The 230,686-nt window shown below is 63.7% G+C and carries 197 protein-coding genes, 2 other RNA genes and 2 pseudogenes (2 of these 201 running past the window's edge); 70 read left to right on the top strand and 131 right to left on the bottom strand.

Annotated elements, in window-relative coordinates:
* The 5 genes from JKP78_RS22315 to sdhC all read right to left on the bottom strand — a co-directional run.
* Nucleotides 1-2,432: the 5' portion of a 2-oxoglutarate dehydrogenase E1 component gene (locus JKP78_RS22315; RefSeq protein WP_200627651.1), read on the bottom strand. Its footprint begins 400 nt before the window's first position; 2,432 of the gene's 2,832 nt are visible here — the first part of the coding sequence; it begins with the start codon at nt 2,430-2,432; its stop codon lies off the left edge, out of view.
* A 246-nt stretch (nt 2,433-2,678) separates the two neighbouring features.
* The gene (locus JKP78_RS22310) at nt 2,679-3,383 is read right to left on the bottom strand and encodes a succinate dehydrogenase iron-sulfur subunit (protein WP_011534752.1); all 705 of its coding nucleotides are present in this window, start codon (nt 3,381-3,383) and stop codon (nt 2,679-2,681) included.
* 11 nt (nt 3,384-3,394) lie between these two features.
* A complete protein-coding gene (gene sdhA / locus JKP78_RS22305) occupies nt 3,395-5,167 on the bottom strand; it encodes a succinate dehydrogenase flavoprotein subunit (protein WP_186674795.1) in 1,773 nt (590 codons plus the stop codon).
* Between the two features lie 3 nt (nt 5,168-5,170).
* Nucleotides 5,171-5,539: a succinate dehydrogenase, hydrophobic membrane anchor protein gene (gene sdhD, locus JKP78_RS22300; RefSeq protein ID WP_003254214.1), complete on the bottom strand. Its 369-nt coding sequence runs from the start codon at nt 5,537-5,539 to the stop codon at nt 5,171-5,173.
* Nucleotides 5,533-5,919, bottom strand: a complete 387-nt coding sequence (gene sdhC / locus JKP78_RS22295; RefSeq protein WP_012315350.1) for a succinate dehydrogenase, cytochrome b556 subunit — start codon at nt 5,917-5,919, stop codon at nt 5,533-5,535. Before sdhC ends, sdhD begins: the two co-directional genes overlap by 7 nt.
* A gap of 352 nt (nt 5,920-6,271) precedes the next feature.
* Between sdhC and gltA the strand changes: the two genes are divergently transcribed.
* A complete protein-coding gene (gltA, locus tag JKP78_RS22290) occupies nt 6,272-7,561 on the top strand; it encodes a citrate synthase (RefSeq protein WP_170030856.1) in 1,290 nt (429 codons plus the stop codon).
* A 155-nt stretch (nt 7,562-7,716) separates the two neighbouring features.
* Here gltA and JKP78_RS22285 read toward each other — a convergent pair whose 3' ends face one another.
* The 9 genes from JKP78_RS22285 to JKP78_RS22245 form a co-directional block, all read right to left on the bottom strand.
* Nucleotides 7,717-8,325, bottom strand: coding sequence for an START domain-containing protein (locus JKP78_RS22285; RefSeq protein WP_186688248.1), 609 nt, complete (start codon nt 8,323-8,325; stop codon nt 7,717-7,719).
* A gap of 29 nt (nt 8,326-8,354) precedes the next feature.
* Nucleotides 8,355-8,609 (bottom strand): YkgJ family cysteine cluster protein, encoded by a 255-nt coding sequence (locus JKP78_RS22280; protein WP_186688250.1) that lies wholly within the window; start codon nt 8,607-8,609, stop codon nt 8,355-8,357.
* 130 nt (nt 8,610-8,739) lie between these two features.
* Nucleotides 8,740-9,216: a hypothetical protein gene (locus JKP78_RS22275; protein ID WP_186688252.1), complete on the bottom strand. Its 477-nt coding sequence runs from the start codon at nt 9,214-9,216 to the stop codon at nt 8,740-8,742.
* Between the two features lie 63 nt (nt 9,217-9,279).
* A complete protein-coding gene (locus tag JKP78_RS22270; protein WP_025339975.1) occupies nt 9,280-10,722 on the bottom strand; it encodes an aminotransferase-like domain-containing protein in 1,443 nt (480 codons plus the stop codon).
* A gap of 294 nt (nt 10,723-11,016) precedes the next feature.
* Nucleotides 11,017-11,829: an OmpA family protein gene (locus JKP78_RS22265; protein WP_200627649.1), complete on the bottom strand. Its 813-nt coding sequence runs from the start codon at nt 11,827-11,829 to the stop codon at nt 11,017-11,019.
* Nucleotides 11,826-12,179, bottom strand: a complete 354-nt coding sequence (locus JKP78_RS22260) for a DUF4398 domain-containing protein (protein WP_170030864.1) — start codon at nt 12,177-12,179, stop codon at nt 11,826-11,828. Before JKP78_RS22260 ends, JKP78_RS22265 begins: the two co-directional genes overlap by 4 nt.
* A 9-nt stretch (nt 12,180-12,188) precedes the next feature.
* Nucleotides 12,189-13,010: a substrate-binding periplasmic protein gene (locus JKP78_RS22255; RefSeq protein WP_170030866.1), complete on the bottom strand. Its 822-nt coding sequence runs from the start codon at nt 13,008-13,010 to the stop codon at nt 12,189-12,191.
* Between the two features lie 75 nt (nt 13,011-13,085).
* Nucleotides 13,086-14,015, bottom strand: coding sequence for an electron transfer flavoprotein subunit alpha/FixB family protein (locus JKP78_RS22250; protein WP_170030868.1), 930 nt, complete (start codon nt 14,013-14,015; stop codon nt 13,086-13,088).
* The gene (locus JKP78_RS22245) at nt 14,016-14,765 is read right to left on the bottom strand and encodes an electron transfer flavoprotein subunit beta/FixA family protein (protein ID WP_015271101.1); all 750 of its coding nucleotides are present in this window, start codon (nt 14,763-14,765) and stop codon (nt 14,016-14,018) included.
* Between the two features lie 539 nt (nt 14,766-15,304).
* On the opposite strand from JKP78_RS22245, the gene JKP78_RS22240 reads away from it, so the two are divergent.
* The gene (locus JKP78_RS22240; RefSeq protein WP_186688258.1) at nt 15,305-16,987 is read left to right on the top strand and encodes an electron transfer flavoprotein-ubiquinone oxidoreductase; all 1,683 of its coding nucleotides are present in this window, start codon (nt 15,305-15,307) and stop codon (nt 16,985-16,987) included.
* 195 nt (nt 16,988-17,182) lie between these two features.
* Here JKP78_RS22240 and JKP78_RS22235 read toward each other — a convergent pair whose 3' ends face one another.
* The 3 genes from JKP78_RS22235 to JKP78_RS22225 all read right to left on the bottom strand — a co-directional run bounded on the left by JKP78_RS22235 (nt 17,183) and on the right by JKP78_RS22225 (nt 19,702).
* A complete protein-coding gene (locus tag JKP78_RS22235; protein ID WP_200627647.1) occupies nt 17,183-18,505 on the bottom strand; it encodes an MFS transporter in 1,323 nt (440 codons plus the stop codon).
* Between the two features lie 72 nt (nt 18,506-18,577).
* Nucleotides 18,578-19,057 (bottom strand): histidine kinase, encoded by a 480-nt coding sequence (locus tag JKP78_RS22230; protein WP_186688264.1) that lies wholly within the window; start codon nt 19,055-19,057, stop codon nt 18,578-18,580.
* Nucleotides 19,058-19,225: 168 nt separating this feature from the next.
* Nucleotides 19,226-19,702 (bottom strand): sigma-70 family RNA polymerase sigma factor, encoded by a 477-nt coding sequence (locus JKP78_RS22225; protein WP_200627645.1) that lies wholly within the window; start codon nt 19,700-19,702, stop codon nt 19,226-19,228.
* Nucleotides 19,703-20,172: 470 nt separating this feature from the next.
* Between JKP78_RS22225 and JKP78_RS22220 the strand changes: the two genes are divergently transcribed.
* The 3 genes from JKP78_RS22220 to JKP78_RS22210 are packed head-to-tail and all read left to right on the top strand — an operon-like array spanning nt 20,173 to nt 24,717.
* Nucleotides 20,173-21,345 (top strand): efflux RND transporter periplasmic adaptor subunit, encoded by a 1,173-nt coding sequence (locus tag JKP78_RS22220; RefSeq protein WP_200627642.1) that lies wholly within the window; start codon nt 20,173-20,175, stop codon nt 21,343-21,345.
* Nucleotides 21,346-23,310: a MacB family efflux pump subunit gene (locus JKP78_RS22215; protein WP_200627640.1), complete on the top strand. Its 1,965-nt coding sequence runs from the start codon at nt 21,346-21,348 to the stop codon at nt 23,308-23,310.
* 3 nt (nt 23,311-23,313) lie between these two features.
* On the top strand, nt 23,314-24,717 hold the full coding sequence (locus JKP78_RS22210; RefSeq protein WP_200627638.1) for an efflux transporter outer membrane subunit: 1,404 nt from the start codon (nt 23,314-23,316) through the stop codon (nt 24,715-24,717).
* Between the two features lie 119 nt (nt 24,718-24,836).
* Here the strand turns inward: JKP78_RS22210 and pvdP are convergent, their stop codons facing one another.
* Complete coding sequence (pvdP, locus tag JKP78_RS22205) at nt 24,837-26,447, bottom strand: pyoverdine maturation tyrosinase PvdP (protein WP_200627636.1); 1,611 nt, start codon at nt 26,445-26,447, stop codon at nt 24,837-24,839.
* Nucleotides 26,448-26,634: 187 nt separating this feature from the next.
* On the opposite strand from pvdP, the gene pvdM reads away from it, so the two are divergent.
* Together pvdM and pvdN are read left to right on the top strand one after the other, a co-directional pair.
* On the top strand, nt 26,635-27,981 hold the full coding sequence (gene pvdM / locus JKP78_RS22200; RefSeq protein ID WP_200627634.1) for a pyoverdine-tailoring dipeptidase-like protein PvdM: 1,347 nt from the start codon (nt 26,635-26,637) through the stop codon (nt 27,979-27,981).
* A 17-nt stretch (nt 27,982-27,998) separates the two neighbouring features.
* Complete coding sequence (gene pvdN, locus JKP78_RS22195; RefSeq protein ID WP_186688288.1) at nt 27,999-29,291, top strand: pyoverdine-tailoring periplasmic protein PvdN; 1,293 nt, start codon at nt 27,999-28,001, stop codon at nt 29,289-29,291.
* Nucleotides 29,292-29,393: 102 nt separating this feature from the next.
* Here pvdN and JKP78_RS22190 read toward each other — a convergent pair whose 3' ends face one another.
* Nucleotides 29,394-30,362, bottom strand: coding sequence for an alpha/beta hydrolase (locus JKP78_RS22190; RefSeq protein WP_200627633.1), 969 nt, complete (start codon nt 30,360-30,362; stop codon nt 29,394-29,396).
* A gap of 139 nt (nt 30,363-30,501) precedes the next feature.
* Here JKP78_RS22190 and JKP78_RS22185 point away from each other — a divergent pair, with 139 nt between their 5' ends.
* Nucleotides 30,502-31,623 (top strand): cupin-like domain-containing protein, encoded by a 1,122-nt coding sequence (locus JKP78_RS22185; RefSeq protein ID WP_200627632.1) that lies wholly within the window; start codon nt 30,502-30,504, stop codon nt 31,621-31,623.
* 38 nt (nt 31,624-31,661) lie between these two features.
* On the opposite strand, the gene JKP78_RS22180 is transcribed toward JKP78_RS22185, so the two are convergent.
* The 4 genes from JKP78_RS22180 to JKP78_RS22165 form a co-directional block, all read right to left on the bottom strand.
* Nucleotides 31,662-33,053, bottom strand: coding sequence for an aspartate aminotransferase family protein (locus JKP78_RS22180; RefSeq protein ID WP_200627631.1), 1,392 nt, complete (start codon nt 33,051-33,053; stop codon nt 31,662-31,664).
* Nucleotides 33,054-33,267: 214 nt separating this feature from the next.
* Nucleotides 33,268-34,590 carry an ATP-binding protein gene (locus JKP78_RS22175; RefSeq protein ID WP_200627630.1) on the bottom strand — a complete coding sequence of 441 codons (1,323 nt, stop codon included), beginning with the start codon at nt 34,588-34,590 and terminating at the stop codon, nt 33,268-33,270.
* Nucleotides 34,587-35,270, bottom strand: coding sequence for a response regulator (locus JKP78_RS22170; protein WP_170030897.1), 684 nt, complete (start codon nt 35,268-35,270; stop codon nt 34,587-34,589). The genes JKP78_RS22175 and JKP78_RS22170 overlap by 4 nt, the downstream gene beginning before the upstream one ends.
* 138 nt (nt 35,271-35,408) lie before the next feature.
* Complete coding sequence (locus tag JKP78_RS22165) at nt 35,409-35,972, bottom strand: nucleotidyltransferase family protein (protein WP_200627629.1); 564 nt, start codon at nt 35,970-35,972, stop codon at nt 35,409-35,411.
* 261 nt (nt 35,973-36,233) lie between these two features.
* Between JKP78_RS22165 and dsbD the strand changes: the two genes are divergently transcribed.
* From dsbD to dsbG, 3 genes are read left to right on the top strand one after another with little or no spacing between them, the layout of a single operon-like run.
* The gene (gene dsbD / locus JKP78_RS22160; RefSeq protein ID WP_200627628.1) at nt 36,234-37,946 is read left to right on the top strand and encodes a protein-disulfide reductase DsbD; all 1,713 of its coding nucleotides are present in this window, start codon (nt 36,234-36,236) and stop codon (nt 37,944-37,946) included.
* Nucleotides 37,946-38,782 carry a TlpA disulfide reductase family protein gene (locus JKP78_RS22155; protein ID WP_186688316.1) on the top strand — a complete coding sequence of 279 codons (837 nt, stop codon included), beginning with the start codon at nt 37,946-37,948 and terminating at the stop codon, nt 38,780-38,782. The genes dsbD and JKP78_RS22155 overlap by 1 nt, the downstream gene beginning before the upstream one ends.
* Before the next feature lies 1 nt (nt 38,783).
* Complete coding sequence (dsbG, locus tag JKP78_RS22150; RefSeq protein ID WP_200627626.1) at nt 38,784-39,542, top strand: thiol:disulfide interchange protein DsbG; 759 nt, start codon at nt 38,784-38,786, stop codon at nt 39,540-39,542.
* Between the two features lie 178 nt (nt 39,543-39,720).
* Here the strand turns inward: dsbG and JKP78_RS22145 are convergent, their stop codons facing one another.
* Nucleotides 39,721-52,671, bottom strand: coding sequence for a non-ribosomal peptide synthetase (locus JKP78_RS22145; RefSeq protein ID WP_200627625.1), 12,951 nt, complete (start codon nt 52,669-52,671; stop codon nt 39,721-39,723).
* A 540-nt stretch (nt 52,672-53,211) separates the two neighbouring features.
* On the opposite strand from JKP78_RS22145, the gene JKP78_RS22140 reads away from it, so the two are divergent.
* The gene (locus JKP78_RS22140) at nt 53,212-53,742 is read left to right on the top strand and encodes an RNA polymerase factor sigma-70 (protein ID WP_170030909.1); all 531 of its coding nucleotides are present in this window, start codon (nt 53,212-53,214) and stop codon (nt 53,740-53,742) included.
* A 152-nt stretch (nt 53,743-53,894) separates the two neighbouring features.
* On the opposite strand, the gene JKP78_RS22135 is transcribed toward JKP78_RS22140, so the two are convergent.
* Both JKP78_RS22135 and JKP78_RS22130 read right to left on the bottom strand, forming a co-directional pair.
* On the bottom strand, nt 53,895-54,908 hold the full coding sequence (locus JKP78_RS22135; protein WP_200627624.1) for a GNAT family N-acetyltransferase: 1,014 nt from the start codon (nt 54,906-54,908) through the stop codon (nt 53,895-53,897).
* Between the two features lie 64 nt (nt 54,909-54,972).
* Complete coding sequence (locus JKP78_RS22130; RefSeq protein ID WP_186688512.1) at nt 54,973-55,773, bottom strand: substrate-binding periplasmic protein; 801 nt, start codon at nt 55,771-55,773, stop codon at nt 54,973-54,975.
* A 171-nt stretch (nt 55,774-55,944) separates the two neighbouring features.
* On the opposite strand from JKP78_RS22130, the gene JKP78_RS22125 reads away from it, so the two are divergent.
* Complete coding sequence (locus tag JKP78_RS22125) at nt 55,945-56,496, top strand: exonuclease domain-containing protein (RefSeq protein ID WP_200627623.1); 552 nt, start codon at nt 55,945-55,947, stop codon at nt 56,494-56,496.
* Nucleotides 56,497-56,568: 72 nt separating this feature from the next.
* Entirely contained in the window at nt 56,569-56,853 is a 285-nt protein-coding gene (gene ppnP, locus JKP78_RS22120; RefSeq protein ID WP_054884096.1) for a pyrimidine/purine nucleoside phosphorylase, read from the top strand.
* Between the two features lie 51 nt (nt 56,854-56,904).
* On the opposite strand, the gene JKP78_RS22115 is transcribed toward ppnP, so the two are convergent.
* Nucleotides 56,905-57,597, bottom strand: coding sequence for an alpha/beta family hydrolase (locus JKP78_RS22115; RefSeq protein WP_200627622.1), 693 nt, complete (start codon nt 57,595-57,597; stop codon nt 56,905-56,907).
* A 50-nt stretch (nt 57,598-57,647) separates the two neighbouring features.
* On the opposite strand from JKP78_RS22115, the gene ccoN (JKP78_RS22110) reads away from it, so the two are divergent.
* The 16 genes from ccoN (JKP78_RS22110) to JKP78_RS22035 all read left to right on the top strand — a co-directional run bounded on the left by ccoN (JKP78_RS22110) (nt 57,648) and on the right by JKP78_RS22035 (nt 73,187).
* Nucleotides 57,648-59,072 (top strand): cytochrome-c oxidase, cbb3-type subunit I, encoded by a 1,425-nt coding sequence (ccoN, locus tag JKP78_RS22110; RefSeq protein WP_170030917.1) that lies wholly within the window; start codon nt 57,648-57,650, stop codon nt 59,070-59,072.
* Nucleotides 59,073-59,085: 13 nt separating this feature from the next.
* A complete protein-coding gene (ccoO, locus tag JKP78_RS22105) occupies nt 59,086-59,694 on the top strand; it encodes a cytochrome-c oxidase, cbb3-type subunit II (protein WP_186674828.1) in 609 nt (202 codons plus the stop codon).
* A 5-nt stretch (nt 59,695-59,699) separates the two neighbouring features.
* The gene (locus JKP78_RS22100; protein WP_170034235.1) at nt 59,700-59,891 is read left to right on the top strand and encodes a cbb3-type cytochrome oxidase subunit 3; all 192 of its coding nucleotides are present in this window, start codon (nt 59,700-59,702) and stop codon (nt 59,889-59,891) included.
* Nucleotides 59,888-60,829 (top strand): cytochrome-c oxidase, cbb3-type subunit III, encoded by a 942-nt coding sequence (gene ccoP, locus JKP78_RS22095; RefSeq protein ID WP_200627621.1) that lies wholly within the window; start codon nt 59,888-59,890, stop codon nt 60,827-60,829. The genes JKP78_RS22100 and ccoP (JKP78_RS22095) overlap by 4 nt, the downstream gene beginning before the upstream one ends.
* A gap of 456 nt (nt 60,830-61,285) precedes the next feature.
* Nucleotides 61,286-62,728, top strand: coding sequence for a cytochrome-c oxidase, cbb3-type subunit I (gene ccoN, locus JKP78_RS22090; protein WP_170030923.1), 1,443 nt, complete (start codon nt 61,286-61,288; stop codon nt 62,726-62,728).
* Nucleotides 62,728-63,336, top strand: a complete 609-nt coding sequence (gene ccoO / locus JKP78_RS22085; protein WP_016393730.1) for a cytochrome-c oxidase, cbb3-type subunit II — start codon at nt 62,728-62,730, stop codon at nt 63,334-63,336. Before ccoN (JKP78_RS22090) ends, ccoO (JKP78_RS22085) begins: the two co-directional genes overlap by 1 nt.
* Before the next feature lie 5 nt (nt 63,337-63,341).
* Nucleotides 63,342-63,533: a cbb3-type cytochrome oxidase subunit 3 gene (locus JKP78_RS22080; RefSeq protein ID WP_170030944.1), complete on the top strand. Its 192-nt coding sequence runs from the start codon at nt 63,342-63,344 to the stop codon at nt 63,531-63,533.
* Entirely contained in the window at nt 63,530-64,510 is a 981-nt protein-coding gene (gene ccoP / locus JKP78_RS22075; RefSeq protein ID WP_170030946.1) for a cytochrome-c oxidase, cbb3-type subunit III, read from the top strand. Before JKP78_RS22080 ends, ccoP (JKP78_RS22075) begins: the two co-directional genes overlap by 4 nt.
* A gap of 289 nt (nt 64,511-64,799) precedes the next feature.
* On the top strand, nt 64,800-66,215 hold the full coding sequence (ccoG, locus tag JKP78_RS22070; protein ID WP_200627620.1) for a cytochrome c oxidase accessory protein CcoG: 1,416 nt from the start codon (nt 64,800-64,802) through the stop codon (nt 66,213-66,215).
* A 15-nt stretch (nt 66,216-66,230) separates the two neighbouring features.
* A complete protein-coding gene (locus JKP78_RS22065) occupies nt 66,231-66,755 on the top strand; it encodes a FixH family protein (RefSeq protein ID WP_200627619.1) in 525 nt (174 codons plus the stop codon).
* A gap of 66 nt (nt 66,756-66,821) precedes the next feature.
* A complete protein-coding gene (locus JKP78_RS22060) occupies nt 66,822-69,296 on the top strand; it encodes a heavy metal translocating P-type ATPase (RefSeq protein WP_200627617.1) in 2,475 nt (824 codons plus the stop codon).
* Complete coding sequence (ccoS, locus tag JKP78_RS22055) at nt 69,275-69,490, top strand: cbb3-type cytochrome oxidase assembly protein CcoS (protein WP_200627615.1); 216 nt, start codon at nt 69,275-69,277, stop codon at nt 69,488-69,490. The genes JKP78_RS22060 and ccoS overlap by 22 nt, the downstream gene beginning before the upstream one ends.
* Nucleotides 69,483-70,166 (top strand): sulfite exporter TauE/SafE family protein, encoded by a 684-nt coding sequence (locus tag JKP78_RS22050; protein ID WP_170030956.1) that lies wholly within the window; start codon nt 69,483-69,485, stop codon nt 70,164-70,166. The genes ccoS and JKP78_RS22050 overlap by 8 nt, the downstream gene beginning before the upstream one ends.
* 118 nt (nt 70,167-70,284) lie before the next feature.
* Nucleotides 70,285-71,667, top strand: coding sequence for an oxygen-independent coproporphyrinogen III oxidase (gene hemN / locus JKP78_RS22045; RefSeq protein ID WP_200627614.1), 1,383 nt, complete (start codon nt 70,285-70,287; stop codon nt 71,665-71,667).
* A gap of 182 nt (nt 71,668-71,849) precedes the next feature.
* A complete protein-coding gene (gene fnrA / locus JKP78_RS22040; protein ID WP_009683909.1) occupies nt 71,850-72,584 on the top strand; it encodes a Crp/Fnr family transcriptional regulator FnrA in 735 nt (244 codons plus the stop codon).
* Nucleotides 72,585-72,638: 54 nt separating this feature from the next.
* Entirely contained in the window at nt 72,639-73,187 is a 549-nt protein-coding gene (locus JKP78_RS22035) for an adenine phosphoribosyltransferase (RefSeq protein ID WP_200627613.1), read from the top strand.
* A gap of 175 nt (nt 73,188-73,362) precedes the next feature.
* Here JKP78_RS22035 and recR read toward each other — a convergent pair whose 3' ends face one another.
* The 3 genes from recR to dnaX all read right to left on the bottom strand — a co-directional run bounded on the left by recR (nt 73,363) and on the right by dnaX (nt 76,740).
* On the bottom strand, nt 73,363-73,965 hold the full coding sequence (gene recR, locus JKP78_RS22030; RefSeq protein ID WP_186688374.1) for a recombination mediator RecR: 603 nt from the start codon (nt 73,963-73,965) through the stop codon (nt 73,363-73,365).
* A 288-nt stretch (nt 73,966-74,253) separates the two neighbouring features.
* Nucleotides 74,254-74,589 (bottom strand): YbaB/EbfC family nucleoid-associated protein, encoded by a 336-nt coding sequence (locus JKP78_RS22025; RefSeq protein ID WP_023381418.1) that lies wholly within the window; start codon nt 74,587-74,589, stop codon nt 74,254-74,256.
* A 63-nt stretch (nt 74,590-74,652) separates the two neighbouring features.
* The gene (gene dnaX, locus JKP78_RS22020) at nt 74,653-76,740 is read right to left on the bottom strand and encodes a DNA polymerase III subunit gamma/tau (protein ID WP_200627612.1); all 2,088 of its coding nucleotides are present in this window, start codon (nt 76,738-76,740) and stop codon (nt 74,653-74,655) included.
* Between the two features lie 118 nt (nt 76,741-76,858).
* Between dnaX and JKP78_RS22015 the strand changes: the two genes are divergently transcribed.
* Nucleotides 76,859-77,632, top strand: coding sequence for a substrate-binding periplasmic protein (locus tag JKP78_RS22015; RefSeq protein ID WP_200627611.1), 774 nt, complete (start codon nt 76,859-76,861; stop codon nt 77,630-77,632).
* Nucleotides 77,633-77,657: 25 nt separating this feature from the next.
* Here JKP78_RS22015 and JKP78_RS22010 read toward each other — a convergent pair whose 3' ends face one another.
* On the bottom strand, nt 77,658-78,146 hold the full coding sequence (locus tag JKP78_RS22010) for a DUF2938 domain-containing protein (protein WP_200627610.1): 489 nt from the start codon (nt 78,144-78,146) through the stop codon (nt 77,658-77,660).
* A gap of 81 nt (nt 78,147-78,227) precedes the next feature.
* Here JKP78_RS22010 and JKP78_RS22005 point away from each other — a divergent pair, with 81 nt between their 5' ends.
* Nucleotides 78,228-78,650, top strand: coding sequence for a helix-turn-helix domain-containing protein (locus JKP78_RS22005; protein WP_200627609.1), 423 nt, complete (start codon nt 78,228-78,230; stop codon nt 78,648-78,650).
* Nucleotides 78,651-78,922: 272 nt separating this feature from the next.
* Nucleotides 78,923-79,165 carry a hypothetical protein gene (locus tag JKP78_RS22000; protein WP_200627607.1) on the top strand — a complete coding sequence of 81 codons (243 nt, stop codon included), beginning with the start codon at nt 78,923-78,925 and terminating at the stop codon, nt 79,163-79,165.
* A gap of 244 nt (nt 79,166-79,409) precedes the next feature.
* On the opposite strand, the gene ffs (JKP78_RS21995) is transcribed toward JKP78_RS22000, so the two are convergent.
* Both ffs (JKP78_RS21995) and JKP78_RS21990 read right to left on the bottom strand, forming a co-directional pair.
* Nucleotides 79,410-79,506: signal recognition particle sRNA small type (ffs, locus tag JKP78_RS21995), an RNA gene on the bottom strand.
* A gap of 325 nt (nt 79,507-79,831) precedes the next feature.
* Nucleotides 79,832-80,575: an abortive infection family protein gene (locus JKP78_RS21990; RefSeq protein ID WP_200627605.1), complete on the bottom strand. Its 744-nt coding sequence runs from the start codon at nt 80,573-80,575 to the stop codon at nt 79,832-79,834.
* A gap of 218 nt (nt 80,576-80,793) precedes the next feature.
* Between JKP78_RS21990 and JKP78_RS21985 the strand changes: the two genes are divergently transcribed.
* A complete protein-coding gene (locus JKP78_RS21985; RefSeq protein ID WP_200627603.1) occupies nt 80,794-81,378 on the top strand; it encodes a recombinase family protein in 585 nt (194 codons plus the stop codon).
* 51 nt (nt 81,379-81,429) lie between these two features.
* Here the strand turns inward: JKP78_RS21985 and JKP78_RS21980 are convergent, their stop codons facing one another.
* Genes JKP78_RS21980 through JKP78_RS21970 form a run of 3 tightly spaced genes read right to left on the bottom strand, consistent with a single transcriptional unit; the run spans nt 81,430 to nt 87,443 of the window.
* Entirely contained in the window at nt 81,430-84,612 is a 3,183-nt protein-coding gene (locus JKP78_RS21980; RefSeq protein WP_200627601.1) for a type I restriction endonuclease subunit R, read from the bottom strand.
* Between the two features lie 15 nt (nt 84,613-84,627).
* Complete coding sequence (locus JKP78_RS21975; protein ID WP_200627597.1) at nt 84,628-85,884, bottom strand: restriction endonuclease subunit S; 1,257 nt, start codon at nt 85,882-85,884, stop codon at nt 84,628-84,630.
* A complete protein-coding gene (locus JKP78_RS21970; RefSeq protein ID WP_200627595.1) occupies nt 85,884-87,443 on the bottom strand; it encodes a type I restriction-modification system subunit M in 1,560 nt (519 codons plus the stop codon). Before JKP78_RS21970 ends, JKP78_RS21975 begins: the two co-directional genes overlap by 1 nt.
* A gap of 1,132 nt (nt 87,444-88,575) precedes the next feature.
* Here JKP78_RS21970 and JKP78_RS21965 point away from each other — a divergent pair.
* Nucleotides 88,576-89,334 (top strand): antA/AntB antirepressor family protein, encoded by a 759-nt coding sequence (locus JKP78_RS21965; protein WP_200627593.1) that lies wholly within the window; start codon nt 88,576-88,578, stop codon nt 89,332-89,334.
* A gap of 404 nt (nt 89,335-89,738) precedes the next feature.
* Here the strand turns inward: JKP78_RS21965 and JKP78_RS21960 are convergent, their stop codons facing one another.
* The 8 genes and pseudogenes from JKP78_RS21960 to JKP78_RS21930 all read right to left on the bottom strand — a co-directional run bounded on the left by JKP78_RS21960 (nt 89,739) and on the right by JKP78_RS21930 (nt 100,645).
* Nucleotides 89,739-90,140, bottom strand: a complete 402-nt coding sequence (locus tag JKP78_RS21960) for a MarR family winged helix-turn-helix transcriptional regulator (RefSeq protein WP_200627591.1) — start codon at nt 90,138-90,140, stop codon at nt 89,739-89,741.
* Nucleotides 90,141-90,878: 738 nt separating this feature from the next.
* Complete coding sequence (locus JKP78_RS21955) at nt 90,879-91,925, bottom strand: site-specific integrase (RefSeq protein ID WP_234454684.1); 1,047 nt, start codon at nt 91,923-91,925, stop codon at nt 90,879-90,881.
* 297 nt (nt 91,926-92,222) lie between these two features.
* A pseudogene (locus JKP78_RS25535) lies at nt 92,223-92,291 on the bottom strand (hypothetical protein); the annotation flags it as partial.
* 143 nt (nt 92,292-92,434) lie between these two features.
* Nucleotides 92,435-92,531, bottom strand: an RNA gene (gene ffs / locus JKP78_RS21950) — signal recognition particle sRNA small type.
* Between the two features lie 302 nt (nt 92,532-92,833).
* Nucleotides 92,834-95,164 (bottom strand): NAD-dependent DNA ligase LigA, encoded by a 2,331-nt coding sequence (gene ligA, locus JKP78_RS21945; RefSeq protein ID WP_186688385.1) that lies wholly within the window; start codon nt 95,162-95,164, stop codon nt 92,834-92,836.
* A 233-nt stretch (nt 95,165-95,397) separates the two neighbouring features.
* Complete coding sequence (gene zipA / locus JKP78_RS21940; protein WP_200627589.1) at nt 95,398-96,288, bottom strand: cell division protein ZipA; 891 nt, start codon at nt 96,286-96,288, stop codon at nt 95,398-95,400.
* A 205-nt stretch (nt 96,289-96,493) separates the two neighbouring features.
* The gene (smc, locus tag JKP78_RS21935) at nt 96,494-99,982 is read right to left on the bottom strand and encodes a chromosome segregation protein SMC (protein ID WP_200627588.1); all 3,489 of its coding nucleotides are present in this window, start codon (nt 99,980-99,982) and stop codon (nt 96,494-96,496) included.
* A 3-nt stretch (nt 99,983-99,985) separates the two neighbouring features.
* Nucleotides 99,986-100,645, bottom strand: coding sequence for a GntR family transcriptional regulator (locus JKP78_RS21930; RefSeq protein ID WP_186688403.1), 660 nt, complete (start codon nt 100,643-100,645; stop codon nt 99,986-99,988).
* A 268-nt stretch (nt 100,646-100,913) separates the two neighbouring features.
* On the opposite strand from JKP78_RS21930, the gene xdhA reads away from it, so the two are divergent.
* The 4 genes from xdhA (at nt 100,914) to guaD (ending at nt 107,093) form a co-directional block, all read left to right on the top strand.
* Entirely contained in the window at nt 100,914-102,368 is a 1,455-nt protein-coding gene (gene xdhA, locus JKP78_RS21925; RefSeq protein WP_186688405.1) for a xanthine dehydrogenase small subunit, read from the top strand.
* Nucleotides 102,361-104,760 carry a xanthine dehydrogenase molybdopterin binding subunit gene (gene xdhB, locus JKP78_RS21920; RefSeq protein WP_200627587.1) on the top strand — a complete coding sequence of 800 codons (2,400 nt, stop codon included), beginning with the start codon at nt 102,361-102,363 and terminating at the stop codon, nt 104,758-104,760. The genes xdhA and xdhB overlap by 8 nt, the downstream gene beginning before the upstream one ends.
* Nucleotides 104,761-104,932: 172 nt before the next feature.
* The gene (gene xdhC, locus JKP78_RS21915) at nt 104,933-105,778 is read left to right on the top strand and encodes a xanthine dehydrogenase accessory protein XdhC (RefSeq protein WP_170030989.1); all 846 of its coding nucleotides are present in this window, start codon (nt 104,933-104,935) and stop codon (nt 105,776-105,778) included.
* A 10-nt stretch (nt 105,779-105,788) separates the two neighbouring features.
* Nucleotides 105,789-107,093, top strand: a complete 1,305-nt coding sequence (gene guaD / locus JKP78_RS21910) for a guanine deaminase (RefSeq protein ID WP_200627586.1) — start codon at nt 105,789-105,791, stop codon at nt 107,091-107,093.
* A gap of 48 nt (nt 107,094-107,141) precedes the next feature.
* Here guaD and JKP78_RS21905 read toward each other — a convergent pair whose 3' ends face one another.
* The gene (locus JKP78_RS21905; protein WP_170030993.1) at nt 107,142-107,897 is read right to left on the bottom strand and encodes a GntR family transcriptional regulator; all 756 of its coding nucleotides are present in this window, start codon (nt 107,895-107,897) and stop codon (nt 107,142-107,144) included.
* A 284-nt stretch (nt 107,898-108,181) separates the two neighbouring features.
* On the opposite strand from JKP78_RS21905, the gene JKP78_RS21900 reads away from it, so the two are divergent.
* On the top strand, nt 108,182-109,531 hold the full coding sequence (locus tag JKP78_RS21900; RefSeq protein ID WP_186688427.1) for an NCS2 family permease: 1,350 nt from the start codon (nt 108,182-108,184) through the stop codon (nt 109,529-109,531).
* A 303-nt stretch (nt 109,532-109,834) separates the two neighbouring features.
* On the opposite strand, the gene uraH is transcribed toward JKP78_RS21900, so the two are convergent.
* The gene (gene uraH / locus JKP78_RS21895; RefSeq protein WP_170030997.1) at nt 109,835-110,188 is read right to left on the bottom strand and encodes a hydroxyisourate hydrolase; all 354 of its coding nucleotides are present in this window, start codon (nt 110,186-110,188) and stop codon (nt 109,835-109,837) included.
* 408 nt (nt 110,189-110,596) lie between these two features.
* Here uraH and puuE point away from each other — a divergent pair, with 408 nt between their 5' ends.
* The 7 genes from puuE (at nt 110,597) to JKP78_RS21860 (ending at nt 117,621) form a co-directional block, all read left to right on the top strand.
* Nucleotides 110,597-111,523 (top strand): allantoinase PuuE, encoded by a 927-nt coding sequence (gene puuE / locus JKP78_RS21890; RefSeq protein WP_200627585.1) that lies wholly within the window; start codon nt 110,597-110,599, stop codon nt 111,521-111,523.
* Complete coding sequence (uraD, locus tag JKP78_RS21885; RefSeq protein WP_170031001.1) at nt 111,523-112,038, top strand: 2-oxo-4-hydroxy-4-carboxy-5-ureidoimidazoline decarboxylase; 516 nt, start codon at nt 111,523-111,525, stop codon at nt 112,036-112,038. Before puuE ends, uraD begins: the two co-directional genes overlap by 1 nt.
* 57 nt (nt 112,039-112,095) lie before the next feature.
* Nucleotides 112,096-112,599, top strand: a complete 504-nt coding sequence (locus JKP78_RS21880; protein WP_056801462.1) for an ureidoglycolate lyase — start codon at nt 112,096-112,098, stop codon at nt 112,597-112,599.
* 59 nt (nt 112,600-112,658) lie between these two features.
* Nucleotides 112,659-113,987 (top strand): urate hydroxylase PuuD, encoded by a 1,329-nt coding sequence (locus JKP78_RS21875; protein WP_186688429.1) that lies wholly within the window; start codon nt 112,659-112,661, stop codon nt 113,985-113,987.
* Nucleotides 113,988-114,196: 209 nt separating this feature from the next.
* Nucleotides 114,197-115,549, top strand: coding sequence for a nucleobase:cation symporter-2 family protein (locus JKP78_RS21870; protein WP_200627584.1), 1,353 nt, complete (start codon nt 114,197-114,199; stop codon nt 115,547-115,549).
* Nucleotides 115,550-115,702: 153 nt separating this feature from the next.
* Nucleotides 115,703-116,488: an outer membrane protein OmpK gene (locus tag JKP78_RS21865; protein ID WP_170031007.1), complete on the top strand. Its 786-nt coding sequence runs from the start codon at nt 115,703-115,705 to the stop codon at nt 116,486-116,488.
* Nucleotides 116,489-116,838: 350 nt separating this feature from the next.
* Nucleotides 116,839-117,621, top strand: coding sequence for an outer membrane protein OmpK (locus tag JKP78_RS21860; protein ID WP_186688433.1), 783 nt, complete (start codon nt 116,839-116,841; stop codon nt 117,619-117,621).
* A gap of 118 nt (nt 117,622-117,739) precedes the next feature.
* Here the strand turns inward: JKP78_RS21860 and JKP78_RS21855 are convergent, their stop codons facing one another.
* Nucleotides 117,740-118,654, bottom strand: coding sequence for a DUF808 domain-containing protein (locus tag JKP78_RS21855; RefSeq protein ID WP_186688435.1), 915 nt, complete (start codon nt 118,652-118,654; stop codon nt 117,740-117,742).
* A gap of 132 nt (nt 118,655-118,786) precedes the next feature.
* Between JKP78_RS21855 and JKP78_RS21850 the strand changes: the two genes are divergently transcribed.
* The gene (locus tag JKP78_RS21850; RefSeq protein WP_013973538.1) at nt 118,787-119,398 is read left to right on the top strand and encodes a TetR/AcrR family transcriptional regulator; all 612 of its coding nucleotides are present in this window, start codon (nt 118,787-118,789) and stop codon (nt 119,396-119,398) included.
* Between the two features lie 123 nt (nt 119,399-119,521).
* On the opposite strand, the gene JKP78_RS21845 is transcribed toward JKP78_RS21850, so the two are convergent.
* Entirely contained in the window at nt 119,522-119,962 is a 441-nt protein-coding gene (locus JKP78_RS21845) for a GlcG/HbpS family heme-binding protein (RefSeq protein WP_170031013.1), read from the bottom strand.
* Nucleotides 119,963-120,218: 256 nt separating this feature from the next.
* Here JKP78_RS21845 and gcl point away from each other — a divergent pair, with 256 nt between their 5' ends.
* From gcl to JKP78_RS21805, 8 genes are all read left to right on the top strand, one after another.
* Nucleotides 120,219-121,994, top strand: coding sequence for a glyoxylate carboligase (gene gcl / locus JKP78_RS21840; RefSeq protein WP_186688437.1), 1,776 nt, complete (start codon nt 120,219-120,221; stop codon nt 121,992-121,994).
* Between the two features lie 69 nt (nt 121,995-122,063).
* Nucleotides 122,064-122,846, top strand: coding sequence for a hydroxypyruvate isomerase (gene hyi, locus JKP78_RS21835; protein ID WP_200627581.1), 783 nt, complete (start codon nt 122,064-122,066; stop codon nt 122,844-122,846).
* A gap of 152 nt (nt 122,847-122,998) precedes the next feature.
* Nucleotides 122,999-123,892 carry a 2-hydroxy-3-oxopropionate reductase gene (locus JKP78_RS21830; protein ID WP_170031019.1) on the top strand — a complete coding sequence of 298 codons (894 nt, stop codon included), beginning with the start codon at nt 122,999-123,001 and terminating at the stop codon, nt 123,890-123,892.
* 258 nt (nt 123,893-124,150) lie between these two features.
* Nucleotides 124,151-125,425 carry a glycerate kinase type-2 family protein gene (locus JKP78_RS21825; protein ID WP_186688443.1) on the top strand — a complete coding sequence of 425 codons (1,275 nt, stop codon included), beginning with the start codon at nt 124,151-124,153 and terminating at the stop codon, nt 125,423-125,425.
* Nucleotides 125,422-126,837, top strand: coding sequence for a pyruvate kinase (gene pyk, locus JKP78_RS21820; protein ID WP_200627578.1), 1,416 nt, complete (start codon nt 125,422-125,424; stop codon nt 126,835-126,837). The genes JKP78_RS21825 and pyk overlap by 4 nt, the downstream gene beginning before the upstream one ends.
* A gap of 209 nt (nt 126,838-127,046) precedes the next feature.
* Entirely contained in the window at nt 127,047-127,919 is an 873-nt protein-coding gene (locus JKP78_RS21815) for an urea transporter (RefSeq protein WP_200627576.1), read from the top strand.
* Nucleotides 127,920-127,964: 45 nt separating this feature from the next.
* Nucleotides 127,965-128,786, top strand: coding sequence for an ion transporter (locus JKP78_RS21810; protein WP_186680063.1), 822 nt, complete (start codon nt 127,965-127,967; stop codon nt 128,784-128,786).
* Between the two features lie 104 nt (nt 128,787-128,890).
* A complete protein-coding gene (locus JKP78_RS21805) occupies nt 128,891-129,889 on the top strand; it encodes a sulfate ABC transporter substrate-binding protein (RefSeq protein WP_170031028.1) in 999 nt (332 codons plus the stop codon).
* Between the two features lie 46 nt (nt 129,890-129,935).
* Here the strand turns inward: JKP78_RS21805 and JKP78_RS21800 are convergent, their stop codons facing one another.
* Entirely contained in the window at nt 129,936-130,862 is a 927-nt protein-coding gene (locus JKP78_RS21800) for a class I SAM-dependent methyltransferase (RefSeq protein WP_200627575.1), read from the bottom strand.
* An 82-nt stretch (nt 130,863-130,944) separates the two neighbouring features.
* Nucleotides 130,945-131,844 (bottom strand): DMT family transporter, encoded by a 900-nt coding sequence (locus JKP78_RS21795; RefSeq protein WP_200627574.1) that lies wholly within the window; start codon nt 131,842-131,844, stop codon nt 130,945-130,947.
* A 133-nt stretch (nt 131,845-131,977) separates the two neighbouring features.
* On the opposite strand from JKP78_RS21795, the gene JKP78_RS21790 reads away from it, so the two are divergent.
* The 3 genes from JKP78_RS21790 to JKP78_RS21780 all read left to right on the top strand — a co-directional run bounded on the left by JKP78_RS21790 (nt 131,978) and on the right by JKP78_RS21780 (nt 135,186).
* A complete protein-coding gene (locus tag JKP78_RS21790; RefSeq protein WP_186680071.1) occupies nt 131,978-132,415 on the top strand; it encodes an Lrp/AsnC family transcriptional regulator in 438 nt (145 codons plus the stop codon).
* A 493-nt stretch (nt 132,416-132,908) separates the two neighbouring features.
* Complete coding sequence (locus JKP78_RS21785) at nt 132,909-134,441, top strand: NCS1 family nucleobase:cation symporter-1 (protein WP_200627573.1); 1,533 nt, start codon at nt 132,909-132,911, stop codon at nt 134,439-134,441.
* A 16-nt stretch (nt 134,442-134,457) separates the two neighbouring features.
* Nucleotides 134,458-135,186, top strand: coding sequence for an aspartate/glutamate racemase family protein (locus JKP78_RS21780; protein ID WP_186688465.1), 729 nt, complete (start codon nt 134,458-134,460; stop codon nt 135,184-135,186).
* Nucleotides 135,187-135,217: 31 nt separating this feature from the next.
* Here the strand turns inward: JKP78_RS21780 and JKP78_RS21775 are convergent, their stop codons facing one another.
* The 3 genes from JKP78_RS21775 to JKP78_RS21765 all read right to left on the bottom strand — a co-directional run bounded on the left by JKP78_RS21775 (nt 135,218) and on the right by JKP78_RS21765 (nt 137,063).
* Nucleotides 135,218-135,880: a histidine phosphatase family protein gene (locus tag JKP78_RS21775; RefSeq protein WP_186688467.1), complete on the bottom strand. Its 663-nt coding sequence runs from the start codon at nt 135,878-135,880 to the stop codon at nt 135,218-135,220.
* Nucleotides 135,881-136,188: 308 nt separating this feature from the next.
* On the bottom strand, nt 136,189-136,596 hold the full coding sequence (locus tag JKP78_RS21770) for a GFA family protein (protein WP_186688469.1): 408 nt from the start codon (nt 136,594-136,596) through the stop codon (nt 136,189-136,191).
* A 128-nt stretch (nt 136,597-136,724) separates the two neighbouring features.
* Complete coding sequence (locus tag JKP78_RS21765) at nt 136,725-137,063, bottom strand: FKBP-type peptidyl-prolyl cis-trans isomerase (protein WP_186688471.1); 339 nt, start codon at nt 137,061-137,063, stop codon at nt 136,725-136,727.
* Between the two features lie 241 nt (nt 137,064-137,304).
* On the opposite strand from JKP78_RS21765, the gene JKP78_RS21760 reads away from it, so the two are divergent.
* Both JKP78_RS21760 and JKP78_RS21755 read left to right on the top strand, forming a co-directional pair.
* Nucleotides 137,305-137,991, top strand: coding sequence for a hypothetical protein (locus JKP78_RS21760; RefSeq protein WP_200627572.1), 687 nt, complete (start codon nt 137,305-137,307; stop codon nt 137,989-137,991).
* A gap of 96 nt (nt 137,992-138,087) precedes the next feature.
* Entirely contained in the window at nt 138,088-139,545 is a 1,458-nt protein-coding gene (locus JKP78_RS21755; RefSeq protein ID WP_200627571.1) for an Ig-like domain-containing protein, read from the top strand.
* Between the two features lie 40 nt (nt 139,546-139,585).
* Here JKP78_RS21755 and JKP78_RS25180 read toward each other — a convergent pair.
* Nucleotides 139,586-139,844, bottom strand: a pseudogene (locus JKP78_RS25180) (GFA family protein).
* A gap of 140 nt (nt 139,845-139,984) precedes the next feature.
* Between JKP78_RS25180 and JKP78_RS21750 the strand changes: the two are divergent.
* The 4 genes from JKP78_RS21750 (at nt 139,985) to JKP78_RS21735 (ending at nt 148,220) form a co-directional block, all read left to right on the top strand.
* Nucleotides 139,985-142,318: a hypothetical protein gene (locus JKP78_RS21750; protein WP_200627570.1), complete on the top strand. Its 2,334-nt coding sequence runs from the start codon at nt 139,985-139,987 to the stop codon at nt 142,316-142,318.
* Between the two features lie 272 nt (nt 142,319-142,590).
* Entirely contained in the window at nt 142,591-144,834 is a 2,244-nt protein-coding gene (locus tag JKP78_RS21745) for an autotransporter outer membrane beta-barrel domain-containing protein (protein WP_186688483.1), read from the top strand.
* Nucleotides 144,835-145,106: 272 nt separating this feature from the next.
* Nucleotides 145,107-147,122: a hypothetical protein gene (locus tag JKP78_RS21740; RefSeq protein ID WP_186688498.1), complete on the top strand. Its 2,016-nt coding sequence runs from the start codon at nt 145,107-145,109 to the stop codon at nt 147,120-147,122.
* Between the two features lie 207 nt (nt 147,123-147,329).
* Nucleotides 147,330-148,220, top strand: a complete 891-nt coding sequence (locus JKP78_RS21735) for a halovibrin HvnA (RefSeq protein WP_186688500.1) — start codon at nt 147,330-147,332, stop codon at nt 148,218-148,220.
* A gap of 60 nt (nt 148,221-148,280) precedes the next feature.
* On the opposite strand, the gene JKP78_RS21730 is transcribed toward JKP78_RS21735, so the two are convergent.
* The 13 genes from JKP78_RS21730 to ccmA all read right to left on the bottom strand — a co-directional run bounded on the left by JKP78_RS21730 (nt 148,281) and on the right by ccmA (nt 158,366).
* Nucleotides 148,281-149,069, bottom strand: coding sequence for a PhzF family phenazine biosynthesis protein (locus tag JKP78_RS21730; RefSeq protein WP_186688502.1), 789 nt, complete (start codon nt 149,067-149,069; stop codon nt 148,281-148,283).
* 46 nt (nt 149,070-149,115) lie between these two features.
* Nucleotides 149,116-150,054 (bottom strand): 2-hydroxyacid dehydrogenase, encoded by a 939-nt coding sequence (locus JKP78_RS21725; protein ID WP_200627569.1) that lies wholly within the window; start codon nt 150,052-150,054, stop codon nt 149,116-149,118.
* A 38-nt stretch (nt 150,055-150,092) separates the two neighbouring features.
* Complete coding sequence (locus tag JKP78_RS21720) at nt 150,093-150,395, bottom strand: hypothetical protein (RefSeq protein WP_200627567.1); 303 nt, start codon at nt 150,393-150,395, stop codon at nt 150,093-150,095.
* Between the two features lie 625 nt (nt 150,396-151,020).
* The gene (locus JKP78_RS21715; protein WP_186688855.1) at nt 151,021-151,437 is read right to left on the bottom strand and encodes a hypothetical protein; all 417 of its coding nucleotides are present in this window, start codon (nt 151,435-151,437) and stop codon (nt 151,021-151,023) included.
* A 12-nt stretch (nt 151,438-151,449) separates the two neighbouring features.
* Entirely contained in the window at nt 151,450-152,646 is a 1,197-nt protein-coding gene (gene ccmI / locus JKP78_RS21710; protein ID WP_200627566.1) for a c-type cytochrome biogenesis protein CcmI, read from the bottom strand.
* Complete coding sequence (locus JKP78_RS21705) at nt 152,639-153,115, bottom strand: cytochrome c-type biogenesis protein (RefSeq protein ID WP_170031054.1); 477 nt, start codon at nt 153,113-153,115, stop codon at nt 152,639-152,641. Before JKP78_RS21705 ends, ccmI begins: the two co-directional genes overlap by 8 nt.
* Nucleotides 153,112-153,648, bottom strand: coding sequence for a DsbE family thiol:disulfide interchange protein (locus JKP78_RS21700; RefSeq protein ID WP_186679782.1), 537 nt, complete (start codon nt 153,646-153,648; stop codon nt 153,112-153,114). The genes JKP78_RS21705 and JKP78_RS21700 overlap by 4 nt, the downstream gene beginning before the upstream one ends.
* Nucleotides 153,645-155,618 carry a heme lyase CcmF/NrfE family subunit gene (locus JKP78_RS21695; RefSeq protein ID WP_170034239.1) on the bottom strand — a complete coding sequence of 658 codons (1,974 nt, stop codon included), beginning with the start codon at nt 155,616-155,618 and terminating at the stop codon, nt 153,645-153,647. Before JKP78_RS21695 ends, JKP78_RS21700 begins: the two co-directional genes overlap by 4 nt.
* Before the next feature lie 11 nt (nt 155,619-155,629).
* Nucleotides 155,630-156,085, bottom strand: a complete 456-nt coding sequence (ccmE, locus tag JKP78_RS21690; protein WP_170031058.1) for a cytochrome c maturation protein CcmE — start codon at nt 156,083-156,085, stop codon at nt 155,630-155,632.
* Entirely contained in the window at nt 156,082-156,258 is a 177-nt protein-coding gene (ccmD, locus tag JKP78_RS21685; protein ID WP_186688840.1) for a heme exporter protein CcmD, read from the bottom strand. Before ccmD ends, ccmE begins: the two co-directional genes overlap by 4 nt.
* Entirely contained in the window at nt 156,255-157,022 is a 768-nt protein-coding gene (locus tag JKP78_RS21680; protein ID WP_186688839.1) for a heme ABC transporter permease, read from the bottom strand. Before JKP78_RS21680 ends, ccmD begins: the two co-directional genes overlap by 4 nt.
* 46 nt (nt 157,023-157,068) lie before the next feature.
* Nucleotides 157,069-157,737, bottom strand: a complete 669-nt coding sequence (gene ccmB, locus JKP78_RS21675) for a heme exporter protein CcmB (RefSeq protein ID WP_186688837.1) — start codon at nt 157,735-157,737, stop codon at nt 157,069-157,071.
* Nucleotides 157,734-158,366 (bottom strand): cytochrome c biogenesis heme-transporting ATPase CcmA, encoded by a 633-nt coding sequence (gene ccmA, locus JKP78_RS21670; RefSeq protein WP_170031064.1) that lies wholly within the window; start codon nt 158,364-158,366, stop codon nt 157,734-157,736. The genes ccmB and ccmA overlap by 4 nt, the downstream gene beginning before the upstream one ends.
* A 132-nt stretch (nt 158,367-158,498) precedes the next feature.
* On the opposite strand from ccmA, the gene fliK reads away from it, so the two are divergent.
* The 3 genes from fliK to JKP78_RS21655 all read left to right on the top strand — a co-directional run bounded on the left by fliK (nt 158,499) and on the right by JKP78_RS21655 (nt 163,174).
* On the top strand, nt 158,499-160,058 hold the full coding sequence (gene fliK / locus JKP78_RS21665) for a flagellar hook-length control protein FliK (protein ID WP_186688835.1): 1,560 nt from the start codon (nt 158,499-158,501) through the stop codon (nt 160,056-160,058).
* Complete coding sequence (locus JKP78_RS21660) at nt 160,055-160,396, top strand: EscU/YscU/HrcU family type III secretion system export apparatus switch protein (protein ID WP_186688833.1); 342 nt, start codon at nt 160,055-160,057, stop codon at nt 160,394-160,396. Before fliK ends, JKP78_RS21660 begins: the two co-directional genes overlap by 4 nt.
* A gap of 69 nt (nt 160,397-160,465) precedes the next feature.
* Nucleotides 160,466-163,174, top strand: a complete 2,709-nt coding sequence (locus tag JKP78_RS21655; protein WP_200627565.1) for a dermonecrotic toxin domain-containing protein — start codon at nt 160,466-160,468, stop codon at nt 163,172-163,174.
* A 34-nt stretch (nt 163,175-163,208) separates the two neighbouring features.
* On the opposite strand, the gene JKP78_RS21650 is transcribed toward JKP78_RS21655, so the two are convergent.
* The 64 genes from JKP78_RS21650 to JKP78_RS21335 form a co-directional block, all read right to left on the bottom strand.
* Nucleotides 163,209-163,604 (bottom strand): DUF2802 domain-containing protein, encoded by a 396-nt coding sequence (locus JKP78_RS21650; protein WP_186688817.1) that lies wholly within the window; start codon nt 163,602-163,604, stop codon nt 163,209-163,211.
* A gap of 1 nt (nt 163,605) precedes the next feature.
* A complete protein-coding gene (locus JKP78_RS21645) occupies nt 163,606-164,085 on the bottom strand; it encodes a chemotaxis protein CheW (RefSeq protein ID WP_003254393.1) in 480 nt (159 codons plus the stop codon).
* A gap of 41 nt (nt 164,086-164,126) precedes the next feature.
* Entirely contained in the window at nt 164,127-165,017 is an 891-nt protein-coding gene (locus tag JKP78_RS21640; protein WP_200627564.1) for a CheW domain-containing protein, read from the bottom strand.
* Nucleotides 165,017-165,805, bottom strand: a complete 789-nt coding sequence (locus JKP78_RS21635; protein WP_186688811.1) for a ParA family protein — start codon at nt 165,803-165,805, stop codon at nt 165,017-165,019. Before JKP78_RS21635 ends, JKP78_RS21640 begins: the two co-directional genes overlap by 1 nt.
* 216 nt (nt 165,806-166,021) lie before the next feature.
* A complete protein-coding gene (gene motD, locus JKP78_RS21630; protein ID WP_170031080.1) occupies nt 166,022-166,879 on the bottom strand; it encodes a flagellar motor protein MotD in 858 nt (285 codons plus the stop codon).
* Between the two features lie 3 nt (nt 166,880-166,882).
* Nucleotides 166,883-167,623 (bottom strand): flagellar motor protein, encoded by a 741-nt coding sequence (locus JKP78_RS21625; RefSeq protein ID WP_186688808.1) that lies wholly within the window; start codon nt 167,621-167,623, stop codon nt 166,883-166,885.
* Entirely contained in the window at nt 167,623-168,735 is a 1,113-nt protein-coding gene (locus JKP78_RS21620) for a protein-glutamate methylesterase/protein-glutamine glutaminase (protein ID WP_186688805.1), read from the bottom strand. Before JKP78_RS21620 ends, JKP78_RS21625 begins: the two co-directional genes overlap by 1 nt.
* Nucleotides 168,736-168,781: 46 nt before the next feature.
* On the bottom strand, nt 168,782-171,022 hold the full coding sequence (locus JKP78_RS21615) for a chemotaxis protein CheA (RefSeq protein ID WP_200627563.1): 2,241 nt from the start codon (nt 171,020-171,022) through the stop codon (nt 168,782-168,784).
* A gap of 12 nt (nt 171,023-171,034) precedes the next feature.
* Entirely contained in the window at nt 171,035-171,823 is a 789-nt protein-coding gene (locus tag JKP78_RS21610; protein ID WP_170031087.1) for a protein phosphatase CheZ, read from the bottom strand.
* Between the two features lie 19 nt (nt 171,824-171,842).
* A complete protein-coding gene (locus tag JKP78_RS21605) occupies nt 171,843-172,217 on the bottom strand; it encodes a chemotaxis response regulator CheY (RefSeq protein ID WP_170031088.1) in 375 nt (124 codons plus the stop codon).
* Nucleotides 172,218-172,322: 105 nt separating this feature from the next.
* Entirely contained in the window at nt 172,323-173,063 is a 741-nt protein-coding gene (fliA, locus tag JKP78_RS21600) for an RNA polymerase sigma factor FliA (protein WP_046614576.1), read from the bottom strand.
* Nucleotides 173,060-173,902: a flagellar synthesis regulator FleN gene (gene fleN / locus JKP78_RS21595; RefSeq protein WP_170034241.1), complete on the bottom strand. Its 843-nt coding sequence runs from the start codon at nt 173,900-173,902 to the stop codon at nt 173,060-173,062. The genes fliA and fleN overlap by 4 nt, the downstream gene beginning before the upstream one ends.
* Before the next feature lie 84 nt (nt 173,903-173,986).
* Nucleotides 173,987-175,297: a flagellar biosynthesis protein FlhF gene (gene flhF / locus JKP78_RS21590; protein WP_186688799.1), complete on the bottom strand. Its 1,311-nt coding sequence runs from the start codon at nt 175,295-175,297 to the stop codon at nt 173,987-173,989.
* 11 nt (nt 175,298-175,308) lie between these two features.
* Complete coding sequence (flhA, locus tag JKP78_RS21585; RefSeq protein WP_170031090.1) at nt 175,309-177,438, bottom strand: flagellar biosynthesis protein FlhA; 2,130 nt, start codon at nt 177,436-177,438, stop codon at nt 175,309-175,311.
* Nucleotides 177,439-177,605: 167 nt separating this feature from the next.
* Nucleotides 177,606-178,748 carry a flagellar biosynthesis protein FlhB gene (flhB, locus tag JKP78_RS21580; protein ID WP_186688797.1) on the bottom strand — a complete coding sequence of 381 codons (1,143 nt, stop codon included), beginning with the start codon at nt 178,746-178,748 and terminating at the stop codon, nt 177,606-177,608.
* Between the two features lie 2 nt (nt 178,749-178,750).
* A complete protein-coding gene (gene fliR / locus JKP78_RS21575; RefSeq protein ID WP_170031092.1) occupies nt 178,751-179,527 on the bottom strand; it encodes a flagellar biosynthetic protein FliR in 777 nt (258 codons plus the stop codon).
* A 7-nt stretch (nt 179,528-179,534) separates the two neighbouring features.
* The gene (fliQ, locus tag JKP78_RS21570) at nt 179,535-179,804 is read right to left on the bottom strand and encodes a flagellar biosynthesis protein FliQ (RefSeq protein ID WP_016488420.1); all 270 of its coding nucleotides are present in this window, start codon (nt 179,802-179,804) and stop codon (nt 179,535-179,537) included.
* Between the two features lie 21 nt (nt 179,805-179,825).
* The gene (fliP, locus tag JKP78_RS21565; protein ID WP_170031094.1) at nt 179,826-180,581 is read right to left on the bottom strand and encodes a flagellar type III secretion system pore protein FliP; all 756 of its coding nucleotides are present in this window, start codon (nt 180,579-180,581) and stop codon (nt 179,826-179,828) included.
* Nucleotides 180,581-181,015, bottom strand: coding sequence for a flagellar biosynthetic protein FliO (gene fliO, locus JKP78_RS21560; protein WP_200627562.1), 435 nt, complete (start codon nt 181,013-181,015; stop codon nt 180,581-180,583). Before fliO ends, fliP begins: the two co-directional genes overlap by 1 nt.
* A gap of 12 nt (nt 181,016-181,027) precedes the next feature.
* Nucleotides 181,028-181,498 carry a flagellar motor switch protein FliN gene (gene fliN, locus JKP78_RS21555; protein WP_186679736.1) on the bottom strand — a complete coding sequence of 157 codons (471 nt, stop codon included), beginning with the start codon at nt 181,496-181,498 and terminating at the stop codon, nt 181,028-181,030.
* A 47-nt stretch (nt 181,499-181,545) separates the two neighbouring features.
* Entirely contained in the window at nt 181,546-182,514 is a 969-nt protein-coding gene (gene fliM, locus JKP78_RS21550) for a flagellar motor switch protein FliM (protein WP_170031096.1), read from the bottom strand.
* Between the two features lie 9 nt (nt 182,515-182,523).
* Nucleotides 182,524-183,021, bottom strand: a complete 498-nt coding sequence (fliL, locus tag JKP78_RS21545; RefSeq protein ID WP_186679730.1) for a flagellar basal body-associated protein FliL — start codon at nt 183,019-183,021, stop codon at nt 182,524-182,526.
* A gap of 221 nt (nt 183,022-183,242) precedes the next feature.
* Nucleotides 183,243-184,532 carry a flagellar hook-length control protein FliK gene (locus tag JKP78_RS21540; RefSeq protein ID WP_200627561.1) on the bottom strand — a complete coding sequence of 430 codons (1,290 nt, stop codon included), beginning with the start codon at nt 184,530-184,532 and terminating at the stop codon, nt 183,243-183,245.
* A gap of 73 nt (nt 184,533-184,605) precedes the next feature.
* A complete protein-coding gene (locus JKP78_RS21535) occupies nt 184,606-184,953 on the bottom strand; it encodes an Hpt domain-containing protein (protein ID WP_186688784.1) in 348 nt (115 codons plus the stop codon).
* A 49-nt stretch (nt 184,954-185,002) separates the two neighbouring features.
* Entirely contained in the window at nt 185,003-186,694 is a 1,692-nt protein-coding gene (locus tag JKP78_RS21530) for a fused response regulator/phosphatase (protein WP_186688781.1), read from the bottom strand.
* Between the two features lie 8 nt (nt 186,695-186,702).
* Complete coding sequence (locus tag JKP78_RS21525; RefSeq protein WP_186688767.1) at nt 186,703-187,008, bottom strand: STAS domain-containing protein; 306 nt, start codon at nt 187,006-187,008, stop codon at nt 186,703-186,705.
* A 105-nt stretch (nt 187,009-187,113) separates the two neighbouring features.
* Nucleotides 187,114-187,566, bottom strand: a complete 453-nt coding sequence (gene fliJ, locus JKP78_RS21520) for a flagellar export protein FliJ (protein ID WP_186688764.1) — start codon at nt 187,564-187,566, stop codon at nt 187,114-187,116.
* Between the two features lie 6 nt (nt 187,567-187,572).
* Nucleotides 187,573-188,928, bottom strand: a complete 1,356-nt coding sequence (gene fliI, locus JKP78_RS21515) for a flagellar protein export ATPase FliI (RefSeq protein ID WP_200627560.1) — start codon at nt 188,926-188,928, stop codon at nt 187,573-187,575.
* A complete protein-coding gene (gene fliH / locus JKP78_RS21510; protein WP_200627559.1) occupies nt 188,918-189,682 on the bottom strand; it encodes a flagellar assembly protein FliH in 765 nt (254 codons plus the stop codon). The genes fliI and fliH overlap by 11 nt, the downstream gene beginning before the upstream one ends.
* Nucleotides 189,683-189,884: 202 nt before the next feature.
* Complete coding sequence (gene fliG / locus JKP78_RS21505) at nt 189,885-190,904, bottom strand: flagellar motor switch protein FliG (protein ID WP_013973604.1); 1,020 nt, start codon at nt 190,902-190,904, stop codon at nt 189,885-189,887.
* A complete protein-coding gene (fliF, locus tag JKP78_RS21500) occupies nt 190,897-192,675 on the bottom strand; it encodes a flagellar basal-body MS-ring/collar protein FliF (protein ID WP_186688753.1) in 1,779 nt (592 codons plus the stop codon). The genes fliG and fliF overlap by 8 nt, the downstream gene beginning before the upstream one ends.
* 15 nt (nt 192,676-192,690) lie before the next feature.
* Nucleotides 192,691-193,023: a flagellar hook-basal body complex protein FliE gene (gene fliE, locus JKP78_RS21495; RefSeq protein ID WP_013973606.1), complete on the bottom strand. Its 333-nt coding sequence runs from the start codon at nt 193,021-193,023 to the stop codon at nt 192,691-192,693.
* A 234-nt stretch (nt 193,024-193,257) separates the two neighbouring features.
* Entirely contained in the window at nt 193,258-194,622 is a 1,365-nt protein-coding gene (locus tag JKP78_RS21490) for a sigma-54-dependent transcriptional regulator (protein ID WP_186688750.1), read from the bottom strand.
* Nucleotides 194,619-195,836 (bottom strand): sensor histidine kinase, encoded by a 1,218-nt coding sequence (locus JKP78_RS21485; RefSeq protein ID WP_186688747.1) that lies wholly within the window; start codon nt 195,834-195,836, stop codon nt 194,619-194,621. Before JKP78_RS21485 ends, JKP78_RS21490 begins: the two co-directional genes overlap by 4 nt.
* Before the next feature lie 186 nt (nt 195,837-196,022).
* Nucleotides 196,023-197,498: a transcriptional regulator FleQ gene (gene fleQ / locus JKP78_RS21480; protein ID WP_170031117.1), complete on the bottom strand. Its 1,476-nt coding sequence runs from the start codon at nt 197,496-197,498 to the stop codon at nt 196,023-196,025.
* 169 nt (nt 197,499-197,667) lie between these two features.
* Nucleotides 197,668-197,964, bottom strand: coding sequence for a flagellar protein FliT (locus tag JKP78_RS21475; RefSeq protein ID WP_170031119.1), 297 nt, complete (start codon nt 197,962-197,964; stop codon nt 197,668-197,670).
* Nucleotides 197,965-197,976: 12 nt separating this feature from the next.
* Complete coding sequence (gene fliS / locus JKP78_RS21470; RefSeq protein WP_170031121.1) at nt 197,977-198,372, bottom strand: flagellar export chaperone FliS; 396 nt, start codon at nt 198,370-198,372, stop codon at nt 197,977-197,979.
* A 143-nt stretch (nt 198,373-198,515) separates the two neighbouring features.
* On the bottom strand, nt 198,516-199,916 hold the full coding sequence (gene fliD / locus JKP78_RS21465) for a flagellar filament capping protein FliD (protein WP_170031123.1): 1,401 nt from the start codon (nt 199,914-199,916) through the stop codon (nt 198,516-198,518).
* Nucleotides 199,917-199,996: 80 nt separating this feature from the next.
* A complete protein-coding gene (locus JKP78_RS21460; RefSeq protein WP_170031125.1) occupies nt 199,997-200,374 on the bottom strand; it encodes a flagellar protein FlaG in 378 nt (125 codons plus the stop codon).
* 73 nt (nt 200,375-200,447) lie between these two features.
* Complete coding sequence (locus JKP78_RS21455) at nt 200,448-201,299, bottom strand: flagellin domain-containing protein (RefSeq protein ID WP_170031127.1); 852 nt, start codon at nt 201,297-201,299, stop codon at nt 200,448-200,450.
* Nucleotides 201,300-201,551: 252 nt separating this feature from the next.
* Nucleotides 201,552-202,487: a ketoacyl-ACP synthase III gene (locus JKP78_RS21450; RefSeq protein WP_170031129.1), complete on the bottom strand. Its 936-nt coding sequence runs from the start codon at nt 202,485-202,487 to the stop codon at nt 201,552-201,554.
* A 308-nt stretch (nt 202,488-202,795) separates the two neighbouring features.
* Nucleotides 202,796-205,693, bottom strand: coding sequence for a TIGR00180 family glycosyltransferase (locus tag JKP78_RS21445; protein WP_200627558.1), 2,898 nt, complete (start codon nt 205,691-205,693; stop codon nt 202,796-202,798).
* 33 nt (nt 205,694-205,726) lie between these two features.
* Complete coding sequence (locus JKP78_RS21440) at nt 205,727-206,467, bottom strand: cephalosporin hydroxylase family protein (protein WP_200627557.1); 741 nt, start codon at nt 206,465-206,467, stop codon at nt 205,727-205,729.
* 20 nt (nt 206,468-206,487) lie between these two features.
* Nucleotides 206,488-207,555 carry a class I SAM-dependent methyltransferase gene (locus JKP78_RS21435; RefSeq protein WP_200627556.1) on the bottom strand — a complete coding sequence of 356 codons (1,068 nt, stop codon included), beginning with the start codon at nt 207,553-207,555 and terminating at the stop codon, nt 206,488-206,490.
* Nucleotides 207,545-208,423 (bottom strand): NAD-dependent epimerase/dehydratase family protein, encoded by an 879-nt coding sequence (locus tag JKP78_RS21430; RefSeq protein ID WP_200627555.1) that lies wholly within the window; start codon nt 208,421-208,423, stop codon nt 207,545-207,547. Before JKP78_RS21430 ends, JKP78_RS21435 begins: the two co-directional genes overlap by 11 nt.
* Nucleotides 208,420-209,646, bottom strand: coding sequence for a class I SAM-dependent methyltransferase (locus JKP78_RS21425; protein ID WP_200627554.1), 1,227 nt, complete (start codon nt 209,644-209,646; stop codon nt 208,420-208,422). Before JKP78_RS21425 ends, JKP78_RS21430 begins: the two co-directional genes overlap by 4 nt.
* The gene (locus tag JKP78_RS21420) at nt 209,643-210,203 is read right to left on the bottom strand and encodes a dTDP-4-dehydrorhamnose 3,5-epimerase family protein (RefSeq protein ID WP_170031141.1); all 561 of its coding nucleotides are present in this window, start codon (nt 210,201-210,203) and stop codon (nt 209,643-209,645) included. The genes JKP78_RS21425 and JKP78_RS21420 overlap by 4 nt, the downstream gene beginning before the upstream one ends.
* Entirely contained in the window at nt 210,200-211,282 is a 1,083-nt protein-coding gene (gene rfbG, locus JKP78_RS21415; protein ID WP_200627553.1) for a CDP-glucose 4,6-dehydratase, read from the bottom strand. Before rfbG ends, JKP78_RS21420 begins: the two co-directional genes overlap by 4 nt.
* A complete protein-coding gene (rfbF, locus tag JKP78_RS21410) occupies nt 211,264-212,037 on the bottom strand; it encodes a glucose-1-phosphate cytidylyltransferase (protein WP_170031145.1) in 774 nt (257 codons plus the stop codon). The genes rfbG and rfbF overlap by 19 nt, the downstream gene beginning before the upstream one ends.
* Before the next feature lie 141 nt (nt 212,038-212,178).
* Nucleotides 212,179-215,751: a glycosyltransferase gene (locus JKP78_RS21405; RefSeq protein WP_200627552.1), complete on the bottom strand. Its 3,573-nt coding sequence runs from the start codon at nt 215,749-215,751 to the stop codon at nt 212,179-212,181.
* A gap of 74 nt (nt 215,752-215,825) precedes the next feature.
* Nucleotides 215,826-217,397 (bottom strand): flagellar hook-associated protein 3, encoded by a 1,572-nt coding sequence (locus JKP78_RS21400; RefSeq protein ID WP_200627551.1) that lies wholly within the window; start codon nt 217,395-217,397, stop codon nt 215,826-215,828.
* A gap of 13 nt (nt 217,398-217,410) precedes the next feature.
* Nucleotides 217,411-219,441: a flagellar hook-associated protein FlgK gene (gene flgK, locus JKP78_RS21395; protein WP_186688716.1), complete on the bottom strand. Its 2,031-nt coding sequence runs from the start codon at nt 219,439-219,441 to the stop codon at nt 217,411-217,413.
* 12 nt (nt 219,442-219,453) lie between these two features.
* Complete coding sequence (gene flgJ, locus JKP78_RS21390) at nt 219,454-220,608, bottom strand: flagellar assembly peptidoglycan hydrolase FlgJ (RefSeq protein ID WP_186688714.1); 1,155 nt, start codon at nt 220,606-220,608, stop codon at nt 219,454-219,456.
* 11 nt (nt 220,609-220,619) lie between these two features.
* Nucleotides 220,620-221,729 carry a flagellar basal body P-ring protein FlgI gene (locus JKP78_RS21385; protein WP_186679656.1) on the bottom strand — a complete coding sequence of 370 codons (1,110 nt, stop codon included), beginning with the start codon at nt 221,727-221,729 and terminating at the stop codon, nt 220,620-220,622.
* Nucleotides 221,730-221,741: 12 nt separating this feature from the next.
* The gene (gene flgH, locus JKP78_RS21380) at nt 221,742-222,437 is read right to left on the bottom strand and encodes a flagellar basal body L-ring protein FlgH (protein ID WP_170031157.1); all 696 of its coding nucleotides are present in this window, start codon (nt 222,435-222,437) and stop codon (nt 221,742-221,744) included.
* Between the two features lie 45 nt (nt 222,438-222,482).
* Nucleotides 222,483-223,268, bottom strand: a complete 786-nt coding sequence (gene flgG / locus JKP78_RS21375; protein ID WP_170031158.1) for a flagellar basal-body rod protein FlgG — start codon at nt 223,266-223,268, stop codon at nt 222,483-222,485.
* A gap of 47 nt (nt 223,269-223,315) precedes the next feature.
* On the bottom strand, nt 223,316-224,056 hold the full coding sequence (locus tag JKP78_RS21370) for a flagellar basal body rod protein FlgF (RefSeq protein WP_170031160.1): 741 nt from the start codon (nt 224,054-224,056) through the stop codon (nt 223,316-223,318).
* Nucleotides 224,057-224,280: 224 nt separating this feature from the next.
* Nucleotides 224,281-224,466 carry a hypothetical protein gene (locus JKP78_RS21365; RefSeq protein ID WP_170031162.1) on the bottom strand — a complete coding sequence of 62 codons (186 nt, stop codon included), beginning with the start codon at nt 224,464-224,466 and terminating at the stop codon, nt 224,281-224,283.
* 72 nt (nt 224,467-224,538) lie between these two features.
* Nucleotides 224,539-225,894, bottom strand: a complete 1,356-nt coding sequence (flgE, locus tag JKP78_RS21360) for a flagellar hook protein FlgE (RefSeq protein ID WP_170031164.1) — start codon at nt 225,892-225,894, stop codon at nt 224,539-224,541.
* A gap of 31 nt (nt 225,895-225,925) precedes the next feature.
* The gene (gene flgD, locus JKP78_RS21355) at nt 225,926-226,630 is read right to left on the bottom strand and encodes a flagellar hook assembly protein FlgD (protein ID WP_170031166.1); all 705 of its coding nucleotides are present in this window, start codon (nt 226,628-226,630) and stop codon (nt 225,926-225,928) included.
* Between the two features lie 15 nt (nt 226,631-226,645).
* Nucleotides 226,646-227,089, bottom strand: coding sequence for a flagellar basal body rod protein FlgC (gene flgC / locus JKP78_RS21350; RefSeq protein ID WP_085623112.1), 444 nt, complete (start codon nt 227,087-227,089; stop codon nt 226,646-226,648).
* A gap of 2 nt (nt 227,090-227,091) precedes the next feature.
* Nucleotides 227,092-227,499 carry a flagellar basal body rod protein FlgB gene (gene flgB, locus JKP78_RS21345; RefSeq protein WP_170031168.1) on the bottom strand — a complete coding sequence of 136 codons (408 nt, stop codon included), beginning with the start codon at nt 227,497-227,499 and terminating at the stop codon, nt 227,092-227,094.
* Between the two features lie 301 nt (nt 227,500-227,800).
* The gene (gene cheR / locus JKP78_RS21340; protein ID WP_170031170.1) at nt 227,801-228,628 is read right to left on the bottom strand and encodes a protein-glutamate O-methyltransferase CheR; all 828 of its coding nucleotides are present in this window, start codon (nt 228,626-228,628) and stop codon (nt 227,801-227,803) included.
* Between the two features lie 51 nt (nt 228,629-228,679).
* Nucleotides 228,680-229,609, bottom strand: coding sequence for a chemotaxis protein CheV (locus JKP78_RS21335; RefSeq protein ID WP_170031172.1), 930 nt, complete (start codon nt 229,607-229,609; stop codon nt 228,680-228,682).
* A gap of 77 nt (nt 229,610-229,686) precedes the next feature.
* Here JKP78_RS21335 and flgA point away from each other — a divergent pair, with 77 nt between their 5' ends.
* Both flgA and flgM read left to right on the top strand, forming a co-directional pair.
* Nucleotides 229,687-230,439 (top strand): flagellar basal body P-ring formation chaperone FlgA, encoded by a 753-nt coding sequence (gene flgA, locus JKP78_RS21330; RefSeq protein WP_186688704.1) that lies wholly within the window; start codon nt 229,687-229,689, stop codon nt 230,437-230,439.
* A gap of 161 nt (nt 230,440-230,600) precedes the next feature.
* A protein-coding gene (gene flgM / locus JKP78_RS21325; protein ID WP_170031176.1) for a flagellar biosynthesis anti-sigma factor FlgM crosses the window boundary here: on the top strand, nt 230,601-230,686 show its beginning. Its footprint extends 223 nt past the window's final position; only the first 86 of its 309 coding nucleotides appear in the window; its start codon is at nt 230,601-230,603; its stop codon lies off the right edge, out of view.

Raw genomic sequence — 230,686 nt, 5'->3', positions numbered from 1 at the left:
ATGACGGTCTGGAACGAACCTTCTGCCAGGTCCTCGAGGGTCGACACGGCCAGCTTGTGGCGCAGCAGCGACTTCGGCGTCAGGACGATCAGCGGCTTGCGCAGCGGACGAATGACCTGGCGACGCAGCAGGTGGTAGATCTGGGCCGGGGTGGTCGGTACGCAGACCTGGATGTTGTGCTCGGCGCACAGCTGCAGGTAACGCTCCAGGCGCGCGGAGGAGTGCTCCGGGCCCTGCCCTTCATAACCGTGTGGCAGCAGCATGGTCAGGCCGCACAGACGGCCCCACTTGTGCTCGCCGCTGGTGATGAACTGGTCGATCACCACTTGCGCACCGTTGGCGAAGTCGCCGAACTGGGCTTCCCAGATCACCAGCGCGTTCGGCGTGGTGGTCGAGTAGCCGTATTCGAAGGCCAGTACCGCTTCTTCCGAGAGGAAGGAGTCGTACAGTTCGAACTTCGGCTGGCCCGGGAACAGGTTCTTCAGCGGTACGTAGGTGCTGGCGTCCTTCTGGTTGTGCAGCACCGCGTGACGGTGCGAGAAGGTACCACGGCCGATGTCCTGGCCGGTCATGCGGATCGGGTGACCTTCGAACTGCAGGGTGGCGTAAGCCATGGTCTCTGCATAACCCCAGTTGATCGGCAAGCCACCGGCCTGCATCTTCTGGCGGTCTTCGTAGATCTTGGCGACCTGGCGCTGCACGACGAAGCCTTCCGGGATCTCCAGCAGCTTGGCCGACAGTTCCTGCAGGGTCTTGAGGTCGAAGCGGGTGTCGTGACGCGCGGTCCAGGCATGGCCCAGGTACGGACGCCAGTCGACGAACAGCTCGCGGTTCGGCTCCTTGACCAGGCTCTTGACCACGTGCAGGCCGTTGTCCAGCGCGCTGCGGTACTCGTCGACCTTGGCCTGGGCACGTTCGGCATCGATGCGGCCAGCCTGGATCAGTGCGTCGGCGTACAGCTCACGGGTGGTGCGCTGCTTGCTGATCTGCTGGTACATCAGCGGCTGGGTGCCGTTCGGCTCGTCGGCCTCGTTGTGGCCGCGACGGCGGTAGCAGACCAGGTCGATGACCACGTCACGCTTGAACTGCATGCGGTAGTCGATGGCCAGCTGGGTCACGAACAGCACGGCTTCCGGGTCGTCGCCGTTGACGTGCAGGATCGGCGCCTGGATCATCTTGGCCACGTCGGTGGCGTACTCGGTGGAGCGCGCGTCCAGCGGGTTGCTGATGGTAAAACCGACCTGGTTGTTGATCACGATGTGCACGGTGCCGCCGGTCTTGAAACCGCGGGTCTGCGACATCTGGAAGGTTTCCATGACCACGCCCTGGCCAGCGAATGCGGCATCGCCGTGGATCGAGATCGGCAGTACCTTGTCGCCAACGGTGTCGTTGCGGCGGTCCTGACGGGCGCGCACCGAACCCTCGACCACCGGCGAGACGATTTCCAGGTGGGACGGGTTGAACGCCATGGCCAGGTGCACTTCGCCACCCGGGGTCATCACGTTCGAGGAGAAGCCCTGGTGATACTTCACGTCACCGGAGCCCAGCTCGTTCATCTTCTTGCCTTCGAACTCGTCGAACAGCTCGCGCGGGTTCTTGCCGAAGGTGTTCACCAGGACGTTCAGGCGGCCACGGTGGGCCATGCCGATCACGACTTCCTTGGTGCCGTAGGAGCCGGAACGCTGGATCATCTCGTCCAGCATCGGGATCAGGCTTTCGCCGCCTTCGAGGCCGAAGCGCTTGGTGCCCGGGTACTTGGTGCCCAGGTATTTCTCAAGGCCTTCACCAGCGGTCACACGCTCCAGCAGGTGGGCCTGCACGTCGGCGGAAAACTCCGGACGGCCGCGCACGCTTTCCAGGCGCTGCTGGAACCAGCTGCGCTGTTCGGAGTCGACGATGTGGGTGAACTCGGCGCCAATGGTGCGACAATATGTCTTCTGGAGCGCCTCGAAGATCTCGCGTAGGCTCGCCTCCTCTTTGCCGATGAACAGGTCGCCGGCACGGAAGGTCGTATCAAGATCGGCATTGGTCAAGCCGTAGTGATTGATCGACAGGTCTACAGGCGCAGGACGCTGCCACAACCCCAACGGGTCGAGCTTGGCAGCCTGATGGCCGCGCATACGATAGGCCTGGATCAGTCGCAGAACTTCAACCTGCTTCTTCTCGTGTTCACTGCTCACGCTCCCGGCAGATACCGGCTGGGCGCGGCGCTGGTTCTTTGCCAGCAGTACGAAATGGTCGCGGATTGTCGAGTGCGATACATCGGTAGCGGTGCTGCCGTCGGCGGGCAACTTCTGGAAGTAGGTGCGCCACTCTTCTGGCACAGCGTTAGGGTCGTGCAGGTAGAGCTCATAAAGCTCTTCCACATATGCAGCGTTACCACCTGAAAGGTGGGCGCTTTCCCACATGCGCTGCATCACGCTTTCTTGCATGCTTGGTCACCCTCGGTTAGGGGACTGATCGGCGAGAGCCACAGCAAACCTGGAAAAGTCCGAATACAGCGACTGAACCACGCCACTAGGATCCTGCTGATTTTCCGGGTACCAGCCCGGAAAGCCCCTGCTGGTCTCATATCTTCATAGGTAATGAACGCAGGCTTTGTGGGCCTTTGTTCGGGTTTTACCTCGGTGCGGGCTCACCACCCGCACCTCGGCTTACTGCAGGTACAACGCTTTGTATCAGGTACCGCTTTGCAGCAGCATGTTACGTACGTGACCGATTGCCTTGGTCGGGTTCAGACCTTTAGGGCAAACGTTGACGCAGTTCATGATCCCGCGGCAGCGGAATACGCTGAACGGGTCATCCAGGGACGCCAGGCGCTCCTGGGTCTTGGTATCGCGGCTGTCGGCCAGGAAGCGATAGGCCTGCAGCAGTGCAGCGGGGCCCAGGAACTTGTCCGGGTTCCACCAGAACGACGGGCAGGAAGTCGAGCAGCAAGCGCACAGGATGCACTCGTACAGGCCGTCCAGCTTGTCGCGGTCTTCCGGCGACTGCAGGCGCTCGATAGCCGGCGCCGGCGTGTCGTTCTGCAGGAACGGCTTCACCTTCTCGTACTGCTTGTAGAAGATGCTCATGTCGACGACCAGGTCACGAATGACCGGCAGGCCCGGCAGCGGGCGCAGGATCAGCTTGTTGCCCTTCACCACCGCCGACAGCGGGGTGATGCAGGCCAGGCCGTTCTTGCCGTTGATGTTCATGCCATCGGAACCGCAAACGCCTTCACGGCACGAGCGACGGTAGGAGAACCCTTCGTCCTGCTCCTTGATCAGTGCCAGCACGTCCAGCACCATCAGGTCCTTGCCGCCGGTGTCGACCTGGAAGGTCTGCATTTTCGGCGCGGAATCGGTGTCCGGGTTGTAACGATAAACTTCGACTTGCAACATAGCGGCCACCCTTAGTAAGTCCGGACTTTTGGTTCGAAGGCTGGAACAGTCTTCGGCGCAAAGTTGACGCCACGCTTGGCGACGCGCTTCTCACCCGGGTAGTACAGGGTGTGGCACAGCCAGTTTTCGTCGTCACGGTCTTCGTAGTCTTCACGGGCGTGAGCGCCGCGGGACTCTTTACGGGCTTCGGCCGCGATGGCGGTAGCTTCGGCGACTTCCAGCAGGTTCTGCAGCTCCAGTGCCTCGATACGCGCGGTGTTGAAGGCCTTGGACTTGTCGTTGATCTTGACGTTGGCGATACGGTCACGCAGACCGGCCAGCTGCTCGATACCCTTCTGCATGTATTCGCCAGTACGGAATACACCGAAGTAGTTCTGCATGCAGCTCTGCAGCTCGCGCTTCAGGCTGGCAACGTCTTCACCGGTGGTGCGCTCGTTCAGCTTGTTCAGGCGGTTCAGGGCAACATCGACGTCGGTGTCGCTGGCGTCGCGGTATTCCACGCCTTCGGTCAGCGCCTTCTCCAGGTGCAGGCCGGCAGCACGGCCGAACACCACCAGGTCGAGCAGCGAGTTGCCGCCCAGGCGGTTGGCACCGTGCACCGATACGCACGCCACTTCACCTACGGCGAACAGGCCTGGGATGATCTGGTCGTTGCCTTCGGCGTCCATGGTAATGGCCTGGCCGTGAATGTTGGTGGCAACGCCGCCCATCATGTAGTGGCAGGTAGGGATGACCGGTACCGGCGCGACCACAGGGTCGACGTGGGCGAAGGTCTTGGACAGTTCGCAGATACCTGGCAGGCGGCTGTGCAACACCTCCTCGCCCAGGTGGTCCAGCTTCAGCAGTACGTGGTCCTTGTTCGGGCCCACGCCGTTGCCGGCGATGATTTCCTTGACCATGGAACGGGCGACCACGTCGCGGCCAGCCAGGTCTTTGGCGTTCGGCGCGTAACGCTCCATGAAGCGCTCGCCGTGGGCGTTGATCAGGTAGCCACCTTCACCGCGGCAACCTTCGGTGACCAGTACGCCGGCGCCAGCGATGCCGGTCGGGTGGAACTGCCACATTTCGATGTCCTGCACCGGTACACCGGCACGCAGGGCCATGCCCACGCCGTCACCGGTGTTGATCAGGGCGTTGGTGGTGGAGGCGTAGATACGGCCGGCACCGCCAGTGGCCAGTACGGTGGCCTTGGACTTGATGTACAGGGTTTCGCCGGTTTCGATGCAGATTGCGATCACACCCACGAACGCGCCGTCCTGGTTCTTCACCAGGTCTACGGCGTAGTACTCGTTGAGGAAGGTGGTGCCGGCTTTCAGGTTGCCCTGGTACAGGGTGTGCAGCAGCGCGTGACCGGTACGGTCGGAAGCGGCACAGGTACGGGCGGCCTGGCCACCTTTACCGAAGTCCTTGGACTGGCCACCGAACGGACGCTGGTAGATACGACCGGTTTCGGTACGCGAGAACGGCAGGCCCATGTGGTCCAGCTCGAAGACCGCAGCCGGGCCTTCCTGACACATGTATTCGATAGCGTCCTGGTCACCGATGTAGTCGGAGCCCTTGACGGTATCGTACATGTGCCAGCGCCAGTCGTCGTTCGGGTCGGCCGAAGCGATGGCGCAGGTGATGCCGCCCTGGGCGGATACAGTGTGCGAACGGGTCGGGAAGACCTTGGTGACCACGGCAGTCTTGTGGCCGCCTTGAGCCAGCTGCAGCGCAGCGCGCATGCCGGCACCGCCGCCACCGATGATGATGGCGTCGAAAGAAATGGTTGGAATGCTAGCCATGGATCAGATACCCCAGAGAATCTGCACACCCCAGACGAAGTAAGCGAACATCGCAACGCCGCATACCGCCTGGAACAGGAAACGAATCGCAGTTGCCGACTTGCCGAACGACATTGGCGTCAGGTAGTCGGTAGCGATGGTCCACATGCCGACCCAGGCGTGAGCGCCCAGGGCAACGAGGGCCAGCAGACTGAAGATCCGCATCGCGTTGTTGGAGAACAGACCATGCCACTGGGTGTAGTCGATGCCTGGGTGGGCGACCACGTAGCCGATCAGGAACAGGAAGTAAGCCGCGAGAACGACCGCAGAGACGCGCTGCGCCATCCAGTCATAGAGACCCGAACGCGACAGGTTCGTGACATTGGTTACCATACCCAAACTCCCACCAGAACGATCAGCACCACGGAGATGACGATCACGATTTTCGAGCCCAGCTTGCCGCCTTCCAGCGTCTCACCGATACCCATGTCCATGATCAGGTGACGCACACCTGCCACGAGGTGATAAAGCAGGGCGGACAGCAGGCCCCAGGTCACGAACTTGGCCAGCGGGCTGGTCAGACACGCCTTCACCTCACCGAAGCCTTCCTCGGAACCCAGCGACTTGCCCAGTGCATAAAGCATGATGGCAAGGCCGAGGAACAGGATGACGCCGGAGATACGGTGCAGGATGGACGTGTACGCAGTGACGGGGAGCTTGATGGTCCTTAGGTCTAGGTTTACAGGTCGTTGGCTTTTCACGGCTTTTTTCACACTGAAGAGCCCCTAGCGAATCAGGGCAAAGTTGTTGGTAAGTGTACTGGTCAGGTACCCACCACCCAGGGAACGGCGACCCCCAGCAGTTCGGGCTTGCAAGCCCCTGGCGGTCGGGTTGCGAGTATAGACAGTTAGGCTGCTTATGACAACGTGACGGGGTAGCCCAAATAGCGCATTGCCTTTAACGGACAAAAGGCGTAAATGGGCGAGAATTTCGTGAAAAACCAGGCCTCAATGCCTGTTTCAACAAGCCTTTAGGCAAATTGACATCTGAATTTATCCCTCTATAGTGGTGCGGGCCCTGCGTGGGGGGTCTGTCTGATGATTTCAAGCATTAATAGGAGGCCACATGGCTGACAAAAAAGCGCAGTTGGTCATCGAGGGCGCTGCCCCCGTCGAGCTGCCCATTTTAACCGGCACCGTTGGTCCTGATGTAATCGACGTCCGCGGGTTGGGGGCCACTGGTCACTTCACCTTCGACCCAGGTTTCATGGCGACTGCCTCGTGCGAGTCGAAGATCACCTACATTGACGGCGACAAAGGCATCCTGCTGCACCGCGGCTACCCGATCGAGCAGCTCGCCGAAAAGTCCGACTACCTCGAAACCTGCTACCTGCTGCTCAACGGTGAACTGCCGAATGCCGAGCAGAAGGCCCAGTTCGTCAGCACCGTGAAGAACCACACCATGGTTCACGAGCAGTTGAAGTCGTTCTTCAACGGCTTCCGCCGCGACGCCCACCCGATGGCGGTAATGTGCGGCGTGGTCGGTGCCCTGTCGGCGTTCTATCACGACTCCCTGGACATCAATAACCCGCAGCACCGCGAGATTTCCGCGGTACGCCTGGTCGCCAAGATGCCGACCCTGGCCGCGATGGTTTACAAGTACTCCATGGGCCAGCCGATGATGTACCCGCGCAACGACCTGTCGTACGCGGAAAACTTCCTGCACATGATGTTCAACACCCCGTGCGAGATCAAACCGATCAGCCCGGTGCTGGCCAAGGCGATGGACCGGATCTTCATCCTCCACGCCGACCACGAGCAGAACGCCTCCACCTCCACCGTGCGCCTGGCCGGTTCGTCGGGTGCCAACCCGTTCGCCTGTATCGCCGCCGGCATCGCCGCACTGTGGGGCCCGGCCCACGGCGGTGCCAACGAAGCGGTACTGACCATGCTCGATGAAATCGGCGATGTCTCGAACATCGACAAGTTCATCGCCAAGGCCAAGGACAAGAACGACCCGTTCAAGCTCATGGGCTTCGGTCACCGCGTGTACAAGAACCGCGACCCGCGCGCCACCGTGATGAAACAGACCTGCGACGAAGTCCTGCGCGAGCTGGGCATCAACAACGACCCGCAGCTGGAACTGGCCATGCGCCTGGAAGAGATCGCCCTGACCGATCCGTACTTCATCGAGCGCTCGCTGTACCCGAACGTCGACTTCTACTCGGGGATCATCCTCAAGGCGATCGGCATTCCGACCAGCATGTTCACCGTGATCTTCGCCCTGGCACGTACCGTGGGCTGGATCTCGCACTGGAAAGAAATGCTCTCCAGCCCGTACAAGATCGGCCGCCCGCGCCAGCTGTACACCGGCGAGCAGAAGCGCGACATCGTTGCGCTGCAGGACCGCAAGTAAGCTTCGCCAGCCGAACGCAAGAAGGCTGCCCTCGGGCAGCCTTTTTTATTTCCGCTCGACGCGATGCGGCTTTGTAGGAGCGGCCTTGTGTCGCGAAAGGGCTGCGAAGCAGCCCCGGCAATATTGCGGTAAGCCTAAGATCCCAGGGCCGCTCCTCAGTTTTTCTCAGCCCGCTCGCGCAACCCTTTCAGGGTATTGAACGGTGCATCGACCACGAACTTGTTGGCCACCATCGCCGGCACGCTACCACCCGGCTCGGTGTGCACCTGATAAGTCACTTCCGTGCTGTCACCCTTGGGCACCAGCCTCCAGAAGCCTTCGACCTTCGCTACCCGCACAAAACCTTTCTCTTCCGGGATGTAGGTCGGCTCTTCCTTCAGGTTGCGCACCAGGCTGCCGTCAGCCTCCTTGACCGTGGTCACATGCAGCACCGAATCGCGCGGCGTCACCGGCCAAGGCGTATTGAACTGGGTATAGGTCCAGACCTGGCCATTCTCCTGCTTGAGCACCTTCTGCGTCTTGCATTCGTGAATCCACGCACAAGCCCCGACTACGTCCTCCTGCAACGCCTGCACCTTCGCCAGCGGCGCCTTGATCACGGTGACGCCTTGATAGGCCTTGTACTTGGAACCGGCCACCTCACTGAGAGAAACCTTGATCCCCTCCTCGTCCTTGGCCACCTGCCAGTTCTCGGCCCAGGCCGCAGGGGACAGCACAACACCCAGGCCACACAGCAGTGCAATACGCTTGAACGATCTCATCATGTTTATCCTTGTTGTCGAAGATCCAGCCTTCACGCCGCCGTCATCTGCTCCCACCAGCCAAGAATCCTGATCGCCTCGTCACGGTCACTGCCGCACACCTCGACATCCGCCTGGAAACCGCCACACACTGCGGGCCGCTCGGGCTTGCCGAACAGGTCACAAAGGTTGTCGACGGTCAGGTGCAGGCAGCGCTCGCCGGCCGCCTTGCCATTCGGCATGCGCGGCATCGCAGAGCTGATGGACGGGGCAATGCAGCAGGCACCACAACCCTCACGGCATTTCATGGCTGTTCACCAAAATCAGGACTCCCTGGAACAAAACGGGACGAACGTCCCTGGATAGTAACCGCTCAAACAGGCGTTTGAAATTGCTGGCAGGATGAAATCTGCCATGACCCAGCAGTCAGTTTGGCCGCTACTGACGGTACTCGAAATCAATGGCAGCCCCTTCCACGTCACGACGGCTGTCATTGCGCAGCTGCAGCTGCATCTCGTTGTTGATCAGCCGGCCATTGAGCTGGAACGGGCTGTCGTCGGTCTCTGGCTTTTCTGTGAACAGTGGCGGCAGCAGGGGCTGGCGCCGCTGGATCGGTGAAGGGCTACCGACTTCCGGCTGCAGCTTGTCGACCATTTCGGCTGGCAGGCTGAGGTCGAGCCTGGCCTTGGGCAGTGGCTTGGCAACGGCCTGGCTCACCGGCTTGCGGGCTGGCCTGGCCTTGCTGTTGGCAGCCTTCTTTGCCGCTGGTTTGTGCACGGGCCTGGCCTGCGCCTTGGGCGCCGGCTTGCCTTGGGCCGCCTGCCCCTGGCTTGCCGGCTGCGCAGCCTGGCCTGTGCCAAGGTAGCAGAGCGGAGCAAGGCACAAGATCAAGGCAAAACGGCGCAAAGCATTCATGGCAAATGGACAGACTGGCAGGAAAAGTGCGTATGCTCCCTGTTCCGCAGGCGCGTGGCAAGCCTACAGAAGCGCAGCCGCCGGCTCACGACACAACTGCTGGGCCAACAGCCCAAGGGTAATCACCGCGCGCTCGGCTTCCTTGTTCCACGGGATGCCGCAATTAAGGCGGATACAGTGGTTGAACTGTTCGGTATTACTGAAGATCAGCCCCGGCGCAATGCTGATACCCTGCTCCAGCGCGCGCACATGCAGTTCCTGGGTATTGACCCGCCCCGGCAAGCTCACCCACAGGATAAACCCGCCCGTCGGCCGAGTCATCTGGGTGCCCTCGGGGAAATGTTGCTGCACCGCCAGCTGGTAGGCACTGAGGTTCTTGCGGTACTCCTGGCGAATGTAACGCAGGTGCCGGTCGTAACCGCCATTCTCCAGGTAGGCCGCCACCCCCATCTGCGTCACGCTGCAGGCCGAGTGGGTGGTAAAGGTTTGCAGGCGCTGGATTTCGTCCTGATAGCGCCCGGCTATCATCCAGCCAACGCGCACCCCCGGGGACAGGGTCTTGGAGAAGCTCGAACAGTAGATTACCCGGTCCAGCCGGTCGAACGCCTTCAGCGCCTTGGTCTTGCCCTGCTCGAACATCAATTCGCCGTAAATGTCGTCCTCGACGATCTGGATATCGAAATCCGATGCCAGGCGCAGCAACTGCTTCTGCCGCTCTTCCGGCACGGTGCCGCCCAGTGGGTTGCTCAACCGCGCCGTCAGCACCAGCGCCTTGATCGACCACTGGTTGGCCGCCAGCTGCAACGCCTCGAGACTGATGCCGGTGGACGGGTCACTGGGAATCTCGATCACCTTCAGGCCCAACAGGTCAGCCAGTTGCAACAGGCCGTAATAGGTGGGCGACTCGGCGGCGATCAGGTCGCCAGGGCGGGTCAGCACGCGCAACGACATCTGCAACGCATCGACGCAACCATGGGTCACGATCACTTCACGTGGGTCGACCAGCACGCCGGCATCGCGCATGCGGATGGCGATCTGCCGGCGCAGCGGTTCGAAACCGGGGCTGAACATGTAGCTGAAGGCACGCGGGCTGTGAAAGCGCGTCACCTTGGCAATTTGCTGGTGCAAGGCACGGACCGGCAGGTAATCGACATGCGGCACGGCGGCACCGAACGGGAACACCCCGTCGCGGCGCGCCTCGGTCAGCACTTGCTGGATGATGCTGGCGCGGGTCACCAGGCCGGGGCGCTCCACGCGGGCGATGTCCGGCGTCTGCGCGGTCAGCGCCGGAGTCTGGTGCACGTAGTAGCCGGACTGCGGCCGCGCACGGATCAACCCCTGGTCTTCGAGGTTGGCATAGGCCTGCAGCACCGTGGCATGGCTGACGTTGAGCTGGGCGCTCATCTTGCGCACGGAAGGTACGCGCTCGCCTGGCTGGTAGACACCGCGACGGATGTCATCGGCCAGTTGCTGGGCGATACGCTGGTACAGCAGCAGGTTGGTCATGGCTGGCTCTCGACGCGCGGACGGACTCGTTGTTCTTGTGTCGCTCACTGAGGGTAGAGAATACCGTAACAGTTGCAAAGTGTACGGGGACAGATCGCAAGATAGTCAACAATACAGTTGCGTGACAGTGATAAACATTGAAATCCGGGGGCATCGACGAAAAGCCGGGGTTGCCTTGCAGCGATCGCCGGCAAGCCGGCGCCCACAGGGATTGCACAGATCTCACCCCCTGTGCAATTCCTGCGGGAACCGGCTTGCCGGCGATGGGCCGCAAAGCGACCGCCTTGACAGGTTTCAGCGCGCCGGTGCGAGCCTGCCCTTGTCATCGGAGAACACGATCTCCACCCGGCGGTTCTGCGCCCTGCCCCGCTCCGAGGCATTGGCCTCGATCGGGTACTGGTCGCCATAGCCCTCGACCTGCAGGCGCTTCTCGTCAATACCCAGGTCGACCAGCATGTCAGCCACGGCCTGCGCCCGGTCACGCGACAGATTCAGGTTGTCCTCGGCCGTGCCGGTGCTGTCGGTATAGCCTTCGATCCGTACCACCCGGCGCGGGTTGAGTTGCAGGAACTGCACCAGCTTGAGCACGGTGCGGCTGGCCGAGTTCTTCAGGTCGGCACGGCCGGTGTCGAACAGCACGTCACTCAAGGTCATCACCAGGCCGCGATCGGTCTGCTCCGAGGCCAGCGCGGCAATCTGCGATTCGATCCACTTGCCCTGCTGCTGCACACTGGCCAGCTTGGCCTCGCGCAAGGCCAGCTGCAGGCGCTGGCGCTCCAGGTCGAGCTTGGCCTGGCGCTCCTGGTTCAGCGCCAGCTTGGCATGCTCGCTGGCAATCTCGCTGTAGCGCTGGCTGAGATAGGCGTAATGGCGCACGTCGGCACCGGTGCCAATGTAGCTGGACAGGCGCTCGGCACGGGCCAGCGACTCGCCTGCGCGGATCACGTCGCGCGGGGCACTGCGCAGCACATCGGAGTTGTCCTTGACCTGCTGGAAGGCGGCGCTGGCTTCATCCAGTGCGGCACTGCTGCGCTGGCTGGCGCAACCTTGCAAACCTGCCGCCAGCGCCAGCACTGCCAGCGCGGCCATTGGTGCACGGCGGCTCATGGCTGCACCTCCAGCTGCTTGCGCAGGCGCTTGACCCGCGACTGCAGCAGCTGCAGCTGCTCTTCACTCTTCTGGTTCAGCACCTGGGCTTCGGCCAGGCGCGCATCCAGCTCGGCCTGCTCGGCGCGCATGCGCGCATCGCGGTAGTCTTCGGTGAGCATGTTGGTCTTGGCCCGGGCCAACTTGTCTTCGGCCAGCTTGAGCGCTTCGACCTGCTCGGTGGCACCGACGGCCTTGGCCTGCTCCAGCGCCTGCTCGGAAATACGCATCTGCTCGACAGGAGCCGGATCGTTGGCGCAGCCAGCCAGGCCGAGCACGGCCAGGGCAAGGATTAGTGGTTGGGTTCTCACGCAATCTTCCTAGTGTTTGGGGGCGTCCGAGGGCACCTGCAGCTGTGCTTTCCAGCGCTCGACATTACGCTGCAGCACGGTCTCGGACGCACCGGAGATCGGCAATTCTGTCAGTTTTTTTGCCAATTGCCCACGCAACCAGCTGTCATTGCAGGCGGAATTATGCGACACGGCCAGGTACAGCCCTGGCCGGTCCACCGGCAGGCCGCGGGCAATCAGCTGGTTGCTCATGCCCAGGCTCTGCACCATCGCCATGCCCGCATAGCGGCCCGCGAGCACATAGTCGACCTGGCCAAGCACCAGCTTCTGGAATGCCTGGGTCAGGTTCTGCGCCGGCACCAGCTTCAGCTGCGCCTTGACGAAAGCACTGAAGGCCGGCGTCAGCCGTGCATGCTCGGACACACTGCCCTGGTACCTGGCCAGATCCGCCGGGCCATCGAACACCAGTTCGGCATCGTGACGGGTCCACACCAGGTATTCGTTGAGCTGCAGGGGTGGGTGGAGGTAATCGAGCGCGGTCAATTGCTCCACCTGCATCGGGGCGTCGAGCAACAGGTCCATGCGCCCGCTGCGCACCTCTTCCAGCGCCTGGTCACGACGGCCGGCGTTGAGTACCTCCAGCTTCAGCCCCAGCTCCTCGGCCACTTGGCGCAGCAGGTCGACATTGGCGCCGATCAGGTGTTTCGGGTCGTTCGGGTCTTGCCATGAATAGGGCGGCGCATCGGGGCTGCCAGTGGCCACCAGGCGTTCACACTTGCCGGCCGCCATGGCCAGCGGCGCCAGCAACGCCGCCATGCATGCCAGCACCCTGCCCGTTCCGCGCAACGTCATCCCTCACTCCTCAGCCCATAAAAAAACCCGACCCTCGAAACGAGGGCCGGGTTCTTTATAAGTGAAGCAGGCGGATCAGACCAGCTTTTCCAGCTCCGGAACCGCTTCGAACAGGTCGGCGACCAGGCCGTAGTCGGCAACCTGGAAGATCGGTGCCTCTTCGTCCTTGTTGATCGCCACGATCACCTTGGAGTCTTTCATGCCGGCCAGGTGCTGGATCGCGCCGGAGATACCGACGGCGATGTACAGCTGCGGCGCAACGATCTTGCCGGTCTGGCCGACCTGCATGTCGTTGGGCACGAAGCCCGCGTCGACCGCGGCGCGCGAAGCACCGACGGCAGCGCCGAGCTTGTCGGCCAGGCTGTACAGGTGCTTGAAGTTGTCACCGTTGCCCATGCCACGGCCGCCGGAGACGACGATCTTGGCAGCGGTCAGTTCCGGGCGGTCGGACTTGGCCAGCTCTTCGCCGACGAAGGCCGAGATGCCGGCGTTGTGCGCGGCGCCAACTGCTTCGACGGCAGCCGAACCCCCTTCGCCCGCCACGGCGTCGAAGCCGGTGGTACGTACGGTGATGACCTTGATGGCGGCGCTCGACTGCACGGTGGCAATGGCGTTACCGGCATAGATCGGGCGCTTGAAGGTGTCGGCGGACTCGACCGAGATGATCTCGGAGATCTGGTCCACGTCCAGCAGCGCGGCAACGCGCGGCAGGATGTTCTTGCCGTTGGTGGTGGCCGGGGCCAGCACGTGGCTGTAGCCTTTGGCCAGCTCGACGATCAGCGGCGCGACGTTTTCCGGCAGGGCGTGTGCATAGGCTGCATTGTCGGCAACCAGCACCTTGGCCACGCCAGCGATCTTCGCAGCAGACTCGGCAACGCCACCGACGTTGTGGCCAGCGACCAGCACATGGACATCACCACCGATCTTCGCGGCAGCAGCAACAGTGTTCAGGGTGGCCGGGGCTACGGCACCGTTCTCGTATTCAGCGACAACCAGGATAGTCATTTAGATTACCTTCGCTTCGTTCTTCAGCTTCTCGACCAGTTCGGCCACCGATTTGACCTTGATGCCAGCGCTGCGGGCAGCCGGTGCTTCAACCTTGAGGGTCTTGTTGGTGGAGGCGAGGGAAACGCCCAGCGCATCTGGAGTAACGGTTTCCAGCGGCTTTTTCTTGGCCTTCATGATGTTCGGCAGCGACGCGTAACGTGGCTCGTTCAGGCGCAGGTCGGTCGTGACGATGGCCGGCAGGTTCAGGGCCACGGTCTGCAGGCCGCCGTCGATTTCACGGGTGACGTTCAGCTTGTCGCCAGCCACTTCCACCTTGGAGGCGAAGGTGCCCTGGGCAAAGCCGGTCAACGCCGCCAGCATCTGGCCGGTCTGGTTGTTGTCACTGTCGATGGCCTGCTTGCCGAGGATGACCAGTTGCGGCTGCTCCTTGTCGACAACGGCTTTCAGTGCCTTGGCCACGGCCAGGGAGTTCAGTTCGTCGGCGGCTTCGACCAGGATGGCGCGGTCGGCCCCCAGGGCCAGGGCGGTACGCAGCTGCTCCTGGGCGGTGGCCGGGCCGACGGAGACCACGACGATCTCGCTGGCAACGCCCTTTTCCTTCAGGCGCACGGCTTCTTCCACGGCGATTTCGCAGAAGGGGTTCATGGACATCTTGACGTTAGCAAGGTCGACGCCGGAGTTGTCCGCCTTGACGCGAACCTTGACGTTGTAGTCGACCACTCGTTTGACAGCTACAAGAACCTTCATGGATTCCTCGTTACTCTCCGGTGAATAGATAGTCGCCTGGGGTCATTGCCCGGCGATGCGCGTGGGTACAAGGGCACCTCTAAAAACGTACCGGGAGGCAGTAACTTGAGAGTGACCGAACAGTCGTGTCCGGACGCTTGCGTCAAATACTCACGGGTCATTTTCTGTCGTGGCGTGTAAACTCCACTACAAACCGGCCGGAGGCCGCAGAACCCTGCTCCACAGCTGGTCTTTAGAGGTGTACCTGCGCCCGGCTGCAAGCCTACGGCGAACGTAAAACCGCTCGTATCTTGACCGTAACACCCAATCCGGTCAATACGGCAAATGGGTCATCCTCCAGCCGCGTTCCTGCGATTTTACTGGCCTGCGGCAAATTCAAACAAACGTTTGTATTGGACCCGCCAAGTGGTGTAGATATAATGCGCGGCCAAGACAAAACGGTGTAGTCCGTCATTTGCCCAGCTACAGTTCCGCCGTTGCGTAGAACCGCTGCGAATGCCCCCGCGCACCCATAAGACCCAGCAACAGCACGAGCCTTGATGAGTAGGAGAGAACCAGTGGAACGCGAGTACATGGAATTCGACGTGGTCATCGTCGGCGCCGGCCCGGCAGGCCTGTCCGCCGCCTGCCGCCTGAAGCAGAAGGCCGCCGAAGCCGGTAGCGAAATCAGCGTCTGCGTGGTGGAAAAAGGCTCTGAAGTCGGCGCCCACATCCTCTCTGGCGCGGTGTTCGAGCCCCGCGCCCTGAACGAGCTGTTCCCCGACTGGAAAGCCCTCGGCGCGCCGCTGAATACCGAAGTGAAGCGCGACGACATCTACGTGCTCAAGGATGCTGGCAGCTCGACCAAGGTGCCTGACCTGTTCGTGCCCAAGACCATGCACAACCAGGGTAACTACATCATCTCCCTGGGCAACCTGTGCCGCTGGCTGGCCCAGCAGGCGGAGAACCTGGGCGTGGAAATCTACCCGGGCTTCGCTGCCCAGGAAGCCCTGTTCGATGACAACGGCGTAGTCCGCGGCATCATCACCGGTGACCTCGGCGTCGACCGCGAAGGCAACCCGAAGGACGGCCTGTACACCCCGGGCATGGAACTGCGCGCCAAGTACACCCTGTTTGCCGAAGGCTGCCGTGGCCACATCGGCAAGCAACTGATCAAGCGCTTCAACCTCGACAGTGAAGCCGACGTCCAGCACTACGGCATCGGCCTGAAGGAAATCTGGGAAATCGACCCGGCCAGGCACGAACAGGGCCTGGTGGTGCACACCGCCGGCTGGCCCCTGGATGTAATGGCCAAGGACAACACCGGTGGTTCGTTCCTTTATCACCTGGAAAACAACCAGGTGGTGGTCGGCCTGATCGTCGACCTGTCCTACGCCAACCCGTACCTGTCGCCGTTCGATGAATTCCAGCGGCTGAAGCACCACCCGGTGATCAGCCAGTACCTCGAAGGCGGCAAGCGGATCAGCTACGGCGCCCGCGCAATTGCCAAAGGTGGCCTGAACTCGCTGCCGAAGATGGTGTTCGATGGCGGCGCGCTGATTGGTTGTGACCTGGGCACCTTGAACTTCTCCAAGATCAAGGGCAGCCACACCGCGATGAAGTCCGGCATGCTGGCGGCCGAAGCGGTCGCCGATGCGCTGGCCGCCGGCAGCGAAGGCGGCGACAAGCTGAACGGCTACGTCAGCGCCTTCAAGGCCAGCTGGTTGTACGAAGAACTGTTCGCCAGCCGCAACTTTGGCGCAGCCATCCACAAGTTTGGTCCGATCCTCGGTGGTGCGTTCAACTATGTCGAGCAGAACTGGTTCGGTGGCAAGCTGCCGTTCACCCTGCACGACACCAAGCCGGACTACGCCTGCCTGAAGCTGGCGGCCGACTCGCAGAAGATCGACTACCCGAAACCGGACGGCAAGCTCAGCTTCGACAAGCTCAGCTCGGTATTCCTCTCCAGCACCAACCACGAAGAGGAACAACCTTGCCACCTGAAGCTGACCGACCCGAACATCCCGATCGCCAGCAACCTGCCGCTGTACGACGAGCCGGCGCAGCGCTATTGCCCGGCAGGTGTGTACGAAGTGGTCAGCCAGGAAGATGGCAGCAAGCGCTTCCAGATCAACGCGCAGAACTGCGTACACTGCAAGACCTGCGACATCAAGGACCCGGCCCAGAACATCACCTGGGTTACCCCTGAAGGCGCTGGCGGGCCGAACTACCCGAACATGTAAGCCCCTGCCCTTGCGTTAACGAAAAGCCCCCGGTTCTCACGAGCCGGGGGCTTTCTGTTTTACCTGTCCCCTGGCGCTGCTGGCCCGTGTATGGGCGGCCTCGTGTCGCGATGGGGCGCGCAGCGGCCCCGGCAGTCCGTGCTGCTGCGCAGACCTTGGGGCCGCTGCGCGCCCCATCGCGACACAAGGCCGCTCCTACAGGCACCGCGTCGGCAGGAAGTCGGGCTCACTCAACGGCAACGGCTCACGACGCCCGAAATAGAGCGCCGTCAGCAACCCCACCGCGCCCATGATCAGGCAAAACCCGGCACACACCCACGGGCTCCACGACATCAAGGCAATCAGCGCCAGCGGCGTGGTGCTGGCCCACAGCGCATAGGCCACGTTGTAGGTGAAGGAAATACCCGACACACGGATCTCGGCCGGGAACAACCCGACCATCACCGACGGCACCACCCCCACCACGCCGCAGCACAGGCCGGCCAGCGCATAGGCCAGCCAGGTCATGCCCCACTGCCCTACCAGGCTGGCATACAACACGCCGATACCCAACGGCAGCAGCAGGCTGTAGAGCATCAGCGCGCGCCAGGCGCCAACGCGATCGACCAGCAGGCCGGCCAGCACGCAACCGATATTGAGGAAGACGATACCCACGCTGCTCAGGGCGAAGGTGTGCCCGGCCGTCATGCCAAAGCGTTGCTGCATCACCGTCGGTGTAATCACCACCAGCACCACCACGGCGGAGGTCAGCACACAGGTCAGCAGCGCCGCCGGGATCAACGCCCGCCGGTGTTCGCCCAACACCCGCCGCAGCGGGAAGCTCACCGGCTGTTGCTGGCGCGCACGCAAGGCAAGGAACACCGGGGTTTCGCTGAGCCAGCGGCGCAGCCACACACCGATCCCACCAAACACCCCACCCAGCAGGAACGGGTAGCGCCAGGCATAATCGAGAATTTCCTGCGCGGTGAACAGCTGCGCCAGCAGGGTCGCAGTCAACGCCCCCAGCAGGTAACCGAAGGTCAGCCCGGCCTGCAGGAAGCCCAGGGCATAGCCACGCCGCCCGGCGGGCGCGTGCTCGGCGACGAAGGTCCAGGCACTCGGCACTTCGCCGCCCACCGCCGCGCCCTGCAGAATACGCAGGGCCAGCAGGATCAACGGCGCCGCATAGCCGATGTCGGCGTAGGTCGGCATCACCCCGATCAGCAGGCAAGGCAGGGCCATCATCAGGATACTCAGGCTGAAAACCCGCTTGCGCCCAAGATGGTCGGCAAAGTGCGCCATCAGGATGCCACCCAGCGGCCGCGCCAGGTAGCCAGTGACGAAAATCCCGAAGCTTTGCAGCAGGCGCAGCCATTCGGGCATTTCAGGCGGGAAGAACAGCTGGCTGAGGGTGAGCGCAAAGAACACGAAAATGATGAAATCGTAGATTTCCAGCGCGCCGCCCAACGCCGCCAGGCCCAGGGTCCGGTGGTCGCCGCGGCTGAACCGGGGCGGGTAAGCGGTATCGTTGGCAGTCATGGCAGGGTCCGCACATCGGCAAAGGGCGAGAGGATAGCAAATCGCTGTCCCCTTGCCCCGCCCACGGCAGCGCTAGCGGCTGAACACCGTGTAGGAGAAGTTGACGCGCCCCAGGGATCGCCCCGGTGTCGCTGACAGGGTGCCCGGCAGCGGCAGCTTACCCACCTGCAGCGGCGTATCGATGATCGCCATGAACGCCTCCAGCGCATCGTTATCGGGCACCTGCGGCAGGCTCAGGCTGACCGCCTGGCGCTCGCTGGATGGCACCGATGGCACTGCCAACTGGGTGGTGTGATACAGCAGGGCATGCTGGATCTGCGGGCTGACGCGGCAGAAGCGCTCCAGGTCGACCCCGGCATGGCTGGCCAGCTCGATATTGCCCAGCAGCAGGTGAAAAGGCTGCAGGGCACACAGCACCAGGCGCTGCAGCTCCTCGAAGCTGTCCACGGGGGCGATCCGGTAATAGCCCAGGCCATTGAGCAGCCGTTCCAGTTGCAGGCGCTGGCACGGGTTTGCGTCGGCGATGAGGATGCGCAGGGTCTTGTTTGCCATGGTCGGGCCTGGGCAGTGGGTAATGGGTAGGCTCCATGACCATACTGCGCCAGTGGCGGCTACTGCCAGGTCCGAGCCTGGCAGGGGTCTTCTTTGATAGAAGCCGGGAACAATGCAGAAATCAAGTGACGGGCCGATGGATTTTTTCATTCGCCGGCCACCCGGCAATCAGCATTCCCATTCGCGCATGCGCACCCGGCAGTGCTTCATGGCGTTGACAATGTGCTTTTCCACCAGGCTGCGGGAAATGCCCAGGCGCTCGGCAATCTGCTTGTGCGACAGGCCATCGAGCTTGCGCAGCAAGAAGCAGTCACGGCAGACCTTGCCCAGTTCATCCAGGGCACGCTGCATCAGCGCCAGGCGCTGGTCGAGCTGCAGGTCATGCGCCGGCGCCGGGGTGTGCCAGCGTTCATCGCTGTCCAGCACCTCCAGCGGCTCGGCCTGGCGTACCAGGTGCCGCCGGTGGCGGTCGACCAGCAGGTTGAGCGCGGTGCGGTAAAGGAAGGCACGCGGGTGCTCGATGCGCTCGCCGTCGGTGCGTTCCAGCACGCGCAGGTAAGCATCGTGCGCCACATCCTCAGCGGCCTGGCGACTGCCCAGGCGCGCTGAAAGGAAGCCCACCAGTTCGCGATAGTAATGTTCCACGACGTTACCTGAGATGGTTCTGCCAGCTTGGTCGAAAAGGCCTTTCAGGCAGCTGCAGGACCCAGTGATATCAACCTGCGATCTTACAAATTATAATGATTCTCAGCAACACGGGTTTTGGCTGTAGGGTTTCAGCGCCTGTTGGATCGAGCGCCGCCCGCGCGGCGCATCGCGAGCTGCGCTCGCTCCTACGTTTGTTTCGGGCCAATTATTCCTGTGGGATTTGCGCGCGAGCGCTTGGCGCATGACGAAATATCGCGTTGTATGAACCAGGCGGTCGCGCGCGCCTGCCACAGGTGTTACTGGCCCGAAACAAACGTAGGAGCGAGCGCAGCTCGCGATGCGCCGCGCGGGCGGCGCTCGATCTCACAGGCGCCACATCTCTGTCGCAGTACCAACCCCGCACGATATCCGCTAAATCCCCTCCCGCCGCTTTCGTCTATCTGGCACCCCCTCGGCTGGACGTCTGCATGAGACCTTTAACCACTACCCGTCGCCGGGTCCTGCTCACGGGCCTGGGCCTGCTCGGCCTGGGCAGCCTGCTGGCCTGGACGGCACTGCCCTCCGCTGCACAGCCACTCAGTACGGTCGCGGTGACCCGCGCCGACATCGAAAGCAGCGTAACCGCACTGGGCACCCTGCAACCACGACGCTACGTGGATGTCGGGGCGCAGGCCTCGGGGCAGATCCACACCCTGCACGTCGAGGTTGGCGATACGGTGCGCAAAGGCCAGCTGCTGGTCGAGATCGACCCTTCGACCCAGCAGGCGCGGCTGGATGCCGGCCGCTACTCGATCGACAACCTCAAGGCCCAGTTGGCCGAACAAAGCGCGCAGTTCCAGCTGGCACGGCAGCAGCTCAAGCGCCAGCGTGACCTGGCCGCTGCGGGCGCCACCCGCGACGAGGACGTGCAGACCGCCGCCGCCCAGCTCAAAGTCACCCAGGCGCGCATCGACATGTTCCAGGCGCAGATCCGCCAGGCCCAGGCCAGCCTGCGCAGCGACGAGGCCGAGCTGGGCTACACCCGCATCTACGCGCCCATGGACGGTACCGTGGTGGCGGTGGACGCGCGCGAGGGGCAAACCCTCAACGCCCAACAGCAAACCCCGTTGATCCTGCGCATCGCCAGGCTCTCGCCAATGACGGTATGGGCCCAGGTATCGGAGGCCGACATCGGCCAGGTCAAGCCGGGCATGACCGCGTACTTCACCACCCTGGCCGGCGGCAAGCGCCGCTGGACCAGCACCGTGCGCCAGGTGCTGCCGGTGCCGCCCAAGCCGCTGGACCAGGCCAGCCAGGGCGGCGGTAGCCCGGCCAGCGTCAGCAATGGCAACGCCGGCAACCAGGTGGTGCAGTACAGCGTGCTGCTGGATGTCGACAACCCGGATGGTGCGCTGATGGCCGAAATGACTGCCCAGGTATTCTTCGTCGCCGGCAAAGCCAGCCAGGTGCTGACCGTGCCACGGGCAGCGCTGGACGACGCCGATGGCCTGCGCCTGGCGCATGTGCTGACCCGTGACGGCAAGGTGGAACAGCGCCAGGTGCGCACCGGCCTCAGTGACCGCCTGCGGGTGCAGGTGCTGGACGGCCTGAATGAAGGCGAACGCCTGGTGATCGGCGCCCCTGGCGTGCGCGGAGGCTGAATGAGCACACCCCTGATCGAACTGGTCGACATCCGTAAATCCTACGGCGGCGTCGACACCCCCAAGGTCGATATCCTGCACGGTATCAGCCTGCGCATTTACCCCGGTGAGTTCGTCGCCATCGTCGGCGCTTCCGGCTCCGGCAAGTCGACACTGATGAACATCCTCGGTTGCCTCGACCGGCCCACGTCCGGCCGCTATCGCTTCGCCGGCAAGGACGTGGCCGAACTGGGTAGCGACGAGCTGGCCTGGCTACGCCGCGAGGCATTCGGCTTCGTATTCCAGGGCTACCACCTGATCCCCTCCGGTTCGGCCCAGGAAAACGTCGAAATGCCGGCTATCTACGCCGGCATCGCCGCGCGCGAACGTCACGCTCGCGCCAGCGCCCTGCTCGGCCGCCTGGGCCTGGCCAGCCGCACCGACAACCGCCCGCATCAGTTGTCCGGCGGCCAGCAGCAGCGGGTATCGATCGCCCGTGCATTGATGAACGGCGGCCATATCATCCTTGCCGACGAACCCACCGGCGCGCTCGACAGCCAGAGTGGCACTGAAGTGATGGCGTTGCTCGACGAGCTGGCGGCCCAGGGCCACGTGATCATCCTGATCACCCATGACCGCGATGTGGCGGCGCGGGCGCAGCGAGTGATCGAGATTCGCGACGGCGTGGTCATCAGCGATTCGCCCAGCGCCCTGCCCCCGCCTGACAACGGCCGAGGGCTGCAGGCCGAGCAGTTGCGTCAGCACCTGGACCGCGGCGCGGCCTTGCGCGGGGCGTGGCAAGGCGAACTGCGCGAAGCCCTGCAGGCCGCCTGGCGGGTGATGTGGGTCAACCGCTTCCGCACCGCCCTGACCCTGCTGGGCATCGTCATCGGTGTTGCCTCGGTGGTGGTGATGCTGGCCGTGGGCGAAGGCAGCAAACGCCAGGTGATGGCGCAGATGGCCGCCTTCGGCTCGAACATCCTCTACCTCAATGGCAAACCGGCAAGCCTGGGCGAACAGGCTGGCACCATTACCCTCGACGATGTCGCCGCCATCGGCCAGTTGCCGCAGGTCCGGCACGTGATGCCGGTGCTCGGAGAAAAGCTGATGGTGCGTTACGGCAACCACAGCCAGCGGTTCTATGTGGGTGGCAACAACACCCGCTTCCCCGAGATTTTCAACTGGCCGGCGGTGCACGGTAGCTTCTACAGCGAAACCGATGAAGCCACCGCCGCGGCAGTGGCGGTGATCGGCCAGAAAGTGCGGGAACAGATGCTCGATCCTGGACGCGATCCGCTGGGGCAGTACCTGCTGATCGGCAATGTGCCGTTCCAGGTGGTCGGCATTCTGGCCGGCAAGGGTGCCAGCTCCGGCGACCAGGACAGCGACGGGCGCATCGTGGTGCCCTACTCCGCGGCGGCCATCCGCCTGTTTGGCCAGCGCGACCCGGACTACATCGCCGTCGCCGCGCTCGATTCCACGCGGGTCGAGGAAACCGAAGCGGTCATCGACCAGTTGCTGCGCCAGCGCCACAACGGGCGCCGGGATTTCGAGCTGACCAACGACGCGGCACTGATCCAGGCCGAAGCGCGCACGCAGAACAGCCTGTCGCTGATGCTGGGGGCGATTGCCGCGATCTCGCTGCTGGTGGGCGGCATCGGGGTGATGAACATCATGCTGATGACGGTGCGCGAGCGCACCCGCGAAATCGGTATCCGCATGGCTACCGGCGCACGCCAGCGCGACATCCTGCGGCAATTTCTCAGCGAGGCGGTGCTGCTGTCGATGGTCGGCGGCCTGGCCGGCATCGTCCTGGCCCTGGCCATCGGCGCTGGCCTGATGTTGGCAGATGTGGTGGTGGCCTTTGCCCTGCCTGCCATGCTCGGCGCCTTTGCCTGCGCCGTGGTCACCGGCATCGTGTTCGGCTTCATGCCCGCGCGCAAGGCCGCCCGCCTCGACCCGGTCAAAGCCCTTACCAGCGAATAATCCATGACTCTGCCTAGCCGCATCAGCCTGTTGCCCCTGTGCGTATGCCTCGCCGCCTGCAGCACGCCAACCCCACCTGCCAGCGACCTGGCCGCCCCGCTCGCCTGGCAAGGCGCAGGCGCATCACCCTCGGCACCACCGCCGACGCTCCAGTGGTGGCACGCGTTCGCCAGCCGCGAGCTGGACCGCCTGGTGCAGCGTGCCCTGTACAATGCCCACGACCTGGCCGCCGCCACCGCGCGGGTGCGCCAGGCCCAGGCCCGCGCGGTGATTGCCGGCGCGCCGTTGTTGCCGGAGCTGAAGCTGGGCCTGGACGGCAGCCGCCAACGCCTGCTGCACGGCGATGGCTACGACCAGCTTGATGTCAGCCGCAGCGAACCGACCAGCACCTCGTTCGATATACAACTCAGCGCCAGCTACGAGATCGACTTCTGGGGCGGCCTGCGGGCGTCCCGCGCGCAGGCCTTGCGCAGCCTGGAGGCCAGCCGTTTCGATCGCCAGACCGTTGAGTTGACCCTGGTCAGTGCCGTGGCCGACAGTTACCTGCAGGGGCTGGCCCTGGCAGAACAGCTGCGCATTGCCCGCCTGAACCTGCGCAATGCCCAGGAACTGCTGGGCGTGGTCGAAGCGCGCCAGCGCAGCGGTTCCGCCACGCGCCTGGAGCTGGCCCAGCAGCGCAGCCTGGTGGCCGCGCAGCAACGCCAGTTGCCGTTGCTGGAACAGAAGTGGCAGGACAGCCGGGTCACCCTGGCGACCCTGCTCGGCGACCCGCTGCAGTCGTTGCCCACCAGCCAGGAAGCGATCACCAGCCTGCAGTGGCCGGCCATCGGCAGCGGCGTGCCCAGCGAACTGCTCACTCGCCGACCGGACATTGCCGCTGCCGAAGCGCGTCTGGCCGCTGCCAGCGCCAATGTGCACGTCGCCCGCGCGGCCATGCTGCCCAAGCTCACCCTCGACGCCAACCTGGGGGCGGGTGCCGACACCTTCGCCCACCTGTTCGATAGCGCCTACTACACCCTCAGCAGCGGCCTGGTCGCGCCGCTGTTCAACCATGGCCGGCTGCGCGCCGCACGTGAGCTGGCCGAAGCCGAACAGGCGGAATTGCTGGAGACCTACCGCAGCAGCATCCTGGCCGCTTTTGCCGATGTCGAGAAGGCGCTCAATGCGATCGATGGCGTCGATCGCCAGCGCCAGTGGCAAGATCAAGAAGTGCAGCAGGCCCGGCTGGCATTCGAGCTGGCGCAACGGCGCTATGGCGCAGGCGCCGAGACCTTGTTGAGCGTGCTGGAAACCCAGCGCACCTGGTATGTGGCGCAGGACCAGCAGGCGCAACTGCGCCTGGCGCGGTTGCAGGGCAGCGTGGCGTTGTACAAGGCCTTGGGTGGGGGGTGGGGAATCAAGCAGTAGGTCGCCTGTACCGGCCCTATCGCCGGCAAGCCGGCCCCTTAGGGCCTGCGCCGGGTTCAAGGTATGCGCTGTACCGGTGGGATCTGGCTTGCCGGTGATAGGACCGGTACAGGCAGCGGCTAGCTCCGCACCTTCAGGTTGCGCGCATACCAAGGTCGCTGCGGCACTCTGGGCTGCAACGTGTCGAACAGGCCGTCATCGCTGTAGATGATGCGCAACGCCAGCTTCATCGTTTCCGGGTCCATCTCCACACTGCGCCCAGGCCGCAACCCCGGCACCGTCGAGCAGCCGTGCGTATCCGGCCCCAACCACGGGTCCGCCACGGCCACCCAGCGCCCTGGGGCGAACCACGGCACACCGTTGACCTGCAGGCGCCTGACCTCACCAGGGTGCAAGCGTTCATGGGCCGCGAACCAATCATCGATGCGGTCATCGATCCAGCCATGAAAGCGCCAGAACACCGGGTTCACATGGGAGGAAAACGGGTCCCCGAGGAAGTCGTTGTGCGCGGCGAACCAACGCTCGGCAAAATCATCCGGGGTGCGCGCCGTCGGCACCGGCATGCCGTTGGCGGGATCGCGCGGCACCGATGCCCAGCGCATGTGCAACCAGTCGTGCAGGCCCAGCTCCAGTTCCGAGCCGAACTGCGCCAGGGTCAGCGTGCTCAGGTACTCGGGGTCGGTATAGCGCGACTCCCAGACCTGGAAGTTGCCGTGGAAGGTATCCGCGGTCTTGATGTCGCGCACCCACCGGGTGTAGTCGGCGTCATCGTCGGTCAGCCACGTGGGCGGCAGGGCATTGCCGTCATGGTTGTCGAAGTAGCGAGCGAACCCTGCGCGGTCGCGCTCCAGTTCCGGCTGCGGCAGCGGGAAGCGCGGCCAGGAAGGCAGGTCCTGCAACGCCCGAGCGCTGCCAAGCATATGCCGGTGCATGAACAGGAAGTCCTCACCCGAGCCATTGCGGTCCTTGTGCCGACCTCGCGCATCACGCTCGCGCTCACGCGGCCCGGGTTGCCAGCCCAGGCCACGCAGCGCGCCCTGCTTGTCCTTGGCCAGCTTGTGCCACTTGTCCCGCGAGGCGTGCCACAGCTGGTGGAACAGGCGATGCTCCGGAGTGATCAGCCAGGCCAGCAGTTGCGGGTTCAGCGGGGTCCGTTCACGGGCTTCCGGAAAGGTGCGCTTCAAGGCCAGGAAGTGGTTGTCCTGCACCGGCAACGACAACGCCCGGTCCAGGCGCACAATGCGCCCATTGAGGGTCGCCGGCCCGGCGTTGCCGAAGCGGCCCCATACCTCGTCGAGCACGACATGGCATTCATAGCGCGCCTGGGACGAAAACAGCCGCCAGCGCAAGGTGCCCGGCGTATCCGCCAGCAGGTCACCGACCACACGGTAGCGCGGTTGCGCCTCCGCACGCAGGCGCTCGGGTGTATCCAGATAGCCGCGCAGGGCACGGCCATTGGCAGCAACGTCAAGGAACAGTTCCAGGTCTCCCGCTGGTAAACCTTGCAGGCCAGCCTCCTCGCCCAGCTGGGTCCAGCGCCAGATGCCGCGCAGGGTATCGCCCAACTGCTGTAGACGGGTATCGGCCAACTCGACAACGGCCTCGCCAGGCGTCTGCGGAAATTCCTCGGCGGCGCCCTGCCGCCGCTGATACAGCGCACCCACCGCAGCGGGCACCACCACGCCCGTCAATGCCACACCGGTGATGAAACCGCGTCGCGAAATCGTCATTGCATACCTGTGCATTCATTGCGGCCATGGAGCACGGCCCGTCCAAGGCTAGAACGTTGCATGGGCGGCGAAATTTAACCGTGCATGGCCAACGGCCGCGGCTAAATTTCTGCGCTGCAAGCTCGTTCACTGCAGGTAGCGGCGGCCTCTGTGCCCATCCCTCGACGGTGAACCTACTGAGACCAAGATGACGACTTCACGCTGGAACAAAGCCCTGTTTATCAGCCTGGCCACTGCGCTTACCGCTGGCGCCGGGTTTGCTGCCTGGCACTATTTCGCCACGCCTGCCGGCTACTCCAGAGCGGTGATGCGCCAGGCCAACGACCTGCAGGAACGCATCCTCTCGTTCGACAGCCATATCACCCTGCCGCTGACCTTCGGCACCGAAGGCAGTGAGGCGGACAAGGACGGCGATGGCCGCTTCGACCTGGCCAAGGCTGCACGCGGGCGTCTGTCCGGCGCCGCCCTGACGATATTCGCCTGGCCCGAATCGTGGACTGGCAACTCAGGCCCGCACCGCCCTACCCCGGGCTTCGTCGAGGCCGCCCGGCATACCCAGGAGGTGCGCTACAACGCCATCAGCGCCATGGTCCGCGACTTCCCGCAACAGGTTGGCATCGCCTACACCCCACAAGACTTTCGGCGCCTGCACGGCGAGGGCAAGTTCGCGGTGCTGCTCAGCATGCTCAATGCCTACGCCCTGGGCGACGACATCGACCAGCTCGACCGCTGGGCCGCACGCGGGGTGCGCATGTTCGGCTTCAGCTATGTGGGCAACAACAGCTGGGCCGATTCCTCGCGCCCGCTGCCGTTCTTCAATGACACTGCCGATGCCCTGGGCGGCCTGTCACCGCTCGGCAAGCGCGCCGTGCAACGGCTGAACGACCTGGGCGTGATCATCGACGTGTCGCAGATGTCCAGCAAGGCATTGGCCCAGGCTGTCGCCCTCAGCCGCGCGCCCGTGGTGGCGTCGCACTCGGCGCCACGGGCCATGGTCGACATCAGGCGCAACCTTTCCGACAAGGAGCTGCAGCTGATCAAGGGCAGTGGCGGCGTGGTCCAGCTGGTGGCCTTTTCCACCTACCTCAAGCCGCTGAGCAGCAAGACCCAGGACAAACTCAACGCACTGCGCGCGCGCTACGCCCTGCCGCCGCTGGCCGACCTCAACTACGCACTGATGCCGGGCGACCCGGTGATCGCCGGCTGGCCGGAGCAGAAGGTCGGCCAGTATGCGAACGAGCTGTACGGCATCCTCGAAGACGAACCCCCAGCCACCCTCAAGGACTACGGCGACGCCATCGACTACACGGTGCGCAAGGTCGGCATCGACCACGTCGGCCTCAGCTCGGACTTCAACGAAGGCGGTGGCATCGACGGCTGGCAGAACACCAGCGAGGCGCGCAACGTCACTGCCGAACTGATCAGCCGCGGCTACTCCGAAGCGGACATTGCCAAGCTCTGGGGCGGCAACTTCCTGCGGGTGTGGGAGCAGGTGCGACGCGCCGCGCAACCTGTCACCCACTCATCCCCCTGACCCTGGCGAGCCACTCGATGAACGACCGTCGCACCTTTCTCAAGCAGGCTGGCCTGCTGGCTGCCGCGCTGCCCCTGGCCGGCCCCGGCGCGCTGCTGCAATCGGCACAGGCGGCGCCTGCGCAAGCAGCCACTGGCAACGACTGGGCGGCATTTCGCAGCCTGTTCGAGCTGGACCCTGCGTATGCCCACTTCGCCAACTTTCTGATCACCTCGCACCCACGCCCGGTGCGCGAAGCCATCGAGGCACTGCGCGCCCGCTTCGACCGTCACCCGGCCCGCCTGGTCGACTGGGACAGCCAGTCGGAGTGGAAGCACGAAGCCGCCGTACGCGAGTGGGCGGCGCGCTACCTCGAAGTGACGCCGCGCCAGATCGCCCTGACCGGCAGCACCACGGAAGGCCTCGGGCTGATCTATGGCGGGCTGAAGATCGCGCCGGGGCAGGAAATACTCACTACCGTGCACGAGCATTCAGCCGCCCGCCACACCATGGGTTTTCGCACCACCCGCGACGGCACCCGAGTGCGCCGGTTGCGCCTGTTCGACGACCCTGCCAAGGTCAGCAGCGACCAGGTTTTGACCACCATCGCTGCCGCCATCGGGCCACAGACCCGGGTGCTGGGCATGACCTGGGTGCACTCGGGCAGTGGCGTGAAACTGCCGGTGGGCGAGATCGGCGCGCTGGTCCGCGAGGCCAACCGCCAGCGTGACGCGCAGGACCGGATCATCTACGTGATCGACGGCGTACACGGCTTTGGCGTCGAAGACATGCGCTTTGCCGACCTCAACTGCGATTACTTCATTGCCGGTACCCACAAGTGGCTGTTCGGGCCACGCGGTACCGGGATCATCTGCGCGGCGTCCACCGGGCTGGAGCAACTGACCCCGACCATTGCCACCTTTTCCGAGAACGAAGACTTTGCCACCGTGATGACGCCGGGTGGCTACCACGCGTTCGAGCACCGCTGGGCGCTGGGCAAGGCGTTCGAATTGCACCTGCAACTGGGCAAGGCGGCCGTGCAGGCGCGTATTCACGAGCTGAACGACTACCTCAGGCAACGGCTTGAGGCACTGCCGGGTATCGAACTGGTGACACCGCGCAGCGCACGCTATTCGGCGGGGTTCACTTTCTTCAGGTTCAAGGGCCAGGATGCCGACGAGGTCGCCCGGCATCTCAATAGCCAGCGCATCGTGGTCGATGCCGTGTCGCGGGATGTGGGGCCGGTGGTACGGACGGCGCCGGGGTTGTTGAATACCGAGGCCGAGATCGAGCGGTTGGTAAATGTGTTGGGGCGACGCGTTCACGGTTGACGCCTTGGGGCCGCGTGGCGGCCCATCGCGACGCAAGGCCGCTCCTGCAACATCGCGTCAATCTGGCCTGACGCTTTCGCAACACGCGCCCCGGCACTCGAGTCAGCCCTGCTCGCCGATCACCTGCAACCACGCCCCGACATCCCGATAGATGTCCCCCACCTGGCCCACGATCCCCGACATGCGCAGAAAGTCATGGGTCAGCCCCTCCACCCGCGCGAAGCGCACTGGCGTGCCACCCGCCAGCAGCCAGTCGCGATAAGCGATACCTTCATCGTGCAACGGGTCGTACTCGGCGACGAACAGATACGCTGGCGCCAACGCTTCCCGCAGGGACGAGCGCAACGGCGACACCCGCCAGTCCAGGCGCTGCTCAGGCTGCGGTACATAGTGCCGGTAGAACCACTCCAGCGTGGCCGTCTCCAGCAGGTAACCCTCGGCATGCTGGCGATGCGAATCACGCTGGCAGGCCATATCGGTTACCGGATAGAACAGCAGCTGCGCCAGCGGCTTGAATGCCAGTGCCTCGGGTTGCTCGACTGCCATGATGGCCATGACCGCAGCCAGGCTGGCCCCTACACTGTCCCCCGCCAGCACTATCCGGCGATTGTCCAGCCCCAGCGACGCTGCCTGTTCGGCCAGCCAGTTGGCGGCGTCCAGCACGTCGTGCAGCGCCACCGGGAACTGCTGCTGCGGTGCCAGGCGGTAATCTGCGGCCAGTACCGCGAACTCGCCCAGCGCCGCCAGACGGCGGCACACCGAATCATGCGAGTCGAGGCTGCCGACGACGTAGCCGCCACCGTGCAGGTACAGGATCACCGGTTGCACGGCGGTGCCGGCCTGGCCCTGGCGGTACAGACGGGCAGCCAGGCGAGTACCGTCGCGCACGCTGAACTGCAGCTCGCTGACCGTCACATGGCCCGGCGGGCTGGGGTCGAGCACCTGCGAGCTGCTTTCGAACTCGGCGCGGGCCTGGGCCACATCCATCGCGTGCATGGGCAGGCTCCTGCCCGTCAGCCGGCCAAATTCGACCAGTTCCAGAAAAGCCGCCAGATCAGGGTGCAATGCCATGTGGGTTCCTTGGTGGACAAAGTGACTCGGGCTCCCCTACGGACGTAGCCGCACACCGAAAAATTACCCGCCCCTACCGCTAAATCAGTGCCCCAGGCACTCGTCATCCTTGCACAACGAAAAACCGCAGAGGCATACCGTGGACCTTCAGAGCATCCTCAGCAAACTGTTCGCCAACGCCCATGCTGTCGGCATCGAGGGCGTGTTCCAGTTCGTCTTCGGCCAGGACCAGGTGTTCTGGTCGGAGGTCCGCGACAGCAGCCGCACCAGCGCCGGCCGGCACAGCGCGCCAGACGTCACCATTGAAGTGGCCGAACGTGACTTCCTCGGCATCATGGGCGGCACGGCCAACGTCGAGGAGCTGTTCGCCAGCGCGCGGCTGAAGATCACCGGCAACATGGGCCTGGCCACGCTGCTGCCGCAAATCATCAGCAACGCGCGCCGCGGGGTGACGACGACCAAGGTGGCGATGAACCAGCGCTACCCGACGCCGGCACGCTTCAGCGAACGGGTATCGGCGGGCCAACCCGTGCAGCGCGAAGTGGCCCGCATCGCCCGCGCCGACCTGCCCGTGGCGCGCTTCCACAACAACTACCTGGTGCATGGCACCCCGCTGGTGATCAGCGATGCCTTGCAGGACTGGCCACTGTTCAGCATGGGCCGTGAAGCCTCGCTGGAACATTTCGCCGAACTGCAGGGCATTACCCGCCATGGCGATTACGTGAAGAAGACGTTCTCCACCGACCGCGACTTCCGCTCCACTTCCATGGCCGAGTTCATCGCCTCGCTGGACACCCCGGCCAAGCCTGGTGAACCCCCGGCCTACATGGGCAACAACATCGTGCCGGAAAAGCTGCTGACACTGATCCGCTACCCGCCGTATTTCGCCCGCGACAAGTTCATTGCGCCGCGCATCTGGATCGGCCCCAAGGGCACCCTGACGCCGCTGCACCGCGACGATACCGACAACCTGTTTGCCCAGGTCTGGGGGCAGAAGTCGTTCATCCTTGCCGCGCCACACCATCGTCCGGCGCTGGGCACCTGGTCGACCAGCCCCAAGGGCGGCCTGGACGGCTGCGATTTCAACCCCGACGCCCCGGACTACCAACGCTTCCCGGCGGCGCGCGAGGTGCCGTTCCTGCGCGTGGTAGTGCAAGCCGGTGACCTGTTGTTCCTGCCCGAAGGCTGGTTCCATCAGGTGGAGTCGGTGTCTACCTCGTTATCGGTGAACTTCTGGGTGGATTCCGGGCGCGGCTGGTAGCCGGGATTGCCGGGGGCGTGCTGTGCCCCCGGCAATACTCAGACAGAAGCCATCAACGCCTCGGCAAAGCGTTGTGCCACTTCATCGATCTGCTCACCGGTGATGATCAACGGCGGCAGAAAACGCACCACCGCGCCATGCCGCCCGCCCAGCTCCAAGATCAACCCGCGCTTGAGGCATTCACGCTGCACCGTGGCCGCCAGCTCACGGTTGGCCTGTGGTTGGCCAAGCGCATCTCGCTGCCCTTGGCCGCCGACCAGCTCCACCCCGATCATCAACCCACGGCCACGGATATCGCCCAGCTGCGGATAATCCCGCTGCAACTGCTGCAGATGCTGGCGCAGGCGCTGGCCCATGGCCTCGGCATGCTCGGCCAGGCGCTGTTCGACCAGGTAAGCGATCACCGCCGAACCCGCCGCCATGGCCATCTGGTTGCCACGGAAGGTACCGGCATGGGCACCCGGCTTCCAGCTGTCCAGCCAGTCGCGGTACACCACCACCGCCAGTGGCAGGCTGCCACCGATGGCTTTGGACAGGGTAACCACATCCGGCACGATGCCGGCGTGCTCGAAGGCGAACATGCGCCCGGTGCGGGCAAAGCCGCTCTGAATTTCGTCGACGATCAGCGCCACGCCGGCCTGCTCGGTGATCCGGCGCACGCCCTTGAGCCACTCGATATCGGCCGGGATGACCCCGCCCTCGCCCTGTACCACCTCGAGGATCACTGCAGCGGGCAAAGGCACGCCGCTTTCCGGGTCGAGCAACAGGTTTTCCAGGTAATGCAGGTTGGCCCTGACCCCGGCTGCACCGCCCAGGCCGAACGGGCAGCGGTAGTCGTAGGGATATGGCATGAACTGCACGCCGTTGCCGAGCAAGGCCCCCAGCGGCTGCTTCGGCCCATGGCTGCCCATCAGGCTCAGCGCACCCTGGCTCATGCCGTGGTAGGCCCCCTGGAAAGCCAGCACGGTGCTGCGCCCGGTGGCACTCCGTACCAGTTTCAGCGCCGCCTCTACCGCATCGGTGCCGGTCGGGCCGCAGAACTGCACCTTGGCCTCCCGGCGCAGTGCCTCGGGCAGGACACCGAACAGGTCCTGGACAAAACGGTCCTTGACTGGCGTGGTCAGGTCCAGGGTATGCAGGGGCAGCTCATCGGCCAGGACCCGCTGGATCGCCTCGACCACCACCGGGTGGTTATGGCCCAGCGCCAGGGTGCCGGCACCGGCCAGGCAATCGATGAACTGGCGGCCTTCGACATCCTCGACATGAATGCCACTGGCGCGCTTGAGCGCCAACGGGATGCGCCGCGGGTAGCTGCGGGCGTTGGACTCCTGTTGCTGCTGGCGCTGCAGCAAAGGCGAATCGGTGAACGCGTACAACGGGCGCGGCGCACTGGCCGGTAGGACCTGGGCAAGGCTGGAAGCGGTGGGCATGGGTGGTTCCTCGCAAGCAAGCGAATGAGCGGGTGTCGCTTGGGAAACGCTTGAATGCGAGGAGGATTTAGCGGTTGGTGCAGGATTTTCGTCGGCCTGTTGTGGCCGGTTCGCGGGTAAAACCGCTCCCATCGGGACCACACCGTAGCTGAAACCTGTGCTGTACCTGTGGCAGCGGGTTTACCCGCGAACCGGCCACAACAAGCGGCAAGGATCAATGCCCCGAGCGTGCCGGCACCTGCAACAAAACCCGCAAGCCATCACTGCGGCTGTCGAACTTCAGGCTACCGGCACAGCGTTGCACGATCGCCTGCACGATCGCCAACCCCAACCCGCAACCACCACTTTGCCCATTACGCCAGAAACGCTCGGTCAAGTGCTCCAGGTCTGCCTCGGCAATTCCCGGCCCATGGTCACGCACCATGAAGCCTACCTGCCCGTCGCTCATCTGCAGTTCCAGCTCCACCGCCTCATCGCCACCATGACGCAAGGCGTTGTCCAGCAGGTTGCGCAACGCCGCCACCGCCAGCGGTGCAGGCATGCGCAGATAGACCTGGGTAGCCTCTTCCGGCAGGCGCAAGACGATACGCCGGTTGTCGCCGCCGCCGGCGTCCTGCACCGCCTGCCGTGCCACCTGCTCGGCGCTGCACTGCACGCCATCCTCGAACGACAGGCTGCCCTCCACCCGCGCCAGCATCAGCAACTGTTCCAGCGTACGGTGCATGCGGTCGGCGCCCTGCTCGGCATGTGCCAGTGCCTGCTCGCGCACTGCCCCGTCGGTCATGCGCGCCACCTGCAGGTGGGTCTTGATCGCCGTCAGCGGGCTGCGTAGTTCATGCGCGGCATCGTCGGTCAGGCGCCGCTCACGCTCGATCGTCTGGGCAATGCGCAGGAATAGCTGGTTCTGGGTTTCCAGCAACGGCTGCAGTTCGCTGGGCAGGCCCGCCACCTGCAGCGGCTCGACACTGTCCGCGCGCCGGCGGCGCAAGGCATCGCGCATGCGGTTGAGCGGTTCCAGGCCCTTGCCCAGGCCGATCCACAACAGCCCCAGGCTGCCGAGCAAGGCCATCAGCACCGGCGCCGAGGCGGCCAGCAGGATCGACTGGTTCAGCGCCTCGCGCTCCATGTGCCGGTCGGCGGTGGTGATACGCACATCGCCGTGGTTGTAGGTGAAGGTACGCCACAGCGCATCGTCGATGGTCTGGTCACGGAAGCCACTGCGCTCGTCGTCCATGGCGCCATCGTGCTTGTGGTTGCTGGCGAGGATCTCGCCACGCAACGAGCTGACCTGGCAGGCCATGCCGTCCGGCACGCTGAACTGGTCGGCAGAAAAATGCGCCTCCTCGCCCTTGGCGGTCAACGGTTGCGGCAGCTGGTCGATGAGCCCGGCGACCATGCGTGCCGAGGCCACCAGGCGCTGGTCGAGGGAGAACATCATCTGCTGGCGCAGGTCGCGCAGCATCCACGCGGCCGCCAGCACCCAGATGACCACGAAGGCGCTGCCCAGGATCAGGCTCAGGCGTACCCGCAGGCTCATGATGCGGCCTCTTCCGGCGCCTGCGCCGGGCCCAGGCGGTAGCCCAGGCCGCGCACGGTCTCGACGATGCCGTTACCCAGCTTGCGGCGCAGGTGGTGGATATGCACGTTCAGGGCATTGCTCTCCACCTCGTCGCTGAAGCCGTACACGCAGTCCTTGAGCTGTTCGCTGGACAGCACTCGCCCAGGGTTCTGCAGCAGCGCCTGGAGCAGGGCCTGCTCACGGCGCGAGAGGTCGACCGGCCGCCCGGCCAGGGTGGCCGCGCAGGTACTCGGGTCGTAGCACAGCGGGCCGTGCTCGATCACATTCACCGCGCGCCCGGCCACCCGCCGCAACAGGGTGTGCAGGCGCGCGGCCAGCTCGCGCAGGTCGAACGGCTTGAGCAGGTAATCGTCGGCCCCGGCCTGCAGGCCATCGACCCGGTCGGTGACCGCATCCCGCGCGGTGAGCACCAGCACCGGCAGCGTTTCGCCCTGCTGGCGCAGGCGGCGCAGCAGCTTGAGGCCGTCTTCGTCGGGCAGGCCGAGGTCGAGAATCATCACGTCGAACTGCGCGGCCTGCAGCATCGCCCGCGCATCGGCGGCATTGCCCACCCGGTCCACGGTCAGGCCCTGGGCGGTGAGGCCGGCGCAGATGCCGGCGGCGATCAGGTCGTCGTCCTCGCAGAGCAGAACGTGCATGGTGGGGCTCCCGGAGTGGTGTGGCTGACATTGCACCTTGGGCGGATTAAGGGGGGATTATGGACCTTTCCGAAGGGGGTTGGGGCTCGTCTTGGGTGTGCCGGGGGTGCTGAACCTGCAGCGGTGAACGCTTCGGGCCTACATCACCCCTTCCGGCGTATCCACATCCAGCAACACCCCGGCATCCTCTACCTCAACCACCACGCAGCAAGCCTGATGCCCGCGCACCAGCGCCCGCGCCCCTTCATCCCCGCCCAGCCGTTCCAACGCCGGCCAGAAATCGCGCCCGAAGATCACCGGGTGCCCGTGCTGCCCGGCATGGCGCGGCAACACGATGGTCGAAGGGCTGGCCGCTTCGGCCAGGCGACACAAGGTTGCCGGTTCGATCCACGGCATATCGCCCAGCAGAATGGCCACCGCCTGCGCCTGGCTGTCGCGCAACGAGCCGGCGCCGGCAGCCAGGCTGTGCCCCATGCCGGCGGCAGCCTCTGGGCTGGCGACGATGCGGCAATCGCCAGGCAGGCCAAAATCCTCGCCCCGTTCGCCTGCGCGTAACACCACGCGAACGTCAGCGAATGCTGCCCGAGCCCGCTCCACGCTATGCGCCAGCAGGCTACGACCATCCGCCAGGGCCACCCGGCGCTTGTCGGCGCCAAAACGCCTGGCGCTGCCTGCCGCCAGCACCAGCGCGACCACGCTCACGAGCGCACCTGGCGTTTGTGCGAGGTAGCCGCGGCAGCCATCGCAGGGCTGTCGAACGCTTCGGTACCTTTCGTTTTAGGCATGGGCAACTCGCAATGGCCGGATCATCAGGCAATGCAACCACTGCCGGGGCGGCATGGCAAGCGCGGCTGATGGTACCGCGCCCGGATAGGCAGCGCCGGTTGCACCAACAAGGGTTAACCTTGGGTTAATCGACCCAGGCCAGCATGACACCTTTCAACGTACTGCCAAGGCGAAGACATGCGCGTCCTCCTGCTCTTCCTGACACTGCTCCTGGCCGGCCCGTTGCAGGCCAACCCGTTCGATGTCAAACCTGACTTCCTGCCGGTCGACCAGGCTTTCGTGCTGACCCACGACCGCCAGCCCGATGGCCAGATGCGCCTGTATTTCCAGATCAAGCCAGGCTACTACCTGTATCAGAAACGCCTGAAGTTCGACGGCCTGCCCGTCGAGCAACACCCGCAGCTGCCACCTGCGCTCAACCACCACGACGAATTCTTCGGCGACAGCGCGGTGTACCGCGACCAGTTGCAACTGCTGCTGCCCGCCAGCGCCCAGGGCCAACTGCGCCTGGGCTGGCAAGGCTGTGCCGACGCTGGCCTGTGCTACCCACCGCAGACCACCTTGATCGACCTCGGCGGCAGCACAGCGCCGCTAGCCGAGCAAGCCAGCGACCAGGCGCTGGCCAGCGGCCTGCAGCAAAGCCACCTGGCCTGGAGCCTGCTGGCGTTCTTCGGCCTGGGCCTGTTGCTGGCCTTCACCCCCTGTTCGCTGCCGATGCTGCCGATCCTCGCCGGGCTGGTACTGGGCAATGGCGCCAGCGCCCGGCGCGGCTGGCTGCTGGCCGGGGTCTATGTACTGAGCATGGCCCTGGTATACGCCGCCCTGGGCGTGGTCGCCGCGCTGCTGGGCGCCAGCCTGCAGGCCTGGCTGCAGCAACCCTGGCTGCTGGGCAGCCTGGCGGGGCTGTTCGTGGTCCTGGCCCTGCCGATGTTCGGTGCCTTCGAACTGCAACTGCCCGCCGCCCTGCGTGACCGCCTGGACCGCGCCGGGCGCGGCACGCGTGGCGGCCACCTGTATGGCGCGGCGCTGCTCGGTGGGTTGTCCGGGCTGCTGATGGGCCCGTGCATGACCGCGCCGCTGGCGGGGGCGTTGTTGTACATCGCCCACAGCGGCGATGTACTGCAGGGCGCGCTGGTGTTGTTCAGCCTTGGCCTGGGCATGGGCGTGCCGCTGATGTTGCTGGTGACCTTGGGCAACCGCTACCTGCCGCGCCCTGGCGCCTGGATGAACCGGGTCAAGGGGGTATTCGGCTTCGTGTTCCTGGGCATGGCGCTGTACACCGTGCGCAGCCTGCTACCCAGCGCATTGCTGCTGGCCCTCAGCGGCGGGCTGCTGATCACCCTGGCCTGGGCAGCCTGGCCGGCCCTGCAGCGGCTACCGGCGTTGCGCGCTGTTCCGCTGCTGGGCGCCCTGTGGGGCGGCCTGCTGCTGGTGGGTGCGGCGGCCGGTGGCGACGACCCCTGGCAACCGCTGCGCCCGTTCACCGGCAGCGCCACGCCGGCCAGCGGGCAGCAGGTCGAAGATGCCTTCGTCACCGTCAGCCGCCCCGAAGACCTGCAACGCGAACTGGCGGCAGCCAAGGGGCGCGGCCAGTGGGTGATGGTCGACTACTATGCCGACTGGTGCGTGTCGTGCAAGGTCATGGAAAAACAGGTATTCGCCCGCAGCGACGTGCAGGCGGCCCTGGCCGGCGTGCACCTGCTGCGCCTGGACGTGACCGCCGACAGCCCGGCCAGCCAGGCTTTGCTGCAGCACTATCAGGTACCCGGCCCGCCCAGCATCATCTGGGTCGGCCCGGAAGGCGACGAACGCCGCGCACGGCGCCTCACCGGTGAAGTGGATGCAGCCGCGTTCCTGCAACACTGGACCCAGACCAGGAGCCAAGGCTGATGCTGACCGTAACCCTCGGGCCACTGACCATGGCCCTCAACCACCTGCTGATGCTTACCGCCCTGGTGATTGCCAGCGTGGTCGGCTGGTGGGTCGCCCGGCGTGGCGGCGAGAGCCCGGAATCGGCGCTGTTCAACCTGTTCCTGATCGGCCTGCTATGCGCGCGCGCCGGCTTCGTGCTGGCCTATTGGCCGATGTACCAGGACGACCTGCTGCAGATCATCGACATCCGCGATGGTGGCTTCCTGTTCTGGTCAGGCCTTGCCGGCATCGTGCTCGGCGCCCTGTGGCAAGGCTGGCGTCATCCCGGGCTGCGCCGCCCGCTGGGCTGGGCGCTGTTCAGCGGCGCATTGTTCTGGGGCCTGGCCAGCCTCGCCGGGCACCTGTACAGCAAGGGCACCGAGCTGCCCGAACTGAGCCTGCGCAACGCCAGCGGGCAATCCGTGGCACTGCACGGCTACCGCGGCAAGCCGCTGGTGATCAACCTCTGGGCCACCTGGTGCCCGCCCTGTCGGCGCGAGATGCCGGTGCTGCAACAGGCGCAAGGCGATTACCCGCATGTGACCTTCCTGTTCGTCAACCAGGGCGAAACCCCGGAAAACGTCAGCACCTTCCTCGCCACCACCGGCCTGAGCCTGACCCATGTGCTGTTCGATGGTACCGGCCTGCTGGCCCAGCGCGTCGGTTCCATGGCCCTGCCCACCACCCTGTTCTACGACGCCGACGGGCGGCTGATCGGCAGCCACCTCGGCGAGCTGTCGCGGGCCAGCCTGCGCCACGCCCTGGAACCTTTCGACCGGGCCACCGCGCCCGCCCCTGCCGCACAAGGAAACTGACATGCGACTGACTGCACTGCTGCCCCTGTCCCTGGCCCTGCTGGCTGCCCCGGCCCTGCAGGCCGAAGAGTTGCCCAAGGCGATTCAGCAACTGCAAGCCAAGGGTGCCGTGATCAAGGGCAGCTTCGCTGCGCCCGACGGCCTGCGCGGGTACGCCGCCCAGTACCAGAACAACGCCCTGGCCCTGTACCTCACCCCGGACGGCAAGCATGTGCTGGTGGGCAGCCTGTTCGACGAACAGGGCAAGGACCTCAGCGCCGAGCCGCTGAAACAGCTGGTGTATGCGCCGATGAGCAAGGCCCTCTGGACGAAGATGGAGAACACCGCGTGGATCGCCGACGGCAAGGATGACGCGCCACGCAAGGTCTACCTGTTCAGCGACCCCAACTGCCCGTACTGCAACATGTTCTGGGAACAGGCGCGGCCGTGGGTGGAGTCGGGCAAGGTGCAGTTGCGCCATATCATGGTCGGCATCATCCGCGAGGACAGCCCAGGCAAGTCGGCCGCGCTGCTGGCGGCGAAAGACCCGGCCAAGGCCCTGCATGAACACGAAAAGGCCGGCAAGGCCAGCACGTTGAAGCCGCTGACGCAGGTGCCGGAGGCGGTGCAGCAGAAACTGGCGGCGAACATGGCCTTGATGGAAGAAATGGGGCTGCAGGCAACCCCGGCGATCTTCTATCAGGATGAGCAGGGCAACCTGCAGAGCCAGCAAGGGGCGCCGCGGCCGGAGCTGCTGGGCAAGATTCTCGGCAAGCGCTGAGATAGCGCTTCGCGCTTTGTTGCAGGAGCGGCCTTGTGTCGCGAAAGGGCCGCAACGCGGCCCCGTGATATCTGCGGCGGAGCTGAACTGTTGGGGGCGCTTGGCGCCCCTTTCGCGACACAAGGCCGCTCCTGCAGGGCCAGCGCCAAGGTCGCATGCGGCGTGATACCGGTGGGAACTACAGTTCTTCGAACGCCGCCATCAGGTCACTCAGCCGGTCGACCTTGGCCTCATCCAGCGCACTGCCCTGCAGGCCCCGCACATGTTCGGCCAACTCCGCCACCGTGCTGCACTCGAACATCGCCCGCAGCGGCACGTTCAACTGCAGCTGTTTCTGCACCTGCGAGGCGATCCGCGTAGCCAGCAACGAATGCCCGCCCAGCTCGAAGAAGTTGTCGTGCACCCCAACCCGCCCGGCCTTGAGCACATCGGCCCAGATATCCGCCAGCAGTGCCTCCAGCTCATTGCGCGGTGCCTGGTACGCCTGGCTGTGCTGGCCAGCGATGTCGATGGCCGGCAAGGCGTTGCGGTCGAGCTTGCCGTTGGCGTTGTGCGGCAGGCTGTCGAACCAGCCCCAGTGCAGCGGTACCATGTACTCCGGCAACTCGCCACGCAGGCGCTGCTTGAGCTGCTCCAGCAACGCAGCATCGGCGCTGATGCCCTGATGCGCCACCAGGTAACCGACCAGGTACTTGCCATTGACGCCCTCCTGCACGCCAACCGCAGCGTCGCGGATCTCGGCCTGCTCGTGCAGGCGCGCTTCGATCTCGCCCAGTTCGATGCGGTAGCCACGGATCTTCACTTGATGGTCGATGCGCCCGATGTAGGCCAGCACGCCATCCGGGCGCTGCCGCGCCAGGTCACCGGTGCGGTACAAGCGTTCGCCTGCTGCGCCATACGGATGCGGGATGAACGCCAGCGCGGTCCGCACCGGGTCGCCGACATAACCGCGGCCAACGCCGGTGCCGGCCACGCACAGTTCACCCACCGCCCCCAACGGCACCAACGCCTGCTCTTCGTCGAACAGGTAAAGGCGGTTGTTGTCGGTCGGCCGGCCAATCGGCAGATAGCTGCCGTGAGTCGAGGCAGCATCGACGCGGAAGAATGCCACGTCGTCGGAACACTCCGCCGGGCCGTAGGCATTGACCAGGCCGATCTGCGGGTAACGCTGCAGCCATTGCGCAGCCAGCTCCGGCGGCATGGCTTCGCCGGTCGGCAGCATCCAGCGCAGGCCGTCGAGGGGCTGGTGGTCGTCGGCCAGCATGCCCTGGATCAGCGACGGCACGCTTTCCAGCACGCTGATGCCGGTGGCCCGTACATGCGCCAGCAGGGCCTGCGGGTCCTGGGCGATCGCGTTCGGCACGATCTCCACCCTGGCGCCGAACAGCGGCGCGGCAAGGAACTGCCATACCGAGATGTCGAAGCTCTGCGAGGCAGTCTGGGCGATCACGTCGTGCTCGGTAAGCGCCAGGTAGGGAACCTTGCTCAGCTGGTTGTTGAGCATGCCGCGCTGCTCGACCATCACCCCTTTCGGCAGGCCGGTGGAGCCCGAGGTGTAGATCACATAGGCAAGGTTGCCCGGCGCGCTATGGATGCCAGGGTTATGGCTGGCCAGCGGGCTCGCCTGGACATCTTCCCACACCAGTAATTGCGGGCGTGCCGCTGCCTCCAGCGCTTCCAGCAACTGCCGAGCTTGCCCGGCACAGGCCGCGCTGCACACCAGCACCGGGGCGCGGCTGAGCTGGAGAATGCTTTGCAGGCGCGCCGACGGCAGGCCCGGGTCCAGCGGCAGGTAGCCAGCGCCAGCCTTGAAGCTGCCGACGATCATGCCCAGCAACGGCAGCCCGCGCTCGGCCAGCAGCGCCACCGGCTGGTCCACCTGCACACCTGCGGCCACCAGGGCATGGCCCAGGCGGTTGGCCGCCAGGTTCAACCCGGCATAGTCATAGGTCGCCTCCAGGCAGCGCGCCACGATACGTTGCGAGTACGCCGCCACCTGCGCCTCGAACTGGGCGATGTAGCTCTGCTGCAGCGGGTAGGCGCAGCTGGTGCGGTTGCAGTCCTCGAGCAGGAAACGCTGTTCCTCGGCGCCCAGCAGCGGCAGCGCACTCACCTCACCGGCAAAGCCTTGCACCAGCGCCAGCAGCAGGCGCTTGAACTCGGCCAGCAGGCGCTCGACGGTCGGGTAGTCGAAATAGCGCTGGTCAAACGACAGGTGCAGGCCCAGCTCATCCCCCGGGTAGCACACCGCTGTAAGCGGGAAATTGGTGTGGGTGCGGCCCGAGTCGGAACTGGCGTTGAGCTGTTGGGCATGGTCGAGCACGGCGGTTTCGACCGGCGCGTTCTCGAACACGAACAGGCTGTCGAACAGCGGCTGGCCCTTGGGCAGTTCGCTGCACTCCTGGATCGCCACCAGCGGCAGGTATTCGTACTCGCGCAGCTCCATGTTGCGCTCCAGCAGGCCTTGCAGCCACTGGCGCACGCTGCAACGCTGGCCGGCCGCCGGCAACTGCACGCGCAGGGCGACGCTGTTGATGAACAGGCCGACCGTACGCTGCATCTGCGGCTGGCTCACCGGCCGCCCGGCCACGGTCACGCCGAACACTACGTCACGGTCGCCGCTGTAGCGCGCCAGCACCAAGGCCCAGGCCGCCTGGGCAAAGGTGTTGACGGTGAGCTGGTGAGCCTGGGCCAGTTCGCGCAGGCGCACGCCGTCGTCTACCGCCAGGCGGGTATGGCAGTCACCGACGACCATGCCGCTGCCGGCGTGGTCGTGGCGTAGCGGGCGGTCGCTGGGAATGGCGGTGGCGCGCTCGAAGCCGGCCAGGCTGGCCTGCCACCAGGCGCGGGCATCGTCCAGGCCCTGGTGTTGCAGCCAGCCGATGTAGTCGCGGTAGCGCGGCGGCACCGGCAGTTGCGCCTGCCGGCCCTCGCCGAGGGCCTGGTAGATTTCGAAGAAGTCGTTCATCAACAACGAGCGGCACCAGGCGTCGATCAGGATGTGGTGATTGCTCATCATGAACCAGTAGCGCTCATCGGCCACACGCACCAGGCGCAGGTGGAAAGGCGCTTCGCTGAGCAAGGCGAAGCCAGCCTCGCGCTCCTGCTTGTGCAGGGCCTGCAGGCGCTGCTCCTGGGCGTCATCATCGAGGTCGCGCCAGTCCTGGTAATCCAGTGGCGTATTGCCTGGCTTATGGATGATCTGCAGCATCGCCTCGCCGGTGTTCCAGCTGAACGATGCGCGCAACGCCTCATGCCGTGCCACCACCGCTTGCCAGGCCTGGGCGAAGCGTTCAGGGTCAAGGGCACTGTTGATGCGGTAGCGGTCCTGCATGTAGTAGAGGCCGGTACCCGGTTCCAGCAGGGTGTGCAACAGCATGCCTTCCTGCATCGGCGTCAGCGGATAGACGTCCTCGATCTGCGCAGCCGGCACCGGCAAGGCGTCGATCTGCGCCTGGGTCAGGTGCGCCAGCGGGAAGTCGGACGGCGTGAAGCTGCCGTTGCCATCGGCCAGGCAATGCTCGACCAGCGCCAGCAACTCCTGGCGATAGGCCTCAGCCAGGCTGGCGATGGTGCGCTCGTCATAGCGCTCGGCGCTGAATGTCCAGCGCAATTGCAGGGCACCGCCATATACCTGGCCATCAACACTCAGCCAGTTGGGCAACGGCGCATCGGCAGCGTGGGCCTGGCCGGCCGGGGCGTCCAGCGGCTGGAACAGCGCCGCGCTGTCGAACTGCTGGTCGAACTGGCCCAGGTAGTTGAAGGTGATGCGCGCCTGCGGCAAGGCCGCCATCTGCTCGCGTACCGTCGCATCGGCCAGGTAGCGCAGCACGCCGTAGCCCAGGCCTTTGTGCGGCACCTGGCGCAGTTGCTCCTTGATGCACTTGATCGAAGCGGCCCGCGTCGCATCGTCCTCGCCCGGCAGTGGGCGCAGGCTGAGTGGGTAGGCATTGGTGAACCAGCCGACGCTGCGGGTCAGGTCCATGTCTTCGAACAGCCCGTCGCGGCCATGGCCCTCGAGTTGCACCAACACTGCCTCATCGCCGCTCCAGCGGCACAAGGTGCGCGCCAGCGCAGTCAACAGCAGGTCGTTGACCTGGGTGTGGTACGCCGCCGGGGCCTGCTGCAACAACTGCCGGGTCTGCTGCGCATCCAGGCCGATGGCCAGTGTGCGGGCATGGCGCTGCAGGTTGCCGCCCTGCGGGTGATCGCACGGCAGTTCGCGACGCACGCCCGCCAGCTGGCCTTGCCACCAGCCCAGCTCGTCGCGCAGCGAGTCGCTGCCGGCATAGCTGGCCAGGCGGGCCGCCCAGTCGCCCATGGTGTGCGTCTTGGCCGGCAGCGGCTGGCCACGGTACAACGCCTGCAGGTCTTCCAGCAGCACCCGCCAGGACACGCCATCCACCACCAGGTGATGGATCGCCAGCAACAGGCGCTGGCTGCCCTGCCCGTCACGCACCAGCAGCGCGCGCAGCAATGGACCTTGCTGCAGGTCGAGACTGCGCTGCAGGTCGGTGTACAGCGCCTGGCAATCGGCGAAGTCGGCAACCGTCGCGCTCCACAGCAATTGCCCGGCGCCAGGCTGAGCGTAGGCGGCCTGCCAGCGGCCGTTGGCCTCGCTGAAACGCAGGCGCAGGCTGTCGTGGTGCCGCACCAGGGCGGCCAGGGCCTGCTCCAGTGCCGCTTCGTCCAGCGCTTGGCGGGCTTGCAGCAACACCGCCTGGTTCCAGTGCTGCGGCTGCGCCAGGTCGGTGGCGAAGAACCAGTGCTGGATCGGGGTCAGGCCGACCGGCCCCTGGCGCAGGCCCTGGTCGAGGGTGCGGGTGGCGTCGCTGTGGCGAACGACGGTCGCCAGGGCCTGGATGGTCTGGTGCTGGAACAGGTCGCGCGGCGTGAACTGCAGGCCTGCCTGGCGAGCCCGGCTGACCACCTGGATCGACAGGATCGAATCGCCGCCCAGTTCGAAGAAGTTGTCCTGCACGCCGACCCGGGCCAGGTTCAGCACATCGCACCAGATCTGCACCAGTTGCGCTTCAACCACACTGCCAGGGGCCTGATAATGCTGGCGGGCCTGCTCCAGCTCTGGCAGCGGCAGCGCGCGGCGGTCGAGTTTGCCGTTGCCCATCAGCGGCAGGCTGTCGAGCAGGACCAGGTGGGCGGGCACCATGTAGTCCGGCAGGTGACGCCGGGCCTCGGCCTTTACCGCTTCACGCAGCCGACCCTGGGCCGCGCTGTCGGCAGCCGCCTGCCGGCATACCAGGTACCCCACCAGTTGCTTGCCACCCGGCAAGTCGAGGGCCAGCACCACGGCTTCGTCGACCTCGGCATGCGCCTGCAGGCGGCTTTCGATTTCCCCGAGCTCGATGCGGAAGCCGCGAATCTTCACCTGCTGGTCGGCACGACCCACGTACTCGACCAGGCCATCGCTGCCCAGGCGCACCAGGTCACCGGTGCGGTACAGGCGCCCGCCTGCGGCACCGAACGGGTCGGCGACGAAGCGTTCGGCGCTGAGGCCCGGGCGGTCGTGGTAACCCTGGGCCAGGCCGGCACCGCCGACATACAGTTCGCCGATCCCGCCTTGGGGCAACAGGGCAAGGTTTTCGTCGAGGATATAGGCCGTGCGGCTGCCGACAACACGGCCGATCGGCACGCTGCCTAGGTCTGCGGGCAGCGTGTCCGGTGCCAGACAGGCCAGTGGCATGACCACGGTTTCGGTCGGGCCGTAGGCGTTGAACAACTGCTGCGGCACAAACGCCTGGCGAATGCGCTGCAGGTGCTCGCCGGTCAGCGCTTCGCCACCGGTGATCACCAGGCGTACCGGCAACTGCTCGCCCTGCCCGGCCAGGTACTGCGCCAACTGGCTGCCGTAGCTGGGCGTGAAGCCGAGGATGCTGACCTGCTGCTCGCGCACCAGCTGGCAGATATCCTCGGCCCCCCACTGCCCCTGGGCGCGCAACACCACGCGGGCACCGCACAGCAGTGGCACCCACAGGCGTTCGCTGGCGGCATCGAAGTTGATCGAATAGAAGTGCAGCTCGCAGTCGTCGCTGCGCATGCCAAATGCCGAGATCACCGCCTGGCAGTGCATGGCGAATTCGCCGTGGCTGACGACGACGCCCTTTGGCTTGCCGGTGGAGCCGGAGGTGTAGATCAGGTAGGCCTGGTGCTGCGCCAGGTTGCGGTTGTCCAGTGGCGCAGCGCTGTAGGCCGACAGGCTGGCGGAGTCGTCTTCCAGGCTCCAGCACACCACCCCTTGGGGCAGCTCGCCAAGGCTTTGCAGCAGCGCGCGCTGGCTCAGCAGTAGGCCGATGCGGCTGTCTTCGATCATGTAGCGCAGGCGGTCCAGCGGGTACTCGGGGTCGAGCGGCACGTAGGCGCCACCGGCCTTGAGTATGGCCAGCAAGCCGACCACCATGTGCAGCGAGCGCTCCAGTGCCAGGCCCACGCGCACCTGCGGGCCCACTCCACGCTCGCGCAGGGCGCGGGCCAGGCGGTTGGCTTGCTGGTCGAGCTCGGCATAGGTGAGGTGCTGGCCGGCGAAGGTCAGCGCAGCGGCGTGCGGGGTGCGCGCTGCCTGGGCGGCGAACAGGCCATGCAAGGTCTGGTCGAGGTTCCCATGCTCGCCGGGCAACTGGCCCGCCAGCACCTGCTGCTCGGCGCTGACCAGCATCGGCAGCTCGCACAGGCGCTGTTGCGGGTCGTCCAGCAGGCCGCCCAGCAGCTGCTGCCAGTGCTCGGCCATGCGGGCGATGCGCGGCTCGTCGAACAGGTCGCGGCTGTAGGTCAGGCAGCAGTTGAGGCGGCCATCGAGGTCGGTCACCTCCAGGTACAGGTCGAACTTGGTGGCGCTGGCATCGTTGACCAGGTAATCCACCTGCATGCCGGCCAGCGTACGGCTTTGCTGGAAAGCCCAGCGCTGGACGTTGCACATCACCTGGAACAGCGGGTTGTAGGCGCTGCTGCGCGGTGGCTGCAGGGCTTCCACCAATTGCTCGAATGGCAGGTCCTGGTGCGACTGGCCCTCGATGGCAGCCTGGCGCACCTGCTCCAGCAAGGCATGGGCAGTCATCTGCCCGTCAACCTCGCAGCGCAGCACCTGGGTATTGAGGAACGCGCCGATCAGGCCTTCGCTTTCCGGGCGGATGCGGTTGGCCACCGGCGCGCCGATGCGCAGGTCGCGCTGGCCGCTGTAGCGATGCAGCAAGGCGGCCAGGGTGGCGGTCACGGTCATGAACAGGGTTAACCCGCGCTGGCGGTTGAAGGCGTGCACGCGGGCGACCAGCGCCGGGGCCAGTTCGAAGCGGTACAGCTCGCCACGGTGGCTCTGCACCGGCGGGCGTGGGCGGTCGGCGGGTAGCGCGAGTACCGGGTGCTCATCGCCCAGGCGCGCCTGCCAGTAGGCCAGCTGGCGCGCACCTTCGCCACTTTCCAGCCATTGCCGTTGCCACAGGCTGTAGTCCAGATACTGCACCGGCAGCGGCGGCAGTGGCGATTCGCGGTCATCGACGAAGGCTTCGTACAGCTCGCCCAGTTCGCGGGCGAAGATGTCCATGGCCCAGCCCTCGGTGACGATGTGATGCAGGGTCAGTACGAAGCAATGCTCACGCTCTGCGGCCTTGACCAGGCAGGCGCGCAGCAGCGGGCCGTGCTCCAGGTCGAAGGGCTGGTGCGCCTGATCGTCGGCCAGTTGCCGCAGGCGTTGCTGGCGGGTGGCCTCAGACAACGCGCTGAAGTCGTGCCAGTCCAGGTGCAGGCTGGCGTCTGGCGCCACGCACTGGTACGGCACGCCGTCGATGCTCGGGAAGGTAGTACGCAAGGTTTCATGACGCACCACCAGCGCCTGCAGTGCACGCTCGAAGGCCTCCACATGCAGGGTGCCGCGCAGGCGCGCCATGCCACCGACGTTGTACGCCGGGCTGTCCGGCTGCATCTGCCAGAGGAACCACATGCGCTGCTGCGAGTACGACAGCGGCACGGCCTGGCGACGGTCGACGCGGGCGATTTCGCCTTGCAGGTTGCGCTCGCCGGCGGCGCGGATACGGGCGATCTCGGCACAGAAGGCGCCCAGTTCGCTGGCATTGAACAGGGCCTTGAGCGGCAGCTCGACATCGCAGGCCTGGCGGGTGCGCGAAACGATCTGGGTGGCCAGCAGCGAGTGACCGCCGAGGGCGAAGAAGTCATCCTGCAGGCCGACCCGCGGCAGGTTCAGCACCTCGCGCCAGATGGCCGCGACCTGCTGCTGCAATGCGCTTTGTGGCGCAACGTGCTCACGCTGCTGCCACACCGGGGCCGGCAGCGCCTTGCGTTCGACCTTGCCGCTGGGGCCCAGCGGCATCTGCGCCAGCGGGACGAGTTGTGCCGGCACCATATAGGCCGGCAACTGTTCGGCCAGCACGGCCAGCAACTCGGCTGGCTGGGCGCTGCCGCAATAGTAGCCGACCAGTTGCGCGCCGACCGCGTCCTGGTGCACCAGCACCAGCGCCTGTTCGACACCCGCTTGCGCCAGCAGGCAGGCCTGGACTTCCTCGGGCTCGACGCGGAAACCACGCACCTTGACCTGCTGGTCGAGGCGGCCGAGGTACTCCAGGGCCTCGCTCTGCACCTGCCAGCGGGCACGGTCGCCACTGCGGTACAGGCGTTCGCCATGGCCATCGGCCCGGGGCACGAAGCGTTCGGCGGTAAGGCCCGGGCGGCCCAGGTAGCCACGGGCCAGGCCGGCGCCGCCGAGGTACAGCTCGCCCGGCACACCGGGGGCAGTGAGTTCAAGTTCGTCGTCCAGCACGCGGCACAGCACATTGGCCAACGGGCGGCCGATCGGCGAACGCTCGCCATCCGCCGCCTGGCAGTGCCAATGGGTGACGTTGATGGCGGTTTCGGTCGGGCCGTACCGGTTATGCAACTGCGCCTGTGGCAGCACCTGCAGCACGCGGTCACGCAACGCGGCGGGCAACGCCTCGCCCCCGGAAAACACCCGGCGCAGGCTGGTACAGGCCGGTGCCTGCGGTTCCTGGACAAACACCTGCAGCAGGGGCGGCACGAAATGCAACGTGGTCACACCATGGGCCTGCACCAACGCGGCGATACGCTGCGGGTCACGGTGCTCGCCGGGGCCGGCAAGCACCAACTTGCAGCCCGTGACCAGCGGCCAGAAGCACTCCCACACCGAAACGTCGAAGCTGACCGGCGCCTTCTGCAGCAGCACGTCGCTGTCGTCCAGGGCATAAGTGGCCTGCATCCATTGCAGGCGCTCGGCCAATGCCGCGTGGGTGTTGCCTACGCCCTTGGGCTGGCCGGTGGAGCCGGAGGTGTAGATGACATACGCCAGGTTGTCGCCGTGCAAGTGCAACCCGGGTGCATGGCTGGGCCAGCTGTCCAGGTGCAGCTGGTCGAGGGCGATGGCGCTGACCCCATCGACCTGCGGCAGCTTGCCCAGCAGGCCGCTGTGGCTCAGCAGCAGGCCGGCGCCGCAGTCGGCGAGCATGTAGGCCAGGCGCTCGGCCGGGTAGTCGACGTCCAGCGGCACATAGGCGCCACCGGCCTTGAGGATCGCCAGCAGGCCGACCAACAGTTGCGGCGAGCGCTCGACGGCAATGGCCACACAGGTATCGGGGCCAACCCCCTTGTCCCTCAGGTAATGGGCCAGGCGGTTGGCTTGCTGGTGCAGCTCGGCATAGTCCAGGCTGCCCCCCTGCCAGACCAGCGCGGTGCGCTGCGGGGTCTGGCGCGCCTGATCATTGAGCTGCTCAACCAGCAGGCGCTGCGGCGCTACGGCCGGTGCCTGGCCCCAACCCAGCAGTTGCCTGCGGGCTGGCTCGTCGAGCAGCTGCACCTCGCCCAAGGCCCGTTGCGGCGCAGCGCAGACTTGCTCCAGCAGGGCCAGCAGGTGCTCGGCCAGGCGCTCGATGGTAGTGGCTTCGAACAGCCCGGCGGCATAGTCGAAGGCCAGGCTCAGGCGGCCCTGATGGTCTTCTTCGCTGTGCAGCTGCAAGTCGAACTTGGCCTCGCGGCTGTGCCACGGCAATTCTTCGACGAGCAGGCCAGGCAGGCGGCGCAGGGCCGACAGGTCGCGTTGCTGGTGGTTGAACATGACCTGGAACAGGCCTTGTTCGCGCGCCTCGGGCATGGCTTCGACCAGTTGCTCGAACGGCAGGTCCTGGTTGGCCTGGGCTGCCAGGGTGGCTTGGCGCACCTGGGCCAGCAACTGGCTGAACGGCAGGCGGCCATCGAGTTGCGAACGCATTACCTGGGTATTGATGAAGAAACCGACCAGGCCCTGGGTTTCCAGGCGCGGGCGGTTGGCGTTGGGCACACCGACGCGGATGTCGGCCTGGCCGCTGTAGCGGTGCAGCAGGGCCTGCCAGCCGGCCAGCAAGACCATGAACAGGCTGGCTTGCTGCTCGCGCGCCAAGCCCCTGAGCGCCTCGGCGAGGCCGGCTGGCACCTGCACCTGCAACCGGGCGGCCCGCTGGTCGCGTTGGCTGGTGCGCGGCTGGTCGGTGCACAAATCGAGCACCGGCGCTTCCTCGCCCAGGCGCGCCTGCCAGTAGTGCAACTGACGCTCGGCCTCGCCGGCGGCCAGCCATTGCCGTTGCCAGCTGGCGTAATCGGCGTAGCCGAGGGGCAGCGGTGCCAGGTTGGCCTGCAGGCCCTGGCAGTGGGCGGCATATAGCCTGGCGAATTCCTCCAGCAGGATATTCAGTGACCAGCCGTCAGCAACGATGTGGTGCAGGGTCACCCACAGCTGATGGTCTTCATCACCCAGGCGCGCCAGGGTCACCCGCAGCAGCGGGCCCTGGGTCAGGTCGAAGGGCTGACAGGCTTCTGCCTCGCGCTGGGCGATGACCTGGTCGGGCGGCTGGCCGGCAAGGTCCAGGCGGCGCAGGTGGAATGGCGCGGATGGGAGGATGCGCTGCAGGGCTTGGCCGTGTTCTTCGCTGAACACGGTGCGCAGTGACTCATGGCGCTGCACCAGTGCCTGGAAGGCCGCTTCCAGGGCACCTTCATCCAGCTCGCCACGCAAGTGCAGGCCAGCCGGAATGTTGTAGGCCGCCGCCTGCGGCTGCAACTGCCACAGCAGCCACAAGCGGTTTTGCGCCAGTGACTGGGGCAATGCCCGGGCGCGCGCCAGCGGGGCGATGGCGGTAGCTCGGGCGCCGTCGGCAGCGAGCAGGGCGGCCACTGCCTGGCTGTAGTCGGCCAGCACGGGCGCCTCGAACAAGGTGGCCAGGTTGAGCGAGATGCCCAGTTCGTCGGCCAGGCGAGCGGTGGCCTGGGTGGCAGCAATGGAGTTGCCGCCCAGCAGCAGGAAGTGGTCGTCTGCCGCCACCGTCTGCACCTTGAGGATGTCGCACCATATGCTGGCGATGCGCGCCTGTAGCGCATCAGCGGTTGCCGGGCTGGCATCGGCTGGATTCTGCCCAGGGAACCGGGCATAGCAATCCAGGCTGCCATCGGCCATGCGCGTGCGGCAGGCCGAGCGCTGCAGCTTGCCGCTGGAGGTCTTCGGCAATGCGCCGGGGTTCAGCAGCAGGACCACCGCCGGGGCTTGGCGGCAGGCATCGGCGACGACCTGGCGCAGGGTCTTGATCAGGTCGTCGGGCTTGAGCGCCTTTTGCACGTTGCGGCTGACTTCGACTGCCACGCCGATGCCCTCCTCACCCTGCTGCTCGACGGCAAATACTGCCACCCGGCCTTTGCGCAGCACCTCGACTTCGCGTTCGAGGGTTTTTTCCAGGTCCTGTGGGTAGAGGTTCTGCCCGCGTACGATCAGCAGGTCTTTCAGGCGCCCGCTGACGAACACTTCGCCTTCGCGCATGAAGCCCAGGTCGCCGGTACGCAGCCAGGTCTGGCCGTCCATTTCGACGAACGTGCGGGCGCTGGCTTGCGGGTTGCGCCAGTAGCCCCGGGCGATGCTCGGGCCGCTGGCCCAGATCTCGCCGACCTGGTTGTCGCCCAGCACCTGCAGGCGTTGCGGCTCGACAATACGCAGCGCATGCCCCGGCTGCGGGTAGCCGCAGCTCATCAGCACGCTGCCCTGGCCCGGCTCGGCGCGGTTGGCGGCGAAGGCCTCGGCGTCCAGTTCCAGCGCGGCGATGCCCTGGCCACGGCGGCTACCGCTGACGAACAGGGTCGCTTCGGCCAGGCCGTAGCTGGCGAAAAAGCTCTGCGGGTCGAAGCCGCAGGCGCGGAACTTGTCGGCGAAGGTGGCCAGGCTGTCCTGGCGGATCGGCTCGGAGCCGGAATAGGCCACGCGCCAGCGGCTCAGGTCGAGCCCGGCCAGGGCGGCCGTGCTGACCCGTTCGCTGCACAGGCGGTAGGCAAAGTCGGGGCCACCGCTGATGGTGCCGCCGTACTCGCTGATTGCCTGCAGCCAACGCAGCGGGCGGGCCAGGAAGTAGCCCGGCGCCATCAGCACGCAGGGCACACCGCTGAAGATCGGCTGCAGCAGGCCGCCGATCAGGCCCATGTCGTGGTACAGCGGCAGCCAGCTGACGATGACGTCGTCGGGGTTGAGGTCGATGCCGAAGCCGCGGCGGATCAACTGCTCGTTGGCCACCAGGTTGCCATGGCTGACCTGCACGCCCTTGGGCAGCGCGGTGGAGCCGGAAGTGTACTGCAGGAAGGCGATGTCATCCCCCTTCAGGGCCGGTTCGCGCCAGTGCGCAGCCAGCGCCGGCTCCAGGCGGTCGACCGCCAGCAGCGCAGGGGCGTTGGCCCTGCTCAGCGCCTCCAGGCCTTGCAGGCTGCCTTCCAGCGCCGCCACGGTCAGCAGCAGGCGCGGTTCGGCGTCGTCGATGATCGACAGCAGGCGTTGCTGATGGTGCTGGCGCGTCGACTCCGGCGGGTAGGCCGGCACCGCGATCACGCCGGCATACAGGCAGCCGAAGAACGCCGCCACGTAGTCCGGCCCACTGGGGAACAACAGCACCGCACGCTCGCCGAAACCGGCCCGCGCCTGCAACGCAGCGGCGATGGTGCGCGCGCGCTGGTCGAGTTCACGGTAGCTGAGCACGGCCTGCTCGCCGGGAGCGTCGGCGAGAAAGCGCAAGGCGATCCGCTCCGGGGTCTGTGCGGCGCGTTGCGCCAGGGCCTGGACCAGCGAGAGCGGGAGTTCGAAGGCGTCCGTCATGGGGGTGTTCCTGCCAGTGTCTGGTGAGGGCGGGCCGGCTGCTGCGCGAACCTGGGCGAGCAGCGTACGGCGGCCGGATGTACACAGGGGAACGTATGGGCAGGGGGAGAAATTAGCGGGGTCTGGCTTGGCAGGTGTGGCGCCTGGGAGATCGCGCGCCGCCCGCGCGGCGCATCGCGAGCTGCGCTCGCTCCTACGTTGGTTTCGGGCCAATTATTCCTGTGGGATTTGCGCGCGTACGCCTTGGCGCCCGACGGGATATCGCGTCGTACACACCAGGCGGTCGCGCGCGCCTGTCACAAGCGTTACTGGCCCGAAACGAACGTAGGAGCGAGCGCAGCTCGCGATGCGCCGCGCGGGCGGCGCGCGATCTCCCAGGCGCCACACCTCCCAAGGCATGCCTCCCCGAAACCAGAACTAGGTAGTAATAATTACATTTCTCATTTGACAATCATTATCACTATGAATAGGTTGTCGCACGTCATAGGAAGCTTCCCACAGCTGGAAGCCTCCTTTCCCCTCTGTGACAAGGTGATTTCCATGGCGGAACAACTATCCACAAGTAAGTGCGATTCACCATTACTGCAGGCCTTCGTCGACAATCGCAGCATCCTGGTCAAGATTGCCGCACGCATCACCGGCTGCCGGTCGCGCGCCGAAGATGTGGTGCAGGATGCCTTTTTCCGGCTCAGCGCGGCCCCGCAGATCACCTCGTCGTTCAAGGCGCAGCTGAGCTACCTGTTCCAGATCGTGCGCAACCTGGCCATCGACCACTACCGCAAGCAGGCGATGGAGTTGAAGTACTCCGGCAGCGAGGAGGAAGGCCTGAATGTGGTGGTGCAGAATGCCTCGCCCGAGGCCACCCACATCAACCTGGCTGCGCTGGATGACATTGCCGAGGCGTTGAACCAGCTGCCGCAGCGCACCCGCTATGCGTTCGAGATGTACCGCCTGCACGGGGTACCGCAAAAGGACATTGCCAAGGAACTGGGGGTGTCGCCGACGCTGGTCAACTTCATGATCCGCGATGCACTGGTACATTGCCGCAAGACCGCCAACCGACAAGCCTGAACAAGTCTAGACAGCCGGGGGCGCTGCGCCCCCCTATCGCAGGCAAGCCAGGTTCCTACAGTAACTGCGCACGGCTCAAGCGCGACGTAGCCAATGTAGGAGCCAGCTTGCCGGCGATGAGGCCATGAGTGCCCACGAACCAACCCGCGACTTCAGACCAGCTGGCAGCGCTGGAAAAACCGCTCCCGCCCCAGAATCATCAGCGCCGCCCGTTTGTGCGGGAAGTCGAACTCCTTGTCGCAGTGGAAGCACTGGTCGTGCAGGTATCCGATCATCTTGCCGTTGTCGGCACGCGGCTCGGCCACCACCCGCTGGGTACGCGGGTCGTCGAGGAACAGGTAGTGCACCAATGCCGATAGCCAGCTGGCCACCTTGTGCGGCCCGCGATGGCGCTCCTCCCCCACCAGCATGTGGATGCCGCGATCGTAGTCATCGACCGGGTAGAACGGCGCAATGCGGTCTTCCTTGGCCCAATAGGCTTCAAAGTAGGCAAACGGCTCGTCGTCGAAACAGCCGATCAAGGTCAGGGTATGCGGGTCGGCCTGGAGTTTGCCGAGGTACTCGCGGTGCTGCGCCAGCGTGCCACCCTCCTGCCAGAACGCCTCCACGCGCGGGTTGTTCTGCCAGCGGTTGAAACGCTCCAGGTCCGCCTCGACCTCCAGGGTGCGCAGCGACACCCAACTGCCCAGGCGCGCATCGAAACGCCGGTACACCTCGCCGCGGGGCTTGGGCGCGCGGCGCGGGTGGCGCTTGCCGTTGCTGAGCTGCATCTGCTGGGGGTACGCCACACGGCCCGACTCGCCCAGCCAGGGCTGTGGCAACTGCCAGAACAGCGCGCGCTCGCACAGGTACTGGCCAGGTTGCTCGGTAGCCAGCAGCAGGCCGCTGAGCAATGCCTGCGTGGGCACCTCTGGCAGGTGCCAGGCCAGGCGCTGGCAAGCGCTGTCGCGGGACAACAACCAATAGCAGGCAGCCCATAACGCCTGCTCGCGGCGCTGCGGGCAGATGCGTTCGGGATAAAGCTGCAAGGTTGCGCCTGCCTCCAGGCGCACGCGGAGCAACGGGCGGCCATCGAGGGACAGGCTCAACCAGTTGCTCCCCTCCTCGGCACAGAGGCTGCGCCAGCGCGGCGCGGATTGGGGCTGCGAAGCGGCATCGAACGGCATGGGCTTGGCTCACGGCAATGAAGAAAAAGGCTCACTGCTGAAAACGTTGCCAGCTGGCGGGAATTTAGTCGCGCGTGGGGACCAACGTGATGCGGTAGGGCTCGAAGATCCGCGCCAGTTCGCCGCTGTCGCGCAGGCCACGCAGCAGCGTCGCGAACGACTGCTCGCCGATCGGTGCGCCAGGGCGCAGCAAGGCATAGTGGTGGTAGACCTGGTCAATCCGCTGCGAAGACACCAGCTGCTCGCGGCTGGCCGGGTTGCGCGCGAGGAAATCGCTGAGGTAGGACCGCGTGACCAGGGCAATGTCGGCACGCCCGGCCTGCACCATCAACAGGTTGCTGTCATGCGAATAGGTCAGGGTCGCGTTGTAGGTCTTGCGCAGGTAGTCCGGGTCCGGGTTGAAGCCGGCGAACGCATAGTGATAGCCGTTGAACAGCGCCAGGCGCTTGCCGCGCAGGTCGTCGAAGTAATGCTGATCACGGCCATTGGCCTGGCGGGCGACGAATACTTCGGCATCTTCCAGGCCCATGTCCACGGTCTGGTGGGCAATCTGCTGCCAACCCCATTGCGGATTCTCGAAAATGGCCATGTCGGTACGGCCTTGCTGGAAATCACCGAAACGCCGCTGGATCGATGTGGGCACCAGGACAAAACGGTATTGCTGCTGCACGCGGTTCAGCGCATCGACCAGCTGTGGCAGCAGCCCCGTGTCGGCGCCCTGCTCGGGGCGCACCGTGTATGGCGGGAAGTGTGCCGCGCCGACCTTGACCTCGATGGCGTCAGCTGCCCGGGCAGGCGCCGCCAGCCAGAACACGGCCAGCAGTATCAGTGTGGAAAAGGCCTTGAGGCCGGGCGTTGGAATCAAGACGGACACTCATACGGTTCATGCCTGGGTACGCCTAAGCTAGGCGTTTTCCCGCTTGGACACAACTGCCAGTTGCGCTGTCCTTGCGCCAAACCCGGGGGCAAATTGCCAGGGGGTGCCGGATGCCCCGAGTTTGGCTACGCTCTAGCGGGATCTGCAAGGGAGCCTGGTATGGGCCAGTGGTTGGTGATCGACCTGGAAGCCACCACCGATGTGGGTGGGTGGCCGGTCACAGAGATGGAAGTCATTGAAATCGGCGCAAGCCTGGTTACCCGCGAAGGCCGCGAAGTCGACCACTTCCAGCGCTTCGTCAAGCCTCGGCGGCGGCCACAGCTCACCCCGTTCTGCCGCGAACTGACCCACATCAGCCAGGCCAGCGTGGACAGTGCCGCCCCCTTCCACGAGGTGTGGGCAAGTTTCGAGCGCTGGCTCGGGCACCACCGTGGGCAGCTTCAGGCCTGGGTCAGCTGGGGCGACTACGACCGCCAGCAGTTGCACCAGGAATGGCAGCAGCACGGGCTGGACAGCCTGCTGCGGACCCTGCCGCACATCAACCTCAAGCAACGCTTCGCCAAGGCCCGCCACCTGCAACGCCCAACCGGCCTGAACGGTGCCCTGCAACTGGCCGGCATGCACTTTTGCGGGCAGCAGCACCGGGCCTTGGAAGATGCGCGCAATACCGCACGGCTGCTGCCCTTGACCCTGCCTGCCAATGGCGCCTGAAAGCAGATGACGGGGCTGGTGGGCTTGGGCATACTGGCCAGCCCTTTTCCATCCCCTTTTCAGGAGTCGCCCATGTTCAAGGTCAACGAGTACTTCAACGGCACCGTCAAGTCGATCGCCTTCGCTGGCGAAGAAGGCCCGGCCACTGTCGGTGTGATGGCCCCGGGCGAATACGAGTTCGGTACCGCCAAGCGCGAGATCATGCACGTGGTGTCGGGTGCGCTGACCGTGAAACTGCCGGGTAGCGACAACTGGGAAACCTTCAACGCCGGCGACAAATTCAACGTGCCGGCCGACAGCAAATTCCAGCTGCAGGTGAAGGTGGATACCGCCTACCTGTGCGAGTACCGCGACTAAGCGCCAGCCTGCTCCGGCATCTTCGCGGGCTTGCCCGCGAAGATGCCGGCGCTATCGCGACAGGAACGCTGCAACCTTTTCGGCCGCCGTCTGCAAATGCTGCTCATGGCTGAAGCCCGAGGCCTTCAACGGCTTCAGGTCATGGTCCCCTGCCACTAGCCAGCTCACCTCGATGGCCGGCGACAGCACATAACCTGCCACCGTCTCGCGGTTGCCCAATGCATCCCGCTCACCCTGCACGATCAACGTCGGCGTCTGCAGTTCGGCCAGGTGCTCGACCCGCGGCTTTTCCGGCTTGCCCACCGCATGGAAAGGGTAACCCAGGCACACCAGCGCATCCACCTCCAACGCGTCGGCCACCAGGCTGGCCATGCGCCCGCCCATGGACTTGCCGCCCACGGCCAACCGGCCCGTGACCAAAGGTCGCACCTGCCGGTACACCTCGCGCCAGCACTCGAGTAACACCTTCTGCGGGTTCGGCGGCCGCTTGCCACCCCCTGCCCTGCGTTCGGCCATGTACGGGAACTCGAAGCGCACCACCGCCACCCCAAGTGCCGCGAGCCTTTGCGCCATTTCCTCCATGAACCCGCTGTCCATCGGTGCACCTGCGCCGTGAGCCAGGATCAGGCAGCCCTTGTAGCCGCCGTTGCCTTGCACCTGCGGAGGATCGCAGCGCAAGCCTGGGACATTTCCGACCTTCGCCCATTGATCCCCGTCAATACCGGCACTTTGCCCATTAATCATGCTTGCCTCGCTGTAAAGCCTGCCAAATAACCGTGGATGGGAACCCATACATGAACACAACCAGCAGTACCGCCTATAACTACAAGGTGGTCCGCCAATTCGCCATCATGACGGTGGTGTGGGGAATCGTCGGGATGGGGCTCGGCGTCTTCATCGCCGCCCAGCTCGCCTGGCCTTTCCTCAACTTCGACCTCCCCTGGACCAGCTTCGGCCGCCTGCGTCCCCTGCATACCAATGCGGTGATCTTCGCCTTCGGCGGCTGTGCGCTGTTCGCCACCTCCTATTATTCGGTGCAACGCACCTGCCAGACCACCCTGTTCGCACCGGGCCTGGCCGCGTTCACCTTCTGGGGCTGGCAACTGGTGATCCTGCTGGCGGCCATCAGCCTGCCGCTGGGCTACACCAGCTCCAAGGAATACGCCGAACTGGAATGGCCGATCGACATCCTGATCACCATCGTCTGGGTGAGCTACGCCATCGTGTTCTTCGGCACGCTGATGAAGCGCAACACCAAGCACATCTACGTCGGTAACTGGTTCTTCGGCGGCTTCATCCTGACCGTGGCGATGCTGCACGTGGTCAACAACCTGGAACTGCCGGTCAGCCTGACCAAGTCGTACTCGCTCTATGCCGGCGCCACCGACGCCATGGTGCAGTGGTGGTATGGCCACAACGCGGTGGGCTTCTTCCTCACTGCAGGCTTCCTGGGGATGATGTACTACTACGTGCCCAAGCAGGCCGAACGCCCGGTGTACTCCTATCGCCTGTCGATCGTGCACTTCTGGGCGCTGATCACCCTGTACATCTGGGCCGGCCCGCACCACCTGCACTACACCGCCCTGCCCGACTGGGCACAGTCGCTGGGCATGGTGATGTCGCTGATCCTGCTGGCACCGAGCTGGGGCGGCATGATCAACGGCATGATGACCCTCTCCGGCGCCTGGCACAAACTGCGCAGCGATCCGATCCTGCGCTTCCTGGTGGTGTCGCTGGCGTTCTACGGCATGTCCACCTTCGAAGGCCCGATGATGGCCATCAAGACGGTCAACGCCCTGTCCCACTACACCGACTGGACCATCGGCCACGTACACGCCGGCGCCCTCGGCTGGGTGGCAATGATCTCGATCGGTGCCCTGTACCACACCATCCCGAAAGTGTTCGGCAAGGAGCGCATGTACAGCATCGGCCTGATCAACGCGCACTTCTGGCTGGCCACCATCGGCACCGTGCTGTACATCGCCTCGATGTGGGTCAACGGTATCGCCCAGGGCCTGATGTGGCGCGCGGTCAACAGCGACGGCACGCTCACCTACTCGTTCGTGGAAACCCTGGTGGCCAGCCATCCAGGTTTCATCGTGCGCTTCGTCGGCGGTGCGATCTTCCTCAGCGGCATGTTCCTGATGGCCTGGAACACCTGGCGCACCGTGCGTTCGCCGGCGCTCGATGTCGCCCCTGCGAACGCCCAGCTGGCTTGAGGAGACCTGCCTGATGAAACATGAAGTCATCGAGAAAAACGTCGGCCTGCTGGCCCTGCTGATGGTGTTCGCCGTCAGCATCGGCGGCCTGACCCAGATCGTCCCGCTGTTCTTCCAGGACGTCACCAACAAGCCGGTGGAAGGCATGAAGCCCTACACCGCGCTGCAGCTGGAAGGCCGCGACATCTACATCCGTGAGGGCTGCGTGGGCTGCCACTCGCAGATGATCCGCCCGTTCCGCGCCGAAACCGAGCGCTACGGCCACTACTCGGTGGCCGGTGAAAGCGTGTGGGACCACCCGTTCCTGTGGGGCTCCAAGCGTACCGGGCCGGACCTGGCGCGGGTCGGTGGCCGCTATTCGGATGACTGGCACCGCGCGCACCTGTACAACCCGCGCAACGTGGTGCCGGAGTCGAAGATGCCGTCGTATCCGTGGCTGGTGGCGCAACCGGTCGACAACAGCCACACCGACACCAAGATGCGCACCCTGCGCACCCTTGGCGTGCCGTACAGCGACGACGACATCGCCGGGGCCCGCGACGCGGTCAAGGGCAAGACCGAGATGGATGCCCTGGTCGCCTACCTGCAGGTGCTCGGCACCGCGATCAAGAACAAGAGGTGAGTGCGATGGTAATGGACATCGGCATGATCCGCGGCCTCGGCACCCTGGTGGTGATGATTGCCTTCATCGGCCTCACCCTGTGGGTATTCAACCGCCGCCGCGACCGTGATTTCGCCGAAGCGCGGCTGCTGCCCTTCGTCGACGACCGCCTGCCCGCCGCCGGGCAGGAACCTGCTGTAAGGAGCAATGGGCAATGACCACCTTCTGGAGTACCTACATCAGCGTGCTGACCATCGGCAGCCTGATCGGCCTGACCTGGCTGCTGCTCGGCACCCGCAAGGGGCAGAGCAACAGCACCACCGACCAGACCATGGGCCACAGCTTCGACGGCATCGAGGAGTACGACAACCCGCTGCCCAAGTGGTGGTTCTGGCTGTTCGTCGGCACCCTGGTGTTCTCGGTCGGCTACCTGATCCTCTACCCGGGCCTGGGCAACTGGAAGGGCATCCTGCCGGGTTATGAAAATGGCTGGACCGGGGCCAATGAATGGCAGAAGGAAATGGCCAAGGCCGACGCCAAGTTCGGCCCGATCTTCGCCAAGTACGCGGCCATGCCGGTGGAAGAAGTCGCCAAGGACCCCCAGGCACTGAAGATGGGCAGCCGCCTGTTCGCCTCCAACTGCTCGGTATGCCACGGCTCCGACGCCAAGGGTGCCTACGGCTTCCCCAACCTCACCGACAACGACTGGCGCTGGGGCGGCGACGCGGAAACCATCAAGGCTACGATCATGAACGGCCGCCACGGCGTGATGCCGGCCTGGGCCGAAGTGATCGGCGAGCAGGGCGTGGCGGATGTGGCGGCGTTCGTGCTGACCGACCTCGGCCACCGCAGCCTGCCGGAAGGGGCCAAGGCCGACACCGCCAAGGGCAAGGCCATCTTCGCCGCCAATTGCGTGGCTTGCCACGGGCCTGAAGGCCAGGGTACCCCGGCCATGGGCGCGCCAAACCTGACCCACCCGCAGGCGTTCATCTATGGTTCGAGCTTTGCCCAGTTGCAGCAGACCATTCGTTATGGTCGCCAGGGTCAGATGCCGGCGCAGGCGGAGATCCAGGGCAACGACAAGGTGCACCTGCTGGCGGCTTATGTGTATAGCCTGTCGCAGGATGGTACTGCTGAAACCGTGACTGCCAAGTAATACCCCTGGGGCCGCTTTGCGGCCCTATCACGACACAAGGCCGCTCCTGCAGGAGACTGCGCTCCCCTGCAGGAGCGGCCTTGTGTCGCGACGGGCTGCAAAGCAGCCCCATTCCCACCTTGTCCCCGCACTACCCCTCCCTTGCACCCCCTCCGAACAGAACTAAGCTTGTTGCCTCAGTGGGCTTCGCTGCGAAAGCACCGAAGCAGACGCGGCGCATGGCCTGTCGCCGTCCCGACAAAAGCCTGACCGATCGATCAGAAAAATATGAAAAACGGTACACATTACAAATATTTATTTGTGTACAATCGATCAGGCCCGATTACTGCGGGACATCAGTTGACGGGCTCGGGCACGGGTCGGCGTACCAAAGTTGCGTTGCGGTAACCCCGGTGGTTATCAATACTGGCGCCGATTTTCGACCAACAAGAACATCAAAACCGTGGAACCTTAGCAATGAGCACAGCAATCAGTCCGACTGCTTATAACTACAAGGTCGTCCGCCAGTTCGCCATCATGACGGTGGTCTGGGGGATCCTTGGCATGGGCCTCGGCGTCTTCATCGCCTCGCAGCTGGTGTGGCCGCAACTGAACCTGGACCTGCCCTGGACCAGTTTCGGCCGCCTGCGCCCGCTGCACACCAACCTGGTGATCTTCGCCTTCGGGGGCTGTGCGCTGTTCGGCACCAGCTACTACGTGGTGCAGCGCACCTGCCAGACCCGGCTGATCTCCGACAGCATGGCCGCCTTCACCTTCTGGGGTTGGCAGGCAGTGATCGTCGGCGCGCTGATCACCCTGCCGATGGGCTACACCACCACCAAGGAATACGCCGAGCTCGAGTGGCCGCTGGCGATCCTCCTGGCCATCGTCTGGGTCACCTACGGGCTGGTGTTCTTCGGCACCATCGTCAAGCGCAAGACCAAGCACATCTATGTCGGCAACTGGTTCTACGGCGCCTTCATCGTGGTCACCGCGATGCTGCACATCGTCAACCACATCTCGCTGCCGGTGAGCCTGTTCAAGTCGTACTCGGCCTACTCCGGGGCCACTGATGCGATGATCCAGTGGTGGTATGGCCACAACGCGGTGGGCTTCTTCCTCACCACCGGCTTCCTCGGCATGATGTACTACTTCGTGCCCAAGCAGGCCGAGCGGCCGATCTACTCGTATCGCCTGTCGATCGTGCACTTCTGGGCGCTGATCACCCTGTACATCTGGGCCGGCCCGCACCACCTGCACTACACCGCCCTGCCCGACTGGGCGCAGTCGCTGGGCATGGTGATGTCGATCATCCTGCTGGCACCGAGCTGGGGAGGCATGATCAACGGCATGATGACCCTCTCCGGCGCCTGGCACAAACTGCGCACCGACCCGATCCTGCGCTTCCTGGTGGTGTCGCTGGCGTTCTACGGCATGTCCACCTTCGAAGGCCCGATGATGGCCATCAAGACCGTGAACTCGCTGTCGCACTACACCGACTGGACCATCGGCCACGTGCACGCCGGCGCCCTCGGCTGGGTGGCGATGATCTCGATCGGTGCCGTGTACCACATGATCCCGCGCCTGTATGGCCGCGAGCAGATGCACAGCGTCGGCCTGATCAATGCGCACTTCTGGCTGGCCACCATCGGTACCGTGCTGTACATCGCCTCGATGTGGGTCAACGGCATCACCCAGGGCCTGATGTGGCGCGCCATCAACGATGACGGCACCCTCACCTACTCCTTCGTCGAAGCCCTGCAGGCCAGCCACCCTGGCTATATCGTCCGCGCCCTGGGCGGTGCGTTCTTCGCCAGCGGCATGCTGCTGATGGCCTACAACGTGCTGCGTACCGTCCGTGCCGCCAACCCGGCACAGGCAGAGGAAGCCGCCAAGATCGTCGTCGTGGGAGCGCACTGATGAAGCATGAAGCCGTCGAGAAGAACATAGGCCTGCTGGCCTTCTTCATGGTCATCGCCGTCAGTATCGGTGGCCTGACCCAGATCGTCCCGCTGTTTTTCCAGGACGTCACCAACAAACCCGTGGAAGGCATGAAGCCGCGCACCGCGCTGGAGCTTGAAGGCCGCGACATCTACATCCGCGAAGGCTGCGTGGGTTGCCACTCGCAGATGATCCGCCCGTTCCGCGCCGAAACCGAGCGCTACGGCCACTACTCGGTGGCCGGCGAGAGCGTCTGGGACCACCCGTTCCTGTGGGGTTCCAAGCGTACCGGGCCGGACCTGGCGCGGGTCGGTGGCCGCTACTCGGATGACTGGCACCGCGCGCACCTGTACAACCCGCGCAACGTGGTACCGGAATCGAAGATGCCGTCCTACCCGTGGCTGGTCGAGCACAAGCTCGATGGCAAGGACACCGCGAAGAAGATGGAAGTGCTGCGCACCCTCGGCGTGCCGTACACCGACGCCGACATCGCCGGGGCCCGCGACGCGGTCAAGGGCAAGACCGAAATGGACGCCATCGTCGCGTACCTGCAAGGTCTTGGCACCATCATCAAGAGCAAACGGTGAGGCTGATGGATATCGGGATGATTCGCGGCCTGGGCACCGTCGTGGTGATGGTGGCGTTCGTGGGCCTGGCACTGTGGGTGTTCAGCCCTCGGCGGAAAAAGGACTTCGACGAAGCGACCCAACTGCCCTTCGCGGATGACCCCGAGGCCAGCCGGCACGTCGAGCAAGCAAAAGCTTCTGGGAGCAAACAACAATGACAACCTTCTGGAGTCTGTACGTTACCGTCCTGACCCTGGGCACCATTTTCTCGCTGACCTGGCTGCTGCTGTCGACCCGCAAGGGCCAGCGCGAAGAGGTCACCGACGAAACCGTCGGGCATGCCTTCGATGGCATCGAGGAATACGACAACCCGCTGCCGAAATGGTGGTTCTGGCTGTTCGTCGGCACCATCGTCTTCGCCCTGGGCTACCTGGTGCTATACCCCGGCCTGGGCAATTGGAAAGGCGTGCTGCCGGGCTACTCGTACCTGGACAACGACAAGCAGACCGAGTTTTCCAACGGCCAGGCGGGCTGGACGGGCGTGCACGAGTGGGAAAAGGAAATGGCCAAGGCCGACGCCCGCTTCGGGCCGATCTTCGCCAAGTTCGCGGCGATGCCCATCGAGGAGGTGGCCAAGGACCCACAGGCGCTGAAAATGGGCGCACGGCTGTTCGCCTCCAACTGCTCGGTGTGCCACGGCTCCGACGCCAAGGGCGCCTTCGGTTTCCCCAACCTGACCGACAACGACTGGCGCTGGGGCGGCGAGCCGGACACCATCAAGACCACCATCATGGGCGGCCGACACGGCGTGATGCCGGCCTGGGCCGAGGTGATCGGCGACCAGGGCGTGGCTGACGTAGCGGCGTTCGTGGTCAGCAAGCTGGATGGCCGCAGCCTGCCGGAAGGCGCGAAGGCCGATGTCGAGAACGGGCAGAAGATCTTCGCCGCCAACTGCGTGGCCTGCCACGGGCCGGAAGGCAAAGGCACCCCTGCCATGGGCGCGCCGAACCTGACCCACCCGCAGGCGTTCATCTACGGCTCGAGCTTCGCTCAGTTGCAGCAGACCATCCGCTATGGCCGCCAGGGGCAGATGCCGGCCCAGCAACAGCTGCAGGGTAACGACAAGGTGCACTTGCTGGCGGCTTATGTGTATAGCCTGTCGCAGCAGCCCGAACCGGCCCAGCAGGCCGAGTAAGGCAGGCCTGGCCTCTCGCGGATAAATCCGCTCCTACACACACATGCGGTCCCTGTAGGAGCGGATTCATCCGCGATGCGGCCAGCAAAAGCAACACCAGATGACCTGGATCAATTGACACCCGCCATAACACGATTCATACCACGAACCCAACGCGACTAAAGGTCGCAGCGCGACCCCAGACTGCCATCAGCGGCGTATCATGGGCCGCAGAGCGCTAGCAGATTGCGCCAGACTGCGGCCGGCACGCACTGGCCGCGGCGTTTCTCCACTGCCGTGGGACTTGATGATGAGCAAGCAGATTCCGGTACATGATGTCACCCCGCCTGCCAGCAAGGGCAAGGACTCCGTCGACCTCTACGCCTCCCGGGAAAAGATCTACACCCGTGCCTTCACCGGCCTGTTCCGGCGCCTGCGCATGGTCGGCGGAGCCGTGCTGTTCCTGCTGTACTTCGGTACCGTCTGGCTGAACTGGGGTGGCCACCAGGCCGTGTGGTGGAACCTGCCCGAGCGCAAGTTCTACATCTTCGGCGCCACCATCTGGCCGCAGGACTTCATCCTGCTTTCGGGCATCCTCATCGTCGCCGCCTTCGGCCTGTTTTTCATCACCGTGTTCGCCGGCCGCGTGTGGTGTGGCTACACCTGCCCGCAAAGCGTGTGGACGTGGATCTTCATGTGGTGCGAAAAGGTCACCGAGGGCGACCGCAACCAGCGCATGAAGCTGGACAAGGCGCCGATGAGCGGCAACAAGTTCCTGCGCAAGCTCGCCAAGCACAGCCTGTGGCTGCTGATCGGTTTCGTCACCGGCATGACCTTCGTCGGTTACTTCTCGCCGATCCGCGAACTGGCCATCGAGTTCTTCACTGGCCAGGCCGACGGCTGGGCCTACTTCTGGGTCGGCTTCTTCACCCTCGCCACCTACGGCAACGCCGGCTGGCTGCGCGAGCAGGTGTGCGTGTACATGTGCCCGTATGCGCGCTTCCAGAGCGTGATGTTCGACAAGGACACGCTGATCGTGTCCTACGACCCGCGCCGTGGCGAAACCCGTGGCCCGCGCAAGAAGGACCTCGACTACAAGGCCCATGGCCTGGGCGACTGCATCGACTGCACCATGTGCGTGCAGGTCTGCCCCACCGGCATCGACATCCGTGACGGCCTGCAGATCGAGTGCATCGGCTGCGCCGCCTGCATCGATGCCTGCGACAACATCATGGACAAGATGAACTACCCGCGCGGGCTGATCAGCTACACCACCGAACACAACCTGTCCGGGCAGAAGACCCACCTGCTGCGCCCACGCCTGATCGGCTACGCGCTGGTACTGGTGGTGATGATCGTCGGCCTGGCCACCGCCTTCGCCACCCGCTCGCTGGTCGGTTTCGACGTCAGCAAGGACCGCGTGCTCTACCGCGAAAACGCCCAGGGCCGGATCGAGAACGTGTACAGCCTGAAGGTGATGAACAAGGACCAGCGCGACCACGTCTACGTGCTGGACGCCGCCGGCCTGCCGGACCTCAGGCTCGAAGGCCAGCGCGAGATCCGCGTGACCGCCGGTGATATCGTCAGCCTGCCGGTGCAACTGTCGATTGCCCCCGAGAAACTGCCCTCGACCACCAACGAAGTCACCTTCATCCTCAAGAGCGCCGATGACAGCGACGCCCAGGTTGAAGCCAAGAGCCGTTTCATCGGCCCACAGATCCGCTGAGAGAGATAACCGACAATGCCTGCCACCGCCGCCAGCCCCTGGTACAAGCACCTCTGGCCCTGGATCATCATCGGCATCCTGGCCACCTCGGTGTGCCTGAGCCTGAGCATGGTCAGCATCGCCGTGCGCAACCCGGACAACCTGGTCAACGACAATTACTACGAGGCCGGCAAGGGCATCAACCGCTCGCTGGACCGTGAACTGCTGGCGCAGAACCTGGGCCTGAAAGCCAGCGTGCACCTGGATGAGCTGACCGGCGAAGTCGATGTACGCCTGGCCGGCAACAGCGACCCGCAGAGCCTGGAACTGAACCTGATTTCGCCCACCCAGCCGGAGAAAGACCGCAAGGTGCTGCTGAGCCGGGTCGAGGCCGGGCGCTATGTGGGGCAGCTGGAGGACAAGGTTGACGGGCGGCGCTTCGTTGAGCTGCTGGGTAGCGAAGGTGGCCAGGTGTGGCGCTTGTTCGAGGAAGAAAAGGTGGAGCATGGTGTGACCTTGCAGCTGGGTGATGAAGCGCTCCAGGGGGCCGAGCACCAATAAACGCACCTCCGCCGCTCCCACAGGCACCGTGCCCAACCAGCCGATTTGTGTAAGGCAAATGATGTCATGACCCAACCCACCCCCTGCTACCACTGCGCCCTGCCCGTCCCCGCCGGCAGCCGCTTCACCGCCGTGGTACTGGGCGAGCCCCGGCAGTTCTGTTGCCCCGGCTGCCAGGCGGTGGCCGAGTCGATCGTCGCCGGTGGCCTGGAGCACTATTACCAGCACCGCAGCGACACCAGCGCCAATCCCGAGGCATTGCCCCGGCAACTGCAGGACGAACTGGCCCTGTACGATCGCAACGACGTGCAGCAGGCTTTCGTCCGCCACCAGGGCGGGCTGGCCGAGGCCACCCTGCTGGTCGAAGGCATCAGCTGCGCTGCCTGCGGCTGGCTGATCGAGAAGCACCTGCGCAACCTGCCCGGCGTCGCCGAGGCACGCCTGAACCTGTCCAACCACCGGCTGCTGCTGAACTGGGACGACCAGCAACTGCCGCTGTCGCGCTTGCTCGCCGAGCTGCGCCAGATCGGCTACGCCGCCCATCCTTACCAGCCCGACCAGGCCGCCGAGCAGCTGGCGCGGGAGAACCGCAGTGCCCTGCGCCGCCTCGGCGTGGCCGGGCTGCTGTGGTTCCAGGCGATGATGGCGACCATGGCCACCTGGCCAGAATTCAACATCGACCTGTCGCCCGAGCTGCACACCATCCTCAGGTGGGTGGCGCTGTTTCTCACCATCCCCATCGTCTTCTACAGCTGCGCGCCGTTCTTCAAGGGCGCCGCGCGCGACCTGCGCACCCGCCACCTGACCATGGACGTTTCGGTGTCGCTGGCCATTGGCCTGGCCTTCGGCGCCGGCATCTGGACCGCCATCACCGGTGGCGGCGAGCTGTACTTCGATACCGTGGGCATGTTCGCCCTGTTTCTGCTCACCGGCCGCTACCTCGAGCGCCGTGCCCGCGAACGCACCGCAGCGGCCACTGCGCAGCTGGTCAACCTGCTGCCGGCTTCCTGCCTGCGCCTGGATGCCCACGGCCACAGCGAGCGCATCCTGCTCAGCGAACTGCAGTGCGGCGACCGGGTCCAGGTGCTGCCAGGCGCGGTGATCCCCGCCGACGGCTGCATCGTCGACGGCCGCTCCAGTGTCGATGAATCGTTGCTCACCGGCGAATACCTGCCGCAACCACGTCGCGCCGGCGATCGTGTCACCGGCGGCACGCTGAATGTCGAAAGCACCCTGAACGTGCAAGTCGAGGCGCTGGGCGCCGACTCGCGCTTATCGGCCATCGTTCGCCTGCTGGAACGTGCGCAGACGGAAAAACCGCGCCTGGCCGAAATCGCCGACCGCGCCTCGCAGTGGTTCCTGCTGTGCTCGTTGCTGGCTGCCCTGGCCATCGGCCTGTGGTGGTGGCACCTGGACCCAGCGCGAGCGTTCTGGATCGTGCTGGCCATGCTGGTAGCGACCTGCCCTTGCGCGCTGTCCCTGGCCACGCCCACGGCCCTGACCGCCGCCACCGGCACCTTGCACAAGCTTGGCCTGCTGGTCACCCGCGGCCATGTGCTGGAAGGCCTGAACCAGGTCGACACGGTGATTTTCGACAAGACCGGCACGCTGACCGAGGGCCGCCTGACCTTGCGCAGCATCCGCCCGCTCGGCAACCTGCCGGCCGACCGCTGCCTGGCCCTGGCCGCGGCCCTGGAAAACCGCTCCGAACACCCCATCGCGCGCGCCTTCGGCCGCAGCGCCAGCCCGGCTGACGAGGTGCAGAGCGTGCCGGGCCTGGGCCTGGAAGGCGAAGTGGCCGGCCAGCGCCTGCGCATTGGCCAGGCCACCTTCGTCTGCGCCCTGAGCGGCGCAGAGCCCCCTGCCGTGCCGGAGCCGCGCGGCCAATGGCTGCTGCTGGGCGACCGCCTGGGGCCGCTGGCCTGGTTCGGCCTGGACGATCGCCTGCGCGACGACGCCCCGGCCCTGCTGGCCGCTTGCAAGGCGCGCGGCTGGCGCACGCTGCTGCTCTCCGGTGACAGCTCGCCGATGGTTGCCGAAGTGGCCGCCCAGCTGGGCATCGACCAGGCCATCGGCGGCCTGCGCCCGGACGACAAACTGGACCGGCTCAAAGCGCTGCAGGCCGCCGGGCGCAAGGTGCTGATGCTGGGCGATGGGGTCAACGATGTGCCGGTGCTGGCCGCCGCCGACATCAGCATTGCCATGGGCAGTGCCACCGACCTGGCCAAGACCAGCGCTGATGCCGTGTTGCTGTCCAACCGCCTGTCGGCGCTGGTGCAAGCCTTCGAGCTGGCCCGCCGCACCCGCCGCAATATCCTGCAGAACCTGTTGTGGGCGACCCTGTATAATGGCCTGGTGTTGCCGTTCGCCGCGCTCGGCTGGATCACCCCGGTGTGGGCGGCCATCGGCATGTCGCTCAGCTCGCTGGTGGTGGTGCTCAATGCCCTGCGCCTGACCCGCCTGCCGCCGGCAGCGGGTGCGCCCGCCCATCAAGCGTCCTTGCCTGGGAGTAAGTCACCATGCCCGCCCTCTATGTCATGATCCCCGCAGCACTGCTGCTGGTTGGCGTGGCCGTGTACATCTTCTTCTGGGCGGTGGACAGCGGCCAGTACGACGACCTCGAAAGCCCTGCCCATAGCATCCTGTTCGACGACCAGGACCCGCGCCACCAGGCGGCCGTGACGCCTGACGACAGCCAGCCCGCCCCCGCCAAGGAACCGCCACCCCGTGCCTGAACTGCTTCCCCTGCTGGGCTCGGCACTGATCCTTGGCCTGCTGGGCGGTGGCCACTGCCTGGGCATGTGTGGCGGCCTGATGGGCGCGCTGACCTTGGCCATTCCCCCAGAACAACGCGGCCGGCGCCTGCGCCTGCTGCTGGCCTACAACCTTGGCCGGGTGCTCAGTTATGGCTGTGCCGGCCTGCTGCTGGGCCTGGCCGGCTGGGCCGTGGCCAGCAGCCCCGCGGCCCTGGCGCTGCGGGTGGTGGCGGCGCTGTTGTTGATCGTCATGGGGCTGTACCTGGCCGGTTGGTGGAGCGGGCTGACCCGCATCGAGGCGCTGGGCCGGGGGCTGTGGCGGCATATCCAGCCCGTGGCATCGCGCTTGCTACCGGTGTCCAGCCTGCCGCGCGCATTGCTGCTCGGGGCACTATGGGGGTGGCTGCCGTGCGGGCTGGTGTACAGCACCTTGCTGTGGGCGGCCAGCCAAGGCAATGCCGGCTACAGCGCAGCATTGATGCTGGCCTTCGGCGTGGGGACCTGGCCGGTGTTGCTGGCCACCGGGTTGGCGGCAGAACGGCTGAACACGTTGTTGAAACGACGCAGTGTGCGCGTGGCTGGCGGGGTGCTGGTGATGTTGTTTGGCCTCTGGACCCTGCCGGGGCCGCACCAGCACTGGTTGATGGGGCACTGAACGGGGCAGCTTTGCAGCCGCCCGATTGCTGCCGATTCCCCTTGATACAAATCAACACAGTTTCCTACAGACAACCCTAGACTCCGGTGCATTGCTGCTCTTTCCGGGGACCGCCCTCATGCTCGACGACCTACGTTGGGATACCGACCTGATCCGCCGCTACGACCTGGCCGGCCCACGCTACACCTCTTACCCGACCGCCGTGCAGCTGCACAGCGAAGTGGGCTCGTTCGACCTGCTCCACGCCCTGCGCGAGAGCCGTCGGGCCGTGCGCCCGCTGTCGCTGTACGTGCACGTGCCGTTCTGTGCAAACATTTGTTACTACTGCGCCTGCAACAAAGTCATCACCAAGGACCGCGCCCGTGCCGCGCCGTACCTGCAGCGCCTGGAACAGGAAATCCAGCTGATCGCCTGCCATCTCGACCCCAAGCAACGGGTTGAACAGCTGCATTTTGGCGGCGGCACCCCGACCTTCCTCAGCCATGTGGAACTGCGCCAGCTGATGGCCACCCTGCGCCAGCATTTCCATCTGCTGGACGACGACTCCGGTGACTACGGCATCGAGATCGACCCCCGCGAGGCCGACTGGTCGACCATGGGCCTGTTGCGCGAACTGGGCTTCAACCGCGTCAGCCTCGGCGTGCAGGACCTCGACCCGGCCGTGCAGCGCGCCGTCAACCGCCTGCAGAGCCTGGAGCAGACCCGAACCCTGATCGAGGCCGCGCGCACCTTGCAGTTCCGCTCGATCAACCTGGACCTGATCTACGGCCTGCCCAAGCAGACCCCGGAAGGCTTCGCCCGTACCGTCGAGGAGGTGATCCGCCTGCAACCCGACCGCCTGTCGGTATTCAACTACGCCCACCTGCCCGAGCGCTTCATGCCGCAGCGGCGCATCGACAGCAATGACCTGCCCAGTGCAGCCGCCAAGCTGGAGATGCTGCATGCCACCATCGACCAGCTGACTGCAGCTGGCTATCGCTACATCGGCATGGACCACTTCGCCCTGCCCGACGACGAGCTGGCCATCGCCCAGGAAGAAGGCACCCTGCAGCGCAACTTCCAGGGCTATACCACCCACGGTCACTGCGACCTGATCGGCCTGGGCGTGTCGGCGATCAGCCAGATCGGCGACCTGTACTGCCAGAACAGCAGCGACCTCAACACTTACCTGGACAGCCTGTCCAACGCCCAGCTGGCCACCCAGCGCGGCCTGATCTGCAACGACGACGACCGCTTGCGCCGGGCGGTGATCCAGCAGCTGATCTGCCATTTCGAGCTGGACTTCGAGCCGATCGAACAGGCCTTCACCATCGATTTTCGTGGCTATTTCAACGACCTCTGGCCAGAACTGCTGACCTTGCAGCGCGATGGCCTGATCCGCCTGGACGACAAGGGCATCCGCATCCTGCCGGCCGGCCGCCTGCTGGCGCGCTCGGTGTGCATGGTGTTCGATGCCTACCTGGGGCTGCACAACCGCCAGCGTTTTTCGCGGGTGATCTGAAACCGAGTCGTTCAACCGCATGGACAAGCTTCCTTGCCAGGCACACTATGGGCGCAGTGACGGCCCCGGCACACCCGCCGGGGCCTGGCCAGTTCGCTGCACGACAGCGCATGCTGGCCTACAAGCTATGCCGTGAGTTACCCTTACGTCTTATGTGTGCTTTCCCACAAGGATCGAAGAAAATGTCCGAGCCAGTCAAACTGCGCCCACACAACCAGGCCCATTGCAAGGACTGCAGCCTGGCCCCCCTGTGCCTGCCCCTGTCGTTGAATCTGGAAGACATGGATGCACTTGACGAAATCGTCAAGCGCGGACGGCCGCTGAAAAAAGGCGAGTTCCTGTTCCGCCAGGGTGACAATTTCGGCTCGGTCTACGCGGTACGTTCCGGCGCCCTGAAAACCTTCAGCCTCAGCGACAGCGGCGAAGAGCAGATCACCGGCTTCCACCTGCCCAGTGAACTGGTCGGCCTGTCGGGCATGGACACCGAGGCCTATCCGGTGTCGGCCCAGGCGCAGGAAACCACCTCGGTGTGCGAAATCCCCTTCGAGCGCCTCGACGAGCTGTCGGTGCAGTTGCCACAGCTACGGCGGCAACTGATGCGGGTCATGAGCCGGGAGATCCGCGATGATCAGCAAATGATGCTGCTACTGTCGAAAAAGACCGCCGACGAGCGCATCGCCACCTTCCTGGTCAACCTGTCGGCACGCTTCCGTGCCCGCGGCTATTCGGCCAACCAGTTCCGCCTGAGCATGTCGCGCAACGAAATCGGCAATTACCTGGGCCTGGCCGTGGAAACCGTGTCGCGCGTGTTCACCCGCTTCCAGCAGAACGGCCTGCTTCGCGCCGAAGGCAAGGAAGTGCACATCCTCGACCCGATCCAGCTGTGCGCGCTGGCCGGCGGTGCGATGGAGGCCTGAGGGCTGGTTAAGCAGGTATACTTGGGCATTCGTTTTCCCAGGATACCCGCACCAATGCACAGCGACACCTTCGACCTCAAAGCCCTGATCCGCCCGGTAGTGGACTTCCCCAAGCCGGGCGTGATCTTCCGCGACATCACCCCGCTGTTCCAATCGCCGCGCGGGCTGCGCTATGTCGCCGACCAGTTCATCGAGCGCTATGTCGAGGCCGAGTTCAGCCACATCGGCGCCATGGACGCGCGGGGCTTCCTGATCGGCTCGATCATCGCCCATCAACTGAACAAGCCGCTGATCCTGTTCCGCAAGCAAGGCAAGCTGCCCGCCGATGTGCTCAGCGAGGCCTACCAGACCGAGTACGGCGAAGCGTTCCTGGAAGTGCATGCCGACAGCCTGTGCGAAGGCGATTCGGTACTGATCTTCGATGACCTGATCGCCACCGGCGGTACGCTGCTGGCAGCGGCCAACCTGGTGCGTCGGACCGGGGCCCAGGTGTTCGAGGCGGCGGCAATCATCGACCTGCCGGAACTGGACGGGTCGCGCCGGCTACAGGCGGCGGGTGTGCCGACGTTCTGCCTGACCGAATTTTCGCTCAGCGAATACTGAGACCACAGGGCTGCTTTGCAGCCCATCGCGACACAAGGCCGCTCCTACAGGGGAATGAGCTGCGCCGCTAATGTTGGACATCTGTCCACCATCTGGGGCGCAGCTCAGAACGCAACCTCCTGTAGGAGCGGCCTTGTGTCGCGATGGGCCGCAAAGCGGCCCCGGCAATTCTGAATCAGAGCGAAATCGGCCGCCGCCCGGCGAAGGCATGGGCCAGGGTCCCGCCGTCGACCAGCTCCAGCTCCCCACCCAGCGGCACGCCATGGGCAATGCGCGAGGCCACCAGGCCCTTCTCGCTCAGCAGCTGGGCAATGTAATGCGCAGTTGCCTCCCCTTCCACGGTCGGGTTGGTCGCCAGGATCACCTCGGTGAAGGTGCCCTGCTCCTCGATCCGCGCCATCAGTTGCGGTATGCCGATCGCCTCCGGGCCCAGGCCGTCCAGCGGCGACAGGTGGCCCTTGAGCACGAAGTAACGGCCACGGTAGCCCGTCTGCTCCACCGCGTACACATCGGTCGGCCCCTCGACCACGCACAACTGGGTATCGTCACGGCGCGGGTCGGCGCACTGCGGGCACAGCTCCTGCTCGGTCAGGGTACGGCACTGGCGGCAATGCCCCACCCCTTCCATGGCCTGGGTCAGGGCCTGAGCCAGGCGCAGGCCGCCGCTGCGGTCACGCTCGAGCAGCTGCAGGGCCATGCGCTGGGCGGTTTTCTGGCCGACACCCGGGAGAATACGCAGGGCATCGATCAGTTGGCGGATGAGAGGGCTGAAGCTCATGGGAAAGGCCTGACAATTCAATAAGAGGCGGTTTATACCCAGCGCAGACAACGCCGTCAAACAACCATGCGTACAGCGTAAGGCTTGCGCGGTCCCTGTAGGAGCGGCCTTGTGTCGCGATGGGGCGCGAAGCGGCCCCAGGTTCTCAGCTTCGCAGTATGGATTGCCGGGGCTGCTGCGCAGCCCTTTCGCGACACAAGGCCGCTCCTACAAAGACCGCGCAGGCTGCAAGAAGGCGCAAAAAAACCGCCGCTGTCGTGAGCGGCGGTTCTTGGTAATGCAATGCACTTAGAACGGCATCTTGAAGCCCGGCGGCAACTGCATGCCGGCAGTCATGCTGCCCATCTTTTCCTGGCTGTTCTGCTCGACCTTGCGCACGGCGTCGTTCAGTGCAGCGGCAATCAGGTCTTCCAGCACTTCCTTGTCGTCGGCGTCGGTCGACATCAGGCTCTGGTCGATGCTGACGCGCTTCACATCGTGACGGCCGGTCATCACCACGCTCACCAGGCCACCACCGGACTGGCCGGTGACTTCGGCGTTGGCCAGCTCTTCCTGCATCTTCTGCATCTTTTCCTGCATCTGCTGGGCCTGCTTCATCAGGCCGGCCATGCCACCTTTCATCATGGGGTATACCTCGATTGGGTCATGTGATGCGGCCCGGCACCCGGCCGGCCGCATGGTTATCCGTTACTGGCCCTGACTGGCCAGGGCCTCTACAGGTTCAATAGTATCCTGCCGCACCTTGGCACCGAACAGCTGGATCATCTGCTGGATCAACGGATCCTGCTCGATCGACACCACGGCCTCGTGCTGACGCTCCCTGCGCTTGCGCGCTGCGGCCTGGGCCGGGGTTTCCTGCTCGGGCTGAATCAGCTCGATACGCAGGTTCAGCGCGCGCCCAAGGTGCTGGTTGAGCGCTTCGTTCAGGCGCCGCTGCTGGGTGGCGTTGAACAGCGCCCCCTGGCCAGGGTCCAGGTGCAGCAGCCAGTCGTCGCCTTCGGCGGCCACCAGCGTACAGTTTGCCGCGATGTTGCCCGTCATCCCGGAGACAGGCAACTGCGGGAACATTTCCAGCCATTGCAGGGCCAGGCCGGTCGCCGGCTTGGCCGCTGGCAGCGGCTCGGCGACCGGCTTGGGGGCCTCTTCCTGGACGTGTTCGGCCAGCTCGTCCAGGTAGCTGAAGCCGACCGGGTCACTTTCGCCACCATAATAGTCTTCGTCCAGTGGCAGCTCATCGTCGCGGTCCATGCCCACGGCAGCATAGGCCGACGGATCGAAGGGCGGCTCGTCGTCGTGGGCCGGCGCCGCCGGCATCGGTACGGGCGCGGGCGTGGGCGCAGGAGCCGGCGCAGGCATGGACTCAGACGCTACGGGTACCGACTCCTCCCACGGCAGGTCAACCACCTCTGCCACGGCAGCTGGCTCGGGCTCGGGCTCGGGCTTGGCTTGCGGCTCGGGTTCGACAACGGCGGCAGGCTCAGCCTGCAGCACAGGCGCATCAACCGGCTGTGGTGCTGGCGCCACCGGCGTGGGGGCCTGCTGCTGCGGCGCGGCAACCGCTGCAGCAGGTTGCACGGCAGCGGCTGGCGGCACCGCGGCAACCGCTGGCGCTGCCACCGGGGTTGCAGGATCAGCTGTGGCCTGGCTGATCCCCACTGGCTTTAGCACCGGTTTCGGCGCGTCGTCGGTGTCGGCCGGGCGGAACGCCAGCATGCGCAGCAGAACCATTTCAAAGCCGCCACGCGGGTCCGGCGCCAGGGGCAGGTCACGGCGACCGATCAGGCCCATCTGGTAATAGAACTGCACGTCCTCGGCCGGCAATGCCGCGGCCAGCGCGAGTACCCGGTCGCGGTCGCCCTGGCCGTTGTCCACGGCTTCCGGCAATGCCTGGGCGATGGCCACGCGGTGCAGCACATTGAGCATCTCGGCCAGTACGCCAGCCCAGTCCGGGCCCTGTTCGGCCAGGTTGCGCACGGCCTCGAGCAAGGCTCGCGCGTCCCCCTCGAGCAGTGCCTGCAACACGCCATAGACCTGGCCATGGTCAAGGCTGCCGAGCATCGCCCGCACGTCGGCGGCCAGCACCTTGCCTTCGCCAAAGGCGATGGCCTGGTCAGTCAGGCTCATCGCATCGCGCATCGAACCATCGGCGGCGCGGCCCAGCAACCACAGGGCATCCGTCTCGAAGGGCACGTTTTCCGCAGTCAGTACGTGGCTGAGGTGTTCGACCACCCGCTCCGGGCTCATGTTCTTCAGCGAAAACTGCAGGCAGCGCGACAGAATGGTGGCCGGCAGCTTCTGCGGGTCGGTGGTGGCGAGGATGAACTTGACGTACGGCGGCGGCTCTTCCAGCGTCTTGAGCAAGGCATTGAACGAGTGGGTCGACAGCATGTGCACTTCGTCGATCAGGTAGACCTTGAAGCGCCCACGGCTCGGGGCGTACTGCACGTTATCGAGCAGTTCGCGGGTATCCTCGACCTTGGTCCGGCTGGCGGCGTCGATCTCGATCAGGTCGACGAAACGGCCTTCGTCGATCTCCCGGCACACCGAACAGGTGCCGCACGGCGTCGAGGTGATGCCGGTTTCGCAGTTCAGGCACTTGGCAATGATCCGGGCGATGGTGGTCTTGCCCACGCCCCGGGTACCGGTGAACAGGTAGGCATGGTGCAGGCGCTGGTTGTCCAGGGCGTTGATCAAAGCCTTGAGCACATGGGCCTGGCCGACCATTTCGCGGAACGAGCGCGGACGCCATTTACGTGCAAGGACCTGATAACTCATCGAAAAACCATCGTAGCCTGATCGAGCGGAAGATCGCTAATGCTAGCGGAGCGGGGGCAAAAATGCACCCCGCGCGGCTCGTCTAAGCTAGAAACTGTATGTGCTGTCCAGGGAGGATATGCCTTTGCCAAGACTGCTGGCCTTGCTGCTGTTGTGGACCTCGCAATGTCTCGCCGAACAGGCGGTGCTGCGTTTTTCCGTGGCCGAGAGCTGGAGCATGCCGCTGGTGCGCATCGAAGCCGACCAGCCAGTGGAGGGCCTGCTGTACGACCTGACGCAGGCGCTGGCCAGCGAGGTGGGCGCGCGCCCTGTGTACCACGTCATGGCCCGCCTGCGCCTGCAGGAGGCTATGGAGCATGGCGATATCGATGTGCGCTGCTATGTCAGCAGCCAGTGGTTCGATGCCCCACCAAGGAATTTCATCTGGAGCGTCCCACTGATCAACCAGCGCGACCTGCTGGTCGGTCACCCGGGCGACAGCACGGCGATATCCCCCGAGCAACTGCCACCCCAGGCGATCGGTACAGTGCTGGGTTTCACCTACCCGGGCTTGCAGCCGTTGCTTGACCAGGGCCGCTTGCAGCGCGAAGACAGCCGCAACCAGTTGCTGGTATTGCACAAGCTGCAAGCCGGCCGCTATCGCCACGCAGTCAGCAACCAGCTGTCGTTGCAGTGGTTCAACCGGGGCCTGCCGGACGGGCAGCGCCTGCAGGCGCTGACGGTGCTGGACGAGCAGCAGCTGGGGTGCATGGTACGCAACGATCCGGCGCTACCGACCCAGGCCTTGCTGCGGGCGCTGGCGCGCATGAAACAGTCGGGGCAGATCGAGCGGATCGTGCAGCGCTATGGCGGGCAGGGCCATCAGGCGGTGATGCCCGTAGCCCGACCTTGAGCACGCCACGCTTACCTGAAGCCTCTCACCCAGGCGCAACCAAGCTTGCGCTGAGGAACAGGCCCAGCCCGAACACACCATGCGTCACCAGGCTCTTCAAGCAGTTACGCACAGGTGTCGGTGTCTTCGCTGCAAAGAACCCCGCCCCCATCGCCGGCTGCATGAGGCACAGCGGCGCCACCACCGTCCCCACCCCAACCGCCAGCGCAGGCCACAAGGTCGGCGCCAGCAACCAGCCTTCGCCGACAATCACTACCAGCAGCAGCGCGAACAGCACCCCGATGGCGTAATGAATCAACCAGCCCCACATCAGTTCGTGCCGCACAGGCTCCGCCTTGGCAATCGCCCCGTGGCGCACACGCCCTTGCCACAGATGCCCCGCCCAGCGCCCGACCATGGCGAAGTTCGGCGCGGCAACACCCAGGCGCCGCAGCAACAACCCCCACACGTCCATGACCAGCGTGGCACCCAAACCAATCGGCAAGGCCGCTGAAAGCATCGCAGTAAACGTCATTGAAAAGCCCTCGATGATTGACGGTCGTCACTACGCCGCGCAGCATAGAAGTTGAAGTCAACTTCAAGTCAAGGGCCCGAAATGGACATTGCCGACGTCGCCAGACGCACAGGCGTACCCGCCTCGACACTGCGTTACTACGAAAAGAAAGGCTTGCTCAAGTCACTTGCCGGTCGTGGCCAGCGCCGGCAGTTTGCCGCCAATGTGACAGACCGCCTGGCGCTGATCGCCCTGGGGCAGGCGGCGGGGTTTTCGCTGGATGAAGTGGGAGCGATGCTGGTGGACTTGCAGGTCGACCGGCAGCTGCTGATTGCCAAGGCCGACGAACTGGATGCACGAATCAGGCGCTTGCAGGCAATGAGCAAGGGCCTGCGGCATGCGGCGCAGTGCCCGGAAGCGGATCACCTGGCATGCCCGACATTCCAGCGGCTGATGAAATTATCGGCAGCGGGGTATGGAAAACAGCGGGGCAGATCGACATCTATCTCGAAACACCCAGGGTAGAACCGTCAGCGCCGCGCACCGAGAACAGTACTTACGTTTCAGCGGCATTGCTGAGCAAAAGCGTCTATGCAATTGAAGTTCGCTGGCGCCAGCTTTAGAAAGACCGTTTGCATCTCAGCGATCGCCTAGGGAAAATCCCCTCTTTTATGCACGAATGGATACGCGCATGCAGTTCGAAAAGACTTGGCAGTACAAGACCGATGAAGGAAATGGAGGGTTTGACCCGCAGCGTTCTAGCGTGAGGACGGTCACCAAGGTCTGAGGTGCTCTACATGCCTTACTTCATGCAAGCTGCCCTCCTTCTGGTAGCGGGCGCAGTCGTCGTAAAATTCCTGAAACCCTATCCGCTACGCAAGTGGCTGGGCGTAACGTTGCTCGCAACGGGCTCGGTCGGCATTTTCAAATTCGGCCAGCAGCAGGTGCTGGGCTTTCACCCGGAGCTGCTGATGCTCCTGGCCATACCGCTGGGTACGGTACTGTTCCTGACCCGGCGGCGGTTCATGGAGGGGGATTGAAGCAGTCCACGTCCTTTCAGGAGCCGCTCCCCAGCAACAAGGCATGCACTGGCAACAAGACCTTGGAGCAGGCTCCGCTTCGGATCGCCAGCCGTCCGTGCGAAACGCGGGGCGATACACATCCGGTTAGAAAGTCGTCAGCATGCCGGGATGGCGCACCAAATAGTGGCATCAGGCACTGGCCAATTTCGAAGTTTTGAGCGAGAAAGCCTTGGGAATTCAAGGACTTACGTAATGGAGGCAGCCCCACCAGCCACACCCCGGCACTCGATGTCACCGCTACGGCTGCTCCCTTCCGGGCCTGACCGGGTTAACGGTTAATCAATGCGGGTAGCCTGTAAGCCTCGCCATTCCTGGGCTCTAACGCTTTCTGCTCGTCGCACAGCTATCAATAAGTGACCCCATTCTACAGTGCTGCCACAAGCCTTTGGGAGGGCTTTGGATCACTGCTTCGGATCACTTCTGGATCCCTTTTGGATCACCTAGCCACACCCTACCGGCTATTTTTGCCAAAAATGCGAGGCGATAGAAACGACGCTGGCGCGCCACATTCCCCCGTCCCCCCCGGGTCTGGCCGACCGAAAAGAGGCACCCCACCAGGCCTCACTTAAAATCCATTCAGTCGCTGCCGATTGATAGCCTTTTCGCGGCAATTAGATTGGGACTTTAGACTGGCTTACCTTGCCTGAACTCCCAAGTTGCAATCAGGAAGGTAGCCATAGCGCCAGCGAGGTTGACCGCTAGCTCAGCATGACGGGGAGCTGGCTTTACCCAGGTGGCTCCCTTTCCATGAGAATCACCGAGCCTGTTTCGGAGACCACCTAACCCCTCAACTACTGAGGTGCAGCCACCAAGAATGCGCTTAAAGTCTCTATCTGCATGTTGACTTGGCGAGAGGTTCAACTGCTCGGACGCCATGCCGTAGAGCTTGTTGATATCAGGTGCGTCACCATAACTGACCCCTGCCCCATCAAGTATCAGCTTGCACACAGCCTCAAGCAGACTCCTCGCCATAGTAATAGCGCCCTCTGGATCGCTATTCCGTCGCTCTATAGCTTTCTCCCAGGCAGCATGGACGTAGGCACCATCCAGTTTCCTCACTGACCCACTGATTAACTCGTCAGCTGGAGAGCGGGATGCGGATTCGAGGTGATCTAGAAGCGGTTGAAACTCCGAATAGAGATAGTCTCTCCGCTCTTGATAGGTGCCGAACTTCTGCTTGATGACTCCCCAGAATTGCCCAAGTGAACGGCACGTCTGCACCATCTTAGGAACCAAGTCTCCAAGCGCAGCCCCGAGTAGCTGCTTCCGCAAGCGAATGTAATCTGCATCTTCTCCTGGTGAGCCTGTCGCATGAGCGATCATTAGGTTCAGCAAGGACTCGGCTGAAGTCAAAAGCTCTCCACGCATGGCATCCGTGTCCGTCTCAACAATGTCTATGGACTATAGCGGAAGCCGCGCCCCCAGACCGGATCAGAAGGTGTGAACCTGTAACCAAGCAAACCGCCTTCAGAGAGCAACGAGAGAATGCGGCTTCCGCATGGATCGGTTCTGTTGAAAATCACTGATCCATCATGCACCATTCCGATCCTAGATTACGACCCACCTGGAGGCTGGAGTATCCATCCATGACTGCAGTACTTGCCTATGTCCGCGTCAGCACTTCTGAACAGAACAACGAAGCCCAGCGCCACGCCATCAGCCAGCGCTACAACATCCATGAGTGGTTCTCCGATGAGGCCACCAGCGGGGCCACCAAGGCACTGCAACGCGAGGGTTTCAAAGCACTCAATGCCTATGCCAGGAAGGGAGACACGGTTGTGGTGGCAGCTATCGACCGCCTGGGCAGGGATACCATCGACGTTCTGGAAACAGTGGATGCCCTGAAAGCCAAGGGCGTGACGGTGGTCTCGATGCGCGAAGGCTTCGACCTATCCAGCCCAGTCGGCAAGGCCATGCTCACCATGCTTGCTGCCGTAGCAGAACTGGAGCGAGCAAACATCAAAGCACGTCAGATGGCCGGGATCGAGCGAGCCAGGGCGCAGGGCAAAAAGCTAGGCGCTCCGAAAATGATTGATGATCAGGCCGTGGCCATCTGGAGGAAGGAGAACGAGGCCAGCATTGCGGATACCGCCAAGCACTGGGGGATCTCAACGGCTGCCGTGAAGCGGGCTTGCAGAGGACTGCGAGTGCCACATGGGGCAGCCGTATAGACGAGGTTGCGTGTTTGGGGGTGCATTATTTTTTGCTCCCCCAACGCACCGTTACCGCATGGCTGAGTACACGCTCTCACCAGCCCCGTAGTAGCTCGTGAAGATGTGGTGGAAGGCCAGCTCGCATTTCTCGTTGTAGATCCCCTCGTCGTAGCTCTCAGGCAAGCCCCGGTCGAAGACGATCTCCAGAGTACGCCGCACATCACTTCTGGCCCTATCCTTCTTGCGCCAGTCGAGCACCAGCTTCTCGGCCTTCAGTGTCTCCAGAAGCTCCTTGCAGACCTTCTTCACCTGCGCTCTTTCCTTCTCCGCAAGCTCAGGCACGGGTCTGGTCAGGATGTCGAACAGAGCCAGCTCTTCCTCCGAGAGGTTCTCGCGGATAGCTCGTTGATCCTCCATCTGCAGTTCAGCAGTGAGATCCACCAGCTCCTTGAAGAACACCTCGATGTTCAGGCTGCCAGAGTTATAGGCATCGATCAGCTTCTGGAACTTCTCCATGAAGTCCTTGCGAGTGGGGTTCTCGGTCAGCATGGTTTCCAGTTTCATGCTCAGCAAGGCCCGGAGCTTCTCGGCCTCGGTGCGCTTGCGCCCCTGATTGAACTTCTCCTTGAGTTTCTCGAAGTCGATCTTGCTGAGGTCATGCAGTGGCTGATCATCATCTTCCTTGATGATGTAAGGCACCGGAGCGATGGAGCGATCCAGCAATTCCTCGACCTGCTGCATCACCTCGGAGATGTCGACGGGTGGAGCCAGTGCCTTGATCTTCTGGGCAATCACGGAGATCAGCACAGCGTCAGGAGCAAGCTCATTGGCATCAGGATCGGGAAGAATCGCTCTGTAGACCCGAGACACAATCCGGGCCTGGCTCATGAAGCTGTTCTTGGTTTCCTCATTGGCAATGAGTTGCTCAACAGCATCGTCCAGCTTGGCCACCTTCTCGAAGCCTTGGGCATCCTTGATGGCCTGGGCATTCACACCATGCTCGGACAGGAACGAGATCCCCCTGGCAAGCAGGTGCTTCAAGTACTCGACCAGCTCGGCCTTGTTCTTGATTGGCTCACCCTCACCACCTTCGCCAGAAGAAGCCCCACCGTAGATCGCCAAGGCTTCCTGCAGCTTACGGAAGACCCCAACATAGTCGACGATCAGCCCCGCCTCCTTGCCCGGATACTTCCGGTTGGCCCGAGCGATGGTCTGCATCAGGGTGTGGTTCTTCATCGGCTTGTCGAGGTAGATGGTCGAGCAAGACGGCACATCAAAGCCGGTGATCCACATGGCGCACACGAAGACCAACCGAAGAGGATCCTTCGAGTCCTTGAACTTCTCGCCCAGGTTCTCCTCGTTCATGCGCTTACGGTGCGGGATGATGTCCAGCCCTTTGTCGGCTAGCTCCTTCACCTCGTTCTGACCTTGGGAGACGACCACCGCCATGTCAGTCGATGTCATCACTTGGATCTTGTGCTGCAACTCCTCATGCTGCTCCTTGGGAGCCTTTGCGAGCTGAGCTTTCAGGTCAGCCAGATACGTCTTCCAGTGATCCTGAACCTTGTTGTACATACGGACGGCGGTGGCCTTGTCGATGCACACCAGCATGGCCTTGCCCTGATAACCACGACCAACGAAGTGGTTCACCAAATCCTTGGCGATGGCCTCAAGACGATCCTCTCGGGTGATCAGGTGATACTCACGAGCGAAGACCTTCTCGACTTTGCGCTCCTGCTCCTCATCTAGCTCGGCCTCTTCGAGTAACGCCGCCATGTCCTCATTGAGGTTGTCGTTGATGAGCTGCATCTCGGGAATGCGGTTCTCATAGTACAGCGGAACCGTGGCACCGTCCGCGATGGACTGCCCAAAGTCATAGACGGAGATGTAGTCACCGAAGACCTCTTTGGTCTTCTCCTCGCCAGCCATCAGTGGCGTCCCGGTGAAGCCCAGGAAGGCGGCATTAGGGAGTGCTGTCCTCATGTTCATGGCCAAGGTGTCGTACTGGGAACGGTGAGCTTCGTCGGTGATGACGATGATGTCCTGGCGATCTGAGAGCTGCGGGTAGACTTCGCCTTTCTTGGTGCCGAACTTCTGGATCAGCGTGAAGACGTAGCGGTGGTCTTCACTGAGCAACTGCTTGAGGTGAACACCGCTGGTGGCATGGGCCTCGACTTCACCTACAGCACCAGTAGCGGCGAAGGTCTTGTAGATCTGCTCATCCAGTTCATTGCGGTCGGTGACGATCACGAACGTCCAGTTACCTGGGATCTTGCGCAGGATCTTCTGAGCGAAAAAGACCATCGATAGAGACTTGCCTGACCCTTGGGTGTGCCAGAAGACGCCAAGCCGCCCGGCCTGATCCTTGGGCCGATCCTTGGTACGCCAGACCTCGGCGATGGCCTTATTGACCCCCAGGTACTGGTGATTCTTGGCGATCTTCTTGATCACACCACCAGCCACGTCCTCGAAGACGGTGAAGTTCTCGACGATGTCCAGCAGCCTGGACCGCTCACCGATCCCCCTTATGGCTGTCTCCAAGGAGACGACCCCCTTTTCCCCCTCATCGTTGATCCGCTTCCACTCGAACAGATGCTCCCACGGAGAGAAGGTGCTTCCCACCACCGTCTTGGATCCGTTCGACAGCATCAGTGCCCCGTTGTAAGTGAAGAGCTGCGGGATGACTGTGCGGTAGTCGGTCAGGTTGTCGTCGTAGGCGGACTTGAGTGCCTTGTGCGCCGCCTTCAGTTCAACGAACAACAGCGGGAGACCGTTCACGAAGCCCAGCAGGTCAGTGCGTCGAGTGTGGTGATCCCCCTTAACCCAGAACTGGGAGGCTAGGAAGAAGTCGTTTTCCTCAACATTGCCCCAGTTGATGACCTTAGCCACCTTGAGCGTGTTATGCCCGTGCTCATCGGTAACCGAGACAGGCACCCCGTCCTTCAGCAGCCGGTAGACCTCCTGATTCGCATTGACCGGCAGCAGCTTGGAGCGATCTCTGGCCAATTCCTCGACCACCAGATCGATGGCCCCGTTGGGCAGATCAGGATTGAGCTTGTAAAGTGCAGCCCGAAGACGTCCCTCCAGCACCACATCCTGCTGGGTCTGTCGACCTTCACTAGAGGAACTACCCGTCCACTCTGCGTAGAGGTTCCCAGTTTTCCAGCCGAGAGACTCGAACAGCGCAATGGCTGGCTGCTCGACCAGAGTGTCCTCGGAATAGTCGTGCGAATGCGGTGCTGCTGGACTCATGCGCCTGAACTCCTTTTAGGTCGGCATGGGGACATCGGATACGTCGATCTCACCGGAGATTAGTCTGGGAAGTAGCAGGTCTCGTTGGGCTCGGAGGTTGCGGTTGGTCTTTTGCAAGCACAGGATCTTATCAAAAAATGGAGCGACTAGTTTGCTGTAGCCGCACAGCAAATCCTCTTTAGGCTCAACAAGTTGCAGAGAAGAGAACTTTCCACGACTAAGGTTAGTCATTGTAGCGCCCGTAGCTCCATAGCTGTTTATTTTACCCTTCAGCGATGTGGCTGCAAAAAACAAAAACTCACGCAATTCTGGGGCGCGAGGAACAATGGAGTTTATCTGCTGATTAGTCTGAGAGGGCTCAGAAGTAATAACGACCACCCCGGCAGTACCAATACAACTAACGCATATGGAGCCAGGCGGTATGGTTTTCGTCTTTTGAGAGCCCACCCCCTCCTGCGAAAGCTTTTCGGTGGTTTCAATTATGAAAGTATTACCATGCATATCAGGGAGCTTAATAAAAGGAAAATCCCCCCCAAAAAACTCCGACTTATTCTTGCTAGGTGTTTTTCCAGTAATTATTTCACCAAACTCATCAAGAGCTGACACCTTCCACCCTTCAGGAATCAGCCCAAGCTCACTCTCTTTAAACCCCACCCCCTCATGCCCCGGAAAGCGGAACTGAACGAACCACTCCTCGTACAACCGCCGCGCCATTTCTTCGAGGATCTCGATGCGGCGCGTGTTGTTTTCGATTAGGTCGTCGTAGTTTCGAAGTATTGATGCAATCGTCTGCTGGATCTGAATCGGAGGAAGACGAATGCGAAGGTTTTTGGCAGCACCAACATTGAAGTGCTGTTGAGCAACCCCAACCAGATTGCCAGCAACCATGCTTTTACCCCACACGGAGTTAAAGAGGCATGATAAAAACCATGAATCAATTTCTTCACCTGGGCGGATTATGACCAAGTCAGAACAATTTGAAACCATCAGGGCCCTAGGAATAACCGCAGCAGTTCCGGGATACCCAGTTCGAACAACCGCAACGTCCCCCGGCTTCAGCGCAGACTTCTTTAGCTTTTCATTGAACTCCGAGGTGATGTACTTAACATCGCGCAAATCGACCTTGAAAGGAGTAATGTTCTGCGAGCGAAGAAAAGGGACACCTTCACTTACATACTCATTCGCCATCGAGCCAACATGCCCGACAGTGATACGCTCACAAACATCTTCAAGCCTAACCTCACGCCAATCGTTGAGCGCCCCCATAAGCATCAGCTCGCACTCTCAAGTAACAATCCCAAACTGGATGATATGACTGACTCTAACTCTCTAGCCTCGCCATTTAGAACTTCAAACTCTTCGGTCAACTCCTCCAGACGTTCTACGAAGTCTACATCCTCGCTTTCCCTTGCTGCTGCTCCAACATAACGTCCAGGGTTCAGCGACCAACCCTGCGCTTCAATTTCACCCCGACTAGTAACCTTGCATAGCCCCGGCACATTCACGTAGCCATCGCCCAGTCCTCTCTCGGCGAGCAACTCAGCACTTCCCTGGTCTAGCTCTGGAGCCTCACCTCGATACAGCCGCACGATATTGGCAATGAACTCGATCTGTTCAGGCAGCCAGTCGCGGTGAGCCCGGTCGATTTGCCGGTAGATGTGGCGAGCATCGATAAAGAGAACCTTGTCTGCTCGCTCCGCATCACGTTCTTTCGCCCTGTCGAAGAACCACAGCGTGCACGGCAAGGTCACGGTATAGAAGAAGTTCGAGCCGACCGAAACGACCACATCGACTGCGCCGCTCTCGATGAGCTTCTGCCGGATGACCTGTTCACTGCCTCGGGCATCACCTGCCGAGTTCGCCATAACGAAACCAGCACGACCATTCTTGTTCAGCGATGCGTAGAAGAGCTGGATCCAGAGGTAGTTGGCGTTGTCGGTCTTCGGTACACCGAACGGGAAGCGCAGGTCGCCCTCAAGACGCTCCTTATCGACACCCGATACGTTGAACGGCGGATTAGCCATGACGAAGTCGAAGCGACCGCCATCACGAGTAACGGCCTCATGCGGGTCTTCGTAGTAGGTGTTGGCGATACGCACATCCCCGGATAGGCCATGCACAGCCAGGTTCATCTTGTTGAGATTGACCGTGACCTGCTCTTTCTCGGCGCCGAAGATGGAGATTTCTTCCATCGCAGACTTGTGGTGGCGTTTCACGAAGTCAGCCGACTGGGCGAACATGCCCCCAGAACCACAAGCCGGGTCGAAGATCCGCCCATGGAACGGCTCGATGATCTCGACGATCAGCTTCACGATGGACTCGGGGGTGTAGAAGACGCCGCCTTTCTGGCCTTCCTTCAGCGCGAAGTTGCCCAGGAAGTACTCGTAGACCTTGCCGAAAGCGTCCCCGCTGAGGTCCACCGGGCCGAGCAGCTTGATCAGCTCTAGCAGCACCTTGTTGCCCAGCTGGACGTAGTTGCGAGGCAGAGCGCCTTTGAGATCGACGTTCTCTTCTTCAACGGCCTTCATGGCTTCGTTGATAGCCAGACCAATGACATCGCCCTCGGTGAGGGTCTGCAGATAGGAGAAGCGGGCCTTCTCTGGAAGGAAGATCACCCCCTCGGCCAGATAGTCATCTTTGCTGACCTTGCGGCGACCACCAGAGCCAATCGGCCCCAGCTTCTCTTCGGCAGCGGCGTACATCTTCTCCGCATATCGCAGGAAGATCAGCCCCAGAACAGGCACCGAGAACTCCCCCGGCCTCAGCCCTGTGTTGGCCCATAGTTGGTCAGCTACAGCCCACAAACGCTTCTCTACATCTCCAGTGACCAAGGCACATCTCCACGCAGTAATACAGAAATGCCGAGAGCTTACTACAGACGAGAGCCGATCAAACGCATGGCTATAACCGGAGCAGACCAGAGTGCCATCACGCGCTCTACTACCAGAGAAAAGCAGCCGACTTGCCACAAACGCTATATCAGCAAAATCGCAGCACGTTCGACGAAGATCGATTAATACACAGTTATGGAGGAAAGAACGCGCAATCTCGCACGTTCGATCCTCAACCATGACGCTCGATCTTCCCCGCCGCAAACCGCCGGAGGGGCTGACCGAGCCAGGGAAAGGCAACAGCCCAGCGAGGCGACCGCCGAGTACCTACTGCTACTTTGAGCTTCAGGCGTACAGCCCCTCTCACTGCCCCGACCAATCGGCCAGCAGTCACGGGTGATGACGATCCTGACATAGCTGGCTGGGAGGTGATGGCACCCAGTCGAGGCTGGCTACCTGCGATGACTTGCGGGGTGTAGTGGTGGATGGCGAAGCCACTCTATGAGAGTCTTTGAGCTGTCCTTCATCCATGGTCATTACCATCAATCCATCAATGAAGAACGAAGCAATGAGACAGCATCAAGCCTATCTTGCGGAGACACTGACAGTTGCTTTTCAAGCTGCACCGCAAGTTGCTCTTGATGCCTCCCCAACTCTGCTGACACAGGATCGATGATCACCGATGACGATGTTGTCAGTGACCATCCCCGTCAGTGGTTGTCGGGAAGCCCAAGCCCCTCTGCCAGCCCACCTCCTGCTCATCTTCATGAACCTCCAGATGACTCCGCCCAGGAGTTTCCCCTTTCGCCTATGTCATCCATCAGCCCTGGCCTCAGCACAGTAGCGACCTAGGCAACCACTGCTGCCCAGGCTTTGGCCCATGGATGCGTCCAGGCACCGGGGAACTCCTGGGAAAGTCACCAGCATCAACTCTGCATCCCTTGCAGATCCACCTCAAACCCAGTCCGTTTTGTCCGGCCGTCCGAGCCGTCCGTGTTTCCCTTGTAGATGGGAGCTGGTGGCATGGATGGAAGGGACTCTGACGGCTGAACAAAAAGGATGATCTACGCCATGAAAAGCAAACGCACTGGCAAGACCTTCAACTACCCCCTCCACCTGCCCGAAGCACGTCATGCAGACTCTTGGCTTCAGCGAGGAACAGACCGAGAGAATGATCCGGGTTCGCCGGATACTTCCCTTTGTCGAGAGCAGAACAGAGCCGTGTATTGATGCCCGGAAGCTCTGGGAAAAAATAGGCAGACCCGAAGCCCGTTTCGACAAATGGGTCTCTCGCGGCGCAGCAAGAATAATGGACGAGTTCGGGCATTATTCGGAGGTGGTAAAGAAGAGCACGCCATCATCGCGAAAGCCCCGCACCGACTACAGTCTCAGCCGTAACTGCGCGGCGCATTTGGCCATGAGCACACAAACCCCAGAAGGGCGCGAGGTGCGGCACTACTTCCTCGACATGGAAGAACTGGCCTTCAAGCTCATCCGCTATACCCCGATCCGGGGCTCCATACTCACAAGCATCGACAATCAGGTCGCTCATCAGGCGTTCGTCATCGCTGGCGAAAAGGCTAAGTCTGGAGAGCTGCCAAAGAGCCTCGTCAGGCAGGAAGCCATGGAGATGAAAGCGTGCCTGATGTCGCTCGTATGCCGCGTTATGACCGGACTGTCCGCCAGCGAATGGCGAGCCAAGATAGGCCGTCACATTCGGGACTCGCTCAACCCCGATGACCTCAATCAGTACAGCCGAGCCTATGACGCCGCCCTGACCATGCTGGCTGGCGGCATGACACTGTCGCAGATCGAGGCAGTACTGAGCCATTCCTACGGAACCAGCGTCGACCCGAGCGACCACATCAAGACCCAAGCGGAGGTGGCCTGATGCGTCTGCCTGAATTGATGTTCTTGGGCGCCCTGCTGCTCTGGCCTTTGATTCCCCTGATGTACCTGCTCTGCTTCGTCTGGCAGACAGACTTCAAGCTGGTGGCTAGATCCAAGCAGAGAACCACAGAAGGCTCTCGCTCATGAAGAGCATCACCAGCGAAGTGAGAAAGGCCAGGAAACGGAGTGCTTCGGGCATGGCTGCGACAGCCGAAGGCACCATCCAGCATCCACTGCTGAGCGAGACCCTGGCCGCAGACAAGCGCAGATGGAAAGCAGCCCAGCAGATGAACCTTCCAGTGCTCCGGCTGACGCCAACAAGCAGCAACAGACAACACCCCCATCACCCTCCGCCTGGACAGCCAGGAGGCCGACACATCGGCTTGGTGTTGGGGGTTATTTTTTTTACCGCACCTCCTTCGAGAACGACGACAGTCGAACCGGATTCATCACCGCCTCGGTCAGCGAGACGGCCAGTTGCTCACCCTTGTCGGTCAATCGCACGATCTTCCTGCGGCGCTCCATCGGATCTGGGGTTGCCACAAGCAGCCCATGCCCTGGCTTTTCGAGACGATGCCACTCAGACAAGGCCGACACATTCCTTGAGCAGGACGATTGGGTCATTCCAAGGTTCTTCTGTAGATCCGTCATCGTGCAACCTGGGTAGATTGCAGAGTAAAGGAACAGTGCGATGCCTTGTGCTTGCATCTCGGGATCAACACCACGAACCTCTTCAATTGCCTTGAAAAGCTGGACAAGTGCATACCGATCATAAGTCAAGGCTTGCTTGCTGAATGTGGTTTCCATGTACTTCACGCTCCATCCTTCCCGAAATAGAAACCAGTGCTATTCCACGCCAACTCAAAGCACTTCGGCACTCGGACATACAAGTCGCCGATGAATAAGCAAAAGCGTGCTTTTCCAATAGAGACGTTGAAGCCAAATTGATTACCTGTCATTGGCTGAATCCTCCGATTCATTTGTCAGACTCGATACAGATAGCAGACCGTGCTGGGGCGCTTCAACGTTCCCACTTCCGCATCATTTACAGTGGAGAATTAAATGCACAACTAAATAGTTGGCAGCGCCAGTCTTTATAGAGGCTGAAGCGGCATCGCGCTCCAGCCGACCACCCCAACTAACCGCACGCGCATAGTTCGCCTCTCGATCTTGCCTACCGACGAGAGGCCCGCATGATCCAGCCCAACAAGATCCTCAAGACCTTCACCAAGACCATCGACCAGCTCGAACAACTGTCCACGAAGTGTTTGATTCTCGCGGGCACACCGCTGCCATTCACCTGCCGCGCCGCGAGGTCGAGATCCGACCGGCTACAGCACTCTGCTCCGCGCCAGGGTCATCGACCGTCTCCATGAACTGGAGGGGCAAGCCAGGGGCGCAGCCTTTCGTGTCCCACAGTCCCGGCCCGAAGCCCTGCGTCTTGCTGCCGAACTGGCAGAGAAGAACGAGCAGCTCGACAACCGCATGGCGCTGCATCAGGAATCCCTGTCCACCTTCGTGCGCACCTTCGAGGGGATGAAATGCTCACTGCAGCCACCCAACAGCATCGAAGTCCACTGACTCCACAACCGGAGCCAGCACCTCAGGCCTGAAGTCTTTACCGTAGCGGCTGAAGGTGATGCCACCGGTCTGATGCCCTAGCAGCCCACCCACCAGCGCCTCACTGAGACCTTTCTGCTTCAGGTGATCGGCGATGGTGTGACGGAAGCTATGGAAGTCCTTCTGCCCTTCCCCATCCTTGAAGCCCAACTGCTCACGAACACGGGTGAACCACTTCGACGGAGCAGCCGCGTAGCCATGCTTCTTGTGGCAGGTCAGCTCAGGGAAGATCCGCTGGTGCCCTGCCGCTCGCTGCTTCTGAATGAACTCGATAAAACCTAACGCCTTCAGCTTGGAGTGAATCGGCACCAGCCGCTCGGAGGATACAGTCTTGAGCTTCTGATCGGGTCGCAATGCTCGGATGTGGAGGCAGTCCACACCGTTGATGGTTACCACATCGTCGAGGTAGAGCTGACACAACTCATTGAGCCTCGCTCCGGTGTACAGCCCGAGCAGGGGCAGCCAATACTGATTCGGCTTCTTGGTGCTGGCCGAGGCGTAGACCTCCTTCGAGAACAACCGGCGCAGATCCACCTCGGTGAAGACGCTGCGCTCTTCGCTGACCTTGCCCCGCTGCTTCACCCGCAGCCCATCGAAGGGATTGCGCTCGCAGTAGCCCTCACGGATGGCGTAGGTGAAGAAGGTAGTCAGGTTTTTCACGTAGTTGTTGAACGTAGTGAGGCTGATCGTGCTGGTTGCCGCCTTAATGACCTCCTCCAAGGACTTGCCATCAGGAAGCTGATTGAGGCGCGGAGGCAGCTTGAGGGCTGTCTCGCGGAACTTCCGGGCATCCTGGCGGGTGATCAGGTCAATGGGCATGTCACCGATGATCCGCACCAGTAGGGCAGCAACGGCTCGCTTGTCGTCGATGGTCTTGGTCGAGACGCCTTCCCGCTCCTGCTGCCCCAAACACTCCTCGACCACCTTGGAGAAGCGAGGAGACGCACTGGGCGAGTCCGGCACCAATCCCATACCTTGACCTGAGGAGGCTCTTGTAGAGGCTCTGCGGAGCTTCTGAGAGCCTTCTACCGCTCTACCCTGCGCAACCTTGTCATTCGCTCCCCAATGCCCCGGTAGGGGCGCTCCAGCAGCCGCCATTTCGAGCAACTGCTGCTGACGGAGCCATGAGGCCCAACTGGCGACTCGCTTGCCTCCAGCCTCCCAGCCACCACGCAAGGCATCAAGGCAAGGCCGAACACCTTGAAAGGCTTGGGTGTAGAGGCGCTGAACCTGCAGGAGCAAGTCACGGCAACGGATCAAGGCTTCGCGCTTGCAGCGTGTCTGCAAAGAGCGACGGATTTCAGCGCAAGGAAACAACGGACGCAAGACTTCGGGCACCACGATCCTGAAATAAAAGATCGAGTGTCGGGACAACCAGAGGTAGGAAGGTACGGAAGACACGGTGGATCACCCCTTGGATCACTTGCGTGCTAGGGAGCGAAAAACCGTTAGAAATCAATTACTTAAATAAATGGAGGCGGCCCCACCAGCCACACCCCGGCACTCGATGTTCCCGCTATGGCTGCTCCCTTCCGGGCCTGACCAGGTTAACGGGTAATCAATGCGGGGGGACCGATGGGGCCACCACTACAGAGCTCGCTGAGCAGCGAGTGGCGCCATTGTACCGGTCTTGGGAGCAGATACAACCTCTGGGGCGAGAAAAAGTCATCATTTCTCAATGACTTGTCCGGATTGAGAAGGCCTGGGCGGACCTCTTCGCGGATTGGCCCGCACCTTCACGGGGCGCGTCACCTTACAGAGCCTGAGCGAGACAGGGCTTGCGTGCAAGCCTGGACGGGGGTCTCGAGCCAACATTGCCGGGGCCGCTTTGCGGCCCTTTCGCGACGCAAGGCCGCTCCTACAGGAAATTGCGCCGGGCGTCAGACGGCTATGCCCTGCTCGGCCAGGAAGGCAACGAAGGCGTCTTCGTCCAGTACCTTCACCCCCAGTTCGCTGGCCTTGGCCAGCTTGGAGCCCGCCCCTGGCCCCGCCACCACGCAGTGGGTCTTGCCGGACACCGAACCGGCCACCTTCGCTCCCAGGCTTTCCAGCTTTTCCTTGGCAATGTCACGGCTCATGCGCTCCAGGGTGCCGGTCAGTACCCAGGTCTGGCCGGCCAGTGGCAAGCCTTCGGCGACCTTCTTCTCATTGCTCCAGTGCATGCCGAACGCCAGCAACTGCGCCTCGATGTCCCGCGCCAGTTTCTGGTTGGCTTCATCCTTGAAGAACTCGCGCACCGCGTCAGCCTGCTTGGCCGCCAAGGCCTGGCGCAGGTCGATGCCGTCGGCGGCGATGATCTTGTCCAGGCTGTCGAGCCTGGCCACCAGCTTTTCAGCACCGGTCGGGCCGACCGAGGCGATGTCGAGCTTGGCGATCATGCCCGCCAGGGTCGTGCTGGCAGCGAATTCGGCAGCCAGCTCGCCTTCGTCCTGCAACTGCATGCCGCTGTCGAGCAGTTGCTGGATCACCTTCTGGTTATGCTCGTCTTCGAAGAAGTTGTGAATTTCGTAAGCCACCTCCAGCCCGATGTCCGGCAGGTAGGTGAGCACTTGCGGCAGCGCCTGCCGGAGGCGCGCCAGGCTGCCCAGCGAACGGGCCAGCACCTTGGCGGTTTCTTCGCCGACGTCCGGAATGCCCAGGGCATAGATAAAGCGCGCCAGGCTCGGGCGCTTGCTGGCTTCGATGGCATCCAGCAGCTTGCGGCTGGACACTTCGGCGAACCCTTCCAGGCCGACGATCTGCTCGAACTCCAGCTTGTACAAGTCCGCCGGCGAGCCGATCAGGCCTTCGTCGACCAGTTGCTCGACGCTCTTCTCGCCCAGGCCGTCGATATCCATGGCGCGGCGCGACACGTAATGGATGATCGCCTGCTTGAGCTGGGCGGCGCAGGCCAGGCGACCGACGCAGCGGTACACCGCGCCTTCGCTGGTGGTTTCCTTGCCCTTGCTGCGCTTGACCAGCCGGGTACGCTCGACCTGCGAGCCGCACACCGGGCACTCGCTCGGCACCTGCACCGGGCGGGCCTCCGCCGGGCGACGCTCCAGCACTACCTGCATCACCTGCGGGATCACGTCGCCGGCGCGGCGGATGATCACCGTATCACCAATGCGCAGGCCCAGGCGCGCGATCTCGTCCATGTTGTGCAGGGTGGCGTTGGACACGGTCACGCCCGCCACCTTGACCGGCTTCAGGCGGGCCACCGGGGTCACCGCGCCAGTGCGGCCGACCTGGAACTCGACGTCCAGCACCTCGGTCAGCTCTTCCATGGCGGGGAACTTGTGGGCGATCGCCCAGCGCGGTTCACGGGCGCGGAAGCCCAGCTCACGCTGGGCCGCCAGGCTGTTGACCTTGAATACCACGCCGTCGATCTCATAGGGCAGGCTGTTGCGTCGCTCGCCAATGTCGCGGTAGTAGGCCAGGCACTCTTCGATGCCGGCAGCGTGCTTGAGCTCGCGGCTGATCGGCAAGCCCCAGGCCTTGAGCTGCTCGAGGATGCCGATGTGGCTGTCGCCGATGCTCGCGGACACCTGACCGACGCCATAGCAGCAGAACTCCAGCGGGCGGCTGGCGGTGATCTTCGAGTCCAGCTGGCGCAGGCTGCCGGCGGCGGCGTTGCGCGGGTTGGCGAAGGTCTTGCCACCGGCTTCGGCCTGGGCGGCGTTGAGCCGCTCGAAACCGGCCTTGCTCATGTACACCTCGCCACGCACTTCCAGCACCGCCGGCCAACCCTCGCCCTGCAGCCTGAGCGGGATGTTGCGCACGGTGCGCACGTTGGCGCTGATGTCTTCGCCGGTAGTGCCGTCGCCACGGGTGGCGCCCTGCACCAACAGGCCGTCACGGTACAGCAGGCTCACGGCCAGGCCGTCGAGCTTGGGCTCGCAGCTGTAGTCGATTGCACCGGGCTGGTCGAGGCCATCGACCACACGGCGGCCGAACTCACGCAGGTCAGCTTCTTCAAAGGCGTTGCCCAGGCTCAGCATCGGCACTTCGTGGCGTACCTGGCTGAACGCAGCCAGGGCCGCGCCGCCGACGCGCTGGGTCGGCGAGTCGGGGGTCACCAGGTGCGGGTGCTCGGCTTCAAGCGCCTTCAGCTCGTTGAACAGGCGGTCGTATTCGGCGTCGGGCACGCTGGGCTCGTCGAGCACATAGTAGCGGTAGTTGTGCTGGTCGAGCTGGTGACGGAGTTCGTGGATACGGGATTCGGCGGTCATGGGGTCGTCTTCTCTTGCAAAGCAAAAGAGCAGCTCGAGGGCAATGCCGGGATTGGGGTGCCTACTGCCGGTGCCGACCCCTTCGCGGGTAAACCCGCTCCCACAGGTACATCACTGCTTGAGGCTTGTGGTGTACTTGTGGGAGCGGGTTTACCCGCGAAGAGGCCGGCACAGGCAACAGCAACACCCGAACCGCCCAGCACGCCCTCAGGCTGCTCTTTCGTCTGGATCTGTCAGCGCTTCTGCGTCAGCGCACGGCGCTCGAATTCGACGATACGCTGGCGATAGTGCTCGATGGTCTGGGCGGTCAGCACGCTGCGCTGGTCGTCCTTGAGCTCGCCGTTCAGTTCGTGGGCCAGCTTGCGCGCCGCAGCCACCATCACATCGAAAGCCTGCTTCGGATGACGCGGCCCCGGCAGGCCGAGGAAGAAGCTCACCGCACGGGTGCTGAAGTGGTCGATATCGTCCAGGTCGAATACGCCAGGCTTGACCGCGTTGGCCATGGAGAACAGCACTTCGCCGTGGCCGGCCATGCTTTCGTGCCGGTGGAAGATGTCCATTTCGCCGAAGCGCAGGCCACTCTCCAGGATGTTCTGCAGCAGGGCCGGGCCCTTGAAGCCACCCTCGTCGCGGGAGATCACGCTGATCACCAGCACTTCCTCGGCCGGTGGCAGTTCCTTGACGCTGCTGCTGGCAGGCGCCGGGTTGCTGCTGCGGGTGTTCTGTGCGGCAAAGTCTTCGTCGCTGTCGGCAAACAGGTCGGCTTCACGCGGTTCGGCGCTCAGGTTCAGGTCGCCCTGCTGGGCCTCGGCAGCAGCCGTGGCACGCTTGCCGCGCTTGCTGGCCTTGGCCGGCCTGGGTTCACGCTCGCGGTCGCGCGCAGAAGCGCTGAGCGACGGCAGGTCGCTTTCGTCCAGCTCAGGCTCCTTGTGGGTTTCCAGCACCCGCGACGGGCCAAGCACTTCGGCATTGCCCTCTTCGTCCGGCAGGTTGGAATAGCTGCGATCCAGACGGAATTTCAACTTGCCTTTGCCGCCGCGCATGCGGCGCCAGCCGTCGAAAAGAATCCCGGCAATGACAATGATGCCGATGACGATCAGCCACTCGCGCAGACCGATTTCCATGTAATCCCGTGCCTCTATAAAAATATGCTTGAAAACAAAGGGTTCAAAGCCCTTTAACACGTGGCGCCAACTCTATGTTCTGACAGGCGTTTTTACCCACGCAAAAAACGAGTGACATTAAGCTAGCACGACCAAAGACAACTTTACACCGTCTGTCGCACATGGCGGGGGCATTTCGCTTCAGAATATGCCCCGTCGCCGCCTATCAGGCATCGACCATGGCCATGGCCTCCTCCACATCCACCGCTACCAGCCGTGAACAGCCCGGTTCATGCATGGTCACGCCCATCAGCTGGTCGGCCATCTCCATCGCGATCTTGTTATGGGTGATGTAGATGAACTGCACGCTTTCACTCATTTCCTTGACCAGGCGGGCATAACGCCCGACGTTGGCATCGTCCAGCGGCGCATCGACCTCGTCGAGCATGCAGAACGGTGCGGGGTTCAACTTGAAGATGGCAAACACCAGCGCCAATGCGGTCAGTGCCTTTTCGCCGCCGGACAGCAGATGGATGGTGCTGTTCTTCTTGCCCGGTGGTCGCGCCATGATCGTTACCCCTGTATCGAGTAAATCTTCGCCCGTCAGTTCCAGATAAGCGCTGCCACCACCGAAAACTTTTGGGAAAAGTGCCTGTAATCCGGCATTTATCTGATCAAAGGTATCCTTGAAGCGGTTGCGGGTTTCCTTGTCGATCTTGCGGATGACGTTTTCCAGGGTCTCCAGCGCCTCGACCAGGTCGGCGTCCTGGGCATCCAGGTAGCGCTTGCGCTCGGACTGCTGCTGGTACTCTTCGATGGCCGCCAGGTTGATCGCCCCCAGGCGCTGGATTCGCGCATCGAGCTGCTCCAGCTCCTGTTCAGTGCCTTGCTCGGTGGCGTCGGCCTCGAGGGTGGCGAGCACGCCTTGCAGGTCGTAACCATCGGCCAGCAACTGTTCCTGCAGGGTCTTGCGCCGCACGTCCAGGCCCTGGCACTCCAGGCGCAACTGCTCCAGCTGGCCACGCAGCAGCTGCGCTTGCTGCTCGGCCTGGGTGCGGCGCTTCTCCGCGTCGCGCAGCTCACGGTCCGCTTCGTCCATGTGCAGGCGGGCCAGGCGCATTTCCTCGTCGACGCCCATGCGCTGCTCCAGCAGCGCTTCGAGCTTCAGGCGCAACTCCTCCAGCGGCGCCGCGCCTTCTTCCAGGTTCAGGCTCAATTGCTCCTGGCGCTCGGTCAGGCGCGCCGCCTGCTGCTCCAGGCGCTCCAGGGCCTGCCGGGTGGAATCGTGCTGGGCGCGCAGCGAGCCCAGGCGCACGGCCAGCTGGTGGGCGTGGTCCTTGTGCTGGCGAGCCTCCTGGCGCACGCGGTCGAGACTTTCGCGCAGGGTGTCGCGGCGGGCCATCAACTGCTCGCGCTGCTCGGTGTCCTGGGCCATCAGCTCCAAGGCTTCCTGCAGCAACAGGCGTGCTTCGCCCAGTTGTTCGTGCTCGAGGGCGCGCTGTTCTTCCAGCTCGGCCAGTTCTTCCTGCAGGCGCCGGCGACGCAGTTCGACCTGCTCGGCGCGCGCGCGGCCGGCCGACAGGCTGGCCTTCAGCTCACCGTGCAGGCGGTTTTCTTCCTGGGTGCGGCGGCGCAGTTGTTCACGCTGCTCCTCCAGGCCCAGCTGTTGCTCGCGCAGGGCCTGCAACTGCTGCTCCAGTTGTTCGAGCGCCGCTTCCTGCTGCGCCTGTTCGTGGCCGAGGCGTTCGATTTCCTGGCCGCGTGCCAGCACCCCGCCTTCGGCCTCACCACCACGGCGTATGCGCAGGAAATGCCGGCCTACCCAATAGCCATCGCGGCTGACCAGGCTCTGGCCCTCACCGAGCGAGGCGCGCTGCGCCAGCGCTTGTGCCAGGTCTTCGACGGGCCGCACCTGGCCCAGCCAGGGCGCCAGGTCGATACCGCCGGAGACCTTTTCCAGCAAGCTGCCGGGCAGCGAAGGACTGTCGCCGCTGGCCAGCAGCAGACGCAACTCGCCCTGCTCCAGGCCGGCAAAATCGAGGCGGTTGAAATCGTCCACCAGCACCGCCTGCAAGTCGGCGCCAAGCACCGTTTCCACGGCCAGCTCCCAGCCCGGCTCCACGCGCAGCCCTTCAGCCAGGCGGGGTTGCTGTTCAAGGCCTTGGCCGTGCAACCAGTCGGCCGCCCCCGCGCCCGGCTCCAGCGCCGCCTGCTGCAAGGCTTCGAGTGATGCCAGGCGGCCGCCCAGGCGCTGCAGGTCGCCCTGCGCCTGCTGCTGGGCCTGGGTGGCCTGGTGCAGTTGCTGGCGCAGGCCTTCCAGGCGCTCGACCACCTGCTCTTCGGACAACTGCAGCTCTTCGAGCAACATTTCGCTGCTGGCCAACTGCTCGGACAATTCCAGCATGGCGGCGTCCTGCGGATCGCTGCCCAACTGCTCGCGCTCCTCGCCCAGCTTGCGCTGGCGTTCGGCCAAGCGCTCCAGGCTGGCCTCCAGCTGCACCAGGCGCGCCTGCTGCACTTCGGCCTGGCGGCGCGGCTCGGCGGAGCGGCTGTTGAAGCTGTCCCACTGCTCCTGCCAGCCGTGCATGCCCAGTTCGGCCTCTTCAAGGGCAGCGGCGGCTTCTTCGGCAGCGGCCAAGGTCATTTCCTGCTCGGGCTCGAGCATGGCCAGCTCTTCGCCCAGGGTCGCCAGCAGGGTGCGGTCGTGGCCCAGGTGCGATTCGGTCTCCAAGCGCGTGCGCTCGGCTTCCTTGAAATCGTCCTGCAACTGGCGCAGGCGCTGCTGGCCGTGCTGGATGCTCTGCTCGACCCGGGCGATATCCCCCGCCACGGAATAGAAGCGGCCCTGCACCTGGTTGAAGCGCTCGGACAATTCGTGATGGCTATCGCGCAGGCGCTCGATAGTGGCATCGGCGTTGCGCTGCTCGGCGACCAACGCTTCATGGGACACGTCCTGGTCACCGATCACTGCCTCGCGCTGGCGCACGCGGGCGTCCAGGTCGCGCCAGCGCAAGGCCGACAGGCGGGCCTTCAGCTGGCGTTCCTGGGCTTTGTACTCGCGGTACTTCTCGGCGGCCTGGGCCTGCCGGTGCAAGCGCTCCAGCTGGCGTTCCAGCTCTTCGCGCAGGTCGGTCAGGCGCGCCAGGTTCTCCTGGGTGCGGCGGATGCGGTTCTCGGTTTCGCGGCGGCGTTCCTTGTATTTGGAAATGCCGGCCGCTTCCTCGATGAAGTTGCGCAGTTCCTCCGGCTTGGCCTCGATCAGCTTGGAGATCATGCCCTGTTCGATGATCGAGTAACTGCGCGGCCCCAGGCCGGTACCGAGGAAGATGTCGGTGATGTCGCGGCGCCGGCACTTGGTGCCATTGAGGTAGTAGCTGTTCTGCCCGTCACGGGTGACCTTGCGGCGAATCGAGATTTCGGCATAGGCGGCATATTCGCCGACCAGCGTGGTTTCGCTGTTGTCGAACACCAGCTCGATGCTGGCCTGGCTGACCGGCTTGCGGCCACTGGAGCCGTTGAAGATGACGTCGGTCATCGACTCGCCGCGCAGGTTCTTTGCCGAACTCTCGCCCATCACCCAGCGCACGGCATCGATGATGTTGGACTTGCCACAGCCGTTGGGGCCGACCACGGCCGCCATGTTGCTGGGGAAATTGACCGTGGTCGGGTCGACGAACGACTTGAACCCGGCCAGGCGAATGCACTTCAGGCGCATCGGTCAGCCTCGGGCCAGCGCCGCCAGCACCAGTTCGCAGCTGCGCTGGCAGTAGGCGGTCAGCACCTCGCGAATGCGCGGCAGGTCACGGGCGACCACGGCGTCGAGCAGGCGGGCGAACAGGTCGAGGTAATCGCTCATGCTGGCCTGGCGCTGATCCAGTGCCAGGTAGTAGGCGCGGCTCATGGCCGGCTGCAGGTTTTCCACGGTTTCCTGCAGGAACGGGTTGTCGGCGAATGGATAGGCCGCGCGCATCACCGCGAAACTGTCGGCGACGAAGGCCTTGATATCAAGCAGCTGATGAGCACGTTGCAGGCGCTGCTGGATGTCCAGGAACGGGCGCAGGTCGGCATCAGTGCGCCATTTTTGCGCGACCGCATTGCCCAGCAGGATGTAGAACTCGCTCATCAGCGCACACAGGCTGCGGACCCCGCGCTCGTCCAGTTCGGTCACGTGGGCACCACGGCGCGGCAGGATCGCCACCAGGTGCCGGCGTTCGAGGATCAGCAGCGCTTCGCGCACCGAGCCACGGCTGACGTTGAGCGCCTGGGTGACCTTCAACTCCTGGATACGCTCGCCTGGCGCCAGTTCGCCGCGGATGATGCGTTCGGCCAGGTAATCGGCAATCTGCTCGGAGAGGCTGTCCGGGGCCTTGAACGTCATGGTTGTCCTTCAAAATCAGTGAACTGGGCACAAGCAGCGGATTGTAGCGCACTTGCCCGGTAATCGCGCAGAGGGGCCAGGTGGTTTATTTGACCCGCCAGGCAACCCCGCGCCCGGCGCGATCTATGCTTGGCATATGGGCAATGTGAACCGTTGGGCAGCGACACGTAAAATTTCCTGACCTTTGAGTCAGAAAATTATTGACCAGCAGGACAGCTCTTGCTTAGAGTCCGCCCAACAACAATAAAACCATTGCGAGGCCATCCCCGTGATCCAGTTTCTCGTCAACCAGGAGCTGCGTAGTGAGCATGCCCTGGACCCGAACATGACGGTGCTGCAGTACCTGCGCGAGCACCTGGGCAAACCTGGCACCAAGGAGGGCTGCGCCAGTGGTGACTGCGGCGCCTGCACCGTGGTGGTCGGTGAACTGACCCAGGACGACCAGGGCAACGACAGCCTGCGCTACCGCAGCCTCAACTCATGCCTGACGTTCGTATCGTCGCTGCACGGCAAGCAACTGATCAGCGTCGAAGGGCTCAAGCACCAAGGGCAACTGCACAGCGTGCAACAGGCCATGGCCGATTGCCATGGTTCGCAGTGCGGCTTCTGCACCCCCGGCTTCGTCATGTCGCTGTTCGCCCTGCAGAAGAACAGCAACGGCCCCGACCTGCACCAGGCCCAGGAAGCCCTGGCCGGCAACCTGTGCCGCTGCACCGGCTACCGGCCGATCCTGGAAGCCGCCGAGCAGAGCTGCCGGCAACCGTGCCGCGACCAGTTCGATGCCCAGCAGGCCCAGACCATCAGCCGCCTCAAGGCGATTGCACCGACCCAGACCGGCGAGCTGAACAGCGGCGACAAACGCTGCCTGGTGCCGCTGACCGTGGCCGACCTGGCCGACCTGTACAGCTCGCACCCCGAGGCGCGGCTGCTGGCCGGCGGTACCGACCTGGCCCTGGAAGTCACCCAGTTCCACAAGACCTTGCCGGTGATGATCTACGTCGGCCACGTGGCCGAACTCAAGCGCATCGAGAAGACCGCCAGCCACCTGGAAATCGGCGCCGCCACCCCACTCACCGACTGTTACGGCGCGCTCAACGAGGAGTACCCCGACTTCGGCGCCCTGCTGCACCGCTTCGCCTCGCTGCAGATCCGCAACCAGGGCACCTTGGGTGGCAATATCGGCAACGCTTCGCCGATCGGCGACTCGCCACCCCTGCTGATTGCCCTGGATGCGCAGATCGTCCTGCGTCAGGGCGAGCGCCAGCGGGTGATGGCCCTGGAAGACTATTTCATCGACTACCGCATCACTGCCCGCCAGGACAGCGAGTTCATCGAGAAGATCATCGTGCCACGCGCCACCCGCGATTGGGCGTTCCGCGCCTACAAGGTATCCAAGCGCCTGGACGACGACATCTCCGCGGTGTGCGGGGCCTTCAACCTGAGCATCGAAGACGGTGTGGTCAGCGGCGTGCGCATCGCGTTCGGCGGCATGGCGGCCATCCCCAAGCGCGCCCGCGCCTGCGAGGCAGCGTTGCGCGGCAAGCCGTGGAACCAGGCCACCGTCGAGCGTGCCTGCCAGGCCCTGGCCGAAGACTTCACCCCGCTCAGCGACTTCCGCGCCAGCAAGGAATACCGCCTGCTGACCGCGCAGAACCTGCTGCGCAAGTACTTCATCGAACAGCAAACGCCGCACATCGAAACCCGGGTGACCGCTTATGTCTAACCATCACGTAGCCAAGAGCCAGGCCGAGATGGCCGCACTGTTCAGCCAGGACCTGACCACCGGGGTTGGCCGCAGCGTCAAGCATGAGAGCGCTGACAAGCATGTGTCCGGCGAGGCGGTGTACATCGATGATCGCCTGGAATTCCCCAACCAGTTGCACGTCTACGCGCGCACCTCCGATCGCGCCCATGCGCGCATCCTGCGCATCGACACCACGCCCTGCTATGCCTTCGACGGGGTGCGCATCGCCATCACCCACGAAGACATCCCCGGCCTCAAGGACATCGGCCCGGTAGTGGCCGGCGACCCGTTGCTGGCCATCGACAAGGTCGAGTACTTCGGCCAGCCGGTGCTCGCCGTCGCCGCGCGCGATCTCGACACCGCACGCCGTGCGGCGATGGCCGCGATCGTCGAGTACGAAGACCTGGAGCCAGTGCTGGATGTGGTCGAAGCACTGCGCAACAAGCACTTCGTGCTCGACAGCCACACCCACCAGCGTGGCGACGCCGCTGCCGCCCTGGCCACCGCCCCGCACCGCCTCCAGGGCACCCTGCACATCGGTGGCCAGGAGCACTTCTACCTGGAAACGCAGATCTCCTCGGTAATGCCCACCGAAGATGGCGGCATGATCGTCTACTGCTCCACGCAGAACCCTACCGAAGTGCAGAAGCTGGTCGCCGAAGTGCTCGACGTGCCGATGAACAAGGTGGTGCTGGACATGCGCCGCATGGGTGGCGGTTTTGGTGGCAAGGAAACCCAGGCCGCCAGCCCGGCGTGCCTGTGCGCCGTCATTGCGCGCCTGACCGGGCAACCGACCAAGATGCGCCTGCCAAGGGTCGAGGACATGACCATGACCGGCAAGCGCCACCCCTTCTATGTCGAGTACGACGTGGGCTTCGATGACGACGGCCGCCTGCATGGCATCAACCTCGACCTGGCCGGCAACTGCGGCTACTCACCCGACCTGTCCGGCTCGATCGTCGACCGCGCCATGTTCCACTCCGACAACGCCTACTACCTGGGCGATGCCACCGTGCACGGCCACCGCTGCAAGACCAACACCGCCTCCAACACCGCGTACCGCGGCTTTGGCGGCCCGCAGGGGATGGTCGCCATCGAGCAGGTGATGGACCATATCGCCCGGCACCTGGGCCGCGATCCGCTGGCGGTGCGCAAGGCCAACTACTACGGCAAGCGCGAGCGCAACGTCACCCACTACTACCAGACCGTCGAGCACAACATGCTCGAGGAAATGACCGCCGAACTGGAAGCCAGCAGCGACTATGCCGAGCGCCGCGAATCGATCCGCCGCTTCAATGCCAACAGCCCGGTGCTGAAAAAGGGCCTGGCGCTGACCCCGGTGAAGTTCGGCATCTCGTTCACCGCCACCTTCCTCAACCAGGCCGGTGCGCTGATCCACATCTATACCGACGGCAGCATCCACCTCAACCATGGCGGCACCGAGATGGGCCAGGGCCTGAACACCAAGGTGGCCCAGGTGGTGGCGCAGGTGTTCCAGGTCGATTTCAGCCGCATCCAGATTACTGCCACAAACACCGACAAGGTGCCCAACACCTCGCCGACCGCCGCCTCCAGTGGCGCCGACCTGAACGGCAAGGCTGCGCAGAATGCCGCCGAAATCCTCAAGCAGCGCCTGACTGAGTTCGCCGCGCGGCACTACCAGGTAACCGAGGAAGACGTCGAGTTCCGTAACGGCCATGTGCGCGTGCGCGACCAGATCGTCAGCTTCGAGCAACTGGTGCAGCAGGCCTACTTCGCCCAGGTGTCGCTGTCCAGCACTGGCTTCTATCGCACACCGAAGATCTACTACGACCGCAACCAGGCGCGTGGCCGGCCGTTCTACTACTTCGCCTTCGGCGCCGCCTGCGTCGAGGTGATCGTCGACACCCTGACCGGCGAGTACAAGATGCTGCGCGCCGACATCCTGCACGACGTGGGCGCTTCGTTGAACCCGGCCATCGACATTGGCCAGGTGGAAGGCGGCTTCATCCAGGGCATGGGCTGGCTGACCAGCGAAGAACTGGTGTGGAACGCCAAGGGCAAGCTGGTGACCAATGGCCCGGCCAGCTACAAGATCCCCGCCGTGGCCGACATGCCGCTGGACCTGCGGGTGAAGCTGGTGGAAAACCGCAAGAACCCGGAGGACACCGTGTTCCACTCCAAGGCCGTGGGCGAACCACCGTTCATGCTCGGCATCGCGGCCTGGTGCGCGATCAAGGACGCCGTGGCCAGCATCGCCGACTACCGCGTGCAGCCCGCCATCGATGCGCCGGCGACGCCGGAGCGGGTGTTGTGGGGTTGCGAGCAGATGCGCAAGGCGGTGGCTGCGGCGCAACCTGCCGAGCCGGAACTGGAAAGCGTCCCGCAGTAACGCCGCCGGCCCGCTTTTTTTGTAGGAGCGGCCTTGTGTCGCGAAAGGGCCGCGCAGCGGCCCCAAAATTCGAACAGCAACATGGCTTTCTGGGGCTGCTGCGCAGCCCTTTCGCGACACAAGGCCGCTCCTACACAAAGCGGACCGCGTTGCCCTGGAGAGGATCTGCATCATGCACCAATGGATCAACGCCCTCGCCGACCACCAATCCCGTGGCGAAGCCTGCGTGCTGGTCACCATCATCGAGGAGCGCGGCTCGACCCCGCGCAACGCTGGCTCGAAAATGGTCGTCAGCGCCACCGGCCTGTTCGACACCATCGGCGGTGGCCACCTGGAATACAAGGCGCTGCACATCGCCCGGCAGATGCTCGAGGAGCAGCGCAGCACCCCGCACCTGGAGCGCTTCAGCCTCGGCGCCAGCCTGGGCCAGTGCTGCGGCGGCGTCACCGTGCTGCTGTTCGAGCCCATGGCCGCCGTGCAGGCGCAAATCGCCGTGTTCGGCGCGGGCCATGTCGGCCGCGCTCTGGTACCCTTGCTCGCCGCGCTGCCCTGCCGGGTGCGCTGGATCGATTCGCGCGAGCAGGAATTCCCGGCCCTGGTGCCCGACGGGGTAACCAAGGTGGTCAGCGAGGAACCGGTCGACGAAGTCGCCAGCCTGCCAGCGGGCTGCTACTGCATCGTCATGACCCACAACCACCAGCTCGACCTGGAGCTGAGCGCCGCCATCCTCAAGCGCAACGACTTCACCTGGTTCGGCCTGATCGGCTCGAAGACCAAGCGGGTCAAGTTCGAACACCGCCTGCGCGAGCGCGGCTACGACGAGGCCGTGCTGGCACGCATGCGTTGCCCGATGGGCCTGGCCGAGGTCAAGGGCAAGCTGCCCATCGAAATCGCCGTGTCCATCGCCGCCGAGATCATCGCCACCTACAACGCCTGCTTCGGCCAGCACGACGCTGCGGCCAATGCCGGCCCCATTGCCCAGTTGCTGCCGCCCTCCCGGCGCAGCCAAGCCCATTGACGAGTGTGTTATGACCGTTACCCGCAAAGCCTACCGTGCCGCCATCCTGCACAGCATCGCCGACCCGGCCGAGGTGGGCCTGGAGGCCTCCCATGAGTACTTCGAGGACGGCCTGCTGGTGGTCGACGATGGCCGCATCCGCGCCGTTGGCCATGCCAGCGAACTGCTGCCGAGCCTGGATGCCGACATCCCGGTCGAGCACTACCAGGACGCGCTGATCACCCCAGGCTTCATCGACACCCATATCCACTTCCCGCAGACCGGCATGATCGGCTCCTACGGCGAACAGCTGCTGGACTGGCTGAATACCTACACCTTCCCTTGCGAAAAGCAGTTTGCCGACAAGGATCACGCCGACCAGGTCGCGAAGATCTTCCTCAAGGAACTGCTGCGCAACGGCACTACCACTGCGCTGGTGTTCGGCAGCGTGCACCCGGAATCGGTCAATGCCCTGTTCGAAGAGGCCGAGCGCCTGGACCTGCGCCTGATCGCCGGCAAGGTGATGATGGACCGCAACGCGCCGGACTACCTGACCGACACCGCCGAGTCCGGCTACGCCGAAAGCAAGGCGCTGATCGAGCGCTGGCATGGCAAGGGCCGCCTGCACTATGCCGTCACCCCGCGCTTCGCCCCGACCAGCACCCCGCAACAGCTGACCCTGGCCGGCCAGTTACTCAAGGAGCACCCGGGCGTGTACATGCACACGCACCTGTCGGAAAACCTCAAGGAAATCGATTGGGTCAAGTCACTGTTCCCCGAGCAGAAGGGCTACCTCGACGTGTACGACCACTTCGAGCTGCTGGGCGAACGCTCGGTGTTCGCCCACGGCGTGCACCTGTGCGACGAGGAATGCCAGCGGCTGGCGAAAACCGGCTCGGCCGTGGCCTTCTGCCCCACCTCCAACCTGTTCCTCGGCAGTGGCTTGTTCAACCTGCCGCAGGCCGAGCGCTTCAAGGTCAACGTGGGCCTGGGCACCGACGTCGGCGCCGGCACCAGCTTCTCGCTGCTCAACACCCTCAATGAAGCGTACAAGGTGATGCAGCTGCAGGGCGCGCGCCTGCACCCGTACAAGTCGCTGTACCTGGCCACCCTCGGCGGCGCCCGGGCGCTGCGCCTGGACGACCGCATCGGCAGCCTGCGCCCGGGTAACGATGCCGACTTCGTGGTGCTGGACTACAAGGCCACGCCGCTGCTGGACTACCGGATCCAGCAGTCCAACAGCATTGAAGAGACACTGTTCGTGCTCACTACCCTGGGCGACGATCGCACCGTGCGCGAAACCTACGCCGCCGGGCGTTGCGTGCACCAGCGCTGATAATACAAAGGGGCCGCAAGCGGCCCCTTCGTTCATTTCGGCAAACGATCAACCCTTGGCGGCTGCCTTGGGCTTTTTCAGCAGGTGCGAAAACACCGCATGCAGGTCGTCCGAGGCGCTTTCCTCGTCCAGGTTCAGCTTGCTGTCGATGTGGTCCATGTGGTGCATCATCAGGCTCACGGCCTGTTCGGCATCACGCGCCTCGATGGCATCGATCAGTTGCATGTGCTCGTCATACGAGCAGTGCGAGCGGTTGCCGCTTTCGTATTGGGCGATGATCAGCGAGGTCTGCGACACCAGGCTGCGCTGGAAGCTGACCAGTGGCGCGTTACCGGCGGCCTCTGCCAGCTTGAGGTGAAACTCGCCGGACAGGCGGATGCCGGCGCCCCGGTCACCGCGGGAAAAGCTGTCGCGCTCGTCGCGCACCATCTGCCGCAGTTCGTTGAGCTGCTCTGGCGTGGCGTGCTGCACCGCCAGCTCGGTGATGGCCCGCTCGACCATGCGCCGCGAGAAGAACACCTGACGGGCTTCTTCCACCGTGGGGCTGGCCACCACCGCGCCACGGTTCGGCCGCAGCAGCACCACGCTTTCGTGGGCCAGGCGCGACAAGGCACGGCGGATGATGGTGCGGCTGACGCCGAAGATCTCGCCCAGCGCTTCCTCGCTCAACTTGGTGCCCGGAGCCAGACGCTGCTCGAGGATCGCCTCGAAGATATGCGCGTAGACGATGTCGTCCTGGGTACCACTGCGCCCGGCCTTGCCGTTGCGCGCAGGTTTCTTCAGAGGTTGCAGCTGTTCGTTCATGGGCTCTCGAGGCACGAAGGAAAGTATGGCGCCATTGTACACAGGCTGAGCCGATTCTGCAGGTGGCCTTTTACCTATATAGCCGTTGTACGCCACATTGCGCACACAAAAGATAAAACATTATTTGCATTCTTTGTACACAAAAGCATAATCCACCGAGCAACTTCTTGACCTGCAAGTCAACAAAAAGCGGTCAGACGTCTGCCTTCCCTCGCGGGGCCGCCAAGTGCATTGCGCAGGAACCGGGCCCAAGAACAACAAGAAAGACTTGAGGAGTACCTGCTGTGGAAAGCCGCAAATCCGAAGCCCCTACGCTGGATCTCGCCCCACCGCTCGAAACGAGCTGGCTGGAGCGGATTTTCAAACTCAAGCAACACGGCAGTACCGTCAGGACCGAACTGATTGCCGGGGTGACCACCTTCATCACCATGGCCTACATCATCTTCGTCAACCCCAACATCATGGCCGACGCCGGCATCGACCACGGCGCCGCCTTCGTCGCCACCTGCATCGCCGCCGCACTGGGCTGCCTGCTGATGGGCCTGTACGCCAACTGGCCGGTGGGCCTGGCGCCTGGCATGGGCCTCAACGCCTTCTTCACCTACACCGTGGTCGGCACCATGGGCTACAACTGGGAAACGGCACTCGGGGCGGTGTTCGTCTCGGGCGTGCTGTTCATGTTCCTCACCTTGTCGAAAGTGCGCGAATGGTTGCTCAACAGCATCCCGGTCAGCCTGCGCCATGCCATGGGGGCCGGTGTCGGACTGTTTCTCGGGCTGATCGGCCTGAAGACCGCAGGCATCATCGTCGACAGCCCCGCCACCCTGATCAAGCTGGGTTCGCTGCACGAGCCGGGGCCGCTGCTGGCGGCACTGTGCTTCCTGCTGATCGCCATCCTAAGCTACAAGCGGGTGTTCGGCGCGATCCTGATCAGCATCATCGGCGTCACCGTGGCGGGCTGGGGCCTGGGCCTGGTCAAGTTTGGCGGGGTGATGTCGATGCCGCCGAGCCTGGCCCCGACCTGGATGGCCATGGATGTGGCCGGGGTGTTCAACGTCAGCATGATCAGCGTGGTGCTGGCGTTCCTCTTCGTGCACATGTTCGACACGGCCGGCACCCTGATGGGCGTGGCGCAGCGGGCCAACCTGGTGGCGCCGGACGGGCGCATCGAAAACCTGTCGCGGGCGTTGAAGGCCGACAGTGCTTCGAGCGTGTTCGGTGCCGTGGTCGGTGTGCCGCCGGTGACCAGTTACGTGGAGAGTGCTGCCGGCGTCGCCGCAGGTGGCCGCACCGGCCTGACGGCGGTGGTGGTCGGCGTGCTGTTCATTGCCGCGATGTTCTTCGCACCACTGGCCGGGATGATTCCCGCCTACGCGACTGCCGGTGCGCTGATCTACGTGGCGATGCTGATGATGGGCAGCATGGCCCACATCCATTGGGACGAAGCTACCGACAGCATTCCGGCGATCGTCACGGTGATCATGATGCCGCTGACCTTCTCCGTTGCCGATGGTATCGCCCTGGGCTTCATCAGCTACGTGGCGCTGAAGGCGGGTACCGGCAAGTACAAGGAAATCTCCGCCAGCCTGTGGGTGCTGTGCGCGATCTTCATTGCCAAGTTCGTGTTCCTCTGACCCTGCTGCAGCAACCAAGGGCGCCTCGGCGCCCTTTCTTTATTTGGCCGGCATCAATCTGCTGGCTTTTGTAGGAGCGGCCTTGTGTCGCGAAAGGGCTGCGCAGCAGCCCCAGGGTTGCAGCGCAGATGCACAAATTGCCGGGGCTGCTGCGCAGCCCTTTCGCGACACAAGGCCGCTCCTACAAGGGCCCACGCTAGCGATCAGATGGCAACTGGCTGGCCGGCGACAAACAGCAGACGAAAAAAAGCCCGCCAGTGTGAGAGCGGGCCAAGGACCTACGAAGATTCTTCTAGCGACCAACTAGCTTCCACGATAGGTCGAATAGCTGTACGGCGAGATCAGCAGTGGCACGTGGTAGTGCTCTTGCTGCTGGTCAATGCCAAAACGCAGCACGACAACATCCAGGAACGCCTGGGCCGGCAGCTGCACGCCGCGGGCGCGGTAGTAATCGCCGGCACTGAACTGCAGTTGGTAGACACCGGTGCGGTAGTCGTCACCCTGCAGCAGCGGCGCGTCGACGCGGCCATCGCTGTTGGTCAGGGCAGTGTTCACCAGCTCCAGCTGCTGGCCTTCGACACGGTACAGCTCGACCTTGATCGAGCTGCCCGGGCAGCCATGCGCGGCATCCAGTACGTGTGTGGTCAAACGTCCCATTGCTTGTCGCCTCTTGTTCAATCTGTGGGCAAAAAATACACGGCCAGCATCACGGCAAAGGCCATCGATGTGCGGGAAGGACACCATTAAGACATTTGGCCGAAAGATTGTACACAATTTTTTGAACCAATCCGCTTCACCGGCCGTTTCCCGCCCAGCCGCTCCCTTCTGTTGGCAAATACACGGGCAACTCAGGCTCCGAGCCGACGACAACGTCACAAGCTGACCAATCAGGCAGGTTTCTTGCAATGAAATTCCGGGCCGCGGCCAAGCGACAAAAGGGAAGAAATGCGGAAAAACAGGCTTACAAATGATTTCAGAAGTTGTATACAATCAGCCCATCCGGTGGTGCGACATCCCGACGCGGTCCGCCCACCCCCGCACAAACGCACAAGAAGGAAGACTGCAGTGAGCGCTGACTATCCTCGCGACCTGATCGGTTACGGCAACAACCCTCCTCACCCGCAATGGCCGGGCAACGCTCGCATCGCGCTGTCTTTCGTCCTCAACTACGAGGAAGGCGGCGAACGCAACATTCTGCACGGGGACAAGGAATCCGAAGCGTTCCTCTCCGAAATGGTCGCTGCCCAGCCGCTGCAGGGCGTGCGCAACATGAGCATGGAATCGCTCTACGAGTACGGCAGCCGCGCCGGCGTGTGGCGCCTGCTGAAGCTGTTCAAGGACAGCGGCGTACCGCTGACCATCTTCGCCGTGGCCATGGCCGCCCAGCGCCACCCCGACGTGATCCGCGCCATGGTCGAAGCCGGCCATGAGATCTGCAGCCACGGCTACCGCTGGATCGACTACCAGTACATGGACGAGGCCCAGGAGCGCGAGCACATGCTCGAAGCCATCCGCATCCTTACCGAAATCACCGGCGAACGCCCGCTGGGCTGGTACACCGGCCGCACCGGCCCGAACACCCGCCGCCTGGTGATGGAGGAAGGTGGCTTCCTCTACGACAGCGACACCTATGACGACGACCTGCCCTACTGGGAGCCGAACACCCCCACCGGCAAGCCGCACCTGGTGATCCCCTACACCCTCGACACCAACGACATGCGCTTTACCCAGGTACAAGGCTTCAACTGCGGCGAGCAGTTCTTCCAGTACCTCAAGGATGCCTTCGATGTGCTGTACGCCGAAGGTGCCGAAGCACCGAAAATGCTGTCGATCGGCCTGCATTGCCGCCTGGTCGGGCGCCCGGCGCGCCTGGCCGCGCTGAAGCGCTTCGTCGACTACGCCAAAAGCCATGACCAGGTCTGGTTCGCCCGTCGCGTGGACATCGCCCGCCACTGGCACACCACCCACCCGTACCAGAAAGAGAACGCCTGATGACCGCCTTCAAGACCCTCAAGCCATCCGCCCTGGACCGTGAAGCCTTCGTCAAGGCCTTCGCCGACATCTACGAGCACTCGCCCTGGGTTGCGGAAAAAGCCTACGACCTGGGCCAGCTGGCAGAACTGGACGAGATCGAGGCGCTGCACCAGCGCATGAGCGACATCCTGCTCAGCGCCAGCCACGCCGAGCAGCTGGCGCTGATCAACGCGCACCCGGACCTGGCCGGCAAAGCAGCCATCCAAGGCGAACTGACCGAGTCGAGCACCAATGAGCAGGCCGGCGCCGGTATCCACCAGTGCACCGCGGAAGAATTCGCCCGTTTCACCGAGCTGAACGACGCCTACAAGGCCAAATTCCAGTTCCCGTTCATCATGGCGGTAAAAGGCAGCAACCGGCACCAGATCCTCGCCGCTTTCGAAAAGCGCATCCACAACGACGCCGATGCCGAATTCAAGGAAGCCCTGGCGCAGATCAACCTGATCGCGCTGTTCCGCCTGCTGCAGCTGTAACCGGCGCGGCAACCCTTGAACCTGAACCAGAACAACGAACATAGAAGAGATATCCGCATGCGCACCCTGATGATCGAGCCCCTGAGCAAAGAAGCCTTCGCCCCCTTCGGAGACGTGATCGAAACCGATGGCAGCGACCACTTCATGATCAACAACGGCTCGACCATGCGCTTCCACAAGCTCGCCACGGTGGAAACCGCCGAGCCTGAAGACAAGGCGATCATCAGCATCTTCCGCGCCGACGCGCTGGACATGCCGCTGACCGTGCGCATGCTGGAACGCCATCCGCTGGGCAGCCAGGCTTTCATCCCGCTGCTCGGCAACCCCTTTCTGATCGTGGTCGCGCCGGTTGGCGATGCACCTGTATCAGGCTTGGTCCGAGCCTTCCGCAGTAATGGCAGGCAGGGCGTTAATTACCATCGCGGCGTCTGGCACCACCCGGTGCTGACGATCGAAAAGCGGGATGACTTCCTGGTGGTTGATCGCAGCGGTTCTGGCAACAACTGCGACGAGCATTACTTCACCGAGGAACAGATGCTGATCCTCAATCCCCACCAATAAGAAAAGGTCGGTCATGCAACGGCCCAGCCTGAGCGGGTGACCGGCAAGAGGTACATACTGTGGAAGCACACCTTCACGAATGGCTGAACCTGAGCATTCGCTGGGTTCACATGATCACCGGCGTAGCCTGGATCGGTGCATCGTTCTACTTCGTCTGGCTGGAGAACCACCTGAACCGAAGCAACCCGCGCGATGGGTTGTCGGGTGATCTCTGGGCAATTCACGGCGGTGGTATCTACCACCTGGAGAAATACAAGCTCGCACCACCGAAAATGCCCGAGAACCTGCACTGGTTCAAATGGGAAGCCTACTTCACCTGGATGTCCGGTATCGCCCTGCTGTGCGTGGTGTTCTACTGGAACCCGACGCTGTACCTGCTGGCCCCTGGCAGCACCCTGAGCGGTGCCGAAGGCGTGGCCATCGGTATCGGCTCGCTGATCGCCGGCTGGTTCATCTACGACTTCCTGTGCGACTCGCCCCTGGGCAAGAAGCCAGCGCTGCTCGGTGCCGTGCTGTTCGTGCTGATCATCGCCGCCTGCTGGGGCTTCAGCCTAGTGTTCAGCGGCCGTGGTGCGTACCTGCACACTGGCGCGATCATCGGCACCATCATGGTCGGCAACGTGTTCCGCATCATCATGCCGGCCCAGCGCCAGCTGGTGGCGGCAATCGAGAACAACCAGACGCCCGACCCGGTACTGCCTGCCAAGGGCCTGCTGCGCTCGCGCCACAACAACTACTTCACCCTGCCGGTGCTGTTCATCATGATCAGCAACCACTTCCCGAGCACCTACGGTAGCCAGTACAACTGGCTGATCCTGGCCGGTATTGCAGTAGCCGCGGTACTCATCCGCCACTACTTCAACACCCGCCATGACAGCAACAAGTACGCCTGGACCCTGCCGGTCGGTGCCCTGGCGATGATCTGCCTGGCCTACGTGACCGGCCCCAAGCCGATGCCCTCCAGCCCTGAGCAGGCCGCAGCGAAGGTCGAGTACCAGCCGCTGCCGGCGACCGCTGTTGGTGGCAAGACCGCTGCCGAGCAACGCGCCGAGGACGCCGCCAAGGCTGCCGCAGCACCTGCCGCGCCCGCCGAAGCCCCAGCCCAGGCCACGGCCCAGGCGGGCGGCGAGAGCTTCGACAAGATCCACAATGTCATCCAGGAACGCTGCACCGTGTGCCACTCGTCCAAGCCGACCAGCCCGCTGTTCAGCAGCGCGCCTGCCGGCGTGATGTTCGACACCCCGCAGCAGATCCAGGCCCAGGCCGCGCGCATCCAGGCGCAAGCGGTCGCCAGCCAGATCATGCCGCTGGGCAACATCACCCAGATGACCACCGAAGAGCGCAAGCTCGTCGGTGACTGGATCGCCAAAGGCGCGCCGGTCAACTGAAACACAATCGTCGGGATCACACCGCTCCCTGTGGGAGCGGGTTTACCCGCGAAGAGGCCGGCAATACCGGCCTCGAACTTGAAGATTCACGCAACAAGCAAGCATCGAGCGTCAGCCCCAGGCGGGAACTCCAGGCTCTCCACAGCGTGAGCCTGCCGCTTGGTGCCGGCGCTTGGATCCGAGAATAAAAACAAAACTCGAGGTGCTGCATGTCCGAGTCACGCAAGGCGTATATCCCTGTTGCGCCGCCGCGAGAGCCCTTGCCCCTGTTCCAGCTGATCCTGGTTGGCCTGCAACATGTCCTGCTGATGTACGGTGGCGCGATCGCCGTGCCGCTGATCATTGGCCAGGCCGCCGGGCTGTCCCGTGAAGAAGTCGCTTTCCTGATCAACGCCGACCTGCTGGTAGCGGGTGTCGCCACCATCATCCAGTCATTCGGTATCGGCCCGGTGGGCATCCGCATGCCGGTGATGATGGGGGCCAGTTTCGCTGCCGTCGGCAGTATGGTGGCCATGGCCGGCATGCCCGGCGTGGGCCTGCAGGGGATCTTCGGCGCGACCATCGCCGCCGGGTTCTTCGGCATGCTGATCGCGCCATTCATGTCCAAGGTCGTACGGTTCTTCCCACCCCTGGTCACCGGCACGGTGATCACCTCGATCGGCCTGTCACTGTTCCCGGTGGCAGTCAACTGGGCCGGCGGCGGCCAGCAGGCTGGCACCTTCGGTGCGCCGATCTTCCTGTTGGTGGCCGGCCTGGTGCTGGCGGTGATCCTGCTGATCAACCGCTTCATGCGCGGGTTCTGGGTCAACGTGTCGGTGCTGGTCGGCATGGGCCTGGGCTATATCCTGGCCGGTGCCATCGGCATGGTCGACCTGTCGGGCCTGAGCCAGGCACCGTGGCTGCAAGTGGTCACCCCACTGCACTTCGGCATGCCGACCTTCAGCCTGGCACCGATCCTGTCCATGTGCCTGGTGGTGGTGATCATCTTCGTCGAGTCCACTGGCATGTTCCTGGCGCTGGGCAAGGTGACCGGCCGTGAAGTGACCCCAGGCATGCTGCGTCGCGGCCTGTTGTGCGATGCCGGGGCGTCCTTCGTCGCCGGCTTCTTCAACACCTTCACCCACTCCTCGTTCGCCCAGAATATCGGCCTGGTGCAGATGACCGGGGTACGCTGCCGCTATGTCACCGTGGTGGCTGGCGCGCTGTTGATCCTGCTCAGCTTGCTGCCCAAGGCCGCCTTGCTGATTGCCTCGATCCCGCCTGCGGTACTGGGCGGCGCCTCCATCGCCATGTTCGGCATGGTTACCGCCACCGGGATCAAGATTCTGCAGGAGGCGGACATCGGCGACCGCCGCAACCAGTTGCTGGTCGCGGTGAGCGTCGGCTTCGGGCTGATCCCCGTGGTGCGCCCGGAGTTCTTCGCCCAGATGCCGCAGTGGATGGAACCCATCACCCACAGTGGCATCGCCATGGCCACGGTCAGTGCGCTGGTGCTCAACGTGCTGTTCAACATCCTCGGCGGTGCCGATCGCGCGGCGCACAACGCCTGCCATCAGCACTGAAGCAACCCGCCTGGAGCAACAGGGGGCGGCGCATAGCCGCCCCCGCCTCGACCTCGTCGTAAACGCTGTACCGTCGGCCCGCCGGAATGGGCCGCCCGGGGCGCCTGCGCGCCAAAAAAACCCAACAAAAACAATAAGTCCGGGAACCACAACATGAAACGCATCACCTCGTCCCTCTTGCTGGGCAGCAGCCTGCTGGCCACCCTCCCCGCCCACGCCGGGGAATGGCTGCAGTGGCACGGCGAAAGCCTGACCTACCTGTATGGCAAGGACTTCAAGGTCAACCCCCGCATCCAGCAGACGATCACCTTCGAGCACGCCAACAAATGGAAGTACGGCGACACCTTCATGTTCGTCGACAAGGTCTTCTACAACGGCAAGGCCGACCCCGGCAAAGGCGTCACCAGCTACTACGGGGAGTTCAGCCCGCGCCTGTCGCTGGGCAAGATCACCGGCCACAAGTTCGAACTGGGCCCGATCAAGGATGTGCTGGTCGCCATGACCTACGAGCGCGGCGAGGGCGACAACGAGGCCTACCTGATCGGCCCTGGCTTCGACCTGGCCATCCCCGGCTTCAACTATTTCACCCTGAATTTCTACCTGCGTAACACCGAAGGCAGCCGCCCCGGTGACAACGTCTGGCAGATCACCCCGGCCTGGTCCTACACCGTGCCCGTGGGCAAGTCCGACATTCTGATCGACGGTTACATGGACTGGGTGGTGGACAACGACCAGACCCGTCGCGGGACCTACCACGCCAACCTGCAGTTCAACCCGCAGGTCAAGTACGACCTGGGCAAAGCCCTCGGCCTGGGCGCCAAGCAGCTGTACGTGGGCATCGAGTACAGCTACTGGAAGGACAAGTACGGCATCGACAGCCAAGGCAACGTCGACAGCAACCAGAGCGTCACCAGTGCGCTGGTCAAGGTGCACTTCTAAGAAGTTGACCAAACGCACAAGTTTGGTCCGTCGCGCTCCAGGACGGAGCACTTGAGGCAAGGCGCGCAAGCCAGTAATCTGCGCGCCCCCTCGATCAGGGCAGAACGGATTCTGCCTGCGTTTACTGACCGCTCAGTCAATGAATACGGGCGGTTGGCCAACGTGTTGCCAGCCTGAAAGACCCTTTTCATCCGTTCAGAACGAAGTCGAGCAGGAAGGTTTTGCCAGCCCGGGAAAGTTGGCTCAACCCTTGCCAAACAGCTGTGGCCTATCGAAAAAAACTGACTCGAAAGACAAAAAAAGCGCGATAACGCGCTGACAACAGATCAATCAAGGGAGCGAAATTCGCAATGCGTACCATCAACAGCCTGATCCTCGCCGGCGGCCTGCTGGCCTGCGGCACCACCTTTGGCGGCGACCTGCTGCAATGGCAGAACAACAGCCTGACCTACCTGTGGGGCAAGAACTTCAAGGTCAACCCGGCGATCCAGCAAACGCTCACCTTCGAGCACGCCGACGCCTGGAAGTATGGCGACAACTTCATCTTCGTCGACAAGATCTTCTACCAGGGCCAGAAAGACGCCGGCAACGGCCCGAACACCTACTATGGCGAGATCAGCCCGCGCCTGTCCTTCGGCAAGATCTTCGATCAGAAGCTCGAGTTCGGCCCGGTCAAGGATGTGTTGCTGGCGATGACCTACGAGTTTGGCGAGGGTGACACCGAGTCGTACCTGATCGGCCCCGGCTTCGACCTGGCCATCCCCGGGTTCGACTACTTCCAGCTGAACTTCTACAACCGCACCACCGATGGCAGCCGCGCTGGCGACAATGTATGGCAGATTACCCCGGTGTGGTCGTACACCATCCCGGTCGGTTCTTCCGACGTGCTGATCGACGGCTTCATGGACTGGGTGGTGGACAACGACGAGAACCGTCGCGGCACCTACCAGGCCAACCTGCACTTCAACCCGCAGATCAAGTACGACCTGGGCAAGGCCTTGCACCTGGGTGAGAAGCAGTTGTACGTGGGTGTGGAATACGACTACTGGAAGAACAAGTACGGCATCAAGGATTCCGATGCCTTTACTACTGACCAGAACACCATGAGCTTCTTGCTCAAGGTTCATTTCTGAGTTGAACCTTCGGGGCCGCGTTGCGGCCCATTCGCTACCAACCTCGCTCCCACAGGCGCAGCGCACCGTGTAGGAGCGGGTTTACCCGCGAACCGGGGCTACGCCCCGGCCACGCACCTCAATTGGCCGGCCGAACCGCCCGCCACAGTTTCCCTGCCAGGCTTACCAGGGCCAGCACCACCGCACCGGCCACAACCCCGACGCCGCCATTCAGCAGCGCTACGGTCAACGCCCCGCCACGCCCTTCACTGATCGCCTCGATGGCGTGATGCAGCGGCGCGATGCCATGCACCAGGATTCCGCCGCCGACCAGGAACATCGCCGCAGTGCCGATCACCGACAGGCTCTTCATCATGTACGGCGCGGCCCACAAGATGCCGTTACCCACCGCCTGGGCCAGGCGTGATGCCTTGCGGGTCATCCACAGCCCGAGGTCATCGAGCTTGACGATGCCGCCCACCAGCCCGTACACACCGATGGTCATGACCACCGCGATGCCCGACAGCACGATGATCTGCTGGCTCAACGGTGAGTCAGCGACGATGCCCAGGGTAATGGCGATGATTTCCGCCGAAAGGATGAAGTCGGTGCGCACCGCGCCCTTGATCTTGGTTTTCTCGTACGCCACCAGGTCGACATTGGCGTCCGCCACAGCTTCCTTGTGGGCCTCGTGCTGCGCCTCATCCTCCTCCTTGCTGTGCAGGAACTTGTGCGCCAGCTTCTCGAAGCCCTCAAAGCACAGGTAGGCACCGCCGAGCATCAGCAGCGGTATCACCGCCCAGGGAATGAACGCACTGATCAACAGCGCCGCCGGTACCAGGATGGCCTTGTTCACCAACGACCCTTTGGCCACCGCCCACACCACCGGCAGCTCGCGATCGGCGCGCACGCCGGTGACCTGCTGGGCGTTCAGCGCCAGGTCATCGCCCAGCACCCCTGCGGTCTTTTTTGCCGCGACCTTGGTCATCAGCGAGACGTCATCGAGCACCGTGGCGATGTCGTCGATCAGTACCAGTAGACTGCTTCCTGCCATGTTTGTCTGCTTCCGGATGAATGAATGCTGCCGATTCTAGCGCAAAGCCGCTGCCTTGAGCCCCCGTCGAGCCCGGTGCTACCATGCCCGATCCCTCTTAGAGGTGGCCAGACACGAGGAAGATCCCTGACCATGAGCACCATTCGCGAGCGCAACAAGGAACTGATCCTGCGCGCGGCCAGCGAGGAATTCGCCGACAAGGGCTTCGCCGCCACCAAGACCAGCGATATCGCGGCCAAGGCCGGCCTGCCCAAGCCGAACGTGTATTATTACTTCAAGTCCAAGGACAACCTCTACCGCGAGGTGCTGGAAAGCATCATCGCGCCGATCATGCAGGCGTCGACCCCGTTCAATGCCGACGGCGACCCGAAAGAAGTGCTGAGTGCCTACATTCGCTCGAAGATCCGCATTTCGCGCGACCTGCCGCATGCGTCCAAGGTGTTCGCCAGCGAGATCATGCACGGTGCCCCGCACCTGTCGCCGAACCAGGTGGCGCAGTTGAACGAGCAGGCCCGGCACAACATCGAATGCATCCAGCGCTGGATCGACCGCGGGCAGATCGCCCACGTCGACGCGCATCACCTGATGTTCAGCATCTGGGCAGCGACCCAGACCTATGCCGATTTCGACTGGCAGATCTCGGCGGTGACCGGCAAGGCCAAGCTGGCCGACAGCGATTATGACGCTGCGGCGGAGACCATCATCCGCATGGTACTCAAGGGGTGTGAGCCCGAGGTGGCCTGACCCTCGGCGCTGGCTGCTGCGCGGATGAACCCGTTCCCACAGAGGCACCATGAGCTTCTAAGCCTGTGATGGTCCTGTGGGAGCGGGTTCACCCGCGAATAGGCCTGAACAGGCAATAGAGAATCAGGCTGCTACACCGGCATCCGCTCTCAACCCCACCTCCTCGATCGCACTGATCGCGCACTGCTCGTCGATATCCGACGTATCCCCGCTGATCCCTACGGCACCCAGCACCTTGCCGTCCTGATCACGCACCAGCACGCCACCCGGCGCCGGCACCACCGGCCGTTCACCCAAGCCGTTCAGCGCGGCAAAGAACGCTGGCCGTTGCTGCGCATCCAGCGCCAGCAAGCGCGAGCCCTTGCCCAGCGCAATCGCGCCCCAGGCCTTGCCAGTAGCCACCTGCGGGCGAATCAGGCTGGCACCGTCTTCGCGTTGCAGCGCCAGCAGGTGGCCGCCGGCGTCCAGTACCGCCACGGTCAGCGGTGCAGCATTGATCTTGCGGCCCGCCGCCAGCGCGGCATTCACCAGGCTGACCGCGACTTTCAGGTTCAAAGCGTTCATGGAAAGGTCCTCTTCTTGTTGTGAGAAGCCCTGAGGGCAGTTGAAAACAATAGGACCAATAGAACACAACGAGTTGCATTTTTGTATACAATATTTTGAAACGATCGTATGCGATGATGCAAACGCCCGTTTTCTTGGGCGCTCGAACGAAAGCATCCACTGCCGACGAAAACCCGTTGACCTGAGCGGCCAGCCATGAATACACTCTGGCGCAAAGCAAGTTGTATACAATTACAAAATCGATGAGGCACAAACCATGAGCAAAATGAGAGCAATCGATGCAGCCGTTCTGGTCATGCGCCGTGAAGGTGTAGATACCGCGTTCGGCATCCCGGGGGCTGCCATCAACCCGTTGTACTCGGCCCTGAAGAAAGTCGGTGGCATCGATCACGTCCTCGCTCGCCACGTCGAAGGCGCCTCGCACATGGCCGAGGGTTATACCCGCGCCAACCCGGGCAACATCGGCGTGTGCATCGGTACCTCCGGCCCAGCCGGCACCGACATGGTCACCGGCCTGTATAGTGCCTCGGCCGACTCCATCCCGATCCTCTGCATCACCGGCCAGGCGCCGCGCGCGCGCCTGCACAAGGAAGACTTCCAGGCGGTCGACATCACCAACATCGTCAAGCCGGTAACCAAGTGGGCCACTACCGTTCTGGAGCCAGGCCAGGTGCCTTATGCGTTCCAGAAAGCCTTCTATGAAATGCGCACCGGCCGCCCAGGCCCGGTACTGATCGACCTGCCGTTCGACGTGCAGATGGCCGAGATCGAGTTCGACATCGACGCCTACGAACCGCTGCCCGTGCACAAGCCGTCCGCCACCCGGGTACAGGCCGAAAAAGCCCTGGCCCTGCTCAATGACGCCGAGCGCCCGTTGCTGGTTGCCGGTGGTGGGGTCATCAACGCCGACGCCAGCGACAAGCTGGTCGAGTTCGCCGAACTGACCGGCGTACCGGTCATCCCGACCCTGATGGGCTGGGGCACCATCCCTGACGACCACGCGCAGATGGTCGGCATGGTCGGCCTGCAGACCTCGCACCGCTATGGCAACGCCACCCTGCTGAAATCCGACCTGGTGTTCGGCATCGGTAACCGTTGGGCCAACCGCCACACCGGCTCGGTCGACGTCTACACCGAAGGCCGCAAGTTCATCCACGTCGACATCGAGCCGACCCAGATCGGCCGGGTGTTCACCCCCGACCTGGGTATCGTTTCCGACGCCGGCAAGGCGCTGGACGTGTTCCTCGAAGTAGCCCGCGAGTGGAAAGCCGCAGGCAAGCTGAAGTGCCGCAAGGCCTGGCTGGAAGACTGCCAGCAGCGCAAGGCCAGCCTGCAGCGCAAGACCCACTTCGACAACGTGCCGGTCAAGCCGCAACGCGTTTACGAAGAGATGAACCAGGTGTTCGGCAAGGACACCTGCTACGTCAGCACCATCGGCTTGTCGCAGATCGCCGGTGCGCAGTTCCTGCACGTGTACAAGCCACGCCACTGGATCAACTGCGGCCAGGCCGGCCCGCTGGGCTGGACCATCCCTGCTGCCCTGGGCGTGGTCAAGGCCGACCCGAAACGCAAGGTGGTCGCGCTGTCGGGTGACTACGACTTCCAGTTCATGATCGAAGAACTGGCGGTGGGCGCGCAGTTCAACCTGCCGTACGTGCACGTGCTGGTGAACAACGCCTACCTCGGCCTGATCCGTCAGGCACAGCGTGGCTTCGACATGGATTACTGTGTACAACTGGCGTTCGAGAACATCAACGCCACCGACGCCGCCACCTACGGTGTCGACCACGTTGCCGTGGTCGAGGGCCTGGGCTGCAAGGCCATCCGCGTGTTCGAGCCGGCAGACATCGCCCCTGCCCTGCTCAAGGCACAGAAGATGGCCGAAGAGTTCCGTGTGCCGGTGGTGGTCGAAGTGATTCTCGAGCGCGTCACCAACATTTCCATGGGCACCGAGATCAACGCGGTCAACGAGTTCGAAGACCTGGCCCTGGTCGGCAACGACGCGCCAACCGCCATCTCGCTGCTGGACTGATCGCCTGACGCCCCCGTGCCGGCCCCTGTTGCAGGGGCGCCGGGGGCCTTCACCGCAAGGAGACACACCATGCCTCGCTTCGCTGCCAACCTGTCCATGCTGTTCACCGAACAGGACTTCCTGGCCCGCTTCAAGGCTGCCGCCGATGCTGGTTTCAGCGGCGTCGAATACCTCTTCCCGTATGACTTCAGCGCCGCCGAGATCAAGCAGCAGCTGGAGGCCAACGGCCTGACCCAGGTGCTGTTCAACCTGCCGGCCGGCGACTGGGCCAAAGGCGAGCGTGGCATCGCCTGCCACCCGGACCGCGTCGCGGAGTTCCGCGCCGGGGTCGACAAGGCCATCGAATACGCCAAGGTGCTGGGCAACACCCAGGTCAACTGCCTGGCCGGCATTCGCCCACAAGGCCCGGACTGCGCCACCGTGCGCAAGACCTTCGTGGAGAACCTGCGCTACGCCGCCGACAAGCTGAAAGCCGCCGGGATCCGCCTGGTCATGGAAATGATCAACACCCGCGACATCCCCGGCTTCTACCTGAACACCACCAAACAGGCCCTGGAAATCCAGGCCGAAGTGGGCAGCGACAACCTGTTCCTGCAGTACGACATCTACCACATGCAGATCATGGAAGGTGACCTGGCACGCACCATGGAAGCCAACCTGAAGCTGATCAACCACATCCAGCTGGCCGACAACCCGGGCCGTAACGAACCCGGCACCGGCGAGATCAACTACCGCTTCCTGTTCGAGCACCTGGACCGCATCGGCTACCAGGGCTGGGTGGGCGCGGAGTACAAGCCGCTGACCACCACCGAAGCGGGCCTGGGCTGGCTGAAGACCCATAACGCAATTTAAGAAACAACGCGGAACACTGTGGGAGCGGGCATGCCCGCGAACACCGGCGAAGCCGGTGCCACCCACCGAGTTGTCTGCGTCGCGGGCAAGCCCGCTCCCACAGGGGGCCAAGGCTCGCTTGAGATATCACAAATACAAAGAGGCACATTCTCATGGCTAAAATCGGTTTCCTCGGCACCGGCATCATGGGCAAGCCCATGGCGCAGAACCTGCAAAAGGCAGGTCACAGCATCTTCGTTTCCACCCACCACGACGCCGCCCCAGCCGACCTGATCGCCGCTGGCGCAGTGGCCCTGGCCAACCCGAAAGAAGTGGCCCAGGAAGCCGAGTTCATCATCATCATGGTGCCGGACACCCCACAGGTCGAAAGCGTCCTGTTCGGTGAAAACGGCGTGGCCGAGGGCGTGGGCCCGAACAAGGTAGTGATCGACATGAGCTCGATCTCGCCGACCGCGACCAAAGCCTTTGCCGAAAAGATCAAGGCCACTGGCGCTGCCTACCTGGACGCCCCGGTATCCGGTGGTGAAGTGGGTGCCAAGGCCGCGACCCTGAGCATCATGGTCGGCGGCTGCCCGAAGGCCTTCGAGCGCACCCTGCCGCTGTTCGAAGCCATGGGCAAGAACATCACCCGCGTGGGTGGCAACGGCGACGGCCAGACCGCCAAGGTGGCCAACCAGATCATCGTTGCCCTGAACATCCAGGCCGTGGCCGAAGCCCTGCTGTTCGCCGCCAGGAATGGTGCCGATCCTGCCAAGGTGCGTGAAGCGCTGATGGGTGGCTTCGCCTCGTCGAAGATCCTCGAAGTGCATGCCGAGCGCATGATCAAGGGCACCTTCGACCCAGGCTTCCGCATCAACCTGCACCAGAAGGACCTCAACCTGGCCCTGCAAGGCGCCAAGGAATTGGGCATCAACCTGCCCAACACTTCCAATGCCCAGCAAGTGTTCAACACCTGCCAGGCCCTGGGCGGCGGTAACTGGGACCACTCGGCGCTGATCAAAGGCCTGGAGCACATGGCCAACTTCTCGATCCGCGACGACAAGTAATGCGAATCCGGGGGCTGCCGCGCAGCCCTTTCGCGACACAAGGCCGCTCCTGCAAGCGGTACGCGATCCCTTGTAGGAGCGGCCTTGCGTCGCGAAAGGGGCGCAAAGCGCCCCCAGGATTCCAGATCCACACCGTTGAACCTGCGACCACAGTCCCAGCGGTGAACCCGAGCAACACCCGCCCCTGGTTCGGCCTGCACGGAGGCAGTTCCAGGGGCGTTCTTGATTGTGCGAACAACAATAAACTGGGAGCCTGCCATGTCGGTCGATCCGCAAAAACTTCTCCGCGAGCTGTTCGACACAGCCATCGCCGCCGCCCACCCGCGCCAAGTCCTCGAACCCTACCTGCCCGCCGACCGTAGCGGCCGGGTCATCGTCATCGGCGCCGGCAAGGCCGCCGCCGCCATGGCCGAAGTGGTCGAAAAAAGCTGGCAGGGCGAAGTCTCCGGCCTGGTCGTCACCCGATACGGCCATGGCGCCAACTGCCAGAAGATCGAAGTGGTCGAAGCCGCTCACCCGGTCCCCGATGCCGCCGGCCTGGCCGTGGCCAAGCGCGTGCTGGACCTGGTCAGCGACCTCAACGAAGACGACCGCGTCATCTTCCTGCTGTCTGGCGGTGGTTCGGCGTTGCTGGCCCTGCCTGCCGAGGGCCTTACCCTGGCCGACAAGCAACAGATCAACAAGGCGCTGCTCAAGTCCGGCGCCACCATCGGCGAGATGAACTGCGTGCGCAAGCACCTCTCGGCGATCAAGGGCGGCCGCCTGGCCAAGGCCTGCTGGCCGGCCACGGTCTACACCTATGCCATTTCCGATGTTCCCGGCGACCTCGCCACGGTGATCGCGTCCGGCCCCACCGTGGCCGACCCGAGCACCTCGGCTGATGCCCTGGCCATCCTCAAGCGCTACAACATCGAGGCCCCCAAAGCGGTCATCGACTGGCTCAACAACCCGGCCTCGGAAACCGTCAAGGCCGATGACCCGGCCCTGGCCCGCAGCCACTTCCAGCTGATCGCCAAGCCCCAGCAGTCGCTCGAGGCCGCTGCAGTCAAGGCACGCCAGGCCGGGTTCAGCCCGCTGATCCTCGGCGACCTGGAAGGCGAGTCGCGCGAAGTGGCCAAGGTGCATGCCGGCATCACCCGGCAGATCGTCCAGCATGGCCAGCCGCTGAAGGCGCCATGCGTGATCCTGTCCGGCGGCGAAACCACCGTCACCGTACGTGGCAATGGCCGTGGCGGGCGCAACGCCGAATTTCTGCTCAGCCTGACCGAGAGCCTCAAGGGCCTGCCAGGGGTGTATGCCCTGGCCGGCGACACCGACGGCATCGATGGCTCGGAAGATAACGCCGGCGCCTTCATGACCCCGAGCAGCTACGCCCGCGCCGAAGCGCTGGGCCTGTCGGCCAGCGACGAGCTGGACAACAACAACGGCTACGGCTATTTCGCCGCGCTGGATGCACTGATCGTCACCGAGCCAACCCGCACCAACGTCAACGACTTCCGCGCCATCCTGATTCTCGAGACTGCCCAATCATGACGCCTGATAAAAAAGTTAAGATCCTCGCCACCCTCGGCCCTGCGATCAAAGGCATCGACGATATCCGCCAACTGGTCGAAGCCGGGGTGAACATCTTCCGCCTCAACTTCAGCCACGGCGAACACGCCGACCACGCCCTGCGCTACCAGTGGATTCGCGAGGTCGAGCAGCAACTGAACTACCCGCTGGGCATTCTCATGGACCTGCAAGGGCCGAAGCTGCGCGTTGGCCGCTTTGCCGAAGGCAAGGTCCAGCTGCAACGCGGCCAGGCCCTGCGCCTGGACCTGGACAAGGCCCCGGGCGACAGCCGCCGGGTGAACCTGCCGCACCCCGAAATCATTGCCGCCCTCGAACCAGGCATGGACCTGCTGCTCGACGACGGCAAGCTGCGCCTGCGCGTCACGGCCAAGCACAGCGACGCCATCGACACCGAAGTGCTGGCCGGTGGCGAGCTGTCCGACCGCAAAGGGGTCAACGTGCCGCAAGCGGTACTCGACCTTTCGCCGCTCACCGAAAAAGACCGCCGTGACCTGGCCTTCGGCCTGGAACTGGGTGTGGACTGGGTGGCCCTGTCGTTCGTCCAGCGTCCGGAAGACATCACTGAAGCACGCCAACTGATCGGTGACCGTGCCTACCTGATGGCGAAGATCGAGAAGCCCTCGGCAGTCGAGCAACTGCAAGCCATCGCCGAGCTGTCGGACGCGATCATGGTGGCCCGTGGCGACCTCGGCGTGGAAGTGCCGGCGGAAAGCGTGCCGCAGATCCAGAAGCGCATCATCGGCACCTGCCGCCAGCTGGGCAAACCGGTGGTGGTGGCCACGCAGATGCTCGAATCCATGCGCTTCTCGCCGGCCCCGACCCGTGCCGAAGTCACCGACGTGGCCAACGCCGTGGCCGAGGGTGCCGACGCGGTGATGCTGTCGGCCGAGACCGCCTCGGGTGACTACCCGCTGGAAGCCGTGCAGATGATGAGCAAGATCATCCGCCAGGTGGAGAATGGCCCGGACTACCAGGCCCAGCTCGACGTGGGTCGGCCGAAGGCCGAAGCCACCGTGTCGGACGCCATCAGCTGCGCGATCCGCCGGATCAGCGGCATCCTGCCGGTGGCAGTGCTGGTCAATTACAGCGAGTCGGGCGCCTCGACCTTGCGAGCTGCGCGCGAGCGCCCGCGGGCACCGATCCTCAACCTGACGCCGAACCTGAACACCGCACGCCGCCTGAGCGTGGCGTGGGGCGTACATTCGGTGGTCAATGACCGCCTGCGCCAGGTGGACGAAGTGGTTTCGACTGCTTTGGAGATTGCCCAGGCGCAAGGCATGGCCAGCCGTGGCGACACGTTGCTGATCACCGCCGGTGTGCCGTTCGGCAAGCCGGGGTCGACTAATACGCTGCGGATCGAGACCTTGATCTGAGATTTTTGCGGGCGCTTTGCGCCCGTTTCGCGACACAAGGCCGCTCCTACACGGACCGCGACACCTTCAGGCTTGCGCGATCCCTGTAGGAGCGGCCTTGCGTCGCGATCGGAGGGCGCAGCCCTCCCCAACACCGAAATACCTGACCGGCGGAAAACCCGAGGCCCAAAGAGGCCCACCGCTTCCCATCAACCTCACTGACTGCCCCGATGTACACCAAGAATTTCGTCAACCCGTGCCCCGACTGGGCCACGGCGCTGCTCAATGGCTTCAGCCAGGTGCTGCTGCTGCGCAATCCCCTGTGCGGCCTGTGCTGCCTGCTGGCCATCCTGCTGACCGCCCCCGACCTGGTCGGTGGCGCCTTGCTCGGCGCCCTCGCCGGCCTGCTCACCGCCCAGGCCCGCGGCTACGACCGCGCCGATCGCCAGGCCGGTTTGTACAGCTACAACGGCGTACTGGTCGGCATCCTGATCAGCGCCGTGCTGCCCTGGTCGGCCATCCTGCCACCGTTGATCATCGCCGTCGGCGGCCTGTCCAGCATCATCACCCACCAGTGGCGCAAGCGTGGCGGCAAACTGCTGGTTGCCTACACAGCCCCCTTCGTGCTGCTCGGCTGGGCCACCCTGCTGATCGCGACGCCCTCGCCCGCCGGTTTCGTCGAAGCCGACCCGCTGTACGCCCTGGCGCGCGGGGTCGGGCAGATCTTCCTGCTCGACCAGCCGCTGGCCGGCCTGCTGATCATCGTCGGCATGTCGATTGCCAACCCCTATGCCGCGTTGTGGGCCGTAATCGGCTCGGCCCTCGGCGGCGGCCTGGCGTTGCTCACCGATCAGGCACAGGCTGCGTGGCTGGGCCTGTACGGCTTCAACGCGGCATTGGCGGCGCTGGCCTTCAGCAGGCAAGGTGAGAAGCCCTGGGTGACGTTGCTGGCCATCGTCCTCGCCCTGCTGATGCACTCCCTGTTCAAATGGCTGCCGGTACCCGGCCTGACCGCGCCCTTCGTCGCCGCCTGCTGGCTGATGCACCTGGGCAGCCACCTGGCCCAGCCCAGGCAACGCAACGCCAGCCGCTTGCACAGCTGAAAGGCAACCCCTAGGCTCAGCCCATCGCCATTGTGGAACGAGCCCATGAACAACCCCGCGAGCCTGCGCGAGCGGCTCTTCGTCATCGTCTTCCAGACCGACACCGTGGCTGGAAGACGCTTCGACAAGATCCTACTGCTGATCATCCTGGCCAGCCTGGTCACCGTCATCCTCGACAGCATCGACGCAATTCACCAGGGCTACGCCGGCCTGCTGGCCGCTATCGAATGGGGCTTCACCGCGATCTTCCTGGCCGAGTACCTCACCCGCCTGTATTGCTCGCCCAAGCCGCTGCGCTATGCCTTCAGCTTCTACGGCCTGGTCGATCTGCTGGCGATCGTGCCGGGGATCATCGCGCTGTACTACAGCGACGCCCAGTACCTGCTGATCATCCGCGTCATCCGAATGCTGCGGATCTTCCGAGTGCTCAAGCTCAGTCCGTACCTCAAGCAGGCCCATTACCTGATAGACGCACTGCGCGGCAGCAAGCAGAAGATCATCGTGTTCCTGGTCACCGTCTCCACCCTGGTGACGGTGTTCGGCACCCTGATGTACGTGATCGAAGGGCCGCAGCACGGCTTCACCAGCATTCCCAAAGGGATCTACTGGGCCATCGTCACCCTGACCACCGTGGGCTTCGGCGATATCGTGCCGAAGACCCCGCTGGGGCAGGTGATTTCCTCGCTGGTGATGATCATCGGTTATTCGATCATCGCCGTGCCGACCGGGATATTCACCGCCGAGCTGGCCAATGCCATGCGCGGCGAGCAGTTGCAACATGACTGTCCCACCTGCAGCAAGAAGAACCATGAACCTGCGGCAGCGTTCTGTTCCCGGTGTGGCAATGCGCTGTTTCCCAGGCCGTGATACTGCGGCATAACCAAAGTGTTTTTTGTTCTTTAACCGCCACGGACCTGCCCGCTATAGTCGCAGGCAAATTGCCAATACCTTTTCGACAACAAGGAAGCAACGTGAAAAAACTCTTCACCGCCTCGCTGCTCGCCGCAGGCCTTGCCCTGGGCAACCTTGCCCAGGCCGCCCCCACCCTGCTCAATGTCTCCTACGACGTGATGCGCGACTTCTACAAGGACTACAACCCGGCCTTCCAGAAGCACTGGGAAGCCGAGCACAACGAGAAGGTCAACGTGCAGATGTCCTTCGGCGGCTCGAGCAAACAGGCGCGTGCAGTGATCGATGGGCTGCCGGCCGACGTCATCACCATGAACATGGCCACCGACATCAACGCCCTGGCCGACAACGGCAAGCTGGTGCCGGACAACTGGGTAAGCCGCCTGCCGAACAACAGCGCACCGTTCACCTCGGCCACCGTGTTCATCGTGCGCAAGGGCAACCCGAAAGCCCTGAAGGACTGGCCCGACCTGCTCAAGGACGGCGTGCAGGTAATCGTGCCCAACCCGAAGACTTCGGGTAACGGTCGCTACACCTACCTGTCGGCCTGGGGCTATGTACTCAAGCAAGGCGGCGACGAGAACAAGGCCAAGGCCTTCGTCGGCAAGCTGTTCAAGCAGGCGCCTGTGCTCGACACCGGTGGCCGCGCCGCAACCACCACGTTCATGACCAACCAGATCGGCGACGTGCTGGTGACCTTCGAGAACGAAGCCGAGATGATCGCCCGCGAATTTGGCCGCGACCAGTTCGAAGTGGTCTACCCAAGCGTATCGGCCGAAGCCGAGCCGCCGGTGAGCGTGGTCGACAAGGTCGTGGCACGCAAAGGCACCCAGGCAGTGGCCGAGGAATACCTGAAGTACCTGTGGTCGCCAGCGGCCCAGGAAATTGCCGCGCAGAACTACCTGCGCCCGCGTGATGCAACGGTACTGGCCAAGTACACCGACCGCTTCCCGAAAGTGGACTTCCTGTCGGTGGAGAAGACCTTCGGCGACTGGCGCACCGTGCAGAAGACCCACTTCAATGATGGTGGGGTGTTCGACCAGATCTACACCAATCAGTAATGGCTGCAGGCCTGGCCGGCCCTGTCGCCGGCCAGTGCAGGCAACCTCAGCCCTGGCGGAACACCAAGGCCTTCAGCCCGCCCGCCGGGTCCGCATCGGGAAACTCGGGCGGGTTCTCCAGCCGCTCGACAAACGCCAGCGACGGCGCCTGCTGCGCCATGCCCTCGATCAGAAACTCCGGCCCGATCCCTGGGTCGTTGACGCACGCCAGCACCGTGCTGCCCGGGTTCAACAGCTCCGGCAAGCGCCGCAGGATCTTCGCGTAGTCCTGGGTCAGCACGAAGCTGCCGCGCTGGAAGGTCGGCGGGTCGATGATGATCAGGTCATAAGGCCCGTACTTGCGCACCTTGCCCCACGACTTGAACAGCTCGTGCCCCAGGTACGCCACGCGCGACGGGTCATGGCCATTCAGCCGATGATTGTCGCGCCCGCGCGCCAATGCCGACTTGGCCATGTCCAGGTTCACCACCTGCTCGGCGCCGCCGGCAATTGCCGCCACCGAAAAACCGCAGGTATAGGCGAACAGGTTCAGCACGCGCTTGCCCGCCGCCTGCTCGCGCACCCAACGTCGGCCATAGCGCATGTCGAGGAACAGGCCGTTGTTCTGCCGCACACCCAGGTCCAGCAGGTAGGCCAGGCCGTCTTCGATCACTTCGCGTTGCTGGCACGGCTCGCCCAGCAGCCACTGGCCCGGGCTGTCGGGCAGGTAACGGTGCTGGAGGAGGATGGCCTGGCCGGTCCACTGTGGGCGCTCGGCGAGGCTGCGCAACATGGCTTCCAGTTCGGCCAGTTGACCTTCGGGAGGCTCGCGGAACAGGGCCACTGACAGTACACCTTGCAACCAGTCGACGGTGACCTGCTCCAGGCCCGCCCAGCAACGGCCACGACCGTGGAACAGGCGGCGGGTTTCCTGCGGAGCAGGGTCGAGGGCGGTGAGCAGGTGTTGCTCAAGAGTCTGGATTGGCGAAGTCATCAGGGGTCGCAAGCTGGCAAAAGCGGCATTCTACCCGCTGAGGGCGCTTTGCGCCCTATCGCCGGCAAGCCGCAAAGCGGCCTCAGTGGTCCTTGACCGCCATCACCCTGGGCCGGAACCACCAGCCCTGCTGCATCCCCGCCGCCGCCAGCAGGATCAGCGCCACCCCCAGCCACTGCAGCGGTGCCAGACGATGCCCAAAGGCCACCCAGTCGACCAATATCGCTGCAATCGGGTAGATGAACGACAGCGCCCCGGTCAATGCCGTGGGCAAGCGCTGGATGGCGCTGTACAGCAGCACATACATCAAGCCCGTGTGCACCATGCCCAAGGTCACCAGGCTGGCCAGCGCCGGCACTTCGCCCGGCAACCCGCCCAGCTTGACCCAAGGCGCCAGCAACAGTACGCCGGTAGTCACCTGGATCAACGCGATCAGGTGCGGTGGGGTGCCGCTCAGGCGCTTGATGATCAGTGCCGCGATGGCATACAGGAAGGCCGCCCCCAGCGCCAGGGCAATGCCCAGCAGATAATCGTCACCACCACCCTGCCCGCTGCCATGGGCACTGACGATCGCCAGCATGCCGAGGAACGCCACGCTCAGCCAGGTGACCTTGGCCAAGGTGATCCTTTCGCCCAAGAACACCGCCGCCAGCCCCACCAGCATGAACGGCTGCACGTTGTACACCGCCGTGCCGATGGCAATCGATGCCCGCGAGTAGGACGCGAACAACAGCACCCAGTTGCCGACGATAGCCACACCGCTGGCAATCGCCAGCAGAAATGCCGTGCGGCTGATAACGCCCGGCCGCAAGAAGCCAAAGCCTGCGCAGATGGCCAGCAAGGTCACGGCACCGAACACGCAGCGCCAGAACACCACCTCGAGCACCGGCTGGCCAGACACCAGCACGAACCAGCCGATGGTCCCGGAAATAAGCATGGCGGCCACCATTTCCAGCGAACCACGGCGCAACGAACTATCCATTTCACACCTCCTGTCGATGACGGCAACAGTATGCAAATGTTTCCGGGAGGCCTTCCAGCGGATATCGAAGGTAGATTTGCCGAGCTACCTTTACTATCAAGGCAAATCATCCAAACGACCTTACGAGGTGACCATGACCGATGCCATCGACCAATTGCTGATCAATGCACTGATGGAAGACTCACGCCGTTCGCTCAAGGCCTTGGCACAGATCAGCGGGTTGTCAGCGCCCAGCGTCAGTGAACGCCTGCGCCGCCTGGAGGAACGCGGCGTGTTGCGTGGTTACACCGTAGACGTCGACCCCCGCGCGTTTGGCTACCAGCTGCAGGCGATCGTGCGCATCCGCCCGCTGCCCGGGCAGTTGCAGGAGGTGGAGCGGCAGATCATTGCCATCCCCGAGTTCACCGAGTGCGACAAGGTCGTCGGCGATGACTGTTTCATTGCCCGGCTGCATGTGCGTTCGATGGAACAATTGGACACTCTGCTCGACCGCCTCTATACGGTGGCCGAAACCAATACCGCAATCATCAAGAAAAGCCCGGTGAAGCGGCGGTTGCCGCCGATGGACTGAACCAAGTCTGAGCCGGTCTCTCTGCGCGCAACCCGCAAAGACGCCGGCACAGAAAAGCTGACTAATTTTTGTACACAATAATGTCACCATAAGTGCCATTTTTGTGTGCACTTTCCAATTTAACGCCCCAATACGTTACACCACACCCACCTCAAAGCTTGACCAATCGATCAACTAAGTAGTACGTAAAAAATTTAAACTTGTTCAATCGGTCAAATTATATTTTCCAAGTTTCATAAAGTTATCGGCTGTAACGACAGATTCAAAATAATGGCATCTACCTGGTTGGTGTTCCTGTGGCACGGAACTCGCTTTTGTGTGTTCGTGTTTTGTATACAAGTTGAACAAAACATAAATACACAAGAACCCGCGACGCCGCCCAACAGCGGCCGCCGCGCCCTGAACCCAGTGATGCCAACGCTGCACCGACGAGATGGCGAGCCCGTGCGCATGCCCGCTCATCGCAGTCCACGTGCATCAGGAGCCCGCCGGAATGAGTACCAGCCTCGACCTTGCCCCTGAACTATCCGTCGCCAGCACCCACCCCGCCTCGCCACTTGCCGACAGCCAGCCGGCACTTGCCCTGAGCCCACGCCTGCATAATCGCGACCTCGCCCCGACGCGCCTGCACGGCCGCCGCTGGGGCCGCTACAGCATCTTTGCGCTGTGGACCAACGATGTGCACAACATTGCCAACTACTCGTTCGCCATGGGTTTGTTCGCCCTCGGCCTGGGTGGCTGGCAGATACTGCTGTCGCTGGCCATCGGCGCAGCGCTGGTGTACTTCTTCATGAACCTGTCCGGCTACATGGGGCAGAAAACCGGCGTGCCGTTCCCGGTCATCAGCCGCATCGCCTTCGGCATCCACGGCGCGCAGATCCCGGCACTGATCCGCGCGGTCATCGCCATCGCCTGGTTCGGCATCCAGACCTACCTGGCATCGGTGGTGCTGCGGGTGCTGCTGACTGCCGTGTGGCCGCACCTGGCCGCCTACGACCACGACAGCACCCTCGGCCTGTCGAGCCTGGGCTGGGTGTGCTTCGTGTCGATCTGGCTGGTGCAGCTGGTAATCCTCGCCTACGGCATGGAGATGGTGCGCCGCTACGAGGCCTTCGCCGGCCCGGTGATCCTGCTGACGGTTGCCGCCCTGGCGGTGTTCATGTACGTCCAGGCCGACGCCCGCATCGCCTGGTCGGTGGCCGCGCCGCTGAGCGGCTACGAGATGTGGCGCAACATCTTTGCCGGCGGCGCCTTGTGGCTGGCCATCTACGGCACCCTGGTGCTGAACTTCTGCGACTTCGCCCGCTCCTCGCCCTGCCGCAAGACCATTCGCGTGGGCAATTTCTGGGGCCTGCCGGTGAACATCCTGGTGTTCGCCATGATTACCGTGGTGCTGTGCGGTGCGCAGTTCCAGATCAACGGCCAGGTCATCGACAGCCCGACGCAGATCGTCGCCAGCATCCCCAGCACGCCGTTCCTGGTGCTCGGTTGCCTGGCCTTCCTGATCGTCACCGTGGCGGTGAACATCATGGCCAACTTCGTCGCGCCGGCCTTCGTGCTCAGCAACCTGGCGCCACGCCACCTGAACTTCCGCCGTGCCGGGCTGATCAGCGCCACCCTGGCGGTGCTGATCCTGCCGTGGAACCTGTACAACAGCCCACTGGTGATCGTGTACTTCCTGTCCGGCCTGGGCGCGCTGCTCGGCCCGCTGTACGGGGTGATCATGGCCGACTACTGGTTGCTGCGCAAAGGCCGCATCAACGTGCCGGAGCTGTACACCGAGCACCCGGCCGGGGCCTACCACTACAGCAAGGGCATCAACCTGCGCGCCGTGGCCGCCTTCGTGCCGGCCGCACTGCTGGCCATCGTCCTGGCCCTGGTGCCCAACTTCCATGGCATCGCGCCGTTCTCCTGGCTGATCGGCGCCGGCATCGCCGCTGCGGTGTACCTGCTGATCGCGCCACGCAACCGCCAATACCACGACGTCAGCGGCGAATGCATCGCCGTCGACCACAGCAGCCACTGACCAGGGAGGGCTACACATGCGTATCCTGATTGCCAACGTCAACACCACCGCAGCCATCACCGAAGCCATCGCCGAACAGGCCCGCAGCGTGGCCGCGCCCGGTACCGAAATCATCGGCCTGACCCCATGGTTCGGCGCCGAATCGGTGGAAGGCAATTTCGAAAGCTACCTAGCCGCCATCGCCGTGATGGACCGGGTGCTGGCCTACGACGGCCCGTACGATGCGGTGATCCAGGCCGGCTATGGCGAGCATGGCCGCGAGGGCCTGCAGGAGTTGCTGGACGCACCGGTGGTGGACATCACCGACGCTGCCGCCAGCACCGCGATGTACCTGGGCCACGCCTATTCGGTGGTCACCACCCTGGACCGCACCGTGCCGCTGATCGAAGACCGCCTGAAGTTGTCCGGGCTGTACGACCGCTGCGCCTCGGTGCGCGCCAGTGGCCTGGCGGTGCTGGAACTGGAAGCCGACCCGCAACGCGCCGTGGCGGCGATCGTCGAGCAGGCCGAGCGCGCCGTGCAAGATGACAAGGCCGAGGTGATCTGCCTGGGTTGCGGCGGCATGGCCGGGCTGGACGAGCAGATCCGCCTGCGCACGGGCGTGCCGGTAGTGGATGGCGTCAGCGCGGCGGTAACCGTTGCCGAAGCACTGGTGCGCATGGGCCTGAGTACCTCCAAGGTGCGTACCTATGCCACGCCGCGGGCGAAGAAGGTGCTGGGTTGGCCGATGCGCTGCGGTCGTTGATCCCTGGTACGGTCAATCCGTCACCCGCGGCTCAGGTCGGGCAGCCACGAGCCCGACCATCCAGCCCCTGGCGCACGTTGCGGCTGAGCAGGCTGGCCTTGCCGTCGCGCCAGGTCAGCTTGAGCACGTAGAGGGTATCGAAATCGTCACCGCTCCAGTCCGCGGTGATCACCCGCTGGTCGCCCAGGGCCTTGCCGGCCACCGTGTTGATCAACTCGGGCAGGTAGCCGTGCGACCAGGCGGTGTAGACAGTCGCGTTGCGGTACTTGTCGCGCAGCAGCTCGTCGGCCAGCGCTTCGGTGTCGTTGGCGCCGTAATCGATGTTCACCGGCAGGCCCAGGCGAATGGCGCTGGGTGTGATGGTCATCAGCGGGCGGATGTAGCTGTAGCTTTCCTCCTTGCTACCTTCCTCGACATGCCTTGAAGGGTTGGCGGCGAACACGTAGTCGGCTTTGCCGAAGCGCTCAGGCAGCACGCTGGCCAGATCCAGCGCCCGGTTGAGGCCCTGGCAGTTCAATTGGCCCAAGCCCTCTTCCGGCTTCTCGGCGTGGCGCAGGAACACCAGGGTTTGCGTGCCATCCGCCGGTTGCGCCCGGCTTTCGACAGCCTCCTGCACCAGCGGCACGGCGGCGGCGCTGAGCACCAGGCCCAGCAGCAGGTGGCGACGACGACGCAAGAGGGTTGGTAACTTCATCAGAGCAGGCTCATATGGCGGAGTGAGTCGGGTTACCCGCCACATCGCCTCGCCAGTGGCGAGACCCCCTTTGCAGTGATGCCATCCCTGGCAACGAGTGAGGGTCAGAGTGCCCTGCACCCGTTTGGTTCCTCCTTGAAGGTGGATGCCGCTCCCTGGCAAAACCATGCTAGCAATGGCTGTTGCCAAATTGTGTAGGCCAAAAGAACCTGGGGTTGCAGGAGCGCGCCGCCAGCAACGGTGCTCGCGTTCATCTCGCCTCGGTGCCTCCAGCAATTCGGCCATCACGGTCAGGTCCGCGGCCTGGATCAGCCGAGCTGTTCGAAGGCCTGCTGCCCGGTCAGCTCCCTGGTCTGGTTGGCAAAGCAATACCAGGCGGGTTTCTGTTCGATAAAAATCTGCAGGTCGAACGCCCACTCCTGGTCGCCGTCAAGCAGGCCGACCGGCACCGCATGGAAGTCATTGGCCTTGAGCCGGTAATACAGGTGTGTGCCGCACTGGCCGCAAAACCCCCGCTGCGCCCAATCGGACGAATCGTAGACGCTGGGCGCACGCCCTTCGATGACCGGTGGCTGGCTGCAATGCACCACCAGCAGCGGGCCGCCGGTCCACTTGCGGCACATGCTGCAGTGGCAAGCGCTGATGTGGGTGGTGTCGACGATAACCGTAAGCCGGGTGGCGCCGCACAGGCAGGTGCCGTGTTTTTCCAGGGGCATGGCTGGTTCCTTCAGCTTGGGATGGGCCTGCAATTATAGACGCCTGCAGCGGCCTCATCGTCGGCGATGCGCCCCCACCCCGAGCGCATCGGCCTCTAACCATGCGTAATCCGGCTGGCAGGCCGTATTCAGTCATCCCGTGTCAGTACTTCCAGCAGCTCGATCTCGAAGGTCAGGTCCGAATTCGGCGGGATCGCCCCCACACTGCGCTCGCCATAACCCAGCTGAGCCGGCACCAGCAGCCTGCGCTTGCCCCCCACGCGCATGCCCATCAGGCCCTGGTCCCAGCCCTTGATCACCCGGCCGGTGCCGATCACGCACTGGAACGGCTTGCCGCGCGCCCAGGACGAGTCGAACTCGCTGCCGTCGGCCAGCCAGCCGGTGTACTGGGTAGTGATCAGGGCGCCTTTGACGGCGGCTTTGCCGTCGCCTTCGACGAGGTCGGTGATCTGCAGTTCGCTGCTCATGGAAAACTCCAAGCGGTGGTTCGGGGGCGTCGTTTTCTCAGGAATACATGGGTTTGGCAAGTTTGCGTGGCGTGATGTGCCAGCGCATCGACCACTGCCCTCGCGCTGATCGCTACGCTGCGACGGCGGCGAAAACGTTGCGCCTGCATAGCTAGCCCGGCGGCCGACCTGACATTTTTGCCAGGTTACACAGCGCGCATGGCTATGCACCATGGCGGTAAACCCACAACAGGAAATCACCATGTCCAACCAACAACGCAAAGCGTGGGAGGCACCCAGCCTGCCGCAAGCTGAACCAGACCATGACAATCCTGGACACCAGTACCTGTCCATCGCCAGGCTATACGACATCTCCGGGGAAACCCTGACCTGCCAAGTGCCGATCTCGGCGGGCATGCTGGCAGGTGATATCGTCCGCGTGCGCGGACGTTTCGGCGAGGTCATCTACGACGCGCCCGAAGTCGCCATCGCCAATCCACCCCGCCCGCTGACAGTGGCGATGCCCAAGTTCATGCTCTATGGCGTTGCCGGTAATGTCATGGACCTGAACTTCGCACTGCGCAAGCCCGGGGGAAGTGATTGGCAGATCTCCCAGAGCCGTAACATCAGGGTGCAATCGCAGCTACTGACACTGCAACGCCCCAGCCTGCCACAACGTAGCCACACACTGCAGATCGACTATATCGGCATGAACAGCGGAGACACAGTGCGCGGCCGGCTGTATAGCTCGGCAACCAGCTACGTTGATACCCAGGAGGTAGAGGTCAGACAGCCTGGAACCGTTCGGATCGAGATCCACCACTCATGGTTCGAAGCCAATCGTGGCAAGCCCGTATGGCTGAACTATGCCGTGCTGCGTAGCGGGCAGCCACGAAGGCTCGTGTCCCAGGTGCTGTACATCGAAACGCTGGAAGTGCCGTCTTTATGACGAAAGCTGGCCGGGCCAGGGACCTGAGCTATGCCAGACGCCCTGGCCTAACCCCGTAATGCCTTTGCGCAACCGCAGCCATACAAGGACCTCACGATGACAACCCCTATCGTTGGCTGGGCAGTAGCCCTGGCCTTGCTGTTGTCTGCCTGCTCTAGCCAGGTTCAGCCACCCGCCCCCATTCCAGCCCCATCCGGGTCGCCGCTTACTGTTGTCGACGGCCCGGCAACCGCCGAAGCATTGACCAAGCGCTACAGCGACATTGCGCAAGACTGTGGCAGTGCGAGCCGGCCAGCGTTCCTCTGCAACGGCGTGATCCTGCGCACCACCACCTACTCGCCCCGCTACGACGCCTGGAACCCAAGCCCGACAGCGGTGAGACTCGGCGCGGTATCATTCTCCTACCTGCGCCAGGACAGCAAATTCGCGCGCATGCCGTGGGGCGGCGAGAACGGCATGGTGCTGTATCCGATTTTCGCCTCGCCACCGGACAAGATCGACATCGCCGTGTTGTGCTCCTACCCCATCGATGGCTGGACCGACGGCCGCGTCGGCAACCGCTGCGGCCAATATGGCAGCAACCCGACCAGCGTTTCCTGTGAACTGCAGGGCATCACCAGCGCAGCCCAATGGACGTCGTTGTACACCCAGCAAGGGGGTGACAACACGAAAATCTGTGCTTTCAACGTACGCGATGGCCAGAACTATCTGGCCGGCCCGGCGTTCTATCAAAGCCTGCTGGCCAAGAGCAGTGGCAACCCGACCGACAAACGCTTCACCGAACATAACGAGCTGGTACACGGCCTCTGGGAGCAGAACATTCCCGCCCAGCTGCCCATCCAGGCGTTCTTCTACACCACCCCGGCGGGCCTGAAGGATGCTTGGCAGGATCGCCTGACCTTCCGCCACAAGGCCAACATCGACCTGCCCCTGATCAAGATCACCCTGCCCACGAGCACGGCCGAACAGGCCCGTTTCGACTACATCGCTGCGGATAACATCGACCCACCGCTTGGCCTCGACGCCACGGCGGTAGCCCTGACCGGCAAGACCTACCTCATTCCTGACCACCCAGGCGTCGCGCCGGTCTACACCCCCGGCAGCAATGCAGTCGAACGCCATGCCAGCGGCGGCAAGATGCCCTACACCTATGCCAGCAGCAACCCCGGCGTCGCAGCCGTGGACCCGTACGGCCTGGTCACCGCCAAAGGCAACGGCACTGCGCAAATCAGCGTGACCGACGCCACGGGCCAGACCCGCGCGTACACGGTCAATGTGAGTAACGTGCTGAAGGTCTACCGCTTTCCAAAATCGAACTGGAACAACGCGTCGCGCGCCGTCGCTGCACAAGGTGCGCGCTTGCCCAGCGAACAGGAAGCGCATGAGTTGAAGGCAACATACGGCGGCCGCTGGCCTTTCGCTCATGCTTATCACTGGACGGCCAAGGGCTGCGGTCTCGGCAAGCACCTGGCGGTGGAGCTGCACAACAGCTCGGTGGTCGGTATGTGCGCCTCGTTCATAACCTCGTATGAGGTAGTCGGCCTTAAACCCTGATGGGCAACCTTACGCCTGCGCCAGGGTTGCTTGCGCAGGCTTAGCCCAATTGCTCGAAGGCCTGCTCCCCGGTCAGGTCCCGGGTCTGGTTGGCAAAGCAGTACCAGGCAGGAGTCGTGGGCACTGGGTGCGAGCCCTTCGAACTGCGGCGATGTGCTGCAGTGCACCACCAGCAACGGCCCGCCGCCCCACCGGCGGCAAAGGCTGCAATGGCAGGCGCTGACGGTGCGGCTGTCGACGTCGGTAACAATGCGCACGGCGCCGCACAAACAGTGGCCACGCAACGTATGAGCAGACATCAGGCAATCCTCGGTGCGGTACGAAACCCAACATTGCACTGTATGCATTTCTTGCCTTGCACCTGATAGTTCTGCCAGTTGCTGGTGAAAGCTCTCGCTCTTACGCTGGCTATTCCCTTGCAACTTCCCGGAGCACCGCGATGAACCAACGACTGACACCACCTGCCCGGCTCATAGACCTGCCAGCACCATCGATCCCTGCCGCCGCCAACGGCGGTCTTGGCTATTACGACATCGAATATGATCCGCTCGGATTTACAATCGTCACGGTCGGCCCGTATTTCGAAATGCTCGAAGGTGATCTCGTCGAGGTGTTCTTCGGCACCAAACGGGTCGCGTTCCATATCGCAGACACTGGCGATACCAGTACCATCAACATCAAGGTGCCCAATCGCGAGATCAAGGACCTTGGCGACGGTGAATACACAGTTACCTACACCATTGTATTTTTTATCGGCGGAGGATCGGTCAAATCTGTCGAAACGCCGGTGTTGGTAAAGCTTTCCGTACCCGGTGGCCTTGACCCCAGACCCGACACCCCTGAATTGAATGAAAACCTGGCATCGCCCTTCGTAATACCCGACCCGGTGCCCGACAGCGCCCAGTCCGCCACCGTTTTTGTTTCACCGTGGCTGAACATGGCGGCAGACGATGTCCTGACCGTCAGTTGGGGCGGGCACATGCGCAGCCTGAGCCCTTTGCTACCAGGGGAAGTCAATCGCCAGCAACAGGTGATGATCGACCGCGCAATGCTCGAAGCCGTAGGAGGCGGTCGGGTACCGGTCACCTACGAGATTCGCGACAAGGTGAACAACCGCTCACTGTGGGCACCTTACAAGAATACCGATGTTGAAATCGAAGACCCCAACGCACCTGAAGCGCCCTCCGTGATCGCTAACGGGGCTCCCGTCACGGAGATTGACCTGGCGGTCCTGGGCTCGGACGACGCCACTGTCTGGGTACCACGTTTCGACGATATTCAGCCCGGCCAGCAGGTGGTGGTGGAGTGGCGTGGCCTGACAGCCGCCAACGCTCCTGTAGACCATGACAGCGGGCCACAGCCGGTCCCCAACCCCTTGCCGTTCTACTTGGAATTCAAGATTCCCAATGCCAAGGTAATCACCTTGGGCCAAGGCTCCGTACGAGTGTCCTATGTCGTCGATGGCCGGCGCGTTTCGAAAAAAGTGCTGCTCCCGGTGAAAGGCCAGCCGCTGGTGCTCAGGGCGCCAGAGGTGCCTGATGCCGTGGCCGGCGAACTCGACCCGGCAGTGGTGCCCACTGGTGCACGGTTCATCGTACCCGCCCAACCAGGCATCCCGCAGGACGCTCGCATCGACATCTACTGGGACGGCGTGACCTCAGGTGGGTTACCCGCGAAGTACTCCGACAACCGCACCGTCAGCGACCCTTCGCAGCCGCTGCTGTTCACCATCCCCGCCAGCGCCATCACCATCATCGCCGGAGGCAGCGTCACTGCGCATTACACCGTCAACAACGGTGGCACGCTGCTACTCTCGCCGCAACTTCCGCTGCGCGTCAAGGCAGCCAGCACTCAGCCGCTGCCTGCGCCAACGGTGGACGGAGTACAGAACGGGGTGATCGATGCCAACCTCCCCTCGACCTTCATCCGCATTCCACAATACCCCGACATGGCCGTGCAGGATGTGATCACAGGTCACTGGCTTGCTCCCATGGCAACCAGTGGCCAGGTTACTGTCGTTACCGTCGGCCCGCAGGAAATTCCAATAGCAGGCACCTACATTGCCGGCAACCTCAACAGCACCGTCACGGTCAACTACTCGATACCGGGCAAGGGAAGGTCCTCCTCCCTGTCGTTCACTGTCGAGGGGGCCACCATCGTGCCTGTCGCACCTCGTGTTCCCAAGGCGTCGGGTGGACGACTGAATGTTCAGAACGACATGTACTACGATGACTTCCTCGAAGTGGAAGTGCCGCCATTCCAGGGCATGGCGAACGGCCAAGCCATCGAGCTGGAGTGGGTCGGCCCCTATTTCACCTGGCGCGACAGGCAAACCGTCGGCACGCCGCAAACGCTCAGGTTCCAGGTGCCCCGTCTCGAGGTGATCGACGCCATTGGTCGCTCGGTGCAGATCCGCTACACCGTCAACGGCACAACCCCTTCGCCGAGCTTCGTGTTGAACATCGACAGCCAAGGGATGGAGATGCCACCGCCTCGCTATTTCCCACAAGAGGGCTCGCCTACCGCCGCAGTGTCCATCCTGTCGCCGGACCAGCAGACCGGCCACACAGGGCGCGTACGCTTGTATGGGGTCAATCCGGCTCCTTGGGATTCGACCGAAGAGTACCTGCAGGCGGAAACGCCAAAGTACTTCCAGGTCCCAAGAAGCATCGTGGAAGAGAACAGGGGAAGAGGGGTCCTGATCAACTACAGCATCTATCGCGGTAACAACGAACGGTTCAGGTTCTCCAGGGTCCTTCGCCAACAACTCTGAGGGTGCGGCTGCTGCGCCCGGTGCAAGGCCGGGCGCAGCAGAGCGGTATCTGCACCGCAGTTTCCCGGCAAAAACCAGCATTTTTACCAGGTTACATTCTGCCAACAGTCGCTCAAGCTTGACCGCAAGCCTTGAGAGCGACGCCCGTGAAACTTGGCAAACTTCATACTTTTCCTGGACTTGATGGGACTTTTCCTACAGGAAAAGTCCCATCGCCCGTTCATCCTCCGCGCATCCCGCCGTTCTGGCCAAAAATCATCCCGGAGTCCACGATGAAACGACCTTACCACCTGACTACTCACAATCCCTCACGCTACGCATGCCTGTTGCTGCTCAGCTGTAGCCCATTGGCTAGCCATGCCGCCATCCTTGACGGTCCAGGGCAAAGCGCCACGGTCGAAGCCGGCACTCCCGCCGAGTTCTGGGAGGTACGCAACGGCGCCAGCCTGGTCCTCAACCCTGGCAGCGAGGCCGATGGTGCGGGGTCAAGGCTGGGCTCGGCCATCGCCTTGGTCAACGGCAGCAGCCTGACTGCCCAAGGTGCCACGATCCGCGCGAACGGGCGCGCCATCCTCAACAACCAGAGCACCCTGAGCCTGGCGGGTAGCCGCGTCACGGCGAAGGAAAACGGCGATACCTCGGCGGGTGCGGAATTTTCCTCCGGGGTGGCGTTGCTGATGCTCGGCGGCAACGCAACCGTCAGCGGTTCGGTGCTCGACGGCGAACGTCATGCTATCGCGATCAATTCCGATATCAGTGGTTCCAGCGCAGACCTTACCGCAGTGCTTGATATCGCCGGCAGCCAACTGGTGTCCAGCAACGGCAGTGCGATCTACATGGGCAACCTGTATCCCGGCGAAGACGCCCCCCCCATCGCCCACATCACCCTGCGCGACGGCACGGTGGTCAGCGCCGGCAACGGCAACCTGCTGGAGGTCCACGATGATGCCCAGGCCTACCTGACCATCAGCGCCAGCGACATCACCGGCAATATCACCTCAGAGGACACTGCCACTACAGAAGTGAGCCTGATCGAAAAGGCGATCCTGCGCGGCTCGATGCGAGGCGTCGACAAGGTCAACGTGGCTGACAGCGCCTCCTGGATCATCACCGACGACTCCAGCATCGGGCAGTTGAGCAATGGCGGTACCGTGGCCTTTTCCGACGGTGCCGCCGGCCGTACCTTGACCGTGGAAGGCGACTATGCCGGTAACGGCGGCACCTTGGTGTTCAACTCGGTACTCGGCGGCGACGATTCGCTCACCGACAAACTGATCGTCAAAGGCGACACCAGTGGCAGCACCTCGGTACGCGTCAACAACCTGGGCGGCAGCGGTGCCAAGACCCTCAACGGCATCGAGTTGATCACCGTGGGGGGGAACTCGGCCGGGGAATTCCAGCAATCGGGCCGTATCGTCGCCGGCGCCTACGACTACCACCTGGTGCGTGGCGAAGGCGACAACAGCGGCAACTGGTACCTGAGCAACGAACTGAGCGACCCGGGCAACCCTGGTCCAGGGCCGGGCCCGGAGCCGGCGCCAACGCTGGTGGTACGCCCCGAAGGTGGCGCCTATGCCGCCAACCTCTATGCCATGAATACACTGTTCGACGCCAGTGTCAGCGAGCGTAGCAGCGAGACCGAGCGCGCCGACACCCTTGCGGCCAATGGCAGGTCGACCAACCTGTGGATGAAAAACAGCGGCGGCCACCAGCGCGCCACCGACAACTCCGGGCAGCTCAACACCCATACCAACCGCTATGCCCTGCTGCTGGGCGCCGACCTGGCCGGCGGCATGACCCGCGACGGCGGCGCCTGGCGCGCCGGGGCTTTCGCCGGCTATGGCTACAGCCACGGTACCACTACCTCGCAGCTCACCAACCACCATGCCGGCAGCCAGGTCAAAGGCTACACCACTGGTGTCTATGGTACCTGGTACGCCGACGGTAACAGCGAGCAGGGGCTGTATACCGATGCGGTATTGCAATACAGCTGGTTCGATGCCCAGGTAACCGGCGAAGATGTCGCCAAGGAAACCTACAGCGCCAGTGGCGTGTCGACCTCGCTCGAAGGCGGCTATGTGTTTCGCAACGCCCTCGACAACGGCAGCGCCTGGTACCTGCAACCCAAGGCCAAGGTGTTCTGGTCTGGCGTGACGCCCGACGATCACCGCGAAGACAACGGCACCATCGTCTCCAGCGGCGGCAGCGACACCTTGAGCGTCAGCGTCGGTGCCCGGGCATTCCTCAAGCTGAACTACAGCGGTGACGACACCCTGGTCGACAGCTTCAAGCCCTTCGTCGAAGCCAACTGGATCCACAACAGCCGCCAGGCCGGGGTCACCCTCGACGGTGCCAGCGTCAGCCAGGTCGGCACGCGCAACATCGCCGAGTTCAAAGCCGGCGCCGAAGGCCGGATCAATCGCGACCTGACCGTCACGGCTGCGCTGGCCCAGCAAACGGGCGGCGACAACTTCTCTGACACAGCCGCCTCGCTGGCCCTGCGCTGGTCGTTCTGAAGCCGTGCCGCGCGGTGCCCCATGCACCGTGCGGCATGCCCCCCGCATACCTTCCCGCACTATTCCCCGCCTTAACAGCCGCCGCTACCTGGTAAATCTGTCAGGTTACAGGCGCGCGTTTTTTGTCGAACATAGACCTGCGATCGCATTGGCTGCAAAGGCTAGCTGAACAGCCGGAAGTACCCGTAACACCGTTGCCGAGCCCAGGCCTGACGAGGTCTGGGCGAGACAGCAGACAACCCCTGACTCCCTTTTAGCCAATGGAACAAGCCATGACCCAATTCATCGACGTGGTCACTAACAGCGGTGTACCCGCCAACTCCATCGCCCGTGCCCCCCTTATCAAGGGCCCGCTGACGTACCAGGCGACCCTGGTGGCGCCACCCGGTACCGTACAATTCCCTGATCCACTGGTATTCCCTCCCGCAGCTCTGGCTCCCCTGCCACCGTCCGGGGTCGCCGACAACCTGCTGCTGGAGAGTGTCCGCAACGACGATCTGAAACTTGAATTCCCGGTACCGAGCAAGGTACGCGACCCTGACCGTGACAAGGTACAGCTGTTCGTCGATGGCAACGCCGTTGGCACAGCTCTCACCTTCACCGGCTTCGTTGCCGGTGAGACTTTCGAGATCGAACTGCCCGCCAGTGCACGAAGCGAAGGCCCCCACACCATCGTGTACCGGGTGACCTACTTCGCGGGTGGCGGTACCGAGGATGGCCCGACCCAGTCGTTCCGGGTCGACCTGACCGCCCCTGGCCGCCCGACCCTGGGCAAGCTCATTGTGGATGAAGACATCGTCGCCAATGGCCTGACCCCGGACAAGCTCAAGGATGACGGCGGTATCGAATACCTGGAAAGCCTCGTGCCCAGCTATGAAGGCGTTGAACCTGGGGACTTAATCCAGGGCTTCATCAACGGTACCGTTGCACCGGGCAGCAAGGCAGAAAACCTCACCGGTGGTACTAATGATGACGTGGAACTTCGCTACCTGCGCGAAGACATCGAAGCCGCAGACGATGGCAACCTTAGATTCACTTATCAGATCACCGACCGTGCCGGCAACAAGTCACTGCCTTCAGAGTGGCTCGATCTGCGGGTACTGCTCAAGGGGGAACTGATTGGCCTGCTAGCCCCGGAGGTACCGTCCTTCGACGATGACGGCATCATCGGAGAAGCCGACGCGCGTGGCCCGGCAGACGTGATCATCCCCGCATTCACCGGCGCCCCGGGTATCCAGCCAGGGGACCAGATCCAGTTGGTTTGGGGTGGGCAGGCGCATACCCTGGTTGCAATTCCAGGAGGTACGGAAGACCAGGAGCACATCGTCCAGGCCTCCTATGCCGCGCTCTACGACACCTGGAAAACCGCGACCAGCGGCGCCAACCAGGTCGCCAACATCGATGTGTTGTACCGCATCGTGCGCAACGGACTGGTGGCCGGCACCTCCCCTGCCACCACCGTAGCTATCAACCTGTTCCAGGCCGGTGGCGACCCGGACCCAGAGAAGCCAGAACACCCCAACCTGAAGGCCGCCCTGCTGCTGTCGGCCAGTGGAAAGCCAAACGAGATCCCGGTGGAGGATTTCGACAAAGCTGCCACCATCACCGTGTACTGGTACGACTCGCAGACACCGCAGCAGGAGCTGTTCATTCTCAATGACCGGTTGAATGTTACCTACGGCGGCACATCGCTCTCCGAGCGCGTTATCAGTGCAGCGGATGTAGCCAACAAGGCCGACCTGGTGCTGCCCCTCACCGCGGATCAGATCCGCAATGAAGGCTCGGGTGAGAAGATCCTGAAGTACAGCGTAACCCGCAACGTGGCTGGCGGCGCGGAGAATACCTCGCATTCACCGAAGCAGCCCGTCCTGGTCTCTGGTTCGGACGAACTGCCAGGCGGAGGCACCCTGCCGGATGCCAACTACCGGCCGCTGAACGGCAACGGCGTGATCGGGCCTAATGAAATCAAGGCGGGGGTGTTCTTCGTGACACCGCATTACCTGAACAAAGAAGTCGGCGACATCATCTCGATCGACCTCGTGCAACACGTGGACGAGAACCACACCCCTGGCGATACACCGATCGAAGAGACCAGGATCACGTTGAGCAAAACCGTCGGGCCTGACGACAAGGACACTGTCACGGAGTTTTCACTCGACGCCGCCACATTGGCGTTCCCGCTGGACCTTTGCCACATCTATGCCGAGTGGACAGCAGAGAACGACGCAGGCTCTGTCACCAACAACACAACACACATCGTCATCGACAGCCGCGGTTACCGCCCCTGATCCAACCTGAACCACCACAACAGAACGAGGGGAGCCTAGCCAGCTCCCCTCGTTTTTTGGCGACAGTACCTGTCATTTCTGCCAGTTGTGCCCGGTCACAGGCCCCCATAATCTGACACCAACCCGGGCCAATCCACTCTTCTTCTTCACACCAATGTCTTCGTCGAGCACGCCGAAGCCGGTGAGCACACGCCCGAGGTTTGCCAGATGAACCGATTACTGCTGCTGTTCGTACCTTTACTGCTGGTTGCCTGCGTCAGCCAGGAAACGTCAGTCCCTCCCTCCAAACCCCATGCCCCGGCCATCACCGTGGTCGATGGCCCGGCCACGGCGGAGGCCTTGACCAGGCGTTACAACGACACCCGGGCAAACTGTGGCAGTGACAGCATGCCGGCATTCCTTTGCTCCGGGGTAATCATACGCGCCACGACCTACAGCGATGCCTACGATACCTGGGACCCTAGCCCTGTGGCCGAGAGGAAGGGCAGCGTTTCGTTTTCCTACCTGCGCAAAGACAACAACTTCCAGAGCTTTGCCTGGGCGCCGACCAATCCCAACGGCTTCATTTTCTACCCGATCTTCGACATGCCACCAGGCAAGCTCGACATCCCCATCCTGTGCCATTTTCCCATGGATGGCTGGACCGACGGCCGAACTGAACGGTATGGGTGCGGCATCTATCCCGGGGTGGCGGGCAGCCAGCCTTGCCATCAGCAGAACATCACCACGGGCGCTCAGTGGGTGGCCAGGTTTCCGCCCGGGACGGTAGGCAACAGCATCTGTGGCTTCGATGTGCGTGACGAACTCAACCATTATGCCGGCCCGAACTTTTATGCAGCCATGCAAGCCAAATGGTTGAACACGGGGTACTTCAGAGAACAGAACGAAATGTTGGTGCAGGTGTGGCCAAAAGGCCAGGGCGCGGCACTGCCGATCCAAGCCTTCTTCTACGCCACGCCAGCGGGGCTGGACCCGGCACGCAAGAGCAAGCAGCGCTTTCTCAGCAAGACCGGCATCGACCTGCCGATCATCAAGGTCACGCTGCCCACCGTAGCTTCAGGCAGCGCAACCTTCCAGTACATCGCCGGGGACCAGTAAGGTCCTGTTCGGCATGATCGGCCGGGGTACCGCAACCTGCGGCGAAGTACCCCGCCCTGATCAACAGTACACCACCCCACGCAGGAACAAGGCAGCCCGCCCACTGATGAACACCCGGCCATCGCCTGGCACTTCACAATGCAACTGCCCTTTGCGCGCTCCGCCTTGTTCGCAGGTCAATGCGCGCTTGCCGAGCATGGCGGACCACAGCGGTGCCAGCGAGGTATGCGCAGAGCCAGTGACCGGGTCTTCGTTGACCCCAACCCGAGGGCCGAACCAGCGGGTGACGAAATCATGATCACGGCCTGCAGCCGTTACCGCGATGCCGCGTACGTCGAATGCCGACAGGGCAACAAAATCAGGTTTCAGCGAGGCAAGCACCGCCAAGTCGTCGATCAGCACAACGTAATCATCCGAGCGATACACCGCTCTGGCATTGCTCAGCCCCAGCGCCTCCAACAGCCCGGCTGGCGGGTCGATGGCCACCGGCTGCTTGGCCGGGAAGTCCATCGCCAGCAGGCCGTCGGCCGCCCGGCTGACCCGCAGTTCACCGCTGCGGGTATTGAAGCGCAGCACTTCAGCCTGTTCGCCTAGCTGTTCGAACAGCACATAGGCGGAGGCCAGAGTGGCATGGCCGCACAAATCTACTTCGACGCTGGAAGTGAACCAGCGCAGGTCGAAGGCCTCGCCGTTACGCACGAAATAGGCGGTTTCCGACAGGTTGTTTTCTTCGGCGATGCGCTGCAGCAGGTCATCCGGCAGCCAGCTGTCCAGCGGGATCACCGCTGCCGGGTTGCCACCGAAGGGTTCGGCGGAAAAAGCATCGACCTGGAAGATCTCGAGTTGCATGCAAACGCTCCTTATGGGCCCGGCAGTGCCGGGGGTATCGAATGGGTCAAGGTAGAACGGCGGTGAGCACCGGCTCACCGGCAAAGAACGCCTGCAAGTTGCGCAGCACCAAGGCTAGCGTGTCGCGTGCCGCCTCTGGCGACTGGCCGGCCACATGGGGCGTGAGCACGGTATTGCCGAGGGCCTTGAGTGCATCGGGCACCTGCGGCTCGTCATCGAACACATCGAGCGCCGCGCCGGCCAGCCGGCCCTGCTGCAGCGCGGCAACCAGCGCCTGGGTGTCGACTACGCTGGCGCGGGCGATGTTGACCAGGAAGCCCTTGGCGCCCAGCGCATCGAGCACCGGGGCATCGACCAGATGGCGGGTATCGGCACCGCCGGGGGTAGCCACCAGCAGGATGTCGACGGCCTCGGCCAGGTGCAGCGAGCTGTCGTAGCAGGTGTAGGGCAGATCTTGGCGTGGTGTGCGGCTGTGGTAGCTGATGGGCATGTCGAAGCCCTGATGGGCGCGCCTGGCGATAGCCTGCCCGACCGCACCGAGGCCGAGAATGCCCAGGCGCTTGCCAGTCACCGAGGGGCTGATCACTCGGTTCCATTCGCCGTGGCGGATACTGGCATCGGCGCGGGGAATGTCGCGCAGCAGCGCCAACATCAATGCCATGGCGTGGTCAGCGACCGCGTTGGCATTGGCCCCGGCACCGTTGGTGACGGTGATGCCGCGGGCGGCTGCGGCGGCCAGATCGACCTGCTCGTAGCCGGCGCCAATCACGCAGATGATCTGTAATCTGCGCAGGGCTTGGATTTCGGCGGCAGTCAGACCCAGCGGGCCGCGGGTGAGTACCACATCGATTGCATCGGCGTGGTGCCGAATGGCCTCGGCGCGCAGTTGCGGTGAGGGGGCACGAATCAATTGGTAGCCAGCCTGCTCCAGCAGGGGCAGGTAATCGTCGACGGTTTCTACCAGGACCAGGACTGTCTTGCGCATGCCACCTCCGGATCAGTTCAAGGTGGGATTATGCGGAATCACCGACCAGTACAGTCAACCGAAATAATGAGGCAGAACTGCACTGTTCCGCTCAGCATGGCTTCCTGCCCCTGTCTTGCTCTTGCTCGTGCTCTTGCTCTTGCTCTTGCTCTTGCTCTTGCTCTTGCTCTTGCTCTTGCTCTTGCTCTTGCTCTGCTTTTGATCTTGATCTTGATCTTGATCTTGATCTTGATCTTGATCTTGATCTTGATCTTGATCTTGATCTTGATCTTGATCTTGATCTTGATTTTCGCGACTTCAGGAGGCCGAACGTAGGCCTTGCGGAGGGAGGTGACGGGCATGGATGCCCGTCAAGCGCTGAGGCCCCATGGATGGGGCCTGCAGCGCGTCCTCCCGGGAGCAAGGCCGGAGTGAGGGAACCCCGAAGCGCAGCGTAGGGGCCGGATGATGGGAGCGCAGCGTTTTTTGGTTACTTTTTGCCGCGTTTGGCAAAAAGTGACTCGCCGTAAGGGCGAAACGGTGAGTCAGCGTCGTCATCGCCAATGGACTTTGCGCGCGATAAAAACCAGCGCTATCCCGCTTCAATCTTTTCGCTTTTCGCTTTCAGGCGTAGGCTTCAACAACAAGGTCAACATTCATTTTCAAAGGTGGCGCTTAGTCACCTTTCCGCCCTTACGGCGGGTCACTTTTTGTCAAACGCGACAAAAAGTAACCAAAAAACGCTGGCTCCCATCATCCGGCCCCTACGCTGCGCTCCGGGGTCCCCTCGCTACGGGCTTGCTCCCGGGAGGACGCGCTGCAGGCCCCATCCATGGGGCCTCAGCGCTTGACGGGCATCCATGCCCGTCACCTCCCTCCGCAAGCCCTTCGCTCGGCCTCCTGAAGTCGCATTCGGCGGCGCCTGAACTATCGCGCGCTTAGAAGCAAGAGCAAAAAGCAAAAGCAAAAGCAACGTTAACGCTGCAACTACTGCGCGAATGCGCGTCCCAAGCCACCCGGTACGCCACTGCTGTCCGTTTCCTGCCAAGGCCCATTCGGGCTCAGCGACCAACTCCAGCCGTTATCGAACCGGTAGTAGGTACGCTGGCGGTAGAAGGTATTGGGTTGCTTCTCAAGTACGTATACACCCAGTTTCGGATCCCAGTGGCTCGCCCCGCCAGGCGGCGGCGCGAAGCTGGCCGAAGTACGCGGCATCGGTTTGGGGATGGCCGCCGGCTTGCTCGGCGCAGTGGACGGTTGCCCACCCGGCACCGGCTTGACCACCGGCCCCTGCTGCGGCAACCGCTCGATCGGCGGCTCCGGCCGCTCGTACGGTTCATGCACCGTACACGCAGACAAACCCAGGGCGAGGGTGATCAGGGTCAGGCGGACGGTGCTGTGCATGGCATTGCTCTCTTACGGGTCGGGGCTGTCGATGGTCAGGTGCTGGGTGGCCTGCGTGGCGCTGGGCAGTGGCGCACCCTGGCCAATCCACTCGCCATGGGTAGGCTGGCCAGCGCGCGAGACACGTGCAACCAGTTGGACTTCGGCAAAGTCGGACAGTTTCATCTGCGGCATCATCGCGTCAGCATCGGACAATTCCACCTCGATCGGCAACTGCGCCACCGTCACCCGCTTGGCCGCCAACGGCATCGGCGGCCCATTGCTGGCGCGAGCGAAGATGAACACCGTGTCGTTCGCCCGAACCTTGTCTTTCAACGCCGCAGCCAGCTCCACCCGCACCTTCAGGCGCGCCACCACCGGCGCGGCTTGCGCGGCCTGGCCCGGCGAGCCGCCCAGGCGCTCGGCAGCGCGGTCAATGCCGCCCTGCAGTGCGTCACGCGATGCGTCGCCTTCCGGCAGTTGGGCCAGCAAGCGCTTCCAGTAATCGATCGCTTCCTGGTAACGCTCGCCCTCGAACGCAGCGATACCACGCAGCCCCAGGCTGGTCACTTCGCTGGGATCGGCTTTCAGTGCTTCGTCAGTCAGCGCCTGCACCTGCGGGCTCCATTGCTTGCCAGCAGCGAAGTACAACGCCTGGGCCCACTGCCCGAGCAATTCGGGCTGGCGCCCGGCCAAGGTCACGGCGCGCTCGAAGGTACGCGCGGCGTCGGCCGGGCGCTGTTCGGCCATATAGGCACGCCCCAGGAAGTACACCGCCTCGGCCGAATCCGGCTGGGCCTGCACCACCCGCTCCAGGCGTGCCGTCATCTCTTCCATCGACTTGGGCGCCGCGGCGAATTCCTGGGTCAGCGCCACTTTGTCCGCCGCGCCAAAATGCAGGTACAGCCCCAGCGCCAACAGCGGCACCAGTAGCGCCACCAGCACTGGCAACGCCTTGCCCAGGTGGCCCTGACGCGCAGGTTCGGCACCTTCTGTGTCCGCCAGCAGCTCGCGGGCGGCTTCGTCACGGCCCTTGGCCATCTGCGCGTCGTCAAGCACGCCAGCGGCCTGCTGCGCCGCCAGTTCGCCAATACGCTCCTGGTACAGCGCCACGTTCAGGGCGGTGCGGTCTTCTTCCTGCTGCTGGCGACGGCCACGCAGGATCGGGATCAGCAGAAAGCCGATGGCAGCGAGCAGCAGCAGGCCCGCACTAAGCCAGAATTCAGTCATGGGTCTGTTCTTTTTCCAGCAGTTTGGCGAGACGCTCGCGTTCTTCGAAGGACAGCTCCTGCGCAGCCTGGGTGGCCGAACCACGGCGACGGCGCACGATCACCGCCAGCACCACGAAGCCACCGACCAGCAGAATCCCCGGGCCGAACCAGAGCAACCAGGTGCGGCCACTGAGTGCCGGCTTGTAGCGCACGAAGTCGCCATAGCGGTCGACCATGAAGTCGACGATCTGCTGGTTGCTCTTGCCTTCACCGAGCATGCGGAAGATTTCCCGGCGCAGGTCGGCGGCGATCGGTGCGTTGGAGTCGGCGATGTCCTGGTTCTGGCACTTGGGGCAACGCAGTTCCTTGGTCAGCTGCTGGTAACGCTCGCGCTCGGCGTCATCGCGGAACTGGTAGGTATCGATGGCCGCCTTGGCCACACCGGCCAGGCTCATGCCCAGCACGGCCGCTGCCAACCAGCGCTTCATGGCCTGGCCTCGTCGACCAGGCCTTGGTACAGCGGTGCCAGCTGTTCGCGCCAGACGCTGGCATCGACGATGCCGACGTGCTTGTAGCGGATGATGCCCTTGGCGTCGATCAGGAAGGTTTCCGGCGCGCCGTACACGCCCAGGTCCAGGCCCAGGCTGCCCTGTTCGTCACGGATGTCCAACTGGTACGGGTTGTGGAATTCGGCCAGCCACTTCTGTGCGGCGGCGTTATCGTCCTTGTAGTTGATGCCGTGGATCACCACGCCCTGCTCGGCCAGCTGGTTGAGGTATGGGTGTTCGACCTTGCACGACGGGCACCAGGTCGCCCACACGTTGACCAGCGCCGGGCGGCCCTGCAAGTCAGCCTGGGTCAGGGTACGGTCGCCTTGGGTCGAGGCCAGGGAAAACGCCGGGAACGGCTTGCCGATCATCGCCGACGGCAGCTCGTCGGGCTTGAGGAACAGCCCCTTGTAGAGGACAACCGCCATCAGCAGGAACACCACCAATGGCACCACCATGATCCAACGCTTCATGCAGCTGCTCCAGATACGCCCAGGGCTTCACGCACCCGGGTCTTGACCTTGACGCGGTAGCGCCGGTCGAGGGCCGCCAGCAACCCGCCCAGGCCGGTCAGCAGACCGCCCAGCCAGATCCAGCGGACATAAGGCTTGATATGCACGCGTACTGCCCAGGCGCCGTTTTCCAGCGGCTCGCCAAGGGCAACATACAGGTCGCGGGTGAAGCCGGCGTCGATGCCGGCTTCGGTCATCATCGACTGCTGCACGCTGTACAGGCGCTTTTCCGGGTGCAGGGTGGTCACTTCGCGGCCATCGCGGCTGACCACGATGGTGCCCTTGTCGGAGATGAAGTTCGGCCCTTCGTAGTGCCTGGCGCCTTCGAACAGGAAGTGATAACCGCCCAGCTCGACGCTTTCGCCCGGCGCCATGCGCAGGTCGCGCTCGGCGCTGTTGTTGCTCGACAGCACCACGCCCAAGGCACACACCGCCAGGCCCAGGTGCGCCAGCTGCATGCCCCAGTAGCTGCGCGAAAGGCCCAGCACGCCTTTGACCAGGCCTTTGTGGCGGGTCTTGTCGAAGATGTCGCGCAACCCGCCGAGCACCACCCAGGCAGCCAGGGCGAAGGCGCTCAGCGCTGGCCAGTCGAAATCATCGACGATGAAGCCGGCGAGCGGCGCCAGCACTGCGCTGCCGATCAATACCGGGGTCATCATGCTCGCCAGCCACTTGCCCGGGGTGTCTTTCCAGCGCACCACCACGCCCACGCCCAGCACCACCATCAGCAGCGCCATCAACGGCAGGAACAAGGCATCGAAGTATGGCGGGCCGACCGACAGCTTGGCCCCGCTGAGGGCGTCGAGCACCAACGGGTACAAGGTGCCGAGCAGGATCATCGAAGCAGCGACCACCAGAATCAGGTTGTTGGCCAGCAGCAACGTTTCCCGCGACCACAGGGCAAAGCCGACCTGGCTCTTGACCACCGGCGCGCGCACGGCGAACAAGGTCAGCGAACCGCCGACCACGAACAGCAGGAAGATCAGGATGAACACACCACGCGCCGGGTCGGCGGCGAACGCATGCACCGAGGTCAACACCCCGGAGCGGACCAGGAAAGTACCCAGCAGGCTCAGCGAGAACGCGGCAATCGCCAGCAGCACGGTCCAGCTCTTGAACACCCCGCGCTTTTCCGTCACCGCCAGCGAGTGGATCAATGCGGTGCCCACCAGCCAGGGCATGAACGAGGCGTTCTCGACCGGGTCCCAGAACCACCAGCCGCCCCAACCGAGTTCGTAATAGGCCCACCACGAACCCAGGGTGATACCCACGCCGAGGAAAGCCCAGGCGACGATGGTCCACGGCCGCGACCAGCGCGCCCAGGCGGCATCCAGGCGCCCACCGAGCAGCGCGGCGATGGCGAAGGCAAAGGCCACCGAGAAACCGACATAGCCCATGTACAGCATCGGCGGGTGGACGATCAGGCCGAAGTCCTGCAGCAACGGGTTGAGATCGCGGCCATCGCTCGGCACCTGCGGCAACAGGCGCTGGAACGGATTGGAGGTGATGATCAGGAAGCTCAGGAAGCCGACGCTGATCATGCCCATCACCGCCAGCACGCGCGCCAGCATCACCTGTGGCAGCTGGCGCGAGAAGATCGACACGGCGAAGGTCCAGCCGCCGAGGATCAGCGCCCAGAGCAACAACGAGCCTTCATGGGCGCCCCACACGGCGCTGAACTTGTAGTACCACGGCAGGGCGCTGTTGGAGTTGCTGGCCACGTAGGCGACCGAGAAGTTGTCGGTCATGAACGCGTGGGTCAGGCAGGCGAAGGCAAAGGCCAGGAACGCGAACTGGCCCCAGGCCGCCGGGCGCGCCAGGCTCATCCACAGGCTGTCGTTACGCCAGGCGCCGAGCAGTGGCAACGTGGCCTGCACGGCGGCAAAGCAGATCGCCAGGATCATGGCCAGCTGGCCGAGCTCGGGTATCACCAGCGCCGCGTTCATGGCCTGGCCTCCATGCCGCCAGCCGCCTGGCCGCTTTCCTTCAGGGCCTTGGTCACTTCGGGCGGCATGTACTTCTCGTCGTGCTTGGCCAGCACTTCATCGGCGACCACCACGCCGTCGCCGTTGAGCTTGCCGAGGGCGACGATGCCCTGCCCTTCACGGAACAGGTCCGGCAAGATGCCGCGGTAGGTGATCGGCACGGACTTGTTGAAGTCGGTGACCACGAAGCGCACGTCGAGCGAATCGGCGGAACGCTGCACCGAGCCCTTCTCGACCATGCCGCCAGCGCGAATGCGCGTGTCCAGCGGTGCCTCGCCGTTGGCGATCTGGGTCGGGGTGTAGAACAGGTTGATGTTCTGCTGCAATGCGCTCAAGGCAAAGCCGACGGCAACCCCGACGCCGACCAGCAGGCCGACGATGAGCAACAGGCGTTTCTTGCGCTGCGGATTCACTGGTTGTTCTCCCGGCGCAAACGGCGCGCCTCATCTTGCAAATAGCGACGACGAGCCAGCACGGGTGCGGCAACATTCAGCGCCAGCACCGCCAGGCAGACGCCATAGGCCGTCCACACATACAGGCCATGGTGGCCCATGGCGAGAAAGTCACCGAAGGTGGCAAAACTCATGGCGCGGCCCTCTGCCCCAGGCTGTTCAATACTTCCTCCCTGACCCAACTGGCGCGCGCCTCACGTTTGAGCACTTCAAGGCGCATGCGCAGCAACAACACCGCACCGAAGAAGCAGTAGAAGCCCAGCGCCGTGCACAGCAGTGGCAGCCACATTTCGGCGGGCATCGCCGGCTTTTCCGTGAGGGTGAAGGTGGCGCCCTGGTGCAGGGTGTTCCACCACTCCACCGAATATTTGATGATCGGGATGTTCACCACACCGACAATCGCCAGCACCGCACAGGCCTTGGCGGCACTGTCACGATTACTGATCGCCTGGCCCAACGCAATAATGCCGAAGTACAGGAACAACAGGATGAGCATGGACGTCAGCCGGGCATCCCAGACCCACCAGCTGCCCCAGGTCGGCTTGCCCCAGATGGCGCCGGTGACCAGCGCCACGGCGGTCATCCAGGCACCGACGGGCGCGGCGCATTGCAGGGCGACGTCGGCCAGTTTCATCTTCCACACCAGCCCCACCACCCCGGCCACGGCCAGCAGCACGTAGCAGGATTGCGCCAGCATCGCCGCCGGCACGTGGATGTAGATGATGCGGAAGCTGTTGCCCTGCTGGTAGTCCTGGGGGGCGAAGGCCAGGCCCCAGGTGATGCCGACCAGCAGCAGCAGCACGGCAGCGCCGGCAAGCCACGGCAGCATGCGGCCGCTGATGGCATAGAACCATTTGGGGGAGCCCAGCTTGTGGAACCACGTCCAGCTTATTTTCATCAGGGTACATCCAGGGTATTGGCCGGGCTTGAAAGCCCGGGACTCGTTATTCGCCGACGCTGATCTTCAGGCCGGCCGCTATCGCAAAGGGTGCCAGGGTCACGGCCAGGGCCGTGAGGCTGGCCAGCCAGAGCAGGTAGCCGGTTGCCGGCATATTTTGCAACGCCGCTTGCAACGCACCACTGCCCAGGATCAATACAGGGATATACAACGGCAGAATCAGCAATGCCAGCAGCAAACCACCGCGCTTCAGCCCGACCGTCAGCGCCGCGCCGACGGCGCCCAGCAGGCTCAGCACTGGCGTACCCAGCAGCAGCGAACCGAGCAGCACCGCCAGGCACTGGCTCGGCAGGCCCAGCATCAGCGCCAGCAGCGGCGCCAACAATACCAGTGCCAGCCCGGAAAAGATCCAGTGCGCCAGCACCTTGGCCAGCACCAGCAACGCCAGTGGATGCGGCGACAGCACCCATTGCTCCAGCGAGCCGTCCTCGAAATCACTGCGGAACAGGCCGTCCAGCGACAGCAATACCGCGAGCAGTGCCGCCACCCAGACCAAGCCTGGCGACAAGGTTTGCAACAATTGGCTTTCCGGGCCGACCGCCAACGGGAACAACGCCACCACGATGGCAAAGAACACCAGCGGGTTGGCCAGTTCGGCCGGGCGGCGGAACAGCAGCCGCGCTTCGCGGCGCAACAACAGGATGAATACGCTCATGCGGCCCATTGCCCCAGGTTCAGTTCACGGTAGCCGGATGGCTTGCGCGCCAGCGTGTGGTGGGTGGTCAGCACCACCGTGCCGCCCTGCTCGCAGTGGGCCGCCAGGTGCGCTTCAAGCTGCGCCACGCCTTGCTTGTCGAGGGCGGTGAAAGGTTCATCGAGGATCCATAGCGGCGGGCTGGCCAGGTACAGCCGGGCCAACGCCACGCGGCGCTGCTGGCCTGCCGACAGGGTGTGGCAGGGCACATCTTCGAAACCGCGCAGGCCGACCGCTGCGAGTGCCGCCCAGATGGCCTCGGGGGTGGCCGGCTGATGCAGGGCGCCGAGCCAGCTGAGGTTCTCCTCCGCGGTGAGCAGGTCCTTGATGCCCGCCGCATGGCCGATCCACAGCAGGATGCTGGCCAGGGCATGGCGCTGCTCGCCGAGCGGCTGCCCGCCCAGCAGGATCTGCCCGGCGGTGGGTTGCATCAGCCCGGCCAGCAGGCGCAGCAGGCTGGTCTTGCCGCTGCCGTTGGGGCCGCTGATCTGCAGCATGTCGCCAGGGCGCAGCTCGAAATCGAGGTGCTCGAACAGCAGGCGCAAGTCGCGCTCGCAGGCCAGGCCCACGGCTTGGAGGTGAAGGGTCACGGATTCGCCTTATCTAGATGCTTCTCAAGTCGCCCCCCTTGCTGCCGTTATACTGGCTAGGGCGGGCGGCCTGCATTATTGCATGTGCGGCCACGCTGCCAAGAGGGCGGGCTCCACAGGTTGTATACAATCATGACTGAAATCAATAGTCTTGGCGCACAAACCGCGGTCAATGCGCAGGCGCTCAAGGCCCAGCTGACCGCTGCACTGCTCGACCTGGCCCAGCCCCAGCCGGGCCTGCTGAAGCCCGGCGAAGCCGCTCAGGCCGAGGTCTTGTCGATGCGCCAGAGCGGAACCACCTTCCAGCTGGTGCTGCAGGTGATCCAGGCCAACGGCAGCCAGACTCAGGTCCAGGCCACTGCCAGCCAGCCGATTCCGCAAGGTAGCCAGGTCACAGTCAGCCAGCCTGAAAGCAATCGCCTGGCCATCCTCGTGCAACAGGCCAACGCCAGCAATATCGCCACCCTGACGCGGCTCGACACCCGCCAGGTGGCCGTCGGTACCCTGCTGCAAGGCAAGGTGCTGACCAACCAGCCACTGCCGGTGCAGGCGGGCGAAACAGCCAGCTTCCGCTCGTTGGTCAGCCTGCTCAACAGCGCCCAGGCCGGTGCCATCCTGACCATCGACAGCCCGCGCCCGCTGCCGGTCGGCAGCCTGCTCAGCGCCGTGGTCCAAGGTGACCAGTCGCTGCGCTTCGTACCGCTGAGCGGTCGCCAGGAACAATTGAACATCGCCCAGCAGCTGCTCACCCAGCAAGGCAGGCAGGCGTCCCTGCCCGGCCTGCTGAACGCCTTGCAGCAGATTGCCAACGGCCAGGGCAGCGATAGCGAGCTACGCAGTACCGCCAATACCCTGCTCGCCAGCCTGGCGGATGCCCGCCAGCTCAGTGACGGCAAAACGCTTGCCCAGGCCATCAGCAACAGCGGTGTCTTCCTCGAGGGCAAACTGCTCGGCGGCCTGAGCGCCAGCGTGGCCACCGACCTCAAGGCGCAACTGGTGCGACTGGTAGCCCAGGCATCGGTCAATGCCCCGGCCAACCCGGTAATCGCCACGGCGACCCTGGCCCAGGCACTGCCGGCCATGGCTCGCAGCGCGCTGGGCATGCTCGACCGGGTCAGCCCACGGACACCGCCGGGTGCCTTCCCGCTGCCATCGCGTTTGCTCCAGGCCATGGAAAACGAAGGCGACCTGCAACAGTTGCTGCGCCTGGCTGCTGCTGCCATCTCGCGCCTGCAGAGCCACGCGCTGAGCAGCCTGCAACAATCCGGCACGCTGGAAAACGGCAACCTGCAGACTACCTGGCAGACCGAAGTCCCGGTCCGCCACGGGCAGGAGTTCATCCCCCTGCAAGTGAAGCTGCAGCGCGAAGAAACCCCGGAACAACAGGCCGAACGCCAGCAGCGTGAACAGCCCGACCCGCTGCAAGCACTGTGGCGGGTCGACCTGGCCTTCGACCTGGCCCCGCTGGGCCCGCTGCAGGTCCAGGCGCAGCTGGCACAGGGACGCCTCTGCGGCCAATTGTGGGCCGAGCGCGAACAGACCGCACGGCTGATCGAGAGCCAGCTCGGCGACTTGCGTGCCCGCCTGCTGGCACGTGGCCTGGAGGTCGGCGACCTGGAATGCCGACCGGGCATCCCGCCACAGGGCCCGCACACGCGCATCGAACAACGCTGGGTAGACGAGACCGCATGATCGACAGACAACCGCGCCAGGCCATCGCCTTGAGCTACGACGGCGAGCAAGCACCGACCCTGACCGCCAAGGGTGACGACGACCTGGCCGAGGCAATCCTGGCTCTGGCCCGCGAACATGAAGTGCCGATCTACGAAAACGCCGAACTGGTGCAACTGCTGGCGCGCCTGGAGCTGGGCGAGCAGATCCCCGAGGCCCTGTACCTGACCATTGCCGAAATCATCGCTTTCGCCTGGCAGTTACGCGGCAAGGTACCCGCCGGCTTCAGCGACGAACCCGGCGCGCCCCGCGATATCACCCCGGTAGCCGCCGTGTTGCCTGCGGATCAGCGCCGGTAGTTATCTACCACCTCTGCTCGCGCCAGGCATTCAGCCTTGCCGCTCTTTCCAACGAGCAAGGCGAATAGCATGTCCACCAGCCGCATCAACACCGCCGGCGTGAATTACGTCCGCGATCATCTCACCCATATCCCCCGCCCGGACCGTGAAGCCAGCCGGGCAATCCGTCAATGGCTCAGGCAGCAAGGCCATGACGTCGCCCCCGAACAGATCGATGTCGTGACCCTGCACTACCGCGCCGATGCCAGCGGCGGCTACCTGGCCGCCATTATCCAATGCCTCAGCTTGCCACAGGCATTGCTGAGCAACTGGCAAGGGGAATCCAACAACGATCTGTTCGGTGCCCTGTTTGCCGCGCCGTGGGCTGGCAGGCTGCCCGATGGCCCACTGCAGCTGGTCGAAACCCTGCCAGCGCCTGGCTTCAATCACTATGGCGCCGCCTACTCGGTGTTCAATGGCCTGTTCCGCCGCACCAGGCCACAACGTTATGACGCCTCGACGCACCTGCCGATCGCTGCCGAGGCCTTCCAGCAATTCATCCACGAACTGGATTTCCATGCGCCGTTCAAGGCGCAGCTCGACCGCTACTGGCGCGACCATTTGCCCGATCACCGTCTGGTCAGCAAGCTCAACTTCATTGCCGCCTGCAACAGCCAGGTCGCCGAAGGCAGCCTCAGCGAAGCGGCCAGGAAGCTGGCATGGCAAGCCGCAGGGCTGATGCCGCGCGGCGGCAAGTTGCGCCTGAGCACCCTGAGCATCTATGGCTACGCCGCCACCGACATCCTCTACCTGAATGACAAGGCCAGCGACCTGACCCTGTTGTATATACCCGGCAACAGTTCGCCGCTGCTGGAATTCGCCAGCGAAAACGCCATGAAGGACTGGATCGGGCACCAATGCAAGGAGCCTGCCAGGCGCTTGGCCCTGAAGCAGCACTTCCGCCTGGCCGACTGCCCGCAAGGCCTTGACTTCAGCGGCCTGGACACTGCCCTGGAAGGCCTGGCGGAATACCCCTCCAGCCATCGGCTGCCACCCGAACACGGCTACTTCAACGACGACGGCACCTGGCCACCACGAACCTACGTCAACTACCGGCCAGGCAAGTACAACCCGAGGATAACCGGCGACCTGTTCCAGGCATTGGCCGAACGCCAACGCCAGCGCAGTTACGATGACGCCGACTTCCTCATCACCCGTGATAGCCAGATCAGCAAGGCCCGATGGCTCGGTTACCTGACCACGACGCTAAATCTGCTGGCGCCGTTGTGCCTGGTAGTGCCAGGCCTGGCACCGTTGTTGGCCGTGGGTGGCATCGCGCAGCTGGGCCTGGGGTTGGACCAGGCAATCAATGGCAAGTCGTCGAAGGACCAGGAAGCCGGTGTCGGCAATATCACCTGGGGCCTGTTCAATGCCGTGCCGCTGGCCATCGCCGGCGCCACCAGGGCCAAGGCACTGTTCGAATTCAAAACCGAAGGTTTCATAGCACCAGTACGGCTGAACGAGCAGATCGGTTACCCATTGAGCCCAGTCTCGCCACCTCGGTTCCCTGAGCCTGAAGGGGCGCGCTACTTCCATACCCATGAGCCCATTACGCCACTGCCGGGAGGCGACCAGGCCATTGCCGATTCGGTTATCCGCACGCCGCTCTACACCGGCGGTGTCGATAATCTCGATGCCAGTATCGATACCTATAACGCACGGGTAGTCTATGACTTGGAGCGCGATGTATTCATTCGCGAGGAAGACCTGAATGAGGTCGAGCCAGTCGGCTATGTCGCAAGGGTTGGAAGCAGGGACCTGCAGCCCGTGCGCAGCCCTCGGACAGTCACCAACGCCATGCGCAGCCGTAGCTTGCGCGCGCTGGGCATTGATCTGGCGCTGCCAGTGCGGATCCCGCCATTGGCCACCGAAAGCCAGGCGATTCCCAAGCAGGTGTCTTGCCTCTGGGTAGGCGACAAGGTCATCGCTCCCGAACTGCTGGCCAACCTGGGCAGGAATGCTGTCAGGCTTGGAAACAGCGAGTACACCCTGCGCCTGTTCCTTTCCAGTGCCGCCCCCGAAGCCTATACCGAAAACCTGCGCCTGCTGGCTGAGCAAGCCCCTGATCTGCAAGTGCTGCCGCTGGAAGAACAAGCCTTCTTCAGGGCATTTCGCCAAAGCAGATATTATGCCCAGTACGACGCCGCGCTGGATGGCAATGGTGGCATTGCCAGCAACTATGCCTCTGCCTCCGACGTTCTACGCTACCCGATGCTGCATCACGAAGGGGGCCTGTACATGGATGTTGACGACACTCTGCTGGACACTGGCGAAACCATTGACCAAGTCGAACTATGCACTACCCGCGACGGCCTGCTGCTGGCCCCCCCCATGTCCAACGAGAAAATGGGCATGAACTGCCTGTACAACACCAGCCTGATCGGCAGCCACGCCGGCAACCCGACCCTGGAAGCCATTTCCGAAGAAATGCTTGCACGCTACCAGCTCAACCAAGACTTCTATGACAGCAGGCCCAGCCTGGCCGATGACCCAGCGAACTTCTACCGGTATGCCAACCGCCTCAGCCGCATGACCGGCCCGGCCATGCTCAGCGATGTGGTCGATCGCCACTTGCCGGCGCTACGCACCTTGCGGCAGATCCTCAACCTGTACTGCGTACCACGGGTCAACGCCTACCGGTTCGTCGACCTGCCGCAAAGCCAGGCGGCAGTGCGCACGCTGCTACCACTCAACCGCTTCGCCAAGGTGGGAGGCAATCATTCGTGGAGCAGGCCGTAAGGGTAAAAACGGGCGAGTTGCGTCGCCCGTTTCATCAACCGTTGCGGTGCAGCTTGCTCATCAGTTCGGCCTCAGCCTGGGTCAGACCGCAGCTTTCGGTCAGTTCGGCGACGCTGGCCCCCATGCCCACCAGCTTGGCGGCCTGGGTGAAAGTGACGTTTCCGGGGTCGCGTTGCTCCAGCTGCTGGATCCGGTCCGGCAGCGACGCAACCGACACGCTCAACGCATGCAGCGCCTCGCCCATGCGCACGCTACCGTTCTGGTAGTCGTCCAGGCGCTTGGCCAGGTCCTTGATGCGCTGGTCACGCAGCGCATCACCCACGGCCTGTTGGGCGGCAAGCTCCCGCTGGCGCTTGCTGTAGTTGAGGAAAAACCACAGGCTCGCAGCCCAGGCCAGCGCCAGGAAGATGACAGCAACCTCGAGGATCAACTCAGATATTCTCCAGCTCGGACCACTCTTCCTCGGTCATCATCTTGTCCAGTTCAACCAGGATCAGCAGCTCACCGTTCTTGTTGCACACGCCCTGGATGAACTTGGCCGATTCCTCGTTGCCCACGTTCGGCGCGGTCTCGATCTCGGACTGGCGCAGGTACACCACCTCGGCCACGCTGTCGACCAGGATGCCGACCACTTGCTTGTCGGCCTCGATGATGACGATGCGGGTATTGTCGGTGACTTCGGTCGGCATCAGGCCAAAGCGCTGACGGGTGTCGATCACCGTCACCACGTTGCCGCGCAGGTTGATGATGCCCAGCACGTAGCTTGGCGCACCCGGCACCGGGGCGATCTCGGTGTAGCGCAACACTTCCTGCACCTGCATCACGTTGATGCCGTAGGACTCGTTGTCCAGACGGAAGGTAACCCATTGCAGGATCGGATCTTCGGAACCTTGTGCAGACGACTTTTTCATTCCCCTACCCTCAATATCCGCCACTGGCGGTGTGTTCGGTGTCATTTCTGTTTCGCATGCAACTGCTTGGCTGCACCGCTGGCGATCAGTTCGGCCAATGCAGCGACGTCGAGCAATGCACACATGTGTTCGATAACCGTGCCGGCCAACCACGGGCGCTGGCCACGCTGGCTACGCCACTTGATCTCGGACGGGTCCAGGCGCAACGAGCGGCTGACCTGGTGCACGGCCAGCCCCCATTCATAGCCCTGCACGGAAATCACGTACTGCAGGCCCTGGCGAAAATCATCGCGGTAGCGGTCAGGCATGACCCAACGCGCCGTGTCCAGCACCTTCAGGTTGCCGGCCTGGCAGGTCAGGATGCCCAGGAACCAGTCAGGCTGGCCGAACAAGGGCGTCAGCTCCTGGCCGGCCAGGGAGTAGATCGAGCCCAGGCATACCAGTGGCACCGCCAGGGTCAGGCCGGCCACGTCGAACAGCAGGCATTCGAATGGCTCGGCCGCCCAGGCCGGTCGGCCATCGACGGTGCTCGGCGGCACGGGTAGGTCAGGCCCCGGCAAATGCACATCCACCAAGGGCATCGCCACCACGGTGGGTTGTTCGACCAGCAGCGGGATACTGGCCTCGGCTACGACTTCCCGCTCGACCACTGACACGACCGGGGCTTCAACCGGAATCACGTTGGGCAACACCGCCGGCGTGGGCTCGGCGAAAGGCCGTAGCGCCGGGCTGGCGATGGTCTCGAGCGGTGCGGGCCGGGCCTGTTGCCGGGCATCGCGTGCCTGTTCTTCGCGCACCGCGTCGGCGAACTCGTCCGCCACGGCGGGCGCAACGAGCAGGTCTGCGGCCTCGGTGGCATCCTGCAACAGACCGTCAAGGTAGGATTGCAGGGCCATCTGCGGCCGGCTGCTGGTTGTCTTGGTCTGGGTCATCAAGCCACCTGCGCCGCAGTCTTGTAAGTCAGCAGGTGCTTGAGCAACGCGCGGTAGGCCACCAGGCCACGGCTCTTGCTGTCGAATTGCGAGGGCGTGACGCCCTTGCGGCTGGCATCACGCAGGCGCGTATCTACCGGGATGTAACCTTGCCACACATGCTGGCCGTAACTGTCACGCAACTGCTTGAGCGTGCCCAGCGAGGCCTGGGTACGACGGTCGAACAGGGTCGGCACGATCTGGTACGGCAGCGCCTGTTTGCGGGAGCGATTGACCATGCCCAGGGTGCCGACCATGCGCTCCAGGCCCTTGACTGCGAGAAACTCGGTTTGCACCGGGATCACCAGCTGCTGGCTGGCGGCCAGGGCATTGACCATCAGCACGCCGAGCAAGGGCGGGCTGTCGATCAGGGCAAAGTCGAAATCCTGCCACAGCTGCGCCAGACTCTTGGCGATTACCAGGCCCAAGCCATTCTGCCCCGGCGACTGACGCTCCAGCACGGCCAGCGCGGTGCTCGACGGCAACAGCGAAATACGCTCGTCACTGGTGGGCAGCAGCAATTGTCCGGGCAAGCCCTCGGGCACGGCGCCCTTGTGCAGGAACAGGTCGTAGCAGCTGTGCTCCAGGGCATCCGGGTTGTGCCCGAAGTAACTGGTCATCGACCCGTGCGGGTCTAGGTCGACGACGACCACGCGCTTGCCGGCCTCGGCCAGCAGGCCGGCCAGGGCGATGGTGGTGGTGGTCTTGCCGACACCACCTTTTTGATTGGCTACTGCCCAGACTCTCATCAAGCAAACTCTATCTATTGATTTGGCAGGAACACTGCTGGGGCAACTGTCTTGCTGAACATCTGAAAGCTCGCGCGATCAGTGTGGGAGCGGGTTTACCCGCGAACACCGGCGCAGCCGGTGCCATGTACCGTGTCGCCTTCTTCGCGGGTGGACCCGCTCCCACAGGGGACCGCGCTACATTCAACTATTTGGCAGCGTCGGGGAATTGACGGATCACTGCCCCGCCACCGTTGCTGGCGTTGCCGGTGCACTTTGTGTGCCAGCCCGGCGCAATGCCGCATCCGGCTTGGCATTGGCGCTACCTGAACCGGTCAGGCTGCGGCGTACTTCGAGGTTACGGGAAATCACCAGCACCACCCGGCGGTTGCGCGCGCGGCCTTCGGCCGTGTCGTTGCTGGCCACCGGCTGGTACTCGCCGTAGCCCACCGAGGCCATGCGTGCCGGGTCGACCCCTTCCATGGCCAGCAGGCGCACGATGCTCGCCGCGCGTGCCGACGACAGCTCCCAGTTGGTCGGGTACTGTGCCGTGCGGATCGGCAGGTTGTCGGTGAAGCCTTCGACGTGCACCGGGTTGGCGAACGGCTTGAGAATCCCGGCCACCTTTTCGATGATGGCGAATGCCTTGTCGCTGGGCATGGCATCGCCGCTGCCGAACAGCAACGAGGAATTGAGTTCGATCTCGATCCACAATTCATTGCCGCGCACGGTCATCTGGTCGCTGCTGATGAGGTCGCCAAAGGCATCGCGCACGTCATCGCTGATGGTTTTCAGCGGGTCGGCAGTGCTCGCCGCCAGAGCGGCATCGGTCTGTTCGCTGTCCTTGACCAGCGGCTCGGCCGGGCGCACGCTCAGCGGCCGCTCGTCGCCGATGGGGATCGGCTTCATGCTGCGTTCGGGGTCGTTGAACACCCCGAGCAAGGCCTGGGAAATGACTTTGTACTTGCCCTCGTTGATCGAGGAAATCGAATACATCACCACGAAGAAGGCGAACAGCAAGGTGATGAAGTCGGCGTACGACACCAGCCAGCGTTCGTGGTTCTCGTGTTCCTCGGCATGACGACGGCGACGCATGGGTTACTCCATGAAGCCTTGCAGCTTCAGCTCGATCGAGCGGGGGTTCTCGCCTTCGGCAATCGACAGCAGGCCTTCGAGCAACATCTCGCGGTAGCGCGACTGGCGCATGACGATGGCCTTCAGCTTGTTGGCGATCGGCAGCAACACCAGGTTGGCGCTGGCCACACCGTAGATGGTGGCGACGAAGGCCACGGCAATGCCGTTGCCCAGTTGCGACGGATCAGCCAGATTGCCCATCACGTGGATCAGGCCCATCACCGCGCCGATGATGCCGATGGTCGGCGCGTAGCCGCCCATGCTCTCGAACACTTTGGCAGCCTGGATATCACGGCTTTCCTGGGTCAGGAAATCCACCTCAAGGATGCTGCGGATGGCCTCCGGCTCGGCGCCGTCCACCAGCAGTTGCAAGCCTTTGCGGGCATACGGGTCGGACTCGGCATCGGCCACCCCTTCCAGGCCCAGCAGGCCTTCCTTGCGCGCCGTCAGGCTCCAGTTCACCACGCGATCGATGCCGCCGGCCAGGTCGACCCGTGGCGGGAACAGGATCCAGCGCAGAATCTGCAAGGCGCGCTTGAACGACGCCAGCGGCGACTGCAGCAAGGCCGCCGCCAGGGTGCCGCCGAGCACGATCAGCGCCGCAGGGCCATTGATCAGCGCGCCAACATGGCCGCCTTCGAGGAAGTTGCCACCGACGATGGCGACAAACGCGAGGATCAGGCCGATCAGGCTGAGCACGTCCATCAGACGCACGCCTCCACCAGGTGCTTGCCGATATCGTCCAGGCTGTACACCGCATCGGCGAGGTTGGCCTTGACGATGGCCATGGGCATGCCATAGATCACGCAGCTGGCTTCATCCTGGGCCCACACCGTGCTGCCGCCCTGCTTGAGCAGGCGGGCGCCTTCACGGCCATCGGCGCCCATGCCGGTGAGCACCACCGACAGCACCTTGTCGCCATACGACTTGGCCGCCGAGGCGAAGGTGATGTCCACGCACGGCTTGTAGTTCAGGCGCTCGTCACCGGGCAGGATCTTCACCGTACCACGGCCGTCGATCATCATCTGCTTGCCACCGGGTGCCAGCAGCGCCAGGCCAGGGCGCAGCATGTCGCCGTCCTCAGCTTCCTTGACACTGATGCGGCACAGCTTGTCCAGGCGTTCGGCGAAGGCCTTGGTGAACGCCGCCGGCATGTGCTGGATCAGCACGATCGGTGCCGGGAAGTTGGCTGGCAGCTGGGTCAGCACACGCTGCAGGGCAACCGGGCCACCAGTGGAGGTGCCAATGGCCACCAGCTTGTACGGCTTGCGCTTGGGCGCCGGCGAATGCGCTGGCGCGGCTACCGGGGCTGCGGCACGGCTGGTTACCGGCGTACGTGCCGGGGCCGGGCTGGCGATGCTGCTGGCAGGCGCCGGCGTAGCCACTGGCGCGGGGCTGGCGTAGCTGCCAAAGCGGCGGTTGCTGCGGGAAATGGTATGCACCTTCTCGCACAGCAGCTGCTTGACCTTTTCCGGGTTGCGCGAGATGTCCTCGAAATTCTTCGGCAGATAATCCACCGCCCCGGCATCCAGTGCGTCGAGGGTGACGCGGGCACCTTCATGGGTCAGCGACGAGAACATCAACACCGGCGTCGGGCAGCGCTGCATGATATGCCGCACTGCGGTGATGCCGTCCATCATGGGCATCTCGTAGTCCATGGTGATGACATCGGGCTTGAGCGCCAGCGCCTGGTCGATTGCTTCCCTGCCATTGGTCGCGGTACCCACCACCTGGATCGTCGGATCCGCCGCGAGGATTTCCGAGACGCGGCGGCGGAAGAAACCGGAATCATCCACCACCAGGACCTTGACTGCCATAAACACTCCGTTAGGTGGCGCAACCCGCCAGGGTGCGCCACCGAAATCAAATACGCCGTGCGGCGTAACGCTTGAGCATGCTCGGGACGTCGAGAATCAACGCGATGCGACCGTCGCCGGTAATGGTGGCCCCGGACATCCCCGGGGTGCCCTGCAGCATCTTGCCCAGCGGCTTGATTACCACTTCTTCCTGGCCAACCAGTTGATCGACGACAAAGCCGATGCGCTGGGTGCCGACCGACAGGATCACCACATGACCCTCGTGCTGCTCTTCGTGCACCTGGCCCTGGACCAGCCAGCGCTTGAGGTAGAACAACGGCAATGCCTTGTCGCGTACGATCACCACTTCCTGGCCGTCGACCACGTTGGTGCGCGACAGGTCGAGGTGGAAGATTTCGTTGACGTTGACCAGCGGGAAGGCGAACGCCTGGTTGCCCAGCATCACCATCAGGGTCGGCATGATCGCCAGGGTCAGCGGCACCTTGATGACGATCTTCGAGCCCTGGCCCTTGGCCGAGAAGATGTTGATCGAGCCGTTGAGCTGGGAAATCTTGGTCTTCACCACGTCCATGCCGACACCACGGCCAGACACGTCGGAAATCTCGGTCTTGGTCGAGAAGCCCGGGGCGAAGATCAGGTTGTAGCAGTCCGATTCGCTCAGGCGATCGGCGGCGTCCTTGTCCATCAGGCCCTTTTCCACGGCCTTGGCGCGCAGGATGTTGGGGTCCATGCCCTTGCCGTCGTCAGAGATCGACAACAGGATGTGGTCGCCTTCCTGCTCCGCCGACAGTACCACCCGGCCAGTACGCGGCTTGCCTGCAGCCTCACGTTCTTCAGGCATTTCCACGCCGTGGTCGACCGCGTTGCGCACCAGGTGCACCAACGGGTCGGCCAGGGCCTCGACCAGGTTCTTGTCGAGGTCGGTTTCTTCACCGACCAGCTCCAGGTTGATCTCTTTCTTCAACTGGCGGGCCAGGTCACGTACCAGGCGCGGGAAGCGGCCGAAGACTTTCTTGATCGGCTGCATGCGGGTTTTCATCACCGCGGTCTGCAGGTCGGCGGTGACCACGTCGAGGTTGGACACGGCCTTGGACATGGCCTCGTCGCCGCTGTTCAGGCCCAGGCGCACCAGGCGGTTACGCACCAGCACCAGTTCGCCGACCATGTTCATGATCTCGTCCAGGCGCGCGGTATCAACCCGCACGGTGGTTTCCGCTTCGCTGGCGCCGTGCTTGTCGGCAGCCGGGGCCGGCGCGCGTGGCGCCGCAGCAGGCTTGCTGGACGCTGCGGGAGCCGCAGCAGGGGCTGGCGCTGCGGCAGGCTTGGCCACTGGCTGGCTGTCGGCCTTGGCGGCAGCCGGCGCTTGCACCTTGGCCGCAGCGGGGGTTTCGGCAGCGACCACTTCGCCGCCGAACTTGCCCTTGCCGTGCAACTGGTCCAGCAGCGCCTCGAACTCGTGCTCGCTGATTTCGTCACCAGCGGCGCCAGGGTCAGCAGCGGCAGGCGCCGAAGCCTTGGCGGCCGGCAAGGCGTCGGCCTGGAAGGTGCCCTTGCCATGCAACTGGTCGAGCAGCGATTCGAACTCGGCGTCGGTGATTTCGTCGCTGGCCGCTTGTGGCGCGCTGGCGACCGCTGGCGCGGCAAGCTCGGCACTGAACTGGCCCTTGCCGTGCAACTGGTCGAGCAGCGATTCGAATTCGGCATCGGTGATCTCGTCACCTTCGCCACTGACGGTCTCGCCCTGCAGCTGCTCGTCGGCCGCAGCTTGCGCCTTGACCGCATCGAGCGAGTCGAGCAACTGCTCGAACTCGCTGTCGGTGATGTCCTGCTCTTCGGCGGCAGCCTCGACAACCGGCTCCGCTGCCGCAGCGGCAGGCGCTTCGGCTTCTTGCGCAGCGCCCGGCTCGGCCAGGCGCGACAACGCCGCCAGCAGCTCGGGGGTGGCCGGGGTCACTTCGCTGCGTTCGCGCACCTGGCCAAACATGCTGTTGACCGTATCCAGTGCCTCGAGCACCACATCCATCAGTTCCGCATCGACCCGGCGCTCACCTTTGCGCAGGATGTCGAACACGTTCTCGGCGATATGGCAGCACTCCACCAGCTCGTTGAGCTGGAGGAAGCCGGCGCCCCCTTTTACAGTGTGGAAACCGCGAAAGATCGCATTGAGCAGGTCGGCATCGTCGGGCCGGCTTTCCAGCTCGACCAGTTGCTCGGACAGTTGCTCAAGAATTTCGCCGGCTTCTACCAGGAAATCCTGGAGGATTTCTTCATCGGCGCCGAAGCTCATCAAAGGTGCTCCTTAAAAACCCAGGCTGGACAGCAGATCATCGACATCGTCCTGACCGGACACGACGTCTTCACGCTTATCGGCATGAATCTGCGGACCTTCACCCCGAGTCGGATGTTTTTCTCGATCTTTTTCTGCGCGCAGTTGATCGTGGTCATGCTGGATACCCGCAAAGCGGTCGACCTGGCTGGCCATCAGCACCAGTTTCAGCAGGTTGCTTTCCACTTCGGTCACCAACGCGGTGACGCGCTTGATCACTTGGCCGGTCAGGTCCTGATAGTCCTGGGCCAGCAGAATGTCGTTGAGGTGGCCGGCAACCTTGCGGTTACCTTCGGCGCTGTGCGTCAGGAAACTGTCAACCCGCTTCACCAGGTCGCGAAACTCCGGCGCAGCCACTTCACGGCGCATGAAACGCTGCCAGTCGCTGCTCAGGGCCGCAGCCTCGCTGGCCAGGTCGTTGAGCACCGGGGTGCTTTCCTCGACCAGGTCCATGGTGCGGTTGGCCGCGCCCTCGGTGAGCCTGACCACGTAGGACAGGCGCTCGGTGGCGTCGGTTATCTGCGACACCTCCTCGGCCTGCGGCATGGTCGGGTCGATCTGGAAACTGACAATGGCACTGTGCAGCTCACGGGTGAGCTTGCCGACTTCCTGGTACAGGCCGCGGTCGCGGGTCTGGTTCAGCTCGTGGATCAGCTGCACCGCCTCGCCGAACCGGCCGTGCTCAAGGCTTGCGACCAGTTCCTGGGCATGCTTCTTCAGGGTCGACTCGAACTCGCCCAAAGACGTTTGTGATGAATCCATGGCGCCCCCCTGACGAGACTCAGCCGTTGACGCGTTCGAAGATCTTCTCGATCTTTTCCTTGAGCACCTGGGCGGTGAACGGCTTGACCACATAGCCATTGACCCCGGCCTGGGCCGCTTCAATGATCTGGTCGCGCTTGGCCTCGGCGGTCACCATCAGTACCGGCATGGCTTTCAGCTTGTCGCTGGCACGCACCTTGCGCAGCAGGTCGATGCCGGACATGCCGGGCATGTTCCAGTCGGTCACCAGGAAATCGTAGTGGCCGTTCTCCAGCATCGGCAGCGCCGTGATGCCGTCATCGGCCTCCTCCGTGTTGGTGAAGCCCAGGTCACGCAACAGGTTCTTGATGATCCGCCGCATCGTCGAAAAGTCGTCAACGATGAGGATTTTCATGTCTTTGTTCAAGTAGACCTCCAAGCAGTCTCTAACGCGCTCGGCCCCGAGCACGCATTCAATCAATTGGGTACAACGTGGAAAACGACTGCAACGACACCGGGTTCAACGCGCCCGCCATTCGCCCAGGCGGCTGCGCAGGCGCGCGGCACACTGGCTGTGCAACTGGCTGACTCGCGACTCGCTGACCCCAAGCACCTCACCGATTTCCTTGAGGTTCAGCTCTTCGTCGTAGTACAGCGCCAGCACCAGGCGCTCACGCTCCGGCAGGTTGGCGATGGCCTCGGTCAGGGCCGCCTGGAAGCGCTCGTCCTCCAGGCCACGTGCAGGTTCGACCTGACCACTGGCACCATCCTCATGCAACCCTTCGTGCTCGCCGTCCTGCAGCAGGTCGTCGAAGCTGAACAGGCGGCTGCCCAGGGTATCGTTCAAGATCCCGTAGTAATCATCGAGACTCAACTGGAGTTCGGCAGCAACTTCATGATCTTTAGCGTCACGCCCGGTTCTGGCCTCCACGGCACGCATCGCGTCACTGACCATGCGCGTGTTGCGGTGCACCGAACGTGGCGCCCAGTCGCCCTTGCGCACTTCGTCGAGCATGGCGCCGCGAATACGAATGCCAGCGTAAGTTTCAAAGCTGGCGCCCTTGCTGGCATCGTACTTGTTGGCCACTTCCAGCAGGCCGATCATGCCGGCCTGGATCAGGTCCTCGACCTGCACGTTGGCCGGCAACCGCGCCAACAGGTGGTAGGCGATGCGCTTGACCAATGGGGCGTAGCGCTCGATCAGCTCGTACTGCGCGTCTTTCGATGCTCGGCTGTACATCTTGAAACCACTCGCATTCATAACACGGGTCCCGCGCTGGTGGGTTGCACCAGGCGCTCGACAAAGAATTCCAGGTGACCGCGCGGGTTGGCCGGCAGCGGCCAGCTGTCGACCTTCTGCGCAATCGCCTTGAATGCCAGGGCGCACTTGGAGCGAGGGAAGGCTTCGTAGACGGCGCGCTGCTTCTGCACGGCCTTGCGCACGCATTCGTCATACGGCACGGCGCCCACGTACTGCAGGGCGACATCGAGGAAGCGGTCGGTGACCTTGGTCAGCTTGGCAAACAGGTTGCGCCCTTCCTGCGGGCTCTGGGCCATGTTGGCCAACACGCGGAAGCGGTTCATGCCGTAGTCGCGGTTGAGCAGCTTGATCAGGGCATAGGCATCGGTGATGGACGTGGGTTCGTCACACACCACCAGCAGCACTTCCTGGGCCGCGCGGACGAAGCTGACCACCGAGTCACCAATACCGGCAGCGGTGTCGATCACCAGCACGTCGAGGTTGTCGCCGATTTCGCTGAACGCCTGGATCAACCCGGCATGCTGGGCCGGGGCCAGGTGCACCATGCTCTGGGTGCCCGAGGCCGCCGGGACGATGCGCACACCGCCAGGGCCCTGCAGCATCACGTCACGCAGCTCGCAGCGCCCCTCGATGACATCGGCCAGGGTGCGCTTGGGCGTAAGGCCGAGCAACACGTCGACGTTGGCCAGGCCCAGGTCGGCGTCGAGCAGCATGACCCTGCGGCCGAGCTCGGCCAGCGCCAGAGACAAGTTCACTGAAACGTTAGTCTTGCCGACGCCACCTTTGCCACCGGTCACGGCGATCACCTGTACGGGATGCATGCTACCCATGTCTGTTATTTACCTTGTCTCGCTGGGACTCAGGCCACACGTGGGGCAATTCTGCGTACCCCTTGGCATAGCTACCTTGCACACGCTTCATCATCAACCCGCTCGCCGTGGGTTGTGATAGAGATCAGCGAACATGTCGGCCATGGCCTCTTCGCTGGGCTCGTCCTGCTGCTGCACATTGACCGCACGCGACACCAACTGGTGCCCTCGCGGCAGGTGCAGGTCGTCAGGAATGCGCGGCCCATCGGTCAGGTAGGCCACTGGCAGTTCATGACTGATGGCAAGGCTCAGGACATCACCCAGGCTTGCCGTTTCATCGAGTTTGGTCAGGATGCAGCCGGCCAGACCGCAGCGTTTGTAGCTGTGGTAGGCGGCGGTCAGCACCTGCTTCTGGCTGGTGGTGGCCAGGACCAGGTAGTTCTTCGCGGCAATGCCGCGCCCGGCCAGGGTTTCCAGTTGCATGCGCAGGGCCGGGTCGCTGGCCTGCAGGCCAGCGGTATCGATCAGCACCACGCGCTTGCGCAGCAGTGGCTCCAGCGCCGCAGCCAGTGACTGGCCAGGGTCGACGTAGGTCACCGGTACGTTGAGGATGCGGCCCAGGGTCTTGAGTTGCTCCTGCGCACCGATGCGGAAGCTGTCCATGCTTACCAGCGCCAGGTTGTGGGCGCCGTACTTGAGTACGTAACGCGCGGCCAGCTTGGCCAAGGTGGTGGTCTTGCCCATGCCGGCAGGGCCGACCATGGCGATCACCCCGCCCTCTTCGATCGGCTCGATCTCGGGGATGTCGATCATCCGCGCCAGGTGCGCCAGCAACATGCGCCAGGCCTGGCGTGGCTCGTCGATTTCGGCGGTCAGGTCGAGCAGCTCACGGGCGATCGGGCCAGACAGGCCGATGCGCTGCAGGCGGCGCCAGAGCGTGGCCTGCTGCGGCTTGCTGCCCTGCAGCTGGTTCCAGGCCAGCGAGCCGAGCTGTACTTCCAGCAGCTCGCGCAGGCCAGACAGCTCGGAGCGCATGGCATCGACCAGGCGCGCATCGACCGGCGCCGCAGCCGGGGCTGCAGCGGCAGGCGCGGGGGCGTCGACGTGTGGTTCGATCAACGGCTCGGCGGCGGTCAGCGACTGCCCGGCGAACAATTGGCGGTTGTTGTCGCTGCTGTCCGGGCGGGGATCCAGCTCGGCACGGGCAGTGGCGATGCGCGTATGGGTCTTGCGCAGCTCTTCTTCCAGCTCGGCATTGGGCACACGCGGGGCCAGGGCGGACAGCTTGTAGTCCAGCGCAGCCGTCAGTTCGACACCTCCGGCGATGCGGCGGTTGCCGATGATGGCGGCATCAGCGCCCAGCTCATCACGGACCAGCTTCATGGCCTGACGCATATCGGCGGCGAAAAATCGCTTAACTTGCATTATCCACTACCTCAGCCGTTAGGGCCCACGGTGGCAACGATGGTGACTTGCTTGTTGTCCGGTATTTCCTGATACGCCAGAACATGCAAATTCGGTACAGCCAGGCGACCGAAACGCGACAGCATGGCGCGGATCGGGCCGGCGACCAGGAGGATGGCCGGCTGGCCCTGCATTTCCTGGCGCTGGGCCGCTTCGATCAGCGAACGCTGCAGCTTCTCGGCCATGCTCGGTTCCAGAAGAACACCGTCTTCCTGACCTTGCCCGGCCCTTTGCAGACTATTGAGCAAAATCTGTTCCAACCTTGGTTCCAGAGTAATCACTGGCAGCTCTGACTCAACGCCGACAATGCTTTGCACGATGGCGCGACACAATCCGACGCGCACCGCCGCCACCAGCGCGGCGGTATCTTGACTCTTGCTGGCGTTGTTGGCGATCGCCTCGGCAATGCTGCGAATATCGCGCACCGGCACCTGCTCCGACAACAGCGCTTGCAGCACCTTGAGCAGGCCCGACAAGGAAATGACACCTGGCACCAGCTCCTCGGCAAGTTTAGGCGATGCCTTGGCCAGCACCTGCAGCAATTGCTGGACTTCTTCGTGGCCGATCAGCTCGTGACAGTGCTTCTGCAGAATCTGGTTGAGGTGGGTGGCCACCACGGTACTGGCATCGACCACGGTATAGCCCAGCGACTGCGCCTGGGCGCGCTGGCCGACGTCGATCCACACCGCTTCCAGGCCAAACGCCGGGTCCCGCGCGGCGATGCCGTTGAGGGTACCGAACACCTGGCCAGGGTTGATGGCCAGCTCACGGTCCGGGTAGATCTCTGCCTCGGCCAGGATCACCCCCATCAGGGTCAGGCGATAGGCGCTGGGCTGCAGGTCGAGGTTGTCACGGATGTGCACGGTAGGCATGAGGAAGCCCAGGTCCTGCGAGAGCTTCTTGCGCACCCCCTTGATCCGCGCCAGCAACTGGCCACCCTGGTTGCGGTCGACCAGCGGAATCAGCCGGTAGCCGACCTCCAGGCCGATCATGTCGATGGGCGTGACGTCATCCCAGCCCAGCTCCTTGGTTTCCTGCGCACGCTGCGGCGAAGGCAGCAAGTCCTGCTGGCGCTGCGCTTCCCTCTGCGCCTCGAGCTTGGCCTTCTGCTGCTTCTTCCACACCAGATAGGCGCCACCGCCAGCCAGCAGGCCGAGGCTGAGAAAGGCAATATGCGGCATGCCTGGCACCAGGCCCATGACGATCATCAGCGCCCCGGACACCGCCAGGGCCTTGGGCGAATCGAACATCTGCCGGTTGATCAGCTTGCCCATGTCCTCGGAGCCCGAGGCGCGGGTGACCATGATGGCGGCCGCAGTAGACAGCAACAGTGATGGCAACTGCGCCACCAAACCGTCACCGATGGTCAGCAAGGCGTATACCTTGCCGGCATCGCCAAAGCTCATGCCGTGCTGCAGCATGCCGATCAGCATGCCACCGATCAGGTTGATGAACAGGATCAGCAAACCGGCGATGGCGTCACCGCGCACGAATTTGCTGGCACCGTCCATCGAACCGTAGAACTCGGCCTCCTGGGCCACCTCGGCACGGCGGTGCTTGGCCTGGGCCTGATCGATCAGGCCAGCGTTGAGGTCGGCATCGATAGCCATCTGTTTGCCAGGCATGGCGTCGAGGGTAAACCGCGCGCTCACTTCCGAGATTCGCCCGGCACCCTTGGTCACCACCACGAAGTTGATGATCATGAGGATGGCGAACACCACGGCGCCGACCACATAGTTACCGCCGATCACCACCTCACCGAAGGCCTGGATCACCTTGCCGGCAGCGCCGTGGCCCTCCTGGCCGTGCAGCATCACCACGCGGGTGGAGGCCACGTTCAGGGCCAGGCGCAACAGCGTGGCCACCAGCAGGATGGTGGGGAACGCGGCGAAGTCGAGGGGGCGCAAGGCGTACACGCACACCAGCAGCACCACGATCGACAGGGCGATGTTGAAGGTGAAGAACACGTCGAGCAGGAACGGCGGTATCGGCAACATCATCATTGCCAACATCACCAGCAGCAACAGCGGCACGCCCAGGTTGCCCCGGCCGAGCCCGGCCAGGTTGTGACGGGCGTTGCTGATTAACTGAGTGCGATCCACCACGAGTCCTCTTGATGCAAAACTTTGACGCCCCGGGGGCGACTGGGCGTGGCTTTGCAAGAAGCTTTCCAACTTTGTCCGGCTTCAGAGATTTGGCGCCTGCGAGATCGAGCGCCGAGCGGGCGGCGCCCGATCTCGCAGGCGCCATGCCTCATGGCGGGCTCCTGTCAGCTATCACGCCGCAGGTCCGGCGGAATCGGCAGATCTTCCTTCAAAGGCTCCGGTCGCTTGCCCTTGCCAGCGCGGTACTGGCGGATCTGGAACACATAGGCCAGCACCTGCGCCACCGCCAGGTACAAGCCGGCAGGGATTTCCTGTTCCACCTCGGTGGAGTAATAGATCGCCCGCGCCAGGGCCGGCGATTCGAGGATCTGGATCTTGTGCTCTGCGCCAATCTCGCGAATCTTCAAGGCAATGAAATCGGTACCCTTGGCCAGCAACAAAGGCGCCGCGCCACCCTTTTCCGGGTCGTACTGCAGGGCCACCGCATAGTGCGTGGGGTTGGTGATGATCACGTCGGCCTGCGGCACCGCCGCCATCATGCGCCGCTGCGACACTTCGCGCTGCAGCTGGCGAATACGCTGCTTGACCTCGGGCTTGCCCTCGCTGTCCTTGTACTCGTCCTTGATTTCCTGCTTGGTCATCTTCAGCTTCTTGTGCGTCTGCCAGAGCTGGAACGGCACGTCCGCCGCGGCGATCAACAGCAACCCGGCCGACATCCACAACGCACTCCAACCCACCACCTGCAGGCTATGGATGATCGCCTGCTCCAGCGGCTCGTTGGCAATCGACAGCAGGGCCTGGCGGTCGTTGACCAATACCACCACCGCCACCACCAGAATCACGAAGAACTTGGCCAGCGCCTTGAGCAGTTCGGTCAGGGCATGCATGGAGAACATCCGCTTGATCCCCGACAGCGGGTTCATGCGGCTGAACTTGGGCTGCAGCAGGCTGCCCGAGAACAGGAATCCACCGAGGGCAATCGGGGCCACGAAGGAAACCACGAACAGCAGGATCATGACCGGCTGCACAGCCCATATCGCCATCTTGCCCGAGGCCAGCAGAAAAGCCCCCATGGCCCGCTCGTCGACAATGATGTCGCGGCTCAGGCTGAAGTTCATGCGCATCATCGCCAGCAGCGTCTCGGCCAGGTAGCCGCCGAATGCCAGCAGGCCACCGGCACCGGCCAGGGTCACCGCCACCGTGTTCAGCTCCTTGGAACGCGCGATCTCGCCTTTCTCGCGAGCATCGCGCTTGCGCTTGTCGGTGGGCTCTTCGGTCTTGTCCTGGCCGCTCTCGCTTTCTGCCATGCTCAGCGCGCCCTCGCCAGTTCACGCAGCCATTGCAGCGCTTCGCTGGCCAATGCCTGGTAGTGGGACAATATATCGGCCAGGCCGACCCAGAAGATGAACATGCCCAGGACCAGGGTCAGCGGGAAGCCGATGGAGAAGATGTTCAGCTGCGGCGCGGCACGGGTCATCACGCCGAAGGCGATGTTGACCACCAGCAGCGCAGCAATCACCGGCAGGATCAGCAGCAGCCCGGCAGCGAATACCCACCCCAGGCGCCCGGCAAGTTCCCAGAAATGGTTGACCACCAGCGCATTGCCCACCGGCAAGGTGGTGAAACTTTCCGTCAGCACCTCGAACACCACCAGGTGGCCGTTCATCAACAGGAACAGGATGCTCACCAGCATGGTCATGAACTGGCTGACCACGGTGACGTTGACGCCGTTGCCCGGGTCGACCATCGAGGCGAACGCCATGCCCATCTGCACCGCGACGATCTGCCCGGCAACCACGAACGCCTGAAACAGCAGTTGCAGGGCCAGGCCGAACAACGCGCCGACGATGATCTGCTCGGCGCACAGCAGCAGGCCGCGCAGGCTCAGCGGGTCGAACTCGGGCAGCGGCGGCAGCGCCGGCACGATCACCACGGTAATCGCCAACGCCACGTACAGGCGCACCCGCGCCGGGAGCATGCGGGTACCGAATATCGGCATGGTCATCAGCACCGCCGTCACCCTGAACAACGGCAGGATGAAGGTGGCGACCCAGGTGCCGATCTGCGTGTCGGTCAGCTCGAGCATTGCCACGTCAACCGATCAGCTGCGGGATATTGGTGTACAGCGTGGTGATATATTCCATGAACTTCTGTACCAGCCAAGGCCCGGCAACGATCAGCGTGACCAGCATCACCAGCAGGCGCGGCAGAAAGCTCAAGGTCTGTTCGTTGATCTGCGTGGCAGCCTGGAACATGGCCACCACCAGGCCCACCAGCAGGCTCGGCACCACCAGCACGGCCACCATCAAGGTGGTCAGCCACAAGGCATCGCGGAACAGGTCGACAGCGACTTCAGGGGTCATCGGCGGCTCTCCTTGACGGCGTCAGACGCCGCCGAAACTGCTGGCCAGGGTGCCCATGATCAGCGCCCAGCCATCGACCAGCACGAACAGCATGATCTTGAACGGCAACGAAATGATCAGCGGCGACAGCATCATCATGCCCATGGCCATCAGCACACTGGCCACCACCATGTCGATGATCAGGAACGGGATGAAGATCATGAAACCGATCTGGAACGCGGTCTTCAGCTCGGAGGTGACGAACGCCGGCACCAGGATCGTCAGCGGGACCTGGTCCGGGCCGGCGATGTCGGTGCGCTTGGACAGGCGCATGAACAGGTCGAGGTCGCTTTGCCGGGTTTGCGCCAGCATGAAGTCCTTGAGCGGCCCCTGGGCCTTGTCGATGGCCTGCTGGGCGGTCATCTGTTCCTTCAGGTACGGCTGCAGCGCGTCCTGGTTCACCCGGTCGAACACCGGCGCCATGATGAACATGGTGAGGAACAGCGCCATGCCGGTGAGCAGCTGGTTCGACGGCGTCTGCTGCAGGCCCAGGGCCTGGCGCAGGATCGAGAACACGATGATGATGCGGGTGAAGCTGGTCATCAGGATGACGAACGCCGGGATGAAGCTGAGCGCCGTCATGATCAGCAGGATCTGCAGGCTGACCGAATATTCCTGCTGCCCGTCCGCGGTATTGGACAGGGTGATGGCCGGGATCGACAGCGGGTCGGCGGCCAGGGCCAGCGGCGCCGCCAGCAGCAGCGCCAGAATCAACAACAAACGCAGCGCGCCGCTCATCACTTCTTGTCCTTAGGGTCCTTGCCCATCAGCTCCATCAGCCGCTGGGCGAACTCCGGCGTCACCTGGCGGGCGCTTTCCGGTACTTCCACGGGTTCGGCCAGCACATGCAGGGCCTCGATGCTGCCCGGGGTATGGCCGATCAGGATCTGCGCCTTGCCCACCTGCACCAGCAACAGCCGGTCACGCGGGCCGATGGCCCGGCTGCCGACGATCTCGATCACCTGCCCGCCCTTCACCGCAGCCCCTTGCATGCGCCGCAGCAGCCAGGCCAGGAAGAAAATCAGGCCGACCACCAGCAGCAGGCCAAAAACCATCTGCGCCAGCTGCCCACCCAGGCTGCCAGGGGCAGCCGCAGGGGTCGCCGCAGGGGTGGCCGCGGCCAGGCAGGCCTGGCTGGCAAGCAGCGCGGCGAACGCCAGGCTGGCGCGCATCGTGCCCTTCACTCAGCGCAGCTTCTTGATACGTTCGCTGGGGCTGATCACGTCGGTCAGGCGAATGCCGAACTTCTCGTTGACCACCACCACTTCGCCATGGGCGATCAGCGTGCCGTTGACCAGCACATCGAGCGGTTCACCGGCCAGGCGGTCCAGCTCGATGACCGAACCCTGGTTGAGCTGCAGCAGGTTGCGGATGTTGATCTCGGTGCTGCCCACTTCCATGGAAATGTTCACCGGAATGTCCAGGATCACGTCCAGGTTCGGGCCTTCGAGGCTGACATTCTCGCTCGGCTTCGGCGAGCTGGCGAACTCTTCCATCGGCAAGCGACCCGGGCCACCGACGCTGCCGGCGGTGTCGCCACCCAGCAGTGCATCGATGTCGGCCTGGCCGGCTGCACCGGTTTCTTCCAGCGCTGCAGCCCATTCATCGGCCAGCGCCTGGTCCTCTGGGGAGGTGATCTCGTTTTCGTTAGCCATGATTTCCTCGACAGGCATTCAATACGTTATGAGCGACCGGCGCGCCATCAGCGGCGTTCGATCGGGTCGATGATCTGCAGCGCCAGGTTGCCCTTGTGCGAACCCAGGCGCGCCTTGAACGAAGGCACGCCGTTGGCGCGCAACACCAGGTGTTCAGGCAGCTCCACCGGAATCACGTCGCCAGGCTGCATGTGCAGGATGTCGCGCAGCTTCAGCTGGCGCCGGGCAACCGTGGCGCTCACCGGCACGGCAACGTCCAGCACGTCCTCGCGCAGGGCCTTGACCCAGCGCTCGTCCTGGTCGTCCAGATCGGACTGGAAGCCAGCATCGAGCATTTCCCGCACCGGCTCGATCATCGAGTACGGCATGGTCACGTGCAGGTCGCCGCCACCGCCGTCCAGCTCGATGTGGAAGGTCGATACCACCACCGCCTCGCTGGGGCCGACAATGTTGGCCATGGCCGGGTTGACCTCCGAGTTCATGTACTCGAAGGTGACCGGCATGATCGCCTGCCAGGCTTCCCGCAAGTCGACGAAACACTGGTCCAGCACCATGCGCACCACGCGCAGCTCGGTGGGGGTGAACTCGCGGCCTTCGATCTTGGCGTGACGGCCGTCGCCGCCGAAGAAGTTGTCGACCAGCTTGAACACCAGCTTGGCATCGAGGATGAACAGCGCGGTACCGCGCAGCGGCTTGATCTTGACCAGGTTGAGGCTGGTCGGCACGTACAGCGAATGCACGTACTCGCCGAACTTCATCACCTGCACGCCACCCACCGCCACGTCGGCGGAACGGCGCAGCAGGTTGAACATGCTGATCCGGGTGTAACGGGCGAAGCGCTCGTTGATCATTTCCAGGGTCGGCATGCGACCCCGCACGATACGGTCCTGGCTGGTCAGGTCGTAGCTCTTGATGCTGCCAGGCTCGGTGGCGCTTTCGGTCTGCACCAGCCCGTCGTCGACACCATGCAACAAGGCATCGATTTCATCCTGGGACAGCAGGTCCTGTACGGCCATTGCGGACTCCTACTGCAATACGAAATTGGTGAACAGCAGCTGGTCGACGACCGGCTTGCCGACTTCCTTCTGCGCCACTTCCTGAACCACCGCGGTGGCCTTCTGGCGCAGCATCTCCTGCCCGACCGGGCTGCCGGCCAGGGTATCGAAGCCCTGCCCGGAGAACATCATCACCAGGTTGTTGCGGATGACCGGCATGTGCACCTTGAGGGCATCCAGGTCGGCCTGGTTGCGCGCCTGCATGGTAATGCTCACCTGCATGTAGCGCTGGCGACCGTTCTGGTTGAAGTTGACCACGAAGGCCGGGGCCAGCGGCTCGTAGATCGCCGCAGGCTTGACGTTACCGGCGGTTGCCTCGGCGGCCGGGGCAGGCTCGCTCTTGTGCATGATGAACCAGGTAGCGCCCACCGAAAGGCCGATCGCCAGCAACAGGCCGACGACCGCCAGCAGGATCAGCTTGAGTTTGCCTTTAGTAGCGGGGTCTTTGACTGCTTCGCTTTTCGCCATGCCAATAATCCGTCGTCCATCGGGGGTTCAAGGGAGGATGGCTTGGCTTGAGCAAGTGTTATGCCAGATTTGGCAGACAGGGCTATTTCAGCAGGCGCGACGATTCTGCCCTATTCGCAAGTGAGCCCCGCTCCTGCAGGTACCGCGCCGGGCTCGAAAGCGGTGAAAGCCCCGTGGGAGCGGGCTTACCCGCGAACCGGCCGGTGCGGCCAGAAGCCGCATCAGGCGTAGTAGTCGACCGCACTGTCACCGATAACCAGTTGCTGCTCCACCGGCCTGCCGCTGTCGGCGCTCTCGATACCGCCCTGCTCCGCCTGCCGCGCCGCCACCCCGGACAACTGGCTGCCCTGGGCCTGCGCCTGCTGTTGCTGCTGTTGCTGCCCACGCGACTGGTCGGCCACGTTGACATCCGGCTGGGCCAGGCCTTGCTGGGTGAACAGTTCGCGCAGGCGATGCACCTGGCTGTCGAGGGCGTCACGCACGCCGGCGTGGCCACTGATGAAGGTGATCTGGGTCGACTGGTCCGTCGCAACATTGACGCGAATGTCCAACCGACCAAGCTCTGCCGGCTCCAACTGGATGTCCGCCGACTTGAGGTTCTGGCTGGACAGGTACATGACCCGGTTGACCAGACCCTCGGCCCAGGCGTTCTGGTTCATTGGCAGCGGCTGGTGCAACGGGCCGGCATTGGCCGGCACGGCGTTGGCGGTCTTGGCCGTGGCGGCCTGGGTCAGGTTGGCCAGGCGGTTGGCGAAATCATCCACGCGGGTATCGCTGCTGGCGCTCCTGGTGTCCTTCAGGCCATCTTCGAGCAAGGCACCGAAGGCCTTGTCGCCAGGCTCGCCGGCATCAGCCGCGCCCGCCGAATCGCCCACGGCATCCTGCACCAGGTTCGCCAAGGTATTGACGGCCACAGGCGCATCGTCAGCTTGGGCCGACGCCGGGTCCTGGGCATGTACCGAGGTTGTCCCTTTGGCCTGGGCACTGTGCTCCAGGGCCAAGCGCAAGGTGGGCAGGTTGGCCAGCGGGTCGGCGTCGGGGTCGAAGGTTTCCTCGGCGGCCGGCGCTGCAGGCGCCGCGACCGTGGGCTGCGCCGTGGCGGCCTGCAGCACCGGTGCCACGGTCTCGGCCTGGGCCTGGATCAGTTGCGCACCGGGCTGGGCGTCGGTGACCTGGCCGGCCACCAGGCTGGCATCGCGCATGTCGGTGTCAGCCTGCAGCGGGGCCTGGCCGTCGGCTGGCAAGGGTTTGCCGTCATCGGCAACAGCGGGCGTGTCGGCGGGCTCGGCCTTGCCGCCTGGTGCCGCTTCGGCTTTGTCCTTGGGCTTGGCCTGGGCGACCTTGTCATCCTGCCCAGCAGCCTTGTCCCGGCCCTGCCTGGCCATTACCTGACCAAAGCCAGCGCCCTTGTCCGCCGGTGCCTGCAGCGCTTTGTCGGCCTGTGCGGCGGGCGAACGCGAGGTATTGGCAATGGCGTTGGCTTGCAACAATGGGTTGGGTGCGACAGGCATCGAGCGGTCTCCGCGCCAGGAACAAAAAAGACATCCAGGCAGAGCAAAGCAAGACTCGGGCCAAGTTGCCCTGTCAACCGGTCAAAATACGTTGCTGCTCACCCCGGTAGAAATGTTGTACTTCAAGGAACTCCCGATCGATACGGGTGATCAGGTCTTCAATGCCATACAGCGGGGGCCGCCGCGCGCGCTCCTCCAGCTGCTGGCACAGGCGGGCCAAGGCAACGGCGCCCATGTTGCTGCTGCTGCCCTTGAAGCTGTGCGCGACCGTACTGAGTTCCTCGGCACTTCTGGCCGCGTGCAACTGGCTCAGGCGCCGCTCGGAATCGTCGAGGAAGGTCTGCACCAGTTGCAGATAGCCATCCTCCATGACTTCACGCAGGTCGCTGAGTACCTTTTGGTCAATATGCATGTCAGTCACTTGTTCACTCCCTTGATCAAGCCAGATTATGCCCGAGCCAGCCCATGGCTCACCAGACGAACTCCACCTGCGCGCAGCGCCCGCCTTCGCTCCAGCGCGCACTGCTGGCCAGCCGCTGGACCAGGTTCAGCCCACGCCCACTCAGGCGCCGCTCCAGCGCTGGCTGCGCCAGCGTCCGCTGCACATCGAACCCGGCACCGCTGTCGCGAACCTCGATCATCAGACGCCCGCCGTCGCCAAGCGGTTCAACCTTGAACTGGATACGCACGTAGCCGTCGGTCAGTTGCATCAGGCGCCGCGCGCGTTCCTCATAGTAGGCGGCAAAACCCTGGACATCGCGCTTGAGCCGCGAGTCCAGGCCCAGCACGCCGTGCTCCAGGGCGTTGGAATACAGCTCGCTGAGCACGCTGTGCAGGTTGCCGGTACGCGCCCGCAGGCCATGGATTTCCTGCAATAACTGCACCAGATAGGGCACCGGGTCGAAGCGCTTGAGGCTCTCGCCGCGCACCTCGAACTGCAACGACCAGTCCAGCGGGCTGGAGCGGCCGCTGTCAGAGTAGAGGGTCGGCGCCGGTACCCGTTCCTCGGCGCTGAACATGCGAATGTCGCACAGGCTGATGTCATCGCGCGGGCGCCCGCCAAAGCGCTCCAGGGCCTGCATCACTTCGTCGAACAGGCGCGCCGGGTCACGGTTGTCGGCCAGCACCTCGTGCAGGCGCTGCACGCCGAACAGCCGCTCCTGGTCGTCGGCGGTATCGATCACGCCATCCGATAGCAGCAGCACGCGCTCGCCCGGCGCCAGCGGCAGCACCTCGGTGGTATCGTCGAAACGCTCGGCGGGCAGAATACCCAGCGGCAGGTGTCGCGAACGCAACGCCGACAACACCTGCCCCTGCACCGACAGGCGATAGCCATCGGGCATGCCGCCGTTCCACACTTCCACCGAACCGCGCTGCATGTTGAGGTCGAGCAGCAGCGCACAACAGAACATGTCCACCGGCAGGATGCGTTTGAGCTTGGCGTTCATCTCGCGCAGGATCTGCGCGATGCCATAGCCCTTGGCGGTCATGCCATAGAACACTTCAGCCAGCGGCATGGCGCCGACCGCCGCCGGCAGACCATGCCCGGTGAAATCACCGAGCAGCACGCGCATGTCACCGGACGGCGTGAAAGCAGCCAGCATCAGGTCGCCATTGAACAGCGCATAAGGCGACTGCAGGTAGCGGATGTTGGGCGCGGCCAGGCAGCCGGAGTGGGCCACCTTGTCGAATACCGCCTTGGCTACCCGCTGCTCGTTGAGCAGATGGTGATGATGCCCGGCAATCTGGTCGCGCTGCTCCAGCACGGTGGCCTGCAACCGGCGCAAGCGGTCCATGGCGCGGATCTTGGCGCCGAGAATCACCGCACTGTAGGGTTTGGCCATGAAGTCATCGCCACCAGCCTCAAGGCAGCGCACCAGGCCCTCTTCTTCGTTGAGCGATGTCAGGAAAATGATCGGCACCAGCGCTTCGCCGGCCAAGGTCTTGATCTGCCGTGCCGCCTCGAAGCCATCCATCACCGGCATCAGCGCATCCAGCAGCACCAGTTGCGGACGCCGCTCGATGAACAGCGCCACCGCCTGCTCGCCGTTTTCCGCCGTGACCACCTGATGCCCCTGCCGGCGGACGATCTGCGCCAGCAGCAGGCGGTCGGCGGCCCCGTCCTCGGCGACCAGCACGGTCAACACCTGTTCGGCCGGCATGTCGGCGCTCAACTGATATCGAAGAGTTTTTCGAAATTGGAGATGGCGAGGATCTTGCGGACATCGGAGCTGGCATGTACCACGCGCACATCCGAATCATCACCTCCGGCATGGTCGCGCAGCAACAGCAGCATGCCGAGCGCGGAACTGTCGAGGTAGGTGGTTTCCTTCAAGTCAACCACCACCGAATCGGGCCGGCTGGGCTGACGCTCGTAGGCGTCACGAAATTCCTGGTGCTTGCCGAAATCGAAGCGTCCCTTGATCTTGATGGTCAGTTTTTTCCCGTCCTGCGAAAAATCAGTCTCGACTGCCATGCTAGCGATTCCTTCGATGATGGCGGATGCAGCTCCTTAAAGGTGTAGCAGGCGCTGGCGGGAGAGGCAAGCTCATGCCTTTATCGGCCCTATCGCCGGCATAGGCTATAGGTGATTCTGCCGCGGCAGACGCTGGGACAATTCATCGAGCAGGCGCTGTTCACGCTTGTCTTCGGCGCGCCGGGCTTCTTCCTGGTAACGCTGCACCAGCTTGCGCAAGCCCTCCACCCGGGCATAGGCCTGCTGCCAGGTACCACGGGCGTTGTTGAGGTTGTTCTGGTGCCAGGCCAGGCTCTGCCGCTGCTGGGTCATGGCCGTTTCCAGCTGGCCGAGGAAACGCTGGTAGTTGACCAGCCAGTTGCCATTGACCCCCTGCCCGCCACGGTTGATCCACTGCAGCTGGTAATCCTCACGGAACCGTTCGAGCTCGGCCAGCTTGGCCTGGGCGGTAGCCACCAGCTGCTGGAAATGCCCAAGGCGCTGAGCCGCCTTGCGCTCGGCCTCCTCGGCCATGGCCACCACCGGCGCCAGGCGCGCGGCGCGTCCGGGCTGCGCCATGGCCTATCAGCCCGCCGGGGGCGTGAAGATCGCCCCCAACTGTTCGCGGCTTTGCGCCATGCTCACGTTCTCCCGCAGGCCCTGGCGCAGGAATTCCACCATCTGCGATTGCAGGGCGATGGCCAGGTCGGTTTCCGGGTCGCCACCAGCGACGTAGGCACCCACGCTGATCAGGTCGCGGCTCTGCGAGAGGCGCGACCACAACTGCTTGAGCTTCTGCGCCTGGCGCAGATGGTCGGCATCGACCACCTGGGGCATGACCCGGCTGATCGAGGCTTCGATGTCGATCGCCGGGTAATGGCCTTCCTCGGCCAGCCGCCGCGACAGCACGAAGTGGCCATCGAGCACGCCGCGCGCCGAGTCGGCAATCGGGTCCTGCTGGTCGTCGCCTTCGGACAGCACGGTGTAGAACGCGGTGATCGAACCACCGCCCGGCTCGCCGTTGCCCGCGCGTTCAACCAGCTTGGGCAGCTTGGCGAACACCGACGGCGGGTAACCCCGGGTGGCCGGCGGCTCGCCAATGGCCAGGGCGATTTCCCGCTGGGCCTGGGCGAAACGGGTCAGCGAGTCCATCAGCAACAGCACGTTCTTGCCCTTGTCGCGGAAGTACTCGGCAATGCGCGTGCAGTACATCGCGGCGCGCAGGCGCATCAATGGCGCATCGTCGGCGGGCGAAGCCACCACCACCGAACGCTTGAGGCCTTCTTCACCGAGGATATGCTCGATGAATTCCTTCACCTCGCGGCCACGCTCGCCGATCAGGCCGACCACGATGATCTCGGCTTCGGTGAAGCGGGTCATCATGCCCAGTAGCACCGATTTACCCACGCCGGTACCGGCGAACAGACCCAGACGCTGGCCACGGCCAACCGTCAGCAGCCCGTTGATACTGCGAATACCTACATCAAGCGGCTTGCTGATGGGGTCGCGGTTGAGCGGGTTGATCACCGGCCCGTCCATCGGCACCCAGTCCTCGGCCTTCATCCCGCCCTTGCCATCCAGCGGGCGGCCGGCGCCGTCGAGCACCCGGCCGAGCATGCTCATGCCCATCGGCAGGCGACCGCTGTCGCCCAGCGGCACCACCCGGGCGCCCGGGGCGATGCCGACGATGCTGCCAACCGGCATGAGGAACACCTTGGGCCCGGCAAAGCCCATGACTTCGGCCTCGACCTGCACCGGGTGGTAGCTGTCGTCGTTGATCACCAGGCAGCGGGTGCCAACCGCTGCGCGCAGCCCTTCGGCTTCCAGCGTGAGGCCGACCATGCGCAGCAGGCGGCCTTCGACCACGGGCTGGGCTGGCAGCTCGATGGCTTCGGCATAACCGCCCAGGCGCTTGCCGAAGCTGGTGCGCTCAAGCTTCATCGGAGCTGGCCAGGTCGACGGCGATATCCGCCGCCGCCGGATGCAGGGAATGGTCATGCAAGCGGTCGAACAGTTGCGCCACGGCTTTTTCGATACGGGTTTCCATGCTGGCGTCGATGCGGCTGTGAGCGGTCTCGATGCGACAGCCGCCAGGGAGCAGTGCGCTGTCTTCGAGCAGCCGCCAGGTTTCCTCATGCCGTTCGCGCAGCGCCTTGACCAGCTCGAAGTCCTGCGGATTGAGGTGAATACGGATGTTGTCGGCGCCCATCGGCAGCAGTTTGAGCGCCTCGCGCAATACCTGGGTGATGTGACTGGAATCGCCGCGCAGATCGCGACCGATCACCTGGCGGGCCATGTGCGCCACCAGGTGAACAACCGATTTCTCGATTTGCGTATCCTGTTCGGCGATAGGCTCCATCAGGTTGATCATCAACCGATCGAGGCTTTCCAGCTTGGCTTTCAGGGCCTCTTCGGCTTCCTGGCGAACCTTCAGCTGGGTGCTGTGGAAGCCCTCGCGCTCGCCGGTGGCGAAGCCCTCGTTGTAGGCCTCCTGGCGGATGGCCTCGAGCTCTTCCAAGGTCAACGGCTGGACTTCTTCCAGCGGCACTTCCTCGACTTCGTCCTCGATGACTTCGGGTTCCGGCTCCGGTTCGGGCTCCGGTTGCGGATCGAAGCTGGGCAGCGCCCACACGTCCACGCCCTCGAGGTCGCGGGCGCGGATCAGGTCGCTGGGGTGATGTTCTTTGGTGGGCATGTTTTAAGGTACTCAAAAGCCATCAGCAACCAACGCGCCCCCGTAGGAGCGGCCTTGTGTCGCGAAAGGGCTGCGGCGCAGCCCCGGCGAGCGTTGCGGTGTAGCTGAAATCCAGGGGCCGCTTGGCGGCCCTTTCGCGACACAAGGCCGCTCCTACAGGGGCGCGGCGCCTGATTGACAGCGGAGCGCGTCGCCTGGTGAATCAGATCATTTCCTCGGCGCCCTTGCCACCGAGCACGATCTCGCCGGCCTCGGCCATGCGGCGGGCGATGGTGAGGATTTCCTTCTGCGCCGTTTCCACGTCGCTGACTCGCACCGGCCCCTTGGCTTCCAGGTCGTCACGTAGCAGCTCGGAGGCACGCTTGGACATGTTCTTGAAAATCTTGTCCTTGACCCGCTCGTCGGCGCCCTTGAGCGACACCACCAGCACGTCGGACGACACTTCGCGCAACAGCGCCTGGATGCCACGGTCGTCGACGTCGGCCAGGTTGTTGAAGACGAACATCAGGTCCTCGATCTGCTCCGACAGGTCGCTGTCGATTTCGCGGATCGCGTCCATCAGTGCACCTTCGACCGAGCTGTCGAGGAAGTTCATGATGTCGGCCGCACGCTTGATACCGCCCAAGGTGGTGCGCGCCGCATTGGAGTTGCCCGAGAACTGCTTCTCGAGGATCTGGTTCAGCTCCTTCAGCGCCGCCGGTTGCACGGTATTGAGCGACGACACGCGCAGGACGATGTCCAGGCGCACCTTGTGGTCGAAGTTGCTCAGCACTTCACCTGCCTGGTCGGGGTCGAGGTAGGCAACCACGATGGCCTGGATCTGCGGGTGCTCGTAGCGGATCACGTCGGCCACGGCACGCGGCTCCATCCACTTGAGGCTGTCCAGGCCGCTAGTGTTGCCACCGAGCAGGATGCGGTCGACCAGGCCGTTGGCCTTGTCTTCGCCCAGGGCCTGGTTGAGCATCTTGCGGATGTAGGCGTCGGAACCGACACCCAGGCTGGTCTGGTCGCCGACGATCTCGACGAACTCGCTCATCACCTGCTCGACCTGGTCACGGTGCACATTGCCCATCTGCGCCATGGCCACACCGACCCGCTGCACTTCCTTGGGCCCCATGTGGCGCAGCACCTGGGCCGCATCGGTCTCGCCCAGCGAGAGCAGGAGGATCGCCGCCTTGTCGACGCGGCTCAGCTTGGCGGTAACGGCTCGGTTATCACTCATCGGCGTTGATCCACTCTTTCACGACCTGGGCCACACGGCCCGGGTCTTCGGCCACCAGGCCTTTGATTGCGTTGAGCTGCGCCTCGTAGCCCTCGGTCGGGCTAGGCAGCAGAATGCTTGTCGGGCCACCCAGAGTGACGCGGTCGTTGGCCAGTTCGCCATCCAACCCCACCATGCCGCCCAGCTCCATGTCGCTATCCTGGGCAGCCTGCTTGCCGCCCCCGGTGATGTTGTTCAGCACCGGCCGCAGTACACCGAACACCAGCACCAGGATGAACACCACGCCCAGCACCTGCTTGACGATGTCCCAGAACCACGGTTGCTGATAGAAGGCGATGTCGCTGATTTCCTCGCCACGGTCAGCGGCGAACGGCACGTTGATCACCGTCACGCTGTCGCCACGGCTGGCATCGAAACCGACCGCATCCTGCACCAGGCGAGTAAACCGCGCCAGGTCCTCGGCGCCCCACGGCGTACGGCTGGTGTCGCCAGTGGCCGGGTCGACCTTGACCTGGTCATCCACCACCACCGCTACCGACAGACGGGTCATGCGCCCTTGCTGCTGACGGGTGTGGCTGATAGAACGATCCAGCTCGAAGTTCTTGGTGCTTTGTTGACGCTTGTCCGACGGATACGGCGCGAGCATCGGCTGGCCGGTGGCCGGGTCCATGATCTGCTGGCCGTTGGCATCTACCAGCGGCTGGCCGGGCTGGATGGCCGCCGCCGGTGCGGCGCTGCCACCGGTAGTCTGCGGTGCCGAGGCCGGGCCTGGTGGCTGGTTGCTCAGCGCACCGGGCACGCCCTGCGGGCCCTGGCTGCTGGCACGTTGTTCGTCAACCGATTGCTCGCTGCGCAGCGCCGGCTGGTCGGGGTTGAACTGCTCGGAGGTGGACTCGACCGCGCTGAAGTCGAGGTCGGCAGACACTTCGGCCTTGTAGCGGTCATTGCCCAGCACCGGTTGCAGGATGTTGTGCACACGCTGGGTGAGCATGCTCTCTACCCGACGGCTGTAATCGAACTGCTTGCCGGCCTGGGTCAGCGCGGTGTCCTGGATCTGCTCGGACAGCAGGTTGCCTTTCTGGTCGACCACGGTGACCTGGGACTTGTCCAGTTCCGGCACGCTGGTCGCGACCAGGTTGACGATGGCCATCACCTGCCCGGCTTCCAGGGCACGGCCCGGGTACAGCTCGACCAGTACCGAGGCGCTGGGCTTGCGCTCGTCACGCACGAACACCGAGCTTTTCGGGATGGCCAGATGCACGCGCGCAGCCTTGACGTTGTTCAGGCTGGACACGGTACGCGCCAGTTCGCCTTCCAGGCTGCGGCGGTAACGGGTGGCTTCCATGAACTGGCTGGTGCCCAGGCCCTGCTCCTTGTCGAGCAGCTCGAAGCCGACATTGCCATCACTCGGCGCCACGCCGGCTGCGGCCAGTTTCAGGCGCGCACGGGAGAGGTCGTCGGCCTTGACCAGCAGAGCGCCGGAATTGGGCTCGACGTTGTAGGGGATGTCGGCTGCGGCCAGGGTATCCATGACCTGCTTGGTGTCCATGCCCGCCAGGCTGCCATACAGCGGGCGGTAATCCGGCTGCTGCGACCACAGCACCACGGCAAAGCCGATCGCCACGCTGGCGGCCAGGCCGACCAGCAGGCCGACCTGACGCAGCATGGGCATCTGCGCGATGTTTTCCAGAAACGCCATGCCGAACAGCGGCGGCTTGGCCGCGGGCGGGCCGCTTTTCACGGGGGCGTTGTCGACGACTGCTTCAGCCATGGATTATGTCCGTCCTCAAACCGGCATCTGCATGATGTCCTGGTACGCCTGGACCAGCTTGTTGCGTACCTGGGTCAGGGCCTGCATCGATACACTGGCCTTTTGCGAAGCGATCATGACGTCAGTCAGGTCGACGCCGCTCTTGCCGATCTCGAAGGCGTTGGCCAGCTGGGTCGAAGCCTGCTGCGTCTCATGCACCTTGCCGATGGCCTGGCCGAGCATGTCGGCAAAGGTACTCTGCCCCGGCGCCAGCTCAGGGGCGGCAGCCACCTTGGGCAGCGACATGGCATCGGCCTGCATGGCCCGCATGTCCAACATCAGACGATTGAATTCAACACCTTGGCTCATGACCCTTCTCTCTCCTGCGGCCGCATTTTTTTGACGGGATGCGGCGGATAGCCTACGTAAAGCAACAAAGGTGCCAGCCTTGGAATGTCAGCCAGTTCAGCGTCTGTGCCGATGGCTTTTTCCTGACGACCAGGCAAGCCAGCGCCCGCAGCAACCGCTCACGGCTTCAGGGCTGCGCTGTACTTGTGGGAGCCGGCTTGCCGGTGATGGGGCACGAAGCGGCGCTGCTGGTCTTCAGCCGAACAGGCTGGCCTCGACGTCAAACCCGGCATCGCGCATTTGCGCCAGCTTGTAGCGCAAGGTGCGGGGGCTGATCCCCAGGCGCTCAGCCGCTTCTTTGCGCCGGCCACGCTCGGCGCGCAGGGTATCGATGATCATCTGGTACTCGTGACGGCGCATGTCATCACCCAAGCCGCCGGCTTCGACCGCCGCCTCGGGCGGCGCCTCGCTGCCGGCCGACAATGGAATGGCGCCCGCCAGACAAAAATCCGCCGCCTCGATCACGCCACCCTGCTGCAGGATCAGCGCCCGCTGCAAGGCGTTGTCCAGTTCACGCACGTTGCCCGGCCAGGCATATGCCTGCAGGCAGGCACGAGCCTCGGGCGACAGGCGCACCGGCGCATGCTTCATCTTGGCCACATGGCGGGCCAGCAGCCGCTCGGCCAGTTGCAGGATGTCGCCCGGGCGTTCGCGCAGCGGGCGCCAGGCCAGGGGGAACACCGACAGGCGGTAGAACAGGTCTTCGCGGAAACGCCCTGCCGCCACTTCGCCGGCCAGGTCGCGGTTGGTGGTCGCCAGCACGCGGATGTCCAGGCTGATCGGCTTGCGCCCGCCTACCCGCTCGACTTCACGCTCCTGCAGCACCCGCAGCAGCTTGGCCTGCAGGGCCAGCGGCATTTCCGAAATTTCGTCGAGCAGCAAGGTGCCGCCTTCGGCCTGCTCGAACTTGCCGGCCTGGGCGGCGATGGCGCCGGTGAAGGCGCCCTTCTCGTGGCCGAACAAGGTAGCCTCGAGCATGTTGTCGGGAATGGCCGCGCAGTTGATCGCCACGAATGGTTGCGTAGCCCGTGGCGATTGCTGGTGAATGTAGCGTGCCAGCACTTCCTTGCCGGTGCCGGACTCCCCCGAAATCAGCACGGTCGAGTCGCTGCGCGCCACGCGCGCGGCCAGCTCCAGCAACTGCCGGCTGGCCGGCTCGCAAGCTACCGGGCCCTCTTCGTCGGCCGCCCCCAGTCGTCCGGCAGCATGGCGCTCGACCAGGCTGAGCAGGGCCTTGGGCTCGAATGGCTTGACCAGATAATCGACGGCGCCCTGGCGCATGGCCTCGACGGCACGCTCCACTGCAGCATGCGCGGTCATCAACAACACCGGCAGTTGCGGCTGCTGGCGGCGCAGCTCGGTCAGCAGCTGGTGCCCGTCCATGCCAGGCATGTTCACATCGCTGACCACCAGGCTGAAGGCCTCAGCGTGCACTGCCTCCAGCGCTTCTTCGGCACTGCCCACCGCCTGGTAGGCGAAACCGCCGATGGTCAGGGTATCGCCCAACGCCTGGCGCAAGACCCGATCGTCTTCCACCAACAGCACCTTGATCACCGTCATGCGCCCTCCGCCAACTGCCCGTCGATCAACGGCAGCTCTACCCGCACGCAGGTACCACGGCCAACTTTCGAACGCAGGCTGAGGGCGCCCTGGTGCGCGCGCACCACGGCCTTGACCACGGCCAGGCCCAGGCCGGTGCCAGTGGCCCGGGTAGTCAGAAACGGCTCGCCCAGGCGCCCGAGCAAGTCTGCGTCGATGCCGCTGCCGGCGTCGCTCACGCACAGGTGCAGGGTGCGCTGGCGACGGAACAGGTGCACCTTCAGCCGCGCCGGGCCGTCGCTGGCCTGCAGGGCATTCTCGATCAGGTTGAGCAAGGCACCGACCAGGGTATCGCGGTTGCACAGCAACTCGCCCAGGTGGCTGTCGCACTGCCAACGCACGGCATGCCCCTGCACATGCACCTGGGCTGCCTGCTGCAGCGCCTGGAACAATGCCTTCGGCGTTATCCGCTCACCCAGCGGCAATTCGCCCCGGGCAAACACCAGCATGTCGCGTACCTGGTGCTCCAGTTCATGCAGGCGCTCTTTCAGGGTGCCGGCAAAACGCAGGCGGGTTTCCGCGTTCAGGTCTTGTTCGGGGTCGGCCAGGTGGCTGGCGTAGAGCATCGCCGCCGACAGCGGCGTGCGGATCTGGTGGGCCAGCGAGGCGACCATGCGCCCGAGCGACGACAGGCGCTCATGGCGGGCCAACTGGTCTTGCAGGCGACGGGTTTCAGTCAGGTCGTTGAGCAGCACCAGCTGACCGGGTTCGGCATCCAGCGAGCGGGTGGCAATCGACAGGCGGCGGCCATCACGCAGCGAGACTTCGTGGCCGTCGTCCTTGCGCGGGGCAAAGCTGCGGGCGATCACCTGGCGCCACAGCTGGCCGATCAGCGGCTCACCGAGCAGTTCACTGGCGGCCGGGTTGGCTTCACGCACCAGACCCTGGCCATCGATCACGATCACCCCGCCTGGCAGCAGGTCGAGCAGGTTCTGCAGGCGGTTGGCCAGGCGCTCCTTTTCGCTCAGCTCGGCAATGCGCTGGGCACTGACGACCGCCAGCTCACCCTTGAGTTCGCTGACCCGCGCTTCGAGCAGGCTGTAGGACTGGCTCAGCTGGCTGGACACCTGATTGAACAGGGCAAAGGCTTGTTCGACGCCCTGGCGGCTGTCCTGCTCGACCAGGGATTGCCCCTGCGCAAAGGGGGCTCGGGATACGTGGGCGGCCTGGGGCATCGTGCTCTCTCGCGTGGCTGACCGTCATAAAAACGGTATGTTGCCAGCGGTGTAGCAATAGCCGTGCCGGAGATGGGGGTTTAGTGCAGGGCGTGGGTATTGTGGTGGGCGGAAATAGAGCGCCGCCCGCGCGGCGCTCGATCCAACAGGCACCGGAAAGACCAAGGCGAACACCCGCCCCAGCCATCAATCCTCCGCCTGCTCCTCGCCGCCCTGGCGGCTCATACCATACTTGCGCATCTTCTCGACCAGGGTGGTGCGACGAATGCGCAGACGCTCGGCCGCACGGGCGACGATACCGTTGGCATCGTCCAGTGCCTGCTGGATCAGGCCCTGCTCCAGGCTACCAAGGTAGTCCTTGAGGTCCAGGCCCTCGGGCGGCAGCATCGCGTGGTTGCTGAAGTTCGGCGTATGGCCGTTGATGGCCACGCGCTCTTCCAAGTCGCTGCGCAGGCTATCGACCATCTGCTCGTCTTCATCATCGACGTAGCGGAATTTCTTCGGCAGCTCGGATACGCCGATCACCCCATATGGATGCATGATCGCCATGCGCTCGACCAGGTTGGCCAGTTCACGCACGTTGCCCGGCCAGCCATGCCGGCACAGCGACATGATCGCGGCAGAGTTGAAGCGGATGGAACCGCGCTTCTCGTGCTCCATGCGCGAAATCAGCTCGTTCATCAGCAGCGGGATGTCTTCCACCCGCTCGCGCAGTGGTGCCATCTCGATCGGGAACACGTTCAGGCGATAGTATAGGTCTTCACGGAACGTGCCGTCCTCGATCATGGTCTCGAGGTTCTTGTGGGTCGCGGCGATGATGCGCACATCGATGCTCTGGGTCTTGTTGCTACCCACCCGTTCGAAGGTGCGCTCCTGCAGCACGCGCAACAGCTTGACCTGCATCGGCAACGGCATGTCGCCGATTTCGTCGAGGAACAGGGTACCGCCGTTGGCCAGCTCGAAACGCCCGGCACGGCTGGTGATGGCGCCGGTGAAGGCGCCCTTCTCGTGGCCGAACAGTTCGCTTTCCAGCAGCTCGGCCGGGATCGCCCCGCAATTGACCGGTACGAACGGCGCTTCACGGCGCTTGGAGTGGTAGTGGAGGTTGCGTGCCACCACTTCCTTACCGGTCCCGGACTCACCAAGAATCAGCACGCTGGCATCGGTATCGGCCACTTGCTGCATCATTTGCCGCACGTGCTGGATGGCACGGCTGGTGCCGACCAGGCTGCGGAACAGGTTGGGTTCGCGCTGGCGGCCACGCTCGCGCGCCTGGTCATACATCTCGCGATAGACCTGGGCGCGGTGCAGCGAATCCAGCAACTGGCTGTAGCTTGGCGGCATTTCCAGGTTGGAAAGGATTCGGCGGCGGAGGTCTTCCGGAAACTCCACAGAAGAAATTTCACCTAAAAGCAGAACCGGAAGGAACTCATCCCACCCTGCCACGGTCTTAACGAGCCCAAGGAGATTGCCCGGAGCATTCACAGCACCGATGAGCACGCACAGCACTTCACGACTCGAAGACAAAGGCTCGACCACTTGCTGCCAGTCCTGGCTGGAGCAAGCGAGGTTTTCTTCGCCCAGGAAGTTAAGCACCACCGCGAGATCGCGGCGGCGGGCGCTGTCGTCATCGATCAGCAGAATCTTGGTTTCACGCCACATGCAATAGCAACTTCCCTAGTCATATCGGCGCCCAGCAGGGGCGTGTTCGACATCATTCCGACTGAATGGTCAGTGTTCGGACGTCTGAAATTCGAAAACAGCCACTAGTAAAGTCAAAAAACACCAGCCAGTCAAATTAATGGCGCATGGCTTTTGGCAACATCTGTGGTCACGAGAACAAATGGTATACCTTCGCGGCATTTTTCGCCTGACGGATTTTCGTCATTTCTTCGACCAGGGATTGACGTTCGCCACTTGCAACTTCAATTAATTGGCGATAAACGCTCAATAATTGCTCAAGGCTGGCACTGACATCGGCCTCGTTGCCCTTTGCCTCGGTCAGCATGTCGCTGATGCGCAAGCGGCACTCCAGGTCCAACTCTCCCACCGCTTCCCAATCACGGTTGGCCAGCGCCGCCAGTAGCAGCTCCCGGGTTTGCTCGATTCGGGCGATTACTTCGCTCATGTCACTCCTTTGTCAGGAAGCCGCCGACTGATCGCCGATTGCGTCCCAACCTTCCTTCACAGTGATCAGCAGGCGTGCCACTTCATCGATGATAGCGGGGTCACCCTTGGCGTTGGCCTCGATCAAGCGACGACTCATGTAGGTATACAAGCTGTCCAGGTCGGCCAGGCTGTCGGCGTGGTTTTCCAGGTCCAGGCCTTCGCGCAGCCCGCCGATGATGTCGATGGCCTTGCCGATGAGGATACCCCGTTGCGCGACGTCATTGCGCGCAATCGCCCCCTTGGCCTGCGCCATGCGGTCCAGGCCGCCCTGCATGAGCATCTGCACCAGACGGTGCGGGCTGGCTTCGGACGTTTGCGCCACACCATTGACTTTCTGGTACTGCCGAAGGGCCAACATCGGGTTCATGGATCTACCTCGTTGCTGCAAAAAAGATTGCTTGTACCTGTGTATCGCCGGGCCGTCAAAAAACTTTAGGCGGACAATAGAAAAGCCCGACACGCCTGCTGAGGCCGTCGGGCTTTTTTTACGTTACCGCACTACCGTTGCGATCAGGAGTTCTTGGCCTGCGCGTTGAGCGCATCGAACACCGACTTGATCTGGTTGGCCTGGGCATTGAGCTTGGCCACCGCGGTATCCATCGCGACGAACTTCTTGGTCAGCGACTCGGTCAGCGACTCGGTGCGACGCTCCAGCGCCAGCTGCTGATCGGCCAGGTTCTTGGCTACCTTGTCCAGGCTGGCCTTGCGCGTGGCCAGGCTGCCATCGGTGGAGTTGTAGGGGTCAATGGCCTTGTTCATGCGCTCGAAGATGCCATTGGTACCGGTGAACAGCTCCTGCACCTCCGCACCCAGCTTCTTGTCGTTCATGGCCGCGTTGAACTTGGTGGAGTTGAACTCCAGGGTGCCATCCTTGGTGGTGTTGATGCCCAGCTGGCTCAGGGTGGTCAGCTGGCTGCCTGCGCCCACTTCGGAAAGCACCTTGCGGATATCGTTGACCAGCGAACGGGTGGTCGGGTCGTTGGTCAATGGCCCCAGCACCAGGTTGTCGTCGGCATCTCGCGAGGTGGAGGTCAGCGAGGTGATTGCCTTTTGCAGGGTGTTGTAGGCATCGACGAACGACTGGACGGACTTCTGCAGCCCCTCATTGTCAGCCGCCACCGTGATGCTGGTGCTGGTGCCAGCAGCGGAAACGCCGGTCAACTCCAGCGTCATGCCGCTGATGGCGCTGTCGATGGTGTTCTTCGCACTGGTGACCTTCAGGCCGTCAATGGTCAGCTCGGCATCATGAGCCGGATCGGTGATGTAGCCGGCCCCCGTGCCGGACATCTTGACGGTGCCATCGATCTGCAGTTCGGGAATACCGCTGAGCGAAATGTCCGAGCCCGTCCCGGTGGTGGTGGAGGTGAGCACCAGCCGCGCGCCACCCTCGGCATTGACGATGTTGGCCGAGACGCCCTGGACGTTGAGTTCCTTGTTGATCTGGTCGCGCACGCTTTCCAGGGTGGCGCCACTGGCGATGTCGATGTTCCAGTTGTTGCCACCCTGGCTCACGGTCAGCTGGCCAGCAGTGATGGCCGAGGTCGAACCGCCGGCGAATTGCTGGCTGGCAACCTTGGAGCTGGTGGCCATCTTGTCGACCACGATGGAGTAGCTACCGGCCACCGCCTTGTTGCTGGAGGTGACCTTGATCACCGCCTCGTTGGCCGACTTGGCGGAGTAGGCGTTGAACGACGGCGCGTTCGGATCGTTGAGCTTCTTCATGGCGTCCTGGAACGCCGTCAGGGCACTGCGCAGCGAGCCCACACCAGAAATCATTGCGGCGTTGTTGCTGGTCTGCCGGGTAATCTGCGCCTTTTTCGCCGCAGTGTCGGCACTTACCAGCGCCTGGACCATTTCGGTGATGTTCAGCCCGGTACCCAGACCGATACTGGAGACAATGCTACTCGCCATGACCGTTATCCCTCTCTGCAATCGTCAGCTCCGCTCCTGCGAAGGCCGACATGGAACGCCCCTGAAGCATTCGTCGCCAATCAGGCCTTGGCGTCGAACAAAAGACTGTTTACATCGCTCAGGCTGTGAGCAATCCGCAATGCCTCTTCCGAGGGCAACTGGCGAATCAGCTCTCCAGTCTCGCTGGCGATGACCTTGACCACGATCTTGCCGGATTCTTCGTCCGTGGAGAATTCCAGGTTACGACGGGTCGAACTGAGAAACTTCTCGATTTCCGAAACGGCCTGCTTCACCTTTTCGGCATCATGTGCACTTTCCGCAGCGGTGACTGCCTTGGGTTCCAGCGTATCGCTGTTGCCACGCGGCGCTTCGGCCGAGCGGGTGACCGGCTTGTCGACGGCCGGGTCGGCCGGACGAGCGGTCGGGTAGGACAGGTTAAGCTTGACGCTCATGTCCATGTTTTGCCACCTCGCAATGAAAAAGCGGGGGAAGCGCCTGAATGCGCACTCCCCCGCCGGTCACCATCAGCGATTACTGAAGCAGCTTCAGTACGGCGGACGGCAGCTGGTTGGCCTGAGCCAGAACCGAAGTGGAAGCTTGCTGCAGGGTCTGCTGCTTGGTCAGCTGGGCAGTTTCAGCAGCGAAGTCGGTGTCCTGTACACGGCCACGAGCGGCTTCGGCGTTTTCGTTGATGTTCTGCAGGTTGTTGACGGTGCTGGTCAGACGGTTCTGCGAAGCACCCAGGTCAGCACGGGTGGTGTTGATGGTTTGCAGAGCGGCGTCGATGGCGTCCAGAGCAGCGTTCATGCTGGCTTCGGCTTCGGCGCTGGTCGAACCGGTGATGGCGATGGAAGCCGAGTCAACGCTCAGGGTCTGGGCGTCGAAACCGCTGTCCAGGCTGATGCTGATCTGGTTGTTGGCACCGGAGTTGGAACCGACCTGGAAGGTCAGGACGCCAGCGGTACCGTCCAGCAGGTTCTTGCCGTTCAGCTGGGTCGACTTGGCGATACGGCTCAGCTCGTCGGACATTTGTGCGAACTCTTTGTTCAGAGCTTCACGGTCCTTGGTGCTGTTCGAGTCGTTTCGCGACTGGACTGCCAGTTCACGCATACGCTGCAGGATGTTGGTCTGCTCTTGCATCGCGCCTTCAGCGGTCTGGGCGATGGAGATACCGTCGTTGGCGTTTTTGATCGCCATGGTCTGACCACGGATCTGCGAGGTCATGCGGGTAGCGATCTGCAGGCCGGCGGCGTCGTCTTTGGCGCTGTTGATTTTCAGGCCGGAGGACAGACGGGTCATCGAGGTGCTCAGTGCATCGGAAGCACGGTTCAGGTTTTTCTGAACGCCCAGAGAGGTGGTGTTGGTGTTAACGGTCAAAGCCATGACGAATTCCTCGTTGGATTGGGTACTACGGCTTCCGGCCTTGGCAAATCGCCGGGTGTGGCACAGAGAACCTTCGTAATAGTTATCTTCGTCAGGGCGGGTTTCTTTAGCGGTTTTTCGAAAAAAATTACTGGCAACCTGCCACCCCAATGAAATCAAGGAGTTGACGCCAGATTACAGGCGCCAAAAGGCAGCCACGGAGGAAAAAAAACGCCGCCTGAAGGCGGCGGCGTCTAGATCAGCGCTGTGCGCTCAGTCACGTCGCTCGATGATCGCCGAGCCCCAGGACAGGCCCACACCGAAACCACTCAAGGCCACCCGCTTGTGCTGGGAGCCGAGTACGTGCTTCTCGAGCAGCAGCGGAATGCTCGACGACACGGTATTGCCGGTCTCGACCATGTCCTTGACGAATTTCTGCTTGTGCTCGCCCTCGACGAAGCGCGCCGAGACCGCATCGACGATCGCCGCGCTGCCCTGGTGCAGGCAGTACAAGTCGATGTCGCCCGGCTGCAGGGCACTGGCTTCCAGCAGTTGCTGCAAATGCGCCGGCACTTTCACCAGGGCGAAGTTGTAGACCTGGCGGCCGTTCATGAAGAACTTGCCATCGGTGGTGCGCAGGTGCTCGGCCCCGGCGCCGTCACTGCCGAACAGCGACTTGCCCAGCTGCCAGGCAGCGCCCTCGCCCATCCAGGTAGCGGTGGCGGCATCGCCGAACAGCATGGTGGTGTTGCGGTCTTCGGGGTCGACGATCTTCGAATAGGGATCGGCGGTGATCAGCAGGCCATTTTTCAGCCCGGCGGCTTCCATGAAGCCTTTCATCGCATACAGGCCATAGACATAGCCAGAGCAGCCCAGCGAGATGTCGAAGGCAGCCACGGCAGTCGACAGGCCAAGCTTGTGCTGGACGATCGCCGCAGTGTGCGGCAGGCCTTCGGCATCACCGTTCTGGGTGACCACGATCACCGCATCGATGGCTGCCGGGTCAAGCGATGGATTGGCAGCGAACAGGTTCTTCGCGGCCTCGACGCAAAGGTCGGAGGTTTCCTGGGCAGCTTCCTTGCGCGGCAAGAAGGTCGAACCGATCTTGCCGAAGATGAAATCCTGGTCCTTGCCGAATTTCGCGCCCTGGGCGTAGTTGTCCACGCCTTCAGTGGGCACGTAACTGGCGATGCTTTTAATGCCAATCATATGGCTTCCCAATTCAGTAACAGCGAAATACCCGCCAGGGCCAAACGGCAAAACGCCAGGCGATACGGGTGGCTCCCGATCCCTGACGGCTTGTCCGGGGGCGACGCGGCGGTTCCCGGTTTCGACAATATACAGTGAAGATGCGCGTTCTGACTCTTAAGTCACGCTCTTTTTGTCGAATCGACAAAGTGGGCAAGTCGGGCCGCCTGGCGGCCCGGTGCGGGTGAGCCCGCTCCCACGGATTCGATCGCGCCATCAGACACTGCGCGATCCCGGGCGGGAGCGGGGGCTGCCAGGCAGCCCGGCGATCAAGCGATCAGCGCCTGCCACTCGACCCGGCTGTGCGGGTCCAGGGTGAACAGCGCCGCGCCGCGGCTGTGCCCGGCGTTGTAGAACGGGTCCTGCGCCTGCGGGGCACACGGCAGTGCATCCACCTGGCCATGGCGCACCACCTGCGCCTGGGGCGTCCACACCACCAACAGCCCGGCCTCGGACACGCTCAGGCAGGCTGCCACCTGGGCGGCGCGAATGCTCGCTGCCTGTTCATCCAGCCCGCCCAGCGCCCGCAGCACTTCGGCCCGCACCATCAGGCAACCCGACACCGCCGAGACGTTGTGCTCCACCTGCAAGCGCTGCAGGTAGCCCGGCGCATCCTTGGCCAGGCCCTGGAACGCCGGGCGGATGCCCGTCTCGCCCGCCAGCACCAGCCCGGCCTCGACCACCTTGCCGTCGCTGCCCAGCAGCTTGCCGCCAACCACCCCGACCTCGGGGCGCTGGGCCTGGTTGAGCAGGCCTTCCAGCCAGTTGGCATTGAGCACTTCGGCGTCACTGTCGAGCATCACCAGGTAGTCGCCCTGCGCCTCACGGCTGGCCAGGTTGAGCATGGCGACCGGCGCCATGGCCTGCTCGCTGCGGATAACCCGTACCCGGCTGCCGGCAGCCGCCAGGCTGGCCAGCCATTCGCGCAACTGCGGCGACTGGCTGGCGTTGTCGGCAATGATGATCTCGTGGTTCTGGTAACGCGTGCGTTGCAGCACGCTGACCAGGCATCTCTGCAAGGCTTCAGCATTGTCCTGGCAGTGCAGCAGGATCGAGACCGCCGGGCGCTCGGCATGCCGATAGTCGATCTGGTGAGTGCCCGGGTGTACCGAACCCACCGTGGCCGCATAGCCACGCTGGGCCAGACGGCGGGTCAGCACCGCCCGCTCCTGGTCCTGGCTGTCGAGCGCGGGGGCGTTGCAGATCAACAGCGGCTCGGCAAGGTGCGCCAGGCCGGCCAGGCCTTGCTCGCCGATCATGCGCAGCAACAGGTCGAACTCCAGCGCCAGCGGGTACTGGCTGTCGAAGCCACCTGCCGCCAGCAGCAAGTCACGGCGCAGCAACCAGTGACGCGCCATCACCCCGGGTACGCTCTGCAGCAGGTCGAGACTGGTGCCAGGGCGGAGCACCTCACGCAGACGGCCATCCGCCTGCACCTGGATTTCATCCATGGCCACCGCGCGAATGCCTTCGGCACCCAGCAGTTCAAGGCTAGCCCGCAGCAAGCCGCTGGCGGTGAAACGATCGCCGGCTTCGGCCAGCACCACCCAGTCGGTATCCAGCTGGGCGACCGCCTGGTTGATCTGGCGTACGTGGTCGTTGCTGTCGACCTTGACGAAGTGCACGGTCTGCCCGGCATTGGTCACCATGGGCAAGTCGCCGCTGGTCAGCACCACCACCTTGAACCGGCGGCACGGGCCAGCCATCAGGCTGTCGAAGGTGGCCTGCAGCTGGTCCATCTGCGCGTCCAGGTCGAGCAGCACGATACCAAAGCTCGGGCCACCGTCTGCTGCCGCCAGGCGCTGCCGGGCCAGGCTGGCCTGCTCGGCGTCCGGCGTACGCGCTTCGAGCCAGTCCAGCAACTGCCCGGAGGGGAGCGATGCGAGCAGCGCCTGGCTGTCATAGCTCGGCAATGCCGCGAGCCGGGCCAGCCAGGGCCGTAGCGGTGCGGCCTCGGCTTCGTCACCGGCTGCCTCCAGCGAGGCCAGCAGGCGCTCCACCACCACCCGGTTGAACGGGCTCAGGGCCAATGCCTGCCACAGTCGCGCACGGATGGTGCGCTCGTTGTCATTGGCATTGACCTGCATCAGCGCCTGCTGACGCACCAGGATCGCTTCGAGCTCACGCAGCTGGATACGCCCGCAAGGCATGGCATGGATGAGGAATTCCAGCTGTGCCAGCAGATCGAACATCGGCTGGTTGTAGAACGGCATCTCGACGAACTGCTGTTTGCCGAAGATGCGCAATGGCTCGGGGCTCGGCACGTTCCAGCGCGAGGTGATGATCATGCAGCCATGCAGGGCGCGACCGCTGAGCAAGCCCTCGGCCATGGCCTGGAAGCCTTCCAGCGCTACCTGTTGCACCCGTTCGGCACCGAGGCCGCTGAGCGCGGTCGGGATCGAGGCGAGAAACGCGGCGAACTGCTCGCGTTCCTGGCGGCTGCGCTCGTCACGGTTGGCCAGCACGGTGAGCACGTTGGTGTTGTGGTCCGACCCCCCCAGGTTGGCTTCACGCACCGCGTACGGAATCGGCAGGATACGCGCCTTGGCGTTGGCCAGCAGGTAGAAGGTATGGCCAATTTCCTGCCACTCGAAGCTGGTGTTCGCCGGCAGCAGCGCATACCACTGCTGCAGCAGGTCGGTACGGGTGACCGCGTAGAACGGCGGCAGGAACTGGCCCATGAACTCGACCAGGCGCTGGGCAGGATCGTCGCTGCAGTAGTCTTCCTGCACGCGTTTGTCACGCCGATAGAAGTGCACCTCGGTGCCGTGCCCCACGTACATCATGCCGTAGCCATGGCACACGCCGTAGTCCGTGTGCTGCTCAAGGAACTGCACCGACTGGGCCATGCCATCGAACAGCAGGAAGTCGTCGTCTGCGGCGAAGGTCATGAACGGCGTGCGCACTTCGTTCACGCCATAGGCGAGCTTGTCCTGCAGCCCTTTGTAGGTGTACTGCGGCAGGTGGCGGTAATCCACCTGCGGGTAGTCCGCCTGCAGGGTGGCGTCAGCCTGGCTGGAAGAGTCTAGCACGAGGATGCTCGCCGGGAAGTCGCGATAATAGTGCAAGGCCCGACGCAGGAACGCCGGGCGGTTATGGGTGATCAACACCACGGTGAAACGCTCGCGCAGCGAGCGGTCGATGAGCGGGGTATCCTGAAGCTGCATGAAGACCTTCCTGCTGGTGACCTTGGGTAACAATCAGCGCACGCGGCGCAGGTAGCCGTCCGGCGCCACGGTCAGCAGCAGCTTGTCCTGCACCTGGCGGTCGATGGTGAAGTCGCTGTTCTCTTTCAGGTACTGCCACACCGCGGTCTTCGGATTGTCGCCATGGCCCCATGGACGGTCCGGGAAGAAGTCGGCCGGCATGTCCTCGACCACGGTGTCCATCACCACGCAGTAGCTGTCCACCGACACCAGCGGCGCATAGGCACGGAGTTCTTCGAGCACGTGGTCGTGGGTGTGGTTGGAGTCGAGCACCACGATGACCTTCTTGCCTTCGGCCAGCTGGCGTACCTTGGCGACCATCTCCGGGGCGATGCTCGAACCTTCGAACATGGTGATGCGGTGCGCCATCGGGTGCTCTTCGATGGCCTTGCGGTTGTGCGGGCGGATGTCGACGTCGATGCCCAGCACCTCGCCATGGCCCAGCAGTTGCAGCAGCGAAGCGTAGTAGATGATCGAACCGCCATGGGCGATGCCGCACTCGATGATCAGGTCCGGCTGGATGCGCCACACCAGTTCCTGCATGGCAATCATGTCCTGGGGCAGCTGGATGATCGGCCGGCCCATCCACGAGAAATGGTAGCTGTACTTGTGCTTGGCCGATTCGTTGAACAGGTCCCGTGCCAGGCCCTGGAGCTTCTGGTCCTGGCCCTGGGCGGCGATCTGCTCGTTGCACTCGGCGATGAAGGCCTGGTGGACGTTGTTGTTGTCAGTCATGGAAGCGGTCTCTGCAAAGGTCATTGGAACGCGGCATCATCGACCGCGTGGTAGACGAAACGGTTGCCGGTGTCGCGGCGGATCTCGTCCAGGTAGTTGGAATTCATCACGAAGATCTGCGCCCCGTCCGGCAGGCTGGCCAACGCCTCTTCGGGCGACGACACGCGCAAGCCGCTGAGTGGCAGGTGGCGGCCCTGCTTGGCCGGGTTGATGTCGATCACGTGGTCGACCTGCACGCCGGCACGCTGCAAGTACAGCGAATAGATCACGCCCTTGGACGATGCCCCCCAGATCGCCGCACCGCGCCCGGCATGCTCGCGCAACAACGCCTGGCCGCGTTCGAGGCTGGCGCTGAAGCCGGCCGGCAACTGCAGGCGCTGGCCATCGAAAGCCGGCACCCGCAGGCTGGCCAGGTCGGCGACGATGTACAGGTACTGGCCGTTGAACAGGTGGCCGGCGTCCAGCACCGTGCCAAAGCAGCGGCGCAGGTCATCCAGGCGGAAGTAGTTGACGTGCTCGTAGAACAGGTCGAACCAGGCGCGGTGGTCGAGGATCCAGTCCAGGCACGGCACTTCGATGTAGATCAGCCCCCCCTGGTTGGCATCGGCGATGGCCGCGAGGAACGCCAGCGGGTCGGCGATATGCTCCAGTACATGACGCAACACCACGGCATCGGCCGACAGTCCCAGCGCACGGGTGAACGGCGCCTTGATCACCTCCGGGTTGTCGCCTTCGTAGGCCGGGTCGATGCCGGTTACCCGATGCCCGCGCTGGCGCAGCAATTCAAGGAAGTAACCCTTGCCACAACCCACCTCGATCAGGCGCTTGCCGGCAAAGTAGCGGGCGATCAGCCGTTCTACTTCATCCAGGTGACGCTGGAACGCCGGGGACAGGGCCTGCTCGTTCTGGTAGTCGCTGTCATAGCTCAACAAGGACGCGTCGAAGGCCTGGTTGTAGACCAGGCCAGTGCGCTCATCCTGGACCAGGCACATGTCGCCACTGGCCGACGCGCGTGCGCTGGTGGCATCGGCGAAGGTACGGTTCTGCAGCACGGGCAGGCCGGCTGCGCGGTACAACTCATAGGCCATGGGGCGCTCCTTGGGCAGCCAGCAGTTGCTCGAGTCGGTCAGTCACGGCCCAGAACGCCATGGGCTCGTGGCTCGGATAGGGGTAATGACCCAGGTTCAGCACCAGCTCGGCCCCACGCTCGCGCAGGCGCTGTTCGACCAGGCTGCGTACCGCTACCGGTCGGCCGCTGGCGCAGTTCACCACACCGGAGAACCCCGCGCAGTGCAACAGGCCGGCCAACTGGCGTGCCGCCTCGGTGACGGGCTGGAAGTCGCGCAGCTGCTCGCCCGCGGACATGTCGAACACCGCCGCCTTGCTGTCGATGGCGCGATCGAGTGCAGCCAGCAGGCTGTTGGGGTTCTGGCCTTCACCATGCAGGTAGAACAAGCGCGCCCATTGCAAGGTGAACGGTCGGTGCATCTGCAACGCCTGGAGGAACTGATGCAGGCTGTGCTTGGCCAGGCCATAGGGGTTGGCCGGGCGCGCCAGGCAGTGTTCGTCCAGCGGGCCGCTCTGCATGCCGTATTCGAAGCAAGTGCCGGTGACCAATACCTGCGCCACGCCAGCCTCGACCGCATGCTTGACGAAGCGATAGTCGGCCATCAGGTTCTGCTCAAGGTGGAACAGCGCCTGGTAATTCGGCAGCCCCGGCCAGGCCAGGTGGGCCAGTGCATCGATACCGTCGACCCAGCTGGCGACCTGCCCGGCATCCGCCAGCTGCAGGTCACCAGCGACGAACTGCACCTGGTCGAACCACGGCATGCTGCGCGCCCGCTCCAGGTCACGCGCCAGGGCGCGCACCCGACAACCGCGGGCCAGTAGTTGCGCCACCAGATGGCTGCCAACGAAACCGGTGGCCCCCGTCACCAGCACATGCAGTGCGCTCATAGCACGGTCAACTCGGGCACGGCGATGACGAAGCGACCGCCCCACTCACGGATGCCGGCCTGCTGTTCGCTGACTTCGCGCAGCAGGTTCCACGGCAGCACCAGCACATAGTCCGGTTGCTCTTCGGCCAGGCGTTCGGGTGCCACCACCGGGATGCGGCTGCCGGGCAGGAACTTGCCCTGCTTGTGCGGGTTGGCATCGGCCACCCACGCCAGCAGGTCGGCCTTGACCCCGGCATAGTTGAGCAAGGTATTGCCCTTGGCGGCGGCGCCGTAGCCGACCACCCGCTTGCCGGCGGCCTTGGCATCCAGCAGGAAGCGCAGCAGTTGCAGCTTGATGCGCTCGGCGGCCGGCGCCAGGGTGGCGTAGAAGCCGGGGCTACGCACGCCCACCTCCTCTTCCAGCGCCAGCAGGCTGGCGACAGTCGGTTCCACGGCGCGGCGCTGGCCATCGGCTCGCTGCACGAACACCCGCAGCGAGCCACCATGGGTCGACAGCTCCTGCACGTCGAACAGTTCCAGGCCGTTGCGCTGGCAGAGGATCTGCACCGCGGTCAGCGACAGGTAGGAATAGTGCTCGTGGTACAGCGTGTCGAACTGGTGCTGGGCGATCAGCGACAGCAGGTGCGGGAATTCGAAGGTGGCCACGCCGCTCGGCTTGAGCAAGCTGGCGAAACCGCCGAGGAAGTCATTGATGTCCGGCACATGGGCAAGCACGTTGTTGGCTGCCATCAGGTCGGCGCCCCAGCCCTCGGCCAGCAGTTGCGCGGCCACGGCGCGGCCAAAGAACACCTCGCGGATTTCCAGGCCCTTGGCCCGCGCCGCCTCGGCGGTGCTGCGGGTTGGCTCGACGCCCAGGCAGGGAATGCCGCGCCGGGCCACGTACTGCAGCAGGTAGCCATCGTTGGCGGCAATTTCCACCACGCGGCTGTCGGCATTCAGCCCGAAGCGCTCGGTCATGCTCGCCACATAGGCTTCGGCATGGGCCAGCCAGGAGCTGGAATAGGAGCTGAAGTAGGCATAGTCGGCGTCGAACAGCTGCTCGGCGCGGGTGTAGTCCTCGGTCTGCACCAGCCAGCATTGCTCGCATACCGCGACTTTCAACGGCACCCATTGCTCCGCCTCGGCCAGTTGCTCGGGGCGCAGGTAGGCATTGGAGGGCGGCGAGGTACCCAAATCGATCAACGGCAGGTGCAAGACACTGCCACAACCACGGCAATTCATACGGTCACTCCGGTAAAGCGGTCGTCCAGCCAGGGGTGCTGCTCATCCCGGGCCGAGAGGTTGATCACGGGCAGCGGCCAGGCAATGGCCAGGCGCGGGTCGAGCACCGACAGCCCGCCTTCATGCTCCGGGGCGTAGTCGGCGCTGTGCAGGTACAGCAGCTCGGCGTCGTCGCTCAAGGCCTGGAAGCCGTGGGCGCAGCCAGCCGGCACCAGCAGGCTGCTGCCCTGGCCGGCCTCGAGGTGCTCGGCATGCCAGTGCAGGAAGGTCGGCGAGCCGGCACGCAGATCGACCACCACATCCCATACCGCACCTTGCAGGCAGGTGATGTACTTGCTCTCCGGTTGCGGCCCGGCCTGGTAATGCAGGCCGCGCACGCTGCCGCGCTGGCGGGTCAGCGAGCGGTTGATCTGGCGGATGTGGAATGGCGCGCCGAAGCGCTCCAGGCTGTCTTCGCAGTACAACCGCGAAAAAGCGCCACGGGCGTCTTCGACACGGCGATGTTCGATGCGCGCCAGGCCCGGCAACGGCAAGGGGTGCAGGCGGTACTGGCTCACAGCGACTCCTGGTACAGGCTCAGCTGGGTCAGGCTCACCGCACGCATGTCCATGCCCTTGTGCCAGGCAAGGTGCCAGCCCAGGGTGCGCTCGATGCATTCCTCGAGTGCCCAGCGCGGGCGCCAGGCCAGCAGCTGGCGGGCACGCGAGCTGTCCAGGCGCAGCAAACCGGCTTCGTGCATGTCGCTCTGCTCGAAGCTGACGCCGGGCGCCTGCGGCCAGCGGTCGGCCAGCAACTGCACCACCTCGCCGACGCTGCACATGTCATCGTCACCGGGGCCGAAGTTCCACGCGCCGGCAAAGCGCTGGCCCTGCTGATAAAGGCTCGCGGCCAGCTGCAGGTAGCCGGCCAGCGGCTCCAGCACGTGCTGCCAGGGGCGCACGGCCGCGGGGAAGCGCAGGGTCACCGGGTCACCGGCGGTCCACGCCTTGAGCACGTCGGGGATCAGCCGCTCGGGCGAGAAGTCGCCGCCGCCCAGCACGTTGCCGGCCCGTGCGGTGGCAAGGCTCAGGCCATGCTCGGCATGGCGCTCGGCCGGGAAGAACGATGCGGCGTAAGATTGCGCGAGGATCTCGCAGCAGGCCTTGCTGCTGCTATAGGGGTCGTGCCCGCCCAACGCTTCGTTCTCGCGATAGGGCCAGGGCCATTCCTGGTTGGCGTACACCTTGTCGGTGGTGACCACCACGCAGGCGCGCACGCCACCGGTCTGGCGCACGGCTTCGAGCAGGTTGAGGGTACCCATGACATTGGTCGAATAGGTGCCCAGCGGATCGCGGTAGCTTTCGCGCACCAGTGGTTGCGCCGCCAGGTGCAGGACGATCTCCGGCTGTACTTCGGCGACCAGCTCCAGCAGCACGCCAAGGTCGCGGATGTCGCCACGGCGGTCATCGATGCCCTCGCCGACCCGTGCCAGCTCGAACAGGCTCGGCTCGGTCGCAGGGTCGAGGGCAAAGCCGGTGACCCGGGCGCCCAGGCTGTGCAGCCAGAGCGCCAGCCAGCTGCCCTTGAAACCGGTATGGCCGGTGAGCAGAACGCGTTTGCCAGCCCAGAACGCAGGGCTCAGTCCCACTGCTTCCATGGCGCCTCCCCGCTGTTCCACAACTGTTCCAGGTGGTTCTTGTCCCGCAGGGTGTCCATCGGGTGCCAGAAGCCCTCATGGGCAAAGGCATGCAATTGCCCCTCATGGGCCAGGCGCGACAGCGGCTCGGCCTCCCACGAGGTGGCATCGCCGTCGATGTAGGGCAGCACCTCGGGCGACAGCACGAAGAAGCCACCATTGATCCAGCCGCCATCACCGCGCGGTTTCTCGGTAAAGCCCAGCACCTGGTCGCCATCGCGCTGCAGGGCACCGTAGCGACCAGGTGGCTGCACCGCCGTGACCGTGGCGAACTTGCCGTGGCCGTGGTGGAAATCGACCAGCGCGCCGATATCGATGTCGGACACGCCATCACCGTAGGTGAAGCAGAACGCCTTCTCGCCTTCCAGGTAACGTGCGGCGCGGCGCAGTCGGCCACCAGTCATGGTTTCTTCACCGGTGTCTACCAGGGTCACGCGCCAAGGCTCGCTGTAGTTCTGATGCACGTCCATGCGGTTGGCGCGCATGTCGAAGGTGACGTCGGAGGTGTGCAGGAAGTAGTTGGCGAAGAAGTCCTTGATCGCATAGCCCTTGTAGCCCAGGCAAATCACGAAGTCATGGATACCGTGCGCCGAATACTGCTTCATGATGTGCCAAAGAATTGGCTTGCCACCGATCTCGATCATCGGTTTGGGCTTGAGGTGCGACTCTTCGCTGATACGCGTGCCGAGACCACCCGCCAGAATGACTGCCTTCATCGATTTCCTCTTGTACTTCGCGCCCCTTGCAACGCCAGGGCGAAGGATTTATGGCGATATCGATGGGGTACTGCAGGAAATGCGCCAATCTGCAAAAAAGCAGGGGCCGCTTTGCGACCCCTGCTCCGCTCAGGCGAAAAATCAGTCGGCCAGCCAGCCCCACTCCCAGTGGCGCAGGTTGTCGTCACGCAGCACGAAGTCGCGCATCACCGCCTCGCGCAATTCGTCGCCCATGCGGTAACTGGCCGCCGGGTCGGCCAGGTGCGAGCGGATCGCCTGCAGCCATTCCTCGGTGCTGTTGCTGTACACCCGCGTGCACGGCAGGTAGCCGCGGTAGGCCTCGGTGTCGGTGCAGATGGTCGGGTAACCGCAGGCGCCGTACTCCAGCAGCCGCAAGTTGCTCTTGCAGTCGTTGAAGATGTGGAATTCCAGCGGCGCCAGGGCCAGGTCGAGGTTCAGGCTCGCCAGCTTGGCCGGGTAGCGCGCCAGCGGCACGCCCGGGTGGTACTCGTGGATGTAGGGCTTGAGCGCCTCGGGGCACATGCCGAAGAACACCCACTCCACTTCGTTGGCCAGTTCGCGCACCACCTCGGCGATGATCTCCAGGTCGCCACTGTGGCTGGTACCGCCGCCCCAACCCACCCGCGGCTTGCTCGAAGTGCCACGGCGGCTGGCCGGAAGGTTGGTCCACAGGTGCGGTGCCAGCATGTTCGGCACCACGCGGATATCGTCATGCATGTCTGCCAGCGCATTGGCCAACGCCTGGGTGGTCACCACCACCCGGTCGCACAGGCTGATGCCACGGCGCAGGTGCTGCTCGATGTCGGCTGGCTTGTTGCGCGCATGGGTGTTCTTCTTCGGCGCGCTGAGCACGTAGTCGTCGATCTCGAAGATGCGCCGGGCGTTGGAGAAGCGGGCGATGCGTTCGATGTCGCGCACCGAGTCATCGTTATGGCGCAACTGCAGGATGATCACGTCCGGGTCCATGCGCGCCAGCTGGACCACGGTCGGCGACTCGTAGACCACGCGCCCGACCACGCGCCCGGCGGCTTCCAACTGCTTGAACGGCTGTTCGACCCGGTAATGGCCCACCGCACTGTCGTTGATCGGCAACCCCAGCACCGACGGCAACGCCCGGGCACACAGCGGGCTCCAGCTGCCACGCAGGCTCGGCTCGAGGCTGAAGTCACCGTTGGCCAGCCCCAGGTTGGGGTTATAGGCCGGGTCGCGGACGACCTTGCTCAGCCAGCGCTCGCAGAACACCTGCTGCTGTTCCAGCAACGCGTCCTGACCAAGCCCATCGCTGCTGGTCGTCGCTTCGCGCTTGAGCAGCATGGCATAGGGCGTGCCGACCACCAGATAACCACGTGCCCCCGCACGCAGGCACAGGTCGAGCTCGGCCATGCCCTGGCTCAGCGGTTGCGCACCCAGCCCTCCCAGCTCGGCGAACACTGCCTTGCGCACCATCAGGCAATCGCCGCCGACAGCGCTCCAGTCCTGGACCACCTGCAAGCGTTGCAGGTAACCACGCGACTGCGCATCTTCCCCGGCGAACGCCGGACCGGCCACGCTGGCAACCCCCAGCACCCGGCCCGCCTCGACCACCCGGCCCTGGGCATCGACCAGCTTGGCGCCGACCACCGCCACTTCCGGGCGCTGGGCATGCTGGAGCATTTCCGCCAGCCACTGGCCGTCGAACACCTGCACGCTGGCATCGAGCAACAACAGGTAGTCACCACACGCCTCGGCCGCAGCGGTATCGAGCAGCTGACTGCGCGAACCGCCGAGCGCCCGGACGACGCGCAGCATGCCTGCACCGAGCTCGCTCATGGCCTGCAGCCAGCCGTCGACGTCGGCCGCCACGGTCGGGCCGGCCACCAGCAATATCTCGTAGCGGCCATAGGCGGTGCGTTCGATCAGCCCTTCGACACAGGCCTGCAGGCCCGCCAGGTCATCACCGACAGGAACGAGGATCGATACCTGCGGGGTGTCGGCATGCAGGTAGTCCACCCGATTGAGCAACGACAGGTCGTCATGCCGGATCCGATGCGCCACGCCCAGCCGCTGCAGGTGCGCGGCCAGCAGCGGTTCGCTCTGGGCGATCACTTCCGGCAGCGACAGCCAGTTGGCGAAGCTGAACTCCGATTGCACCTGGATTTCGGCAATGTGCTCGACCACCTGCAGGCCTCGGCTCTCGACCAGGCGCCAGAGCAGGTCATGCGGGGCCAGCTCGGCAAAGCCGGCATCGAAACCGCCAAGGTCGAGAATTGCCTCGCGGGCGAAGGCCAGGGTGCGGCCGACATAGGGGTAGCTACGCAACAGGTCGAGGTTGAAGTCCGGCTTGAACACCGGTTCGCCCGGCTGGTCATCGAGCCAGGCCCCTTCATCGCTGTAGGCACATGCCAGGTTGGGAAACACCGCGGCACGTTCAGCCAACAGCAGAATGGCCGATTCGGCGAGCCGGTCACCGGCACGCAGCAGGTAGATCCAGTCGGCGTCATGCAACGAGGCCAGCAGCTGGTTCAACTGCTTGGGCCAGTCGCTCTGCAGCGGCTGATGCACCAGCGGTATCGGGCTGGCGGGTTCGGCATCGGCCAGCACCACGCAGGCATGCACGGGGTACAACTGCCCGGCCAGGCTGTCGAGGGTGCGCGCCAGGGCCTGGGCATCACCCTGGGTATCCAGCACCACCGGCACGATGCGCGGCTGACGTGGCCAGGCCGCTATCGCCTGGGGCAGCAGGCCGCGCTGCACGTCGCTGAAGCGGCGCGCCGCCAACCACTGCTGATAAAGCTCGGCATAGCTTTCGCACTCGCTGCCGACCCGACCACCCAGGCGGGTCTGCCAGTTGCTGATGATGCGTGCCACACACAGCTCCTGCCATTGGCGTGGCTGCTGCTGTGCCTCGCTCAGTGGCACGTAGCGCACCCAGCCACTGGCGGGCGCGGCCTCGCCACTGCGCGCGGCGAGCATCTGCATCATCCAGCGCCACTCCTGCGGTGCGGCCTGGACCAGCGCTTCCTGCTTGCTCAAGCGCTGGGGGTGCAGGCGCTCGATCAGGCCCGGCTCGCTGAGCATGACCATGTTGCCGCGCCGCATCAGGCAGGCGAACAGCGCCAGGTCCAGCAGCGCGACGAAGCTCAGGCCATCGCTGGTGAGTGCCTGCAACCACTCCAGTGCCTGCTCGCGACGCATCAGCGCCGCCGAGAAATTGCCCAGGAAGTTCACGGGCCGCCCATCGAGCATGGCCAGCATGTCTTCGCCCTTGAACAGGCTGTCGACATTGGCGAAGCGCGCATTGGCGATACGCATCGGCAGGATGAAATTGTTCTCGTCACAGAGCACGCGCTGCGACAACACCAGGCCGACTTCGTCATGCTCCAGCAAGGCCTTGGCCTGGTGCGTCACGCACTGCGGGAAGAGCCGATCGTCGTCGCACAGCACCTTGACCAGCGCGCCCCGGGCCAAGCTCACCGCCTGCACCAGGTTGGCGACAAAACCCAGGCGCCGGCTGTTACGCACATAGCGCACGCAAGCGCGCAATTCGCCCTCGACAGCGTTGACGATGGCTTCGATCTCCTCGCCTTCGCTGTCGTCGCAGACCAGCACCTCCAGCGCCTCATAGGCCTGGCCGAGGGCGCTGTGCAAGGCCATGGCAAAGAACCGTGGGCTGTAGGCAGGGATGACGATACTGACGAGAGGCTTTTCGTTCACGTTGGCGACCTTGCAAAAAAAAGTGCGCCGCACCTGACGGTGGCGGCGCACGATTGGCTACGCATGCAGCGCTATCAGATGTAGTTGACCAGCGACAGACCGGCGACCTTGGCATAGGCCTGCAACGAGGCCTGCAGCATGTTGGTCTGCATGGTCAGGCGGATCATCACTTCGGCCGGATCGCTTTCGCGGATCGAGCTCTGGGTCTTGGTGTTCTCCGCGCCCAGCGCCGAGTTGGTCTCGGCCTGCACGTCCAGCGCCTGGCCACGGCCACCGATCGAGGCGATCGACGAAGTCACCTGGTTGGTGGCGCTGCCGATGTTGCCGATGGCCGAGTCCAGCGCGGCCTTGAAAGTCTGCGCGGCGGCCGGGTCACCGTCGATCGGGGTGCTCAGCGCAGCGCGCAGCTGGCTGATGGTATCGAGCACGTTCTGGGTCTGGTGGGTATCGACCTTGATGGCAAACGCGTCACCGGCACTTGGCGCGCCGGACAAGTCGAACTGCACGCCCAGTACCGTGGCGGTGGTACCGCTCAGGGTGCCCGTGGAGATTGGCCGACTGCCGTCGCTGACCGGCGCGGTGTACAGCTCGAAGTCGGTGGCGCTGGTGAACTTGAGCACTGCACCTTCGGGGAAGGCGGCCTTGTACGCCGCCTGGTCGACCACCGAGCTACCGGTGATCTGTACCGACGAGGCATTACCCGGGCTGCGGCTGCTACCGATCTGGTCGGCCTTGGAGGTCAGGCTGAAGGTGTGGCCGGCGATGGCCGCATCCGGGTCGGCTTCGTCACCGGCCTTGAAGCTGATGTCCAGGCGCAGGTCGACGCCACGGAAGCTGATCTCGGTGTTGTCGCCTTTCGGGTCGAACTTGCCGCCCTGGGTCGCCTCGAGGGTGACGTCGTTGCCGCCGGCATCGGTGATCTTGAATTGTGTGCTGCTGATGAACTCGATGCTGTAAGGCTCGCCACTGCGGAAGCGGTCGTTGTAGGTAGAGCTGCCGGAAACCTGGCCGTTGGACAGGCTGACCCGGCCATCATCGGTGGCCGGCGCAGTCAGCCTGGTCTCGCTGCGGCTGGTGTTCAGCGCCTGCTCGAACGCATCGTAGCCGGTTTCGTTGGCCGCCAGGCTGAGCATGTCGCCCACCTGCAACTTCAGCTGCGACTGGTCGCCCTGGTAGGAGTAGGTGCCATCGGCATTGCGCACATACGGTTGGGTGTCGCCCTTGGAACCGGAGAAGATGTACTTGCCGTTTTCGTCCTTGCTGTTCATCAGGGTGAACAGCTGCTGCTCAAGCGAATCCAGTTCGGCGGCATTGGCCTTGCGGTCGTCGTCGGTGAAGCCGGCGTTGCCGGAGCTCACCGCCAGTTCGTTGACCCGCTGCAGGATGGTGCCGATGGACTTCAGGGTGCTTTCGGCAGTACCCAGGGCATTGCGCACATTGACGATGTTGTCGCCGTACTGTTCGAGCATGTTCTGCTGCTGCTCCAGCTGCAGCAGGCGGGCAGCGCCAACCGGGTCGTCCTTGGCCGAGCGCACGCGAATGCCATCGGTGGCTTCCTGCTGGGTCTTCACCGAGTTGGAGAAGTTGCGCTGGTAGTTGGCCTGGTTGGTATTGTAGAACTGCGAAGTGGAGATGCGTACGCTCACGATCTACGGCTCCTTAAAGACTGTTGATCAGGGTGGCGAAGGTTTCCTGGGCCGCCTTGATGATCTGCGACGACGCGGTGTAGTACTGCTGGAACTTGATCAGGTTGCCGGTCTCTTCGTCGACCGACACCCCCGACAGGCCGTTGCGGCTGTCCAGTGCAGAGGTATGCAGCGCCGAGGTGGCATCGCTGTCCATCTGTGCCTGGCCGGCCTTGCCGCCGACGTTGGAAACCAGCTTGGCATAGGCGTCGGTGAAGCTGATGCCCTTGCCGTTGGCACCCACCTCGACCGTGGGCTTGGTCTGCAGGTCGATCACCGATTGGGCATTGCGGTTGTCCGCAGAGCCGGCGCCGGTCAGCGCCACGGTATAGCTGTCACCATTCTTCGGTGCGCCCGAAACGCTCATCTCGAAGGTGAAATCGCTACCCAGCGGGTTGCCGCTGGCATCGACCATCGGCACCGACAATTGCAGCTTGTTCTCCTGGCCGGGGATGATCGTACCACTGCCGATGCTGTTGCCCTGGGCATCGTACAGGGTATAGGCCTGTGGCGACGTGCTGTCGTCACCGAACACCAGCTTGACCGGGGTCGAATACTTCAGCCCGGTCTGCAGCTGCGAGCGCTGGGTGGCGTCATAGATGTCCATTTCCGAGGTCAGCGTCGGCTGGGTGATCACCCCGGTGCCTTTGTTGCCCGCACCACTGGTGGCGGTCAGCGGTGCAGCAAGTGCCAGGCGCTTGGGGTCGGTGAGCACGGTTTCGATGCCGGCCGCAGCGTTGCGGGTCGGGGTGATCTTGAAGCTGTCGCCGGCACTCAGGCCACCACCGTTGAGCGACAGGGTGAAGCCGTCGATCACCGGCGGCGGTGTGTCACCGAGGTCGAAGCTGCCCATGTCGGTGCCTTCAGGCAACTTGCGCACACTGTAGCCAGTGGCGCTGGTGAAGGTCACCTGGTAATCGCTGGTGGTCAGCTTGCCGGTGTCCTTGATGGTCACGTCGAGGTTGCCGGAGCCGGCGCTGTTGCCGGACTTGGCAATACTGCGCTGGCTGACCGCCGCGGCGCTGTTGATATCGCCGAACAGGGTGGCGCCGAAGTTACCGTTCTTGTCGATACCCTGGGCCAGCTGGCTGTTGATCGCGTCCGCCACCACCAGGGCCACGCGGCCCAGCTCGTTGAGCGCCGGATCGAGGGTTTCCTTGCGGTAGCGGATCAGGCCACCCAACTCGCCCCCACTGGTGGTGCTGGTGATGTCCATCTTGGTCGAGCCGCGGTTGAGGATCAGGCTCATGCGGGTCGGGTCGGTCGCGCTCGGCTCCACGCCCAAGGTCTGGGTGGTCTTGCCCAGTACCAGGGCCTGGCCGTTTTTCAGGTAGACGTCGTAGTTGCCATCACGCTCCACCACATCGGTGCCGATCAACTTGTTCAGCTCACGCACAGCGCCATCGCGCTGGTCGAGCAAGTCGTTGGGCTGGCCTGAGATCGACGTGACGCGAGAGATCTGGTCGTTGAGGTCAGCGATGGTCTTGGTCAGGTTGTTCACCTGATCGGCGATCGCCGCCATGTTGGAGTTGATGTTGCTGTTCTGCTGGTTGAGCTGCGCCGACAGCGTGTTGAAACGCTTGCTCAGGGACTGCGCGCTGGTCAGCAGCAGTTGCCGCGAGGCGTCCTCGGTCGGTTTGGCCGCGGCATCCTGCAAGGTACTGAAGAAGCTTTGCAAAGCGGCAGTGATGCCAGTGTCGCTGCTCGACAGGGCGGTATCCAGCGGCGTGATCTGGTTCAGGTACGAGGCGGCATCGCTGCTCAACGACGTGGTGCTGCGCAGCTGGTTTTCCAGAAATGCGTTATACACCCGGCGTACATCGGCCAGCGTGGTGCCGGTGCCGATGAACACCTGGCCAACTTGCTGGCCACCCTTGGTCTTCTGCACATTCTGCTGGCGTGAGTAGCTTTCGACATCGGCGTTGGCAATGTTGTTACCGAGGGTGTACATCCCCGATTGCGCGGCGCCAAGCCCCGACATACCAATGTTGATCAGACTCGCCATGGTTCCATGCCCTTAAAGTTTTGTTGCGGTACCGAGCATCGCGTAGTGCTCGTACGACTTCATCTGTCTTGCGATCTGCGAGATCTTGCTGGCGTAATTCGGGTCGGTGGCGTACCCGGCCTTTTGCAACTCTTGCACGAACTGTTCTGGTTTATCGGCGGCCTTCACCGCATCTTGATAGCGCGAATTGTTCTGTAACAGGCTAACCAGGTCGTGGAAGCTGTCCTGGTACGAGTCGTAGGAACGGAACGCTGCCGTTTCCTTGACGAACTGGCCATCGCGGAACTCGCTGGTGATCGCCCGCGCCGAATCGCCCTGCCAGTTGCCGCTGGCCTTGATGCCGAACAGGTTATGGCTGCTGCTGCCATCGCTGTTGCGCATGACCGACTTGCCCCAGCCGGTTTCCAGCGCAGCCTGCGCCACCAGGTAGCGCGGGTCGATGCCGATGCGCTTGGCCGCCTGTTCGGCCATCGGCAGCATGGTGGCAACGAATTCGTCGCTGTCGGCGAAGGCCTTTTTCGGTGCCAGCGGTGGCTGCGCCACAGCGCGCCCGAGGATGCGCAGGCCGTTGTCCGGCACGGCAAAGGTCTTGGCCACCTGCTGGCCATCGCGGGCCGGCACGGCAGCGTTGTTGGTGGTGGCGGCCGACGGCACGATGCCGGCCAGCAGGCGATCGGTGACCCTGCTCGGCAGCGCCAGGCGCCGCGAATTGAGCGCGGCCACGTCGTTGCGGCCGGCATTCGCCTGGGCGACATGCACCGGCTCGGCGACCTTGTTGCCCCACAGCGTCGGGGCGTTGCCCTCGATGCGCGGGAACGGGCTGGTGTTGGCCGGCGCGCTCTTGTTCTTAGACAGCTGGCGCACCAGCACGTCCTGCAGGCCGATACCCCCGCCTTCGCGGGACATGCTCACGGCCAACTGCTGGTCGTACATGTCGCGATACTGCTTCACCGTCTCGGTATTCATCGGGTTGTCGTCGGCCAGCACGTCGCTGGCCTTGCGCGAGGCCTTGAGCATTTCGCTGATGAACAGCGATTCGAACTCCTGCGCCACCTTGCGCACATTGGCGTCGCTGTCGCGGTCGCCGTGCTTGAGCGAACTCAGGCGGTTGAGGTCGGTGTAGGCACCGCTGTCGGCGCTGCCGGAAACCAGGCTTTTGCTGTTCATCGGCAGCGTCCTCAGATCACGATCAGGTCGGCCTGCAAGGCGCCGGCCTGTTTCAGGGCTTCGAGGATCGCCATCAGGTCGCTGGGCGCTGCACCTACCTGGTTTACCGCGCGGACGATTTCATCCAGCGTGGTGCCCGGGCCGAACTTGAACATCGGCTTGGCTTCCTGCTCGGCGTTCACCCGCGAGCGCGGCACCACCGCGGTCTGGCCATTGGAGAGCGGCCCCGGCTGGCTGACGATCGGGTCTTCGGTGATGGTCACGGTCAGGCTGCCGTGGGTCACCGCCGCCGGCGACACCTTGACGTTCTGGCCGATGACGATGGTACCGGTACGCGAGTTGATGATGACTTTGGCCACGGCCTGGCCCGGGTCGATCTCGAGGTTTTCCAGGATCGACAGGTAGTCGACGCGCTGGCTCGGGTCCATCGGCGCGGTGACCCGCACCGAGCCGCCATCAACGGCCTGGGCCACGCCAGGGCCGAGCAGCTCGTTGACCTTGTCGACGATGCGCTTGGCCGTGGTGAAGTCGGGGCGGTTGAGGTTCAGGGTCAGGCTGTTGCCCTGGTTGAAGCCGCTCGGCACCGCCCGTTCGACGGTAGCGCCACCCGGGATGCGACCAGCCGACGGAACGTTGACGGTGATCTTCGATCCATCCCGGCCCTCGGCATCGAAGCCGCCGACCACCAGGTTGCCCTGGGCGATGGCATAGACATTACCGTCGATACCCTTCAGCGGCGTCATCAGCAGGCTGCCACCGCGCAGGCTCTTGGAGTTACCGATGGAGGACACGGTAATGTCCACCACCTGGCCCGGCTTGGCGAAGGCCGGCAGGTCGGCATGTACCGACACCGCCGCGACGTTCTTCAACTGCACATTGCCGGAGCCGGCCGGTACCTTGATGCCGAACTGCGAGAGCATGTTGTTGAAGGTCTGCAGGGTGAACGGCGTCTGGGTGGTCTGGTCACCCGTGCCGTTGAGCCCCACCACCAGGCCATAGCCGATCAACTGGTTGGAACGCACGCCAGAAATGCTGGCGATGTCCTTCAGGCGCTCAGCTTGGGCACCGAACGCGCAGGACAGGAGCAGGGTCGCGGCAATCAGCTGCCTTACGTTGAACATGTTCATCCGTACTCAGAAGGGCCAAAGCGGGCTGATGAAGAAGCGATCCAGCCAACCGGGCTGGCTGGCATCGGCGAACGAACCGGTGCCCGAATAGGTGATGCGCGCATCGGCCACCCGGGTGGACGGCACGGTGTTGTCGGTGGCGATGTCATCGGCACGGATCAGGCCGGCGATACGCACCAGCTCTTCACCGGTATTGAGGGTCATCCACTTTTCCCCGCGCACGGCGATGATGCCGTTGGGCAGCACCTCGGCCACGGTGACGGTGATCGAGCCGGTCAGGGTGTTGCCCTGGGTGGCCTTGCTGTCACCCTTGGTGGTGCGATCGCCGCTGTAACCCGCCTCCAGCGACAGGTCGCCGCCGCCGAACGGGTTGTTGGTGTTCGGGTTGGCGCCAAACAGCGAGGTCAGGCCGATGTCGGCCTTGCTGTTCTTCTGGATCTGCGAGCCGGCGTTCTTGCTCGCCGAAGTGCGTTCGTTGAGGGTGATGGTGATGATGTCACCCACGCGGAACGCCTTGCGGTCGGTGTACAGGCTCTGCTCGAAACCGGCCTGGTAGATCGAACCGTTGTTGGCTGCAGCCGGCAGCGGGGTGCGCGGCAGGACCGGCGCGTAATACGGGTCGTTCGGCTTGGGCGTCGGCGCGACGCAACCTGCCAGCACGACCGCCCCCCCCAGGGCGAACACAGACAACAAACGCTTCATGACACTTACCTCACGGTGTAACGGGAGTAGAACCTGCACTAGGGCTTAGAGCTGCTGGGTTACGAACGACAGCATCTGGTCAGCAGTGGAGATGACCTTGGAGTTCATCTCGTAGGCACGCTGGGTGGTGATCATGTTCACCAGTTCTTCCACGGTGCTGACGTTGGAGTTCTCCAGGGTCTGCTGCAACGTGGTACCAAAACCGTTCAGGCCCGGGGTGCCGACTTGCGGTGCACCACTGGCGGCGGTTTCCAGGAATAGGTTGTCGCCAATCGCCTGCAGGCCGGCCGGGTTGATGAAGTCGGCGGTCTGGATGTTGCCGATCACCTGCGCCGCCGGGTTGCCGGCGGTGGTGATCGACACGGTACCGTCCTGGCCGACGGTGAAGGTCTGGGCGTCATTAGGCACCACGATCGCCGGTTCCAGGGCAAAACCCTGGGCGGTGACGATCTGGCCATCGGAGTTCAGGTGGAAGGTACCGTCACGGGTATACGAAACCGTGCCATCCGGCTGCAGCACCTGGAAGAAGCCACGGCCGTTGACCGCCATGTCCAGCGGGTTCTCCGTGGTCTGCAGGCTGCCGGTCTGGAAGTTCTTCTGCGTGCCGACGATGCGCACACCGGTACCGACCTGCAGGCCGGACGGCAGTTCGCTGTCCTGGGTGGACTGCGCACCTGGCTGGCGCTTGATCTGGTACAGCAAGTCCTGGAACTCGGCGCGATCACGCTTGAAGCCGGTGGTCGAGACGTTGGCCAGGTTGTTGGAGATGACCGTCAGGTTGGTGTCCTGGGCGGACAGGCCGGTTTTAGCGACCCAAAGAGCCGGAAGCATGTAAGTTCTCCTCGTGCGCCTGTTTTACGGCACCCGTTCAAAAGTGATTAGCCGATTTGCAAAACACGCGCCATGGCTTCGTCGCCTTCCTTGGCCGCGTTCATCATCTTGACGTGCAGTTCGAATTGACGGGACAGCGCCAGCACCGAGGTCATTTCCTCCACGGCGTTGACGTTGCTGCCCTCCAGGAAGCCCGACACCACCCGCACATTGACGTCGGCGGCGGCTGGTTGGCCGTCCTTGGTGTGGATCAGCCCGTCCAGGCCCTTGGTCAGGCCTTTGCTGTCCGGGTTGACCAGCTTGATACGGTCGACCTCGGCCATCACCCGTGGGTCTTCGCCCATGGAGCGGATGCTGATGGTGCCGTCGGCGCCGACTTCAACCTTCTGCTCTGGCGGGATGGCAATAGGGCCACCGTTACCGATCACCGGCATGCCGTTGCCGGCACGCAGCACGCCAAGGGCGTCGATGTTCAGGCTGCCGGTACGCACATAGGCTTCGCTGCCGTCGGGTGCCTGCACGGCAATGAAGCCCTTGCCGGTCACCGTCACGTCCAGGTCGCGCCCGGTTTCAACCATCGGCCCTTCGCTGAAGTCGGTGGCCGGGCGTTCGGTCATGGCAAAGGCACGCGCCGGAAAGCTGTCGCCGAACACCGGCATCGAGCGCGCCTGCTCCAGGTCACGCTGGAAACCATTGGTGGAAATGTTCGCCAGGTTGTTGGCGTGGGCCTTCTGCGCCAGCGCGTTCTGGCTGGCGCCGGTCATGGCCACGTAAAGCATCTTGTCCACAGTCATCCTCCGCTGCACTGGCGATCGTTTGCCGCTCGCCGCTGCTGTGCAGGCTCTAAAGCAAGTTCCGAACCAACTTTTCGAAATCAGCAAAAAGCCCGTGATTACGGGCTTTTGCGGGGTTTTGCCGAAGCGCGGACGCCGGTTATCCGGCGCAGGCTTGCCGATTGCGGCAAGCCTGCAGCAACGTCTTCGCAGGCAAATCGGCGAACACGCCGGCCAGGTCAAGGCTCGCGGCAGGCGCCATTGGTGAAGGGCCCGGCAAACTTCTTCCAGCCCTCCCCCGGCGGCCACTGCGAGCACACCAGGCGCCCATCCACCTGGCTTTCCCAGCGCCACCACGGCGCGGTGCCAGCCTGGGCCTGGTACAGGCACGCTGCAGCAATCAGCGCGACAAGCAGTTTGTTCATGGAGCCCCCTGCAAAAACGACGAACCCCTTCATGACAAAGGGGTTCGCCCGCACACGCTCAGCCAGCGACCATCAGGTCATCTGGATGATGGTCTGCATGATGGTGCTTTCGGTGGAGATGGTCTTGGCGTTCGCCTGGTAATTGCTCTGCGCCTTGATCAGCTCGACCAGCTCCTGGGTCAGGTTGACGTTGGAAGCTTCCAGCGAGTTGGACTCGACGCTGCCCAGGGTACCGGTCTTCGGCGCATCGATACCCGGAATGCCGGACGTGTAGGTCTCGGTCCAGCGGGTACCACCGATCTGCTGCAGGCCCTGCTCGTTGGCGAAGCTGGCCAGAGCAACCTGGCCGATGGCGCGGGACTGCTGGTTGCTGAAGCTGGCGAACAGCACGCCGGTGGAGTCGATGCTCAGGCTCGACAGGATACCGGTGGCATAACCATCCTGGGACTGCGACATGCGCGCGGTCTCGGTGTTGTAGGAGGTGGTGCTGTTCATCGACAGGCGCATGCCATCGGCATTGCCTGCGGCGCCGTTGGCGATCCAGTTACCCGCCGAGTCTTCCACCGCAGGCACCCAACCGGTCATGGTGAAGGTGTTGTTGGTCACGGTGAACGACGAGCCCGCCGGGTGGCCGGTGTTGTCGGCCGTCATGCTCTTGACCGAGCCATCGCTGTTGAAGCTGATGGTGCCGGTCAGCGGCGTGGTGGAGGATGGGTCGAACGGGTTGCGCCCATCCACCAGGGTGTACATGGTCCACTCATTGGTGCCGGTCTTGCGGTAGAACTGCTCCATGGTGTGCTCGTTGCCCTGGCTGTCGTACACCTTGGTCGGGAAGGACTTGGTGTAGGTCTTCTGGTCAGCCGGGTCGAACGGCAGGTTCGGCACCATCGCGCCAGTACCATCGTCGACTTCCAGGGGGATATCGGCGGCCGAAGAGTTCAGGTTGATGCCCTGGTCGATCAGCGACGTGGCCTTTGGCTGCAGCGCCGAGGTATCGATCTGCAGGTCGCTCAGCACGCCCTTCTGGATCTTGCCATTCGAGTCTGCGGCATACCCCTGCAGGCGCAGGCCATCCGAGGTCACCACGAAGTTGTCCTTGCTGGCCTGGAACGCACCGGCACGGGTGTAGACGCGCGAGCCGTTGTCGGACAGCACGAAGAAGCCCTGGCCCTGGATGCCCATGTCCAGCACGTTGCCGGTGTTGTTGACGTCACCCTGGGTGAACTGCTGGGACACGGCAGCCAGACGCACGCCGTTACCCACCTGGTTCTTGCCCACGCCGAGGCGGTTGGCGCCGGCGTAGACATCGGCGAACTCGGCACGCGACGACTTGAAGCCGGTGGTGTTGACGTTGGCGATGTTGTTGCCGGTGACATCCAGTTGCTTGTTTGCTGCGTACAGACCGCTAAGGCCGATATTGAAAGACATGAATTCGCTCCTTTTGCCGCACTAATGGGCCTTAGATACCGATGGTTTGCACGTCGGAGAGGGATACTTTGCCAACGCCAGCGAGGTTCAACACCATTTCACCGCCGGAGCTGAAGCTGACGCTGGTCACCTTGGCAGGCAACAGCGTGTTCATCTGCACCGCCTTGCCATCCACCGTGGTGCTGGCGGTGAAGGTGTAGGTACCCGGGTCGACCTTCTCGCCGCTATTGTTGGTACCGTCCCAGATGAAATCGGCGTAACCGGCTTTCTGCTCGCCCAGCTCGATGGTCTTGACGGTATTGCCGTCCTTGTCCTTGATGGTGATCTTCGCTTCGCCGATGGCTTGCGGCACCACGAACTGCGCATTGAAGCTTTCGCTGGTGTCGACGATAGCCTTGTCGTTCTGCACCACCACCGAGCGACCGACCAGCGACGACGCCTGCAGCGCCTGGGACGAGGCCATGGCACTGGTAATGGCACTGACCGATTCGTTCAGCGAGGTGATGCCTTCGAGGCTGCTGAACTGCGCCAACTGGGCAACGAATTCACCGTTGTCCTGCGGGTCCAGCGGGTTCTGGTGCTGCATCTGGGTCACCAGCAACTGCAGGAAGGCATCCTTGCCGAGCGAGTCGGTGCCGGTCTTGGATGCGGTGTCCACGGTCTTCTTGGTGTTGGTACCCACACCCGACGCCGCAAGCACTTCGTTGAGATTCACGCCGGTAGTATCGATTGCCATGGTCTGGTTTCCTTATCACTGACCCAGGGTCAGGACTTTCTGCATCATGCTCTTGGCCGTGTTCATCAGCTCGGCATTGGTCTGGAACGCACGGCTGGCGGAAATCATGTCAGCCATTTCCTCGACCACGTTGACGTTCGGGTAGTAGACATAGCCGTCCTTGTTCGCCGCCGGGTGGTTCGGCTCGTAGCGGGCCTCCAGGTTGCTCTGGTCCTCGACGATGCCTTTTACCTGCACGCCCTGCCCGGCTTCGCCCTGGTCCTCGAACAGCGACTGGCTGCTGCCGGCCTGCGCATCCTGGAAGGTCGTGGCGAACACCGGGTGGCGGGCGCGGTAGGTCTGGTCGATGCTCGAAGACACGGTCTCGGCGTTGGCGATGTTCGAGGCAACGGTGTTCAGGCGCGTGTTCTGCGCGCTCATGCCGCTACCGGCAATGTTGAAGACACTGGAAAGGGACATGGTCATTCTCCCCGCAGGGCCGATACCAGCCCTTTGAATTTACTGTTGAGCAAGGTGAAGCTGGCCTGGAAGCCGACGGCGTTTTCGGTGTAGTTCGACTGCTCGATCTGCGCGTCCACGGTGTTCTGGTCGATCGAAGGCTGCAGCGGCGTGCGGTACTTCAGGGTATCGTCGGCCATCGCCAGGCCGTCGGCCTCGATGTGGCGGCTGTTGGTGCGCTCGAGGCTGAAACGGCCGCTCTGCTGCTTGTCGCTTTCGGCAGCGAGCACCGAGGCGAAGTCCATGTCACGCGCCTTGTAGTTGGGCGTGTCGGCGTTGGCAATGTTGTTGGCCAGCACCTCGGCGCGCTGAGCGCGGAAGCCCAGGGCCTTTTCGTGGATGCCAAGCGCCTTGTCGAAACTGATGCTCATGTCGGGGAAACCTTCGAAGGTTGACCGGAATATCGTTGGCCAAGGTATAGCAAGGCCTGTGCCAACCCAGGCAAACCCAGGAATTACGGGCTTGCCGGGTACAGTGCTGTCAGGGTGATGCCAGAAAAGCGGCAAACACCTTCCGCCTGATGCGGCGAAAGCGGCAATTGCCGGGTGGCAAAAGCGGCAAAACAAAAAATTGACGTCAGCTCTTCCTGCTTCGGCCTGTTCGCGGGCATGCCCGCAAAACGCCGACACGACAAACAAAAAGGCCGGCAACTTTGGTTGCCGGCCTTTGTGCTTACTTGGCCTGGTAGATGATCCCCGGGCTACATTGGACCATCTGGTAATGGTCCGGCAGCCCGTTCAGCGCCTCGGAGGCACCGAGGAACAGGTAGCCACCCGGCTTCAGGGTACTGTGAATGCGCAGCAGGATGTCCTTCTTGACCTGCGCCGAGAAGTAGATCAGCACGTTGCGGCAGAACACCACGTCGAACTTGCCCAGGCTGGCATAGCTGTCGAGCAGGTTGAACGAGCGGAACTCGACACGGCTGCGAATTGCCGGCTTGACCGCCCAGCGCCCCGGCCCCTTGGGGTCGAAGTAGCGCTGCAGGCGCTCCTGGGACAGGCCGCGGGCAATCGCCAGGCTGTCGTACTCGCCGGTCTTGCAGTTGGTCAGCATGCTGCCGGACAGGTCGGTGGCGACGATCTGCGCGCCCATCTTCAACTGGCCAAGGTTGCCACGCTCGAACTCGTCGATGGCCATCGAGATGGAATACGGCTCCTGCCCCGACGAACAGGCCGCCGACCACATGCGCAGGCGCTGCCCAGGGTTGTTGCGGATGAACTCCGGAATCACCTTGTTCTTCAGCACTTCGAACGGGTAGGTATCGCGAAACCACAGGGTCTCGTTGGTGGTCATGGCATCGACCACCTGCTCGCGCAAGCCACCTCGCGGCTGGGCCTGGATGCGCTGTACCAGCTCGCCCAGGCTCTTGATGCCCTGTTGTTCCATCAGCTTGTTGAGACGGCTGGAAACCAGGTACTGCTTATTCTCCCCCAGCAGGATGCCACAGGCTTTCTCCAGGAAGACCCGGAACTGTTCGAAATCCAAATTACCCGTAGACACTTCTGCCGCCTCTTTTCAATCACTGGTGCCGGGAGGTTGCTCCCGGCGCTTTCAATGCGCTGCCTTGATCCGGTCGACCACCCGCTGGGCCAGGTCGTCCGGCTTGAACTTGGCCAGGAAGTCATCGGCCCCGACCTTCTTGACCATTGCCTGGTTGAACACCCCGGAAAGCGAAGTATGCAGGCAGATATGCAATTTTTGCATGCGCGGATCGCTGCGAATCTCTGCGGTCAGCGTGTAGCCGTCCATTTCCGGCATTTCAATGTCCGAGATCATCATCAGGAACTCTTCTTCCGGCTTCTTGCCTTCGTCCACCAGCTGACGCAGATAGTTCAAGGCCTGGCGACCGTCATTGAGCGCCACCACCTCGACCCCCACGGTCTGCAGGCAACGGCTGACCTGCTTGCGCGCCACCGATGAATCGTCGACGGTAAGCACCCGCAACAGCACGGCCTTGTCCTGCACCTCGGCATCGACCACCCCGGCCGACACCGACTCGGACGACGGTGCCACTTCGGCCAGCACCTTTTCCACGTCGATGATCTCGACCATGCGGTTGTCCACCCGGGTGACGGCGGTCAGGTAGTGATCGCGGCCGGTGCCCTTGGGTGGCGGATGGATTTCTTCCCAGTTCATGTTGACGATGCGTTCCACCGAGTGCACCAGGAAGCCCTGGGTCTTGGTGTTGTACTCGGTAATGATCACGAAGCTGTTGCGCGTGTCTTCCTGCAGCGGCCGCAGCCCGGTGGCCATCGACAGGTCGAGGATCGGGATGGTTGCCCCACGAATGTTGGCAACGCCGCGCACCACCGGGTGCGCCTTGGGCAGCAGGGTCAGCGCCGGGCATTGCAGCACTTCCCTGACCTTGAACACGTTGATGCCGTAAAGCTGCTCGCCATTGAGGCGGAACAGCAGCAGTTCCAGGCGGTTCTGCCCTACCAGCTGGGTGCGCTGGTTGACCGAATCCATAACACCTGCCATGCCAGACTCCTCTACATTTAAGCCTTTTGTTGCCACTCAGATAGCGAGTCGGCACGGGCTTTGCTTTTTTGAGCGTCATGTACACGAAAACGACATTTTCCCGACGATTGACGCGCCTGCTGACTGGCTCGCTGGCCATGCTCTGCCTGCTGGTGCCCGGCGTTCGCACGCTGGCGGACGCGTTTACCTTGCCTGAACAGCTTATCGGTGTCACCCAAGGGTTTCTTGAATTCAGCGTCGAAGATTACCTGGCCACCACCCAGACTGCCGGCCGCTACGAAATCCAGGTCAACCCGCTGGACCCGCGCCTGCGCATGCCGCTGTGCAGCCAGCAGCTGGACGCCTCGCTGGAAAGCCCGGCGCAACCGCTGGGCCGCGTTACGGTGAAGGTGCGTTGCGACAGTGCAGCGCCGTGGACCGTGTTCGTACCGGCCACCGTGCGGCTGTTCCGCGAGGTGGTGGTGATGACCCGCCCGCTCAAGCGCGACAACGTGGTAGGCGAAGGCGACGTGGCCCTGCGTGAACGCGATGTCGGCACGCTGGGGCAAGGCTTCCTGACCGAACTGGACCAGGCGGTCGGCATGAAGATGCTGCGCCCGACGGTGATCGACCAAGTGCTCACCCCACAACACCTGGAACAGGCCGAGGTGGTGCGCAAGGGCGACCACGTGGTGATCATCGCGCGCAGCGGCAGCCTGAGCGTACGCATGCCCGGCGAAGCGCTGAGCAAGGGCGGCCTGAGCGAACAGATCCGGGTGCGCAACCTCAATTCCAAACGGGTAGTCAAGGCCAGGGTCACCGGCCCAGGCCAGGTCGAGGTCAGTATGTAGCCAGCCGACATTGCGCTGGCGGTGAGGAACCGCTGCTCCTAAACTGTGTCAGAAAACGGGTTCGCAAGCTTGCCGACAGGCGGCTACGCATTTGTGCCTAAAGTTTCTTTCGGGTTGGCCGAAAACAAGGCAAGCGTCCAAATACCCAGGGGTTTCTGATCATGGTCATCGACTTCAGTCGTGTAAATAATTCTCCGTCCGTCACGGGCGGCGTGCGCGGCACCAGCGCATCCGGCAGCGCCGACAA

The organism is Pseudomonas sp. LAM2023 (assembly GCF_016620375.1).
Taxonomy (GTDB): Bacteria; Pseudomonadota; Gammaproteobacteria; order Pseudomonadales; family Pseudomonadaceae; genus Aquipseudomonas; species Aquipseudomonas anuradhapurensis.
This window is presented reverse-complemented; position numbering and strand designations above follow the sequence as displayed.

What these genes read in the sequence shown, in the direction of transcription:
- JKP78_RS22310 (WP_011534752.1), bottom strand. Translation starts at nt 3,383, where the DNA reads ATGTTGCAAGTCGAAGTTTATCGTTACAACCCGGACACCGATTCCGCG.
- sdhA (WP_186674795.1), bottom strand. Translation starts at nt 5,167, where the DNA reads ATGGCTAGCATTCCAACCATTTCTTTCGACGCCATCATCATCGGTGGC.
- sdhD (WP_003254214.1), bottom strand. Translation starts at nt 5,539, where the DNA reads ATGGTAACCAATGTCACGAACCTGTCGCGTTCGGGTCTCTATGACTGG.
- gltA (WP_170030856.1), top strand. Translation starts at nt 6,272, where the DNA reads ATGGCTGACAAAAAAGCGCAGTTGGTCATCGAGGGCGCTGCCCCCGTC.
- JKP78_RS22285 (WP_186688248.1), bottom strand. Translation starts at nt 8,325, where the DNA reads ATGATGAGATCGTTCAAGCGTATTGCACTGCTGTGTGGCCTGGGTGTT.
- JKP78_RS22280 (WP_186688250.1), bottom strand. Translation starts at nt 8,609, where the DNA reads ATGAAATGCCGTGAGGGTTGTGGTGCCTGCTGCATTGCCCCGTCCATC.
- JKP78_RS22275 (WP_186688252.1), bottom strand. Translation starts at nt 9,216, where the DNA reads ATGAATGCTTTGCGCCGTTTTGCCTTGATCTTGTGCCTTGCTCCGCTC.
- JKP78_RS22270 (WP_025339975.1), bottom strand. Translation starts at nt 10,722, where the DNA reads ATGACCAACCTGCTGCTGTACCAGCGTATCGCCCAGCAACTGGCCGAT.
- JKP78_RS22265 (WP_200627649.1), bottom strand. Translation starts at nt 11,829, where the DNA reads ATGAGCCGCCGTGCACCAATGGCCGCGCTGGCAGTGCTGGCGCTGGCG.
- JKP78_RS22255 (WP_170030866.1), bottom strand. Translation starts at nt 13,010, where the DNA reads ATGACGTTGCGCGGAACGGGCAGGGTGCTGGCATGCATGGCGGCGTTG.
- JKP78_RS22250 (WP_170030868.1), bottom strand. Translation starts at nt 14,015, where the DNA reads ATGACTATCCTGGTTGTCGCTGAATACGAGAACGGTGCCGTAGCCCCG.
- JKP78_RS22245 (WP_015271101.1), bottom strand. Translation starts at nt 14,765, where the DNA reads ATGAAGGTTCTTGTAGCTGTCAAACGAGTGGTCGACTACAACGTCAAG.
- JKP78_RS22240 (WP_186688258.1), top strand. Translation starts at nt 15,305, where the DNA reads ATGAGTAGGAGAGAACCAGTGGAACGCGAGTACATGGAATTCGACGTG.
- JKP78_RS22235 (WP_200627647.1), bottom strand. Translation starts at nt 18,505, where the DNA reads ATGACTGCCAACGATACCGCTTACCCGCCCCGGTTCAGCCGCGGCGAC.
- JKP78_RS22230 (WP_186688264.1), bottom strand. Translation starts at nt 19,057, where the DNA reads ATGGCAAACAAGACCCTGCGCATCCTCATCGCCGACGCAAACCCGTGC.
- JKP78_RS22220 (WP_200627642.1), top strand. Translation starts at nt 20,173, where the DNA reads ATGAGACCTTTAACCACTACCCGTCGCCGGGTCCTGCTCACGGGCCTG.
- JKP78_RS22215 (WP_200627640.1), top strand. Translation starts at nt 21,346, where the DNA reads ATGAGCACACCCCTGATCGAACTGGTCGACATCCGTAAATCCTACGGC.
- JKP78_RS22210 (WP_200627638.1), top strand. Translation starts at nt 23,314, where the DNA reads ATGACTCTGCCTAGCCGCATCAGCCTGTTGCCCCTGTGCGTATGCCTC.
- pvdP (WP_200627636.1), bottom strand. Translation starts at nt 26,447, where the DNA reads ATGACGATTTCGCGACGCGGTTTCATCACCGGTGTGGCATTGACGGGC.
- pvdM (WP_200627634.1), top strand. Translation starts at nt 26,635, where the DNA reads ATGACGACTTCACGCTGGAACAAAGCCCTGTTTATCAGCCTGGCCACT.
- pvdN (WP_186688288.1), top strand. Translation starts at nt 27,999, where the DNA reads ATGAACGACCGTCGCACCTTTCTCAAGCAGGCTGGCCTGCTGGCTGCC.
- JKP78_RS22190 (WP_200627633.1), bottom strand. Translation starts at nt 30,362, where the DNA reads ATGGCATTGCACCCTGATCTGGCGGCTTTTCTGGAACTGGTCGAATTT.
- JKP78_RS22180 (WP_200627631.1), bottom strand. Translation starts at nt 33,053, where the DNA reads ATGCCCACCGCTTCCAGCCTTGCCCAGGTCCTACCGGCCAGTGCGCCG.
- JKP78_RS22175 (WP_200627630.1), bottom strand. Translation starts at nt 34,590, where the DNA reads ATGAGCCTGCGGGTACGCCTGAGCCTGATCCTGGGCAGCGCCTTCGTG.
- JKP78_RS22170 (WP_170030897.1), bottom strand. Translation starts at nt 35,270, where the DNA reads ATGCACGTTCTGCTCTGCGAGGACGACGACCTGATCGCCGCCGGCATC.
- dsbD (WP_200627628.1), top strand. Translation starts at nt 36,234, where the DNA reads ATGCGCGTCCTCCTGCTCTTCCTGACACTGCTCCTGGCCGGCCCGTTG.
- JKP78_RS22155 (WP_186688316.1), top strand. Translation starts at nt 37,946, where the DNA reads ATGCTGACCGTAACCCTCGGGCCACTGACCATGGCCCTCAACCACCTG.
- dsbG (WP_200627626.1), top strand. Translation starts at nt 38,784, where the DNA reads ATGCGACTGACTGCACTGCTGCCCCTGTCCCTGGCCCTGCTGGCTGCC.
- JKP78_RS22145 (WP_200627625.1), bottom strand. Translation starts at nt 52,671, where the DNA reads ATGACGGACGCCTTCGAACTCCCGCTCTCGCTGGTCCAGGCCCTGGCG.
- JKP78_RS22140 (WP_170030909.1), top strand. Translation starts at nt 53,212, where the DNA reads ATGGCGGAACAACTATCCACAAGTAAGTGCGATTCACCATTACTGCAG.
- JKP78_RS22135 (WP_200627624.1), bottom strand. Translation starts at nt 54,908, where the DNA reads ATGCCGTTCGATGCCGCTTCGCAGCCCCAATCCGCGCCGCGCTGGCGC.
- JKP78_RS22125 (WP_200627623.1), top strand. Translation starts at nt 55,945, where the DNA reads ATGGGCCAGTGGTTGGTGATCGACCTGGAAGCCACCACCGATGTGGGT.
- ppnP (WP_054884096.1), top strand. Translation starts at nt 56,569, where the DNA reads ATGTTCAAGGTCAACGAGTACTTCAACGGCACCGTCAAGTCGATCGCC.
- JKP78_RS22115 (WP_200627622.1), bottom strand. Translation starts at nt 57,597, where the DNA reads ATGATTAATGGGCAAAGTGCCGGTATTGACGGGGATCAATGGGCGAAG.
- ccoN (WP_170030917.1), top strand. Translation starts at nt 57,648, where the DNA reads ATGAACACAACCAGCAGTACCGCCTATAACTACAAGGTGGTCCGCCAA.
- ccoO (WP_186674828.1), top strand. Translation starts at nt 59,086, where the DNA reads ATGAAACATGAAGTCATCGAGAAAAACGTCGGCCTGCTGGCCCTGCTG.
- JKP78_RS22100 (WP_170034235.1), top strand. Translation starts at nt 59,700, where the DNA reads ATGGTAATGGACATCGGCATGATCCGCGGCCTCGGCACCCTGGTGGTG.
- ccoP (WP_200627621.1), top strand. Translation starts at nt 59,888, where the DNA reads ATGACCACCTTCTGGAGTACCTACATCAGCGTGCTGACCATCGGCAGC.
- ccoN (WP_170030923.1), top strand. Translation starts at nt 61,286, where the DNA reads ATGAGCACAGCAATCAGTCCGACTGCTTATAACTACAAGGTCGTCCGC.
- ccoO (WP_016393730.1), top strand. Translation starts at nt 62,728, where the DNA reads ATGAAGCATGAAGCCGTCGAGAAGAACATAGGCCTGCTGGCCTTCTTC.
- JKP78_RS22080 (WP_170030944.1), top strand. Translation starts at nt 63,342, where the DNA reads ATGGATATCGGGATGATTCGCGGCCTGGGCACCGTCGTGGTGATGGTG.
- ccoP (WP_170030946.1), top strand. Translation starts at nt 63,530, where the DNA reads ATGACAACCTTCTGGAGTCTGTACGTTACCGTCCTGACCCTGGGCACC.
- ccoG (WP_200627620.1), top strand. Translation starts at nt 64,800, where the DNA reads ATGAGCAAGCAGATTCCGGTACATGATGTCACCCCGCCTGCCAGCAAG.
- JKP78_RS22065 (WP_200627619.1), top strand. Translation starts at nt 66,231, where the DNA reads ATGCCTGCCACCGCCGCCAGCCCCTGGTACAAGCACCTCTGGCCCTGG.
- JKP78_RS22060 (WP_200627617.1), top strand. Translation starts at nt 66,822, where the DNA reads ATGACCCAACCCACCCCCTGCTACCACTGCGCCCTGCCCGTCCCCGCC.
- ccoS (WP_200627615.1), top strand. Translation starts at nt 69,275, where the DNA reads ATGCCCGCCCTCTATGTCATGATCCCCGCAGCACTGCTGCTGGTTGGC.
- hemN (WP_200627614.1), top strand. Translation starts at nt 70,285, where the DNA reads ATGCTCGACGACCTACGTTGGGATACCGACCTGATCCGCCGCTACGAC.
- fnrA (WP_009683909.1), top strand. Translation starts at nt 71,850, where the DNA reads ATGTCCGAGCCAGTCAAACTGCGCCCACACAACCAGGCCCATTGCAAG.
- JKP78_RS22035 (WP_200627613.1), top strand. Translation starts at nt 72,639, where the DNA reads ATGCACAGCGACACCTTCGACCTCAAAGCCCTGATCCGCCCGGTAGTG.
- recR (WP_186688374.1), bottom strand. Translation starts at nt 73,965, where the DNA reads ATGAGCTTCAGCCCTCTCATCCGCCAACTGATCGATGCCCTGCGTATT.
- JKP78_RS22025 (WP_023381418.1), bottom strand. Translation starts at nt 74,589, where the DNA reads ATGATGAAAGGTGGCATGGCCGGCCTGATGAAGCAGGCCCAGCAGATG.
- dnaX (WP_200627612.1), bottom strand. Translation starts at nt 76,740, where the DNA reads ATGAGTTATCAGGTCCTTGCACGTAAATGGCGTCCGCGCTCGTTCCGC.
- JKP78_RS22015 (WP_200627611.1), top strand. Translation starts at nt 76,859, where the DNA reads ATGCCTTTGCCAAGACTGCTGGCCTTGCTGCTGTTGTGGACCTCGCAA.
- JKP78_RS22010 (WP_200627610.1), bottom strand. Translation starts at nt 78,146, where the DNA reads ATGACGTTTACTGCGATGCTTTCAGCGGCCTTGCCGATTGGTTTGGGT.
- JKP78_RS22005 (WP_200627609.1), top strand. Translation starts at nt 78,228, where the DNA reads ATGGACATTGCCGACGTCGCCAGACGCACAGGCGTACCCGCCTCGACA.
- JKP78_RS22000 (WP_200627607.1), top strand. Translation starts at nt 78,923, where the DNA reads ATGCCTTACTTCATGCAAGCTGCCCTCCTTCTGGTAGCGGGCGCAGTC.
- JKP78_RS21990 (WP_200627605.1), bottom strand. Translation starts at nt 80,575, where the DNA reads ATGCGTGGAGAGCTTTTGACTTCAGCCGAGTCCTTGCTGAACCTAATG.
- JKP78_RS21985 (WP_200627603.1), top strand. Translation starts at nt 80,794, where the DNA reads ATGACTGCAGTACTTGCCTATGTCCGCGTCAGCACTTCTGAACAGAAC.
- JKP78_RS21980 (WP_200627601.1), bottom strand. Translation starts at nt 84,612, where the DNA reads ATGAGTCCAGCAGCACCGCATTCGCACGACTATTCCGAGGACACTCTG.
- JKP78_RS21975 (WP_200627597.1), bottom strand. Translation starts at nt 85,884, where the DNA reads ATGCTTATGGGGGCGCTCAACGATTGGCGTGAGGTTAGGCTTGAAGAT.
- JKP78_RS21965 (WP_200627593.1), top strand. Translation starts at nt 88,576, where the DNA reads ATGCAGACTCTTGGCTTCAGCGAGGAACAGACCGAGAGAATGATCCGG.
- JKP78_RS21960 (WP_200627591.1), bottom strand. Translation starts at nt 90,140, where the DNA reads ATGGAAACCACATTCAGCAAGCAAGCCTTGACTTATGATCGGTATGCA.
- JKP78_RS21955 (WP_234454684.1), bottom strand. Translation starts at nt 91,925, where the DNA reads ATGGGATTGGTGCCGGACTCGCCCAGTGCGTCTCCTCGCTTCTCCAAG.
- ligA (WP_186688385.1), bottom strand. Translation starts at nt 95,164, where the DNA reads ATGACCGCCGAATCCCGTATCCACGAACTCCGTCACCAGCTCGACCAG.
- zipA (WP_200627589.1), bottom strand. Translation starts at nt 96,288, where the DNA reads ATGGAAATCGGTCTGCGCGAGTGGCTGATCGTCATCGGCATCATTGTC.
- smc (WP_200627588.1), bottom strand. Translation starts at nt 99,982, where the DNA reads ATGCGCCTGAAGTGCATTCGCCTGGCCGGGTTCAAGTCGTTCGTCGAC.
- JKP78_RS21930 (WP_186688403.1), bottom strand. Translation starts at nt 100,645, where the DNA reads ATGACGTTCAAGGCCCCGGACAGCCTCTCCGAGCAGATTGCCGATTAC.
- xdhB (WP_200627587.1), top strand. Translation starts at nt 102,361, where the DNA reads ATGTCTAACCATCACGTAGCCAAGAGCCAGGCCGAGATGGCCGCACTG.
- xdhC (WP_170030989.1), top strand. Translation starts at nt 104,933, where the DNA reads ATGCACCAATGGATCAACGCCCTCGCCGACCACCAATCCCGTGGCGAA.
- guaD (WP_200627586.1), top strand. Translation starts at nt 105,789, where the DNA reads ATGACCGTTACCCGCAAAGCCTACCGTGCCGCCATCCTGCACAGCATC.
- JKP78_RS21905 (WP_170030993.1), bottom strand. Translation starts at nt 107,897, where the DNA reads ATGAACGAACAGCTGCAACCTCTGAAGAAACCTGCGCGCAACGGCAAG.
- uraH (WP_170030997.1), bottom strand. Translation starts at nt 110,188, where the DNA reads ATGGGACGTTTGACCACACACGTACTGGATGCCGCGCATGGCTGCCCG.
- uraD (WP_170031001.1), top strand. Translation starts at nt 111,523, where the DNA reads ATGACCGCCTTCAAGACCCTCAAGCCATCCGCCCTGGACCGTGAAGCC.
- JKP78_RS21880 (WP_056801462.1), top strand. Translation starts at nt 112,096, where the DNA reads ATGCGCACCCTGATGATCGAGCCCCTGAGCAAAGAAGCCTTCGCCCCC.
- JKP78_RS21870 (WP_200627584.1), top strand. Translation starts at nt 114,197, where the DNA reads ATGTCCGAGTCACGCAAGGCGTATATCCCTGTTGCGCCGCCGCGAGAG.
- JKP78_RS21865 (WP_170031007.1), top strand. Translation starts at nt 115,703, where the DNA reads ATGAAACGCATCACCTCGTCCCTCTTGCTGGGCAGCAGCCTGCTGGCC.
- JKP78_RS21860 (WP_186688433.1), top strand. Translation starts at nt 116,839, where the DNA reads ATGCGTACCATCAACAGCCTGATCCTCGCCGGCGGCCTGCTGGCCTGC.
- JKP78_RS21855 (WP_186688435.1), bottom strand. Translation starts at nt 118,654, where the DNA reads ATGGCAGGAAGCAGTCTACTGGTACTGATCGACGACATCGCCACGGTG.
- JKP78_RS21850 (WP_013973538.1), top strand. Translation starts at nt 118,787, where the DNA reads ATGAGCACCATTCGCGAGCGCAACAAGGAACTGATCCTGCGCGCGGCC.
- JKP78_RS21845 (WP_170031013.1), bottom strand. Translation starts at nt 119,962, where the DNA reads ATGAACGCTTTGAACCTGAAAGTCGCGGTCAGCCTGGTGAATGCCGCG.
- gcl (WP_186688437.1), top strand. Translation starts at nt 120,219, where the DNA reads ATGAGCAAAATGAGAGCAATCGATGCAGCCGTTCTGGTCATGCGCCGT.
- hyi (WP_200627581.1), top strand. Translation starts at nt 122,064, where the DNA reads ATGCCTCGCTTCGCTGCCAACCTGTCCATGCTGTTCACCGAACAGGAC.
- JKP78_RS21830 (WP_170031019.1), top strand. Translation starts at nt 122,999, where the DNA reads ATGGCTAAAATCGGTTTCCTCGGCACCGGCATCATGGGCAAGCCCATG.
- JKP78_RS21825 (WP_186688443.1), top strand. Translation starts at nt 124,151, where the DNA reads ATGTCGGTCGATCCGCAAAAACTTCTCCGCGAGCTGTTCGACACAGCC.
- pyk (WP_200627578.1), top strand. Translation starts at nt 125,422, where the DNA reads ATGACGCCTGATAAAAAAGTTAAGATCCTCGCCACCCTCGGCCCTGCG.
- JKP78_RS21815 (WP_200627576.1), top strand. Translation starts at nt 127,047, where the DNA reads ATGTACACCAAGAATTTCGTCAACCCGTGCCCCGACTGGGCCACGGCG.
- JKP78_RS21810 (WP_186680063.1), top strand. Translation starts at nt 127,965, where the DNA reads ATGAACAACCCCGCGAGCCTGCGCGAGCGGCTCTTCGTCATCGTCTTC.
- JKP78_RS21800 (WP_200627575.1), bottom strand. Translation starts at nt 130,862, where the DNA reads ATGACTTCGCCAATCCAGACTCTTGAGCAACACCTGCTCACCGCCCTC.
- JKP78_RS21795 (WP_200627574.1), bottom strand. Translation starts at nt 131,844, where the DNA reads ATGGATAGTTCGTTGCGCCGTGGTTCGCTGGAAATGGTGGCCGCCATG.
- JKP78_RS21790 (WP_186680071.1), top strand. Translation starts at nt 131,978, where the DNA reads ATGACCGATGCCATCGACCAATTGCTGATCAATGCACTGATGGAAGAC.
- JKP78_RS21785 (WP_200627573.1), top strand. Translation starts at nt 132,909, where the DNA reads ATGAGTACCAGCCTCGACCTTGCCCCTGAACTATCCGTCGCCAGCACC.
- JKP78_RS21780 (WP_186688465.1), top strand. Translation starts at nt 134,458, where the DNA reads ATGCGTATCCTGATTGCCAACGTCAACACCACCGCAGCCATCACCGAA.
- JKP78_RS21775 (WP_186688467.1), bottom strand. Translation starts at nt 135,880, where the DNA reads ATGAAGTTACCAACCCTCTTGCGTCGTCGTCGCCACCTGCTGCTGGGC.
- JKP78_RS21770 (WP_186688469.1), bottom strand. Translation starts at nt 136,596, where the DNA reads ATGCCCCTGGAAAAACACGGCACCTGCCTGTGCGGCGCCACCCGGCTT.
- JKP78_RS21765 (WP_186688471.1), bottom strand. Translation starts at nt 137,063, where the DNA reads ATGAGCAGCGAACTGCAGATCACCGACCTCGTCGAAGGCGACGGCAAA.
- JKP78_RS21760 (WP_200627572.1), top strand. Translation starts at nt 137,305, where the DNA reads ATGTCCAACCAACAACGCAAAGCGTGGGAGGCACCCAGCCTGCCGCAA.
- JKP78_RS21755 (WP_200627571.1), top strand. Translation starts at nt 138,088, where the DNA reads ATGACAACCCCTATCGTTGGCTGGGCAGTAGCCCTGGCCTTGCTGTTG.
- JKP78_RS21750 (WP_200627570.1), top strand. Translation starts at nt 139,985, where the DNA reads ATGAACCAACGACTGACACCACCTGCCCGGCTCATAGACCTGCCAGCA.
- JKP78_RS21745 (WP_186688483.1), top strand. Translation starts at nt 142,591, where the DNA reads ATGAAACGACCTTACCACCTGACTACTCACAATCCCTCACGCTACGCA.
- JKP78_RS21740 (WP_186688498.1), top strand. Translation starts at nt 145,107, where the DNA reads ATGACCCAATTCATCGACGTGGTCACTAACAGCGGTGTACCCGCCAAC.
- JKP78_RS21735 (WP_186688500.1), top strand. Translation starts at nt 147,330, where the DNA reads ATGAACCGATTACTGCTGCTGTTCGTACCTTTACTGCTGGTTGCCTGC.
- JKP78_RS21730 (WP_186688502.1), bottom strand. Translation starts at nt 149,069, where the DNA reads ATGCAACTCGAGATCTTCCAGGTCGATGCTTTTTCCGCCGAACCCTTC.
- JKP78_RS21725 (WP_200627569.1), bottom strand. Translation starts at nt 150,054, where the DNA reads ATGCGCAAGACAGTCCTGGTCCTGGTAGAAACCGTCGACGATTACCTG.
- JKP78_RS21720 (WP_200627567.1), bottom strand. Translation starts at nt 150,395, where the DNA reads ATGCCCGTCACCTCCCTCCGCAAGGCCTACGTTCGGCCTCCTGAAGTC.
- JKP78_RS21715 (WP_186688855.1), bottom strand. Translation starts at nt 151,437, where the DNA reads ATGCACAGCACCGTCCGCCTGACCCTGATCACCCTCGCCCTGGGTTTG.
- ccmI (WP_200627566.1), bottom strand. Translation starts at nt 152,646, where the DNA reads ATGACTGAATTCTGGCTTAGTGCGGGCCTGCTGCTGCTCGCTGCCATC.
- JKP78_RS21705 (WP_170031054.1), bottom strand. Translation starts at nt 153,115, where the DNA reads ATGAAGCGCTGGTTGGCAGCGGCCGTGCTGGGCATGAGCCTGGCCGGT.
- JKP78_RS21700 (WP_186679782.1), bottom strand. Translation starts at nt 153,648, where the DNA reads ATGAAGCGTTGGATCATGGTGGTGCCATTGGTGGTGTTCCTGCTGATG.
- ccmD (WP_186688840.1), bottom strand. Translation starts at nt 156,258, where the DNA reads ATGAGTTTTGCCACCTTCGGTGACTTTCTCGCCATGGGCCACCATGGC.
- JKP78_RS21680 (WP_186688839.1), bottom strand. Translation starts at nt 157,022, where the DNA reads ATGAAAATAAGCTGGACGTGGTTCCACAAGCTGGGCTCCCCCAAATGG.
- ccmB (WP_186688837.1), bottom strand. Translation starts at nt 157,737, where the DNA reads ATGAGCGTATTCATCCTGTTGTTGCGCCGCGAAGCGCGGCTGCTGTTC.
- fliK (WP_186688835.1), top strand. Translation starts at nt 158,499, where the DNA reads ATGACTGAAATCAATAGTCTTGGCGCACAAACCGCGGTCAATGCGCAG.
- JKP78_RS21660 (WP_186688833.1), top strand. Translation starts at nt 160,055, where the DNA reads ATGATCGACAGACAACCGCGCCAGGCCATCGCCTTGAGCTACGACGGC.
- JKP78_RS21655 (WP_200627565.1), top strand. Translation starts at nt 160,466, where the DNA reads ATGTCCACCAGCCGCATCAACACCGCCGGCGTGAATTACGTCCGCGAT.
- JKP78_RS21645 (WP_003254393.1), bottom strand. Translation starts at nt 164,085, where the DNA reads ATGAAAAAGTCGTCTGCACAAGGTTCCGAAGATCCGATCCTGCAATGG.
- JKP78_RS21640 (WP_200627564.1), bottom strand. Translation starts at nt 165,017, where the DNA reads ATGACCCAGACCAAGACAACCAGCAGCCGGCCGCAGATGGCCCTGCAA.
- JKP78_RS21635 (WP_186688811.1), bottom strand. Translation starts at nt 165,805, where the DNA reads ATGAGAGTCTGGGCAGTAGCCAATCAAAAAGGTGGTGTCGGCAAGACC.
- motD (WP_170031080.1), bottom strand. Translation starts at nt 166,879, where the DNA reads ATGCGTCGCCGTCGTCATGCCGAGGAACACGAGAACCACGAACGCTGG.
- JKP78_RS21625 (WP_186688808.1), bottom strand. Translation starts at nt 167,623, where the DNA reads ATGGACGTGCTCAGCCTGATCGGCCTGATCCTCGCGTTTGTCGCCATC.
- JKP78_RS21620 (WP_186688805.1), bottom strand. Translation starts at nt 168,735, where the DNA reads ATGGCAGTCAAGGTCCTGGTGGTGGATGATTCCGGTTTCTTCCGCCGC.
- JKP78_RS21615 (WP_200627563.1), bottom strand. Translation starts at nt 171,022, where the DNA reads ATGAGCTTCGGCGCCGATGAAGAAATCCTCCAGGATTTCCTGGTAGAA.
- JKP78_RS21610 (WP_170031087.1), bottom strand. Translation starts at nt 171,823, where the DNA reads ATGGATTCATCACAAACGTCTTTGGGCGAGTTCGAGTCGACCCTGAAG.
- JKP78_RS21605 (WP_170031088.1), bottom strand. Translation starts at nt 172,217, where the DNA reads ATGAAAATCCTCATCGTTGACGACTTTTCGACGATGCGGCGGATCATC.
- fliA (WP_046614576.1), bottom strand. Translation starts at nt 173,063, where the DNA reads ATGAATGCGAGTGGTTTCAAGATGTACAGCCGAGCATCGAAAGACGCG.
- flhF (WP_186688799.1), bottom strand. Translation starts at nt 175,297, where the DNA reads ATGCAAGTTAAGCGATTTTTCGCCGCCGATATGCGTCAGGCCATGAAG.
- flhB (WP_186688797.1), bottom strand. Translation starts at nt 178,748, where the DNA reads ATGGCAGAAAGCGAGAGCGGCCAGGACAAGACCGAAGAGCCCACCGAC.
- fliR (WP_170031092.1), bottom strand. Translation starts at nt 179,527, where the DNA reads ATGCTCGAGCTGACCGACACGCAGATCGGCACCTGGGTCGCCACCTTC.
- fliQ (WP_016488420.1), bottom strand. Translation starts at nt 179,804, where the DNA reads ATGACCCCTGAAGTCGCTGTCGACCTGTTCCGCGATGCCTTGTGGCTG.
- fliP (WP_170031094.1), bottom strand. Translation starts at nt 180,581, where the DNA reads ATGAGCGGCGCGCTGCGTTTGTTGTTGATTCTGGCGCTGCTGCTGGCG.
- fliO (WP_200627562.1), bottom strand. Translation starts at nt 181,015, where the DNA reads ATGCGCGCCAGCCTGGCGTTCGCCGCGCTGCTTGCCAGCCAGGCCTGC.
- fliN (WP_186679736.1), bottom strand. Translation starts at nt 181,498, where the DNA reads ATGGCTAACGAAAACGAGATCACCTCCCCAGAGGACCAGGCGCTGGCC.
- fliM (WP_170031096.1), bottom strand. Translation starts at nt 182,514, where the DNA reads ATGGCCGTACAGGACCTGCTGTCCCAGGATGAAATCGATGCCTTGTTG.
- fliL (WP_186679730.1), bottom strand. Translation starts at nt 183,021, where the DNA reads ATGGCGAAAAGCGAAGCAGTCAAAGACCCCGCTACTAAAGGCAAACTC.
- JKP78_RS21540 (WP_200627561.1), bottom strand. Translation starts at nt 184,532, where the DNA reads ATGCCTGTCGCACCCAACCCATTGTTGCAAGCCAACGCCATTGCCAAT.
- JKP78_RS21530 (WP_186688781.1), bottom strand. Translation starts at nt 186,694, where the DNA reads ATGCCGGCCGAACAGGTGTTGACCGTGCTGGTCGCCGAGGACGGGGCC.
- JKP78_RS21525 (WP_186688767.1), bottom strand. Translation starts at nt 187,008, where the DNA reads ATGGCAGTCGAGACTGATTTTTCGCAGGACGGGAAAAAACTGACCATC.
- fliJ (WP_186688764.1), bottom strand. Translation starts at nt 187,566, where the DNA reads ATGGCGCAGCCCGGACGCGCCGCGCGCCTGGCGCCGGTGGTGGCCATG.
- fliI (WP_200627560.1), bottom strand. Translation starts at nt 188,928, where the DNA reads ATGAAGCTTGAGCGCACCAGCTTCGGCAAGCGCCTGGGCGGTTATGCC.
- fliH (WP_200627559.1), bottom strand. Translation starts at nt 189,682, where the DNA reads ATGCCCACCAAAGAACATCACCCCAGCGACCTGATCCGCGCCCGCGAC.
- fliG (WP_013973604.1), bottom strand. Translation starts at nt 190,904, where the DNA reads ATGAGTGATAACCGAGCCGTTACCGCCAAGCTGAGCCGCGTCGACAAG.
- fliF (WP_186688753.1), bottom strand. Translation starts at nt 192,675, where the DNA reads ATGGCTGAAGCAGTCGTCGACAACGCCCCCGTGAAAAGCGGCCCGCCC.
- fliE (WP_013973606.1), bottom strand. Translation starts at nt 193,023, where the DNA reads ATGAGCCAAGGTGTTGAATTCAATCGTCTGATGTTGGACATGCGGGCC.
- JKP78_RS21490 (WP_186688750.1), bottom strand. Translation starts at nt 194,622, where the DNA reads ATGACGGTGATCAAGGTGCTGTTGGTGGAAGACGATCGGGTCTTGCGC.
- JKP78_RS21485 (WP_186688747.1), bottom strand. Translation starts at nt 195,836, where the DNA reads ATGCCCCAGGCCGCCCACGTATCCCGAGCCCCCTTTGCGCAGGGGCAA.
- fleQ (WP_170031117.1), bottom strand. Translation starts at nt 197,498, where the DNA reads ATGTGGCGTGAAACCAAGATTCTGCTGATCGATGACGACAGCGCCCGC.
- JKP78_RS21475 (WP_170031119.1), bottom strand. Translation starts at nt 197,964, where the DNA reads ATGAGCGAAGTAATCGCCCGAATCGAGCAAACCCGGGAGCTGCTACTG.
- fliS (WP_170031121.1), bottom strand. Translation starts at nt 198,372, where the DNA reads ATGAACCCGATGTTGGCCCTTCGGCAGTACCAGAAAGTCAATGGTGTG.
- fliD (WP_170031123.1), bottom strand. Translation starts at nt 199,916, where the DNA reads ATGGCGAGTAGCATTGTCTCCAGTATCGGTCTGGGTACCGGGCTGAAC.
- JKP78_RS21460 (WP_170031125.1), bottom strand. Translation starts at nt 200,374, where the DNA reads ATGGACATGAGCGTCAAGCTTAACCTGTCCTACCCGACCGCTCGTCCG.
- JKP78_RS21455 (WP_170031127.1), bottom strand. Translation starts at nt 201,299, where the DNA reads ATGGCTTTGACCGTTAACACCAACACCACCTCTCTGGGCGTTCAGAAA.
- JKP78_RS21450 (WP_170031129.1), bottom strand. Translation starts at nt 202,487, where the DNA reads ATGATTGGCATTAAAAGCATCGCCAGTTACGTGCCCACTGAAGGCGTG.
- JKP78_RS21445 (WP_200627558.1), bottom strand. Translation starts at nt 205,693, where the DNA reads ATGCAGCTTCAGGATACCCCGCTCATCGACCGCTCGCTGCGCGAGCGT.
- JKP78_RS21440 (WP_200627557.1), bottom strand. Translation starts at nt 206,467, where the DNA reads ATGACTGACAACAACAACGTCCACCAGGCCTTCATCGCCGAGTGCAAC.
- JKP78_RS21435 (WP_200627556.1), bottom strand. Translation starts at nt 207,555, where the DNA reads ATGGCCTATGAGTTGTACCGCGCAGCCGGCCTGCCCGTGCTGCAGAAC.
- JKP78_RS21430 (WP_200627555.1), bottom strand. Translation starts at nt 208,423, where the DNA reads ATGAGCGCACTGCATGTGCTGGTGACGGGGGCCACCGGTTTCGTTGGC.
- JKP78_RS21425 (WP_200627554.1), bottom strand. Translation starts at nt 209,646, where the DNA reads ATGAATTGCCGTGGTTGTGGCAGTGTCTTGCACCTGCCGTTGATCGAT.
- rfbG (WP_200627553.1), bottom strand. Translation starts at nt 211,282, where the DNA reads ATGGAAGCAGTGGGACTGAGCCCTGCGTTCTGGGCTGGCAAACGCGTT.
- rfbF (WP_170031145.1), bottom strand. Translation starts at nt 212,037, where the DNA reads ATGAAGGCAGTCATTCTGGCGGGTGGTCTCGGCACGCGTATCAGCGAA.
- flgK (WP_186688716.1), bottom strand. Translation starts at nt 219,441, where the DNA reads ATGGCGAGTCTGATCAACATTGGTATGTCGGGGCTTGGCGCCGCGCAA.
- flgJ (WP_186688714.1), bottom strand. Translation starts at nt 220,608, where the DNA reads ATGAACAGCAAAAGCCTGGTTTCCGGCAGCGCCGACAGCGGTGCCTAC.
- JKP78_RS21385 (WP_186679656.1), bottom strand. Translation starts at nt 221,729, where the DNA reads ATGTTCAACGTAAGGCAGCTGATTGCCGCGACCCTGCTCCTGTCCTGC.
- flgH (WP_170031157.1), bottom strand. Translation starts at nt 222,437, where the DNA reads ATGAAGCGTTTGTTGTCTGTGTTCGCCCTGGGGGGGGCGGTCGTGCTG.
- flgG (WP_170031158.1), bottom strand. Translation starts at nt 223,268, where the DNA reads ATGCTTCCGGCTCTTTGGGTCGCTAAAACCGGCCTGTCCGCCCAGGAC.
- JKP78_RS21365 (WP_170031162.1), bottom strand. Translation starts at nt 224,466, where the DNA reads ATGAACAAACTGCTTGTCGCGCTGATTGCTGCAGCGTGCCTGTACCAG.
- flgE (WP_170031164.1), bottom strand. Translation starts at nt 225,894, where the DNA reads ATGTCTTTCAATATCGGCCTTAGCGGTCTGTACGCAGCAAACAAGCAA.
- flgD (WP_170031166.1), bottom strand. Translation starts at nt 226,630, where the DNA reads ATGGCAATCGATACTACCGGCGTGAATCTCAACGAAGTGCTTGCGGCG.
- flgC (WP_085623112.1), bottom strand. Translation starts at nt 227,089, where the DNA reads ATGTCCCTTTCCAGTGTCTTCAACATTGCCGGTAGCGGCATGAGCGCG.
- flgB (WP_170031168.1), bottom strand. Translation starts at nt 227,499, where the DNA reads ATGAGCATCAGTTTCGACAAGGCGCTTGGCATCCACGAAAAGGCCCTG.
- JKP78_RS21335 (WP_170031172.1), bottom strand. Translation starts at nt 229,609, where the DNA reads ATGGCAGGTGTTATGGATTCGGTCAACCAGCGCACCCAGCTGGTAGGG.
- flgA (WP_186688704.1), top strand. Translation starts at nt 229,687, where the DNA reads ATGTACACGAAAACGACATTTTCCCGACGATTGACGCGCCTGCTGACT.